At 55.3% G+C, this 230,686-nt stretch carries 215 protein-coding genes, 1 tRNA gene and 2 pseudogenes (2 of these 218 only partly in view); 108 read left to right on the forward strand and 110 right to left on the reverse strand.

From position 1 onward, the window contains the following. The 9 genes from napF to ACOOFE_RS16130 all read left to right on the forward strand — a co-directional run. Positions 1-486: the 3' portion of a ferredoxin-type protein NapF gene (napF, locus tag ACOOFE_RS16090; protein ID WP_420410989.1), read on the forward strand. 3 nt of this gene lie to the left of the window's left edge; only the last 486 of its 489 coding nucleotides appear in the window; the start codon falls outside the window, past its left edge; its stop codon occupies positions 484-486. 20 nt (positions 487-506) lie between these two features. Beyond that, positions 507-767 carry a chaperone NapD gene (locus ACOOFE_RS16095; RefSeq protein ID WP_420410990.1) on the forward strand — a complete coding sequence of 87 codons (261 nt, stop codon included), beginning with the start codon at positions 507-509 and terminating at the stop codon, positions 765-767. A gap of 15 nt (positions 768-782) precedes the next feature. Beyond that, entirely contained in the window at positions 783-3,275 is a 2,493-nt protein-coding gene (napA, locus tag ACOOFE_RS16100; RefSeq protein ID WP_420410991.1) for a nitrate reductase catalytic subunit NapA, read from the forward strand. A 22-nt stretch (positions 3,276-3,297) separates the two neighbouring features. After that, positions 3,298-4,107 carry a ferredoxin-type protein NapG gene (napG, locus tag ACOOFE_RS16105; RefSeq protein WP_420410992.1) on the forward strand — a complete coding sequence of 270 codons (810 nt, stop codon included), beginning with the start codon at positions 3,298-3,300 and terminating at the stop codon, positions 4,105-4,107. Next, entirely contained in the window at positions 4,104-5,015 is a 912-nt protein-coding gene (gene napH, locus ACOOFE_RS16110; protein ID WP_420410993.1) for a quinol dehydrogenase ferredoxin subunit NapH, read from the forward strand. Before napG ends, napH begins: the two co-directional genes overlap by 4 nt. 21 nt (positions 5,016-5,036) lie before the next feature. Continuing rightward, positions 5,037-5,480: a nitrate reductase cytochrome c-type subunit gene (locus ACOOFE_RS16115; RefSeq protein ID WP_420410994.1), complete on the forward strand. Its 444-nt coding sequence runs from the start codon at positions 5,037-5,039 to the stop codon at positions 5,478-5,480. 24 nt (positions 5,481-5,504) lie between these two features. Further along, a complete protein-coding gene (locus ACOOFE_RS16120; protein WP_420410995.1) occupies positions 5,505-6,206 on the forward strand; it encodes a NapC/NirT family cytochrome c in 702 nt (233 codons plus the stop codon). Positions 6,207-6,276: 70 nt separating this feature from the next. Beyond that, positions 6,277-6,543 (forward strand): hypothetical protein, encoded by a 267-nt coding sequence (locus ACOOFE_RS16125; protein WP_420410996.1) that lies wholly within the window; start codon positions 6,277-6,279, stop codon positions 6,541-6,543. A 66-nt stretch (positions 6,544-6,609) separates the two neighbouring features. Further along, positions 6,610-7,137 (forward strand): DUF2478 domain-containing protein, encoded by a 528-nt coding sequence (locus ACOOFE_RS16130; protein ID WP_420410997.1) that lies wholly within the window; start codon positions 6,610-6,612, stop codon positions 7,135-7,137. A gap of 9 nt (positions 7,138-7,146) precedes the next feature. Here the strand turns inward: ACOOFE_RS16130 and ACOOFE_RS16135 are convergent, their stop codons facing one another. Then, positions 7,147-7,956 carry a DUF1194 domain-containing protein gene (locus ACOOFE_RS16135; protein WP_420410998.1) on the reverse strand — a complete coding sequence of 270 codons (810 nt, stop codon included), beginning with the start codon at positions 7,954-7,956 and terminating at the stop codon, positions 7,147-7,149. Between the two features lie 177 nt (positions 7,957-8,133). Here ACOOFE_RS16135 and ACOOFE_RS16140 point away from each other — a divergent pair, with 177 nt between their 5' ends. Next, positions 8,134-8,955 (forward strand): enoyl-CoA hydratase, encoded by an 822-nt coding sequence (locus ACOOFE_RS16140; protein ID WP_420410999.1) that lies wholly within the window; start codon positions 8,134-8,136, stop codon positions 8,953-8,955. 49 nt (positions 8,956-9,004) lie between these two features. Here the strand turns inward: ACOOFE_RS16140 and ACOOFE_RS16145 are convergent, their stop codons facing one another. Further along, on the reverse strand, positions 9,005-9,874 hold the full coding sequence (locus ACOOFE_RS16145; RefSeq protein ID WP_420411000.1) for an AraC family transcriptional regulator: 870 nt from the start codon (positions 9,872-9,874) through the stop codon (positions 9,005-9,007). Between the two features lie 164 nt (positions 9,875-10,038). On the opposite strand from ACOOFE_RS16145, the gene ACOOFE_RS16150 reads away from it, so the two are divergent. The 3 genes from ACOOFE_RS16150 (at position 10,039) to ACOOFE_RS16160 (ending at position 12,683) form a co-directional block, all read left to right on the forward strand. Then, positions 10,039-10,569 (forward strand): CoA-binding protein, encoded by a 531-nt coding sequence (locus ACOOFE_RS16150; RefSeq protein WP_420411001.1) that lies wholly within the window; start codon positions 10,039-10,041, stop codon positions 10,567-10,569. 538 nt (positions 10,570-11,107) lie between these two features. Further along, entirely contained in the window at positions 11,108-11,275 is a 168-nt protein-coding gene (locus ACOOFE_RS16155; protein WP_420411002.1) for a hypothetical protein, read from the forward strand. Positions 11,276-11,402: 127 nt separating this feature from the next. Then, positions 11,403-12,683: an O-acetylhomoserine aminocarboxypropyltransferase gene (locus tag ACOOFE_RS16160; protein ID WP_141187270.1), complete on the forward strand. Its 1,281-nt coding sequence runs from the start codon at positions 11,403-11,405 to the stop codon at positions 12,681-12,683. A 74-nt stretch (positions 12,684-12,757) separates the two neighbouring features. Here the strand turns inward: ACOOFE_RS16160 and ACOOFE_RS16165 are convergent, their stop codons facing one another. Beyond that, positions 12,758-13,885, reverse strand: a complete 1,128-nt coding sequence (locus tag ACOOFE_RS16165; protein ID WP_420411003.1) for a COX15/CtaA family protein — start codon at positions 13,883-13,885, stop codon at positions 12,758-12,760. 138 nt (positions 13,886-14,023) lie between these two features. Here ACOOFE_RS16165 and ACOOFE_RS16170 point away from each other — a divergent pair, with 138 nt between their 5' ends. Then, positions 14,024-14,239: a DUF2842 domain-containing protein gene (locus tag ACOOFE_RS16170; RefSeq protein WP_141187272.1), complete on the forward strand. Its 216-nt coding sequence runs from the start codon at positions 14,024-14,026 to the stop codon at positions 14,237-14,239. Here the strand turns inward: ACOOFE_RS16170 and ACOOFE_RS16175 are convergent. Continuing rightward, positions 14,236-15,324 carry a polysaccharide deacetylase family protein gene (locus ACOOFE_RS16175; RefSeq protein WP_420411004.1) on the reverse strand — a complete coding sequence of 363 codons (1,089 nt, stop codon included), beginning with the start codon at positions 15,322-15,324 and terminating at the stop codon, positions 14,236-14,238. The two genes, ACOOFE_RS16170 and ACOOFE_RS16175, sit on opposite strands and share 4 nt — an antisense overlap. Positions 15,325-15,432: 108 nt before the next feature. Here ACOOFE_RS16175 and ACOOFE_RS16180 point away from each other — a divergent pair, with 108 nt between their 5' ends. Then, positions 15,433-16,674: a GNAT family N-acetyltransferase gene (locus tag ACOOFE_RS16180; protein ID WP_420411005.1), complete on the forward strand. Its 1,242-nt coding sequence runs from the start codon at positions 15,433-15,435 to the stop codon at positions 16,672-16,674. A 40-nt stretch (positions 16,675-16,714) separates the two neighbouring features. On the opposite strand, the gene ACOOFE_RS16185 is transcribed toward ACOOFE_RS16180, so the two are convergent. Continuing rightward, positions 16,715-19,087 (reverse strand): succinoglycan transporter, encoded by a 2,373-nt coding sequence (locus ACOOFE_RS16185; RefSeq protein WP_420411006.1) that lies wholly within the window; start codon positions 19,085-19,087, stop codon positions 16,715-16,717. Positions 19,088-19,283: 196 nt separating this feature from the next. Between ACOOFE_RS16185 and ACOOFE_RS16190 the strand changes: the two genes are divergently transcribed. The 5 genes from ACOOFE_RS16190 to ACOOFE_RS16210 all read left to right on the forward strand — a co-directional run bounded on the left by ACOOFE_RS16190 (position 19,284) and on the right by ACOOFE_RS16210 (position 24,241). Continuing rightward, positions 19,284-19,841: a polysaccharide biosynthesis/export family protein gene (locus ACOOFE_RS16190; RefSeq protein WP_141187276.1), complete on the forward strand. Its 558-nt coding sequence runs from the start codon at positions 19,284-19,286 to the stop codon at positions 19,839-19,841. A gap of 105 nt (positions 19,842-19,946) precedes the next feature. Next, positions 19,947-21,176, forward strand: coding sequence for a glycosyltransferase family 4 protein (locus ACOOFE_RS16195; RefSeq protein ID WP_168206448.1), 1,230 nt, complete (start codon positions 19,947-19,949; stop codon positions 21,174-21,176). Positions 21,177-21,292: 116 nt separating this feature from the next. Next, positions 21,293-22,783, forward strand: a complete 1,491-nt coding sequence (locus tag ACOOFE_RS16200; RefSeq protein WP_420415594.1) for an undecaprenyl-phosphate glucose phosphotransferase — start codon at positions 21,293-21,295, stop codon at positions 22,781-22,783. Further along, positions 22,780-24,048, forward strand: coding sequence for an O-antigen ligase family protein (locus tag ACOOFE_RS16205; RefSeq protein ID WP_420411007.1), 1,269 nt, complete (start codon positions 22,780-22,782; stop codon positions 24,046-24,048). Before ACOOFE_RS16200 ends, ACOOFE_RS16205 begins: the two co-directional genes overlap by 4 nt. 116 nt (positions 24,049-24,164) lie before the next feature. After that, positions 24,165-24,241, forward strand: a tRNA-Pro gene (locus ACOOFE_RS16210). A 394-nt stretch (positions 24,242-24,635) separates the two neighbouring features. Here the strand turns inward: ACOOFE_RS16210 and yegS are convergent. Next, positions 24,636-25,529: a lipid kinase YegS gene (gene yegS, locus ACOOFE_RS16215; RefSeq protein ID WP_420411008.1), complete on the reverse strand. Its 894-nt coding sequence runs from the start codon at positions 25,527-25,529 to the stop codon at positions 24,636-24,638. Between the two features lie 85 nt (positions 25,530-25,614). Here yegS and cls point away from each other — a divergent pair, with 85 nt between their 5' ends. Continuing rightward, a complete protein-coding gene (cls, locus tag ACOOFE_RS16220; RefSeq protein WP_420411009.1) occupies positions 25,615-27,027 on the forward strand; it encodes a cardiolipin synthase in 1,413 nt (470 codons plus the stop codon). Here cls and ACOOFE_RS16225 read toward each other — a convergent pair. Next, entirely contained in the window at positions 27,019-28,176 is a 1,158-nt protein-coding gene (locus ACOOFE_RS16225) for a mechanosensitive ion channel family protein (RefSeq protein ID WP_420411010.1), read from the reverse strand. The genes cls and ACOOFE_RS16225 overlap by 9 nt on opposite strands. A gap of 108 nt (positions 28,177-28,284) precedes the next feature. Between ACOOFE_RS16225 and ACOOFE_RS16230 the strand changes: the two genes are divergently transcribed. The 3 genes from ACOOFE_RS16230 (at position 28,285) to ACOOFE_RS16240 (ending at position 30,830) form a co-directional block, all read left to right on the forward strand. Continuing rightward, complete coding sequence (locus tag ACOOFE_RS16230) at positions 28,285-29,157, forward strand: YihY/virulence factor BrkB family protein (protein ID WP_420411011.1); 873 nt, start codon at positions 28,285-28,287, stop codon at positions 29,155-29,157. Between the two features lie 164 nt (positions 29,158-29,321). Further along, on the forward strand, positions 29,322-29,657 hold the full coding sequence (locus ACOOFE_RS16235) for a hypothetical protein (protein ID WP_420411012.1): 336 nt from the start codon (positions 29,322-29,324) through the stop codon (positions 29,655-29,657). Then, on the forward strand, positions 29,658-30,830 hold the full coding sequence (locus ACOOFE_RS16240) for an AI-2E family transporter (protein WP_420411013.1): 1,173 nt from the start codon (positions 29,658-29,660) through the stop codon (positions 30,828-30,830). A gap of 10 nt (positions 30,831-30,840) precedes the next feature. Here the strand turns inward: ACOOFE_RS16240 and ACOOFE_RS16245 are convergent, their stop codons facing one another. After that, the gene (locus ACOOFE_RS16245; protein WP_420411014.1) at positions 30,841-31,794 is read right to left on the reverse strand and encodes a helix-turn-helix domain-containing protein; all 954 of its coding nucleotides are present in this window, start codon (positions 31,792-31,794) and stop codon (positions 30,841-30,843) included. A 247-nt stretch (positions 31,795-32,041) separates the two neighbouring features. On the opposite strand from ACOOFE_RS16245, the gene ACOOFE_RS16250 reads away from it, so the two are divergent. The 19 genes from ACOOFE_RS16250 to ACOOFE_RS16340 all read left to right on the forward strand — a co-directional run bounded on the left by ACOOFE_RS16250 (position 32,042) and on the right by ACOOFE_RS16340 (position 53,621). Further along, entirely contained in the window at positions 32,042-33,658 is a 1,617-nt protein-coding gene (locus ACOOFE_RS16250) for a DUF1254 domain-containing protein (protein WP_420411015.1), read from the forward strand. A gap of 88 nt (positions 33,659-33,746) precedes the next feature. Next, entirely contained in the window at positions 33,747-35,375 is a 1,629-nt protein-coding gene (locus ACOOFE_RS16255) for a DUF1254 domain-containing protein (protein ID WP_420411016.1), read from the forward strand. Between the two features lie 56 nt (positions 35,376-35,431). Then, a complete protein-coding gene (locus ACOOFE_RS16260) occupies positions 35,432-37,783 on the forward strand; it encodes an arylsulfatase (protein WP_420411017.1) in 2,352 nt (783 codons plus the stop codon). A gap of 129 nt (positions 37,784-37,912) precedes the next feature. Next, a complete protein-coding gene (locus ACOOFE_RS16265) occupies positions 37,913-38,287 on the forward strand; it encodes a DUF3302 domain-containing protein (protein ID WP_420411018.1) in 375 nt (124 codons plus the stop codon). Next, a complete protein-coding gene (locus ACOOFE_RS16270; RefSeq protein ID WP_420411019.1) occupies positions 38,284-39,237 on the forward strand; it encodes an HlyD family secretion protein in 954 nt (317 codons plus the stop codon). The genes ACOOFE_RS16265 and ACOOFE_RS16270 overlap by 4 nt, the downstream gene beginning before the upstream one ends. Positions 39,238-39,262: 25 nt before the next feature. Further along, a complete protein-coding gene (locus ACOOFE_RS16275; protein WP_420411020.1) occupies positions 39,263-40,120 on the forward strand; it encodes a hypothetical protein in 858 nt (285 codons plus the stop codon). A gap of 12 nt (positions 40,121-40,132) precedes the next feature. Beyond that, positions 40,133-40,696, forward strand: a complete 564-nt coding sequence (locus tag ACOOFE_RS16280) for an HdeD family acid-resistance protein (RefSeq protein WP_420411021.1) — start codon at positions 40,133-40,135, stop codon at positions 40,694-40,696. Positions 40,697-40,846: 150 nt separating this feature from the next. After that, a complete protein-coding gene (locus ACOOFE_RS16285) occupies positions 40,847-41,203 on the forward strand; it encodes a cysteine rich repeat-containing protein (RefSeq protein ID WP_420415595.1) in 357 nt (118 codons plus the stop codon). Positions 41,204-41,261: 58 nt separating this feature from the next. Then, positions 41,262-41,540 (forward strand): hypothetical protein, encoded by a 279-nt coding sequence (locus ACOOFE_RS16290; protein WP_420411022.1) that lies wholly within the window; start codon positions 41,262-41,264, stop codon positions 41,538-41,540. Positions 41,541-41,549: 9 nt separating this feature from the next. Next, a complete protein-coding gene (locus ACOOFE_RS16295; RefSeq protein WP_420411023.1) occupies positions 41,550-42,035 on the forward strand; it encodes a hypothetical protein in 486 nt (161 codons plus the stop codon). 57 nt (positions 42,036-42,092) lie between these two features. Next, on the forward strand, positions 42,093-43,286 hold the full coding sequence (locus ACOOFE_RS16300; protein ID WP_420411024.1) for an AI-2E family transporter: 1,194 nt from the start codon (positions 42,093-42,095) through the stop codon (positions 43,284-43,286). A gap of 12 nt (positions 43,287-43,298) precedes the next feature. Next, positions 43,299-43,490: a hypothetical protein gene (locus tag ACOOFE_RS16305; protein ID WP_420411025.1), complete on the forward strand. Its 192-nt coding sequence runs from the start codon at positions 43,299-43,301 to the stop codon at positions 43,488-43,490. A gap of 116 nt (positions 43,491-43,606) precedes the next feature. Next, positions 43,607-45,175 (forward strand): arylsulfatase, encoded by a 1,569-nt coding sequence (locus ACOOFE_RS16310; RefSeq protein ID WP_420411026.1) that lies wholly within the window; start codon positions 43,607-43,609, stop codon positions 45,173-45,175. 785 nt (positions 45,176-45,960) lie between these two features. Continuing rightward, entirely contained in the window at positions 45,961-46,335 is a 375-nt protein-coding gene (locus tag ACOOFE_RS16315) for a hypothetical protein (protein ID WP_420411027.1), read from the forward strand. An 81-nt stretch (positions 46,336-46,416) separates the two neighbouring features. After that, positions 46,417-48,606, forward strand: coding sequence for an efflux RND transporter periplasmic adaptor subunit (locus ACOOFE_RS16320; protein WP_420411028.1), 2,190 nt, complete (start codon positions 46,417-46,419; stop codon positions 48,604-48,606). After that, positions 48,606-51,785, forward strand: coding sequence for an efflux RND transporter permease subunit (locus tag ACOOFE_RS16325; RefSeq protein WP_420411029.1), 3,180 nt, complete (start codon positions 48,606-48,608; stop codon positions 51,783-51,785). Before ACOOFE_RS16320 ends, ACOOFE_RS16325 begins: the two co-directional genes overlap by 1 nt. Positions 51,786-51,823: 38 nt before the next feature. Further along, the gene (locus ACOOFE_RS16330) at positions 51,824-52,261 is read left to right on the forward strand and encodes a copper-binding protein (protein ID WP_420411030.1); all 438 of its coding nucleotides are present in this window, start codon (positions 51,824-51,826) and stop codon (positions 52,259-52,261) included. Positions 52,262-52,405: 144 nt separating this feature from the next. Beyond that, positions 52,406-53,041: a hypothetical protein gene (locus ACOOFE_RS16335; RefSeq protein WP_420411031.1), complete on the forward strand. Its 636-nt coding sequence runs from the start codon at positions 52,406-52,408 to the stop codon at positions 53,039-53,041. A 34-nt stretch (positions 53,042-53,075) separates the two neighbouring features. Next, a complete protein-coding gene (locus tag ACOOFE_RS16340; RefSeq protein ID WP_420411032.1) occupies positions 53,076-53,621 on the forward strand; it encodes an ABC transporter permease in 546 nt (181 codons plus the stop codon). Positions 53,622-53,799: 178 nt separating this feature from the next. Here the strand turns inward: ACOOFE_RS16340 and ACOOFE_RS16345 are convergent, their stop codons facing one another. Further along, positions 53,800-54,003, reverse strand: a complete 204-nt coding sequence (locus ACOOFE_RS16345) for a hypothetical protein (RefSeq protein WP_420411033.1) — start codon at positions 54,001-54,003, stop codon at positions 53,800-53,802. A 189-nt stretch (positions 54,004-54,192) separates the two neighbouring features. On the opposite strand from ACOOFE_RS16345, the gene ACOOFE_RS16350 reads away from it, so the two are divergent. Together ACOOFE_RS16350 and ACOOFE_RS16355 are read left to right on the forward strand one after the other, a co-directional pair. Continuing rightward, complete coding sequence (locus ACOOFE_RS16350) at positions 54,193-54,924, forward strand: HupE/UreJ family protein (RefSeq protein WP_420411034.1); 732 nt, start codon at positions 54,193-54,195, stop codon at positions 54,922-54,924. Positions 54,925-54,936: 12 nt separating this feature from the next. Beyond that, entirely contained in the window at positions 54,937-55,551 is a 615-nt protein-coding gene (locus ACOOFE_RS16355; RefSeq protein ID WP_420411035.1) for a transmembrane anchor protein, read from the forward strand. A gap of 67 nt (positions 55,552-55,618) precedes the next feature. On the opposite strand, the gene dmeF is transcribed toward ACOOFE_RS16355, so the two are convergent. Beyond that, positions 55,619-56,641, reverse strand: a complete 1,023-nt coding sequence (gene dmeF / locus ACOOFE_RS16360) for a CDF family Co(II)/Ni(II) efflux transporter DmeF (protein WP_420411036.1) — start codon at positions 56,639-56,641, stop codon at positions 55,619-55,621. 694 nt (positions 56,642-57,335) lie between these two features. Here dmeF and ACOOFE_RS16365 point away from each other — a divergent pair. Next, on the forward strand, positions 57,336-59,426 hold the full coding sequence (locus ACOOFE_RS16365) for a putative bifunctional diguanylate cyclase/phosphodiesterase (protein WP_420411037.1): 2,091 nt from the start codon (positions 57,336-57,338) through the stop codon (positions 59,424-59,426). A gap of 238 nt (positions 59,427-59,664) precedes the next feature. Here the strand turns inward: ACOOFE_RS16365 and ACOOFE_RS16370 are convergent, their stop codons facing one another. The 20 genes from ACOOFE_RS16370 to ACOOFE_RS16465 form a co-directional block, all read right to left on the reverse strand. After that, positions 59,665-60,030 (reverse strand): multicopper oxidase domain-containing protein, encoded by a 366-nt coding sequence (locus ACOOFE_RS16370; RefSeq protein WP_420411038.1) that lies wholly within the window; start codon positions 60,028-60,030, stop codon positions 59,665-59,667. Further along, complete coding sequence (locus ACOOFE_RS16375; RefSeq protein WP_420411039.1) at positions 59,966-60,271, reverse strand: hypothetical protein; 306 nt, start codon at positions 60,269-60,271, stop codon at positions 59,966-59,968. Before ACOOFE_RS16375 ends, ACOOFE_RS16370 begins: the two co-directional genes overlap by 65 nt. Further along, positions 60,268-61,356 carry an ABC transporter ATP-binding protein gene (locus ACOOFE_RS16380; protein ID WP_420411040.1) on the reverse strand — a complete coding sequence of 363 codons (1,089 nt, stop codon included), beginning with the start codon at positions 61,354-61,356 and terminating at the stop codon, positions 60,268-60,270. Before ACOOFE_RS16380 ends, ACOOFE_RS16375 begins: the two co-directional genes overlap by 4 nt. Positions 61,357-61,366: 10 nt before the next feature. Beyond that, complete coding sequence (locus ACOOFE_RS16385) at positions 61,367-62,242, reverse strand: carbohydrate ABC transporter permease (RefSeq protein ID WP_420411041.1); 876 nt, start codon at positions 62,240-62,242, stop codon at positions 61,367-61,369. A gap of 3 nt (positions 62,243-62,245) precedes the next feature. After that, positions 62,246-63,139, reverse strand: a complete 894-nt coding sequence (locus tag ACOOFE_RS16390; RefSeq protein WP_141187285.1) for a carbohydrate ABC transporter permease — start codon at positions 63,137-63,139, stop codon at positions 62,246-62,248. 123 nt (positions 63,140-63,262) lie between these two features. Further along, positions 63,263-64,684, reverse strand: a complete 1,422-nt coding sequence (locus ACOOFE_RS16395) for an ABC transporter substrate-binding protein (RefSeq protein ID WP_420411042.1) — start codon at positions 64,682-64,684, stop codon at positions 63,263-63,265. Positions 64,685-64,706: 22 nt separating this feature from the next. Then, positions 64,707-65,843, reverse strand: coding sequence for an ABC transporter ATP-binding protein (locus tag ACOOFE_RS16400; protein WP_420411043.1), 1,137 nt, complete (start codon positions 65,841-65,843; stop codon positions 64,707-64,709). Positions 65,844-66,238: 395 nt separating this feature from the next. Beyond that, positions 66,239-67,267, reverse strand: a complete 1,029-nt coding sequence (locus tag ACOOFE_RS16405) for a class II aldolase/adducin family protein (RefSeq protein ID WP_420411044.1) — start codon at positions 67,265-67,267, stop codon at positions 66,239-66,241. 9 nt (positions 67,268-67,276) lie between these two features. After that, positions 67,277-68,137, reverse strand: coding sequence for a TIGR01459 family HAD-type hydrolase (locus tag ACOOFE_RS16410; RefSeq protein WP_420411045.1), 861 nt, complete (start codon positions 68,135-68,137; stop codon positions 67,277-67,279). Further along, complete coding sequence (locus ACOOFE_RS16415; RefSeq protein WP_420411046.1) at positions 68,137-69,417, reverse strand: FGGY-family carbohydrate kinase; 1,281 nt, start codon at positions 69,415-69,417, stop codon at positions 68,137-68,139. The genes ACOOFE_RS16410 and ACOOFE_RS16415 overlap by 1 nt, the downstream gene beginning before the upstream one ends. 18 nt (positions 69,418-69,435) lie before the next feature. Then, entirely contained in the window at positions 69,436-71,391 is a 1,956-nt protein-coding gene (locus ACOOFE_RS16420; protein ID WP_420411047.1) for an SDR family oxidoreductase, read from the reverse strand. Then, positions 71,388-72,626 carry a Tm-1-like ATP-binding domain-containing protein gene (locus tag ACOOFE_RS16425; RefSeq protein WP_420411048.1) on the reverse strand — a complete coding sequence of 413 codons (1,239 nt, stop codon included), beginning with the start codon at positions 72,624-72,626 and terminating at the stop codon, positions 71,388-71,390. Before ACOOFE_RS16425 ends, ACOOFE_RS16420 begins: the two co-directional genes overlap by 4 nt. 15 nt (positions 72,627-72,641) lie before the next feature. Continuing rightward, positions 72,642-73,502 (reverse strand): phosphoenolpyruvate hydrolase family protein, encoded by an 861-nt coding sequence (locus ACOOFE_RS16430; RefSeq protein ID WP_420411049.1) that lies wholly within the window; start codon positions 73,500-73,502, stop codon positions 72,642-72,644. Positions 73,503-73,529: 27 nt separating this feature from the next. Next, positions 73,530-74,357, reverse strand: a complete 828-nt coding sequence (locus ACOOFE_RS16435) for an alpha/beta fold hydrolase (RefSeq protein WP_420411050.1) — start codon at positions 74,355-74,357, stop codon at positions 73,530-73,532. A 125-nt stretch (positions 74,358-74,482) separates the two neighbouring features. After that, positions 74,483-75,199 (reverse strand): AraC family transcriptional regulator, encoded by a 717-nt coding sequence (locus ACOOFE_RS16440; protein WP_141187295.1) that lies wholly within the window; start codon positions 75,197-75,199, stop codon positions 74,483-74,485. Positions 75,200-75,550: 351 nt separating this feature from the next. Further along, a complete protein-coding gene (locus ACOOFE_RS16445; RefSeq protein ID WP_420411051.1) occupies positions 75,551-76,441 on the reverse strand; it encodes a c-type cytochrome in 891 nt (296 codons plus the stop codon). Between the two features lie 4 nt (positions 76,442-76,445). Beyond that, the gene (locus tag ACOOFE_RS16450) at positions 76,446-76,991 is read right to left on the reverse strand and encodes a c-type cytochrome (RefSeq protein WP_420411052.1); all 546 of its coding nucleotides are present in this window, start codon (positions 76,989-76,991) and stop codon (positions 76,446-76,448) included. Between the two features lie 59 nt (positions 76,992-77,050). Next, entirely contained in the window at positions 77,051-77,356 is a 306-nt protein-coding gene (locus ACOOFE_RS16455; protein WP_420411053.1) for a hypothetical protein, read from the reverse strand. 46 nt (positions 77,357-77,402) lie between these two features. Continuing rightward, positions 77,403-77,822: a c-type cytochrome gene (locus tag ACOOFE_RS16460; RefSeq protein WP_420411054.1), complete on the reverse strand. Its 420-nt coding sequence runs from the start codon at positions 77,820-77,822 to the stop codon at positions 77,403-77,405. 499 nt (positions 77,823-78,321) lie between these two features. Continuing rightward, a complete protein-coding gene (locus tag ACOOFE_RS16465) occupies positions 78,322-78,882 on the reverse strand; it encodes a hypothetical protein (RefSeq protein WP_420411055.1) in 561 nt (186 codons plus the stop codon). Between the two features lie 67 nt (positions 78,883-78,949). On the opposite strand from ACOOFE_RS16465, the gene ACOOFE_RS16470 reads away from it, so the two are divergent. Together ACOOFE_RS16470 and ACOOFE_RS16475 are read left to right on the forward strand one after the other, a co-directional pair. Further along, on the forward strand, positions 78,950-79,489 hold the full coding sequence (locus ACOOFE_RS16470) for a Crp/Fnr family transcriptional regulator (RefSeq protein ID WP_420411056.1): 540 nt from the start codon (positions 78,950-78,952) through the stop codon (positions 79,487-79,489). 203 nt (positions 79,490-79,692) lie between these two features. After that, entirely contained in the window at positions 79,693-80,076 is a 384-nt protein-coding gene (locus ACOOFE_RS16475) for a hypothetical protein (protein ID WP_420411057.1), read from the forward strand. Positions 80,077-80,179: 103 nt separating this feature from the next. On the opposite strand, the gene ACOOFE_RS16480 is transcribed toward ACOOFE_RS16475, so the two are convergent. The 3 genes from ACOOFE_RS16480 to ACOOFE_RS16490 form a co-directional block, all read right to left on the reverse strand. Next, on the reverse strand, positions 80,180-81,280 hold the full coding sequence (locus ACOOFE_RS16480; protein WP_420411058.1) for a hypothetical protein: 1,101 nt from the start codon (positions 81,278-81,280) through the stop codon (positions 80,180-80,182). A gap of 303 nt (positions 81,281-81,583) precedes the next feature. After that, complete coding sequence (locus ACOOFE_RS16485) at positions 81,584-82,558, reverse strand: hypothetical protein (RefSeq protein WP_420411059.1); 975 nt, start codon at positions 82,556-82,558, stop codon at positions 81,584-81,586. A 185-nt stretch (positions 82,559-82,743) separates the two neighbouring features. Continuing rightward, positions 82,744-82,923 carry a hypothetical protein gene (locus ACOOFE_RS16490; RefSeq protein WP_420411060.1) on the reverse strand — a complete coding sequence of 60 codons (180 nt, stop codon included), beginning with the start codon at positions 82,921-82,923 and terminating at the stop codon, positions 82,744-82,746. Positions 82,924-83,198: 275 nt separating this feature from the next. On the opposite strand from ACOOFE_RS16490, the gene ACOOFE_RS16495 reads away from it, so the two are divergent. Both ACOOFE_RS16495 and ACOOFE_RS16500 read left to right on the forward strand, forming a co-directional pair. After that, positions 83,199-84,434 (forward strand): cytochrome P450, encoded by a 1,236-nt coding sequence (locus ACOOFE_RS16495; RefSeq protein WP_420411061.1) that lies wholly within the window; start codon positions 83,199-83,201, stop codon positions 84,432-84,434. Positions 84,435-84,519: 85 nt separating this feature from the next. Continuing rightward, positions 84,520-85,713, forward strand: coding sequence for a glycerophosphodiester phosphodiesterase family protein (locus tag ACOOFE_RS16500; protein WP_420415596.1), 1,194 nt, complete (start codon positions 84,520-84,522; stop codon positions 85,711-85,713). 79 nt (positions 85,714-85,792) lie between these two features. Here the strand turns inward: ACOOFE_RS16500 and ACOOFE_RS16505 are convergent, their stop codons facing one another. The 6 genes from ACOOFE_RS16505 to ACOOFE_RS16530 all read right to left on the reverse strand — a co-directional run bounded on the left by ACOOFE_RS16505 (position 85,793) and on the right by ACOOFE_RS16530 (position 90,240). Continuing rightward, positions 85,793-86,392, reverse strand: a complete 600-nt coding sequence (locus ACOOFE_RS16505; RefSeq protein WP_420411062.1) for a MerR family transcriptional regulator — start codon at positions 86,390-86,392, stop codon at positions 85,793-85,795. An 8-nt stretch (positions 86,393-86,400) separates the two neighbouring features. After that, the gene (locus ACOOFE_RS16510; RefSeq protein WP_141187309.1) at positions 86,401-86,706 is read right to left on the reverse strand and encodes an integration host factor subunit alpha; all 306 of its coding nucleotides are present in this window, start codon (positions 86,704-86,706) and stop codon (positions 86,401-86,403) included. Positions 86,707-86,849: 143 nt separating this feature from the next. Continuing rightward, positions 86,850-87,827, reverse strand: a complete 978-nt coding sequence (locus ACOOFE_RS16515) for a beta-ketoacyl-ACP synthase III (RefSeq protein WP_420411063.1) — start codon at positions 87,825-87,827, stop codon at positions 86,850-86,852. Then, positions 87,824-88,888 (reverse strand): phosphate acyltransferase PlsX, encoded by a 1,065-nt coding sequence (plsX, locus tag ACOOFE_RS16520; protein ID WP_420411064.1) that lies wholly within the window; start codon positions 88,886-88,888, stop codon positions 87,824-87,826. Before plsX ends, ACOOFE_RS16515 begins: the two co-directional genes overlap by 4 nt. 201 nt (positions 88,889-89,089) lie before the next feature. Then, on the reverse strand, positions 89,090-89,662 hold the full coding sequence (locus ACOOFE_RS16525; RefSeq protein WP_420411065.1) for a YceD family protein: 573 nt from the start codon (positions 89,660-89,662) through the stop codon (positions 89,090-89,092). 20 nt (positions 89,663-89,682) lie between these two features. Next, positions 89,683-90,240, reverse strand: a complete 558-nt coding sequence (locus ACOOFE_RS16530; RefSeq protein ID WP_420411066.1) for a ubiquinol-cytochrome C chaperone family protein — start codon at positions 90,238-90,240, stop codon at positions 89,683-89,685. Between the two features lie 115 nt (positions 90,241-90,355). Here ACOOFE_RS16530 and ACOOFE_RS16535 point away from each other — a divergent pair, with 115 nt between their 5' ends. Further along, on the forward strand, positions 90,356-90,793 hold the full coding sequence (locus tag ACOOFE_RS16535; protein ID WP_420411067.1) for an outer membrane protein assembly factor BamE: 438 nt from the start codon (positions 90,356-90,358) through the stop codon (positions 90,791-90,793). Between the two features lie 74 nt (positions 90,794-90,867). On the opposite strand, the gene ACOOFE_RS16540 is transcribed toward ACOOFE_RS16535, so the two are convergent. The 9 genes from ACOOFE_RS16540 to glyA form a co-directional block, all read right to left on the reverse strand. Then, a complete protein-coding gene (locus tag ACOOFE_RS16540) occupies positions 90,868-93,006 on the reverse strand; it encodes a sodium-translocating pyrophosphatase (RefSeq protein ID WP_420411068.1) in 2,139 nt (712 codons plus the stop codon). Between the two features lie 220 nt (positions 93,007-93,226). Next, entirely contained in the window at positions 93,227-94,450 is a 1,224-nt protein-coding gene (locus ACOOFE_RS16545; protein ID WP_420411069.1) for an MFS transporter, read from the reverse strand. A 95-nt stretch (positions 94,451-94,545) separates the two neighbouring features. Beyond that, the gene (gene thiL, locus ACOOFE_RS16550; protein ID WP_420411070.1) at positions 94,546-95,544 is read right to left on the reverse strand and encodes a thiamine-phosphate kinase; all 999 of its coding nucleotides are present in this window, start codon (positions 95,542-95,544) and stop codon (positions 94,546-94,548) included. 2 nt (positions 95,545-95,546) lie between these two features. Further along, a complete protein-coding gene (nusB, locus tag ACOOFE_RS16555) occupies positions 95,547-96,083 on the reverse strand; it encodes a transcription antitermination factor NusB (RefSeq protein WP_420411071.1) in 537 nt (178 codons plus the stop codon). Between the two features lie 5 nt (positions 96,084-96,088). Then, positions 96,089-96,538, reverse strand: coding sequence for a 6,7-dimethyl-8-ribityllumazine synthase (gene ribH, locus ACOOFE_RS16560; protein ID WP_141187319.1), 450 nt, complete (start codon positions 96,536-96,538; stop codon positions 96,089-96,091). A 166-nt stretch (positions 96,539-96,704) separates the two neighbouring features. After that, positions 96,705-97,316, reverse strand: coding sequence for a riboflavin synthase (locus tag ACOOFE_RS16565; RefSeq protein ID WP_420411072.1), 612 nt, complete (start codon positions 97,314-97,316; stop codon positions 96,705-96,707). Between the two features lies 1 nt (position 97,317). Further along, positions 97,318-98,445 (reverse strand): bifunctional diaminohydroxyphosphoribosylaminopyrimidine deaminase/5-amino-6-(5-phosphoribosylamino)uracil reductase RibD, encoded by a 1,128-nt coding sequence (ribD, locus tag ACOOFE_RS16570; RefSeq protein WP_420411073.1) that lies wholly within the window; start codon positions 98,443-98,445, stop codon positions 97,318-97,320. Positions 98,446-98,459: 14 nt separating this feature from the next. Then, on the reverse strand, positions 98,460-98,936 hold the full coding sequence (nrdR, locus tag ACOOFE_RS16575) for a transcriptional regulator NrdR (RefSeq protein ID WP_141187322.1): 477 nt from the start codon (positions 98,934-98,936) through the stop codon (positions 98,460-98,462). A gap of 25 nt (positions 98,937-98,961) precedes the next feature. Next, complete coding sequence (glyA, locus tag ACOOFE_RS16580) at positions 98,962-100,263, reverse strand: serine hydroxymethyltransferase (protein ID WP_420415597.1); 1,302 nt, start codon at positions 100,261-100,263, stop codon at positions 98,962-98,964. A gap of 385 nt (positions 100,264-100,648) precedes the next feature. Here glyA and ACOOFE_RS16585 point away from each other — a divergent pair, with 385 nt between their 5' ends. From ACOOFE_RS16585 to ACOOFE_RS16600, 4 genes are read left to right on the forward strand one after another with little or no spacing between them, the layout of a single operon-like run. Beyond that, positions 100,649-102,235, forward strand: a complete 1,587-nt coding sequence (locus ACOOFE_RS16585) for a PP2C family protein-serine/threonine phosphatase (protein ID WP_420411074.1) — start codon at positions 100,649-100,651, stop codon at positions 102,233-102,235. Between the two features lie 9 nt (positions 102,236-102,244). Further along, a complete protein-coding gene (locus tag ACOOFE_RS16590) occupies positions 102,245-102,796 on the forward strand; it encodes a SiaB family protein kinase (RefSeq protein WP_420411075.1) in 552 nt (183 codons plus the stop codon). Between the two features lie 15 nt (positions 102,797-102,811). Next, complete coding sequence (locus ACOOFE_RS16595) at positions 102,812-103,210, forward strand: DUF1987 domain-containing protein (RefSeq protein WP_420411076.1); 399 nt, start codon at positions 102,812-102,814, stop codon at positions 103,208-103,210. Next, positions 103,207-104,037 carry a GGDEF domain-containing protein gene (locus tag ACOOFE_RS16600; RefSeq protein ID WP_420411077.1) on the forward strand — a complete coding sequence of 277 codons (831 nt, stop codon included), beginning with the start codon at positions 103,207-103,209 and terminating at the stop codon, positions 104,035-104,037. The genes ACOOFE_RS16595 and ACOOFE_RS16600 overlap by 4 nt, the downstream gene beginning before the upstream one ends. A 35-nt stretch (positions 104,038-104,072) precedes the next feature. Here the strand turns inward: ACOOFE_RS16600 and ACOOFE_RS16605 are convergent, their stop codons facing one another. Both ACOOFE_RS16605 and ACOOFE_RS16610 read right to left on the reverse strand, forming a co-directional pair. Next, entirely contained in the window at positions 104,073-104,300 is a 228-nt protein-coding gene (locus ACOOFE_RS16605; RefSeq protein ID WP_420411078.1) for a DUF6898 family protein, read from the reverse strand. Positions 104,301-104,433: 133 nt separating this feature from the next. Further along, on the reverse strand, positions 104,434-105,642 hold the full coding sequence (locus ACOOFE_RS16610) for a L,D-transpeptidase family protein (protein ID WP_420415598.1): 1,209 nt from the start codon (positions 105,640-105,642) through the stop codon (positions 104,434-104,436). 580 nt (positions 105,643-106,222) lie between these two features. On the opposite strand from ACOOFE_RS16610, the gene ACOOFE_RS16615 reads away from it, so the two are divergent. Continuing rightward, a complete protein-coding gene (locus ACOOFE_RS16615; protein WP_420411079.1) occupies positions 106,223-107,893 on the forward strand; it encodes a pentapeptide repeat-containing protein in 1,671 nt (556 codons plus the stop codon). Positions 107,894-108,002: 109 nt separating this feature from the next. On the opposite strand, the gene ldtR is transcribed toward ACOOFE_RS16615, so the two are convergent. The 5 genes from ldtR to ACOOFE_RS16640 form a co-directional block, all read right to left on the reverse strand. After that, complete coding sequence (gene ldtR / locus ACOOFE_RS16620) at positions 108,003-108,518, reverse strand: transcriptional regulator LdtR (RefSeq protein WP_141187329.1); 516 nt, start codon at positions 108,516-108,518, stop codon at positions 108,003-108,005. Positions 108,519-108,672: 154 nt separating this feature from the next. Further along, positions 108,673-109,566 (reverse strand): 3-hydroxyisobutyrate dehydrogenase, encoded by an 894-nt coding sequence (gene mmsB, locus ACOOFE_RS16625; RefSeq protein ID WP_420411080.1) that lies wholly within the window; start codon positions 109,564-109,566, stop codon positions 108,673-108,675. 111 nt (positions 109,567-109,677) lie between these two features. Then, positions 109,678-110,103 carry a DUF6163 family protein gene (locus ACOOFE_RS16630; protein WP_420411081.1) on the reverse strand — a complete coding sequence of 142 codons (426 nt, stop codon included), beginning with the start codon at positions 110,101-110,103 and terminating at the stop codon, positions 109,678-109,680. A gap of 16 nt (positions 110,104-110,119) precedes the next feature. After that, positions 110,120-111,151, reverse strand: a complete 1,032-nt coding sequence (locus tag ACOOFE_RS16635; protein ID WP_420411082.1) for an enoyl-CoA hydratase/isomerase family protein — start codon at positions 111,149-111,151, stop codon at positions 110,120-110,122. 187 nt (positions 111,152-111,338) lie between these two features. Then, entirely contained in the window at positions 111,339-112,478 is a 1,140-nt protein-coding gene (locus ACOOFE_RS16640; protein WP_420411083.1) for an isobutyryl-CoA dehydrogenase, read from the reverse strand. Positions 112,479-112,746: 268 nt separating this feature from the next. On the opposite strand from ACOOFE_RS16640, the gene hemB reads away from it, so the two are divergent. From hemB to ACOOFE_RS16660, 4 genes are all read left to right on the forward strand, one after another. Then, on the forward strand, positions 112,747-113,742 hold the full coding sequence (hemB, locus tag ACOOFE_RS16645; RefSeq protein WP_420415599.1) for a porphobilinogen synthase: 996 nt from the start codon (positions 112,747-112,749) through the stop codon (positions 113,740-113,742). Between the two features lie 383 nt (positions 113,743-114,125). Then, positions 114,126-114,644 (forward strand): RDD family protein, encoded by a 519-nt coding sequence (locus ACOOFE_RS16650; protein WP_420411084.1) that lies wholly within the window; start codon positions 114,126-114,128, stop codon positions 114,642-114,644. A gap of 157 nt (positions 114,645-114,801) precedes the next feature. Beyond that, on the forward strand, positions 114,802-116,640 hold the full coding sequence (locus tag ACOOFE_RS16655; protein WP_420411085.1) for an SLC13 family permease: 1,839 nt from the start codon (positions 114,802-114,804) through the stop codon (positions 116,638-116,640). A gap of 28 nt (positions 116,641-116,668) precedes the next feature. Further along, positions 116,669-117,439: an arginyltransferase gene (locus ACOOFE_RS16660; protein ID WP_420411086.1), complete on the forward strand. Its 771-nt coding sequence runs from the start codon at positions 116,669-116,671 to the stop codon at positions 117,437-117,439. A gap of 14 nt (positions 117,440-117,453) precedes the next feature. Here ACOOFE_RS16660 and ACOOFE_RS16665 read toward each other — a convergent pair whose 3' ends face one another. Together ACOOFE_RS16665 and ACOOFE_RS16670 are read right to left on the reverse strand one after the other, a co-directional pair. Further along, positions 117,454-118,113 carry a uracil-DNA glycosylase gene (locus ACOOFE_RS16665; protein WP_420411087.1) on the reverse strand — a complete coding sequence of 220 codons (660 nt, stop codon included), beginning with the start codon at positions 118,111-118,113 and terminating at the stop codon, positions 117,454-117,456. Between the two features lie 10 nt (positions 118,114-118,123). After that, positions 118,124-118,717: an NYN domain-containing protein gene (locus tag ACOOFE_RS16670; protein WP_420411088.1), complete on the reverse strand. Its 594-nt coding sequence runs from the start codon at positions 118,715-118,717 to the stop codon at positions 118,124-118,126. A 385-nt stretch (positions 118,718-119,102) separates the two neighbouring features. Here ACOOFE_RS16670 and rpoZ point away from each other — a divergent pair, with 385 nt between their 5' ends. From rpoZ to era, 9 genes and pseudogenes are all read left to right on the forward strand, one after another. After that, positions 119,103-119,504, forward strand: a complete 402-nt coding sequence (gene rpoZ / locus ACOOFE_RS16675; protein ID WP_141187339.1) for a DNA-directed RNA polymerase subunit omega — start codon at positions 119,103-119,105, stop codon at positions 119,502-119,504. Between the two features lie 102 nt (positions 119,505-119,606). Beyond that, the gene (locus ACOOFE_RS16680; RefSeq protein WP_420411089.1) at positions 119,607-121,847 is read left to right on the forward strand and encodes a RelA/SpoT family protein; all 2,241 of its coding nucleotides are present in this window, start codon (positions 119,607-119,609) and stop codon (positions 121,845-121,847) included. A 32-nt stretch (positions 121,848-121,879) separates the two neighbouring features. Further along, positions 121,880-122,461 carry an orotate phosphoribosyltransferase gene (pyrE, locus tag ACOOFE_RS16685; RefSeq protein ID WP_420411090.1) on the forward strand — a complete coding sequence of 194 codons (582 nt, stop codon included), beginning with the start codon at positions 121,880-121,882 and terminating at the stop codon, positions 122,459-122,461. Between the two features lie 37 nt (positions 122,462-122,498). Next, positions 122,499-123,101, forward strand: coding sequence for a DUF2062 domain-containing protein (locus ACOOFE_RS16690; RefSeq protein WP_141187342.1), 603 nt, complete (start codon positions 122,499-122,501; stop codon positions 123,099-123,101). Between the two features lie 54 nt (positions 123,102-123,155). Beyond that, positions 123,156-123,587, forward strand: a complete 432-nt coding sequence (gene acpS / locus ACOOFE_RS16695; RefSeq protein WP_141187343.1) for a holo-ACP synthase — start codon at positions 123,156-123,158, stop codon at positions 123,585-123,587. An 85-nt stretch (positions 123,588-123,672) separates the two neighbouring features. Further along, positions 123,673-124,424: pseudogene (gene lepB, locus ACOOFE_RS16700) on the forward strand (signal peptidase I). A 258-nt stretch (positions 124,425-124,682) separates the two neighbouring features. Continuing rightward, the gene (gene lepB / locus ACOOFE_RS16705; protein WP_420411091.1) at positions 124,683-125,435 is read left to right on the forward strand and encodes a signal peptidase I; all 753 of its coding nucleotides are present in this window, start codon (positions 124,683-124,685) and stop codon (positions 125,433-125,435) included. A 65-nt stretch (positions 125,436-125,500) separates the two neighbouring features. After that, positions 125,501-126,208 carry a ribonuclease III gene (gene rnc, locus ACOOFE_RS16710; RefSeq protein WP_420411092.1) on the forward strand — a complete coding sequence of 236 codons (708 nt, stop codon included), beginning with the start codon at positions 125,501-125,503 and terminating at the stop codon, positions 126,206-126,208. A gap of 123 nt (positions 126,209-126,331) precedes the next feature. Next, positions 126,332-127,231 (forward strand): GTPase Era, encoded by a 900-nt coding sequence (gene era, locus ACOOFE_RS16715; protein WP_420415600.1) that lies wholly within the window; start codon positions 126,332-126,334, stop codon positions 127,229-127,231. Positions 127,232-127,280: 49 nt separating this feature from the next. On the opposite strand, the gene ACOOFE_RS16720 is transcribed toward era, so the two are convergent. Next, positions 127,281-127,988, reverse strand: coding sequence for a hypothetical protein (locus ACOOFE_RS16720; RefSeq protein WP_420411093.1), 708 nt, complete (start codon positions 127,986-127,988; stop codon positions 127,281-127,283). 144 nt (positions 127,989-128,132) lie between these two features. Between ACOOFE_RS16720 and recO the strand changes: the two genes are divergently transcribed. Beyond that, on the forward strand, positions 128,133-128,888 hold the full coding sequence (gene recO / locus ACOOFE_RS16725) for a DNA repair protein RecO (protein ID WP_420411094.1): 756 nt from the start codon (positions 128,133-128,135) through the stop codon (positions 128,886-128,888). A gap of 29 nt (positions 128,889-128,917) precedes the next feature. Here the strand turns inward: recO and ACOOFE_RS16730 are convergent, their stop codons facing one another. Next, entirely contained in the window at positions 128,918-130,918 is a 2,001-nt protein-coding gene (locus ACOOFE_RS16730; RefSeq protein WP_420411095.1) for a putative bifunctional diguanylate cyclase/phosphodiesterase, read from the reverse strand. Between the two features lie 321 nt (positions 130,919-131,239). On the opposite strand from ACOOFE_RS16730, the gene parC reads away from it, so the two are divergent. Continuing rightward, positions 131,240-133,492, forward strand: a complete 2,253-nt coding sequence (gene parC, locus ACOOFE_RS16735) for a DNA topoisomerase IV subunit A (protein WP_420411096.1) — start codon at positions 131,240-131,242, stop codon at positions 133,490-133,492. Here parC and ACOOFE_RS16740 read toward each other — a convergent pair. Beyond that, positions 133,489-134,388, reverse strand: coding sequence for an AraC family transcriptional regulator (locus ACOOFE_RS16740; protein WP_420411097.1), 900 nt, complete (start codon positions 134,386-134,388; stop codon positions 133,489-133,491). The two genes, parC and ACOOFE_RS16740, sit on opposite strands and share 4 nt — an antisense overlap. Between ACOOFE_RS16740 and ACOOFE_RS16745 the strand changes: the two genes are divergently transcribed. From ACOOFE_RS16745 to ACOOFE_RS16765, 5 genes are all read left to right on the forward strand, one after another. Continuing rightward, the gene (locus ACOOFE_RS16745) at positions 134,387-134,794 is read left to right on the forward strand and encodes a DUF2000 family protein (RefSeq protein ID WP_420411098.1); all 408 of its coding nucleotides are present in this window, start codon (positions 134,387-134,389) and stop codon (positions 134,792-134,794) included. The two genes, ACOOFE_RS16740 and ACOOFE_RS16745, sit on opposite strands and share 2 nt — an antisense overlap. 114 nt (positions 134,795-134,908) lie before the next feature. Further along, a complete protein-coding gene (locus tag ACOOFE_RS16750) occupies positions 134,909-135,148 on the forward strand; it encodes a ribbon-helix-helix domain-containing protein (protein WP_420411099.1) in 240 nt (79 codons plus the stop codon). Continuing rightward, positions 135,132-135,416 (forward strand): type II toxin-antitoxin system RelE/ParE family toxin, encoded by a 285-nt coding sequence (locus ACOOFE_RS16755; protein ID WP_420411100.1) that lies wholly within the window; start codon positions 135,132-135,134, stop codon positions 135,414-135,416. The genes ACOOFE_RS16750 and ACOOFE_RS16755 overlap by 17 nt, the downstream gene beginning before the upstream one ends. Before the next feature lie 95 nt (positions 135,417-135,511). Continuing rightward, positions 135,512-136,675: an iron-containing alcohol dehydrogenase gene (locus ACOOFE_RS16760; RefSeq protein ID WP_420411101.1), complete on the forward strand. Its 1,164-nt coding sequence runs from the start codon at positions 135,512-135,514 to the stop codon at positions 136,673-136,675. Continuing rightward, positions 136,672-137,124, forward strand: a complete 453-nt coding sequence (locus ACOOFE_RS16765; protein ID WP_420411102.1) for an acyl-CoA thioesterase — start codon at positions 136,672-136,674, stop codon at positions 137,122-137,124. The genes ACOOFE_RS16760 and ACOOFE_RS16765 overlap by 4 nt, the downstream gene beginning before the upstream one ends. Positions 137,125-137,196: 72 nt before the next feature. Here ACOOFE_RS16765 and ACOOFE_RS16770 read toward each other — a convergent pair whose 3' ends face one another. The 3 genes from ACOOFE_RS16770 to dapA all read right to left on the reverse strand — a co-directional run bounded on the left by ACOOFE_RS16770 (position 137,197) and on the right by dapA (position 139,729). Further along, complete coding sequence (locus ACOOFE_RS16770) at positions 137,197-137,892, reverse strand: hypothetical protein (protein ID WP_420411103.1); 696 nt, start codon at positions 137,890-137,892, stop codon at positions 137,197-137,199. Positions 137,893-138,326: 434 nt separating this feature from the next. Continuing rightward, positions 138,327-138,806, reverse strand: a complete 480-nt coding sequence (smpB, locus tag ACOOFE_RS16775) for an SsrA-binding protein SmpB (protein WP_141187355.1) — start codon at positions 138,804-138,806, stop codon at positions 138,327-138,329. A 44-nt stretch (positions 138,807-138,850) separates the two neighbouring features. Beyond that, positions 138,851-139,729, reverse strand: coding sequence for a 4-hydroxy-tetrahydrodipicolinate synthase (gene dapA, locus ACOOFE_RS16780; RefSeq protein WP_420411104.1), 879 nt, complete (start codon positions 139,727-139,729; stop codon positions 138,851-138,853). 277 nt (positions 139,730-140,006) lie between these two features. Between dapA and ACOOFE_RS16785 the strand changes: the two genes are divergently transcribed. Next, positions 140,007-140,924: an alpha/beta fold hydrolase gene (locus ACOOFE_RS16785; protein WP_420411105.1), complete on the forward strand. Its 918-nt coding sequence runs from the start codon at positions 140,007-140,009 to the stop codon at positions 140,922-140,924. 241 nt (positions 140,925-141,165) lie between these two features. On the opposite strand, the gene ACOOFE_RS16790 is transcribed toward ACOOFE_RS16785, so the two are convergent. From ACOOFE_RS16790 to parA, 4 genes are all read right to left on the reverse strand, one after another. After that, on the reverse strand, positions 141,166-142,338 hold the full coding sequence (locus ACOOFE_RS16790; protein ID WP_420411106.1) for a porin: 1,173 nt from the start codon (positions 142,336-142,338) through the stop codon (positions 141,166-141,168). 477 nt (positions 142,339-142,815) lie between these two features. Further along, positions 142,816-144,927 carry a penicillin-binding protein 1C gene (gene pbpC / locus ACOOFE_RS16795; protein ID WP_420411107.1) on the reverse strand — a complete coding sequence of 704 codons (2,112 nt, stop codon included), beginning with the start codon at positions 144,925-144,927 and terminating at the stop codon, positions 142,816-142,818. Between the two features lie 31 nt (positions 144,928-144,958). Beyond that, entirely contained in the window at positions 144,959-150,496 is a 5,538-nt protein-coding gene (locus tag ACOOFE_RS16800) for an alpha-2-macroglobulin family protein (RefSeq protein ID WP_420411108.1), read from the reverse strand. Between the two features lie 374 nt (positions 150,497-150,870). Further along, positions 150,871-151,512 (reverse strand): ParA family partition ATPase, encoded by a 642-nt coding sequence (gene parA, locus ACOOFE_RS16805; protein ID WP_141187361.1) that lies wholly within the window; start codon positions 151,510-151,512, stop codon positions 150,871-150,873. Positions 151,513-151,869: 357 nt separating this feature from the next. Here parA and ACOOFE_RS16810 point away from each other — a divergent pair, with 357 nt between their 5' ends. Continuing rightward, positions 151,870-153,285 carry a diguanylate cyclase domain-containing protein gene (locus ACOOFE_RS16810; RefSeq protein WP_420411109.1) on the forward strand — a complete coding sequence of 472 codons (1,416 nt, stop codon included), beginning with the start codon at positions 151,870-151,872 and terminating at the stop codon, positions 153,283-153,285. Between the two features lie 27 nt (positions 153,286-153,312). Here ACOOFE_RS16810 and ACOOFE_RS16815 read toward each other — a convergent pair whose 3' ends face one another. Beyond that, positions 153,313-154,512, reverse strand: a complete 1,200-nt coding sequence (locus ACOOFE_RS16815; RefSeq protein WP_420411110.1) for a lytic murein transglycosylase — start codon at positions 154,510-154,512, stop codon at positions 153,313-153,315. Positions 154,513-154,589: 77 nt separating this feature from the next. Between ACOOFE_RS16815 and ACOOFE_RS16820 the strand changes: the two genes are divergently transcribed. Together ACOOFE_RS16820 and ACOOFE_RS16825 are read left to right on the forward strand one after the other, a co-directional pair. Then, on the forward strand, positions 154,590-154,790 hold the full coding sequence (locus ACOOFE_RS16820) for a hypothetical protein (RefSeq protein ID WP_420411111.1): 201 nt from the start codon (positions 154,590-154,592) through the stop codon (positions 154,788-154,790). After that, positions 154,753-155,160 carry a VOC family protein gene (locus tag ACOOFE_RS16825; RefSeq protein WP_420411112.1) on the forward strand — a complete coding sequence of 136 codons (408 nt, stop codon included), beginning with the start codon at positions 154,753-154,755 and terminating at the stop codon, positions 155,158-155,160. The genes ACOOFE_RS16820 and ACOOFE_RS16825 overlap by 38 nt, the downstream gene beginning before the upstream one ends. 384 nt (positions 155,161-155,544) lie before the next feature. Here ACOOFE_RS16825 and phnE (ACOOFE_RS16830) read toward each other — a convergent pair whose 3' ends face one another. From phnE (ACOOFE_RS16830) to phnC, 4 genes are all read right to left on the reverse strand, one after another. Next, complete coding sequence (gene phnE / locus ACOOFE_RS16830; RefSeq protein WP_420411113.1) at positions 155,545-156,879, reverse strand: phosphonate ABC transporter, permease protein PhnE; 1,335 nt, start codon at positions 156,877-156,879, stop codon at positions 155,545-155,547. Positions 156,880-156,890: 11 nt separating this feature from the next. Continuing rightward, positions 156,891-157,739 carry a phosphonate ABC transporter, permease protein PhnE gene (phnE, locus tag ACOOFE_RS16835; protein ID WP_420411114.1) on the reverse strand — a complete coding sequence of 283 codons (849 nt, stop codon included), beginning with the start codon at positions 157,737-157,739 and terminating at the stop codon, positions 156,891-156,893. Between the two features lie 247 nt (positions 157,740-157,986). Next, a complete protein-coding gene (gene phnD, locus ACOOFE_RS16840) occupies positions 157,987-158,904 on the reverse strand; it encodes a phosphonate ABC transporter substrate-binding protein (protein ID WP_420411115.1) in 918 nt (305 codons plus the stop codon). A 56-nt stretch (positions 158,905-158,960) separates the two neighbouring features. Beyond that, positions 158,961-159,794, reverse strand: a complete 834-nt coding sequence (gene phnC / locus ACOOFE_RS16845; protein ID WP_420411116.1) for a phosphonate ABC transporter ATP-binding protein — start codon at positions 159,792-159,794, stop codon at positions 158,961-158,963. Positions 159,795-160,178: 384 nt separating this feature from the next. Here phnC and ACOOFE_RS16850 point away from each other — a divergent pair, with 384 nt between their 5' ends. The 4 genes from ACOOFE_RS16850 (at position 160,179) to ACOOFE_RS16865 (ending at position 163,163) form a co-directional block, all read left to right on the forward strand. Beyond that, complete coding sequence (locus tag ACOOFE_RS16850; RefSeq protein ID WP_420411117.1) at positions 160,179-160,805, forward strand: DapH/DapD/GlmU-related protein; 627 nt, start codon at positions 160,179-160,181, stop codon at positions 160,803-160,805. 616 nt (positions 160,806-161,421) lie between these two features. Next, a complete protein-coding gene (locus ACOOFE_RS16855) occupies positions 161,422-161,994 on the forward strand; it encodes a helix-turn-helix domain-containing protein (RefSeq protein WP_420411118.1) in 573 nt (190 codons plus the stop codon). Positions 161,995-162,042: 48 nt separating this feature from the next. Then, positions 162,043-162,666, forward strand: a complete 624-nt coding sequence (locus ACOOFE_RS16860; protein ID WP_420411119.1) for an HD domain-containing protein — start codon at positions 162,043-162,045, stop codon at positions 162,664-162,666. 104 nt (positions 162,667-162,770) lie between these two features. Beyond that, complete coding sequence (locus ACOOFE_RS16865) at positions 162,771-163,163, forward strand: STAS/SEC14 domain-containing protein (RefSeq protein ID WP_420411120.1); 393 nt, start codon at positions 162,771-162,773, stop codon at positions 163,161-163,163. Here the strand turns inward: ACOOFE_RS16865 and ACOOFE_RS16870 are convergent. Then, positions 163,147-163,941: a class II glutamine amidotransferase gene (locus ACOOFE_RS16870; RefSeq protein ID WP_420411121.1), complete on the reverse strand. Its 795-nt coding sequence runs from the start codon at positions 163,939-163,941 to the stop codon at positions 163,147-163,149. The two genes, ACOOFE_RS16865 and ACOOFE_RS16870, sit on opposite strands and share 17 nt — an antisense overlap. A gap of 17 nt (positions 163,942-163,958) precedes the next feature. After that, the gene (locus ACOOFE_RS16875; RefSeq protein ID WP_420411122.1) at positions 163,959-165,440 is read right to left on the reverse strand and encodes an aminotransferase class V-fold PLP-dependent enzyme; all 1,482 of its coding nucleotides are present in this window, start codon (positions 165,438-165,440) and stop codon (positions 163,959-163,961) included. A gap of 104 nt (positions 165,441-165,544) precedes the next feature. On the opposite strand from ACOOFE_RS16875, the gene ACOOFE_RS16880 reads away from it, so the two are divergent. Next, the gene (locus tag ACOOFE_RS16880; protein ID WP_420411123.1) at positions 165,545-166,006 is read left to right on the forward strand and encodes an Lrp/AsnC family transcriptional regulator; all 462 of its coding nucleotides are present in this window, start codon (positions 165,545-165,547) and stop codon (positions 166,004-166,006) included. A 468-nt stretch (positions 166,007-166,474) separates the two neighbouring features. Here ACOOFE_RS16880 and ACOOFE_RS16885 read toward each other — a convergent pair whose 3' ends face one another. The 5 genes from ACOOFE_RS16885 to ACOOFE_RS16905 form a co-directional block, all read right to left on the reverse strand. Next, positions 166,475-167,029, reverse strand: coding sequence for an imm11 family protein (locus tag ACOOFE_RS16885; RefSeq protein ID WP_420411124.1), 555 nt, complete (start codon positions 167,027-167,029; stop codon positions 166,475-166,477). 173 nt (positions 167,030-167,202) lie between these two features. Then, positions 167,203-168,084, reverse strand: a complete 882-nt coding sequence (locus tag ACOOFE_RS16890; RefSeq protein WP_420411125.1) for a DUF4261 domain-containing protein — start codon at positions 168,082-168,084, stop codon at positions 167,203-167,205. Positions 168,085-168,614: 530 nt separating this feature from the next. Continuing rightward, entirely contained in the window at positions 168,615-171,290 is a 2,676-nt protein-coding gene (locus ACOOFE_RS16895) for an SH3 domain-containing protein (RefSeq protein ID WP_420411126.1), read from the reverse strand. Between the two features lie 317 nt (positions 171,291-171,607). After that, positions 171,608-172,732, reverse strand: coding sequence for a Gfo/Idh/MocA family protein (locus tag ACOOFE_RS16900; protein ID WP_420411127.1), 1,125 nt, complete (start codon positions 172,730-172,732; stop codon positions 171,608-171,610). 38 nt (positions 172,733-172,770) lie between these two features. Then, positions 172,771-173,481: a GntR family transcriptional regulator gene (locus tag ACOOFE_RS16905; RefSeq protein WP_420411128.1), complete on the reverse strand. Its 711-nt coding sequence runs from the start codon at positions 173,479-173,481 to the stop codon at positions 172,771-172,773. A 131-nt stretch (positions 173,482-173,612) separates the two neighbouring features. On the opposite strand from ACOOFE_RS16905, the gene ACOOFE_RS16910 reads away from it, so the two are divergent. From ACOOFE_RS16910 to dctP (ACOOFE_RS16935), 6 genes are read left to right on the forward strand one after another with little or no spacing between them, the layout of a single operon-like run. Then, positions 173,613-174,767 carry an LLM class flavin-dependent oxidoreductase gene (locus tag ACOOFE_RS16910; RefSeq protein ID WP_420411129.1) on the forward strand — a complete coding sequence of 385 codons (1,155 nt, stop codon included), beginning with the start codon at positions 173,613-173,615 and terminating at the stop codon, positions 174,765-174,767. After that, complete coding sequence (locus ACOOFE_RS16915; RefSeq protein ID WP_420411130.1) at positions 174,767-175,657, forward strand: aldo/keto reductase; 891 nt, start codon at positions 174,767-174,769, stop codon at positions 175,655-175,657. The genes ACOOFE_RS16910 and ACOOFE_RS16915 overlap by 1 nt, the downstream gene beginning before the upstream one ends. After that, positions 175,657-176,172, forward strand: coding sequence for a flavin reductase family protein (locus tag ACOOFE_RS16920; RefSeq protein ID WP_420411131.1), 516 nt, complete (start codon positions 175,657-175,659; stop codon positions 176,170-176,172). The genes ACOOFE_RS16915 and ACOOFE_RS16920 overlap by 1 nt, the downstream gene beginning before the upstream one ends. A gap of 58 nt (positions 176,173-176,230) precedes the next feature. After that, positions 176,231-176,821, forward strand: a complete 591-nt coding sequence (locus ACOOFE_RS16925; protein ID WP_420411132.1) for a TRAP transporter small permease — start codon at positions 176,231-176,233, stop codon at positions 176,819-176,821. Next, the gene (locus ACOOFE_RS16930) at positions 176,821-178,110 is read left to right on the forward strand and encodes a TRAP transporter large permease (RefSeq protein WP_420411133.1); all 1,290 of its coding nucleotides are present in this window, start codon (positions 176,821-176,823) and stop codon (positions 178,108-178,110) included. Before ACOOFE_RS16925 ends, ACOOFE_RS16930 begins: the two co-directional genes overlap by 1 nt. A 25-nt stretch (positions 178,111-178,135) precedes the next feature. After that, positions 178,136-179,194, forward strand: coding sequence for a TRAP transporter substrate-binding protein DctP (dctP, locus tag ACOOFE_RS16935; protein ID WP_420411134.1), 1,059 nt, complete (start codon positions 178,136-178,138; stop codon positions 179,192-179,194). A 93-nt stretch (positions 179,195-179,287) separates the two neighbouring features. On the opposite strand, the gene ACOOFE_RS16940 is transcribed toward dctP (ACOOFE_RS16935), so the two are convergent. Beyond that, complete coding sequence (locus ACOOFE_RS16940) at positions 179,288-179,782, reverse strand: tetratricopeptide repeat protein (protein WP_209010767.1); 495 nt, start codon at positions 179,780-179,782, stop codon at positions 179,288-179,290. Between the two features lie 30 nt (positions 179,783-179,812). Here ACOOFE_RS16940 and ACOOFE_RS16945 point away from each other — a divergent pair, with 30 nt between their 5' ends. The 3 genes from ACOOFE_RS16945 to metG all read left to right on the forward strand — a co-directional run bounded on the left by ACOOFE_RS16945 (position 179,813) and on the right by metG (position 183,970). Continuing rightward, positions 179,813-181,108 carry a cytochrome-c peroxidase gene (locus ACOOFE_RS16945; protein ID WP_420411135.1) on the forward strand — a complete coding sequence of 432 codons (1,296 nt, stop codon included), beginning with the start codon at positions 179,813-179,815 and terminating at the stop codon, positions 181,106-181,108. Positions 181,109-181,120: 12 nt separating this feature from the next. Further along, positions 181,121-182,116 carry a YeiH family protein gene (locus tag ACOOFE_RS16950; RefSeq protein WP_420411136.1) on the forward strand — a complete coding sequence of 332 codons (996 nt, stop codon included), beginning with the start codon at positions 181,121-181,123 and terminating at the stop codon, positions 182,114-182,116. Between the two features lie 333 nt (positions 182,117-182,449). Next, positions 182,450-183,970, forward strand: a complete 1,521-nt coding sequence (metG, locus tag ACOOFE_RS16955) for a methionine--tRNA ligase (protein WP_420411137.1) — start codon at positions 182,450-182,452, stop codon at positions 183,968-183,970. Between the two features lie 72 nt (positions 183,971-184,042). Here metG and ACOOFE_RS16960 read toward each other — a convergent pair whose 3' ends face one another. Further along, the gene (locus ACOOFE_RS16960; RefSeq protein WP_420411138.1) at positions 184,043-184,330 is read right to left on the reverse strand and encodes a YciI family protein; all 288 of its coding nucleotides are present in this window, start codon (positions 184,328-184,330) and stop codon (positions 184,043-184,045) included. A 29-nt stretch (positions 184,331-184,359) separates the two neighbouring features. After that, complete coding sequence (locus tag ACOOFE_RS16965) at positions 184,360-184,944, reverse strand: TetR/AcrR family transcriptional regulator (protein WP_420411139.1); 585 nt, start codon at positions 184,942-184,944, stop codon at positions 184,360-184,362. Positions 184,945-185,511: 567 nt separating this feature from the next. Here ACOOFE_RS16965 and egtB point away from each other — a divergent pair. Both egtB and egtD read left to right on the forward strand, forming a co-directional pair. Next, on the forward strand, positions 185,512-186,780 hold the full coding sequence (gene egtB, locus ACOOFE_RS16970; RefSeq protein WP_420411140.1) for an ergothioneine biosynthesis protein EgtB: 1,269 nt from the start codon (positions 185,512-185,514) through the stop codon (positions 186,778-186,780). Beyond that, positions 186,777-187,724, forward strand: a complete 948-nt coding sequence (gene egtD / locus ACOOFE_RS16975; RefSeq protein WP_420411141.1) for an L-histidine N(alpha)-methyltransferase — start codon at positions 186,777-186,779, stop codon at positions 187,722-187,724. The genes egtB and egtD overlap by 4 nt, the downstream gene beginning before the upstream one ends. Before the next feature lie 43 nt (positions 187,725-187,767). Here egtD and ACOOFE_RS16980 read toward each other — a convergent pair whose 3' ends face one another. After that, entirely contained in the window at positions 187,768-188,394 is a 627-nt protein-coding gene (locus ACOOFE_RS16980; RefSeq protein WP_420411142.1) for a LysE family translocator, read from the reverse strand. A gap of 167 nt (positions 188,395-188,561) precedes the next feature. On the opposite strand from ACOOFE_RS16980, the gene ACOOFE_RS16985 reads away from it, so the two are divergent. From ACOOFE_RS16985 to ACOOFE_RS17000, 4 genes are all read left to right on the forward strand, one after another. Beyond that, positions 188,562-189,428 carry a MurR/RpiR family transcriptional regulator gene (locus ACOOFE_RS16985; protein ID WP_141187391.1) on the forward strand — a complete coding sequence of 289 codons (867 nt, stop codon included), beginning with the start codon at positions 188,562-188,564 and terminating at the stop codon, positions 189,426-189,428. 53 nt (positions 189,429-189,481) lie between these two features. Continuing rightward, positions 189,482-190,450, forward strand: a complete 969-nt coding sequence (locus ACOOFE_RS16990; protein ID WP_371708796.1) for a TAXI family TRAP transporter solute-binding subunit — start codon at positions 189,482-189,484, stop codon at positions 190,448-190,450. Between the two features lie 185 nt (positions 190,451-190,635). Continuing rightward, positions 190,636-193,278 carry a TRAP transporter permease gene (locus tag ACOOFE_RS16995; RefSeq protein ID WP_141187392.1) on the forward strand — a complete coding sequence of 881 codons (2,643 nt, stop codon included), beginning with the start codon at positions 190,636-190,638 and terminating at the stop codon, positions 193,276-193,278. Next, positions 193,275-193,706, forward strand: coding sequence for a universal stress protein (locus ACOOFE_RS17000; RefSeq protein WP_141187393.1), 432 nt, complete (start codon positions 193,275-193,277; stop codon positions 193,704-193,706). The genes ACOOFE_RS16995 and ACOOFE_RS17000 overlap by 4 nt, the downstream gene beginning before the upstream one ends. A gap of 80 nt (positions 193,707-193,786) precedes the next feature. Here ACOOFE_RS17000 and ACOOFE_RS17005 read toward each other — a convergent pair whose 3' ends face one another. The 3 genes from ACOOFE_RS17005 to ACOOFE_RS17015 form a co-directional block, all read right to left on the reverse strand. Continuing rightward, positions 193,787-194,284, reverse strand: coding sequence for an RES family NAD+ phosphorylase (locus ACOOFE_RS17005; RefSeq protein WP_420411143.1), 498 nt, complete (start codon positions 194,282-194,284; stop codon positions 193,787-193,789). After that, entirely contained in the window at positions 194,281-194,787 is a 507-nt protein-coding gene (gene parS / locus ACOOFE_RS17010) for a type II toxin-antitoxin system Xre/ParS family antitoxin (protein ID WP_420411144.1), read from the reverse strand. The genes ACOOFE_RS17005 and parS overlap by 4 nt, the downstream gene beginning before the upstream one ends. Before the next feature lie 107 nt (positions 194,788-194,894). Then, a complete protein-coding gene (locus ACOOFE_RS17015) occupies positions 194,895-195,671 on the reverse strand; it encodes a DUF3108 domain-containing protein (RefSeq protein WP_420411145.1) in 777 nt (258 codons plus the stop codon). Between the two features lie 362 nt (positions 195,672-196,033). Here ACOOFE_RS17015 and yghU point away from each other — a divergent pair, with 362 nt between their 5' ends. Continuing rightward, a complete protein-coding gene (yghU, locus tag ACOOFE_RS17020; RefSeq protein WP_420411146.1) occupies positions 196,034-196,906 on the forward strand; it encodes a glutathione-dependent disulfide-bond oxidoreductase in 873 nt (290 codons plus the stop codon). A gap of 306 nt (positions 196,907-197,212) precedes the next feature. Here yghU and ACOOFE_RS17025 read toward each other — a convergent pair whose 3' ends face one another. The 6 genes from ACOOFE_RS17025 to ACOOFE_RS17050 all read right to left on the reverse strand — a co-directional run bounded on the left by ACOOFE_RS17025 (position 197,213) and on the right by ACOOFE_RS17050 (position 202,006). Continuing rightward, on the reverse strand, positions 197,213-197,620 hold the full coding sequence (locus tag ACOOFE_RS17025; protein ID WP_420411147.1) for a hypothetical protein: 408 nt from the start codon (positions 197,618-197,620) through the stop codon (positions 197,213-197,215). Between the two features lie 123 nt (positions 197,621-197,743). Next, on the reverse strand, positions 197,744-198,034 hold the full coding sequence (locus tag ACOOFE_RS17030; protein ID WP_420411148.1) for a hypothetical protein: 291 nt from the start codon (positions 198,032-198,034) through the stop codon (positions 197,744-197,746). A 254-nt stretch (positions 198,035-198,288) separates the two neighbouring features. Continuing rightward, on the reverse strand, positions 198,289-199,377 hold the full coding sequence (locus ACOOFE_RS17035; protein WP_420411149.1) for a helix-turn-helix transcriptional regulator: 1,089 nt from the start codon (positions 199,375-199,377) through the stop codon (positions 198,289-198,291). 437 nt (positions 199,378-199,814) lie between these two features. Next, entirely contained in the window at positions 199,815-200,117 is a 303-nt protein-coding gene (locus ACOOFE_RS17040; RefSeq protein WP_420411150.1) for a DUF1330 domain-containing protein, read from the reverse strand. 137 nt (positions 200,118-200,254) lie between these two features. After that, complete coding sequence (locus ACOOFE_RS17045) at positions 200,255-201,241, reverse strand: GlxA family transcriptional regulator (RefSeq protein ID WP_420411151.1); 987 nt, start codon at positions 201,239-201,241, stop codon at positions 200,255-200,257. Positions 201,242-201,349: 108 nt separating this feature from the next. Continuing rightward, positions 201,350-202,006: a GntR family transcriptional regulator gene (locus tag ACOOFE_RS17050; RefSeq protein WP_420411152.1), complete on the reverse strand. Its 657-nt coding sequence runs from the start codon at positions 202,004-202,006 to the stop codon at positions 201,350-201,352. A 134-nt stretch (positions 202,007-202,140) separates the two neighbouring features. On the opposite strand from ACOOFE_RS17050, the gene dctP (ACOOFE_RS17055) reads away from it, so the two are divergent. From dctP (ACOOFE_RS17055) to ACOOFE_RS17075, 5 genes and pseudogenes are all read left to right on the forward strand, one after another. Then, on the forward strand, positions 202,141-203,127 hold the full coding sequence (dctP, locus tag ACOOFE_RS17055) for a TRAP transporter substrate-binding protein DctP (protein WP_420411153.1): 987 nt from the start codon (positions 202,141-202,143) through the stop codon (positions 203,125-203,127). 62 nt (positions 203,128-203,189) lie between these two features. Next, positions 203,190-203,738, forward strand: a complete 549-nt coding sequence (locus ACOOFE_RS17060) for a TRAP transporter small permease (protein ID WP_420411154.1) — start codon at positions 203,190-203,192, stop codon at positions 203,736-203,738. Further along, positions 203,738-205,054: a TRAP transporter large permease gene (locus ACOOFE_RS17065; RefSeq protein ID WP_420411155.1), complete on the forward strand. Its 1,317-nt coding sequence runs from the start codon at positions 203,738-203,740 to the stop codon at positions 205,052-205,054. The genes ACOOFE_RS17060 and ACOOFE_RS17065 overlap by 1 nt, the downstream gene beginning before the upstream one ends. After that, a pseudogene (locus ACOOFE_RS17070) lies at positions 205,051-206,327 on the forward strand (malonyl-CoA decarboxylase). Before ACOOFE_RS17065 ends, ACOOFE_RS17070 begins: the two are co-directional and overlap by 4 nt. Then, the gene (locus tag ACOOFE_RS17075; protein WP_420411156.1) at positions 206,308-207,831 is read left to right on the forward strand and encodes a malonate--CoA ligase; all 1,524 of its coding nucleotides are present in this window, start codon (positions 206,308-206,310) and stop codon (positions 207,829-207,831) included. Before ACOOFE_RS17070 ends, ACOOFE_RS17075 begins: the two are co-directional and overlap by 20 nt. Positions 207,832-207,989: 158 nt before the next feature. Here the strand turns inward: ACOOFE_RS17075 and ACOOFE_RS17080 are convergent, their stop codons facing one another. The 16 genes from ACOOFE_RS17080 to ACOOFE_RS17155 all read right to left on the reverse strand — a co-directional run bounded on the left by ACOOFE_RS17080 (position 207,990) and on the right by ACOOFE_RS17155 (position 226,295). Next, positions 207,990-208,784 (reverse strand): IclR family transcriptional regulator, encoded by a 795-nt coding sequence (locus ACOOFE_RS17080; protein WP_420411157.1) that lies wholly within the window; start codon positions 208,782-208,784, stop codon positions 207,990-207,992. 86 nt (positions 208,785-208,870) lie between these two features. Next, positions 208,871-210,211, reverse strand: a complete 1,341-nt coding sequence (locus tag ACOOFE_RS17085) for a TRAP transporter large permease (RefSeq protein WP_420411158.1) — start codon at positions 210,209-210,211, stop codon at positions 208,871-208,873. Between the two features lie 51 nt (positions 210,212-210,262). Further along, positions 210,263-210,760: a TRAP transporter small permease gene (locus ACOOFE_RS17090; protein WP_420411159.1), complete on the reverse strand. Its 498-nt coding sequence runs from the start codon at positions 210,758-210,760 to the stop codon at positions 210,263-210,265. A gap of 59 nt (positions 210,761-210,819) precedes the next feature. Further along, positions 210,820-211,887 (reverse strand): C4-dicarboxylate TRAP transporter substrate-binding protein, encoded by a 1,068-nt coding sequence (locus tag ACOOFE_RS17095; RefSeq protein WP_420411160.1) that lies wholly within the window; start codon positions 211,885-211,887, stop codon positions 210,820-210,822. Between the two features lie 159 nt (positions 211,888-212,046). Further along, positions 212,047-213,567, reverse strand: coding sequence for a class I adenylate-forming enzyme family protein (locus ACOOFE_RS17100; RefSeq protein ID WP_420411161.1), 1,521 nt, complete (start codon positions 213,565-213,567; stop codon positions 212,047-212,049). 26 nt (positions 213,568-213,593) lie between these two features. Next, positions 213,594-214,598: an NAD(P)H-dependent flavin oxidoreductase gene (locus tag ACOOFE_RS17105; protein WP_420411162.1), complete on the reverse strand. Its 1,005-nt coding sequence runs from the start codon at positions 214,596-214,598 to the stop codon at positions 213,594-213,596. A gap of 10 nt (positions 214,599-214,608) precedes the next feature. Continuing rightward, positions 214,609-215,391, reverse strand: coding sequence for an oxepin-CoA hydrolase, alternative type (locus ACOOFE_RS17110; RefSeq protein WP_420411163.1), 783 nt, complete (start codon positions 215,389-215,391; stop codon positions 214,609-214,611). 3 nt (positions 215,392-215,394) lie between these two features. Next, positions 215,395-216,528 (reverse strand): acyl-CoA dehydrogenase family protein, encoded by a 1,134-nt coding sequence (locus ACOOFE_RS17115; protein WP_420411164.1) that lies wholly within the window; start codon positions 216,526-216,528, stop codon positions 215,395-215,397. 12 nt (positions 216,529-216,540) lie between these two features. Next, a complete protein-coding gene (locus ACOOFE_RS17120) occupies positions 216,541-217,737 on the reverse strand; it encodes an acyl-CoA dehydrogenase family protein (RefSeq protein WP_420411165.1) in 1,197 nt (398 codons plus the stop codon). 12 nt (positions 217,738-217,749) lie between these two features. Next, a complete protein-coding gene (locus ACOOFE_RS17125; protein WP_420411166.1) occupies positions 217,750-218,928 on the reverse strand; it encodes an acetyl-CoA C-acyltransferase in 1,179 nt (392 codons plus the stop codon). A gap of 11 nt (positions 218,929-218,939) precedes the next feature. Then, the gene (locus ACOOFE_RS17130; protein WP_420411167.1) at positions 218,940-221,027 is read right to left on the reverse strand and encodes a 3-hydroxyacyl-CoA dehydrogenase NAD-binding domain-containing protein; all 2,088 of its coding nucleotides are present in this window, start codon (positions 221,025-221,027) and stop codon (positions 218,940-218,942) included. Positions 221,028-221,316: 289 nt separating this feature from the next. Then, a complete protein-coding gene (locus tag ACOOFE_RS17135; protein WP_420415601.1) occupies positions 221,317-222,012 on the reverse strand; it encodes an ABC transporter ATP-binding protein in 696 nt (231 codons plus the stop codon). A gap of 8 nt (positions 222,013-222,020) precedes the next feature. Next, the gene (locus tag ACOOFE_RS17140; RefSeq protein WP_420411168.1) at positions 222,021-222,800 is read right to left on the reverse strand and encodes an ABC transporter ATP-binding protein; all 780 of its coding nucleotides are present in this window, start codon (positions 222,798-222,800) and stop codon (positions 222,021-222,023) included. Next, entirely contained in the window at positions 222,797-224,059 is a 1,263-nt protein-coding gene (locus ACOOFE_RS17145; RefSeq protein WP_420411169.1) for a branched-chain amino acid ABC transporter permease, read from the reverse strand. Before ACOOFE_RS17145 ends, ACOOFE_RS17140 begins: the two co-directional genes overlap by 4 nt. After that, positions 224,056-224,988, reverse strand: a complete 933-nt coding sequence (locus ACOOFE_RS17150; RefSeq protein WP_141187418.1) for a branched-chain amino acid ABC transporter permease — start codon at positions 224,986-224,988, stop codon at positions 224,056-224,058. Before ACOOFE_RS17150 ends, ACOOFE_RS17145 begins: the two co-directional genes overlap by 4 nt. Positions 224,989-225,062: 74 nt before the next feature. Beyond that, entirely contained in the window at positions 225,063-226,295 is a 1,233-nt protein-coding gene (locus tag ACOOFE_RS17155; protein ID WP_420411170.1) for an ABC transporter substrate-binding protein, read from the reverse strand. A 282-nt stretch (positions 226,296-226,577) separates the two neighbouring features. Here ACOOFE_RS17155 and ACOOFE_RS17160 point away from each other — a divergent pair, with 282 nt between their 5' ends. Both ACOOFE_RS17160 and ACOOFE_RS17165 read left to right on the forward strand, forming a co-directional pair. Further along, entirely contained in the window at positions 226,578-227,567 is a 990-nt protein-coding gene (locus ACOOFE_RS17160) for an NAD(P)H-dependent flavin oxidoreductase (RefSeq protein WP_420411171.1), read from the forward strand. 330 nt (positions 227,568-227,897) lie between these two features. Further along, entirely contained in the window at positions 227,898-229,481 is a 1,584-nt protein-coding gene (locus ACOOFE_RS17165; RefSeq protein WP_420411172.1) for a class I adenylate-forming enzyme family protein, read from the forward strand. Between the two features lie 60 nt (positions 229,482-229,541). Here ACOOFE_RS17165 and ACOOFE_RS17170 read toward each other — a convergent pair whose 3' ends face one another. Beyond that, positions 229,542-230,327 carry a maleate cis-trans isomerase family protein gene (locus ACOOFE_RS17170; protein WP_420411173.1) on the reverse strand — a complete coding sequence of 262 codons (786 nt, stop codon included), beginning with the start codon at positions 230,325-230,327 and terminating at the stop codon, positions 229,542-229,544. A 25-nt stretch (positions 230,328-230,352) separates the two neighbouring features. Further along, a protein-coding gene (locus ACOOFE_RS17175) for a TRAP transporter large permease (RefSeq protein WP_420411174.1) crosses the window boundary here: on the reverse strand, positions 230,353-230,686 show its end. The gene runs 983 nt beyond the window's last position; the window shows 334 of its 1,317 coding nt (coding positions 984-1,317); its start codon lies beyond the right edge, outside the window; it ends in the stop codon at positions 230,353-230,355.

Consider the following 230,686-nt stretch of genomic DNA (forward strand, 5'->3'; position numbering starts at 1 on the left):
ACCGCCCCAAACCCAAGTCGGCGGAATTTTTTGAGGGGAAAATTCGCTGAGACGGACGCAGCCATTCTGCGCCCGCCTGGAGCCACGGCCTTTTTCGACCAGAAGTGCACCGAATGCGGCAAGTGTTCGGACGCCTGCCCTGAAAACATCATCGTCATCGGAAATGATCGGCGCCCGGTCGTAAACTTCGAAATCGGCGCCTGTACGTTCTGTTCAGCCTGTGCGGACATCTGCCCGACTGAAGCGTTAGACCCTGCCCGTGTCCCTGACTGGGACTGGAAAGCTGAGGTTGGCGATTCTTGTCTTTCGCATCAAGGCATTACCTGCCGGGCGTGCGAAGACGTCTGCGAACCACGTGCAATTCGATTCCGATTATCAACAGGCGGGAAATCGCATCCCGTTTTTGACATTTCTCAATGTACTGGCTGTGGTGAGTGCGCATATTCCTGTCCTGCGCGCGCCATATCATTTGCCAAGATGGAATAAGCACGCGCGAGGGAGAGAAAATGAATATTTGCGGCTGTCTTGTTCACGCCTCGGTTGAGTCTGTGAATAATGTTCGCGATGGAATTCAGGCGCTCGATGGCGCTGAAGTTCATGCTAGTTCCGACGATGGGCGTCTTGTCGTCGTCGTTGAAGATTCAGGGTCCACACTTGCCTCGGACCAGATCATGGCCATGCACCAAATACCCGGTGTGATATCGGTCACCCTTACTTACCACCATTTCGAAGACCTATCGCAGCCGGTCGCTCGCGCCACTGCCTAATGCCGGAGATCTGCCATGACTACCTCAGAATCCCGTCGTAACTTCCTCAAAGCGACAGCCGCCGCCAGCACGGCAGCAGCTGCCGGTATCCCGCTCGCAGCAACGCCAGCGGCTGCCCAGCCACAATCCGCTGACATCCGCTGGGACAAAGCCCCTTGCCGTTTCTGCGGCACCGGCTGTTCCGTTCTTGTCGGCACCAAAGAAGGTCGTGTGGTTGCCACCCAGGGCGACCCGGACGCGCCGGTGAACCGTGGGCTAAACTGCATCAAGGGCTACTTCCTGTCCAAGATCATGTACGGCAAGGACCGCCTGACCACGCCGCTGCTGCGTAAATCCAACGGCGTCTACGACAAGAATGGCGACTTCGAGCCAGTGAGCTGGGACGAAGCCTTCGACGTCATGGCGCAGAAATGGAAAGAAGCGCTGGCCAAGAAAGGCCCGACTTCGGTTGGTATGTTCGGCTCCGGGCAATGGACTGTCTGGGAAGGTTATGCCGCTGCAAAATTCATGAAGGCCGGCCTTCGGACCAACAACATCGACCCGAATGCACGCCACTGCATGGCGTCGGCGGTTGTCGGCTTCATCCGCGCCTTTGGCATTGACGAGCCGATGGGTTGTTATGACGACCTTGAGCACGCCGATACATTCGTGCTCTGGGGCTCCAATATGGCGGAAATGCACCCGATCCTGTGGTCGCGCCTGACCGACACCCGCCTGACCAAAAAAGACTGTGAAGTCCACGTTCTGTCGACCTTCGAACACCGTTCGTTTGAGTTGGCCGACAACGGTATGGTGTTTGCCCCGCAAACCGATCTGGCGATCCTCAACTACATCGCCAACTACATCATCCAGAATGATGCGGTGAACTGGGACTTCATGAACAAGCACGTCAACATCAAGAAGACGGCGACCGACATCGGCTATGGCCTGCGCGACAACAATCCGCTGCAGATGGAAGCTGCCAATCCGAATTCCGGTAAACTGACAGAAATGAGTTTCGATGATTACGCCGCAGCCGTTGCGGAATATACCGTCGAAAAGGCATCGGAAATTTCCGGTGTTCCGGTTGATCAGCTGGAACGTCTGGCCAAACAGTATGCCGACCCGAACCGGAAGGTCATGTCTCTGTGGACCATGGGCTTCAACCAACACACCCGCGGATCCTGGGTGAACGGCCTGATGTACAACGTCCACTTGCTCACCGGCAAAATCTCGGAGCCAGGCAATTCGCCTTTCTCATTGACCGGTCAGCCGTCTGCGTGCGGCACCGCCCGTGAGGTCGGTACCTTTGCCCACCGCCTGCCGGCGGACATGGTGGTCATGAATGAAAAGCACCGCGATATCTGTGAGAAGGCATGGAATGTTCCGACAGGGACAATCCCGCCGAAACCCGGCTTCCACGCTGTTCTGCAGCACCGCAAACTGAAAGACGGTGATCTCAACGCTTACTGGGTTCAGTGCAACAACAACATGCAAGCGGCGCCCAACATGAACGAGGAAGGTTTCCCGGGTTACCGCAATCCAGAAAACTTCATTGCGGTGTCAGACCCTTACCCGACCGTGACTGCATTGGCAGCCGACTTGATCCTGCCGACCGCCATGTGGGTGGAAAAAGAAGGGGCTTACGGCAACGCGGAACGCCGCACTCAATTCTGGCGCCAGCAAGTCAAAGCACCGGGCGAAGCCCGGTCCGATGTTTGGCAAGTCATGGAATTCTCCAAACGCTTCACTGTCGAAGAAGCTTGGGGCGAAGAGCATGTTGCCAAGATGCCGGAGCATGCCGGAAAGACCCTCTTTGACGTGTTGTTTGCCAATGGGGTTGTCGACAAATACCCGGTTTCTGAAGTCGCAGACGGGTTTGACAACGACGAATCCGAACATTTCGGCTTCTACGTTCAGAAAGGCCTCTTCGAAGAGTATGCCGAATTCGGCCGCGGCCATGCCCACGACCTGGCATCCTTCGAAACCTATCACCAGTCCCGCGGCCTGCGCTGGCCAGTCGTCGACGGCAAGGAAACGCTTTACCGCTTCCGCGAAGGCTATGACCCTTATGTTGCTGAAGGCAAAGGCGTCGAGTTCTACGGCAAACCAGACGGCAAGGCGAACATCATCTTCGCACCATACGAACAAGCCGCCGAAAGCCCAGATGAAGAATTCGATCTGTGGCTGTGCACCGGCCGTGTTCTGGAACACTGGCATTCCGGGTCGATGACCCGCCGTGTCCCGGAACTGCACCGGTCCTATCCGTCGGCTGTTGTCTACATGCATCCGGACGATGCCAGAGACCGTGGTCTGCGCCGTGGCCAGGAGATCCTGATCTCCACCCGCCGCGGTGAAATGCTCAGCCGGGTTGACACCCGTGGCCGGAACAAGCCGCCGCGCGGCCTGGTCTTCGTGCCGTGGTTCGATGAAAGCCAGCTCATCAACAAGCTGACTTTGGACGCAACTTGCCCGCTCTCCAAGGAGACGGATTTCAAGAAATGCGCCTGTAAGATCGAACGCGCGTGATCTGAGCTGAAGGTCAACCGCCATGCCAGCCTCACCAAACCCCAAGTCCCCTGGCCGCCGCCGTTTCCTCACGGATACGGCGCGTGCCGCTGGCGGATGTTTGGTCGCAGGATCGCTTCTTGCCTATGTCGCGCGTGATGCCCGTGCGCTGCCGGCCGAAGCTCTGCGTCCACCCGGGGCCCTTGGTGAGGATGACTTTTTGTCAGCTTGCATCCGGTGCGGTTTGTGCGTGCGCGACTGCCCCTATGACACGTTGAAGCTGGCTGAACTCGGTGAAGACGGGCCAGCAACCGGAACGCCCTATTTCACCGCGCGCGACGTGCCTTGCGAGATGTGCGACGATATTCCTTGTGTCGCCGCCTGTCCGACGGGGGCGCTTGATCCCAAACTGGACAAAATCGATGACGCCCAGATGGGAACGGCCGTCCTTGTGGATCAGGAAAACTGCCTGAACTTTCTCGGACTACGCTGTGACGTCTGTTACCGGGTGTGCCCAGTAATTGATGAGGCGATCACACTGGAGCCCTCGCATAATACGCGGTCAGGCAAACACGCCATCTTTGCACCGACCGTGCACGCGGAGCGCTGTACTGGCTGCGGATTGTGCGAAAAGAGCTGCGTGCTTCCCGAAGCTGCGATCAAGGTTCTCCCAACACGGCTGGCCCGCGGTTCGTCTGCCGAACATTACCGCAAAGGCTGGGAAGAAAAAGAGCGCAAGGGCGCCCCACTTGTAGAAGGTATCATCGACCTGCCTGACCGGATGCCGGAACCACTTTCCGGACCCGCAGGTGAATTCAAGCCAGCCTTCAAACTTCCGGGGGTCAGCCAATGAGTGCAAAAACCAGACTCCCGGTTGGACAGGAAGCCATCGAACACAAAGGCTGGTTGGGGGCCCACCGGTTCCTCATCCTGCGGCGTCTGTCCCAGGCGTTTTTCCTCGCCCTCTTCATGCTGGGCCCATGGTTCGGGCTTTGGTGGGTCGTTGGAACGCTGGCCGGGTCCAGAACGTTTGATGTGTTGCCGCTAACCGATCCGCTGGTTCTGTTGCAAAGCCTAGCCGCCGGCCATCTGCCGGAACTGACAGCTTTGATCGGCGCGATCATCGTTTTGGCCGTCTACGCCCTGATAGGCGGCCGGGTCTATTGTTCCTGGGTCTGCCCGATCAATCCGATTACCGACGCCGCTCATTGGCTGCATGACCGTCTTGGCATTCAAAAAGGCTGGCAGCCCAACCGCAACACCCGGCTTTGGGTCCTTGGAACTGTTCTGGCCGTCAGCGCTCTGACCGGCACGATCGCCTGGGAAGTTGTCAATCCGATCACCCTGCTGCACCGCGGGCTGATATTCGGCATGGGTTTCGCCTGGACAATCGTGGCCCTGGTCTTCTTCTTCGACCTGTTTGTCTCCCGGCGCGGCTGGTGCAGCCACATCTGCCCGGTTGGCGCCTTTTATGGTCTGGTTGGAACAAAAAGCATCCTACGGATAACTGCCGCAGAACGTGCAAGATGTGATGACTGCATGGATTGCTACGCGGTCTGTCCGGAGAACCACATCATATCCCCTGCACTCAAGGGCAAACCTGGCGATACGCCGCTGATCCTGTCCCCTGATTGCACCAATTGCGGACGTTGCATCGACGTCTGCTCAGTCGACGTATTCGCATTTACCCACCGGTTCGACGACCGGGTCAAAAACATAGATAAGCCGGCCGGGGATTTGTCCACCGGTCCCGCAATTTGAACGGAGCAACGGAGAATAGAGATGAAACTGCAAGTTCTAGTGGGAATATCAGCCCTTGTTGTCTCTACAACTCTGGCAGGCTTTGCAATCGCACAGTCGTCCGGATCTGTTCAGAGTTTGCGCAGCGGTGAATTGCCGGACACGCTTCGAGCCGAGCAGGTTCACAAACAAATGGAAGGCCGCATGAAGCGGAACTACCGCCAGCAGCCTCCCCTCATTCCGCATTCCAGTTCGCAATATCAGATGGACAAGCGCACCAACCAGTGCCTTGGCTGCCATGATTGGACGGTCGCCGGGGAGCGCGGTGCACCAACCCTGTCGATGACCCACTATCTGGACCGGGAAGGCAATCAGCTCGACACCGTCGCCGGGACCCGCTGGTTCTGCAACCAGTGCCACGTCCCGCAGGCGAATGCTCCAGAGCTGGTCGGCAACGACTTTCAACCGTCCAACGCATTGCGTTAACGTGGGAACAGGAGAGACACCAGCATGTCCGATCCGCAAAACAAACCGAAACAAGGCCTGATCCGCAGGCTCTGGGACGGCTTTTGGAGCCCTGTGTCCGCTTTCAGCGTCGGGTTCATCGTCATCGCCGGTTTCCTAGGTGGGATCATCTTCTGGGGTGGTTTCCACTGGACCTTGGAACTGACCAACACCGAGGAGTTCTGCGTTTCCTGCCACACGATGGAAACCAACCTCGGCGAATACCGGCAAACGATCCACTACAACAACCACTCCGGTGTCCGAGCAATTTGCTCCGACTGCCACGTGCCGCATGAATGGCAGCACAAGGTGAAAGCCAAGATCATGGCGGTCAAGGACGTCTACCATGAGATCGTTGGCACGATCAGCACGCCGGAGAAATACGAAGAGCACCGGTTGCAGATGGCATCGATTGTCTGGCGGAAAATGAAAGCTTCCGACAGCCGTGAATGCCGGAACTGCCACTCTTTCGACTACATGGATTTCACAATCCAGGAGTCACGTGCGGCTTCCGAACACCAGCGCGCCATTGACAACAGCATGACCTGTATCGATTGCCACCAGGGGATCGCGCACGCTTTGCCGCCCGGTCACCAGGAAGAGTACAACAAGATCAAGGAAGACTTTAAAGCGAACGCCGCGCCAAACAGTTCAGAAACAAAAAGTGTCGCGGAAATACGCACTTACGTCGACAAACTGTCAAACTGATTCAAGCCCGGAGCGCCAGAAAACCTATCCGGCGCTCCGGATGCTCTCGATATAAAGAAAAGGTCTTAGCATGCTTGGTATTCTCGATTTGCTCGGAACCATCGGCGGAAATGTCCTTAGTTTTCCTGGCATCCTCGGCCTCGGCCTCGGCATGATGACACGCAATTGGATGCTTGCAGCCATCATGGGCGGCATTGTCGGCGTGCTGGAAACCGTCCTCTTTGCAGGCTTCAACTTCTCAGCGATTGCGCCGCTTGATATGGCGGTTGCCATTGTTGTCGGTGTACTGGCCGGTAGCCTTGGCTGTGCGATCCGGCACAAGGGCGCGACCGTTTAACAGCTCCACATCAAACCGCGCGGCTTTGGGATCACTGGAGCTGCCACAACTCAAAAAAACAAGATTATGGCAGACCGCACTCCGATTTGCGCCGCTGTCGTTTGCTCTGACGGAGCAATGATAGACCGGCTGTTCCAGACTTTGTTCGACGCTCTACGCCAGGAAAAACATCCTGTCTCCGGTGTTCTCCAGCGGCGGGCCGAATTCGGTGACACGTGCTGTGCCGATATGGGCCTGGAGATGTTGTCGACCGGTGAAACCATCGAGATTTCGCAGCCACTTGGCAAAGAATCCCAAGGCTGCCGGCTCAATCCTGGTGCCTTGTCAGATATCACCGTGCGTCTCACCCGGGAATTGGACTCCACACCAGACCTTCTTTTGTTGAACCGGTTCGGCAAGGGCGAGCACGATGGTCAAGGGTTCCGCCAGCTAATCGCCAAGTCACTGGATCAGAACATTCCAGTCCTGACGGCTGTCCGCCCGCCCTATCTGGACAGCTGGCGCGAGTTTACCGGAGACCTGGGTGTCGAATTGCCCGGCGATCTGGAAGCGGTCCAATCCTGGTGCAGCAGCATCCTGCCAGCCCGCCATTAGACGTAAAACTTAGGGATCCAGGAAAAACTGCTGCCTGAGTTTCCGCCAGATTTTTTCGCCTATCAGGCAGTCATAGGGTTCTTCGAAGGTGATTTGGGCCGGTAGAACACGGGGCGGTTTCATTGGCATCCGCCCGCCGATTTCCAGAACAAGTTTCCGCCGGACCGCTTCTGGGAATTGATCCCAATCGTTCACCGGGATCATGAAGCTGCCAGGCCCGCCGATCACACAGCGGCGGTAATACTCATCGAGATCGGGAATATTGAACTGAGTGCCGAAGCCGCTGGTTGTCATCAGCGGCAGGCCGTTGATGACAAATCCGGCCTCCACCGCAATATCCCGGGCCCGTGTCACCGTCTGCCCTTGATTGTTCGGCCCGTCTCCTGAGATATCGATAACAAACCGGTCGGCCGCATAGGGCACGTCCAGCAACAATCTTGATGCATGGCGGATGGCACCTGAAATCGAAGTCCGGCGCTGACCGAAAGTGGTGTCGGCAAGAACGGTATCCGAGAAACCTTGAGCATGTTCAAGACGCTCGATCACGGTCCAGGGCACAATTTCGCGGGCGTGACCATCGTTGGCCCATTCGAACATGGTAAGCGCGATCCGGCCATGAACACCCTGCTTCACTGCCTTGACGACCGCCGGGTCCGCAATGGCAGCAGCATAACCTTTCCGCTGGAGCGTTATTTCATCCGGAGACATGGAGCGGGAGACATCGACGGCTAAAACCAAGGCGACGTCAACCAGCTCCTCCGCCTTCCCGGCAGATGAAACACCCACGGCGCCCGTCAAAACCATCAGGGCGGCCAACAAGAACAACGGCCTCCGCATGGGCAAAATGATAACCAAAAAGTTGTCAATCGCCAGCGCGGAATGACCCGGAGCGGATAAAGCATCCGTGAGATTTGGACTTTAGCCCAGGCTCGGGTACTCGCGGACCTGCGAGCGATCAGTTATAAAGCGCCAAACACAACTCTCCAGGAGCCCCTCATGACCGATGCCGCCGCTAACGACACCGTGGAAAAGCCTATGCTGGCAACACTGCTTCACGAAGGCGTCTACCGGATCGTCATGCAGCGCCCGGAACGGATGAATGCGCTGTCGACCGAAATGATGACAGCGCTTTCCGAAGAACTCACCAAGGCCGCTGAAAACCCCGATGTGCGTGTGGTGCTACTAGGTGCGGAAGGCAAGGTCTTTTGCGCCGGGCATGATCTTAAAGAACTGACCAGCGCGCGCGGTGAAGCTGATGGCGGAAAAGCGACCTATGAACGGATCATGCGCCAGTGCTCCGACCTGATGCAGCAGATTGTGCGCCTGCCCAAACCCGTCATTGCCGTTGTCACCGGCGTTGCGACAGCCGCCGGCTGCCAACTGGTTGCTTCGTGTGATTTGGCGATTGCCACGGACACCGCCACCTTCTGCACCCCTGGTGTCAATATCGGCCTCTTCTGTTCGACACCGATGGTGGCGCTCAGCCGCAACGTTGCACCGAAACAAGCAATGGAAATGTTGCTGACCGGCGAGAGCATCGATGCCTCCACGGCGAAAGACTTCGGCCTAATCAACCGGATTGTTCCGCGAGACTACCTGGAACAAGTTGTTCAAAAGTATGCTGAATCGATCGCGTCCAAATCCGCCCATACAGTGAAAATCGGCAAGGAGGCCTTTTATCGCCAGCTGGAAATGCCGCTGTCGGAGGCCTATGACTTTGCCGCCGAAATCATGGTTGGCAACATGATGGCCCGCGACGCGGAAGAAGGCATCAACGCCTTCCTGCAAAAACGCAAACCGGAATGGACGGACAGCTGACCTCAAAGCGGAGGGATCTCCCGAAACCAATAGCTTTCGCTCATGTCCGTCAGACAATCGGTAGGAAAATATCGGTTTCTGCGTCCTGTTCCGCCACATCGGGATAGAACGTCAGGCGCTGGACGAAGAGCGGAAAATCCCGGAGGTCTTCGCCGCTTTGGGGGAGCCAAACACCATAAAGGCTGCGGATCTTATCTCCGGCGTGATCCAGACTTCCTTTGTGCCGGATGACTGCGCAGCGCCCGGCCGGTATCGTCCGGTCGACCACACCAATGCCGTTGGGTTCGGCCGGACGTGCCAGTTCACAGCAAACCCCAAACCTGAAGTCCGCCGCATCGCAATCTTCCGGATCCTCATAAAGGATATTGAAGGTGGCAGACTTAGCGGGCGGCAGGCTGTTTTCGCGGCGCCATTTGATGAACTGCTGTACGGTGCGGGGCAAAAGCGCAGGATCGCCCTGGTGAACCAGTTCGGCAACGTTTGTTTCGGGAAAATCGATCAGCCGGATCTCTTCGGTCGAAAGTGCGCTGGTCATGAACATTGTCCTCGTCTTGTCAAAGGTTTCAAACACCGTTTGCCAAGAAGACCAATCAGCCTCCTTCCGGAACTCTGTGGGAGAACACCCCAAGAGCCGTTTGAAGGCCCGCGAAAAACTCTCTGAGTTTTCGTACCCCGCTTGCAGTCCGATGTCTGTTACGGACAGATCTGGCCGGTACGCAAGCAGTTCTCCTGCTCGTTTCAAACGGAGAAACCGGTGGTATTCGGCGACCCGCAGTCCTGTTACCGCCGCAAACAGCCGTTGAACATGAAAGCGCGAATAGGCCGCTTGAGCAGCCATCTGATCAACATTGAGCGGCCGATCGATCGAAGCTTCCAGATATGTCAACGCAGCTTGAATCCGCTGCCGGTAGAGTGTCACCCAATACCTCCGTGGTCTTCTGTTTCTGGCACCATTTGATTTAGCCTGCTCCTCTCCCCGTTGCCTGACCGAACGTGCGAAATATCCCCCTTGCGCAAAAATCATTGCCAGCTTCAGGGCTTCCGGTATTTATAGTCCCCTCTTCACAGGAGCCGTCTTTCTTCATGAATCACGACACATATTCTGACACCTACATCAAGGCCATCTTGGATGAGGTGAAGACCATTGCCTTGATCGGGGCGAGCGCCAATAGCGTGCGGCCGTCCTACTTCGTTTTGAAATACATGCTCTCTAAGGGATACGAGGTTTGGCCGGTCAATCCCGGACAGGCAGGCAAGGAAATCCTCGGCCAGACGGTCTATGCGTCTCTCGAAGACCTACCGGGTACGCCGGACATGATCGACATATTCCGCAATTCCGAAGCGGCCGGTCAGATTGTGGACGATGTGATTGCCAGTGACCGTCTGCCGAAAGTGATCTGGATGCAGCTGACCGTACGCCACGACGAGGCGGCGAAGCGGGCCGAGGCTGCCGGTATCAAGATGGTGATGGACCGCTGCCCGAAGATCGAATACGGACGTCTGTCGGGCGAAATCGGCTGGGCGGGTGTCAATTCACGCACCCTCTCCTCAAAACGTCCGGCCCTGAAAGCCGGATTTCAACACCGGGGGTTGAAGGGCACACAAAATGGCTGAAACGCCATTTTCTCCGGCGTTGAAGCCTTACCTAATTGGTCCGTCCCAAAACTTCTGAACAGTTTTGACGGCCACACTTGTCGGCGTCAGCACAACAGAAAACTGCATCAACCCGCGTGCAGCTAAAATCTGATTAACAGTCGATTAAACTGTTAATGGAATGTTTAGGCGTATATTCATTTTCTTCATCAACACTTTAACGATCTGCTAACTCTTCAAACCAGGAGGTAGTCATGATCGATATGTTGATGCAGTTTTCCTACTTCCATATCGCGATACTGATGGCCGCAGTCATAATAGTCATAGCCAAAGCCATATAGGTCGCGCCGGCAGAAACTTGGAGACATTCGGCTCTTAGGTCCTCACGTGGGGCGTCTGTTCAGTCGCTCCGTTTTCCAGGAGCGATTTCGCCACGGACAATCGATAGACTTTTAAGCGAATTTGTTCCGAATCCGGCGAATGTCCTTACCAGTTTTTCCATTCACGGTGTTTAAGGTGTGCCCTAGATCGAATCTAGATGCCCGAATTGGACAAGTGAATGCTTCCCGAAGTTCTTGATACCGGCCTTCTTGCTTGTGCAATGCCGCTCGCGGCGAGCGTTCTGCTGTTTGGCATTTATTCGGTGATCCGGACGGAGAGCGCTCTGGAACGAAGCGCACGCGCCGCTTTTGTTGCCGACCAAGCCCTTGCCGCTGACGCTCAATAAGCTCAAGTCCTTATCTTTCAGAAAAAGAACATTTTTTTTCGTTTTTTCGCGATCTGCGAAATCGATCCTTTGACCTCCCGCACTGGTTTCGCCAAACTGCGCGCAACATACCTAAGGGAGGTTCTTAATGAGCGAAAATATTCCAGGCTTTTCCACGCTGGCCATTCATGCCGGCGCGGCTCCAGATCCGGCGACGGGCGCCCGGGCCACGCCGATCTATCAGACCACATCCTTTGTCTTTGACGATGTCGATCATGCGGCCTCCCTTTTCGGCCTGCAGGCGTTCGGCAATATCTACACCCGCATCACCAATCCGACGACGGCCGTCTTGGAAGAGCGGGTTGCGGCACTCGAAGGCGGAACAGCAGCCCTTGCCACGGCGTCTGGCCACTCCGCGCAGCTTTTGTGCTTCCACACATTGATGCAACCTGGCGACAACATCGTTGCCGCGAACAAGCTTTATGGCGGGTCGATCAACCAGCTCAACCATTCCTTCAAGAGCTTCGGCTGGGGTGTCAAATGGGCCGATCCCTCAGATATTGGATCCTTTGAAGCAGCCATTGACGACAAAACCCGTGCGATCTTCATTGAGAGTCTAGCCAATCCGGGTGGCATCATCGTCGACATCGAAGCGATTGCGGCTGTTGCCAAGGCCAAAGGCATTCCGCTGGTCGTCGACAACACCATGGCTTCGCCATATCTCTGCCGTCCGATTGAGCACGGCGCGGATATTGTCCTGCATTCCCTGACGAAATTCATGGGCGGCCACGGCAATTCCATGGGCGGTATCATCGTCGATGGCGGGTCTTTTGACTGGTCGGCCTCCGGTAATTACCCGCTACTATCTTCGCCGCGCCCGGAATACCAAAACATGGTCCTGCATGAAACCTTTGGTAATTTCGCATTCGCAATCGCCTGCCGGGTGCTCGGACTGCGTGATCTTGGTCCGGCGATCTCGCCGTTCAACGCGTTCATGATCTTGTCAGGCATCGAAACCCTGCCACTGCGCATGCAGCGCCACTCCGACAATGCCAAGAAGGTCGCCTTGCACCTGTCCGCCCATGACAAAGTGTCCTGGGTGTCTTATGCAGCGTTGCCGGAAGATCCACATCACGCCTTGCAGCAAAAGTACATGCCCAAAGGCGCCGGGGCGGTCTTCACCTTTGGTGTTGAGGGCGGCTATGACGCTGGCGTGAACCTCGTTTCCAAGGTGGAACTCTTCTCGCATCTGGCCAACATCGGCGACACCCGCAGCTTGATCATCCATCCAGCCTCAACCACCCACCGCCAGCTTTCTGACGAGCAGAAAACAGTTGCCGGTGCAGGACCGGATGTGGTGCGGATTTCCGTCGGCCTGGAAGATGTCGACGACATCATCGCCGATCTGGATCAGGCCCTCGCCGGGTAAAGTCTCCAGTTTATTTTAAACAAAACAGCCCGCCAATTGGCGGGCTGTATCTATTTTCGCTTGTAAGCAGCTGTCTACACCCGCACTGGGTACTCGCCCTTTAATGCCACCAAATAGTCGACGGCAGCGGCCAGAACAAATACAGCAAACCCTTGGTGAACCAGTGCGACACCGAGCTGATGCATGGAGAGGTCGCCTGTGAACGCGCCAAATCCAAGCAGCGTTCCAATTCCGAAAACCATCTGCAGGACAACAAAGGCCGCAAGATGAAACGCAGGCAGGCGCACGCGTTTGGCTTTTGTCACCGAACACGTCCGCCAGACAAGAACCACGGCCAACGCGACCAGCAGATAGGCTGCCATCCGGTGCTGAAACTGCACGGTTAGGATGTTCTCAAAGAAATTCAGCCACACCGGCGCCTCCGACAACAAGCCGGACGGGATGATCTGCCCGTCCATCAACGGCCAGGTGTTGTAGGTGAACCCAGCATTGAGACCGGCGACCAGCCCGCCGAAGAACAGCTGAACAAAAAGAACAGCCATAAAGATCCAGCCGAACGGCAGCAAAGCTGTGCTTGTGTGTTTTGGCGGGACGTCATGAGGTGCCAGCCGCCGGGCGATCCAGAACAGATACGCAAAAATGATCAGCGCCAGCGTCAAATGCGTTGCCAGCCGGTACTGGCTGACATCGACACGGTCCACCAGACCGGACGCCACCATCCACCAGCCGACAAATCCTTGAAGCCCGCCGAGTGCAAGACCAACCACCAGGCGCGGTTTCAGCCAGGGTTCAATCCGGCCCGCGGCCCAAAACGCCACCATGGGGACAAAAAACGCGATGCCAATGAAGCGGCCAAGCAGCCGGTGCCCCCACTCCCACCAGAAGATGAACTTGAACTCGTCCAAGCTCATACCCTTGTTGATCAGCTGGTACTCCGGGATCTGCTGGTATTTTTCAAATTCTTCCTGCCATTCGGCATCCGACAACGGCGGAATAGCGCCGTGGATCGGCTTCCATTCGGTGATCGACAGTCCTGACTCGGTGAGGCGCGTCGCCCCGCCCACGACAACCATGACCAGGATCAGGAAACAAACCGCATAGAGCCACCACCGGATCATCGTCCGGCTGCTGTGAATGCGCGCTTGTTCTTTCGATCCGAAATTCTGACCGGCAGCCTGAAGGCTATCCGTGGACACTGTCATTGTCCGCTTTCTCCGAATTTTTCTAAACTGGTTTGACCTTTGGTACGGGGAGATATAGGTGCGGAGGGAAAGCGGCAAGCCTTAGCGGCTCAGTCGCGGCAAATCATCGCTTTTAAGTCCCTACCGCACGGATCACACATGGTTCCCTCGTTCCGCAAATTCTTCGGCATGGTTGTGCTGGTCATCTTCGTTGTCGTTTATGCCTTCCTGGCAATGGTGATCGGCGACATGACTTTGCAGCAAGCATCGAACCTCGTGAGATTCGGCTATTTCGCTGTTGCCGGCCTTTTATGGGTCGTACCGGCAGGCGCAATCATTTGGTGGATGGAACGCGGCGGAAAGAAGAACTCTTAAGTCCGTGCTTTTGCCCGGTCTCTCAATCCGAAACCTGAAGACAGCCAACTGGCTGCTTTGTAAAGGGCAAAGGGGGCTCCGGTCAGATACTGATCAATGATTGCCGGATCCTGATAACAGCCGTTCACCGACACCCGCGGTAACAGCATCAAGTCGCGCGTATTCGCCGACTGCAGGATCCCTGGAAAAGTCGTGACTGCGGATGCAAATCCGATCGCGCGCGCAATTTCGGCCGCGCCTTCATTTACTGCATTCGGTTTGCCGTAAGGATAAGCAAAGTGCTTAGGCCGCTGGCCGAGTTCATCTTCAAGCCTTTGCAAGCCTTTATCGATGTCCGCGCGCGCAAGATCCGGATCAAGCCGGGCCAGGGCAAAATGGTCATGGGTGTGCGCCCCAATTGTCACCAGCGGATCTGAAGCGAGTTGCCGGACCTCATCCCAGGTCATCATTTCCCGGTCAGCAAGGTCTTGAAGATCAACCCCGTAGCGATCGGCCAACGCTCTGATTATCGCGCGTTGTTCCTGCTCACTGGCCTCAAGCGTCAGATAGTCTGTGAGCTTATTAAAGCACCTACATTTTTCGTCCGCTGTCCGGCAAGAAATCCCCTCTCGGGCACCGTCTTCAGAGAACACAATCTCATCTTGGCTGCCGATCATCAGCTCCAGCGCTTCCCACCAGAGTTCTGTGGTCCGATCAATCAATCCGCTGGCGACAAACACCGTAAACGGCGCCTGCATCTCTTTCAGGACCGGATAAGCAACATCCAAATTGTCTTTATAGCCATCGTCGAAGGTTAGAACCGCATACCGCTTTCGTCCGTAGCCGGACTTCAACAGGTCCACGGCCTCATCAAGCGCCAGAATTTCATAGCCATTGGCGCGGATCCGCTCGACCGTCAGCCGCAAAAATTCAGGTGTGATCTCCAGATGACGGTTTGGCTGAAACGCACCATCCCGCTCCGGGCGAACGTGGTGCAGCATAAAAACAGCGCCGCAGCCTTGCGTCATGGGCGCCAGAAGCCGGCTTAACCCCGTTTTTTGCAATATCCCAAACGCGCTCGAAAACGCTTTGTAGCGAATGCTCATCTGGCGAGAGGCCCCAAGTCTAGAAAGTAATCCAATAACGCACGTTTTCTTTAATAATTATTGATATTTCTAGCGAGAGTTTAGTCCGTATTGAGTGTGAGTCCCTCCGTGTCCGCTGGCTTTTCCCTTGCCGAAAAACCCTCAGAAGTTTCCGTTAGGTCCGATGACATATCTGAGGACGTTCAGAACCAGCACCCTGTGACGACGGCAGCAATCGATCTGCAACTGGTTACCGGTTTCGAACAGGCCGCCGAGGACTGGCAGAAGCTTTATGAAACCGGATACGCAACGCCATACCAAAGCCGGACATGGTGCCAAGCCTATCTGGAAACGCTTGGCCGGGAGAATGATAACCAGCCGCTAATCGCCGTCGCACGTCAAGCGGGCCAGCCTGTCCTGCTGCTGCCCCTCTTATTAAAGAAGAAGGCGGGGTTTTGTTTTTTGAGTTTCTTAGGTGCCGGCATCGGCAATCAGAACACGGGACTTTGGGACCGAGCGTTTTATGACACTGTTCAAAGCGGCACGATCCAAGATCTCCTTGACCGGATCTGCAGGGTAGCAAAGGCTGATTGTCTCGCCTTACAAAATGTCCCGGTCTCGTGGCACGGCCGAAAGCATCCACTTTGCCTGGATAATGCCCAGCCCAGCCCAAGTCCGGTTTTCCGGGGCAATGTCGACAGCGATTTTCAGATGCTTTTTGCTGACACTCACAGCAAGTCCGCCCGCAAAAACCTGACGCGCAAACAGCGGCATCTTCAGGACGCCGGTGACTATGAGTTTGGCCGATGCTCACAAGAACAAGAGATTGAAGCCGGACTCGAGGTATTCTTATCGCAACGCGAAGCCCGTGCCCGAATTACCGGTATCCCGAATGCATTTTCCGATATGAAAGCGCAGGCATTTTTGCGAACTGTCTTAGGTCTTGAAGGACGTCTAGCAAACACCAATCCTCCGCTTCAAATCTGGACCTTGAAAGTAAGCGGGAAAATCCGCGCCACATATTTGTGCGGCCGCCATCAGGAAGCGCTTTATGCCTACAGCAACAGTGTCGCCCATGATGAGCTATTGAAAAACAGTCCTGGGCTCGTATTGATCCGGGAGATCATTGAAGAGATCTGTGCAGATCCTGACACGACTGTTTTGGATCTCGGTATCGGCGAAGAAAAATATAAAACCGGCTGGACATCGCCGGAAGCGCTTTGCGACGGCCTTTTGCCGGTCACCGTCAAAGGCCAGATCTTTTCTAAAGCACAGTCTGCGAAAACCCGGCTGAAATCAGCAATCCGGAATTCTGATCGCCTGTGGCCGCTGGTGAAGAAAGTCCGGCAATGGCGGGCGCCGGATAAATAGCCCTGCCCTCTCCATTTTCTCAAATTGGACTGATCACCGCTTAGGCAGCGTGGCCATCTCCGTTGCGCTGCGGCCCCGCGCCAGGGTCTCCGGCGATGACGATTTCCACTGAAGCGCCAGTATTGTGGGCCAGCAAATTGGCCGCGCTTTCCAGCTCATGGCTGTGATCCGGCGCACTGGCTGCGATCAACACCCGGTCAGCAAAGCTGAGCATCCGGGCGCTCGCCAGCGTTCCATCGATCGCGCCAAGGTCGACCACGACAGTTTCATAGGTTGACTGGATCGCATCCAAAGCCAGTTTAAACCGGTCGGAGCGGACCATCTCATCGGTAATTGCCAGGCGTCCAGCTTCAATAATATGCGCCTTTGAGCCGGCATCCCGGTAAACAACCTTCGCAAATGGCGCTTTGCCGGCGACAATGTCGGCGAAGCCTTCTGCAGCCCGGGTGTCTTCCTGCTCCGGGAAGACTTCCATAAAGAGGGCCGTGTCCCCTTCTCCCGCAGCTTTACGTGCCAGATCAAAGGCCAATTGGTGTGATAGATCCGGCTCATCTACACTCAAAACAACGATCCGCCCCTCGGCCGCCACGTCAGAAGCTGACAATGCATCAGGCGCAGCTGGTTTTGCCTTGCGGTGTGCAGGACGCGGAGAAACCAGCGTCTCCTCCACATCATCATGTCTCGGACGCAAAGTTCCAAGCCAATCCGGCGATACATCTTGATCGTAAGCGGCACCACGTTTCCCGCGAAGTGTTGTACGGCGGGGAGCGGGCTCTGCAGGGACTTCTTCTTCAACAGGTTCCGGTTTGTATTCCGGCTCTTCGATTTCGTTTGGAGTGTCTTCAACTTCTTCAGCGCTGTTGAGATCACCAATTTCCTTGTCGAATTTGTAGCCCTGATACCCAGTTTGGTAACTCGGGCCCCACGTGAAGGACCCGCTTGTGTCTTTGGCCGGAGGAACGGGCATCTCCGCTGTATCCGGGCGCATTGTCCCTTGAGGTTTGCCGGTTGAATAAAGGACCCGGCCGCTCAACAACTCACGCATAACGACAAAAGCGCAGCCGAGAATAAAGGTCATCAGCGCTGCTACAATTGTGCTCGGAACAACTTTCGGAGAAAACGGCTCAACGGGAACATTCGCCCGGGAAACGATACGCGCATCAGCTGGAAGAATCTGCGCCCTCAAGCGGGTGTCGGCTTCCTGGAAGCTGAGCAACAGTTGATCGAGCTGGGCCGCTTTGGCGTCGGCTTCGCGCTCCAGTTCGCTAAGACGCGCCTGGTCGGCATTGGACTTTGCCGCGGCGACTTTCAGTTCCTCCAAACGCCTTTCAAGGGCAAGCGCCTGTTGATTGGCGACCCGAGCATCGTTTTCCAAGCCTTGCAGAATTTTTCGTGCTTCAGAGCGAATCTGCCTGTCGTAATCGTTCAGCTGCGATTGCAGTGCCTTGATTTGCGGATGGTTCGGCAACAGCGTGATCGACAGTTCCGCAATATTGGATTGAATTTCAACCTGCCGTTCACGCAGCCGCTGGATAAGCTGCGAATTCAGAACATCACTCGCTGTCTCCAGAGATCCGCCTGAATTCAGAAGTTCGCGAATCAGCTCCGCCTTTGCCTGCGCTTCAGCTTTGGTGGCCTGAGCCGCTGAATAGTCGCTGCTGGTGTCTGCCAGTTGCTGCTGATTAAGTGGAATGTTATCTGCGCCGATCAGAAGATCGGCCCGCGCCCGGAAGTCTGCGACGGCCTGCCGGGCCGATTGAACTTCTTTGCGCAGCTCCACAATCTGCGGCTCCAGCGCAGCAGACGTCATTTCGGTCGACTGACGCTTAGCGCTGGATTGCAGGGCGAGAAACTCGTCGACAATTGTATTGGCCACCTCAGCCGCCAAAAGCGGGTCTTCGGCCGCATAGTCGACCGCAATCACTCGGGATTCATCCAGGCGATAGACATCCAGGTTCTCGAAATAGTGCTTGAGTACCCGCTCCTCAGCGGTATCGCCCGCAGGACCGCGATCAAAACCAACGACTGACAGCAGCTTCCCAACAAGAGACTGACCACCGCGCGCGCCAAATTCAGGAACTGAGGCCAAATCCATCTTGCGTGCGACTTTGCGCGCGAGATCCGTTGCCATCAATAGTTGGATCTGACTGGCAACCCCTTCAGAATCAAGAAGCGCCCGCTCCCCTTCAACACCCCGGTTGCCGCCCGGAATATTGATATCCGTGCTCTCAATTAGGATCCTAGCCTCGCCCTTGTATTTCGGCGCAACGAATTGAAGCGCAAAAAACACGCCGAATGCGACGATCAACGTTAAGGGTAATAACCACCCCATGGCACGTCCCAAGGCACGGAACAATCCGCCAAGATCAAGCGCCATATCATCGTCTGAAAGGGTCTGCCGCCCAGAATCCATGTTACTATTCTCCAGATATACGGCGGATTATGTCCAGTTATGGTAAGCGTTCGGTTAAGCACCCAAAATACAGAACGTGCTGCCTGTTAATTTCTGCATACGCACATTTTACAGGTCAGATTATTTCTCCACTCGCTCTTCACTCTCAATTAACCATAGCTTGCGATCCTCTCCCAGAATTGTAGGAGAGTCGTTGATGCGAATGAGAGCGCTACTTGTTCCGGCATTGTGCCTGGGCCTGGCTGCGTGTAGCGGGTACCGGCAGCCGCCGACTGCGTTTCATGAAACCTTGACCCAGCCGTACCGTCTGGATTCCAGCGACCGGCTGCGCATCATTGTGTTTGGCCAGGACGATCTCTCTAACACCTATGTTATTGATCAGGCTGGATATATTTCCTTTCCACTGGTTGGAAGTGTTGCTGCGCGCGGAAAAACCCAGCAAGGTCTGGCCGCCGAAATTTCTGCCAAACTTCGCCAGGGGTATATTCGCGATCCTGATGTATCGGTTGAAGTTGACACCTACCGCCCCGTCTTCGTCATGGGTGAAGTGCAAAACGCAGGCCAATATAACTATGTGGCCGGCATGACTGTGCAGAATGCCATCGCCACTGCAGGCGGTTTCAGCTCTCGCGCCCGCCAGGAAGATGTGGATATCACCCGTCAGATCAACGGCGAAATTCTAAACGGCCGCGTTCCGATTTCGGATCCTGTCCGTCCTGGGGACACAATTTACGTCCGGGAACGGTATTTCTAACAAGTCCTGAATTAACCGAGGACTCATCTCCCTTTGTTAGGGTGCACCTTGTCAGCTGAACGGGCTCAAAAAGAAGCCTGAAAGCACAAACAGGGAATTTGCACCATGACAACGCCTCCCATGCGGATCGTGCATTGCGTCCGCGCGCCGGTCGGCGGAATATTCCGTCACGTTAGAGATTTGGCCCGCTGCCAGGAGCAGGCAGGCCATAAAGTCGGTCTGATTTGCGACAGCACGACCGGCGGCGCTTTTGAAGACGCACAGATTGAAGAGCTGCGTGCCGATTTGTCTTTGGGCCTCAGCCGTTTTCCAATGCGCCGCCAGCTGACACTTCAGGATATCTCAGCGACACTCGCCCTTTACCGGCACATAAGGGATTTGAAGCCGACGGTTCTACATGGTCATGGCGCAAAAGGTGGCGCCTATGCCCGGTTGATCGGCACTTATCTCGGCCTGCGCGGTCAAAAGACGGCCCGTATCTATTCTCCGCATGGCGGCAGCCTGCATTATCACCCGCACCGCCTCGAGGGCCGGGTCTACCATACCATTGAGAGCACACTGGGCCGGATCACGGACGGGTTGGTTTTCGTCTCCGATTACGAGAGTGCTGCCTATGAAACCAAAATCGGCACGCCAAAGGCGATTAACCGGATCGTTTACAACGGCTTGGCACCTCAGGACTTTGAGCCGGTGGTTGCCAATCCGGATGCTGCGGATTTTGTCTTTATCGGAATGCTGCGCGATCTGAAGGGGCCGGACCTCTTCATAGAAGCAATTTACAATTTGCGCCTTAAGCGCGGCGAAGCACCAACCGCGGTAATTGTTGGTGACGGACCAGACGAAGCGCGCTACCGGGAAATGGTCGAGAAACTCGGCTTAAGCGGTTCTGTGACATTCACCGGCCCCATGAAGGCCCGCGAAGCTTTCAAGCTTGCAAAGACCGTGGTGATCCCATCCCGGGCGGAGGCCATGCCGTATATAATCCTAGAAACCGTTGCTGCGCAGCGTCCGCTAATCGCGACCCGCGCCGGCGGAATTCCTGAAATTTTCGGCCGGTTTGCCAACCGTTTGATCGAACCGGGCCACATCAGCCAATTGACACTGACCATGGAAGATGCACTGGACAATCCAGAGCGCAAAGCGGCCGAAGCGGCTGAAATGCGTCCGTGTCTTGCCGAAACCTTCTCGGTTGAACTGATGACCGACCGGATCAACGCTGTGTACATGGAAGCAATGGGGCTTGCCCCAGCTGAGGCTCCGGCACAGCGGACAACGGCCAGCACCCGCCAGTCTTCAACCATATCTTCCGTCTATGCGAGATCGAGCCAGCGATAATGACCGAACCCGCGTATAAAATGACAGACCAAGGCAGCGCTGCGACCCCCGGTAATGGGCAGCAAGGTGTCAGAAGCCACCTTGAGAACCGGCTGCGGCGCTCGCCATTGGCTGCAATGGAAGCCGCGCAAGCCAATTTGGCCGAAGTCGCAAACAACGGGCTATCGCTTGATGCGCTCGACATTGCGCAAAGCCTGGGCAACAAAGGTATTTCCGTTCCAGTCCTCGGCGGTATGCTCCGCCTGATCGATGTTGCGATCATCCTGACAGCAGGCGCGTCAGCTCTTCTTACCGGACCTGGAGCCGGTGTTGCTTCGAGCGCGCATTTTATCGCTGCTGGATTGGCCGTCTTGTTTACACTCGCCTTTTTTCAGGCCTCTGATGTTTATCAGGTGCCGGTCATGCGCCAGCGCCTCTCCCAGATTGGCCGGGTTTCCGCCGGCTGGACGTTGGTCTTTGCCATGTTTGCCGTTCTGCGCACAGCGACCGGCTTTGGCGCGGGCGTTTCTGATGCCTGGATTGGCGCTTGGTACGCGCTTGGTCTTGTCGGGCTCTGCCTGACACGTCTTGTCCTGGCACAAATGGTGCGCCGCTGGACAAAATCCGGCAGCTTGGAGCGGCGGGCGATCATTGTCGGCGGCGGCACGGCGGCCCAGGAGCTGATCCACGACCTGGAAGCTCAATCAGACAATGACATCCGGATTTGCGGCATCTTCGACGATCGGTCCAACGACCGCTCTCCAGCTGTTGTTGCCGGTTATCCGAAGCTCGGTAACATCAGCGCACTGGTCGAATTTGCGCGCCTTGCCCGGATTGACATGTTGATCGTCTGCATTCCCTTGCGCGCCGAAAAACGGGTTCTGGAGCTTTTGAAAAAGCTTTGGATCTTGCCGGTGGACATTCGCTTGTCCGCACATACCGATAAGGTTCGCTTCCGTGACCGCGGCACCTCTTTCATCGGCACCGTTCCTTTCGTGGATGTCGCTGAAAAGCCGATCGCTGACTGGGATATGGTGGCCAAACGGATCTTCGACCTGGTGTTTTCCGTTATCGCCATCGTCTGCTTGTTCCCGGTCATGATCGCAACGATCATCGCGATCAAGCTGGACAGCAAGGGACCTGTGCTCTTCCGTCAGAAGCGCTATGGTTTCAACAATGAAATTATCGACGTTCTGAAATTCCGGTCCATGTATACGGATATGGCAGACCCGGACGCAAAAAAGGTTGTGACAAAGGGTGATCCGCGTGTGACCCGTGTTGGCCGGTTCATCCGCAAGAGCTCCATTGATGAGCTGCCGCAACTGTTCAACGTTCTGGCAGGCAGCCTGTCGCTGGTCGGTCCGCGTCCGCATGCGGTCAATGCGCATACCGACAACAAAACCTGGGACGATGTGGTTGACGGCTATTTCGCCCGCCACAAGGTCAAGCCTGGTGTCACCGGCTGGGCCCAGATCAACGGCTGGCGCGGCGAAGTGGACACACCGGAAAAGATCCAGAAGCGCGTTGAGTGCGATGTTTATTACATCGAAAACTGGTCGGTCTTGTTTGATCTGAAGATCTTGTTCCTGACACCGCTTAAACTCCTGAACACGGAGAACGCCTATTGACCGTCTGGGCCGACCATGATGGCGGTGCACTTGCTGCGCCGCCCTCTTTTGGCCTCTCGGTCAGGTCACTGGGCAATGGCGCCCTGTGGCTGGCGGCCTTTTTGTCCGGATTCGTCATCGAAGAGCCGGCACCTTACGAACTTTATATGGTGATGCTGACGGTCATTTGGCTCGCCTGCGGCTTGAAACTGCGCCGCGAGTTCGCCCCGCTGATCATCCTGATGATGGTATTTATCGCCGGCGGTCTCGGGTCCACGCCGTTTGCCCGGAATTTCGGTGATGCCTTCATGTATATGGCCGTTTCCGGATTTCTCGGCCTGACCGCGATTTTTTATGCTGCGATCCTTGCAGAAACACCCGAGCGCAGCCGGATTATCGAGCACGGATATATCGTGGGTGCGGTGATTGTCGCCCTCCTCGGCATAGCTGGCTATTTTCATCTGTTTCCAGGCGCGGAATATTTCACAAGGTATGACCGTGCCCGCGGCACTTTTCAGGATCCCAACGTCTTTGGCCCCTTCCTGGTTCTGCCAACGCTCTTGTTGAGCCAAAGACTGTTGCTCGGTCCAATCCTGCGCAATCTGCATGTTCTTGTGCCGCTTGCCATCTTGGTGCTCGGGATTTTCTTGAGTTTTTCACGCGGCGCCTGGGGCGTTCTGTTTGCGTCCTTTTTGCTGCTCTACGTGATCCATCTGGTGACGGAACAAAACTCGGCCCGCCGCGGGCGGCTGGTTCTTATTGGGCTCGCCGGTGTGTTTTTGACAGCCATGCTATTGGCCGTGGCGCTATCCATTGACACAGTCGCGGATATGTTTGCGCAGCGCGCCCGGCTCGTTCAGGAGTATGACGGCGGCCGGATCGGCCGGTTTGCACGTTATGCCCTCGGGTTTCAGATGGTGATGGAACATCCGCTCGGCCTTGGGCCGCTGGAGTTCAACAAGTATTTTCATGAAGATGAGCACAACGTCTATCTGAAGGGTTTCACCACCTATGGCTGGATCGGTGGCCTCGCCTACATTCTGCTGGCGATCTGGACGGTCGCGGCGTTTCTGCCGCTCGTTTTCAAGTCCCGTCCCTGGACGCCGTTTGTCCGGGCCGTGTTTTCCGTCTTCATTGCCCATCTGATCTTGTCCGTCATCATCGACACGGATCACTGGCGGCACATGTATATGCTCTACGGCCTCGCCTGGGGACTGATTGCTGCGGATAAACTGGAACGGCGTGGCGTTTGGAGAATTGGGTCGGCGCCGTCCCCGACCCGCTGAGCATCAAACATCCGGCAATAAAACCAGAAGAGACAAACACAGCTGGGCAAAACCGCTGCGGACCGCGCAACAAGCATCTTGCGCAGGCTTACCGAACAAGTTAGGTAAGGCCTGTTCGGGCAGTAGCGCAGCCTGGTAGCGCACTTCACTGGGGGTGAAGGGGTCGTCGGTTCAAATCCGGCCTGCCCGACCAACAAAATCAATAACTTATCAAAATTCAATTATCATGAGCGCTCAGAAACCGCTCAAAAAACCATTATGTACTTACGTTTGTTTGGTCTGCTCCAAATTGCTTGGTGTTCTTACAGTCTGCGTAATCAACGCTGACAGAACAGGTTGGCTGGACTTCATCTGTCTCAGCCAATAACCACCCAGATCGTTACCCAGTCAGTTGACGAAGTTTGAACTTAGCGGTTGCTGTTGACCATGGCAATTCACCAGAAATGATCCCACCCAAGCTAGCCAATAACCGTCGTCTGCCATTGAAAGTCATATGTTGCCAAGTCCTCTGGCTCTCAGTGTTCAAGCACGGTTCGCAACAAGGTTGACAAGGATTTCTGGACTATTTGTTGAAGCACTTAGTGCCGCTAAAAGACATTCTGCAGAACCATTCTCAGGGCCTTCGGTTTGATACCAAACTCAAATCGCGTCTCTAGCATGGGCTCGCCGTCCAAATTTAGTGGCAACGGCTGTTTTGTCTCAATGACAAACTCGTTCAGCTGCCGATAGTGAAGCGATCGATTGTTTTCGTTGAACGGATCGTTCAACTCCTCAACGAGTTGATCAAACCCTTCATTCTCCGGCTTGGTGACAACGGCAAGATCCAGCAAACCATCCGTGAGGCTTGCTTTTGGCGCGACTTCGAACCCACCACCAGCATACTTGCTGTTGCCAATGGTAATGACGAGCACCTCTCCATCGTCGGTTTGCCCGTCCGGAAGCGAGATCCGGGCACTATAAGGCTGAAGTTGGGTGGCTTTGATCAGCCCCATTATCGAATAGGCCGCACCGCCCAAAAGACGTTTGAGTTCAACAGGTGTTGTTGACGTGATTTCCGCGCCAATGCCGCCGCTGGCGACATTCACGAAATGACGGCCATTGACCACTCCGACATCAATTGCGTGTTCGCCGCCGGAAACCGCCAAACGCAAGGAGCTGGTTAAATCATTGCTCGGTATACCCACGCCTCTTGCAAAATCATTTGCCGTCCCAAGAGGCAGGAGGGCTAACGCGACTTCACGTTCTGCGCCACGGTCCAAAATCAGGTTTGTCATTCCGTTTAGCGAGCCGTCGCCACCAGCAGTCAGTATCCGGCTGGCCCCTTTTTCCATGGCATCATCGAACAACTTGCCGATATCCGTGATGTCCCAGGGAATGGAGATGTCCAAATCATAACCTTCGGCCCGAACTTGTTTGATGGCCACCGTAAGATCTTCGCGCATGCAGTGTTTTTTATTCAGCAACAGGACTGACTTTGACAAAATTAAGGCTCCCCAATGGTCACGCTCATGTAATTCAGCTTATCCTCACCAGACAAATTGGAAAACCGAATACGGAAAACCAAATATGTGGCTGACAATTGGCGCTCTCGTTTTCCTTGCCCTAGAGGCAATCGCTTTGTTCTTTTCCTGGAAGGCCATTAAGTCAGCTCGAACGCCACAAGGCTCCGTCGGCTGGGTCGTATTCCTTATATCCGCTCCCTATTTCGCCGTTCCAATTTATCTCTTTCTCGGACACCACAAATACAACGGATACATCAATGCACGCCGGGACAGCCACGAGCTCCGGCAAATCATCAAAACGTGGGGAGAACAAAACGCACCTTTGAACACAGCAAGCACATCTGAGCTTCGCGTGTATGAACGGATATCTGAACTTCCGGCAACCCGCGGCAACAGCTTCAAGCTTCTAATCGATGGAGAGGCAACCTTCACAGCCTTGCATGCCGCGATCGACGCCGCCAAATCCTACATTCTTGTCCAGTTTTACATCATGAAAGATGACCAGACCGGGCGGGCGTTCGGGGATCGGCTGATTGCTGCGGCGGCACGCGGTGTCAATGTCCGCATGATGGTCGACGGGGTCGGGAGTGTGAAGCTACCGCAGACATATATCAAAGAGCTCCAGGACAATGGTGTTGAGATCATAAATCCCAAGTCTGTTCGCGGGCCAAAAACACGATTCCAGCTCAATTTCAGGAACCATCGTAAAACTGTTGTCGTTGACGGTACAACAGGGTTTACCGGAGGACTGAATGTCGGCAAGGAGTATATGGGTCTTGATCCCAAGTTTGGTGCCTGGAGGGACACTCATGCCGAGTTTACTGGCCCAGTCGTATCTCAGCTTCAGCTTATTTTCGCCGAAGACTGGTATTGGGAAACCGAGACGAACATCATCGACGACTTGAATTGGGAGAGCGGCCACTCAGACGAAAACAGGACGGGAATCCTGGTCCCGACCGGCCCGGGGGACGTCATGGAAACCGGTTCGATCCTGTTTTTTTCAGCAATTACGGCAGCCAAAAAACGCATATGGCTGGCCTCGCCCTATTTTGTACCAGACACAGTTATTTTGGAGGCGTTAAAACAAGCAGCCTTGCGCGGTGTTGATGTCCGCATCCTCATACCAGATTTGATCGATCACAAAATCCCCTGGCTTGCGGCCTTTGCCTATTTCGACGAGGTCATTGAAGCAGGCTGCCAAGTCTGGCGGTATCAGGACGGCTTCATGCACCAAAAGGTGTTTGTTGCCGATGACAGTTTGGCAGCTGTGGGTACAACAAATCTCGACAACAGGTCCTTCCGGCTGAATTTTGAAAACATGGTTCTCCTCTTCGATCAACAAGCTGCGGCCGAGGTCGAAGACATGCTGGTGAAGGATTTTGCACGCGCGGAACGAATGGCAAAACTCCTCGATGATCAATCGCTTAAAATCCGTGTCGGAGCTCCGGTCGCCCGGTTGTTTTCTCCGCTACTTTGATGGATCTATGCCTAGATCATTCCCGCGGCTGTGTTGTTCTCCGCTTTGAGGGAACGGTTCGGCTTGTTCAGGAACAATCGTCCGTGTCGGAAATGCAAACGACGAGCCTGCCTCCTCGACGATCCGCTTGATGTTCAAGAGGAGCCGTTCCTTGGCCGCAAGGTACTCGGCATAATCGATAGTGTTGGTGAAACAGTTCACCAGGATATCGATGGAGCTGTCTGAAAACTTGTCGCTTCGTATATAACGCGCTGCTTTGTCCGCCGGTGCAAAATCACCGCTGGTTTCAATATAATCTCCAATGTCATCCCGGATTTTTTCGAGCTGTTCTGCCGTCGTGGAATAGACCACTTGCACAGACCAGCGGATACGCCGGTGAGGCCGGCGCGTGAAGTTTATCAACGTTGTGTTGGCTAGTTCCGCATTGGGGACATGGACCGCTGCCTGATCAAACCGGCGGATTAGCGTGGAGCGAAGCTCCATTTTCTCAACGATGCCCTCGACAACGCCTTCTACGCGCACCCAGTCACCGATATCAAAGCGCTTTTCTCCCATACTCGCCATGCCGGCGATGAGATTGCGGAAGAGATCTTGCGCGGCGAGCGCAACCCCTGCCCCCAGAACGCCCATTCCGGTCAAAACCGGTCCAAGGTCAATGTCCCAAACTTTCAAGACCGCCGACAGTGCAATGATCAGAGTCGCGGCTTTTAAAACCTTCAAGAGCCAGGACAATTGAAGGCCATGCATCTTGTCTTTTGGCTGAACGATCCAGGCAACAGATGCATCCACAAGTGCAAAGGCAGCGGCAAATATCGCTGCTACAGCGACCGATACAACTAGCCGATCCAAGGTCGTATCAAGTATCGCGGGTAAATGAAGGGCTTCCAGAACGCCGTAAAGCGCAAGTGAGATGATCAACGCTCGAAGTGCTGGTTCAATAGCTTGTTTGACGGCATCCCCAATGGTGATCTGGATTTTCGTGGCGACAAAATCCAATGCACCAACTGCAAAACCGGAGAGGGTTTTCCGGAGTAGAATTACGAGCAACAAGATCAGGCCACTGACTACGAGGCCCTCACCATCGACGTTTTCGAGCCAACCAGAAAACTGTCTGGCAACGTCCTGAAAAAAGCCGAAGAGCTGATCCAATTTGCCCCCGCAATACCTCGTGACCCATATGCAATTGAACGCCGAGGGGGCAACCAATTGCAATAGGCAGTTCCTTCCAGCACACTAAACACAAGCAGGAGGAAGAGTTTGCGGCGTTATTGGGATTGCGCAAAAGAGGCGTTTTTTCAGTTTAACAAGAGCGATGGCTGGGCCATCAGCAGCCACATCGCCCTGTCGCTGATGATGGCCGTGTTTCCATTTTTGATCTTCGCAACGTCGCTGGCCGGATTTTTTGGCAGCGCCGAACGCTCCGAAGACATCGTAAATCTGGTGTTTGAATATTGGCCGGACGAGATCGCAGAACCGATCATCAGGGAGGTCCATGTTGTTCTCGGCCAAGGCCACACCGGGTTCGCAGCGCTCGGGATCCTGCTCGCTCTGTTCTTTGCTTCAAACGGTGTCGAAGCCGTGCGGATCGCTCTCAATCGCGCTTATGCTGCGGAGGATAGACGCCCATTCTGGAAACAGAGACTTCAAAGTCTCGTTTTCGTTTTGTGCGGTTCTGCCCTTCTTTTTTTGGTGTCTGCGTTGCTGGTTTTTGTACCGCTTTATTTTGCTTTCATCGCCAAGGCATCTCCGGCTTTGCACACGTCGTTTTTTGCAAGTGACAGCTTGCGGTTTGCCGGTGCGATGGCAGTCTTGATCTTCGTTGTCTTCAGTTGCCACTACTGGCTGCCAGCCCGGAAACAGAAACTTAGACGGATTTGGCCCGGGATCGCACTGACCCTCGTTCTATGGGCGATCGCAGCCAGTCTCTTTTCCGCCTACCTCAAGATATTTGCCAATTACAGCGCGACTTACGCGGGCCTGGCCAGTGTCATGACCGCCCAAATTTTTCTCTACATCATGGGTGCCATTCTGATTTTTGGCGCTGAGATAAATGCGGCCCTTGAAAGAGCTGCCCTAACTGCGTCAACATCGGAGTCTGACAATTTGGAGGCACCGCAGTGGGATATTTGAGGACAATTGGGTTGCTTCTTCTCCTGACCGGCTGCCAATCCGGACTATCTGACGGTGCCTTAAACAGTTCCTTTCCCCCAGCTGGATGGCAAACAACAGTCAGCGAAGGGCGGACGCAATACCTTTGCAATCCCCCGGCCTGCACCTCAACGGAACTCGTACTGGTGGACGACATAAAGGGTATCGGCTTGTCTGAAAATCTCATCCGAAACGGGACGGTTGGATCTGATGTCGTGGCCAAGGTCGACGCCTACATTTCGCGGGCACGCAAGGGCACATATAAAGCTGTCACTCCAATCCCTGTCGCGACAGACAGCTACGCCGGGTTCCGGCACAAAGCGACGCTGAAGGAAGATGGCGGGCTTATCTTCCTGGCAGGACAAAGCATCGTTCAAGGTAATGGCGGCGTGCTTGTCATGTCCTTTGCGCATGATGAACCGGCAGCGGAGCGGAACCTTGATGCGTATCTCGCCGCGACCAAAATTCAACGAGTGCAATAGGTGAGCCAGAGCATGCAGCAGGACGGCACCATCGGGCAGCAGTTCCGGACTGCTTCTCTCATCATTCTTGGCGTTTGTGGCCTGCTCGGCCTTTTGGTTTTCGGCAGAGGCTTTCTAGTTCCGATTGTCATTGCTTGTATTTTTACAAGCCTAATATCAGCGGGTGTCTCAAAACTGGAAGCCAAGGGTCTACCGGGCTGGGTGGCCATGCTCATCTCCGTATCCGGCTTCTTTGTTCTGTTTTATGGCTTGGCGCAGATCTTTTCCGTTCAATCAGACAGTATTGCCGAAACGCTTCCAAAATATACGGAAAGATTCGACCAGTTGTTGGCCGACCTGACTGCGTTTTTGGGGGAGAAACAAGTCGACCAGATTCGTTCGGCCTTTGCGCAAATGGACTTTTCAAGCCATGTCGCTTCCCTGGCTGAATCCGTCGGCGGATTGTTCGGCAACCTTGGTCTTGTGTTGATGTACACGGCCTTCCTTTTATCCGAACGCGGCATGCTCTTGAAAAAACTCGGCCACCTGTTCCCGGATCCGGACAAGGCGCAAGAGGTTCAAGACGTTCTTCGGACTGTAGGCTACGGTATCCGCCGCTATATGTGGATCAAGACAGCAATCAGCTTGTTGACGGGCGGCCTCTGTTATCTGGTTCTCAGATATCTGAGTGTCGACTTTGCCGAAATCCTTGCCCTGCTCATATTCCTTTTGAACTTCATTCCGACGATTGGATCGATTGTCGGCGTCGTTCTGCCTTCATTGGTGACACTGGTTCAATTTGACACGCTTACGCCGTTTTTGATGGTTGTAGCCGTCTGCGGCAGCGTTCAATTTGTGGTCGGCAACATCATCGAACCGAAATTCATGGGAAACACGCTAAACCTCAGTCCGTTTATCGTTCTCGTTTCGCTGACCTTCTGGGGAACGGTGTGGGGACTTGAAGGTGCCTTCATGAGCGTGCCGATCGCCGCATCGATCGTCATCTTGTGCCGGGATATACCTGCTCTAAGGCCTGTTGCTGTGTTGATGTCCGCCGATGGTGATCTCGCAAAGGGCCGGACACCGGCTGTCGCGGCCGATACCGCCTCCGAGCCCACACACGAACCCAAGGATCAGAGGATCAAGGAGCTGCAGGAAGAGTTGAAAGACCTTCAGAACAGCAAAGGCGCCTGACGCCAGCTGGTCAGTGCCTTTCCAATGTCTCTGAAGGCAAACAGCCAAAAAGGCGGTGATACTGCCTGCTGAAATGGCCCGCATGAATGAACCCGTTTTCCAGGGCCACCTGTTTCACCATAATCTCATCGGCCGATGCGTTCTTCAGCGTTCTGTGGACCCGGTTCAAACGGATGCGCCGCAGCCAGGTCGCCGGTGACATGTCCGTCACATCCTGAAAGGCATAATGCAGCGTTCGAAGACTGACCTTGAGTTCTGCACAAATCTCCAAAAGGCCAATGGTCCCGGATAGATCATTTGAGATCATCTCTGTCGCTTGTCTGACTATTCTTGAGGACTTCCCAGGCTCTATCACCAAGGCCCGCGTTTCCAGAGCCTGAACAAGCTCCCAAAGAAACAAGCGGACGAGCTGTTCTGAAGATTTGGCGATGTGATCGGGATCCGTCGTACTGTAGCGTCGTGACTGCTTCAAAAACTCAAGCCCGCGCAGTCGGAGCTTTTGGGCCGTGTCCGGTTTTAAGGCAAGAACACCATAAAAGGCGTTCCTCAGATCTTCACCGCCCGTAAGCGCCATCACTGTTGAGAATACTTCTTCCTCAGAAATACTCAGGACAAGCGCATCCCAGTGGTTGGGCGACACAAAGTCCGCCTCCTGACCCGGAGCTTGAAATATGACGGAATTCGCTTCCGCAGTGCGCCCGACCCAATTTCCGTCTGCACCTTGATTGAACCGAAGAGCGAACCCGAACGACCCTTCTGGCGCAGTCCCCTGATAACGGATTTTCTTGCCCCAAATCTCCCGAAAAATGTGCCGGGTACCAACCTGAGTCAGTTCCAGTGCGCCCTCGAACTGTCCTGGAGCCATTTGGGAATACTGCTGATCCCATTCACTTGACGCGTCCTGCAACTCCTCAATGTCGGTGGTGTGGAGCACTGCTCGTTGAATTTGTTCACTACCCGGCACCCAAAACCTCCAGCTGCTTGGATTGCACCCAGGTTTCACAAATAGAACACATCGGTAAAACTTCCAGTTTGCACATTTGGGATGTCGAAAAAATTTGAGCGTATTTTCAATCGATTCAAGACTGAGTGAGGATATGCCAAGTTCTTTTTGCGAAGAATTCGCCGGATGCTCCTTGGCTTGTGAGGATTGTTTCTGGCTGAGACGCTTAAACAATCAAAACTGAAATACAGTTCTGGAGATCCTTGTAATGCGACTACTCCCGTATTTATTAGTGGCTGCTTTGTCCTCTCCCGTCGCGGCAGAGGTTCAGTACGAACCAATTCCCAAGTTCCTCACGACGCCCGACGAGGTGGAGTCGACGCGCCTTGGGACTTTGACGTTCAAAGACGGCTATCCGACGGGAGACACGGCACAGAAAGTGCAGGATGAACTCGACTATCTGCATGGGATCGAGACGTTCATGAACACGATCCAGGTTGTGTCGATGCACGGCTTCTACAAGGGCTTCCTGGATATCGGTGTCCAGCACAATGAAGTCTTGCTTTTCGAGGAATTGATGGATGCACATTCCCTCTTCCTTACGGCGAATGCCGACACACCCTATTTCCTGTCGTTCATCGATCTGAGCGATGGCCCCATGGTGGTCGAAACCCCGCCGAACGTGCTTGGCATCTTCGACGACATGTGGTTCCGCTGGGTCATTGATTTCGGCTTTCCCGGCCCTGACCGCGGTGAAGGCGGCCGGTACTTGATCGTACCCCCGGGATATGACGGGGTGCTCCCCGAAGGCGGTTTCTACGTGGCCCATTCCCGCACGAACCGCGTCTTCATGCTCGGGCGTGCGTTCCTTGAGGACAACGACCCCAAGCCGCCAATGGACATGGTACGGGAACACACCAAGATCTACCCGTATGTTCCGGGCGCGGCAGGCACGAGCATCGGGTCGTTTCTATTGGGTGAAGCGCCGTTGAAGGGGCTGACCACGGAACGTCCTTCTCCTCGGTTCGTCAACGGCACGGGCGTGTCGTTCAACACTATCCCGCCGAACGATTTTACCCATTACGAGTGGCTCAATGAGGTGATCCAGATGGAGCCTGCCTCGGCGACCGATCCCGAACTAGCCGGTCAGGCGGCCGCAATCGGTATCGTTAAGGGCGAAGAATTCAATCCGGACGAGCGGATGAAACGGATCCTAGATGAGGCTGTCGCCGTCGGCAACGCTGGTGCACGCACTCTCGGCATGGGCGCTCACCCCAGGGACCATTTCCGCTACTACGATGAGGGTTCTGCCTGGTGGGCAAGTCTTTGGGCCGGGGGCTATGACTTCATGAACCCGCCAGGTGTGGTCGAGGCCGGAGAGATCAAGCCGCTGGAGGACAAAGGCGCACGCAAAATTCACTCGCGCACGTCCTGGTTCTACACTGCCACCGGCGTGACCCCGGCGATGATCATGCGCCTTGAAAACATCGGGTCCCAATACCTGATTGCCAATGTCGACACGGACGGCAACCCATTTGATGGCTCGAAGACTTACAAACTGGATCTGCCGCCAGACATTCCGGCAGCACGGTTCTGGTCGATGACCGTCTATGACAACCAATCTCGAGGAATGCTCCAGACTTCACAGCGCTATCCGCGTGCGGGCAGTCAGACTTACCCGAGCCCAGCGGCTACGGAAAACGCCGATGGGTCGACGACCATCTACTTCGCACCGGAACAGCCAGAAGGCGTGGAACGCGGCAATTGGATTGAGACCGATCCGAACAAGGGCTGGTTCACGTTCCTGCGCCTGTATTTCCCCGAGAAGGCATTCTTCGACAAGACTTGGCGTCCCGGCGAGATTGAGCTCGTCAGCGGCAATTGACCGGAGATCTAACGAAAAATTGGCCGCGCGGATGCAAACCGCGCGGCACACCAAAAAGTAAAGACAAACCGAATTTCAGGAGTTGGGCGTGAGAGAGATAGCAACAACCTTTGGCCTGACAGTGCAGGCCGCAACAGTCCTGGCGAGCGGTGCAAATGCCGAAATCGAGTACTCTCCTCCGCCGGTTGAGATCACGACACCAGAAACAGTGGAAACCCGTCTGGGCACACTGGAATTCCCTCAGGGCTATCCGACGCGTGACACCGCGCAGAAGCTCGCCGACGAGATGCTTTATCTGCACGGCATTGAATCCTTTGTGAACTCGATCCAGGGCGTGTCGATGTGGGCGCTGCGCAAAGGCTTTGCCGAACATGGCATTATGGACAACGAGTTCATCGTCTTCCCCGAAATGATGGATTCCAAATCGCTCTTTCTGACGGCGAATGCCGACACCTACTATTTCTGGGGCAACGTTAATCTCAAGGATGGGCCTATGGTGGTGGAAACGCCGCCTGATGTGCTGGGCATTTTTGACGATTTCTGGTTCAACTACATCGCCGATTTCGGTCTTCCCGGATATGACCGCAGCCTTGGGGGCAAATACCTTCTGGTGCCTCCAGGGTATGAGGGTGAGCTGCCGGGTGGGGAATTCAACGTTCTGCATTCCCGCAACTATCTCGTCACCCTGTTGGGCCGCGCGTTTTTGGTCGACAACTCGCCGGACGTGGCGATCAAGGCCGTTGAAGAGAAGCTGAAGGTCTACAAATACGTTCCCGGCGGCTTTGGCACGGCGATCGTGGACTACCTCGAAGGCAATGCCTCGCTCGGGCCTGTTGTCGCGGAGCCGGAAAATCTTGTGCGCCTTGTCGATGGCACGGGGTTGGAAATCAACACCATTCCGCCCAATGACTTCGGCCACTACGAGTTTCTCAACGAAATGGTGCAGTATAACCCGGCCAGCGCGCTGGACCCGGAACTGGCCGGTCAGTTCGCTGCCATCGGCATCGTGAAGGGGCAGGAGTTCAACCCCAGCCCGCGCGAAAAAGCCATCCTTGAGGAGGCCATCAAGGTTGCCAACGGGGTGGCGCGGATGCACGGCCTCGCCGCGGCGCCCGAACCCGAAATGCGCTACTACGAAGGGTCTGCCTGGTGGAACATGCTCTTTGACGGGGGCTACCAGTTCCTGACCGAGCCGCCCGACATCCTGCCCGATGGCACCGTGCAGCAGCGGGAATCCGACGGCGCGCGCAAGCTAAGCAACCGCACATCGTTCTTCTACACCGCGACTGGCATCACGCCTGCGATGGTCATGCGCCTCACCGGCATCGGCTCGCAATACCTCATTGCCAATGTCGATGCCGACGGTTTGGCCCTGGACGGCAGCAAAACCTACCGGCTCGACCTGCCGCCCGGCATTCCCGCGCGCAAGTTCTGGTCGATGACCCTCTACGACAACCAGACCCGGTCCATGCTTCAGACCGACCAGCGCTGGCCACGCGCAGGCAGCCAAAGCTTTCCTTCACCTGCGTCTGAGGAAAACGAGGACGGCTCCACGACCCTCTTTATAGGTCCGGAGCAGCCCGACGGTGTGCCTGACGGAAACTTCCTGATGACCGACCCCGAAAAGGGCTGGTTCGGCATGCTCCGCTTCTACTTCCCAGAACAGTCGTTCTTCGACAAATCCTGGCGACCGAGTGAGATCACGGTCGTGGAGTAGTGGCCATGCTCGTGACCGCATTGTTCGGACTTAGAAAAAAATCAGAGGAGGTGACAATGAAACAAGGTGCTACATTTGCACTCGCCGGGATGCTGGCCTCGGCTGCGCTGCCGTCCGTGGCGCAAGACTTGGCCGATGATCAATGGGATCGGTCCGTGCTGCCGATCCCCATGACGGCATTCGAAGGACATGCTGGCCTGAGGACGTCGGAATCTGAACTGGATTTCCCGCGCCAGGTAACAGCTCCGGAGGGTGCGCCAAACATCCTGTTGATCATGCCGGATGATGTCGGTTTTGGCGCACCGACCGCGTTTGGCGGGCCGGTCCCAACCGAGGCGTTTGATCGTCTGGCTGAGGAAGGTCTTCTGCTCACCCAGATGCATACGACTGCATTGTGTTCGCCGACCCGGTCCGCCCTGATTACCGGCCGGAACCATCACTCGAACGCAACTGGTGTCATCATGGAGGTCGGCACCGGCTTTCCGGGTTATAACTCCCTGATGCCAAAGGAAAATGGCAGCATAGCCGAAATCCTAAAAGGCAATGGCTACAACACCGCCTGGTATGGCAAGAACCACAATGTACCGGACTGGCAATCAAGCCAGGCCGGACCGTTCGATCTTTGGCCAACCGGGCTCGGCTTTGAACAGTTCTTCGGATTTATCGGCGGAGATACCAGCCAATTCACGCCTGCAATCTTCGAAGGCACCAAACCCGTCGAGCCGCCCAATACTGAGAATTACCATCTCGATGAAGACATGGCGGACCGGGCCATCAATTACATCCGGGAGCAGCATGCTCTTGCGCCGGATAAGCCTTTCTTTATCTACTATGCTCCTGGCACGTCACATGCGCCCCATCATGCCCCGAAGGAATGGATCGAGAAATTTAAGGGCCAATTCGACATGGGCTGGGATGCGGTCCGTGAACAGACCCATGCGAACATGCTTGAAAAGGGCATCATTCCCCCTGGGACCAAACTGACACCCCGCCCAGAGCAGCTACGGGCATGGGACAGTTTGAATGATCAGCAGAAAGAGCTTTATGCCCGCATGATGGAGGTTTATGCAGGCGCACTTGCCCACATGGATTTCCAGATCAACCGGATTATCGACGCGATCGAAGAAACCGGCGAGTTGGACAACACTCTGGTCATCTATCTCATGGGCGACAATGGTGCGAGCGCCGAAGGCAGCCCGGATGGATTGTTGAACGAGATGACTTTCTTCAACAACATCCCTGTTCCGTTCGAAGACACCTATGCGCGGATGGACGAATTGGGTGGCCCAAACACCTTTGGCCATTTCCCAGCGGCCTGGGCTCACGCGATGAACACACCGTTCCAATGGACTAAGCAAATCGCCAGTCACTTCGGCGGAACACGGAACGGGATGATCATCCGCTGGCCTGAGGGAATTAAAGGCAAAGGCGAGGTGCGCAGCCAGTTCCACCACGTCATCGACATTATGCCAACCATTCTCGAGGCGACGGGATTGCCAGCACCAACGTCAATCAATGGCGTGGCGCAGTCGGAAATCGAAGGCACGAGCATGCTCTACGCTTTCAACGATGCTGAAGCCCCATCAACCCGGCGCACCCAATACTTCGAGATGTTCGGCAACCGCGCCATCTACAACGACGGCTGGGTCGCGACTACAACACCTCCGGAAGCACCCTGGGTGGCTGTCACCAAACCCAGTGATGTCATCAACGATTGGGCATGGGAGCTCTACAACATCAACGAGGATTTCTCCCAGTCGAACAATTTGGCGGCAGCGTATCCGGAGAAGCTGAAGGAGCTGCAGTACATCTTCTATGGCGAAGCCCGCAAATATAACGTGTTCCCTATCGACAACGACAAGGTGCCGCGCCTGGATGTTGCTTTGCGCCCAAGTCTGACGCTCGGCCGCGATACTTTCACCTACTACGACAACATGCGCCGTATCCCGGAAGGTACCGCGCCCGACTTCAAGAACAAGTCACACACGATCACAGCACACATTGAAGTTGGCGATGGAGACACGGATGGGATGCTGGTCACCCAGGGCGGCCGCTTCGGCGGATGGGGGCTGTATGTGCTGGATGGCAAACCCGTCTACACCTACAACGTCGCCAATCTCGAGCGTTACACCATTGAGGGCAAAGCCCTGACACCGGGCAGTCATACGATCCGCTATGAGTTCGACTATGACGGCGGCGGCGCGGGCAAAGGCGGCAACGGCAAACTGTTTGTCAATGACGAACTGGTTGGCGAAGGCCGGATCGAGCGCACCATGGGATATCGCATCTCACTGGACGAAACCTTCGACATTGGTTCTGACGCAGGAGAGCCCGTCAGCGAGGACTACCATGTTCCGTTCGACTTCCCCGGCCTCTTGGAGAAAGTCGAAGTCAAACTAGAAAATTGAAAATGAACCAGGATTTGTTCGGGCGGAATCTTCAAGTATTTCTTGTTCAGAAATCTCTGCCCGTGCAAACTCTAAGTCACCGAACACAACCTTGAAGACCAAAAACCGATTACCGGATTGAGGGTTTTGATGAACTGGGATTACTTTACCTTTTTCATCATGGGCGTGATCTTTTTGCTTGTGGTGTTTTTATTGTTTTTCTTTGGAGATCTTCCCGGGAAGGTCGCAAAAAAACGCGGACATCCGCAAGCAGATGCAATCAATGTTTGTTCATGGATCGGCCTGGCCGCCGGCGGGGTCGGCTGGGTGGTTGCGCTTGTTTGGGCCTATACGCGACCTGTCGGCATCACCGTTTCTCCAAAGCTGGAGCCGCCAAATTCCGATGACATGGGCGCGCAGGAGCTGAAAGCGGAAATCACCAGCCTCAGAGGGCGGCTGGCCGAACTTGAGCACCGGCTCGAAGCCAAAACGCAGCAAGACGCGAACCAGGGAGATGCCTCATGATTATGGCCATGATCGCAGGTTACCTTGTTCTGCTGCATCTCCTCTTTAACGTTTTCAAAGTGGTCAAAGCCACCAACCGCAATCAGATCATTGTGACCATTGCCGGATGTATTGGCATCTTCATGTTCTGGTACGTCGTTACCTATAATCAGCCGCAGTCCAATCAATTGATCGTCTACCGCACCACCGTCCAGATGGTGCCCCGAGTTCCTGGACGGGTGATTGAAGTCGCGGTTGAACGCAACACACCGGTTCTGAAAGGCGATGTCCTGTTCCGGCTTGATCCGCGGATCTACCAGTACAAACTTGACCGGCTGAATGCAGAACTCAAACTTGCAAAGATCCGGCTCAATCAGGCTGTCATTCTGGCGGAACGCAATGCTGGCCCGCTGGTGGATGTTCAAAGGCGGGAAGCAGAGGTCAACAGCCTAGAGGCCCAAGTCGACAGTGCCGAACTCGATCTGGCAGAGACCGTCGTCTATGCTCCAACCAACGGTTATGTCACCGCGATGTTTCTGCAGCCGGGATTTGTCGCGACGCAATTTCGCCCGGCATTAACATTCATCGACACGGACCGCGTGTTTGTCGGCGCGGCTTTTAAACAGCAGTCGCTCCAACTGGCCACAATCGGCGATCCAGCAGAAATAGCTCTCGACAGATATCCGGGCAGGATTTTCGGCGGCAAGGTCAGCGCAATCACCGAAGCCAGCGGCAGTGGAATTGTTCCAGCGAACGCAACCATTCCAACCTTTACAGAGGCCGGAGTGCCCCATGCCCGATTTTTCGTTCAGTTCGAGTTGGACGACAAACAACTTGCCAACGCACTGCCCCCAGGCGCTTCCGGGGCAGCGGCAATCTATTCATCCAAAGGCATTCAACAGACATCCATGATCCGCCGCGTTGCGATCCGCTTTTACACGTTCTTCAACTACATCCTGCCGGACGGCTGAGCAGGACGCACAGGGGGAATTTGGAATGGAAAAGATTGTTACTGTTGTCTTCGACACTGAAGCTGATGCTTTCAAGGGCGGAGAAGCCCTTAGAGACTTGCATTGGAATGGAGATGTCACGGTCTATTCTGCCGGGATTATCGAGAAGGATGCCAACGGCGAGGTCTCCATCAAAAAGGAGGCTGATGAAGGACCAATCGGAACAGCGCTCGGTATGGTGGTCGGGGCGATGATCGGCGTGCTTGCCGGTCCTGCGGCAGTCGCCAGTGGCGCCGCCGTCGCTGGTTCCGCGGCTGCCGCGTCCGCAGCAACCGGTGGTCTCGCGCTGGGGTCTCTGACCGGAGGCACGCTCGGTATGATTGGAGACCTTTATAAGTCAGGTGTCGATCTGGATATTCTGGATGAAGTCAGTGCCGCTCTGGAACCTGGCAAATTTGCATTGATCGCGTCAGTTGAGGAATACTGGACTGCACCGACAGATATAAAAATGAAGGCGGCCGGTGGTCAGATTTTCCGCCAATCGCGCATCGACGTTGTTGACGACATGTTTGTCCGGGACATGGAAACCTTCGATCGGGATCTCGCTACGCTCAACGAAGAGCTGAAGGAAGCCAACGAGGAAAACCGGGCCGCCATAAAGGCAAGCATCGAAAATGTGAAAGCCCGAATGACGGCGTCAAAGGAAAAAGCTGAAAAGCGGCTGAGCGAATTATCCGACGACTTCAAAGAGCGGACTGCGAAACTCGATGAGCAGCTCACCAAGGCAGCTGAAGGTGCAAAAACAAAAATTGAAAAACGAAAATCGGAAATCAAAGAAGACTACGAAGAGCGGTCAGCAAAACTTAAGAAAGCCGCCGGAATAGCGAAGGAAGCGCTCACATAAGGGGGAAGAACGATGACAGATGCAGTTACGAATATGCAAGCTGACTTCAAACAGGCAATCAAGGACAACAAATCAAGCCTGTTCTGGTTCGGAATTCTAATGGCGGTCGTCGGTGCGATTGCAATTATCTTTCCATTCGCAGCGACAGTCACAGCCAACTTCATGGTTGGTTTTCTGTTCCTGTTTTCCGGGGCACTCAGCGTATGGCATTCCTTTTCTATAAAAGGCACCGGTCCCTTTTTCGGGGCGTTGCTTATGGGACTCATCACGATCGTTGCCGGTGTTTTCCTGGTGGCAAATCCGCTTGAAGGAATTCTAATCCTGACGCTGACAGTTGGCATCGTCTTCATTTTCGAAGGAGCCTATCAGATCTTTGCGGCTTTCGAATACCGCCCGGCAAAAGGCTGGGGTTGGATGTTAATATCCGCAATCATCAGTATTCTAGCTGGCCTTTTGATCGTCAGTAAAATGCCGGGCACATCCCTTTTTGTTCTCGGTTTGGTAGTGGGGATCAATTTTCTATCAACCGGGATTTCGATGATCATGCTGTCCCGGGCCGCAGACGAAGAAGTCTGACCCATCAAGACTGAGGGGCAGCAAGTCCCTCAGTCTCCGCATTGATATTGGGAGGTTACAGTGCATTCCCTGAAACCATTGACGATTACGGTCGCTGCTTTGGGCTTTGCTTTGTTTGGGTACGATATTTCACCAGTTAAGGCGGATATGATGTCTGCCTGCAAGTCGGAGATATCGGCACAATGTAACGGTGTCAGAAAAGGGCGCGGTCGCATAGCAGCCTGTCTTTATGCGCACAAATCAAAACTATCGGCATCCTGCTCAGTTGAAGTGAAAAAAGTCTCGAACAGCCGCACCACAAAGGCGGTTATCCCTTCTGGCGTCCGGAAACTGAGTGGTTCCCAGTATGAGGGGGACTTGATCCTGGCATGTGGCGGCGACGCAAGAAAACTTTGTCCAGGCGTTTCAGGAAATGAGCGCAATTTGGCCTGCCTCTACAGCCGTTCAAACCAAATCAGTGGCAATTGCAAATCCACTGCGGAGCGGGTGCTCAAATTACTGCGCTGAATGACAATGACATAGTGATCGGCGCCATGGTGGGTGACGACCAAACGGAGGCAAATGAATGACAGCCACTCTTAAGGACGAGCTTTCTGAACTTAAATCAGCGTCAGATAAATCCAAACGTCGCTCCCGTAAGAAAGCGCCACCAGAAGCCGCGCAGTCCGACCTCAAAGCATCTACTGATGAAGACGGTCAGGAAACTGAAAAACTGGAAGAACTAGGCCAGAAATTGTCTGATCTGGTTCATTCAGCAGAAGATGATATCCGAGCAAATCCGGTTGCTATTACGCTCGGCGCTTTTGCTCTTGGCGTCGTGGTCGGCGCAATCATCCGGCGCTAGGAGAGGCACATGGAAAGCATCGTACGAACGATGAGAATCATCTGGCGGGCGGAACTTCTGATTATAGAGGCAAAACTCAACATTGCTGCAAAACGGATTGGCGCAACAGCCTTCGCAGGCCTCATATTCGTTTTCGGCCTAGGAATGCTTAATGTCGCCGGTTTCTTCGCTTTAGAAGCGGAGGTCGGACCTGTTTATGCCGGGCTTGGCGTTGCTGTTGCGGATTTTTTGATTGCAGCATTACTACTTCTTTGGGCCAAGAGCCAAACGGCTGGGCCAGAACTCGCGCTAGCCTACGAAATCAGGGACGCCGGTCTCCACGAGCTTGAAGAGAAGGCCGAGGATATCCAGACCGAAGTTGAGGAAATCCGCAATGAATTGCGCTCTGTAAAGAACAGCCTGCTCTCGTTCTCCAAACAACCGCTAGACGCCACAATTACCAAACTCCTGACACCGATCCTGACGCTTCTGATTAAATCACTGTCAAAACGTTGACACTTCCCATGTGGAGACGCCAGAGCAGGAACATAGTAGCTGTGGGGAAGAGATGAGATGGATAATCTGACAAGTCCCGGTCAGGCACGTTTTCACACCTTTGTATTGTCATTGGTGGTGCTATTGGTTGGCGCCTTGTTCTTTGGTCTCGTTTACGACTATCTCATAACGCTATTTTTGGCCGCAATCTTTAGTGCGCTGGCGGCGCCGGTGTATCGGACATTCTTCAACTTAACTGGAAACCGAAAGAACACTTCCGTCGCCCTCACGCTGATTTTGTTGTCGGTTTGCGTGCTGCTTCCCTCGGCTGCAATCCTGGTCCTCGGTGTTCAGCAGGCCGCAAACGTGGCGTCTGAGGTTTCGGCGTGGATTGAAAGAATTGATCTGGCCGCGATGCAAAGGTCCGCTCCAGACTGGTTGCCCTTCAAGTTTGACCTGATTGAACTGAGCGCAACAATCGCGACCAAAGCGGCGGAAGCCGCCGGGCAAATTGCAAACTTCTTTGTCGGGGTTTTGTCTCAGGCCACAAAGGGAACTGCGTTTTTCTTCTTGAACCTATTCATCTTGATCTACGCAATGGTTTTCTTTCTTCCGCAGAATCCAAACATGTTGCGGCAGTTGCTTGGACATTCCGGTTTGCCTTTAGACGTTCAGGAAACTCTGTCGGAACGGATAATATCTATCAGCCGGGCCACCATCAAAGGAACCTTCCTGATTGGGATCGTACAAGGCGTTCTTGGAGGCATCGGGTTCTGGCTATTCGGACTGTCCGGTGGTGCATTCTGGGGCTGTGTGATGGCAATCCTGTCGGTGATCCCCGGTGTGGGTCCGCCGCTGGTTTTGATCCCCGGCATCGTTGTCCTGGCTGCCGCTGGTGAGATTGGGAATGCAATCGGACTTACTCTTTGGACAGCGCTGGTGGTCACAACAGTAGATAATTTTCTGCGGCCGGTTCTGGTCGGTCGCGATACGAAAATTCCAGATTTGCTGGTGCTAATTAGTACCTTTGGCGGTTTGGCAGCTTTTGGAGCTGCCGGCCTCATCTTAGGCCCTGTGATTGCAGGCCTTTTCATAACAGTGTGGCGGGTTTTTGAAGACCGTTTGCAGGCCGAAGGATTGCAGCCCAAACCGATGGCAGCTGCTGCTGGGTCCTCACCAGGTACTCAGGTATCCGATACCGTCTCCGCGGAAATTCAAGAACTGCGCGCCGAGCTTGAGGCGTTGAGAGAGAAAGACAAGGCCCCGAACTAAAGCAGGTACCTCATGAATCTCAGAGACACGATGATCACGTTGATTATGCTCCTCGCCTTGGCCGGGATGTCAGTGCTCCTGTTCAATATCCCGGTCGGTATTGAGACCAAAAAGTTCGGTGCCATTGTTTTCGGAGCCATTTTGGTCTTTGGCATCATCAACATTGGTTTGGTCGTCTTGGACCGGCTTCAAAATCGGCAATAATAGCGTTTGACCTTATCCATTGACCTAAAGCTGATTTGATCATCTGATCTTCTCATAAACTTCAAAAATATCGCATTTACATTTTCGGACGGACATAACGCAGCCTGGAGGACCCAATGATGACATTTGGAATGCGTTTTCTGGCCAGAGGGTTGACCGCGGGTCTTGTTGGCGCGATTGCGCTCGCAGGGGCCGTGCCAGCTTTGGCACAAACAGACAAACCAAACATTTTGGTGATCTGGGGGGATGATGTCGGGCAATCCAACATCTCCGCCTATACCTTCGGCCTGATGGGATACCGGACCGACAATATCGACCGGATCGCCAAGGAAGGCATGATGTTCACCGACTATTACGGTGAGCAGTCGTGCACTGCCGGCCGGTCGTCCTACATCATGGGTCAAAGCGTGTTCCGGACCGGCCTTTCCAAGGTTGGGCTCCCCGGTGCGGACCTCGGCATGCAGGTTGAGGATCCAACGATTGCCGGGCTGTTAAAACCCCACGGCTACATGACCGGCCAGTTCGGTAAGAACCACCTTGGAGACAAGGATGAGATGTTGCCAACGAACCACGGCTTTGATGAGTTCTTCGGCAATCTCTATCACCTCAACGCGGAAGAAGAGCCGGAAAACCCGGATTATCCGAAAGATCCGGCGTTCCGGGAGCGCTTCGGTCCGCGTGGTGTGATCAAGTCTTCGGCTGACGGCACGATCGAAGACACCGGCCCGCTGACCAAAAAGCGGATGGAAACCGTTGACGATGAAACCATCACGGCCGCCATCGACTTCATCCGCCGGGCGCATGATCAAGGCAAACCGTTTTATGTCTGGTGGAACGGCACCCGGATGCACTTCCGCACGCATATCAAGGACGAGATCCGGGGCATTTCGGGCCAAGATGAATATGGCGATGCCATGCTGGAGCATGACGGTCATGTCGGCCAATTGCTTGATCTTCTGGATGAGCTCGGCATTACGGACAACACCATCGTCCATTATTCGACCGACAACGGCCCGCATATGAACACCTGGCCGGATGCAGCCTCCTCACCGTTCTTTGGCGAGAAGAACACCAACTGGGAAGGCGGCTGGCGGGTGCCCTCCATGGTTCGCTGGCCTGGGCGGATTGAAGCCGGCTCGATTTCCAATGAAATCATGCATCATATGGATTGGTTGCCGACGTTCCTGGCAGCTGCAGGTGATGCGGAGATCAAGGAAAAACTAAAAGCGGGCGGCGTTCAGGCCATTGGCCGCGAATACAAGGTTCACCTCGACGGTTATAACTTCCTGCCGCATCTGACCGGCGAGACTGACGAAGGGCCGCGCAAGGAAATCTTCTATTTCGCAGATACGGGTGAACTGACTGCGCTTCGCTACGAAGACTGGAAAGCGATCTTCCTGGAGCAGAAGGAATACGCGACACTTAGGGCCTGGATCGAGCCATGGACCCCCTTGCGCGTTCCGCTCATCACCAATTTGCGCCGGGATCCTTATGAACGGGCTCATGTCACATCCAACACCTATTATGATTGGATGATCGACAGAATATTCTTCCTGGTTCCCGCTCAGGCCTATGTCGCGAGTTTCCTCTCAACCTTCAAAGAGTTCCCACCCCGGCAAAAGCCGGCAAGTTTCTCCATCGATCAGGTGATGGACATGATGGTGAACTCAACTGGCTCAAAATAACATCTGAGAAAAAGGGGCAGCGTTTGTTGCCCCTTTGCTCGAAAAGGAAGCGCATCTCGTGGCCGATATCAACGCATTGATCAACGAACTGAAACAGACCCGCGATAAACTAGCGCCTCCGACGATCGCTTAGCTGTCTCGGTTTTACCCTCCACTCTTCCAAGGCAATCGCCATTTAAAACCCTGCCATCAAATTGGCATGGACGCTTCGCTCGGTAATCGAAGTGCCATTTCCCTTTTTTGAAAGTTTCACCCTAACTAACACTCTCGTCATCTATTTGATTATCTTTGGAAAATCACCAAGTTTTCGCTATTGTCGAAATTGAAAAATCGGAATCGGAAACGACGTTTTTTTCTACCCAAATGCACTCAAATAGTGCGCTGCCGCCGCCCCGCGGCTGGGGGCCCTCCATAAAGAACCTATAGAGGGGGCCTGCGATATCTTAATATCCGGACAACCTAGTGCCAGCGTGAATACACCTTTCAATCGGCTATTCAGAATCACGCAATTGGAATATCGTTTTCCAATTCTTGGATATTAGATGACGCAGAATTCCGATCTCTGGGCGTCGCAGGATCTGGCAGGCCGCACTCTTCATGCCTTGTTAACACTAAAAAGTACGAGTGACTTGTTCGAAAATAATTTCCGTTTGATCAGAAATCGCAGAAAATCAGCAGTTTCCGGACGATTGTCGTCGTTATCACCCTGACGCGAAGTTCTTCGAGCAGGGTGCCACCATCTGCCTCCCCTTGTATTTTCTGTTCGCTCGATTACATCGCCGTCGATGAGCAAAACCGCGCGACATTTCGGCAGGATCGCAGCGACGCTATTGGTGGCGTTCGCTTTGATTGCTGGTGCGCGCGCGCCAATGCAACACCAAATGGCTGGAGCTTCCGACCCCACAACCGTCCAAGTCAGCATGACGTGCGAGAACATGGTCAAGCACGCTGCCGTCGAGATGCCAACTGGCACACACGACCACGGATCCTCAGGCAATGACAGATGTTGCGGAGGAATGCTTTGCGCAGGCTATACACTTGGCGGCGTTGCTGGTGGGCTGATCCCAGATCTGCTTGCTTTGAGCTTTGCGCAATCCCCACCTGATGCGCTTCAAGTGGCAGAAATCACACTCCCAGAACGTCCTCCACGCGACCTCTGAAACGCTATCTCGCGGAGTACCGCGAGCTTTCGTTGTTGATTGGCCCATTGGCATCCTGCCGATGGCAACTCAGAGGTTATCATGCGTGGACGCTATTCCGCGCTCAGCATCCTGGCCCTTGCCGCAGGCGTGGCAGGTGGGGTGTTTCTTGAGCGACTTTACTTAAATCCCGCCGGCGAAGCTGCGTCCGGCGACACCGAAATTCTCTATTGGGTTGCCCCAATGGACCCCAATTTCCGCCAACCCAACCCAGGCAAGTCCCCCATGGGGATGGACCTCATCCCGGTCTACGCCGGCCAGGAACCATCCGGTGATCCTGCCGAGGTGCAACTGTCGGCAGCCGAGATTAATGCAATCGGCGTGCGAACCGCCCTGGCGCGGGTCGGCGAGATAACCCAGAAAATCGAAACGGTGGGATTTGCGGGGTACGACGAACACCTCACCAGTCATATTCACACTCGTGTAGACGGCTGGATCGAAATCCTGAACGTGCGTGCTGTCGGGGATCAGGTGAAGAAGGGCGAAATTCTCTTTGAGCTTTTCTCTCCCGAATTCGGGATTGCAAGTTTTGATTTCCTGCGGTCGCTGGAAAGCGGTACCGGCCTGTCGCTGGAAGCTGCCCGCAACAAGTTGCGCAGCCTTGGCGCTTCCGAAGCGCAGATTTCCGAAATAGAAAAATCCGGTGATGTTGCCCGAAGCATCCACGTTGTTGCCCCGCGTGATGGTGTGGTGATTGCCCTGAACGCAGCCGACGGCATGTTTCTGCAACCCGGCACCCAGGCAATGACCATCACCGATCTGGGCGAAGTCTGGCTGATTGTCGATGTCTTTGAGCGGGACATTGCCCGTTTGTCTGAAGATATGCGCGCCGTGGCAAGGTTCGAACACCTTCCGGGCCAGACGTTTGAAGGCGAAATTGATTACATCTACCCGGAACTCGATGCGCAAACACGCACGCTTCCGGTACGCCTCCGGTTCGATAACTCAGAAGGGCTCCTGCGGCCGAACATGTTCGGAAACGTCACGCTGGAGCCGAACACGACGCGGACAGCTGTCACTGTTCCCACCGAAGCGGTCATACGCACCGGAGCTGCGGAACGCGCGATCATCAAGGTCGGTGACGGAACCTTCAAACCCCGTTTGATCACCACCGGCCTGCGTGACAATTTCGGCGAGGGCGGACGGACGGAAGTTGTCCAGGGTCTTGCCCCGGGTGAAGAAATCGTCGCCTCTGCCCAGTTCCTGATCGACAGCGAAAGCGCGCTCAATGCCGGTCTGATGCGAATGGCCCCGACCAATGAGGCGCCCGCACGCGGGACCGGCGAATTGATCGCCCTTGATCGCGCGGCCCGCATTGCAACCATTCACCATGACGCGCTGGAAAGCCTCGACTGGCCGGCAATGACCTCCAGATTTCCCGTTGAGGCCAATGTCTTCCTCGAGAAGTTGAGCGAAGGTCAACAGGTGGCATTCCGCGCAGCTCGTGGTGCAGATGGCCTTCTTGGACTGATTGATCTGGGCAGCGATGACGGCGTTGCCGCGACCGGCACCGGCATGGTGCTCGCGGTGACCCCGGACGGAAAACTGAAAATGGATCACGGGCCGGTGCCCGAACTTGGCTGGCCCGCCATGCAGATGGATCTGGATACTGCCGGTTTCGACCCGGCAGATGTTCCGCTCAACGTCCCGGTCGAATTCGACCTTGCCAAGGATGAGAACGGGATGTTCTCAATCGTTGCCGTCCGCCGGTCAGGCGCAGAGGAACCTGCCGCCGAAACCGACACAGCCGAGCCACAGGTAGCAGCTGCTCCAATCGTGGTCAGCGGAACGATCGACTCCGTGGACATGCAGGCCCGCAAGGCCACCATTACCCACGGGCCGATCGTTGAAACCGGCATGCCGGGCATGACGATGGATTTTGCCCTGGAGGACGGCGTTGATCCTGCGACGCTGCCGGTCGGCACCGAGACCACCCTCACCTTCTCCCGGCACGATGGCATGACCATGGTCCTGTCCAAGGCCGAGCCGGTTGCGCCTCCGATGGAGGTGCGTGGCACAATCAATGCCGTGGACGGCTCGGCCCGTTCCGCGAACATTTCCCACGGCCCGATGACAGATATCGGCATGCCCGGCATGACGATGGATTTCGCCATCGATGGGGAGCTCGACTTGTCCAGCCTGCCGGTAGCAGGGGAAGTCACGCTTCTGTTCCGCCGCAATCCCGACTTCTCGCTGACGCTTGTCGGCATCCGGCTTGAGGAGGGCATCTGATGATTGCAGCTATCATTCGGGCCTCGATCGCGAACCGGATCATCATGCTGGCGCTGGCCGCCATGATGGTCGTGGCCGGAATCTGGGCGGTGCGCGAGACACCGGTCGACGCCATTCCGGACCTGTCTGACGTACAGGTGATTGTGCGTACCCCTTATCCGGGCCAGGCCCCCCAGGTGGTAGAAGACCAGATCACTTTCCCCATGGCGACCGCCATGCTCGCGGTCCCTGGCGCAAGCGATGTCCGCGGCTTCTCCTTCTTCGGAGACAGCTACGTCTACATCGTTTTCGAAGACGGCACGGACCTTTATTGGGCCAGAACCCGGGTCCTGGAATATCTCGGCCAGATCACCGCGAACCTGCCGGATGGGGTCTCCCCGCAGCTCGGACCGGACGCGACGGGCGTCGGCTGGATTTACCAGTACGCCCTGATCGACCGGACCGGCAATCACGACCTGTCTCAGCTCAGAGCCCTTCAGGACTGGTTCCTGAAATACGAACTACAGACCGTCGACGGGGTATCGGAAGTTGCCACCATCGGCGGCATGGTCAAGCAGTATCAGGTCGTCGTCGATCCAAACAAGCTCAGGGCCTATGACATCACCCTGGCGCAGATCCGCAATGCGATCCAAGCCGCCAACCGGGAGACCGGGGGCAGTGTTATCGAGATGGGCGAAGCGGAGTACATGGTCCGCTCCACCGGCTATGTCGATGAACTAGAAGATCTTGCAAAAGCCCCCTTGATGGTCAACGAGCGGGGCGCCGCCTTAACACTCGGCGATGTGGCGGATATCCGGCTCGGGCCGGAAATGCGCCGCGGGGTCGGCGAATTCGGCGGCGAAGGCGATGCTGTCGGCGGGGTTGTGATCTTGCGATGGGGCGGCAACGCGCTGGCAACGATCAAAGCCGTCGAGGCCCGGATCGAAGAGCTGCGCAGCAGCTTGCCGGAAGGCGTGGAGATCGTCACGACCTATGACCGCTCCGGCGTGATCGAACGGGCCATCGACAACCTCCAGAAGAAACTGACAGAAGAGTTCATCGTCGTCGTTCTGGTGTGTGCCGCGTTCCTCCTGCACATCCGCTCGTCCCTGGTCATCCTGTTTTCCTTGCCTCTCGGCATTGCCGCCGCCTTCATCATCATGAAGATGCAGGGGGTGAATGCGAACATCATGTCGCTCGGGGGCATCGCGATTGCCATCGGAGCGATGGTCGACGCGGCCATTGTCATGATCGAGGCGATGCACCGGCGCCTTGAGACCGAAAAACTGACCAACGAGAACCGGTGGCGGATCGTTGGGGAATGTGCCTCGGAAGTCGGCCCTGCCCTGTTCTTTTCCCTGGCAATCATCACGGTCAGCTTCCTGCCGGTCTTTGTCCTAGAGAGCCAGGAAGGTCGGCTTTTCAAGCCATTGGCCTACACCAAAACCTACGCAATGGCGGCGGCCGCGATCCTGTCGATTACACTCGTACCGGTGCTGATGGGATATTTCGTCCGTGGGCGGATCCTGTCGGAACACAAGAACCCGCTCAACCGAATCGTGATCTGGATGTATCGGCCGTTTTTGGACGCGGCTGTCGCCTGGCCCTGGGCCACGACCTTCCTGGCAGCTCTTTTGGTCGCCTCCATGTGGTGGCCACTGCAGCGGATCGGCACTGAGTTCATGCCGGAGCTGAATGAGGGCGATTTCCTATATATGCCAACGCTCTATCCAGGGGTCTCCATCGGCAAGGCCCGGGAAGTGCTGCAACAGTCCGATCGCCTGATCGCGACGGTTCCGGAGGTTTTGACCGTTCACGGCAAACTTGGGCGGGCTGAATCAGCCACCGACCCGGCACCGCTGACGATGATCGAGACCACCATCCAGCTGAAGCCGCAGTCCGATTGGCGGCCCGGCATGACCATGGACGGTATCCGGAACGAACTGGACAAGGCGGTTCAGATCCCGGGCGTCACAAATGTCTGGATCCAGCCGATCAAGAACCGGATCGACATGCTGGCGACCGGCATCAAGACCCCGGTCGGGGTCAAGATCACCGGGGCCGACCTGTCCGTCATCGAGAAGATCGGCATTGAGATCGAGGGTGTTGTCGCCGGAATTGACGGAACGGCCTCGGCCTATGCCGAGCGCCCGCAAGGCGGCCGGTTCATCGAGATCGATGTCAACCGGGAAGCCGCGGCACGCTTCATGATGAGCGTGCGTGACATTCAGGACGTGGTGCAAACCGCAATCGGCGGCATGCAGGTTTCTGAATCCGTCGAAGGACTGGAACGGTTTCCGATCAACCTGCGCTATCCGCAGGACTGGCGCAACAGTCCGGAACGCTTGCGCGAACTGCCTGTGGTCACCCCCTCCGGTGCGCATATCCCTCTTGGAGCCCTAGCTGACATCAAGGTCGTGGACGGCCCGGGCATGATCCGGTCGGAAAACGCCCGCCGCACCGGCTTCGTCTTCATCGACATCGCCGGGCGGGACCTTGGCGGTTATGTCGCAGAAGCCCGCCAGGTGGTGGCGGACAAGGTCCAGCTGCCACCGGGGTACTCGATCGCCTGGTCAGGTCAGTACGAGTACATCCAGCGCATGCAGGAACGGCTCAAGCTGGTGGCTCCGGCAACTCTCCTGATCATCACCTTGATGCTGTTCATGGCATTCAACCGCGTCATCGAGGTCGGGATCATCCTGGCAGCTCTTCCAGTCGCTCTGGCCGGTGGTGTCTGGTTCCTGTGGCACCTGAATTTCGACATGTCGGTTGCCGTCATCGTCGGTTTCATCGCGCTGGCCGGGGTGGCTGTAGAGACAGCAATCGTGATGCTGCTCTACCTCAACCTTGCCTGGGAGAAGCGCAAAAAGGTGGTTGCAACCGAAGGCCGCGAGATGACCCCGCAAGACGTTGAAGACGTCGTGTTCGAGGGTGCACTTCTTCGCGTGAGGCCAAAGGTGATGACCGTTGCAACAATCTTCGCCGGCCTGATCCCGATCATGTACGGGCAAGGCACCGGATCGGAAATCATGCAGCGGATTGCAGCCCCCATGGTCGGCGGAATGGCAACTGCCACCCTGCTGACGTTGTTCGTCATTCCTTCGATTTTCGTGATCTGGAAACGTTTCGCACTCACCCGTGTCAATCGCGAGCTGAGTGCGGACATCCGGGAAAATGGCACAGCCGTGCCTGCTGAATAACCCTTTGATCAAATCCTGTATATGAGAAAGGAAACTCCATGAAACTGATCAAAAACCTGGCACTTGCAACCATTGTGGCAGCCAGCACCGCCCCTGCGGCCATTGCCGACTCCAAACACGGTTCGGATCATTCCGGAATGGACCATTCCAACATGGCGATGAACGTCGAGCAGATGGAGGGAGCTGTCCACACAAAGGCAGTCGTCAACTCCCTCGGCGATGGCACGGCCAATGTGACCCACGACCCTATCCCGGAAATCGGCTGGCCGGCCATGACCATGGATCTGCCTCTCGCTCCCTTTGTGCAGGTAACACCCAGCCTTGAACCTGGAATGTCTGTGACCCTGATGCTGACCATAAGCGAAAATGGCAGCTACCGTATCGCCGCGATTGTTCCGTACCAATCACCGGCAGACATGGTGGCTCCATCCAGCGAAACAGCTCCGTCAGACTCGGATGGGGTACCGTCGTCCTAGAGCATCCAACGTTCTGTGAACGCGGATAGCGTTTGGCCACCTCCGGGGGAGATAAGGTATTTGGGTACAGCACCTTCGATGTTTAAACTTTGGCATAATCATTTCTTCAAGATCAACGCAGGTGCTCGCTGGATACTCCCCGCAATGCTCCCTGTTCTTGTTCTGGAATTGGGAGACCTTGCCGGTCTATCTTGGGTGAAGTGGTTTGGACCGGCGGCAGTTCATTGGGCTGAACTTATCCTCATTACCCCGATCGCAAGCTGGCTTAGCATACAGGCAATTCGCCGTTTCCGGGACCGCCATGCGGCAAGGATCGGTCTTTTGGGCGGAACTATCGCTGTCCTGGCCATCGTGACATACTGCTATACAGTCTTGTCTGCTATGGCACCGATGCTTTTTCCGGAGACCCTGCGAGGTCCACACGGGCCGGACGTGTATTTCGAGGCAACCGGGGTCTTCGCCATTCTTGCGCTATCTATGCTTTTTATCGACCGCGCCCGGCCTGACGCCAACACTCCCACACCGATGAACGAACAAGTCAGGCGTCGACATGATGCTTTCCCCTCCGGTGCTTCGGATGTGGAGCCGACAGCCCTCAGACGCCCGGAACCTGAGGTAACGCGCAGAGATGAGCCGGAATATGGTGCCCAATCTTGGTTCCATGAGTTCGCCATCGACATCTTTTGCATAGTGGCGGGTTTGGCCGTTTTTGCCACGCTGATCTACATAGGCGTGTTCATGGTGTTTGACTTGTCCTGGTGGCTCCGCTGGATCTTCTGACACAGGGGAACCACCAGGACATGGTAAGAGCATTTTGGCAAGCTATGTCGCTGGAACTGACAACGGATTTTTTCGTGCTCTTTCGATCTCAACGGTCTTGGAAGCCACACACGTTGTCACGGCAGTTTTGATTGCCTTCGTCGCGGTTCATCTGATGGAGCGGTCTTTTGTCGGTGGTGGACGAGCCCCGGCTCTCGAGCTGCTAAGCCCTGTTCTTTTGATTGGAATTGGTGTCTGGCTTCTTTTCCGGGCGTTACGGAAAAAGCGAAACGAGAACCGTCACGAGGGATTAGGGGTCGCATTGACGGCCGGTCTTGTGCCCTGCCCTTTGACTTTGTTTGTTGTTGTGGCAGCCCTGTCGCGTGGAGTTCCGGAAGCTGGACTTGTATTTGCCGGATCGATGCTGATCGGTATTGCTCTTACGCTTGGGCTGGTCGCTGTCGTTGCTGTGCTGGGACGCCAGATACTCCTGAACTTTTTGTCGCGCAGAGGTGGAGGGTTGCGACACCTATCTCGAGCGCTTGATGCCGTCGCTGGCGTGTTGATTATTCTTTTCGCAAGCCGCGATCTTCTGCAATGAGTGTGGTTTCAAGAATTGCGGGCCTATGGATTGCCTTCCAATGCTACCGTTTGCCATCCTTCGTCGTTTGGCCTTATTTCTTGCCTACTCGAAACTCTTTGGCGAATGTGTGATTCCTTTTCGGGAATTTTGACGTGAACAGGAAACCGTTTTGAACCGGATGAAGGTCCAAAAACAGTCAGTCTGGCAGAGAATCCTGGCGGGGCTTATATGCGTTTGCCTGTGTATCTGGACGACTGTTCCAGCGGCCTCCCATACGCCAAAGTTTCTGGATACCGTGCAGGATCATCTTGAGATGATCGAAGACCACGGCCATTCTCATGGAATAGAGATTGATCTGCTTTGGGCCATGCACGGCCACCAGCACGATTTGGCGGATCATGATCACAACTCCGCTGTGCTTGTAAAACCAGCTCCGAAATCACCGGAAGTTTTTGACAAATCATCCTGGCGGCTGCCCGTCAGCGACGCGACGTCTGCTCTCGTTTTTCCGCTGGAGCGCCCTCCAAGGGTCTGACTGATCACCCGTTTCGGGCCAATCAGAAATCAGTTATTCACTTGGAAGGACCTAATGAAGCCTTATTCATTCAAAGGTCACACAAGGCTGTCGCATGCCTTGAGTGTTGCCTTATCACTCTCGTTCCTGTTTTTCGCCGCAGGGGTACAGACTGCTGCTGCGCATGATGTCACCCCCGGCGACGCGGGCTACATCCAGGAAATCTGGGGTGTTCACATCATCCCGTTCATTTATCTCGGGGCCAAACACATGGTCACGGGATACGACCACATCCTCTTCCTTTTGGGGGTCATCTTCTTCCTCTACCGGATGAAGGATGTCGCGCTCTATGTCAGCTTGTTTGCTCTGGGCCACTCTGTCACCATGCTGCTTGGGGTCTGGTATGGCTGGGGCATCAATGCCTACATTATTGATGCTATCATCGGCCTATCCGTGGTTTATAAGGCGCTCGACAATCTCGGCGCTTTCCAAAAATGGTTGGGTTTCCAGCCGAATACCAAGGCCGCGACGCTCATCTTTGGATTGTTCCACGGCACCGGTTTGGCCTCGAAAATCCTGGAATACAACATCCCCCAAGATGGTTTGCTCTCCAATCTGCTCGCATTCAATGTGGGCGTCGAGATTGGCCAGCTTCTGGCTCTATTCGTGATCCTCATAGTCATGGGGTACTGGCGCAAAAGCCCGAATTTCCTGCATCAGGCTAAAATCGCAAACATCATCATGGTTTTTCTCGGCGTGCTGTTAACCTACCAGCAGATCGCCGGTTACATCGCCAGCACCTCGTGATTGGAGAGAGCAATGTACAACGCACCCCAACCAAAACCCGAAGACTTGCCGAGCAATCGGCAACTTCGCCGCATGTCGATTGTTGCCGCCGTCGGTGCTGCTGCAATTGGCGTCATGGTCTACTTGCCAGCCGAGTATGGGATTGATCCTACCGGAGTGGGCAGTGTTCTTGGCCTCACCGAAATGGGTGAGATCAAGCAACAGCTTGCCAGAGAAGCGGCAGAAGATGGAAAGCTTCACGGCGCAGAGGGATCGTCGTCCCTGATCAACGGTGTATTCGGCTTTTTCGTAACGGCTGCTCATGCGCAAGAGGCATGGACCGATGAAGTGACCTTCACTCTTGAGCCCGGCGCCTACACCGAGATCAAGGCAACCATGAAGAAAGGCGCGACGCTGACTTATGTCTGGGCAGCCGAAGGCGGACGGATCAACTTTGATCTGCACGCCCATGCGGGCGGAGAGAATGTGACTTATGAAAAGGGTCGCGGCAAAATATCCGGTGATGGAAGCTTCACAACACCATTCGCTGGCGACCATGGCTGGTTCTGGCGGAACCGCGACAAATCAGCAGTTACGGTAACGCTGAATATGCGCGGTGAGTACAGCGGCATTGTCCGCAGCGACTAAAATCAAATGCCTCGCGCTCTTTCATAAGTGCGCGAGGCACCCCTGACGAGTAGTCAAAGGTCCGTCCTTAAGCAGCCTGTTTCAATTCCCCGCAGCGGTGGACTTCCAGGCTCACATGCACGATGTCCATGTCGTCCGGGATCAGCGCTTTGTAATGTTGCGGACTGCGTGGGGTGTCACTAATAATAACGACCTCAGCGGCATACTGGCTTTGCCCAATAGACCAAACGTGCATGTCTGCGATCCGGTCGTTGTCATCTGCGAGTAACGCACTGTGCAGTTTCTCGATTTTCGACTCTTCTACCTGCCAATCCAACAACACTTTGGCTGACATACGCAAAAGCCCAATCGACCAATGAGCAACCAGAACGGCTCCAAGGATGCCCATGATCGGGTCGAGCCAGGCAGCACCGGCATATTTTCCTGCCAGCAATGCGAGGATCGCGAGTAAGGAAGTCAGCGCATCGGCAAGGACGTGAAGGTAGGCGGCGCGCAGGTTGTGGTCTCTATGGACTTCGGAGACCTTCTCACCCTCTTCATGATCATAATGATGGTCATGCCCATGGTGGTGATGGTTATGGTGATGATGATGACCGTGGCCGTGTCCATGATCGTGCCCGTGATGATGATGAGGCGTAGAAGCCAAGAGCCAGGCGCTCGCGCCGTTTACGGCTAAACCCAGCACAGCCACGAGGATCGCTTGATCGAAGCTGATCGCGACTGGATTGAAAAGGCGCTCTATGCTCTCCACGACCATTACAACAGCAAATCCGCCCAGAAGGATCGCGCTCGCGAATGCTGCCAGGCTGTTGACCTTGCCGGTTCCGAAGGAGAAACGCCGATCACTTGCATACCGCCTAGCATAAACATACGCGGCAACACTGATCCCCAAGGCGGCTGCGTGGCTTGCCATGTGGAGTCCATCCGCAAGCAAGGCCATTGAGCCGTAGTAAAGCCCGGCAACAATTTCCACGACCATAAACACCGCTGTCACCAGAACGATGATGAGCGTCCGTCGTTCTCCGGGACGCACTTTGTCTTGACCGAAGACATGGTCATGCGTCCAGGAGGATATGTCATGTTTGTGCATCTGAGGCCATTCCCGGAAATCGCTGGCTATACTGGCAGCTTCTTACCAAGTTCTTTGCGCTTCGAGCGCTCCAGAAACCCGTAGCATAAGAGCCGTCAATCTGTCTGCGTACGTACAACTATTGAGCAGATTTTTGTTCAATCCGCCAAAAACGGCCGCTTCCCTTTTAATCTATGATTTCACTGCTATCCCGATGATTGTCTACATTCGGGGCAGCGGCCAAAACTGAGGAATATCCAAAAAGGAAGCGCAAAGCGGAGGTAGAACAACAAACGTCTCGACCCCGATTACATACCCAAAACTGCCTCAATCAGGCTCCTCGAAGCAGCGTACTAGTTGGGCAGTTATCGATGAGAAAATATCGCCATTGGCCAAAGCCGGGCCATACCCCATTGCGATCAATGTGAAGGCGATTACCAAGTAACGATCACCGGTCTTCATGTCGCCTGCAAAAAGAACCTCTGGCCGGTCTGGGCCCCGTAACGGTTCGTTGCGTTGACCGTACCGCAGATCTTCCCGGCCAACCCGCCTCAAATTCGTCGACCACGTCGAGCGTTACTGAGGTTCCGGTCAACTCACCGATTGCTGTGAGGTACGATGTTGGTAAGGTTAAAAGACTGAGATACTTGACCGCCTCCTCAGACTAATGAACGCTAGGTTTGACGCCTGCACAAGAAACTGAGAGCCGGCATTCATGAATGACGCTACGGAAGACCAAGAGCCATCGGTCGTTCCCTTCTCATCGCCAATTGGAAAAACTCCGGAATTCAAGGAGCCTTTTGATCTTGCGAGGCGTTTGACCCATGCCGTTTGGGTCTATGACATTGATAACTGCCGGAACATTATGGCGAATGCTGCCGCCTTACGTCTTTGGAAAGCGGAAACAGAAGCGGAACTTGCGGCCCGTGATATGTCGATAGACATGTCAACCACAGTCGCAAAGCGGCTTAAACAGTACCAGTCCGGCTTTATCGAGAACGATACGACATTCAAGGAACTCTGGACGTTGTATCCACATGAAGAGCCCGTCTCTGTCGATGTGGTCTACACTGGATATCGGCTTCCAGACGGGCGCATCGCCATGTTGTGTGAAGCGAGAGGAATAGCTGAAGACGCTCCAGAGACGTTGAGAAGTGCCGAAGCGCTATTGCACACCGACGTCATGATTTCCCTATTTACGAAGACTGGCCGGGAACTTTACATGAATCCGGCAGCCAGAAACACTTGGCGTTCGGAGAAAACTCACCTGCCGGATGTTTTTGTCAATTCCTCTGATTATGACTCAATCTTGAGCGAATTAGAGTTGCGCGGAGAGGCGCGCCGAGTGTTGCAGATCAAGTCAGACGCGGGGTTGGCCTGGCATGACATGTCCTTCAAGAATTGCCGGGATGCAGCCACCGGAGGACCTGCAACTCTGGTTACAGCCATTGACGTAACCGAACTGAAACACGCCAGAGATCGAGCATCCTATCTTGCGGACAAAGACCAAACGACCGATTGTTATAACCGTGCCTTTTTTCAAAGACATCTGGAATTCCTTGGCAGCCAGCAAAGGAATTTGCCGATTGCACTTCTTTATTTGGACTTGGATAGATTCAAGCAGACAAACGATAAGTATGGTCATGAAGCGGGAGATCGGCTGCTCGTTGTCGTTTCGGAACGGATAAAGGCATGCCTCACAGAAGCCGACCTCCTGGCACGAGTCGGCGGAGACGAGTTTGTTATTCTGCTCTCCGGCACGGATATACCAGCGCAGGTGAGAGGCCGTGTCGATCAAATTCAGAAAACTGTTTGTCAGCCGTTTTTTTACAAGAACAACAAGATTGAGGTCACGACCAGTATCGGGGTGTCTGTGATCCCTGCCCATGACAGTCATTGCGCGAAATACGTGCGCCATGCGGACGTTGCGCTTTACGAATCCAAACGGCTGGGTCGCAATAGATCTTCAATTTACACTGAGCAAATGGGTCGGATTGCTGATCAGCGGCTACAGGCTGAGGCGGAGCTCGCATCAGCGTTTGAGCACGGGGAATTCGAACTCCATGTTCAACCCTGTGTGGATCTTTGTTCGGGTAAGGTCATTAGCGCAGAAGCGCTTGCTAGGTGGCGCCATCCCGAACGTGGTCTCTTGATGCCGGTTGATTTCATCGGTGTTTGTGAAGAAACAGGCCTTATCGACGTGCTGGACCACTTTGTTCTTGAACAAAGCTGTGAATTGGTGAAACGCTGGCTCAAGTCGGGGCTGAAAATCGGATTGTCGCTGAACGTGTCACCGCGGCAGTTTCTTGACGACGGCTTTATAGCTACCTTGTCATCGCACGCGCAACATCCCGATTTGAAGAATGATTCCTTGCAACTGGAGATCACTGAATCTGTTTTAGCAGAAGATCAGGACCGCGTCGCCGAGCGGCTTCGCAGCATAACTGCTCTTGGCTTCAAAATCGCAGTTGATGATTTTGGAACTGGCTATTCCAATCTTGCTTATATTTCCAAGTTTCCGATCAGCTGCATTAAGATCGACAAGTCTTTCATCGACACGTTGCCGACCTCCGTGCCCGTGATCCGCCTGATAAAGAGGCTATCTGAGGAAATTGGCGCACAAACCGTTGCGGAGGGGATAGAAGACTTTACAGCGCTGGGCACTGTTTTTGAGATCGGATGTCACTGCATCCAGGGCAATTACTTCTCTCCCCCGGTTCCGATCGCCGATTTCCAAAAGGCGGTGCATCTTATCGAGACACAGCTTGAAGCAGACATCATCGCAAATCTCGGACTCAAGCGCTAAATTTCTGACAGTTGTTTCCCTGCATGATTGCTGAGCTGATGACTGTCCGTGATCATCCTGAGCTCCAACAAGACACTTTCACGTTCAGTCCATAAGCACCCGCCCGGGTGTTCTAAAGTCCATTGGGGCAGGCTGTGCCCTCAAATGCTAGAACCGAAAACCGGACATTCGCTCACCCTGCAGCGAAGGTCGGGAATCCGCCGTTCCCGAAATTTTTCTGCGTCCCTAATGATTGTCTTCATTCGTGGTCAGGCTTCAACGCGGCAAACGTCTTAAATGAGGACGCTAGGAGCATCCAACACCAGCAAATACAAAAGTGACTGCATTGGGCCGAGATTACCGGTCCAACTGCGATCACTGCCTTAATCTTCAATTTCACGCGGCGCACGTACAGCCGCTCCCTATTGTTCTTAAGACGTACTTTGACACGTTCTCCGGCCTTCAATCGGATTTCCGGTCCGAGGATGCTTCCGTTGTAGAGCCAAAGATAAGGAGCTTTCGCGTCCTCACGATAAAGCTCCTTTGAGGCCGAGCCGTTGTCAGCTCTTGAGATACAGGCTGTATCCCCAGGCGGAAGCGAGCGCCAGAGCCACAACGACCGCAAATATGACCAGAACGATCACCGCAACCTGCCCGACCTTGGCGAGACTGACCCCGGGCCTGCAAAATGGCATCAGGTTGAATGCAAGGCCAGCCACGACGACGCCTACGCAACCTGCCGAAAACAGCAGATGGCTGAACGGCTGGAAGATGGAAACCAGCGCCACGACACAGAGACCGATGATCGCAAACTCCAGCCTGCGGGCCCGCGCGGCCGTCATGCCCTTTTGTGTTTGTGAACTCATGACATCACCAATTGTTCATTCTGGTCGAAAACAAGTGTCTGGCCCGGTTTGGGAGCAAGGTTCATCCGTTCGCCGACTTTCACCTTGTGGCTTCTGTCGACCACGACCCGAATATCTGCACCTTGTGTACGGGCATGCAGCAAGGTCTCGGCTCCCATTGGTTCGATCAGTTCGATCTCAACGGAAATGCCGTCTTCACTTCCATAGTCGCGCAATTGAAACGCCCGCGGCCGGATACCCAAGGTCACTTTGGATCCCAGATTCAATCCGCTACCGAGCGGCCCTGCCTCTTTCAAAAAGAGCTGGTCGAACGCGCTGAAGCCCGCCTTGCCATCTTTGGTGGCACAGAAAGTTGCTTGAAGGAGATTCATGGAAGGCGTGCCTATGAACCCGGCGACAAAGAGATTTGCCGGTCGATTAAAGATCTCGTGTGGCGTCGCGATTTGCTCAACCCGCCCCGCGCGCATGACAGCGATCCGGTCCGCCATGGTAAGAGCCTCGAGCTGGTCATGCGTAACAATTACCGTTGCCTTGGAAAGACCGGTCAGGATCTCTTTGATTTCACCGCGCATCTGTTCTCGCAAGGTGATGTCCAACCGGCTCAGCGGCTCATCGAAAAGAAAGCAGTTTGGGTCCCTGACGATGGCGCGCGCGACGGCCACCCGCTGTTTCTCGCCTTCACCGAGCTGCCCAGGCCGCCGGTTGGCAACGTCGTGAAGCTGCAGTGCCGTCATGACCGAGTTTACCTGGGCGTCGATTTCCACTGAGCCCATTCGAATGGATCGCAACGGAAAGGCGATGTTCTCTGCAACGGTCAAAGTTGGATAAAGCGCGTAGAACTGGAACACCATGGCAATGTCGCGCTCGGATGGCGGCAAGTGATTGACCCGCGTGTTGCCGATATGAATGTCGCCCTCGGTTTCCTGTTGCAATCCGGCAATCATGCGCAACGTCGTCGTCTTGCCGCATCCCGACGGTCCGAGAAGGCACAGGACCTCACCATCTTCGATGGTCATCTCAACATCACTCACAGCTGTGAGACCGCCGAAACGCTTGGTGAGGTTTTCAATTCTGATCTGTCCCATCTGTCCGCTCCTACTTCTTGACCGTGCCGAAGGTGACGCCACGCAGGAGATGGTTCTGCAAGATGTAGGTGAAGATGAAGATGGGGATCAGAAACAGCGTGATGATCGCCGCCAACAGCCCCCAGTCCACACCCAGCTGCCCTCCCATGGCACGGGCCATCGCAACCGGCACCGTTCGGGTGTCGTTCCCGGTCAGCAGCAGGGCGAACAGGAATTCGTTCCAGGTCAGGATCAACGCAAAGACGACGGTTGCCGCCAGTCCTGCTTTCAGTTGCGGCAGACAAATCTTGAAGAACACTGTCAGGTCGCTTGCACCGTCTAGCCGGGCAGCGTCTTCAACATCTGGCGAAAGTTCATCAAAGAAACTCTTCATCATCCAGACCGAGAAAGCCAGGTTGAACATGGCATACAGCAGAATGATCCCGACATAACCGCCAGACAGTCCTGTGACACGGAACATGAGGAAGATCGGAACGATCACGACGATCGGGGGGAGCATGCGAGTTGTTAGAATGACAAACAGGTAGGTATCATTGCCGCGCAGCGGGTACCGGGAAAAGCCATAAGCTGCGAGCGTGCCGATGACGGTCGCCAGAAATACACCGGCGCCGGCAACGAACATGGAATTGAAGAAATAGAGGCCCATACCGGTCGACAGTTGCTCGCCATCTGTCGTCACCCGGTAAAAAACGCGCACGAAGTTTTCCAGAGTGGGCTGGAAGAACAGTTTCGGAGGGGTTGCCAAGGCGTCCTGCCTTGTCTTGAAGGCCGTCAGGACGATCCAAAGGACCGGTGCGAAATAGACAAGACCTATAGCACCGGCAACAAGCGTTCTGCCCCATCCGGCTTCGCGGATCGCGCGCCTTTTCCGTGTCTTGGCTGCCATCGATCAGGCCTCCCGTTCTCGCCGATTGACGAAGTAGAGATAGAGGTTTGTCAGCACGATCACGACGAACAGCAAGATGTAGGAAAGGGCTGACGATTGGCTGGTCTTGAAGAATTGGAAGGCCATCCGGTAGACATAAACAGCGATGGTCTCCGTGGACGAACCGGGTCCACCATTTGTGATGATGTAAACCACATCAAACAGCTTGAAAGTTTCGATCGTCCTGAAGAGAAGGGCCAACAGCAGCAAGCCCTTCACATAAGGAAAGGTAACTGTCTTGAAGCGTAGCCATGGCGTTGCCCGGTCAACTTCGGCAGCCTCATAAAGATAGTCCGGAACGCTAACGAGACCCGCCAAGACCAGCAGCATGACAAAGGGTGACCACATCCAGGCATCAGCGATGACAATTCCCATGATTGCGCCTGTTTGCGTGGCCAGAAGACCGAACGGCTCGCCAGTGAAGTACATGACTGCCTGGGACAGCAATCCAAAAGTCGGCTCATAAAAGAGCTTGAAGAAGACACCCACCGCGACGAACGACAGCATCATGGGAGTGAGGACCAGCATCATGATCTCACGGCGCAGCGGAAACTTTTTTGCAAACAGTAGCGCCAAGCCAAATCCGATCACCATCTGCATCAGCACGCTGGCGGTAACGATGATTGCGGTTGTCTGAAACCGTTCCCAGACCACCGGGTCACTGAGAACCTTTTCATAGTAGTAGAGGCCCGCAAAACGTGGTGGTTTCAGGGACGATGCCTTGTAGTGGAAGAAACTCAGACCGAACGACCACATCAACGGAAAGATGTTCATGACGAACAGCAAAACGATTGCAGGGGTGACAAGAAGCGCACCTCTTCGTTTCGGGTCCATCAGCCATTGCAGAAAATTCGTCATAAAGTCCGTCCTTGCAGTGCGGCTCGGCACCGCCTGATCGCCATCCCGTTTGACGGCGTGGGAGGCGGCAGCCGATTGCCGTCGCCCCCCGGTCGCTGGAGGAAGAAGTGTTTGCAGCTGAAGTCAGTCGATACGGCCGGCTTCAGTCAAAAGATCCTGCTGGAACGCGGCAATCGAATCGAGTGCTTCCTTGGCCGTTTTCTGACCGGTGATTGCCTTATCGAATTCCTCCTGTTGCTGTGTCAGCAGCTCGAAGAATTCAGGCACATGCCAGAAATCTTTCTGCCAAGGAAGAAGCTCGACGTGAGCGCGGTTCCAGGGTTTGAAGTCGTTGTAACCGGGCGCATTCATCACGCTTTTAATGGCTGCGGTCCCCCCGTTAAAGGCAAACGCCTCCTGGGTGTCCTTGGACAGCCACCATTTCACGACATTCAATGCCTCATCGACAACTTCATCGGAGTTCCATGTTGTCAGCACAAAGGGCTGACCGCCGATATTGTCCCAACGGACCATCTCACCGTTGGCATCAATTGTACCGGGAGGCATCGCATAGGCGGTCTTGTCAGCAACCTTGGACACCTCGGGATTGACCGCGGCAGACGAAAGCGCGTTCCAGTTGATGATGGCCGCGATCTTGCCCTGCAGATACAGATCGTTGATCTGGAAGATATCCATCTGACCTGTTTTCCAGACCGGTGGTGAATATTGCAGCAGGTCGAGATATTTCTGGAAGGCGGCGACCGCCTCATCGGAGTTGACCACACCGACGGCCTGGGCATTCGGCTGATCGGATTCGTCCCAAATCGAGGCGCCGCCCTGCCAGATGAAAGCGTTGATCTGTCCAGATGAGAAGTCGTATCCTTTGCCGGCTTGGTAAGCGATACCGTAAAAATCTTCAGTCAGCGTTTCACCTGCAAGCGTATCACCCGACTTACGCATGAAGAATTCACCAATATTGCCCCAGGTGTCCCAGTCTACTTCGACCCAGTCTTCGTAGGTGCAAGGCAATTTCTTATCGAATTTTTCCTTGAATGCCGAAGCTTCTCCCTCATGACAAAACAGGTCGGTGCGGAAGGAAACAACCTTGGTATCCGGCATTTGCGGGAAGCCATAGATGTTGTCGGATTTGTAGGGATAGGTTGCATAAGCTTCGGTCAGCGCCGGATGGACATCCTGCAGGATGGCGGCAAGTTCCTGGTCTGCGGCAATACGGTCGTTCAGTTTCAAAAACTGGCCGCCTTCGATGAATGTGCCGATCCACTGACTGTCGGAAACGACCAGTTGATACTTCTCTTCCCCGGAGGCCATGGACGCAGCAACGCGCTCGTAGAAGCTCGGCCAGGGAATGAAATCGATGGCCAACGTGACATTGTTGCCTGACGGAGATTTGTAAGTCTTGTTCGCATATTCTTGCATGAACCGGGTTGGGCCCCAATCCGGTGCAGCCATTTGTATGGTTATGTCCTTGGCCCAGGCCGGAGTCGCGGTTGCAACGAGGCAGCCCGCTAGAGCGATTGCACTTCCTGTGGTCAACAATTGTTTCATTGTCGTCTCCATACGTTCCTCTCTAGGGTTTAGGCTTATGTTTTTCCTGGACCGGCTGCCTGATGACCGTTCCGGTTTCCTTCGCAAATACATGCGTGGTGTCGAGATCGAAGCCGCAGGTCAGTGAAGCGCCCGGCGGGTAGCCGATGGCCTGCTCTTCCGGCAGGACCATTTTCAGCCGGTTGCCATTGGCAATCAGGTCGAGAATGACCAGGTCGCCGATCGGCTCCGTCAGGTGAACCTTGCAGTCAAATGTCGAACCTCCATCCGCCAGCGACTTGGTCACCGGTTTGATCTCATGGGGCCTAATTCCAAAAATCAGCTCCTCGCCGACAGAAAATTCCGTCAGGGGATTTCGCCAGGGTGCTTCACGGAATTCGCCAAATCCGGTCACAACGGACGGTTGGTTATCTTCGCCGCCCCGTTTGGCTTCGATCAGGTTCATTTGCGGTGAACCGACCATGCCGGCAACATAAGAGCTGTCCGGACGATCATAGAGCTCATCGGGTGTTCCGGTCTGAGCGATACGTCCGTCCCGCAAGACCCCGATGCGCTCTCCCATGGTCAAGGCTTCGAGTTCATCTGGGGTGGCGTAAACGATGGTGATTTGGCGCTCACGATGAATTCGCTTGAATTCTGCCCGTGTGTCGTGGCGAAGCTTGGCGTCCAGGTTGGTGAGTGGTTCATCAAGCAGAAGCAGATGCGGCTGGCGAATGAGTGCTCGACCGATGGCGATGCGTTGCTGTTCACCACCGCTGGCCGTTCCTGGTTTGCGGTCGAGCGTATGCGCCAATCTCAGGAGTTCTGCAATCTCGTCAATTCGCCGGTTCACTTCAGACGCGGCCAGTTTTTGCTGACGCAGAGGGTAAGCGAGGTTATCTCGCACTGTTAGGTGCGGATACAGCGCAAAGGTTTGGAAAACCATGGTGACATCGCGGTCACGCATTGCCGCGTTGGTCACATCCCGTCCGTCGATCTCAATCGTGCCGGAGGTCGGAGGTTCTATGCCGCAGATGGTACGAAAGGTTGTCGTCTTACCGCTTGCGCTTGGACCCAGAAGTGCAAAGAATTCGCCGTTTTGAACATCCAAGTTCAAACCGCCAACCGCCCTCACATCGTCAAAGTACTTTACGAGATCCGTTACCCTCAATGACGACATGGGAGATCCAATCGTGGCAATTCATTGAGCGTTATCTGATGAGAGGCGTTCTTTGACATTGGACCCAACGTACGCGTTTGCTCGCGGGTACACCGGTTGCGCTGGCCGCTGGAGGCATGAAGATTTTGGCGAAATTCGTGAAATTTCTTGCGCTGGCTCCACGCGCCAAACGCGTCAAGATCGTTTGCCGGGATTGCCGTTTTCCAGCCATGAGCCTGATGGGACATGTCACTGCATTTTTCTGACATCTTCGGGCTGCACCCCGCTGTTACAACTGCATGACGTTGCGATAACGGTATCAACTCTTGTCGGAAATGCTTTTGCGCGGCGCAGGTATTTTTATGACTATTCGCTTTTTTGTCGGGTTAGGCAGTCCAGATGGCGAATTGCATTTCTCACAATCCGGTCAGTGCTTGCCGGTATTTCTCGGCATCCCAGTCAACCAATTCCCGTTCCTCTTCCGCTGTGAGGTAGTTCAAGGAGGCTGACAGCGGCAGTCGGATCACGGTGTTCGCCAAGGCTCTCAGCATCTCCTGGCCACCTGCCGACAAGGATTTGTCGTGAAACACACCAGCCGAGCGCAGCGCCACCGCTTTCGGCCACAGTGGGTCTTCCGACGATGTTTCAAAGAAAGCGGTCAACTCGTCCTTTGTGTCGACGGCGGCGACTGATTTTCCCAGAAAAACGACATGGTCAGGATAGAGAGACCCCATGCGCGCATATTCGAAACCGTGCGGATCGAGGGCAAGTTGGTGTGTGAGATTGCACTCAGCAGCCACAAAGCCAGTGCCTGAGCAAAGTTGGTTTAGCGTTGGGAAGCAGGCATTTTTCACCGGTCGAGCGGTTGTCATAAGTCTTGCTTCCAGCTCCAGCATGAGTGCCAGAGTTTCCTGGACCGTCTCGCCTCCAACGACAAGTCCATGATTTTGAATGACTAAAATATTGCAGGTTCTTTTCGACAATACACCGGCGACAAGACGCGTAAGGGGGAGACCTGGTTTGGAGTAAGGTACAAAGGCCCAATCGAACCCCTTGAGCTTCTCTACCAAAATGTTTTCGGCTTTTTTTTGTACTGCATGGACGATGGTATTGATCGAATGCGTATGAAAAACGACTGCGTGCGGCATCAGCGAGTGCAATGTTGTTTCAATTGAGGGGCGCAGGCCTAAGACATCATCACTGTAAGATGCCCCAGACAACGGATCCTCAATTCCGGCCCTGATCTGTTCGTTGATCCTGGTTCGGTTCACCGGGACAAACACTTCTCCGGCTTCGGCCTGCGCCAACCATTTGCCGGATGCTTTAACCCACATCCTGTCGGTTCCGGTCTTGAGTGAGGTGTTGCCGCCGGCGCCTTGTATGAACAATGGGTTCTCGCCGATCCTGCGGGATAAAGAGATGAATTCCGGATCAATTTTCTGCACATCAACCTCTCAGAGTGTTGCGGCAACCCAGGTAGGTGCGAACTCGCCTTCGCTCAGCAGTTTTGCGAGGCTGACATTGAAGTCGCCCAGCTCGAATTCGGCGTGATGGATGCCAGTTAGAACCAGCAGACTGTCGAAACCGGCGCGCTCAGCACCGACAATGTCATGATGAAAGGAATCGCCAATAAACAAAGGATTCTTGCAGCCCAAAGCTGCCAATCGGCGGTCAACCCATTGGTAGATCAGGGGATGTGGTTTGCCCACCAATTGGACGTTGCCACCTTGATCACGATAGGCGTGGGCAATCGTTCCTGGGCTTACTGTCAGCCCGTGTGCACCTGGGGCGACGTTGTCCGGATTGCTGCACAGAAGCGGTGTTCCCTTAGCAACCAGGTTCGGCAGAAGGTCGTTTTCCCATGTGGTGCTCAGGCCGGGAGACATGCCGGACAGATATACGAAATCGCACGCCTCCAGCGTATCGACGAGAACAAGGCCGCGCACTTTCGACACGTTCAGACGATCTGCACTGGCACTGGTGATGTTGAAACAGCGCGGCCCGTGGTTTTCTACGTAAGCGGGCAGAACTGCCTGGATAGCGGCGTCTCCTGATGTGACCACACCGTCGAAAAGACGTCCTGCCAGGCCCAGTTTTTCCAGGCGGTCATAATTTTCCGACGCACTTCGCCCGCTATTGGTCAATACTAGAGAGATCTTGCCGGACGATTTCAACTCGTTGAGGACACGCAACACGCTGGGATAAAGTTCAGTGCCGTTATGCAATACACCGAACTGATCAAACACGAAGGAATCGTACTGATCAGCGACCGCTGACAATCCTGAAACAAAAAGATTACTGAAATCGGCAACCATCAGCGCGCGCGCCCGCCAAGCGATGCCAGCAATGCTGCGCCGTAGGCCGCTTCGGAATGATGAGCTGTCAGAACCGGCACTCCCAGAACACGTTCGCGAATGCGGTTCCAGACATGGTTCTTGCTGCCCCCTCCAACGGTCCTGACTTGAGCCGGATAGGGAACGCCCTTTTTGCTTAACAGGTCATAACCCTGCTTTTCAATCCGGGCGATCGATTCCAGCAAACCCGCCAGGAAAGCGACATCGCAGCTCGGCCGCGGATCCGTGCTATTCTCTCGTGCCGGATCGGAGAGAGGAAATCTTTCTCCCTTCGTTGTCAGCGGGTAATAGTCGAGTTTAGAAGATACCGTCGGGTCGATCTGTTTGGAGAGCCTCTTCAGCTGATCTGGCGTAAAGTGTTTCAAGAGCACACCTCCTCCACTGTTGCTTGCTCCTCCTGCCACCCAGTGGTTGAACAGTTTGTGGCTGTAAACACCATTTGAACCGGCATCTACCCGACACGGAGAAACCGCCTTGAGAACCATTGTGGTTCCAAGGGACGTAACGGCTGTCCCGGGTTTCAGATCGGCGAAGCCACTTGCTGCAAGAAAGCCGGCCATTCCGTCTGTGGTGCCGGTGTAGACTCTGCAGGCTGCTGACAAGCCAGTTCTGGACGCCATGCTGGCACTAAGTGTTCCGGCCAGACTCGCTGGAATGCGCACTTCGGGAAGAGCTTGCGCAGAAAATGGCAAGCAAGCAGGGTCGAAAACCCACTCCTTTGCTGCCGGGTCATAACCGAGTTTGAGAGCGTTGTTTTCATCGCTGAAATCGAAACGGCCGCAAAACTGTCCTGCAATCCAGTCAGCCTGATGGGTAACGCGAAACGTTGATGGCCGGTCCATGGTCCAGAGATCGACAACACGCCCGAGCGTTGGTGGCAGGCTGGCTACCCCTGTCCCAAGAGCTTTTGAAAGCAAGTCCGTGGCATCTTCACTTGGCTCTTCGTGATAGAATTTTGCTGGAGACAGAGGATTACCAGCCACATCGCACAGCAGGACCGTGCCGGATTGTCCATCCACGGCCAGGCCAGTAATTGATTTCAGATCAACATCCTTCGACAATCGCTCGAGCACCGAGAGGCACAAGGACACCCAGGACGTTGGTGACTGCTTTTGGGCACTGGTGAGATACCGATCCTCGGCACCCGCAATGCAAACACCTTTTCTATCTGAAACCACCGCACGTATGCCGGAGGTGCCCACATCCAGGCCGAGGTGGAGCTGTTGCTGTCCGCTGGTCAAGATCGGTCTTTCTGATACCTAGATAACACGGTCGTTGCCGCCATCGACGGGCAATTGTGCCCCTGTCGTCTTCGGCAACGTTCCGTCGACAAATGCTGAAACAGCACGGGCAACATCGCGCGAGGTGATCTCAGTCTTCAGGAGATTTCGTGTTTTGTATTCTTCTATGCTCAATCCGTAACGCGCTGCGGACGTCGCAAGGGCCTGTTCGGTCCAGAGGCCCGTATCAAACACTGCATCTGGATGCACTGCATTGACGGTTATGCCGTCTGCTGCAAGTTCCAGGGCAGCCACCCGCATCAACTGGGTCAAGCCAGCCTTGGACACTGAATAGGCGGCTGCACCAGCCCCAGGTGCAGTCACGTTTCGCGAAGCAATGAAAACAACAGCGGGCTCAATGCCGTGTCGAAGGAAGGGAATCGCTTGTTTGAGAACCTTACGATGGGCCGACAGGTTGATGGCCATCGACTGGTCCCAGTTGTCGTCTTCCAGCGTTTCGATGGTGTTGCCCGTTCGAAAGATTCCTGCGCTGGTTACCAGAATGTCGAGCCCGCCATAGGTCTCTGCGGTATGCTGAAAAGCTGCTGTAACGCTGTCCTCGTCAGTCAGATCACAGATCAGACCTTCGAAACCGGGGCGGTTCATGGAGTCAAGAATTGACGGCGATATGTCCAGACCGACGACCACTGCACCTTTGTCGGCAAGCAATTCGGCGCAGGCATAGCCAATGCCGGAAGCAGCTCCGGCAACCATCGCAATCTTGCCAGTCAATTCAGATGGAGGGGGCTGGCGCTTGAGCTTGGCCTGTTCCAGTTCCCAGTATTCCAGGCCGCGCAGATCCTCTTCACCCAATCCCTGCCAGCCTCCCATTTTGTCAGCGTAGTACATTGCCTTCAAAGATGTTTCGGCAACGTCGGAGCTGATAGAAGCCCGTTTCAGATCCCGGCCAAAGCTGCGCGTATAACCGTCTGAGCTGATGGCCCAATGCGGGTAAGGGGGCAACATTTGCAAACTATGATTGCCGGCGCGGTCAAAATAGCCGCGATATTCGTCACGAAAACTGAGTAATCCGGCTTCGGGGTCATCGCCGAGCAGAGCCGGAAAGGGCTTGTTGTGAATGACATGTTCAGGCGTGACCGTGCCGCCTCTCAACAGCGTTCCATATCGCTTGGCCTTGTCTTGACCTACCTTGGCCGACTTAAGGGATATGACAGGAAAACCGGCTAATTCACTGACAAGGCGTCGAATTCGCGCGATCTCAACCGCGTCTTCGTTGCTTTGCCGGGAAAACCGTGGGCTGCCATAATTGTCGAGTAGATACCGTTCAGCCTCGTCGACAACCTTGATCATCGCATTGTAGCTGTCGCGGGCACTGTCGGAGAAGGTAAAGATCCCATGGTGTTCAAGAATGACCGCTTCGTATTGAGAGAGATCTTTTTCAGCGATCTGCTGACGGAATTGCAGTGCAAGATCGAAACCGGGTTTCACGTAGGGTAGGACCAGAACCCGGTCGCCATAGATTTCGGCAAACCTTACTGCACCTTCAGGACTGTTTGAAATCGTCAAAATGGCGTCCGCGTGGGAATGGTCGACAAATTTAAACGGAATGAGTGCATGAACGATCCCCTCGATCGAGGCAGCTGCTGCATTGCTATCTAGCCGCGCCCGTGCCACTTCGTTGACCATGTCGGGGTCACTGAGGCGCTCCAGCCCGGCCAATCGTGTGACGCCGGCAAGGTCCAGGGCGGTGAAACCTTCCGCCCCCATTGTTCCAAGGTCAAACCCGCTTGCTTTTACCCAGATGACGGGCCGCTGGGCACCGAACCTATCGGCTTCGGTCGACTTCACTGACGTGTTGCCACCGCCATGAAGAACGAGAGCAGGATCCTTGCCTATCAGCCTGGACGAATAGGCTCGCAACTCAAGGTCGTTTGAAGCCCGTGCGGCCTCATCTTCGTTCCAGCAGTTCTTCATTTCGATTGTTCCTTGCTGGATTCGATTAGGTTTGAGAGCTCTTCAACAGCACGTTCAACGAACTCTCTGTCCTCGGCTGCAGCCTCGACTTCGATGAGCGGAATATGTTTTGGCAGCAACTCGCGGACCGCTTCGTGGAAAATGGCATCGCTCTCCGCATCAAAGAGCACTCCTCCTGGAACGGAGTAGCTGCTGATCCCCATTTTGGGCAGCATGAAAACCGTGTTCGATTTGGCAGTCCCCAGACGGTCGCGGATCTCCTCCATGATCTGGACAAGCTCAGGGCCCGTCGTGCGCGGAACCAAAATGACGGGATTGTGGTAGCTGTATAGCCGGTCCTTGTAGGCCTCGGGCACCGAATTCGGTTCGTCAAGAACGATGCCGATGTGATCGACGCCACCCGGCACGACAACCTGGGGCAGACCAAGCTCTCCGGCCACTGTCAGACGGTTCTTGTCCGCAGCACGGATCCCTCCGAAAAGGGCGTCGGTTATGTCCCCCAGCGCATAGTCGAAAACCGCGCTGATGAAACCGTCCCGCATCAGTTGTTCCATGGCCCTGCCGCCGGGGCCGACCGCGTGGAAGACGATGGTCTCAAAGCCCCGCTCTGCAAAGAGCTCCATCGCCAGCATGGTTCCCTTGGTCAAAACGCCAAGATTGGTGATACCGATGACGGGTTTGCTGGAATCAAACGCGATTGCCGCATCCGCATCGGCCATACCCACCACAGCCCCGGCCGCGTTGGACAACATACGGCGGAAAAACGGGTTCAGGCCAAGAATGTCGCTGACGGAGAACATCATCGTGATGTCCTTTATCCCGACATAACCAGATGTGTCTCCCGACGCCATGGTCGACAGCATGACTTTCGGAAATCCGTATGGGAGCGCTTGCATGACCTGACAGCAGTTGTTGGTGCCCTGGGTTCCACCCAGGCTGATGATGCCGTCGATTTTTCCATTGCTGATCAGATCGAGAACAATGTGGCTTGCCCCCTTGATCATCACCTCTGCGGCGCGATCGCGTGACGGATCCTGCCTCAAACTGGTAAGCGGTGTCCCCCCCTTCTCAGCAATCTCTGAATTGGAAATATCAGCTTCAATTTCGCTGTCACCAACGACACCCATGTCGAGCAGCAGGACCGACGCGCCCAGGCGCTCAATCTCTCCCTTGAGGTAGCCGCATTCTGCACCCTTGGTGTCCAAAGTTGCCAGTATGGCGATCGTCTTGCCCATGATCGCGCCTCCGTCCTAGCTGTTGAACTTGAGTGAGGTGAACTCCGCAGCAGCGGCACTGACGGCTCGCTCAATCGGAAGCCGTTCCGTGGACGAGCCAGTCCAAAAGCCATGACCGCTGGTGTTGTCGAGCATGAATTGAGCGTCTTCGGGTGTCTCCATCGCCGCACCATGAGCGACGAGGATGACGTTAGGGTCGATGGCCCGGGCCGCTTGGTAGACCTTTTCGGTCTCGTCAGCCGTTTCCTGGATGGTCAGGCCTTTGTCGTAACCGGTCAGGCCGCCCTTGGTGGTGCCCGCGTGGTAGCAAAATACATGTGGCCGGGCCTGTTCCACAATCTGAAGTGCATCTTCCATAGTGAACGCTAGGCCGATACTCACCATGTCCATTTCTTCCCGGGCAAGGCGCAGCATCTCGATTTCGTTGTCGAGCGAAATACCGGCGCTTCGGATCACGCGGCCAATTTCGCTATCCTTGTCTACGTAACTGATTGATGGACCGATATTGGACACGGAGTTGACGCCCATCCGCTTGCAGTCGTCCAGCACCATGCGCATGTCCTTGAGCAGATCATTTGCGTTCAGGCAGGCGCAGACAAATGCCTTTCCCTCAAGGGCAGGCATGATGTCTTCCCTTGTGTAATCCAGTGTCTGCCGGTTGGAATCCAGGATTGGCCACATCATAGACATCGTGCCCATCCCGTTGGCACGCAGCCTTGCTCCGGAGAAGGTGTTGATGCAGTCCGATCCCGCACGTTCCAGAAGTTTGGCAACGAGGCCGCTCCCTGCACTTGAGATCATGATCGGGTCTCGCCGGTCGACCTTGGCTTGTAGGTTGCTGAGGATTTGCGCAGTAGAAATGCGTTTGGTGATCATTGCTGTCTCCTCCAAAGGGTGAGCTGCTTAGGCGTCTGCCGCCTGCAACGCGTGACTGAGAAATCGGGTGATTGTTTCGACAACGGCCGTACGGTGCTCATCAGGAGCGAGATAACGGGGCGGCGCGTGAAAATATACTGCCTCGCCAAGGGCTCCCTGGATTTCGCGGGCAATTCTGGAAGGGTGCAGCGGGTCGGCGTTGTTTCCGATAACAAGCGCAGGCATGGAAAGACGACCGAGTTTTTCGATCCGTTGAAAGGGTTGATCCGCAATCAGTGCTCTCAGGACACCAGCAGCTTCAACGGCCTGGGGACGCGTAAGAACGTTTCTGATCGAGGATGCGCTATTTGGATTTTCCGCTTTTATGGAGTTGAACGTTGGATGCGTTTCCAAGTGCTTTTCGGCGTCTTCCAATCCAAGCAAGTCTAGCCAGCTGCCAATCTCTTCCAGAATGTTCAGGTGCGGCCGCGCCGGGCGGTCCAGCCAGGCAGGGCGGACCAGAAGAAGAGCTCTGATCAATCCGGGATGCGATAGGGCCAGATTTAGGGCTATGCCAGCCCCCATCGAGATCCCTCCGGCGACAACTCTCCGGATACCGAGATGCTGCAAAAGTGCACCCGCAACCTCTGCATACGCATTAAAACCCACTTCAGACACCGAAAAATTGCTATTTGAGAGCCTGGTCTCGCCATGTCCCGGCATATCTAGACTGATGATGCGGTAGCCGTTCAAGCCTTCAAGAGAGGCTTTGACCTGCGCTTTGTCAGCTGCCAGACCATGAAGGAAAAGAATATCTTTTCCCTCGCCATGCAGGTCATAGGAAACCTGCAGATTTTTGTGAGTGAAGAAAGCCATGGTCGTGCGAAATTCCAGGTCCCGTAGTTGGGTGAATTTTGCAAAAACCTAGCAAATAGTTCAGTCGACTGCTTTTGTGAGGCGAGTGATTTTTTGTAATTATTCGCTTATCGCCTGATTGAAAATTATTTTTGACCCCAGGTTGCGCGATATCTCTTGGGCGATTGTTCAAAGAATTTCTTGAATTGGTTGGCGAAGTAACTTTGGTCTCGGAAACCGCAGGCCAGAGCCACGTTGATGATGGACTCATCCGTGGATATGAGCATCTTGGATGCTGCTTGAAGTCGGGTCCGCAGGATGAACTCTTGTGGCGACAAGCGAAACTGCATGCGAAACCGCTTCCTGAAATGACTGTCCGAGAGGCAGGAGATTTTGGCCAGTTCCTTGATGTCGATTTTCTCAGCGACATTTGCCTGAATGAAGTCGATTACCTTGCTGAATTGCTGGTACTCGTCCGGCAATTGTTCCGATCGTGAGATGACGCGCGTGGTTCCCATCAATCCCTTGATTTCGCCATCGGCACCCGCAAGCGGAACCTTGTTGGTCGAAACCCAGGTCAAGTGTCCGGATTCATCCACGATGAGTTCCGTCCGATTGATAATACGGTGATTGGTGTCAATGACAGTTCGATCGTCCTGTTCGATCAATGCAGCGATTTTAGGAGGAAAGAAGTCCTTCTCTGTGGCCCCGACCACCTCGGCTTGATACCGAAAGTTCAAAAGGCGCAAGCAGGCCTGGTTGCACATGACCCATCGGCACTCCCGGTCCTTGATGTAGAAATAGATATCGGGAAGCAACTCGAACATTTGTTCGATCTGACCGCGATCACGCAGGCCTGACATGAAGTTCTCAGCATATGCTTCCAATTCGGACCTCGGGGCTGAAACATCGCAATGGGAGCCTCAGCATAAGTGAAACAAATTCAAAGCGACAAGAGGGAGCATGGAACTGCCCGCAAAGCCGCAGTTGTAATCCGGGCCGATATCTTAGAGCGCATCGCAACTAATTGGGTCCATTTGAAACATTTGGACCGGAAAGGGCCGGGCACATATGATCTCTGGCGTCGTTGGTGTGTGTTTATGGCAATCACATCACGGCACGCAAACCGCCTAGCCAGAAATCAAGTGTGCCCCCGGTCAAATGAACCCAATCAATTGCGACGCGCTCTAAGAGTTCATCTGCTGATCATGGTGTTAGTCGCCTCTCTCCAACAGATAAGTCGCGATGGCCTTCCTGTCATCTTCGGACAAGAACGCAGTACCATCCCGCACGACCTCCCCCATTGAGCTGCCAAACACGTCGCCGTTGGGCATTATCCCCGTCTGCAAGGCGTAGGACAACGAGCCTACCGTCCAGCCGTTCTCCCTTAAAGATGAGGCAGTGATAGGCGGCGACTTGCCGCCGTCTGGTAACTTGTCTGCCCCGTGCAAATTGAGCTCAGGCTGCCGGGCGCCAAGGAGATTTCGAGGCGTGTGACACGCTCCGCAGTGAGCGGGACCTTCAACAATGTATTTGCCACGGTTCCACTCTTGGCTCCGGTCCGGATCGCGCCGAAAGGGTTCTGGATCGAGAAATACACCGCGCCAAACCTTAAGGCCGGACCGGATATTGAATGGCGGGACCATTTCATGGGCCTTCGAGGCTTCGGCCACCGGCGGAACGGTTTGAAATGCCGCCCATAAATCGGCAACGTCCTGATCTGAAAACTTCGCGTAAAACGGATAAGGAAAAGACGGGTAATAAGGATCACCGTCCGGAGACACACCTTGCCGGACTGCCTTGGCAAAGTCTTCCACGGTCCAGGCCCCAATACCGTTTTCCCGATCGGTCGTCAGGTTCGGGGAATAAAACGTGCCAAAATCGGTTGGCAGTTTCAGCCCGCCTGCGAGCGGCTTTCCGCCACCGCCAAAATTCGTATGACACGCGATACATCCCGACATGCGTGCGAGATAGGCGCCGCGCTGCGGATCGCCTTGCGCAGCTTCGAGCTCAACCAGTTTTCCAATGGGCCAGTAATACAGCCCGGCGAACCCCGCTCCTGCTATCGCAAGAGCGGAGAACGCGCCAACAAGCCAGATCCGCACGGGCCTACTTTTTCTCGATGCGGAACTTTGTGTGACAGGCCGAGCACGTTTGCGCTGTCATGTTAAAGAGCCCCTGCACCGGCATTTGCGCAAGGAGCTCGGGATCCTGCATATGCGACGGATCCCCCATCATGGTGCCTTGGCCCATCATAGTGCCCCCGGCGGCCGGTTTGGAAAGTCCGTTGTCTGCGGCTTCTCCCAGAGCGGTTGCGAACAGTTCCAGTTGCCCGGAAATACTGGAAAACTCTTCCCAATTGGACCAAATCTCGGGCTTGGCTTCTGAAGGCACTTCAATGCTGCCTTCAGGAAACTGCTTCGTCAGCGCTTCGCCGGAGTGGCTTTGAAGGATTTCTGCCCCATTGCGAACGGCCGATGCGTCATACTCGGTTTCACCGCGCATCATTGCGGAGAGTGACTTCATGACTTTACCCATGGCCCCCATGGCGTCCATGCGCTCTTTGACAATTCCAGTGGCGCCACCATGCGCCACAGCAGCAGCAACGCCTGAAACAACAAGCGCTCCCGAAAGAAAAAATACGGACAGTTTCATTGGTTTCTCTTTCCTATACCAGAATATATGGCGGCTTGAGCCACCGTTTTGCGCTGGGATTAGGAAAGGTGTCGTGGGGGCGGAGGTTCAACCGCGCCGGATTTTAACAAAACCAGCCCCGTATCTATGATTTCAACATCGCTGGGGAACGCGGGCGAAATCGGTTCGAATTCGCACGTCAAAGCAAGCAGATTGGCGCCGCAATGTACTGTTTGCGCATCAGCAAATTCGATATCTCCTTGATCGGTGTCGACATGATGATGATCGAGTGTGTCAGCATGCTCATGACCATGATGGTCGGGACCTGTCATCGGATGATTGAACGTGGCACCACCGACCAAAAACATCAGCACTGCAACTGACATTAAAAACTGACTCAGGAATGTTGGCAGAGCGCTCTTCATTGGACCTTTACTGAATTCCGTTGGCTCTTTGAACGAGACGGACATATGCAACAATCAGCTCAACGTCCCGCCGGGTCAATCCTTCGACCGGGGGCATGTTCCCAAACTGCCAGTGATGTGCCCGAACTCCCTGCTTGACGGCGAGGAAAAACGAACCGTCGGCATGATGGCTCGGTTCGTAAATCTTGTGCACGAGTGGCGGAGCAATGTCTTGCTGTCCGGCAGCGTTCGCGCCATGGCAACTGGCACAATTTTCGTTGTAAGCCCGCTCACCGAGTTTTGTCGTTCCGTCTAGGGGCGGAACGACAACCTTAACCATCGCCTGCCCCTGTTCACCCGAAGGTTCACCGGACCGCTTGCCAAACAGGAAATAACCGCCCGCGGCAATTAAAGCTAAGCACAACAAAAACAGAAGTTTCCGTTGCATCAAGTCAGTTCTCCGGCTCGCTCGTCAATCAAATGCTCAAAAATCCAAACATGACCTAAGTCAGTTTCGCTTCGCCGCGTAGCTCCGTCCATCGCCGGATACACTGGACACGTCAGGGATGGACAAAAACAGTTTGTATTTCGAGGACATAGAAGCGCCTGATGCGAAGTTAACTGGCGCTCCACAAATGGGACTTCCAGTTGCTGGAAGGTCAACAGACATACTCAATTTTTTTATACAGCTCTACCTGCTGGCCTTACCCAAGCACGAACCTTCATAACCGGCAGTGTTTTCGACAAGACGTAAATCATGAAGGTCAGTGATCCGGATAGGAGCTGCGGCCACGGTGTTGCAGCGCTCGATATCGCGCCCCTAGTAACCTGAATGCAGCCTCGGAGCCATGCGGGAAACCGGGTTTGAACTCCATCAACGTGCGCCGCGCTAATCCGATTTTACTACGAAAAAGCAAGCGGCTGTGCTCACATTACGTTCGCACAGCCTAATGAGGATTTTCGCCACGTGCGATTGCGAGGTGATGGCTTTGATGATGCATGCCAAGCGTCATGACCCCGATGAAACCTAGGCCCTTGATCTTAGACGCATCTTCAGTGGGTCCAGTCACCGTCAATACGGCGCCTTCCGGGATCCCTTCCGCGCTCAGGGTCCAGCCGAACGTTCCGGACATTTCGAGACTGTGTGCAAGAACCATGTTCTTTATCGATTGGCGAACAGTGTCCTGTTTTGATGTAACCGTGAACCGAGCGCCGTCAACCACGGATTCCATGGCAACGTTTGAATGGAGTGTGACATTGTCCATGTCAGCCAAATGAATACGGAGAGCCTCCAGATCTACCCGCTCCCAATTCGTTTGCGGATCGGAGAGCAACAGCTCTACGATTTCCTGAACAGAGGCAAAGGCCCCCTGCCCTGGCTCTTTCGGCACAAATTCATCTGGGATCTGATGTTGATGCCTTTCTGCGTGACTGTGTGCTGCCGTCTCGGCAAGGCTCGAGCTGATGACAAGTGTCAGGACGATAGGCAGCATCAAAAGATGTTTCATGAGGGGGCTCCCTGTAGCGATCTTCAAGGTTTACCCGGGAAGTGTGCCCGAACATATGATAGCAATCATGTCTGATTGGCTTTCACAGGTATTCGCGGATGCAGTCCAGAAGTCATTTGAAAAAGGCGAACGCCTCTTTCATACGGGCGATGACATCTTGAACGTGTTTTTGGTACAGGGCGGCCAGATCGATCTGGTTCGGGTCACCCCTTCGGGAAATGAGATCGTGCTGATTAGCGCCAGTCAGGGCTCGGTATTGGCCGAGGCCTCTGTCTATTCAGAGGTCTATCACTGCGATGCGATTGCCCGTAGTCAGACCACAGTTGCTCAGCTTGGAACGAACGTATTCAAAGACCGCCTGGCATCCAACCGCGCCTGGGCTGAGAACTGGGCGGCCAGTCTAGCCCATTCCGTTCAAAGGGCACGTTTGAACACGGAAGTTCGCAGCCTGAAAAAGGTATCTGATCGCTTCGATTTCTGGATTTCTGTCAATTCCAGCTCTTATCCGGATAGACAGATTAAGGACATCGCCGCGGAAATCGGCGTGTCACCAGAGGCGCTTTACCGCGAGCTGGCAAAGCGGCGCCATACCACAAAACAATCGTAAATAGGCATGAAACCTAATCCGCCGCTCGTTCAAGAAACATAATTCGACAACTTTTTTCGACGCTCTTGTTTAGGCATCGGACAATCCTTGCCTTGCTGTTCCATACTTTGAGGCTAAGTTGTGCAGGGTTATACACGCTACTTTTTAGTCGCCTTTGGATTATCAGGCGTTTTAGTGTCTTCTGCATTCAGGAGGTTTTACGCATGAATTTGAACACCATTCTTTTTGCAGTTCTGGCCGCAGCAGTACATTTGGTGCCCCTTGCAGCAGTGGCCGAAGACTTTGATTATGTCAGCAGCAATCACAGCTGGTCGATCAGCTGCAACACATCGGGCTATGTTTTGCGGTCCCAATATCCGGTCACCCGGTTTCATGAAGCCGGTGTCAATTCTTCCGTGACCCGGGAAAAGGAAACGCTCTATCTGGGCCGGTCCTGCGATGCCTCCCACACCGTTTTGGGCGATGGCAAATGGTGCTGGGCAAATGGTGGCTTTTCAGCCGAATTCGACAAAATGCGCATGGGCTTTCCGAGGCAGGAACTGATGTGCCCTACCCCGCAGGACGATTTTCTGGGATGTCGGTGCTAACGGCATTGCCCACAGATCCGCTTCGATGAGTGCCATGCCTTGCCCGGCCGAATTGTCGGAAAGCAGCCCAACATATGACGTCTCATAAAACGTACCAGCGACTCTAACGGACAGTTGCCGGAACCTTCAGCTCTGTATGCAACTTCTTCAGCGCGTCCTCGGCCCGTTTGATGGATGTTCCATCGACGTTTTTCGCGCTGTAGCCGTAAAGCGTTGCCGCGTTGTCAAAGAAATTGCCTTTTTTGAAATACGCCTTGTACAACGTGTTGATCCGCGCGTCTGACAAGTCGCCGGTGTCATTGTATTCCACTTGGGTGCGTGCCATTCCCCATCGCTCTGTAAATCGATCATACGCCCATGGTCCCTTTTCCTCTGGTTTTGGATAGGTTGGATCCCGCGGCGATTTGCTGATCGGCATGCTTGTCGAGCCTGTATCGTGATAGCTGTATTTGCCATGCTCGACAGTGTAAACGACAAACTTGTCTTGTTGGGTGATGTGGTTCATCCAGAACGACAATTCGATTTTGTCCTGCAATTTGTTTTGCTGGGCGGTAATGTCTGGAATGGCTCTGAAATAGGGCGCTTTTTTTAGTTCTTCTCGCAAAACCTGCTTTTCTTTGTCGCTTCGTTTGCTGGTGTCGATTGCTGTTGCGGCCAGCAGGATTTTAAGCCGCAAGTTTCGCACATGCATCTGGAGTTTGGTTTTCATATTGTCCGGATCTTTGATGATGCTCTCCGCGGAGGAATCCAGCGCCCCTGCGGTCAGGGCAGCTTTTGCCGCAGCATTGAGATCACCAGAAATTTTGTCGTAAACAGACCCTAATATGAAGTGCAAGGTTGCGTTGCTGCCGGCAAATTCCGCAGCATTGTACATGCGCATACTGTCTTTTTTGGCGATGTAGTCCAGAATTGGACCATGGAGAATGGAAAGCGCACCCTTACCGGTCGCGGTTTTCAAGCAAGCAGTTCCGATGCACGCCGTCAGAATGGAACCACCACAGATGCTGAATGCAAGTAAAGCCAGCGCCACTTTCTGTTCGTTTGCTTTGGCAGCGGCCGCCTTATCAGCGTCAATGGTTGCTTTGAATTTCTTATATGCGTTGTTGTAGGCAATGGAGAAAGGACCGACATATTTGGTGATCCACAAATCCATGGCCGCCATCGCAGCCCGGTCGATTGTCATTCCCTTATACAAATCAGCCATAACGGTCTCCCACATCCGGTTCGATGCGCAAATAAGACTTTCCGGTTCACCTGAATAAACCGGTCAGAGAGCGGCACATGTCATCTACGTCACGCTCTCTTTTATGAAAAATCGCACGAATTAACTGTAACACAGAGCACACATACTCTGTTTTCAAATGACGATTACTGAATAGTATTGAGACCATTCCAGCCACTTAAAGTTGCGCGAGTATGTCTTGTCAGAAATACTGAAACGAAGAATGGCAACTTAGGCGATCAGAAGCAGTCACCAATCCACCAAGTACCGGGATTTCCCCGGCCACTATTTCCGGGCCCGGTCTTTGTGTGCGTATTTGCTCTTGGCGGCCATGGAGGCATTCGAAAGCTGAATGAGCCTGTCCTCAATCTTTTGCCAGAACAGCGCCAGCGTCCTGGAGGTGATATAGGCTCTCATGTCTTTGTTGTAGTTTTGGGTGTTTCCCTGCCGGTCGAACCACTTGAACGATCTCGGGACGTTTTCGGCAAAATCCCTTGTCGAATACTCCTTTTGGATGGCACGGTCTGCAGCAACAGCCATTTCAAAAAGTTGAAACGCAAATTTGCTAGCATGTTCATCAAACATTCGATCAAACACATGCCTTTCTAAGTCAACTTCCTTCAGAATTTCATCCAGAACTGCCTTATCGGTCATAGGCTTTACTGATTTACTTGCTAAAGCCGTTCCCAAGAAAATTGTCTGGAAACTCAGATCTTTAGCGTCCTTTGCTCTGTATACTCCCGGCAGTTTTGGGAATTTATCCTTGATTTTCTCGCATAAATTTGACCACCGGGGGTACTTGAGCTTCCACTTGTCAAGTCGGCCAGCGGTGCCTGTTGATACTTTGTCACCAGGGACTGCTGCCATGGAAACGACAGTGATTAGTACAAATTTGTAGAAAAGATCCCAACCAGAACTGAATTTGCCATCCATTCCCTTTTGCCGAATTTCGTCAATTATTCCAACGGACAACCCGGCACCCCATCGGCTCAGCCCCTGGTAAATATGTGAAGCCTGATAAGCTTCGACTTGGGCGGCGGACGCTCCCGCTCCAGCTCTCCAACTCGCAATACTTGTCAAAATCCGAGGTGCCAGGCACATGCCGACCAAGGACATGGCTGCTGTCCAAAAAGCCGCCTCACCGATTTTCGATGCGACGAAATAGTTTCCATATTGGTCCAGGGATTTTTGGTGGGCCAACATCGACCGGTAGTAGTTGGCGGCGTATTGTCCGGCGTGATTGCGGTACTGCTCAAACATGGGTGGCGGCTCCAATGCTGTCGCCCGCATGATTGGTTCTGCGGGACCTTGACGTTTGGTATATGACCGCCCCAGGTCAAATGATGCGGAGCCACTGTCCGCTATCCAGCCGCCAGTTGCAGTGACAGGAGTCACATTCCGTTAGCGTAATCCTTCAATAGGCTTTCTGGAGTGATCTCAGCTCGTCACGCCACCTGCCGCGCCTTTTCCAGGCGCCCCAGAAAATCAGATAGCCAGGCGATTTCCCTCAAATAGACCTCCATGCTGAGGGACGCCAGATCCATCAAGAGGCTCTGAGGGTCCGGGTCGTCAAAGCCCGTTTCCAGGAGAAACGCATGATATTCTTTTTGAAAAATCCCCGGCATATGCATGCTCGCCCCCCTGAAGTTCCGCTGCCCTTTGATGCAGCGCCTGTAGCAGGTGTTGGCGGACCATAAGAGAGGCCACTGGGGCATCCGCATTGTCAATTCTATCCTTTCCTCACAATCCCCAGCCGCTATCCTCTTTCGGTAGAGCCAACTGCGGAAAACCCGCTTCCCGGCTGGCGTAGACTGCTTTTCACTTGTATTTTTGAGAAAATTGCCTTCAGACCGATTCGCCGAGATGGTCGGTCCGTTCTTCCCCATTCAATGAGCCCAGAATGAGCCACACTTCCGATCTTGCTTTCACACCGTTGTCCAAAGCTTTTGCCCAGGATCCCTATCCGTTTTATGCAGCGCTTCGCGCCAAGGATGGGCTCACCTATTTCGAGGATTTTGACGTCTGGCTCGCGTCCCGCTTTGATGATGTGTCCGAAATAGTCATGAGCGAACACATGGTCCGCTCCATGGAGCATATTGCGGATCCTGAAGAAATTGCGCGCCAAAAACGGGATGGCAACTGGCACGACATGCCGCACCACTCCCGTTTCGTACAGTTTTCCCTGCTCGACAGCGACGGCGAGGTGCACGACCGGCTCCGCAAACAGGTTTTCAGACTGTTCACCCCGGTCATGATCAACAAGCTCCGGGACGAGATTCAGGCCTATGTCGACAGTCTGATTGACGGCCTTGCCGACCGGACGGAAATCGACTTCATTGAGGATCTCGCTGCCCATGTGCCCGGCCATATCATCGGCCGTATATTGGGTGTGCCGGACGAAGACTGTCCCCAGCTACGGATCTGGTCTGAAAACATTGTCCAGTTTTTCGACATCGACCGGTCCGATGAGCGCAAGGATCTGGCTGAGCGCAACACCACCGAGTTCTATCACTACTTGTCGGACCTGAAGCGCCAGCGTGAGGCCGCGCCGAAAGACGATCTGATCTCGGTGATGATCGAAGCGCAGAAGGCCGGACATATGAACGAGGACGAATTCATATCGACTGCCATGCTGATCTTGATGGCCGGCCACGGCTCGACCATTGACGTTCTGGGCAGCGGCATGCATGCCTTATTGAAATTCCCGGATCAGATGCAGCGGTTGCGGGACGATCAAAGCCTGATGAAGACGGCTGTCCAGGAAATGTTCCGCTTTGAATCACCCCTGCCGTTCTTCCACCGGTATGTCAGCCAAGATATGGAAGTCTGCGGCCAAAAGTTTCCGCGCGGCACCAAGTTCGGCGTGCTCTATGGCTCGGCCAACCGCGATCCCAAACAATTTCCAGACGCGGACAAGTTTGATGTTGGCCGTTCGCCCAACTGGCACATTGCCTTTGGCCGCGGCGCGCATTTCTGCCTCGGCAACCACCTTGCCCGGCTCGATATGGACATTATCTTTTCTACATTGCTGCGCCGGTTTTCAAAGATTGAACTTGCCGCAGATGATGTCCGCTACAAGCGCGGCTTATCCGTCAGAGGGCCGGAAGCTTTGAAAACTCGATGGTCGCCAGCATAATCTGGCCAATTGTCCAACTGCTATAATCTTGTGAAACTCCAGCGGCCGACTTAGGGAGAACCTGATACCGATGCTTATATTCAAAATGGCTGCTGCAGTAGCCTTTACCGGTTTGGCGACCTCCGCATTCGCCGTCACGATTGAGCTTGGCCCCCGTCCCTATTATCTCATCGACCAGATGGATGACGGCCCGCTAAAAGACAAGCTCAGCGCCTGTATTGGCCAGCCTTTGAAAAGCACTGAGTTTTCCATTGGCCACCGCGGCGCTGCACTACAGTTCCCTGAACATACAAGAGAAAGCTACAAGGCCGCGGCCCGGATGGGTGCTGGTATCGTTGAGTGTGACGTCACCTTTACCAAAGACAAGGAATTGGTTTGCCGGCACGCTCAGAATGACCTGCACACCACAACCAACATCCTGGCGACAGATCTGGCGGCCAAGTGCACCAGAGGCTTTAAGGCGGCGATTGGTGAAACACCGGCCTCAGCCGAATGCCGCGCCTCGGATGTGACGCTTGCCGAGTTCAAAACCCTCAACGGCAAGATGGATGCGGCCGACAAAAAAGCCACAACTGCAGAAGACTTCATGGACGGCACTGCGGGTTGGCGGACCGATCTTTATGCCACCAAGGGCTCCTTGATGACCCACAAAGACACCATCGTCCTGTTTCGCGATTTAGGTGTCAAATTCACGCCTGAGCTGAAGTCACCTTCCGTGGAGATGCCTTATGAGGGATTTTCGCAGGAAGACTACGCGCAAAAGCTGATTGATGAGTACAAGGCCGCAGGTATTCCGGCAGCAGACGTATTTCCGCAGTCTTTCAATCTCAATGACGTGCTTTATTGGATCAAAAACGAGCCAGAGTTTGGCAAACAGGCTGTCTATCTCGAAGGCCGGCTGCGCCAATCCGGGTTTGACCCAATGGCTCCGGAGAACTTGTCGCCTACCATGGCCGAGTTGAAGGAGATGGGCGTCAATTACCTTGCTCCGCCGCTCTGGGTTTTGCTCACGATGGAGGAAGGGAAGATCGCGCCATCAGCCTACGCAAAGGCTGCCAACGCGGCCGGGCTCAAGCTGATTGCATGGACCCTGGAACGCTCCGGTCCGCTCAGCAACGGCGGTGGCTGGTACTTCCAGACGGTCAAGGACGCAATAGACAGCGATGGTAAGGTCTATGAGGTTGTGGATGTCCTGGCGAAAGAGGCCGGAGTTGTCGGCATCTTCTCCGACTGGCCTGCAACCACAACCTTTTATGCGTCCTGCATGGGACTGAAGTGACCGCAAAACTTAGACAAGAACCAAAAACGCCGCCCTTTTCGGGCGGTGTTTTTGGTTTCAAGCGATTTGCAGCTTTTTCCTACCGTGCCCGGTCGAGCGTGCGCTTGCATTCCAGGAGCTCGAACAAGGTCGCCTGAAGGCGACGGATATCGTCCTTGGAGATCGCAGAGTTTGTGTCTGTTTTGGCAGGTTCCGGTTTTTCACCGCGCAGCCGCCCCAGAATATTCAAACCGCCACCGGATGACGCCGCCGGTGTTTTTTCCGAAACTTCCGCCAAAACCCCGTCCGGCAAGGTCTCATAGGCCGAGGCTGCCGCAACTTCGGCAACATCTTCTTTGCGGGCCGCTGGTGGTGTCTCTGGCAAGGTGTCCGGCATGTGATCGGCCTGGGGACTGACATCGTCCCGCCAGATCTGCATGACAACGCGCGGCCCCTGTTCCTTCAGGATCCGCTGCACACCTTTGATGGTATAGCCTTCACCATAAAGCAGATGACGGATGCCTCGTAACAGCTCGACGTCATCGGGACGGTAATAGCGCCGCCCGCCGCCGCGTTTGAGCGGTTTGATCTGCGAGAAGCGGGTTTCCCAGAACCGCAGCACATGCTGCGGTAAATCCAGGTCCTCAGCGACTTCGCTGATCGTTCGAAAGGCGTCCGGGCTTTTATCCTGTGAACTCATGCCACCTGTTAGTTGCCGGTCAGAGCGTCATTAATCCGTTGTTTCAATACATTGGATGGTTTGAACACCATCACCCGGCGGGGCGAGATCGGAACCTCTTCGCCGGTTTTCGGATTGCGTCCAATGCGCTCCCCTTTGGAGCGCACAACAAACGACCCGAAACTCGATAATTTTACCGATTCTCCGGTAACAAGACAGTCTGAAATTTCAGAAAGTACACGCTCTACCAATTCAGAAGATTCGGTCCGGGAAAGCCCCACCTTCTGATAAACGGCTTCACACAGATCCGCACGGGTAATAGTCCGGTTGCCCATAACCCCTCCTCAGGAACGCCATTGATCTGGCTGATATTACACAGAAACTCCGCAGCAGGGCCTTACGGTATTGCCTGAAAGGGAGCCGGTCAACAGGAACTCTTCATACCAATACGATTTGTTTAACCGCTCGGCAGAAATAACTACCAGCGCAACAGCACCGAACCCCAGGTAAATCCGCCGCCCATCGCTTCCAACATGATGAGATTGTCTTTTTTGACACGTCCGTCGCGAACGGCCAAGTCCAGCGCCAAGGGAATCGACGCTGCAGAGGTATTGCCGTGTTTTTGAACCGTGGTCACGACTTTTTCCGGAGCGATTTTCAGCTTCTTGGCACTGGCATCGATAATGCGTTTGTTCGCCTGATGCGGAATGAACCAGGTGAGATCCTCAGACGTTAGCCCTGTCGCCTTATAGGCATCTTCGATCACATCTGTGATCATGCCGACCGCATGTTTGAAGACTTCCTTGCCTTCCATGCGCAAATACCCAACGGTCTGGGTCGACGACGGACCGCCATCGACAAAGAGCTTGTCCTTATGACGGCCATCCGAACGAAGATGTGATGTCAGAATGCCTGTGTCGGCGTTTGTCCCTGCCCCTTCGGCAGCCTCTACAACAACGGCACCGGCGCCATCGCCAAACAGAACGCAGGTTGTCCGGTCGTTCCAATCCAAGATCCGCGAAAAGGTTTCGGCCCCAATCACCAGGCACCGCTTGGACAAGCCAGAGCGGATATAGGCATCGGCCGTGGTCAATGCGTAGACAAAACCGGAGCACACTGCGTGTACGTCAAAGGCAAAACCATGTGTGATGCCGAGACGTGCCTGAACCGACACAGCGGTTGCCGGAAAGGTGTTGTCCGGCGTGGCGGTCGCCAGAATGATCGTATCGATATCACCTGCGGTCCGTCCGGCGCTTTCCAAAGCCCGCAAAGCAGCTTCAACAGCCAGATCTGACGTCACCTGCCCTTCAGCTGCCACATGACGCTGTTCGATCCCCGTCCGCTGAACTATCCACTCATCGGAGGTGTCGACCATTTGGGCCAGATCGCTGTTACTAAGGACTTTTTCCGGCAGATAGCTCCCGGTACCGGTTACGATTGAACGGATCACGCTCACTGATTACCTTCCGATGTCGGCGCGGCTTCGGCGAAGCGCCCGCGATGATAATGCACAAGATCCTGAGCGATCTTATGGGTCAATTCGTTTTTCACCATGTCGTAGGCCAAATCAATAGCCGATGCGAAGCCTTCCGCGTCGGTACCGCCATGGCTCTTGATCACAATGCCGTTGAGGCCAAGGAACACGCCGCCATTGACTTTCCGCGGGTCCATTTTCTCACGCAGAAGATCAAATGCACCCTTAGCAAAAAGGTAGCCCAGCTTCGACATGAAGGTCCGGTTCATGGAAGACCGCAAATAACTACCGATCTGTTTAGCTGTGCCTTCCGCCGTCTTTAGCGCGATATTGCCGGCAAAACCTTCGGTGACAACAACGTCAACGGTGCCAGCACCAAGATCGTTGCCTTCGACAAATCCGGCATAGTCTAACTTGCGCAAAGGCGTTTCGCGCAAGAGGCGCCCCGCTGTGCGGACTTCTTCCAGGCCTTTGACCTCTTCAACGCCAATGTTCAGCAAGCCGACGGTCGGCTTTTGAACGCCAAACAGCGCGCGCGCCATCGCACCGCCCAAAATAGCAAAGTCGATCAGCTGCTGCGCATCGGCGCCGATGGTCGCCCCGACATCAAGCACTACGGACTCGCCCCGAAGCGTCGGCCAGATCGCGGCAATCGCCGGGCGTTCGATGTTGGCCATGGTACGCAAGCAGAACTTGGACATGGCCATGAGCGCACCGGTATTGCCAGCAGAAACAGACACAGCGGCATCACCGGTTTTCACTGCTTCAATGGACTTCCACATACTGGACTTCCAGCGGCCTTGGCGCAGCGCTTGGCTCGGCTTTGTGTCCATGGCGATGGACACTTCGCAATGGTGCAAGACTGAGGCGTCCCGCACCCGCGGGTATTTGTCCAGCAACGGGCGGACAACGTTTTCATTGCCATAGAGCAAGAAACGGATGTCCGGATGGCGGACAAGCGCTATTTCAGCGCCTGGGATCACGACTTCTGCGCCGTAGTCGCCGCCCATGACATCAAGTGAAATTGGAATCGTTTTCGCCATACAAAGTCTTTAGACGTTTACCGGCAAGACGTTGACCGCCTCGCTCTCCCAGATGTTAAACCGATCCCAACGGGTCTCGAACCGGGCGCGAACATAAAGGTTTTGGCTGAGGTGACAACCGTTTTCCTAACTTCTGCGCTCCACGTGCACGAAAATATCCGTGGGATTTCGCCCCGGCATAGCGGGATAGCACCAAACAGATTATTTCTCCGACGGCTCCTTCAAGGCTCCTAAAGCAGCAAAGGGCGACGGCTTTTGTTCGCCTTCCGCGCTCTCCACAACCGCATCACTGTCTCCCCCTTCGAACTCAACGCCGGGTTTACGCGGGAAAGGATCAATTGTCAGTGCCAATTCTTCGCATATCACAGCCCCCAGGTCCAAAACTCCGTCCGTGATGACATCGGGCGGATCCAGAGACTCTAGATCAATTTCGATCTCACCGTCTTCGTTGAGATCTTTGATCTTACGCGGCCGACTCGAGTGTGGTTCGAAGGTTCGATCGATGTCCAGCTTAAACTCTTGAACGAAGGGTTCCAGCGAGACAACACAGGTCCGTCTTACGCTTGCCTTAATCGAACCAACAACGCGCAGGCCTGCTTTTCGGTAAGGTTTCAGCAGAAGATCCGCTTTTAGACTATCGATGCCGTCTAGTTCATAGGCCTTTGCAATCGCTGCAAGGTCCCGTTCGCCGGGCACCACTTCGGTCCTTTGGTCCTTATCAACCACCTGCGCAGCATTGACTTTAAACGTATATGGGAATGTTTCGGTCGCCATTTTTATGTCCCGAGTTCGTTTCAGGAATTCTTGTTATCCGGATCAAGAAAACGTTCCGCATCCGGCCAGGAGATTTCTCCCTTGATGAGATCGTCCGTTGCTTGCGAGGCCAAACTTGCTGCGGCGCCGATCACATATCGGGCCAAACGCTCCTGAGCAATCGGTTCCTCGTTTTCAGGAAAAATATTCCGTCCAAGAGCTAAAGCCAGTTTTTCTACATTTTCAGTGTCGATCGCAGACATATAAGCATCGGCACGGCCATAAAAAGCCTCCCCCATCTTTCGGACTTTCTTGGGAACCCGGGTATCGCTGACCCCCATTTCCCGCAAAGAACCGTCCATATCCTGAAAGAAGAGATCGAAGACTTCCTGAGTAAATTCAGCCACTTTCTTGCCTTCTCCCTGCATACGGCGGAAATAAAGCACAGCATGAAGCACGATTAGGTCAAAACGTCCGTCAATCGTGTCAGGTACAAGAAACTCTGAATAAAACACCGGCTGCCGCGCTTGAGCCACGATTTCACAGTAGGTTTTGTGCTCCGCATCACGGGTTCTTCGGCGGAACAGGCCGAGTATCATGGCGGTCTCCTCAAGATTAAAGGTGTTGCCTTGTGCCCTATCCCACGATAGTGACTTTGCCAAGCAACGAAATTGAAATGCAGCCGGTATGATCTGGCGTTATGGGAATTCATCGATGAACTTCAAGGCCTGCGCCCTGTTTCTTCCCCTGATGGCAACCCTGCCTCTGGGCGGCTGTTTTACCTCAACCTATACACATGGCCATGTGATAACATCGAATATGATGAGTCAGGTTCAGGTCGGCTCAAGCCGTGAACAGGTCGAACTGGTGCTGGGTTCTCCGTCCACCACGTCCAGCCTTGATGGCGATGCCTACTATTACATTTCGCAAAAAACAGCCACGACCGCCTTCCTGGCTCCCGATATCGTCGAGCAACGCGTCGTCGCAGTTTACTTCGATGAAGACGGCTATGTGAGAGACATGGGCAACTACTCGCTGGAAGACGGCAAGATCGTCGATATCGTCACCCGTGAAACCCGGACGGGCGGTAAGGATTACGGCTTCTTGAGCCAAATCCTGAAAGGTGCAGCAAACCCAGGCCTCGGCCTTTAAAACAAGCCACATAGAAAAACAAAAAAAGCCCCGGTTCTTCAAACCGGGGCTTTTCTTTTCAAGTGATCATTCGATCAGTGCGCCAGCACCGCAAGCAGCAGAAGTGCCACGATATTGGTGATCTTGATCATCGGGTTCACCGCAGGACCAGCGGTATCCTTATAAGGATCGCCGACCGTATCGCCGGTGACCGATGCCTTGTGCGCATCGCCGCCCTTCTGGTGGGTCACACCATCCTTGTCGGTGAAGCCATCTTCAAACGACTTCTTGGCGTTATCCCAGGCACCACCACCGGCGGTCATAGAGATCGCCACGAACAAACCGGTGACAATCACACCCAGCAGCATCGCGCCGAGAGCTGCGAAGGCATCGGCTGGTGTTGCCACGGCACGGACGACGAAGAACACCACGATCGGTGATAGAACCGGCAGCAGCGACGGGATGATCATTTCCTTGATCGCCGCCTTGGTCAGCATGTCGACCGCCCGGCCATAATCCGGCCGCTCAGTGCCCTCCATGATGCCTGGCTTTTCCTTGAACTGGCGGCGAACTTCTTCAACCACCGCGCCCGCAGCCCGGCCCACAGCGGTCATGGAAATCCCGCCGAAGAGATACGGCAGCAGACCGCCAAACAGCAAGCCAGCCACAACATACGGGTTGGACAAGGAGAACAAGGTGTCGACATTGATGCCCGCAAAGATCGACCCTTCTTCAGCTGTGCTGCTGAAGTATTTCAGATCTTCCGTGTAGGCTGCAAACAACACTAGCGCACCGAGACCAGCAGAACCGATAGCATAGCCTTTGGTCACTGCTTTGGTGGTGTTACCGACCGCGTCCAGGGCATCCGTTGTCGTACGCACTTCATCCGGCAGATTGGCCATTTCCGCAATACCACCGGCATTGTCGGTTACTGGTCCAAACGCATCAAGCGCGACAACCATACCAGCCAGAGCCAGCATTGTGGTCACTGCAATCGCGATCCCGAAGAGACCGGCAAATGCGTATGTCACCAGAATACCTGCGATGATGATCAGCGCCGGCAGTGCCGTTGCTTCCAAAGAGACCGCAAGGCCTTGGATGACGTTGGTGCCGTGACCGGTGACAGATGCCTGGGCAATCGACTTCACCGGGCGATATTCAGTGCCGGTGTAATATTCGGTTACCCAAATGATCAGGCCGGTAACGATCAAGCCAATCAGACCACAATAGAACAGGTGGCGCCCTGTGAAGGATGTGCCATCCGGTGTTGTGAACTCCGTCCCAAAGCCAAGCCACAGGAAGGTGATCAAGAACAGGGCAACTGCCGACAGCACCGCTGTTGCAATGAAGCCCTTGTAGAGCGCACCCATGATGGAGTTGTTTTCGCCGAGTTTGACGAAGAATGTTCCGATAATGGACGTGACCACACAACTTGCACCGATCAAAAGCGGCAACAGCATCAACTCAACAGCTTCCGCGCCGGTGAAGAAGATAGACGCCAGAACCATGGTGGCAACAACAGTCACCGCATAGGTTTCAAACAAGTCGGCTGCCATACCGGCACAGTCACCGACGTTGTCGCCAACGTTATCGGCGATGGTTGCCGGGTTGCGCGGATCATCTTCCGGGATGCCAGCTTCAACCTTTCCGACGAGGTCGCCGCCAACGTCTGCACCTTTGGTGAAGATGCCGCCGCCCAGACGGGCGAAAATCGAAATAAGGGAAGCACCAAAACCAAGAGCGACCAATGCGTCGATCACACCGCGGTCGGTTGCTTCAAAACCCATTGGGCCGGTTAGGATGGCGTAATAAACGGCCACACCCAAAAGCGCGAGACCTGCGACAAGAAGACCGGTGACAGCACCAGACTTGAATGCGATTTCAAGACCTGCACCCAAACTCTGGCTTGCAGCCTGAGCGGTCCGAACGTTAGCCCGGACGGACACCATCATACCGATGTAGCCAGCCGCACCGGAAAGAACGGCACCAATCGCGAAACCGATAGCTGCAGGTCCAGAAAGCAGGATCCATGCGAGTACAAAGACAACAGCACCGACAATCGCGATTGTCGTGTATTGCCGGTTGAGATATGCGCTGGCCCCTTCCTGGATCGCTTCGGCGATCTCCTGCATACGGGCATTACCCGCATCCGATGCCATAACGGACTGAATTGCCCATGCGCCATACGCAATGGACAAAAGGCCGCAAATAATGATGACGACAAGCTCGATCATGCTTCCTCCCAAGGCTGCGACGGGTGGCTTTTGTTTGTTGTTTTGCCCGCCAAATCACCTCACACATAGATTCCCCAGCGTGAAGCGCCCACACACTAGCAACAAAGCAGCGCGGGCCGTCAAGCTCTTCAAATGTATTATTTCAATATGCCGCTGCGGCATAACATAGCGCACCGCAGCAATTTATGCTGCAGTGACGAAGTAAAATTACGTATGAACTTTAAGCGGTTGTAACAGCTCTTCTTTCAGCCACGGCGAGCCAAATAAGCAGACCGATGCAAAGGACCACAAACGGGAAAACGAGGATATTGACGGTCGACCAGCCAAAGGCGTTGAGCAGGGCTCCAGAGGAAAAAGAAGCTGCTGCGACGAATCCGAAAACCAGGAAATCATTGACCGACTGGACAAGGTTGCGTTCCTCGGGTCGATAAGTGTCTGTCAGCATGGCTGTAGCGCCGATAAATCCGAAGTTCCAGCCAAGGCCCAGCAATACCAGAGCCGTCCAAAAATGGGCCAGTTCAAGGCCTGCCAGAGCCACAATCGAACAGCCTGCCAGAAGAGACAGTCCGATCGACACAATCCGTTCCTTACCAAAGCGGGCAATCAAACTGCCGGTGAAGAAGCTCGGTCCGAACATTGCTAAAACGTGCCACTGGATGCCAAGCGCAGCATCGGTTTCGCTGAGGCCACAGCCGATCATCGCGAGCGGTGTTGCGGTCATGACCAGGCTCATCAAAGCGTAAGAGCAAATGCCGCAAGCTGCAGCGACAATAAAACGCGGTTGCATCATGATCTGCCGCAAGGGCCGCCCGCCCGCTTGCTTGTGGTTCTGCCGCGGAGGTTTCGGGATCTTGATGAACGCCAGAAGGCACATTGCGATAAAGGCCAGACCCGCTTGAGCCAAATAAGTCCCGGCAAACAGGATGGGGGCAAACATGTCCTTTGTGGCGATCACGGTCTGTGGACCGACAACCCCAGCTAGAACCCCGCCTGCCAAAACCCAGGAAATCGCCTTCGGCTTAAACGCATCGCTGGCCGTATCTGCTGCGGCAAACCGATACTGCTGAACAAAGGCTCCGGCAAACCCGCCCACGCTGCAAGAAAAAGCAAACAGCAGGAAGTGGTTCAGCATGACTGCATAGGCAGCCAGGAGACCGGACGCGACACCCAAGAGCGCCGATCCCATGAACCCGGCCCGGCGGCCGAAACGACGCATGATCATACCTGCCGGTATGGTGCCGAAGGCCGTGCCCAAAACCATTGCAGATACCGGAACCGTAGCAAGCGACTTGTCTTCGCCTAACATCATGTAGCCAACGAGAGACCCGGTGGAGATCACAATGGAAGCCGAAGCACCGCCAAGTGCCTGCGCCAACGCCAGTAACAGCGCGTTGCGTTTGGCCAAACGGTCATCGACAAGGGTTTCGTGCGAAACTGCGGTCATGAATTTGCGATCTCTAATTGGGCTGAGGCCCGAACAGGAAGGATTTTCTGCCTATCACGGCTTTGGGTGATCGCAAAGTATCCGATGATCAAAATCTAAAAGTGGCTGAAACCAACACTCTGTCCAGCTGCGAGCGGTGCGCCGTCTTTCGAGAGATGAACGCCGCCATTTCCCTCGTCCACACGTCCGATCGCATGCGCCGGACAGCCGGCGGCTCTGGCGTCCGCAGCAAAATCCGCAGCACTTTGAGCCGGAACTGCAGCCAGGATTTCGTAGTCATCACCGCCATTCAGGCAGCTGAAGAAAGTTTCCGGCGCGGCTTCTTTGATGTGCGCCATTGTCATGGACAAAGGAACAGCTTCCAAGTCGATACGCATGTCGACAGCGCTGGCAGTTGCAATATGACCGGCATCGGACAAAAGCCCGTCGGACACATCCATCGAGGCCGATGCGTATCTGGCGATCATCGGCGCCAAACGAGTGCGGGGCCGCGGCAGCAGATATCGGTCCAGGATGTGTTTTTCTTGATCTTCGTTTAGTCCACTCCGGCGGCAGAACTCAGGATCAAGCCGTGCTTTCAGTCCCGCAGCGGCATCGCCGATCGTCCCGGTGACAAAAAGCTGATCGCCTGGCTTTGCGCCGCAACGCCGCACCGCATTGCCGGCCTCAACCTCACCAATTGCAGTAATAGACACCTGCAAGCCATTGGAAGAGCGAATGGTATCGCCGCCAAGGAGGTCAATATCATAGGCAGCTTGATCGGCTGCCAGCCCATTGCAGAAGCGCTCCAGCCATCCAGCTGTCCAGTTTTTCGGTAGCGCAAGGCCGAGCAGGTATCCGCGCGGTGTCGCTCCCTTGGCAGCCAAGTCTGACAAATTGACCCGCAACGCCTTTGCAGCAATCGCTTCTGGCGCGTCATCTGCAAAAAAATGGATATCGGCGGCCAGAACATCCTTGGTTAAAACAAGGTCGTAGCCATCACGCGGTGACAACACGGCCGCATCATCGGTCAGTCCGACACTGCCCGGATTTTTGGCCAGGGGCGCAAAAAACTGTTTGATCAGCTCAAACTCACCGGGCCGTGCGGCAGACATGATCAGCCCTGTCCGTCCGCATCCTTGGCATCGAATTCCGGGCTACGCAATTCATGCGCCAGCCGGTCGAGCACACCATTGACCAAGCCAGGTTCATCATCTTCGAAGAACGCTTTGGCAACATCAATATATTCGGAGATGATTACCTTGGCCGGAACATCCTTGCGCCGCAAAAGCTCATAAGAACCAGAGCGCAGAATTGCCCGAAGCAGACTATCGATCCGCTTAAGCGGCCAGTCTTCCTTCAACGCTGTATGGATGTAGGGGTCCAGAAACTTCTGATCCTGAACCACACCGGCAACGATGTGCTTGAACCATTGTTCGTCGGCATCGCGGTACTGTTCGCCGTCAATTTCCTTGCCCAAACGGAAAGCGGTGTATTCGCTCACCACATTGGTCACCGGCGTTCCGCCGATGTCCATCTGGTATAGCGCTTGAACAGCAGCGAGGCGCGCAACGCCCCGCTTGTTGGCTGGGCGCACGGTTTTGCCGCCTGATTTGCTTGCAGCCGGTTTGTCCGGGTCGGCCTTTCCGGTCATTTGTCTTATACTCCGAGGCGTGCGCGCAGTGCGATCATATCAAGGGCTGCCTGAGCTGCTGCTCCGCCCTTATTCTTGTCGTCGACCTTGGCACGGGCCCACGCCTGCTCACTGTTTTCAACCGTCAGAATACCATTTCCGACAGCCAGATCCGCATCAACGATCAAGTCCATGACCACGCGGTTGGATTCATTTGCGACGATGTCGTAATGCGTGGTTTCCCCACGGATCACAACACCCAGAAGGACAAAACCATCATACAGCGTACCTTCGTTTTCCATCGCAGTCATTGCCATGGAAAGGGCTGCCGGGATTTCCAAGACCCCCGGAACCGCTACACGATCATAGGCTGCACCGGCTGCTTCGATCGTCTTGATCGCGCCTTCAGCCAGAGAATCGGCCAGGTCATCATAGAAGCGGGCTTCAATGATCAGGAGTTTCGGTGCAGCGCTCATGGGTTTCATCCTTTATAAGGCCGCGACAGGAACCACGTCTGCCCCGGTTTGTCCAGTGTCATTCGTGCAAGACCGTTAAAACCAGGCAACATAGCTGTCACCCGGGTTCACCAGCAGGACCACCTGAGACCGGTCCTCGTTGTTCTTGAAAATGTTGGGACGTCCCCTACCCGGTCTTGGTGAATTCCGCAAGACGTGCCGCGTAACGGGCCATCATATCCACTTCGAGATTGATCTGGTCGCCAACCTTGCGATCCGACCAGTTGGTCACTTCAAGTGTGTGCGGGATCAGAAAGACGGAAAACAGAAGGCCCTCGACTTCGTTCACTGTCAGCGATGCCCCATTCAGGGCAACAGAGCCTTTTTTGGCAATGAACGGGGCTGCCTCTTCTGGTGCCCGGAACTGGAAATAGACAGAATCCGGGTGGTCTTCGCGTTTTGTGATTTCAGCGAGGCCATCAACATGCCCCAGCACAAGGTGGCCGCCAAGTTCCGCGCCCATGGTCAAGGAGCGCTCCAAGTTGATGTCTTGACCGGCAGCCCAGTCCGCTACATTGGTCAAGGCCAGCGTTTCTGAGGCCGATTCCACTTCAAACCAATTGCCATCGGCGCTGTTTTCTTTAGCTGTAACCGTGTGGCAAACACCATCGCAGGCAATTGACGCGCCGATGTCGAAACTGTCCGTGTCGTAGACGGTCCTAATCCGGGTGCGCTTTCCTGCCGGAATATCGTCGCACTTAATGATTTGGCCAAGGTCGGTCACAATACCGGTGAACATGTCAGGCTCCACGCCGTCTGAGGTAGGTGTATCGATCGGGACCAAAATGTCCGGCACCGATGCGGTCGAAATTGGGGTCGTTGAGCACTTTTGCAAGATCCAGATCGTGCAGAGCCGGTATGCCGCCTGCGCCAATCTCGATATCGCCGGTTACGACACACAGGTCATCGATCAGCCCAGCGTTTAGGAATGACGAAGCCAGCCGCGCGCCCCCTTCGACCATCACGCGGGTGATGCCGCGTGTCGCAAGTGCGCTTAAGATCACACTGGGATCAATCCCGGTGTCTGCCGCCGGAACCCGGATAATGTTGACGCCAGCGGCGGACAAAGCATCGATCCGCTCACCATCAGCGTCATTGCTGCAAATCAGCCAGACCGGGACATCCACACAGGTTTTGACCAGCTTTGAAGTCACAGGCAAACGGGCCTGCCGGTCTACGACAACACGAACCGGCGACCGGTGATGCAATCCCGGCAGACGGCAGGTTAGTTGCGGGTCGTCGGCTAGCGCCGTTCCGCTGCCGACGAGAATGGCATCGGATGCAGCCCGGAAGCCATGAACCATACGCATGGAGAGCGGGCCGGATATTTTAATCTGCCCCTCACCTTCCCGGCCGATAAATCCATCTTGGGAAACCGCAAGTTTCAAAAACACACTTGGGCGCTGCTTTACCTGGCGCAGGGTGAAGCCATGATAGACGGCTTTGATGGAAGCTTCCCGTCCGCCGGTCACAACTTCGATCCCGGCATCTTCAAGCATTTTGACGCCGCGGCCAGAAACCCGCGGATTGGGGTCGAGCATTCCGACAACCACCCGTTTGACACCGGCCTCAATCAAGGCCAACGAACAGGGCGGCGTACGTCCATAATGAGAACAGGGCTCCAGGGTGACATAACATGTAGCACCCTTTGCCTTATCACCGGCTTGATTGAGCGCGTTGACCTCCGCATGAGCCATGCCAGGCCGTGAGGTCACACCCCGGCCAACGAGGGCCGGCAAACCATCTTTGGTTTCGCGGACAATCAGAGCGGCAACGGAAGGGTTCGGCCACACCCGGCCAAGCCCGCGACGGGCAAGCCGTTCGGCTGCCGCCATAAACCGGTTATCAGTGTCACTAATCTTGGACATTGGCGACGCGCGGTTCAGTCTTTGTCCGCCAGCGGCGCGTCCGGATCACTCAGCTCATCCAATAGAGCTTCGAAGTCCTTGGCCTCGCGGAAATTCTTGTACACTGAGGCAAAGCGAACATAAGCAACGTCATCGACCTCCTTGAGGCCCTCCATGACGTGATTGCCAATGGTTTCTGCGGTGATTTCGCTTTCGCCGGAACTTTCCAGCTGGCGCACGATGCCGCTGACCATCCGCTCAATCCGCTCCGGATCCACCGGACGCTTGCGCACCGCGATTTGTACCGAGCGCATCAGTTTTTCCCGATCAAACGGGACACGGCGTCCAGAGCGCTTGAGCACCATTAACTCGCGCAGCTGAACCCGTTCAAAGGTGGTGTAGCGGCCGCCGCAGGTGTTGCAGATCCTGCGGCGGCGAATGGCTGTGTTGTCCTCGGTCGGGCGGGAATCCTTAACTTGGGTTTCATCACCGCCGCAAAACGGACATTTCATGTGTCAAAGCTCCTGAACGAGCCGGTTACCCCCCGTAGATCGGGAACCGTGCTGTCAGTGCTTCTACCTTGGCTTTGACCGCGGCTTCAACCGCTGCGTTGCCCTCTTCACTGTTTGCGGCCTTCAAACCATCCAACACTTCCGTGATCAGCATGCCAACTTCGCGGAATTCGGCCACACCGAAGCCGCGCGTGGTCGCTGCCGGGGTGCCGAGGCGGATACCTGAGGTTACAAACGGCTTTTCCGGGTCGAACGGAATGCCGTTCTTGTTGCAGGTGATGTTGGCCCGGCCGAGAGATTTTTCCGCAGCCTTACCAGTCGCGTTCTTCGGACGCAGATCCACAAGCATCAAGTGGTTGTCGGTGCCACCGGAAACGATATCCAATCCCTGTTCTTTCAAGGATTCGGCCAAAGCTTTGGAGTTTGCGATGACAGACTGCGCGTAGGTCTTAAATTCCGGCTGTAGAGCTTCCTTAAACGCAACAGCTTTTGCAGCAATCACATGCATCAGCGGACCGCCCTGAAGGCCCGGGAAAACCGCAGAGTTGAATTTCTTGGCCAGCGCTTCGTCGTTACACAGGATCATGCCACCGCGCGGACCGCGCAGGGATTTATGCGTCGTGGTTGTGCAGACATGTGCATGCGGGATCGGTGACGGATGCACGCCGCCGGCAACCAGGCCAGCGATGTGGGCCATATCGACCATCAGATAAGCACCGATGCTGTCAGCAATTTCGCGGAAGCGCTTCCAATCCCAGATGCGGGAATAGGCGGTGCCACCCGCCAGAATTAGTTTCGGCTTGTGCTCATTGGCCAGACGCTCAACTTCGTCCATGTCGAGCAGATGATCGTCTTCCCGTACACCGTAGGAAACAACGTTGAACCATTTGCCGGACATGTTCACCGGAGAGCCGTGTGTCAGGTGGCCACCGGAGTTCAGATCCAGACCCATAAAGGTGTCGCCCGGCTGCAGAAGCGCCAGGAACACTGCCTGGTTCATCTGGGAACCGGAGTTCGGCTGGACATTGGCGAACTGGCAGCCAAACAGTTCCTTGGCGCGCTCAATGGCCAGTGTTTCTGCCACATCAGCGAACTCGCAGCCGCCGTAGTAGCGTTTACCTGGATAGCCTTCGGCGTACTTGTTTGTGAAGATGGAGCCCTGTGCTTCCAGCACGGCACGGGACACGATGTTTTCGGACGCGATCAGCTCAATTTCGTGCTGTTGACGGCCCAGTTCCTTTTCGATTGTTCCGAAGATATCCGGATCGGCTTCAGCAAGACCACGGGTGAAGAAACCGGACTGAGCCGACTGACTGGAGGATTCCATCAAAGACATCGCACCATCCTTGTTAGTTGAGCAAAAGGTGTGGCGTCAGCATTTGCTCACATAGGAGCGGGATCGGGAGCTGTCTGCCATCTTGTGGCGTCGAAGTAACACAGGCTTTCGTGAAACCCAAGGGCAACAGCGACGCAAGCCTTCTTGAAACCGGCATCTTTAACAATCGATCGAAATTCTCCGGTCGACACAAGAATTCTATATAAAATTCACAGCAAGAAATATAATCATCGTCATTTATTACAGTAAATTCCGGAATCAAAACTCATAATTATGACACGACGTCCAGCTTTCCTTAATTTTTTCGCACAATAATTCAAGAATTCATCCTGGCATCACCTTGACAAAAACCGGGATCATACTTGGTGGTGAATTTATGAAAATTGCGAATTGGCTGGAAAACTCACGGCACCTTCCAACCATATCTTATAGTTTGGGTCTCGGCCTCATCGCATTAACGGTCACTGCCATTTGGCTGGCCGATATTGCATTTATCAAAGAACAACAACGCATAGGCGTGGAAGTGAACCTCGCCGGCCGGCAGCGCATGCTTAGCCAGCGGATCGGCATGATCGCCCAGAACATGGCACGTTTTGAAAGGGTCAATGGGGCCAACCCAAGTTTCACCCTTCTGGGATGTGCAGATCAAATGATGCGGGCACATGTAGCCCTCAAGTCCGCCAATGTGGAGCTTATCCGATCCGCGCTGTCAGAAGGTTTTAGTTGTCACGTGGGCAAACCGGCCGACGTGCCTACCGGAAAATTGTTGCCTGCACTGCAGGCCGCCTTTTTTGGTGGCAAACATCCCCTAGATCAGATGCTGGACGAATTTGTAGAAACAACGCGCCGACTGGCTCAATCCGACCCGCCGGATGAGAAAGATATTGATCAAATCGTTGTTCTGGCAAATCTGCACATGCCGGTAAAACTGAATGCTCTGACCAATACTTTTCAGCATGAAGGTGAAGAGGCGCTGCGCCGGCTTGACACCATTACAACGACCATGTGGGCGCTCACCCTGATACTCATTGCTGTTGAGATTGTCCTTATTTTCAGACCGATGGCCCGCTTAATTCAACGCAATATGAGCCGTATCAAAGAGACATTGGCGATCGCAAAACAACGTGAAACCGACCTCCACCTGGCAAACGAGCAGTTATGGGAAGGCATTACTTACGCGCGAAAGATCCAAAAAGGATTGCTGGCCGACGTCCAAGATATGCGCCATTCGGTTGCGGATGTTGCGATGCTGTGGGAACCGCTGCAGGTGGTCAGCGGCGATTTTGTCTGGTCATCAGAACAATACAACAAGGTGGTGTTCTTTGTTGCCGATTGTACCGGTCATGGGGTTCCTGGTGCGCTTTTGACAATGATCGTGTCTTCGGAACTGACAAAAATCATGGACTATGTCGACCTCGATGATCCCGAGAACCTGATGCTCTATCTGGACAAGGCGGTTCGTGCACGCCTCGGTCAGGAGACCCAGGAGGATGACAAGTTTGCAATGAGGGAATCTGACGATGGATTCGAGGCCGCCCTGGTGATCTTCGACCGCGATGACAATACGCTGACATACGTCGGCGCCGGCATCCCCTTGTTCATCCAATCATTCGACGGCATCCGGCGGATCGCGGCCGACCGCCGTCATCTCGCTTACCGATCATTGAAACGTCCGACATCCTTCACTGTTCATAAAATAGATATTGAGCCCAACGAGACGTTTTACGTCGCGACAGACGGTGCAACTGACCACATCGGCGGGAAGAATAAACGTGCATTCGGCCGCAAGCGATTGTTTGAGGTCCTTGAATCAAAGGCCTACGCTGACCTGGAAACGCAACTCGACAACCTTAAAGCTGTTTTGTCAGAATACCGCGGCGAGGAACCGGCAAGGGATGATTATACTGTCCTTGCGGTGACTCCAATATCTGCCATGCAATTGGCCGAAAAAGCGGCAGAATAGGAACAGGCGATGCTGGCGCAAGACATTTACGCATTCCGCTCAGAATTGCAGAACCGGAACACGTTTTTCGCTTATTCCGGATATTTCAGCGAGAACCTGATGCTGTCACTCGGTAATGCCGTAAAGCAGCAAATGGAGCTGCAAAACACCGAGCGTAAGGTTGCGCGCCGGGTGTTCGGTGTCTTTGTGGAACAGGTTCAAAATATCATCCGCTATTCAGATGAACAGGCTTGGCTTTCGGATGCCAAAGCGTCCCGATTGTCCAATGGTGTTGTTGCATTCGGTCATGAAAATCAGAGTTTTTTTGTCATATGCGGCAATCCAGTCCCACAGGAAGAAGCTGTAACATTGCGTGAACGTTTGGAGATGATCCGGGGCATGGATGGGGAAACTTTACGCAAACACTACAAGACAAAGCTTCGCGAAGAACCTGAAGCACAGAGCGAAGGCGGTTCAATTGGTCTGATTGAAATCGCAAGGCGAGCAACACAACCCTTGGAGTACGATTTTTACGATATGGACGACGGGCGGAAGTTCTTTGTCCTTAAAGCGTTCGTTTAAGAGGAGGCCTGAGGCATGACCATGACACCTCTTGATATCGAAGCAACTGCGAGATCTCCAGAAATTCGTCTGGATCTGGACACGGGCCGGCTATCTATGTCCGGCGAAAGCTACCCCGAAGATGCCAGCGCTTTTTTTGGACCCGTCCTGAAAGCCGTTGCCGGTTTCATTGCAGCGACACACGATCAGACTCTGACGGTGGAGATGAAACTCATCTATTTCAACTCGTCCAGCGCCAAGGCGATCATGAACTTATTCCAGTTGCTTGAGGAAGCGGCCGAAACCGGCAAGAATATTGTCATCAACTGGTATTTTGATCCAGAAGACGACATGATGGAAGAAATGGGCGAGGACTTTTCTGAAGACTTCGAACATGCCAGCTTCCACTTGAAGCCGGAGGCGAGTGCCGAATGAACCGGACCAGAAAGAATACGGAAACGGATTTTACGCTTTTCGACAACGAAGAGCGGGTGATGGAGCACGCCGAGACGATTATAGACGGACTTGAAGAGACCACCGACCTGATCAAGACACTCTCCGCGGCCTATAAGCGCGCAGTAAAGGATCAAAAACGGATGGTCCGCCTCTGTGATCGGATGCAGGAAGAACTGCGGGCCGTCAAGGAACGGCTCGAAGGGGAAGTGACAGCCCGTGCGGAGTTGGCGGAACAGTTCCGCGTTCAGGCCATTACCGACGGCATGACGCAGATATTTAACCGCAGCCACTTCCTTGAGCTATGCGACCACGAACTGAAATCCCGAGCCCGCACTGAAGAGCCGTTAAGTGTCGCGCTCCTGGATGTCGACCATTTCAAGTCGGTCAACGACACTTATGGCCATGCCGCCGGCGATGAAGTCTTGCAGACCGTCGCCCGTACATTGGAAAACAACCTGCGCCAGAGCGATGTCATTGCGCGCTGGGGCGGCGAAGAGTTCAGCATTTTAATGCCGCGCACCAGCCCGGAAAATGCTGCGGCTTTGGCCGAGCGCTTGCGAAAAGCGGTACAAGAACAGTCCTTTGATGGAAAAAAGGAGAGGTTTTCCATTACAGCAAGCTTCGGCCTAACCACTTTGGAAGGTCCAAACCTAACAACTGAGAAATCGGGAATGAGCGTTATCGACGGTTTGTTCAAATGCGCCGATGATGCTCTTTATGACGCTAAAAGCTCCGGCCGGAATAAGGTGGTCGCCTCGGAATACGTTAAGGGCGTCAAATTGGACGCGACCGAAGAACCGGCCTAACCGCAAACCGCCAACTTCAATATCAATGAGTTGGTTTAATAAAGTGTCGGATCCCGCTGCTGTTTGGCCGCATCCGCCAGCTGGTCAATTCGGCGTTTCAGTTTCCGAACAACAACCCTTTTCAAGTCTTCCTGAGACGTTGAAGCCGGACCGAATGTGGACACCTCGATCCCGGTTGCCGCGTCGATTGCCGTGACTTGCACCTGTTTTCCGACAGGCCGGAACTCCAAATAGATCTCGCCGGGTCTTGGATCACGACTCATCCGGCACACTTCCTTTCATCGATCCCTGACACCATCCCGATCGAGGTCAAACTTTACTTTCTGCCTCAATAGACACGAAACGCCGGCCTCTGCAAGACCGGCGTTTGGAAGTTCTGTCAGGTTCAATACAGCGTTATTGCAAGCTCGCCTGGGTATCGACCCCATAAATATCGTCGCGGTTGTAAATGTCATCGCGGAAGTGAACCACGCCATCGGCATTTGCCCAAGCGGTGACATAGGCCATGTAAAGCGGAATGGACCTTTTCAGCTTCACGTCTTCGCGCGCGCCACTTCGGATGACGGAATCAACTTTCGTGCGGTCCCAGTCCGGCGTGGTCGACTGAAGCAACCATGTGACCAGCTCGCGCACGTTTTGGACACGAACACAGCCGGAGGAATGGAACCGGTAGCCTTCGCCAAACAGTGTTTTGGACGGCGTATCGTGCAAGTAAACCTGGTGCTTGTTGTGGAAATTGATCCGCACAGACCCAAGGGAGTTTTCCTGCCCCGGATCCTGGGTGAACCGATAATTGGTCGCCTCTTCCGTATTCCAGTCGATCTGCTGCCAGGAAATTTCTTCGTTACCACGCCAATTAAAGATCCGGATCTTGTTCTTGGCTAGATACTCAGGATCTTCTTTCATCTTCGGGATCAAATCCTTACGGATGATGGAAACCGGCACGGTCCATGTTGGATTAAAATTCAGTTCATAGATCTTGCTGTTCAAGATCGGAGTCTGCCGGTCAATCTTACCAACAACTGCAGTATGGCGGGAACGGACTCGGCCATTTTCGACGGCTTCGATCTCAGCCGCCGGAATGTTCACCATCACATAACGGTCACCAAGGTTCCCGGACATGGCGCGGACGCGGACAAGATTGGTTTCCAACTGCCGCAAACGCACATCAGCCGGAACGTTCAAGGCCTTGACAGTGTCCTCACCCATAACTCCGTCCGGGATCAGTCCATGGCGGAGCTGGAACCGGCGCAGAGCCGCATCGACGTAGGAATCGAATGTATCGGATAGGCCAGCCTGCTGTTCCAGATCGCCGGATCCCATCAAACGGCGGCGCAGTTCAACAACTCGCGGATCTTTTTTGCCGATCCGAAGCGTTTTACCGCCCAGCGTAACAGCACCCCATCCGCCCAGCTGAACGATGTGCTGGTAGCGATTGATCGCAATCGCGATGTGATCAGCTGTTTCAGGGGACAAGGTCGGAGCAAAGGACTTCACTTCCGTGATATTGTCCGTTGCGATATCAAAGCTGTCCGCCCATTCAAGGTTCTGGCGATTGCTTTGCAGAGACTGCAGCGCAGTTTGAGCCGATGCGCTCCCTGTCATGACAACCGCCGCAGCGAGCCCTAGGGCCACAGCGCTGATTTTTCCAAGATAAGCGTTCCGCTTGAAAGCAAACTTCGTCCCGGCCGATGCGGAAAAAAGTGTCATTACCGACCCCACAGTGCTGCACATATCGCGCGCGTCCGCGCATTTTTGTCTATCAAGTTTCATCGGTCGTCGATTGATCCGGTCAATCTCCGGCTCGCGACCATCACAGGTACCGCAATATGGTTAACAAATCGGTTGATTCCTTAACTTTCCAGCGGACCAGCGCCCCAAAAGGCCATTCCTTTGTGACCACATCATGTCGAAAGGTCACGGGATTAGTCTCACCCGAATATTGCGGAGTGTTTTAGCTGTCCAACCAAATATCCGTGAGCAGGTATCAGCAGAGTATTGACCAACCTCGATTGGCACCTCCGATTCAATCTTCGCACTTTGAAAATTCCTTTTGTTGTTCGGCCTGCTTTAGACATGACCGAGCTCCAAAAGCCTGGAAAATCACATCAGATCTAGGCAATACTCATCGGTAGTTTCTTTTTCTGAATTCCGCATTCTCATAGTCACTTAGTGGAGAACGTTTATGGACGACAGTCTCAATAAGGAGAGCAGTGTCGAACTTGAAACAGAACGGCTCACACATAAAACCTATTCATTAAGTTTCGGCGTGTTGTTTTTTCTTTTCGGAACGCTGGCAGGCTTTTTTCTAGCCTTCTCTGGTTTTGACCTTTTCGAAATCTATTTCGCTCACGTGTTCGCCGGATTTGTTGTTCTCCTCTCGCTCATCACGTTTGGCGGAATTGCTTTGTATCTTTTCCGAGGTAAGCTGATGGCAGGTTTGTTCGGCGTCGCGGAATCTCGGTTGGACATGTTTGCCGAACCTTTATCACGCGTCACTCAGAAGGCGATTGATAGGGATCCGGACGGAGCAACAAGCGCAGCCAGAGAACTGGTTCAGCTAGCTCTCGCGCGATACAGTTGGGTTACAGCAAGGCGCTGGATTATTGCGTCCTTGACTGGACTGATTGCCTCCCTCGCGGCGCTTGCCGGTACTGCGCTTCTCTTCAAACAAAATGAACTGATAGCCAGCCAGAACGTCCGGATAGACGAACAATCGGCATTACTGATACAGCAGGTCGAACTTGCTGAAGCAGCACGTAACGCTGAAATCGCTGTCGAAATCACACGAATTGCCGAATTGCTCGGTGAAGTGATGGATGAGGTTGCCGGCAAATCTGGCGTTTCCACTGGTGACCCTTCAGTTGATAAAATCCCGGTTATCGATCCTGCGAAAGATCTTGCACAAAGCCTAGTTATGCGGGTTGTCGCTGCTTCCCATGCCTCTAAACCTTACCGGTATTTGGAAGGAGGGATTAGTTCTGGAAATCCGCAACTCGCTGTAAAGGATGCAATGGACCGACGGCGTGTGGATCTGCCGAAGACATTTTCAAAAATGGCCCGGCTGGGAAATTGGCAAGACACGCCCAAAACGCGAACGCTTGTTTCAAGAAACTACAGTCCTGAACGCGGTCAGCTGCTTGATACCCTGGTTCGCTCGGGAATTCGCTCTTATGAATTTTTGAATTACTTCGGCCTAGATCTTTCGCATGCCGCACTCAGGGACTTCTCTTTTGGTCCACTCTCATTTCAAAATGGCAAATTGTCGTATGCCGACCTCACCAGAGGCCATTTCAGCGAGGTGGATTTTCAGGGAGCAAATCTTGAAAACGCAATCCTTCGCGAAGCGCGCATAGAAGCGGCACGGTTTTCATCACTGACCCCGAAGGCAGCGCTTCCGCCCGTAGTTTCCAACAGTGAAAACATTACAACACGATTGACCGGTATTGATTTAAGCGATGCATTTTTAAAGCTTGTCTGGTTTGACAATGCGCGGTTGACCGCAGCGAACTTCAACAGAGCAACTCTTCTAGGAGCAGATTTCAGCGGCGCGGAGTTAAGCGCCGCGACCTTTGAAAACGCAGTGCTGGCGCATGCGAATTTCACTGGAGCATTTCTCGCATCTGCCGACTTTGACGGTGCATTTGTTTTTGCAGGAGATTTCTTGGATCAATTGGAACAGAACGCCTACCCCGGGAGTTTCAAACGCAGTCGCTATGTTCAAGAACCCGCTATAATCGACCAAGTCATGGAAACCTTTTCCACCTTCTCCCAGCTCGAGGTTAGCGACCTGGAGGCTTTGATTGGTACGAACAAAACTTGGCGGATAAAACGGATAGAGCCATTTGAACAGTAGTTTCGGCTTCCGGTTTTCAATAGCTCTCAGTTAATTGAATGAGGTTGTCATAAAACAAAAGCACCGCCACAAGGGCGGTGCTTTGTCATCTGGATACGCCGCGAATTACTTAGAGGCGATAAAGAATCTGATCGGTCCAGAACCGTTCCAGACGGCGGAGCGACTTATTCAGCGCTACGAAGTCCTGCGGTCCGATTTCACCAACCTGTTCAACAGACAGCATGTGGCGCTCATAAAGATCATTGACGATCTTTGCCACTTCCTGGCCCTTGTCAGTCAGGCTCACACGGACGGACCGGCGGTCCATGCGCGAGCGCTGGTGGTGAATATAACCGGTTTCGACCAGTTTCTTCAGGTTATAGGACACGTTTGAACCGAGATAGTAGCCGCGGGTGCGAAGCTCGCCGGCGGTCAGCTCGGCATCGCCAATGTTGAACAGCAACAGTGCCTGCACACTGTTGACGTCCGACCGGCCCATGCGGTCAAACTCATCCTTGATTACGTCCAGCAAACGCCGGTGCAAACGCTCTACGAGCGTTAAGGCTTCTAGGTAGAGCGGCTTGATCGCCACTTCTTCCTCTTCACCCTGTGCCACAGCATCGACTGCCCTACTTGCGGTGATCATGTGATTGCGCCTCTTAATTGTACCTGTCAATCGGCGGATATTTTCCCGCCTTGTCAGATAATCTAACGGACTGATTCTAAAATCCGCTTAAGAGACACGCTGAATCATCAGTTAACTTTTGACCCGCTTTTTAGGTGCCTGATTCAGATTTTGTTTATGATGATCCGCGCAGGAACTTCACAATGGCAGAGAAATCCTGGGCATCGCCACCGGAATTGCAGAACAGCGAATAGAGCGCAGCCGACTCGGCTCCAAGCGGTGTCGCCGCGCCGGACGAGTTAGCTGCTTCCTGAGCCAGTTTCAAATCCTTCAACATCATGCCGGCAGCAAAGCCCGGCTGGTAATCGCGGTTGGCCGGAGACGCCGGCAGCGGCCCAGGCACAGGACAATAAGATGTCAGCGCCCAACACTGACCGGAAGCGGCGGAAGAAATGTCGAACAGTTTTTGCGCATCAAGGCCAAGGCGCTCAGCAAGCACAAAAGCTTCGGACACACCGATCATGGTAATGCCGAGGATCATGTTGTTGCAGATCTTCGCGGCCTGGCCGTTCCCTGCTCCGCCTGCATGAACAATGGTCTTGCCCATAATGTCCAGATAGGGCTTTGCGGCTTCAAAGGCGCTGTCTTCACCCCCGACCATAAAGGTCAATGTCCCGCCAGCTGCTCCGGCAACACCACCGGAAACCGGCGCATCGACCATCGGCATGGATTTTTCGGCAGCTGCAGCACTGACTACGCGGGCACTGTCGACGTCGATTGTGGAGGAATCAATGAGCAAGGTGCCGGCTTTTGCGGTCTCCAAGATACCGCCCTCGCCCATATAGACTTCCCGCACATGTTTGCCTGCCGGCAGCATGGTCACGACAACATCAACCTGAGCCGCCATCTCTGACACGCTGGAAACTGCCTCGCCGCCTTCAGCCACGAGCGCATCCATTGCTGCCTTGGACATATCAAACCCAAGGACCCTGTGTCCGGCCTTCGCCAGATTGATGGCCATCGGACCACCCATATTGCCCAGACCGATAAAGCCGACAGTGGTTGACATTGTTTCCTCCAAAGAATGGTTTTAAGCGCGTTTTCAGTTACATATGCGGATCTGCTGAACAGGCTGGCCAAGAACTTCAAAAGTTGAGTCAAATATCCTTGTCACAACCCATCATTTCGATGCGGCGTTGATCCTGTTTTCGCGGGTCATCAGATAGGTCAGCCCCACATAGATCAATATGGTCAAAAGGTAGAAGGCGATTTCATAAGGACGGCGGCCATAAAGATCGGAAAACACCGTGTGCATCACGATCTGACAAAAGCAGCGGAACAGCCACATGACCGTTCCCCAGGACACCGTCAGCCAAAGCCCGATGGCCGCGACAAGGTCCAAGACGCCAAAGAAAACAACAGCCCCTTGAATGGCAATCGGCATGTCCCAAAACCACATGCCTCGCCATTCAACAATCCCGACGATCCGCGCCCAATAGATCACACCGCCGCCCATCAGGAGCAGGCCCATCGCCCGCAAGTACCAGATCAGCACCGTACTCCAAGGCGGGCGGGCGTAAAAAAGATCTTGAAAGCTGGTGATCATATCCGGTCCACTGTGGTTACAGCGGCAGGTCTCCGCCTGCCGGTTCCCGGAAATACGATGCCAGGTCGTCCATGTCTACGTGTGTGAGCTCTGACGGCGACCATTTCGGCGATTGATCCTTGTCGACCAGAAGCGCGCGCACGCCTTCAAAGAAGTCTTCGCCTTTGAGGATCTGAGAAACGATCCGGTACTCCAGCTTCATACAGTCGTTGAAACTTGAGTTTGCGCCGCGCTGCATTTGTTCAAAGGCAATCATGACACTTGTCGGGGATTTCTGGCGGATCGTCTCGGCCGCCTTGATGGCAAAATCCTCGCCGCACCCGTCCAAGCGCTCCAGAATGGCTGCAACGCTGTCTTCTGAAAAACAAGTCTCGATCAGATCGGCCTGTTGCATCAGTGTTCCCGGTTCCACATCCACCAAGAAGGGTTTTAGAGCTGCATCGGCATCATCGGAGCTTACTAGAGCCTCTTCGATGGCCGCCAGATCCGCTTCTTTCACTGTGTGTGTCAGAACGCCGGTGGCCAATGCGTCGCCCTGTTTCAAACGGCCGGCGGATAGAGCACAATAAACACCCGTCTTTTTCGGCATGCGCGGTAGGAAATAGGTACCGCCAACATCGGGGAAAAAACCGATCCCGGTTTCCGGCATGGCAAACATGGTCTTTTCTGTACCAACCCGGTGGCTGCCATGAACGGAAACGCCGACGCCACCACCCATGACGATGCCGTCGATCAGCGCGATATAGGGTTTCGGATAGGCCTTGATCTGCGCGTTCAGAAGATACTCGTCTTTGAAGAACGCCCCGAGACCATCCATCTGGCCGGCCATTTTGGATTCGTAGATGCCGACAATGTCGCCGCCCGCACAGAACGCCTTGCCGCCTTCGCCGGTTATCACGACATGCGCAATTTCTGGATCCTCGGCCCACCGTGTCAACTGATCTACAAGGGCCGTGACCATTCCATGTGTCAGCGCATTGAGCGCCTTTGGCCGGTTGAGGGTTACGAAACCGGCCTTGCCGCGTTTTTCAAACAGAATGTCGCTCACTGCAGATCCTCAAAGGGTCGGTAACATGTCGAGTTATATGTATTGTGCGGTTCCTACAGCCCTTCCCCCTGGAGGAGAAGGGCAGTGTTTTTCAGGTGAGAGCGTTTTTCTTTTACGAACATCCGCTCACCGTCCCCCTTTCTTTACACAAAAGAGGGCAGCGCTGATTGTTTCAGCACGCTTGTGGTCAGTCTTTTAAAAGATGCCGCGAGATGATCAGGCGCATGACCTCGTTGGTGCCTTCCAGGATCTGGTGCACCCGAACATCGCGCAAGAAGCGCTCGATCGGATAGTCCCGCAAATAGCCATAACCGCCGTGAAGCTGAAGCGCGTCATTGACCACTTTGAAACCAGTATCAGTGGCAAGGCGCTTGGCCATGGCGGCGAATTTCGGCGCTTCCGGGGTTTTGGCATCGACTTCGGTCGCAGCTTTGTAAAGCAGTAGACGGGCCGCTTCCAATTCGGTCGCCATGTCTGCCAGGCGGAACTGTAGGGCCTGGAACGCGGTCAGCGGTTTGCCGAACTGCTTGCGCTCGCGCATATAAGCGATCGCCTGATCCAGGCATTCCTGTGCCGGACCAATGGAACAAGCACCAATGTTGAGACGGCCGCCGTCAAGCGCTGCCATAGCAATCTTGAAGCCCTGGCCTTCGACGCCGATGAGGTTCGACTTTGGCACCCGGCAATCCTGGAAGTTCACCTGTGCCGTCGGTTGGCTTTTCCAGCCGAGCTTCACTTCATTGGCGCCGAAACTCAGTCCTGGAGTTCCTTTCTCGACCAACAGGCAAGAGATGCCGCCCGGTCCCTCGTCACCAGTACGGACCATGACCGCATAGAGATCGCTAACGCCGCCGCCCGAAATGAACGCTTTGGAGCCGTTCAGGATGTAATGATCGCCGTCGTCTTTCGCTGTCGTGCGCAGAGCCGCCGCATCCGAGCCGGACCCCGGTTCGGTCAGACAGTAACTGGTGAGCAGCTCCATGGTGCAGAGTTTCGGCAGAAACTTCTGGCGCAGCTCTTCATTGCCGTAGGTGTCGATGATCCAGGACACCATATTGTGGATCGACAGGTAAGCGGCTGTTGCCGTGCAGCCCTTGGACAGCTCTTCAAAAATGAGCGCTGCGTCCAGACGGGTCAGGGCAGACCCACCGACATCATCCCGCACATAAATCCCGGCCAGCCCGAGTTCAGCAGCCTTGCGCATGACCGGAATCGGGAAATAACTGTCTTCATCCCATTGCGCAGCATGCGGCGCCAGTTCGTCCCGCGCAAAGCTTGCTGCCATGTCGCGGATTGCGCGCCGGTCTTCGTTCAATTGAAAGTCCACGATGTCCTCCCAGGAACTTGCGGGGCCGATTCTGGCCGCGCCGCTAACATTTGATCTGTGGCGCGCATAAAAACATATTTGACGCAAACGTCAAACAATCTATTTTTCTTTTTTATTTTCAGTTATTTTACAGAATGTTGGACGTCAGAAATCTGCGTGATAATGTGGCACGCATGTCCGGCGGACATTCAATCTGATGTTTCTCACATTCAAACAGGCCCGTTTCATGCCGTCCCACCGCTCCCTTCCGACCATCACGTCCGATCACATGGATACGCTGCTTGCCGGCACCCGTATGCGCCGCAACCGGCAGACCGATTGGTCCCGGCGCCTGATCCGGGAAAACACCCTGACGGTCGATGATCTGATCTGGCCGATTTTTGTGGTTGACGGCGAAAATGTCCGCCAGGCGGTGCCCTCTATGCCGGGCGTGGAACGTCTGTCTGTTGATGAAGCGGTGCGCGACGCCAATTTGGCGGCCGAACTCGGCATCCCGGCGATTGCCATTTTCCCGTACACCGATCCGGATCTCCGCGATGACAGCGGGTCGGAAGCGCTGAACCCGGAGAACCTGACTTGTCAGGCTTGCCGGGCAATCAAGAAAGAAGGGCTCAACCTCGGCCTGATGACCGATGTCGCGCTCGATCCCTACACCAGCCACGGCCATGACGGCTTGATGGAAGGTGAGAGTATCTTGAACGATGAGACGGTCGACCAGCTATGCCGCCAGGCGCTCAACCAGGCCGAAGCCGGGACTGATGTGATTGCCCCGTCAGACATGATGGACGGCCGGATCGGCGCCATTCGTCAGGCGCTGGATTCACAGGATTTCCGCGGCACGCAGATCATGGCCTATTCGGCCAAATACGCCTCTGCCTTCTATGGCCCGTTCCGCGATGCTGTTGGGTCTTCAGGCACCTTGAAAGGCGACAAGCGCACCTATCAGATGGATCCAGCCAACACGGACGAAGCGCTGCGGGAAGCCGAGCTGGACATTACCGAAGGCGCGGACATGATCATGGTGAAACCCGGCATGCCGTATCTCGACATCGTCCGGCGTCTGAAAGACGAATTCCACGTGCCAACTTACGCCTATCAAGTGTCCGGCGAATTCGCGATGATCAAGGCGGCCAGCGCCAACGGCTGGCTGGACGAAGACCGCACCATGCTGGAAAGCCTTCTGGCGTTCAAACGCGCCGGGGCCGACGGCATTCTGACCTATTTTGCGCCAACTGTTGCGAAAATGCTGACTGGAAAGGACTAACAATTATGATGTTCGCAGCCCCGGCCTCCGCGCCGGGGCCGATACGGGCCGACACAGGCATTTGCTCTTTTGAGATCCCAAATCAAGTCCGTGGTGGCAGTCCAACATTACAGCAAAGCCCCTCCCCTCACGCGGTCATCCTCGGGCTTGATCCGAGGATCCATTCCGTTCCGTTTCCAAACAGCACGGCCTTGTTTGCGGCACGGTCACGGCATGGATTACCCGGTCAAGCCGGGTAATGACGAAGGTGAATGTGGCAGAGGCCTTGCCATTCCCTTAGTGGCATCAAAGCAATAAGTTGACTGTTTAGATGTCAAAGACAAACATTTGCGTTTCTGCCGTCTCCACCCCATATCAAACTCATCACGATTTGGAGAGCCGTAATGTCTGCTGACACAGCATCAAGTTATTCTTCCAGGCAGGATGCGTTTGACCCGCTCTTGCAGCCGGAGCTGTTTGAAGGCGTGCGCAGCCGGCGGATCTTTGCGTTTTTCATTGATGCGTTCGTGATAGCACTTCTGACCATGGGGGCGGCGGTGCTCGTCTTTATCCTCGGTATTTTCACGCTTGGTCTTGGTTTTATCCTCTACGCCATTCTGCCCGCCGGAGTTGCCCTGCTTTATGCGGCGTTCACCCTTGGCGGCCCAGCTGCTGCGACGATCGGCATGCGCGCCATGGGATTGGAGATGCGGCTGTGGTACGGTTCCAAGCCCTACCCGCTCTTAGCTGCAGTGCACTTGTTGCTTTTCTGGTTTTCGATTTCGCTGCTGACACCGTTCGTGTTGCTGGTCTCGCTATTCTCCGACCGCAAACGCCTGCTCCATGACCTGATCCTTGGAACAGTCGTCATCAATTCTGAATACCATCGGGTCTATGTCCGCGATCATCCGACAGGTGGCTGAAGTCCGCAGACGCTGAAAAATTGATCTTCTTTCAACGCATTGCGTAAAAAATCAGCGGCAAAATCAATGTGAAATGGAAAGGATGGCTCTTCCATAGACGCAGTCGGCTGGTCTAAACTGCCCTAGAGTTTTGGGCAGATTGGTTCTAGGCGGGTGAATGCACTCTATTGATATTGCGATGGTGCTGACCTTTGTGGTCATCGCCGCCACCGTCGTTCTTTATGCGCTAGAGCGGTATCCGATCGAAACGGTTGCCCTCGGCTCCGTCTCCGCCTTCATTGTCTTGTTCACGGTGATCCCGGTTACTCAGAGCGATGGCTCTATAGTGACAACGTCTGATTTCCTGACCGGCTTTGCCAATCCGGCGCTGATCACGGTCATCTGCTTGCTGATCATTGGACAAGGACTGTTTCAAACCGACGCGTTGGAAGGCCCGGCCAAGGCCATCGTCAAATGGACCCGCGGCAAGTCCCAATGGGCGGTCATTCCGATTCTTCTGGTTGTTGCCGTCCTAAGCGCGTTTTTGAACAATACGCCTGTGGTGGTGATGTTCCTGCCGATCCTGACTGCAGTCGCAGCGTCCGCCGGCCAGTCATCGTCGCAGGTTCTAATGCCCCTGTCGTTCATTGCCATTCTCGGCGGCATGACCACCTTGATCGGATCGTCCACCAACCTTCTGGTTGCCAATTACGCGGCACAGGTCTCGGATCTGAAACTGACCTTCTTCAGCTTTACACCTATTGGTTTAATGGTGGCAGGTGCGGGCGCCCTTTATGTGCTTTTCGTCATGCCGCATCTGATGCGCGCGCGACAAACCATGGCCGAAGAGTTTCAGGCGACCTCGGGCAAACAGTTTATCGCGCAGATCGAAATCACCTATGGCCATCCTTTGGTCGGCATGGAAGCTGTTTCGGGCATGTTCCCGAAACTCAAGGATATGACGGTACGGCTGGTTCAGCGTGGCCAGCAACCGCTGCTGCCCCCTTTTGAAAATGTTATCCTTGGGCCGGGTGACACGGTTATCGTGGCGGCCACTCGAAACGCACTTGCGAATGCGCTGGCCAGCCGGCAACCGCTCATGGAAACGGAAACCGCTGACGGCAACACGCCCGCCCGTGATGTTCCTGCGACACAGGCCGGTTCCGTCAGCTTGGCAGAAGTGGTCGTTGCCCCAGCCTCCCGCCTCATGGGCCGGACCCTGCCTCAGTCCGGATTTTACACAGATACCGGCTGCCTGGTGATGGGCATTCAGCGGCGCAGCCGCATGCCGCGCATGGCCATGAACGACATTCGCCTGGAAGCGGGCGATGTACTTCTGGTTGCCGCATCTGAGGACGAAATCGCGCGCCTGCGCGGCAACCGTGATGTTTTGCTGCTCGACTGGTCGACGGCGGAAGTGCCCCGCCGCCGTTATGCCCCCCGCGCATTGGCGATTTTCGGCGTTGTTGTTGCGCTCGCAGCCTCCGGCATGGTGCCGATTGTTTCGGCCGCCGTCGGCGGCACCTTTGCGATGATCGCCTCTGGCTGCCTCAATATCCGTCAAGCCATGCGTGCCATCGACAGCCGGATCTTCATGCTGGTCGGCGCCTCGCTTGCCGGTGCGGTCGCGCTGGAAGCCACCGGCGGTGCCTCCGCCATCGCCACCACGCTGGCCAGTCTTTTGGAGGGCAGCCCTCCAGCGGTGGTTCTTTCAGCCCTGTTCTTCATTGTGATGGTTCTGACCAATTTTTTGTCCAACAACGCTGCCGCTGTTTTGTTCACACCGATTGCGATCAACCTTGCAGAACAGATCGGCCAAAGGCCGGAAGCCTTTGTCGTCTGCTTGATCATCGCGGCAAATACATCCTTTGCGACCCCGGTTGGCTACCAAACCAACCTGATTGTGATGGGTCCAGGACATTACCGTTTTGCTGACTTTCTGCGGGCTGGTGTCCCGTTGGCGCTTGTTTTATGGTTGACCTTCTCTTTAATCGCCCCATGGTATTATGGGCTGTGAGACAAGGTTCGGGCCACAGGAAACAAAGGTGACACGCCACCCTACAGACCATCCGCAATTCTATCTGACAGCACCGGCGCCCTGCCCCTATTTGGAAGGCTGTCAGGAACGGAAGGTCTTCACGCACCTTGTTGGTCATGGTGCTCCAGCTCTCAATGAGGTCCTGACACAAGGCGGATTCCGGCGCAGTCAGAACATTGCCTATCGCCCGGCCTGCGAGAACTGCCAGGCCTGCATTTCTGTGCGGGTGCGGGTCGATGACTTCAAGTGGACGAAGTCGTTCAAGCGCGTCTGGAAATCCGGCACAAATGTTATTGGCGCCCGCTTGCCGGCCAGCCCCTCTGCCGAACAATACGACCTCTTCCGCGATTACCTTCAGGCTCGTCACGAAGACGGCGGCATGACCGACATGAGCATTCTCGATTATGCAATGATGGTCGAGGACACCCATGTGGAAACGATGGTGATCGAATACCGCAAACGCGGTCCGGACACCTTCTTAACTGGTGCCGGAGAAGGCCCACTTCTTGGCGTCGCACTCAGCGATCAACTGAGCGACGGGCTATCGATGGTCTATTCGTTTTACGATCCGGATTTCACCGAAACAGCGCTCGGCACGTATATGATCTTGGACCATATCGAGCGTGCCCGGCAACTGAACCTGCCATATATCTATCTCGGCTATTGGGTCGAGGGCTCTGCCAAGATGGCTTATAAAGCCCGGTTCCGGCCGCAGGAACATCTTGGCCCCAACGGCTGGGCACTTTCAAATGCGCCATCCACGACAGAAACCGACTGAGTAAATCAGGGCGTTTACGGGATATCCTTGCGGATCGACGTAAACACGGATCGGAACATCTCTTCCGTCAACCGGCCGGTGTTGGTGTTGTATCTGGAGCAATGATAGCTGTCGTGCAGCACCAGATTCGTTCCAGGCAATTCGTGGCGGCCATTGTGGGAAAACGGAAACTGCGCCCGCTTCAAATCCAAAGCCGTTAAAAAGGTCTCGTGCGCAATCCGCCCCAGTGCCAGAACGGCCCGGATCGAGGGGTTGGCCGCCATGGTCGACAGAAGATACGGACGGCACGTTTTGATTTCCGCCCCGGTCGGTTTGTTTTGCGGCGGCAGGCACCGGACCGCGTTGGTGATTAGAGCATCAGTCAGCTCCAGCCCGTCATCTGGCCGCGCCTGATATTCGCCTTTGGCAAAGCCGAAATCCAGCATGGTGTGATAAAGAAGATCGCCCGCGTAATCGCCCGTAAATGGACGTCCGGTGGCATTGGCGCCACGCATTCCCGGCGCCAAGCCAATGACCAGAAGCCGCGGCTTAGCGGAGGTAAAGGATGGAACCGGGGCGTTGAACCATTCCGGATGCTCAGCTTGGAGGCCTTCGCGGAATTCCACCAAACGCGGACACGCCCGACAATCCAGCGGCGGATCGGCGGGCGTGTTTGTATAGGACTGGACCGGCATCTAACCGCTCTTAGTAGTCGTCATCCTCAATGTCGTCATCGTCCATTTCCGGGGCAGCCGGGCGTTGCGGACGCTCGGACGGATCACGGCCGATCTTATTGGCAAGGCTTGCAAGATCAATGAAGTGATCGGCTTGCCGGCGGAGGTCGTCTGCGATCATCGGCGGCTGGGTTTTCAGCGTTGAGACGACGCTAACCTTCCGGCCCTTGCGTTGCAGAGCTTCGACCAGCGAGCGGAAATCGCCATCGCCGGAGAACAAAACAACGTGGTCGATAGTATCGACCAGTTCCATTGCATCGACAGCCAGTTCGATATCCATATTGCCCTTGACTTTGCGGCGGCCCGCACTGTCGACAAACTCTTTCACAGGCTTGGTAATAACTTTATAGCCATTGTAGTCGAGCCAATCGATCAACGGCCGGATGGAGGAATACTCCTGATCCTCGATCAAAGCCGTATAGTAGTAGGCACGCAACAGATAGGCCTGGCCCTGAAACTCCTTCAACAGCCGCTTGTAGTCGATGTCAAAGCCGATTGCTTTGGCTGTCGAATACAAATTTGCACCGTCGATGAACAAGGCAACCTTTTCTCGTGCATCAAACATTTTTATTGAAACCCTTCTAAGTGGTATGCGCCGCTTGTTTTGGTCCGCTGAAATAAGGCCCACTTCCCACCATTAAGAGCCTCACGGAAATCAAAACGCACTGGACGCATATGTTATCTGATCATTGCGCCTTCTGGGCTTTGGTACGGATCAGATTATTATTAGTTCTTCCAGCGCACCTCTATGAGATATAGGGCGCCAAGTACTGGCGTACACTATCTCATCTATACGCTGCAACGGCCATGCAATAAGAATGGTGAAAAAACAACCAAAATTTTTGCCAATATTTAGGCACTGCCCCGGAAAAACCACAAGGGGTTGCTTTTTGGTAAGGCGATCACTATACGCTTGAAGTTCTTGTTCCTACAGCTATGGAGACGTCGAAATGGCGCGCGTGACCGTCGAGGACTGCATCGACAAGGTCGAAAACCGGTTTGAGCTGGTGCTGCTTGCTGCGCATCGCGCTCGCATGATTTCCAGCGGATCTCCGCTGACGATCGACCGCGACAACGATAAAAACCCTGTCGTCGCCTTGCGTGAAATCGCCGAGCAGACCGTCAGCCCGGAAGACATGAAAGAAGACCTGATTCATTCGCTTCAGAAGTTTGTTGAAGTGGATGAACCGGAAGCAGAAGCCGTACCGGTTGTCGCGGTTCCTGGCCAGCATCAGGTCACTCAGGTCAATACCGTGGACGACAGTGCCGTCGAATTTGACCGCATGTCTGAAGAAGACCTGCTGCGCGGCCTGGAAGGCCTGGTTCCGCCGGAGCGGACTGACGACGTTTAAGCAGTTTCATTGGCCGGAGCGTTGCCGGACTGACCCGGCGCTCCGGTCGAGTTTTCTCTGATCCGCCCTATTGCCTGGCGGTTGCATGGGTCAGTCTCGGCCATGATGCGTCAATACGAATTGGTTGAGCGGGTTACCCGCTATAACCCTGAAGCCGATGAAGCCTTGCTCAACAAGGCCTATGTCTATGCCATGCAAAAACATGGCTCGCAGACACGGGCGTCTGGCGACCCCTATTTCTCCCATCCTCTTGAAGTGGCTGCGATCTTAACCGATCTGCGGTTGGATGATGCGACCATTGCGGTTGCTCTGTTGCACGACACGATTGAGGACACAGACGCGACCCGCGCCGAGATCGATTCTCTGTTTGGCGAAGAAATCGGCAAACTGGTCGATGGGCTCACCAAGATCAGCCGGTTGGATCTGGTTTCCCGTAAAGCCAAGCAGGCGGAAAATTTCCGCAAGCTGCTGCTCGCCATCGCCGATGATGTGCGCGTTCTTTTGGTGAAACTGGCCGACCGCCTGCACAACATGCGCACGCTTCATCACATGCCGGAGCACAAACGCGGCCGGATCGCAGAAGAAACCATGGAGATCTATGCGCCGCTGGCCGGACGTATGGGCATGCATGACCTGCGTGAGGAACTGGAAGATATTTCCTTCCACACCCTCAATCTGGAAGCTTACGAGACCATCACCGAGCGGTTGGCAGACCTTCGGGAGCGCAACCGGGATCTCATCCTGGACATTGAAACCACCCTGACCGAACGCTTGTCAGAGCGCGGCATGGCGGCCCTGGTTAAAGGCCGGGAAAAACGCCCCTATTCCATCTTCCGCAAGATGCAGCGCAAGGCCATCGGTTTTGAGCAATTGTCCGATATCTATGGTTTCCGGGTGACGGTCGGCACCATGGAAGCCTGCTACCGGGTTCTGGGTGTCATCCACACGACTTGGCCAACGGTGCCGGGACGCTTCAAAGATTACATCTCTACGCCCAAGCAAAACGACTACCGGTCTTTGCACACAACGATCGTCGGGCCGTCCCGCCAGCGTGTCGAACTGCAGATCCGCACTGTCAACATGGACCGTGTCGCCGAATATGGCATTGCCGCCCACGCCCTTTATAAGGACGGCGAATATGGCGGCCGGAACATTGCCAATCATACAGAAGATTGCCGGGCTTTTGAGTGGCTACGGCGTACAACAGAGCTTTTGGCCCAAGGCGATACGCCGGAAGAATTCCTGGAAAACACCAAGCTGGAACTTTTCCACGATCAGGTGTTCTGTTTCACACCGAAAGGCCGTTTGATTGCGCTGCCACGCGGCGCGACCCCAATCGATTTCGCCTATGCAGTTCACACTGATATCGGCAACACCTGCGTCGGCTGTAAGGTCAACGGCAAGATCATGCCGCTGGTCACGGAACTGCATAACGGCGATGAAGTGGATGTGATCCGCTCGCAGGCCCAAACACCGCCACCGGCATGGGAAGCCATTGCGGTCACGGGTAAGGCGCGCGCCGCCATACGCCGGGCGACCCGCGAATCTGTCCGCAAACAATATGGGGCCCTCGGCGAACATATTCTGAAGCGCGCTTTTGCGCGGGCAGACAAAGCCTATTCGGAAGACCTTCTGGAAGCCGTTCTCGGGGAACACCATCAAAATAGTGTCGCCGATCTTTTAGCGGCGGTCGGCCGCGGTGATTTGAGCGCACAAACCATTTTGAAATCCGCTCACCCGGATTATCAGGATGAACGGGTTGCGATTTTGGGCCCGCCTTCCGGCGAAGGCTGGTTCGACCTCAAACAAGGGCACGGTTTGAAGTTTCGCATTCCTCCAACTGGTCTTGCAGATGGTTCTGAGGAAGATGGGGAAGCCTGGACGGACGGCAGCGCGTTGCCGATCCGCGGCCTCTCCGGTGACATTCCCGTGAGCTTTGCGCCTAATGGCGGAGCCGTTCCAGGAGACCGGATTGTGGGCATCTTGAACCCGTCCGGCGGGGTGACAATTTACCCGATACAATCGCCGGCCTTGAAGGAATTCGACGACGAGACCGAGCGCTGGGTCGACGTGCGGTGGGATATCGATGTCAACAATCCTGAGCGTTTCCCGGCGCGCCTGGAGATTTCGGCGGCCAACGAACCCGGATCTCTTGCCACGATCGCACAAATAATCGGTGAGAACAGCGGCAATATTGACAATGTCAAAATGGCACAGCGGGCGCCGGACTTCCACCAAATGATTATTGATTTGGAAGTCTGGGACCTTAAACACTTGAACCGCATCATCAACCAGCTGCGCTCAAAACCAAATGTTTCCAGTGTAAGCCGCGTTAACGGCTAACCGGACCCTAAAAGTCAAAAGGACTAAATTTTATGACACGTGACGAGGTTTTGTCAGTCTTCCGCGAGGCGGGCGCTATGCTGGAAGGCCATTTTATTTTGACCTCAGGTCTGCGCAGCCCGATCTTTCTGCAAAAGGCGCGCGTGTTCATGTATCCGGACAAAACCGAGATGCTCTGCAAGGCCCTTGCAGATAAAGTCAAGGCATCCGGTCTTGGCGACATCGACTATGTTGTCTCTCCGGCCCTGGGAGGTCTCATTCCCGGATATGAGACGGCACGCCACCTAGGCATTCCCGCTATGTGGGTTGAGCGCGAAGATGGTGAGTTCCGGTTGCGCCGCTTCGAGATGCCGGAAGGCGCCCGTGTCATCATCGTTGAGGATATCGTCACAACAGGTCTTTCCTGCCGCGAAACGGTAACTTCTCTGAAAGCACTTGGTGCTGAAGTCTTGGCAGTCGCCTGCTTGATCGACCGGTCCGGCGGGGAAGCTGATGCTGGTGTTCCAGTAATAGCTTTAGCCGATTACAAAGTACCGGCCTATGAACCGGACAAATTGCCACCCGAACTTGCGGCTATTCCAGCTGTCAAACCGGGAAGCCGAGGACTGGCTTGATCCGGTCCTTCAGATTTGGGAGAGAGACAGCCGACTGATGCTGTTCCGCCGCAGAAATAGACCGACACAGATCGAGCGCTTGCGTGTTGCCGTTTGGCCGCGCCACAGCTGGGCGCGTTCGACCCGCTATTTCGGCAAGCGTGTTCTGCGATTGACGGCCACGCCGCATGCCATTGCCATCGGTTTTGCCGCAGGTGCCTTCGCCTCCTTTACGCCTCTGATTGGCTTTCACTTTCTGACTGCTTTTGCGCTTGCCTGGATCCTGCGCGGCAATCTGATTGCGTCAGCCCTTGGAACCTCCATCGGCAATCCACTGACCTTTCCGTTTATCTGGGCGTTTACATACAAGATCGGCCAATGGGTGCTCTATGGCCAGGCACCGGACACTGACCCGCATGCCGTTCACGCCCAATTCCAAAGCAGCCTGTTTGAAAAATCTCTCGATTCGCTGCTGCCGATGGTCAAACCAATGTTCATTGGCGCAGTGCCCTTAGGATTAACTGTCGCGACCGTCTCCTATTTCATCGTCTATAAAAGCGTCGAGGTGTATCAACGCCGCCGCCGCACCACGATTGAGACAAATGGCAAACGGTTGTTTCCAGCGCCTGGCCGTGCCTATGACGACGAAACTGGCAACTAACCACTTTCCCCCCTACATAAATGGTCCGAAACCGTAGGATTGGACGAACCGAACATGATTTTGGGCATCGGCAGCGACCTAATCGACATCCGCCGGATCGAAAAAACCCTTGAGCGTTTCGGTGAACGCTTCACAAACCGGGTTTACACCGAGGTTGAACGGGCGAAATCAGATAAGCGCGCACAGCGGGCGGCCTCTTATGCCAAGCGTTTTGCGGCCAAAGAAGCTTGTTCAAAAGCGCTTGGCAGCGGCATCCGTATGGGTGTGGCCTGGCGGGAAATGGGCGTTGTAAACCTACCCTCCGGCAAACCAACGATGAACCTTACAGGCGGTGCAGCGGAGCGTTTGAACGCCATGGTGCCCGATGGTTTCCGCGCAACAATCGATCTGACAATCACCGATGACTTCCCGCTGGCGCAAGCTTTCGTCGTCATCTCAGCTTGGCCAAAGGACTGGCCAGAGCCGAATTCTTCAGTGTCTCTCTAACACCAGCCTTGTTTTTCTTTAGCAAGTCTCAGGCAAAAATTGGGGTCACAATAGAATTGTAAGCACCAATTTCGTTAGGACCAACATGAACTTATCAGGGTCTGACAGTAGCAAGACGAGCAATTTTTCAGAGACGGCGAAGATAATCCTTCAGGCTCTGCTCATTGCCTTGGCGATTCGCACATTCCTGTTCCAGCCGTTTGTGATTCCATCAGGATCAATGAAGAATACGTTGCTGGTTGGCGATTATCTGTTTGTTTCCAAATACAGCTATGGATATTCACGTTACTCATTCCCCTTCGGCTAGCACCGTTTTCCGGACGGATATGGGGCTCAAAGCCGGAACGTGGCGACGTTACAGTTTTCAAACGGTCCACTGATGCGTCCACAGACTACATCAAACGTGTCATCGGATTGCCCGGCGATACGATTCAAATGGTTGACGGCATTCTTCACATTAACGGGGAAGCGGTGGAACGCGAACGCATCACCGACTTCATAGACCAAGGTCCATTTGGAAACGTCAGGCATGTACCACGCTACCGTGAAACGCTGCCCAATGGGGTCAGCTACGACACCCTCGACATGACACCTGTCGGCCAGCTGGACAACACACGCAAACATGTTGTTCCAGATGGACACTATTTCATGATGGGTGACAACCGAGACGTTTCTCATGACAGCAGAGTGTTTTCAGATTTCGGGGTGATTCCTCTGGCAAATTTCATTGGCCGCGCGGAAGTCCTATTCTTCTCAATAGATAAAGACACACCGGCCTGGAAGGTCTGGACTTGGCCTTGGACCGTTAAATGGAACCGGATAGGAAAGGTTCTTTGACTGTTTGGCCAGTTCTCCTGCTATCGGCCTGCGCCAATTGACCGCTTAGCAGCGCAAGTTGTTATGCTTCACCGGCCTTTGACCATCTGCGCAATACCGGCTTAGCGATCAATCGGTAGCAACAGCCATCAACAGTTCTTCCAAACCCGGAAGAAGACATACAAACGCGTGCATTGCACCTGCCCGCCCGAAAGGCTAAGAGTGGCCCGTATCCAGCCGCCGGACCCGGCGGATTCTACAATTTTTTTTAGGGACAGCATGAGCGTGACCGAAAACGGAAAAGACAAGGAAAGTGGCCTTTACGAGACAGTTAAGGTCATTGTCCAGGCACTTCTGATCGCTCTTGTGGTCCGGACATTCCTGTTCCAACCCTTCAACATTCCATCCGGCTCGATGAAGGATACGCTGCTGATCGGCGACTATCTGTTTGTGTCGAAATACAGCTACGGCTATTCGCGTTATTCCTTCCCGTTTGGATTGGCTCCGATTTCCGGCCGGATCTGGGAAGCTGAACCGCAGCGCGGCGATATTGCCGTCTTCAAACTGCCGACTGACACCTCCATCGACTACATCAAACGGGTGATTGGCCTGCCGGGCGACACCATCCAGATGATCGACGGCGTGGTTCATATCAATGGCGAAGCCGTCGCGCGCGAACAGATCGATGACTATATCGAACAATCACCTTCCGGGGCTGTCCGCCGTGTGCCCCGCTACCGGGAAACGCTTCCCAATGGGGTCAGCTACGAAACGCTCGACCTGACCAATCGCGGCCAACTGGACAACACCCGGGAATATAAGGTCCCGGAAGGCCATTATTTCATGATGGGCGACAACCGGGACAATTCCATTGACAGCCGCGTACTGAGCCGCGTTGGTTACGTCCCGTATGAGAATTTCATTGGCCGCGCCGAGGTCTTGTTCTTCTCCATTGGAGATGGCACACCGGCCTGGCAAATCTGGACGTGGCCTTGGACCGTGCGCTGGAGCCGGATCGGCCGCGGGCTCTAAGTCAGGTTTAAGTCCTCACACTTTCGGACAGGCAGCGTCCGCTGAATGCAGACGGGCCTCAAAAGATGACAAAAGAAAAAAAGCAAAATCCGATCGCGGCGCTGAAGGCAGCGCTGCAACATGACTTTAAGGATCTGGAGCTGCTCCGGGTTGCGTTGACGCACGCCAGCGCCCTGGACCCGGCCGATACCGTGACCGGTAGCTACCAGCGGCTGGAATTCCTGGGCGACCGTGTCTTGGGATTGGTGGTGGCCTCCATGCTGCATCACCATTTCCCCAAAGCCGATGAAGGGGAGCTCGCCCGCCGCTTCAATCACATGGTCAAACGGGAAACCTGCGCGGAAATCGCCGGTGAACTCGGTGTCGGCGACGCCATGCGCATTGGCCAGGCAGAAGCCCAAACGGGAGGACGTAAAAAGACCGCCCTCCTGGCTGATATTTGCGAAGCGCTTATCGCCGCGATTTACCTCGATGGCGGATTTGACGCTGCAGACAGCTTCGTCCGGCGCCTTTGGGAGCCACGTATGTTATCGTGGACCGGCCCCTTGCGTGACGCCAAGACCACGCTGCAGGAATGGGCCCAGTCGAAGAGCCTGCCGACGCCGCGTTATGAGGTCAGTCGCCGGGAAGGCCCCGACCACGCCCCGAGTTTTACGGTCGCGGTACTGGTTCAGGGGCTGAAGAACGGTGAAGGCAAAGGCGGATCGAAACGGATTGCCGAACAGAACGCCGCCGAAGCGGTGTTGCGCCGGGAAGGCGTTTGGAAGGACTAAGAAACTTTGAGCGACGACACCTCGAACGAACCGGACGACTTTGACGCAGATGGCGAGGACGGCACCGAGTTCGTGCCGCCGCAAGGCCGGTTTGACATTCCCCTACCCGATCCGCTCGGCGCCATGCCGTCCGACACCAAGGCCGGTTTTGTCGCGTTGATCGGTGCGCCCAATGCCGGCAAATCGACGCTGATCAACCAGCTGGTCGGCACCAAGGTCTCCATTGTCACTCACAAGGTGCAAACCACCCGCGCCATCGTGCGCGGTGTGGCCATGAACGGCACGGCCCAGATTGTCTTCATCGACACCCCTGGGATCTTCAAGCCCAAACGGCGGCTCGACCGGGCGATGGTCGATACAGCATGGGGCGGTGCGCGCGATGCCGATGTCATCGCCCTTTTGATCGACGCCCGCAAAGGCATCGATGAGGAGGTGGAATCAATCCTCAAGCGCCTCAAAGGGCAATCGACACCAAAAGTCCTGATCCTGAACAAGACCGATGTGGCCAACCGGGAAAAACTTTTAAGGATTGCGCAAGCGGCCAACGAACATATTGAATTTGAAGAAACTTTCATGATCTCCGCACTGACCGGTGACGGCACGCAGGCGATCCTGGACTATTTCTCAACCAAAATCCCGGAAGGCCCCTGGCTTTATCCGGAAGACCAGCCGTCCGATCTGCCTTTGCGCATTCTGGCCGCTGAAATCACGCGGGAAAAATTGTTCGAGCGCCTGCACCAGGAACTTCCCTATATCTCCACGGTCGAAACCGAACGCTGGGAAACCAAGAAAGACGGCTCGGCCAGGATCGAACAGACGATCTATGTGGAGCGGGACAGCCAGAAGAGCATCGTGCTTGGCAAGAAAGGCCAGACGATCAAACAGATATCTCAAGCCTCGCGCAGCGAGATTTCCGAGATCATCGAAGCCCCCGTGCACTTGTTCCTGTTCGTTAAAGTCCGAGAGAATTGGGCCAATGACCCGGAACGCTACCGGGAAATGGGCTTGGAATTTCCGAAGTAGAGTTTCAAGGCGAATCCGCACTTAGATTTGTTATCCCAAAACAGATCGCTCACTCATCTAAGAGATAAGCGCTGACCTCTGAATTCAAATGCAGAAACATGTCGTTGACATTTTCAGGGCTAGTCACCAGACGAAATTCGTTTTCCCATCTTAGGAGGCGCTGTTTGGTGAGACTGTTTTCCTCTCCGAAAACTTCATCCGCGATGTAAGGCGGGATGCGGGCTGCAGTGAAGAATATACTTCCCGCTGTTCGGGTAATTGCCGACAGTGTTGTCGTGTACAACTTACTTGCTTTTTCCGCAACGGTTTCATCGGAGCTGATGACTTTTTCGATATATGGTTGTTCGGCTGCCAGTTCTTGAACAAAAGATATTGCAAGGGCGGCATTGGCGAGAAATTGAGACCCGGACTTCAGGGAATTGAATGCGCCGCGCCCCTTCGCGCTTGTGACCATTCCTCTCAAATTGCCACTGACATTCATGGCAGGTGTCAGCCGAATCAAACCAGATATCACGGAAAAACTGCCCTTGAATCGAAAAGACCGAAGCATTGCATATGCTGCTCCACCCCGTCCCAAATACTTGGCACCGCTCACGTATTCATCAGCAACCTTGAGAGCTTGTTGAATATCGTCCTGAGAGATTCCCGAAATCTTGATGGGCTCGTCACGATTCAGAAATTCGAATGGAGCAACTTCTTTTCTATACTCGCAAAAATTTTTTTTGTTTTCTTGGTAGTCGAATAATATTCTCTCCATGTTCTTTATCCTGACCAGTATTTTTCAGTTGTTTAAACCTGTTTCTTGATAAATCGCATCGTTCGCAAAACTTGTTTTCGGATATTCTCAGGCACTGATACTAGAGTAACTCGTTTAAAGCCGCTACGGGGAACAAGGCTCAGGATGGAATGGAGCGGACGCGGTGTGGTATTGACCACCCGCAAACACGGCGAAAACGATGCTATTTTGGAAGTGATGACCGCAGAGCGTGGCCGTCACCTTGGCCTTGTGCGCGGTGGCCGCTCCAAACGGCATCGGCCTTCCCTTCAACCCGGCAATGAGTTGCAGCTGACTTGGAAGGCGCGGCTTGCCGACCATCTCGGCCAATTCCAGATCGAACCGGTGCGAGCGCGTGCGGCTGACCTGATGCACAGCAGCATTGGTCTTGCCGCCGTTCAGCATTTGGCGTCCCTCGCCCGTCTTCTCCCCGAACGTCATCCCTACCCGCGGATCTATTCTGCGCTCAACGTCGTGCTGGACCACCTCGATGCCGCCGATGCGGCGGCTGCCCTCATGATCCGCTTCGAGCTGGAGCTGCTTCAGGAACTTGGTGCGGGTCTGGATCTTACTTCCTGTGCCGCAACCGGAACGACAGATGACCTTGCCTATGTCTCGCCGCGCTCTGCCCGTGCCGTGAGCCGGGATGCAGGCTTGCCTTACCACGACAAACTGTTGCCCCTGCCTGCGTTCTTGCTGGCCGGCCAGCGTCAAAAGGGCAGTGAACTCACCTGGACTGACATCACGCAAGGCTTTCAGCTCACAGGCTTTTTTCTCGACCGCCAGCTCAGTGAGCGCAATGTCACAGATAGCGGCACGCGCGCGTTACTTCAAAACGCCCTAGAGAGGCGTTACCGGATAGACTTTCCCTGGAATTTTTGAACTAACGACGCACAAATCGTTGTTATTGTTCAGGAAACCCGCGTCTTATCAACCACTTTAGGTAATTTTTCACCACCAAGGCCGTTGTTAAGTAACACAGTCAACTCTTCCGCGGGCAGAGGCTTCGAAAAGAGGTAGCCCTGAACACAACAGGTACCGATGTCCTGGAGCACGTTGAGCTCTTCTTCCGTTTCGACACCCTCCACGACACAAGAAATTTCCATATCGCGGCAAAGGGCGAGCAACGATTTGACAATCCCATAACCCGCAGTTTCTGGATGAATTCCGCTCACAAAACTCCGGTCAACCTTGATGCAGTCCAGTGGCAAACTGTGGACATGAGACAAGCTCGAATACCCTGTTCCAAAATCATCCAGCGAAAGACTAATACCGGCATTCTTCAATGTAGAAATTGCACGGCACGCTTCATTGAAGTCCCACATGATGGACGTTTCAGTAATCTCGCAACTCAAACGCTGTGGATCGAACCGAGCGGTGTCGATCTTCTTCAAAAGCTCGTCGACAAAGCCACGGGACGACAGGTTTGTGGCCGACAGGTTGAAGGACATCTTGACGTTTTCAGGCCAATCCTTGAACGCATCAAGAGCCTTTTCCAACAATACAAACGTCAACTTGTTGATCAGGCCGGTACTCTCTGCGACCGGGATGAATTCTGCGGGAGAGACTTTGCCTGCCACCGGGCTCTCCCATCGGGCCAGGCACTCCACACTCGTGATGGTGTTTGTCGTGATGTCAACAATCGGCTGGAAGACGACGGACAGCTCCTGATCGAAGTCAGCAGATCTCAAGGCACCAGAAAGTTCTACTTTCTGCTGCATGACAGCGCGCATCGCATCGTCGAACACAATTAAATGCATATTTGGCATTTCCTTGACAGTGTTCAGCGCATAGAGCGCGCGCTCCAGCAGCTCATGACCACTTTCCTCTACCTTCTCGAGAAATGCCATCCCTGCGGAGTAGTTCAAACGCAAGGAGTAGTCCCCAACCAAACAGGGATCTTTGAAAATGGTTTTCAGTATTTGGCGCGTTTGCTCTCCATCCAGAACATCACTTGGGGCAATAACAGCGAATTCATCACCTGCCATGCGCGCTATAAAAGCGCCTTTGGGAAAATGCTCTGTGGTGCGCGCAACGATCTCCAGAAGCACCTTGTCGCCAGCAGCGACACCCGCGACATCATTGATTGCTTTAAACCCTCCGAGATCGAAGACCAATATGCTGAAGAATTGACCTGACTGCCGTGCTACCTCGCCGAATTCATCCAACTTTGAAAAAAAGTACCGCCGGTTCGGCAGCTCCGTCATGAAATCATGGGTCGCAATGTGCTGGTAACGATCGCTGTCTTTCTGGGTTTCCTGTTGTTTTTTCTCAAGCGCCTCGGTCTGGCGCTTCAGTTTCTCCCGGGCACGAAGCAGGTTCGAAAACTCTTTGGAATAACTGCTGATCAGGAAAAACGTTGATAGCGGCCCTACCATGGCCATGAAAGCAAACGGGACAAACTCTGGCCCACCAACCGCCGGAAAATAAATGATATACAGGCCACTGCCGAGCACCGCGCACAGAAATGCATAAGACCTATAGTGGCTAAGGCTGCAAATACTTATTACGTTGACGATCACCACGGTAAATGCGGCTTGTAGCTGAAGATATGGACCGCCGTACGGAAATAGTATCAGCCCCCATCCTGCGAACATAAGCGTCGTAACAGCTACTCCAATGCCATCGTCTCGACGCCAACGGCGAAGATCACCATTTTCCAGCGATTTGTTTTGGCCCTTCCACAATGAATAAAGCCGAATGGCAGAGAACGTTGTCACAAGCCCCGGATAAACAACGACAGCCCAAATTGGCGCAACATCCCAATGGCCTATGGAAAGTGCCCACCCAAACACCAAACAAATGGCGTGTAGTAACTTTCCTTGCCTTTGAATGAACAGTCTATGGCTTCTGATGACCTGAAGCTCTTCCCCTTCGTCAGACAACCAATTTATGAACCGATTCCACGCCATCACAGGTCTACTTTTGCCAAAAATAACTGCTTACAAGTAATTCATTTATTACAACCATATTCTTATTAACGAATATTACCAATGCGGGCATGCGCAACACGGATGACCATTCCGATTGGACTGCACACATTTAACAAACCTACATCAAGACGAACGGTGCTCACTTTTCACCAATTGCAACTATCAATGAGGGTTCAACCGTCAATTTTTGAGTGAAATTGCCCACAGGAACAGCGGAAATCCGTTGAAAATCTGCCGTTTTTGCGCGGATAAGCGTGGCGGTTGATTGAACTCATTCGCCGAACCCGGTAGCAAGCAAGTATGGGAAAAGAAGTCACACCACCGCCGAGCGGCACTGAAGGCATCAATCTGAAGGATGCGCTGGAAGAGCGTTATCTCGCCTATGCGCTGTCGACCATCATGCACCGGGCCCTGCCGGATGTGCGCGATGGCTTGAAACCGGTGCACCGGCGCCTCCTCTATGCCATGCGCCTGCTCAAACTGGACCCGGGCCAGGGTTTCAAGAAATGTGCCCGTGTGGTCGGTGATGTGATCGGTAAATATCACCCGCATGGCGACCAGGCGGTCTATGACGCGCTTGTCCGCTTGGCGCAGGATTTTGCACAGCGCTACCCGTTGATCGACGGCCAGGGCAACTTCGGCAACATCGACGGCGATAACGCAGCCGCGATGCGGTACACCGAAGCCCGGATGACCGACACGGCCAAGCGTCTGCTGGATGGTTTGGACGAAAACGCGGTCGACTGGCGCGAGACTTATGACGGCGAGGATCGTGAGCCGATCGTTCTGCCGGGTGGATTTCCGAACCTTCTCGGCAACGGCTCGTCCGGCATTGCTGTGGGCATGGCGACCTCCATTCCGCCCCACAACGCTTTTGAGCTGTGCAACGCTTGCCAGCACTTGATCAAGAACCCGAATGCCGAAGTTGATGAGCTTCTGGAGCATATCAAGGGGCCGGATTTCCCGACCGGCGGCCTTCTGGTGTCCGATCAGGGCTCCATCCGCGAGGCCTATGCGACGGGGCGCGGCAGTTTCCGTGTCCGTGCCCGCTGGGAAGTGGAAGAACTCAGCCGTGGTCAATGGGCGATTGTCGTCACTGAGATCCCCTATCAGGTGCAAAAATCGCGCTTGATCGAAAAAATCGCTGAGCTTCTGACAGCGCGCAAACTACCCTTGCTGGATGACGTGCGCGATGAGTCTGCTGAAGACCTGCGCATCGTTCTGGTGCCGCGTTCCAAGAACGTCGATGCCAACCTGTTGATGGAATCCCTGTTCAAGCTGACGGATTTGGAAAACCGCTTCTCGCTGAACATGAACGTTCTTTCCATGGGCAAGGTGCCGATGGTCATGGGTCTGAAGCAGGTCCTGCGCGAATGGCTCGATCACCGCAAGGTGGTGCTGGTCCGCCGCTCTGAACACCGGCTCGGCCAGATCAACCATCGCCTGGAGGTTCTGGAAGGCTATCTGATCGCCTATCTGAACCTGGATGAAGTCATCCGCATCATCCGCGAAGAAGATGATGCCAAGGCGGAACTGATCCGCACCTTCGAGCTGACGGATGTTCAGGCGGAAGCGATCTTGAACATGCGTCTGCGCTCCTTGCGCAAGCTGGAAGAGCTGGAAATCCGCAAAGAGCACGACAAGCTTTCGGAAGAAAAAGACGGTCTCACCAAACTGCTCGCTTCTGACGCCCGCCAATGGACCAAGATCTCCAAGGAAATCGGCGAAGTCGCCAAGGTCTACGGCCCGGAAACGGACATTGGCAAACGCCGCACCGATAAAGCCGAAGCGCCAGAAGCTGATCTGGTCGACATCCAGCAGGCGATGATTGAAAAAGAGCCGATCACGGTCATCATCTCGGAGAAGGGCTGGATCCGGGCGCTCAAAGGCCATCAGGCCGATCTTTCAAGCCTGTCGTTCAAACAGGGCGACAAGCTGAAACTGTCCTTCCATGCAGAAACCACGGACAAGATCCTGGTGTTTTCCACCGGCGGCAAGTTCTTCACGCTTGGCGCCGACCGCCTGCCGGGCGGGCGCGGGCACGGTGAACCGATCCGTCTCATGGTGGAAATGGACGAGGCCCAAGATGTCGTCAGTGCCTTTGTGCACAAGCCGGGCCGGAACCTGCTCTTAAGCACCAACGAAGCGCGTGGTTTTGTCGTCAGCGAAAACGACGTCATCGCCAACACGCGAAAGGGCAAACAGGTTCTGAACATGACGGCGCCAACCGAAGCGGCATTGTGCGTTGACGCAAGCGGCGATCATGTTGCGATCATTGGCGAGAACCGGAAACTTCTTGTGTTCCCGCTGGCCCAGATTGCGCAGATGTCCCGTGGCCGGGGCGTGCGTCTGCAGCGTTACCGCGATGGCAATGTGTCCGACATCCGGGTCTTTGCTGGAGAGACCGGCCTGACATGGACCGACAGCTCTGGACGCAGCTTCACCCGTTCGCTGGAAGACCTAGCCGAATGGCGCGGAGATCGCGGCCAAGCCGGGCGCCTGCCGCCGACCGGTTTCCCACGCTCGAACAAGTTTGGGCCGAAAACGCTTTAAGTCTGACTGGCGGCATTCAGGTGCCGCCATTTGCCGGGCGACATTCCGTAAGCGCGTTTGAAATGCCGGCTCATGTGGCTTTGATCGGCAAAGCCGGTCGTGACAGCAGCACTCGCGAGGCTTTCTCCGCTGGCGAGCTCCTGTTTCACCTGCTCCAGGCGCCGCATCACCAGATATCGGTGCGGGCTTGTTCCAAAGGCCTTTCGGAACTGGCGGGCAAGCGCAAAACGGTCCAGGTTCGCGATTTCCTCCAAATCCCCGGAAACGACTGGATCAGTCGCATTTTCCTTCAAGAACTCCGCGCATTTTTTCAAACCTGGCCAGTCAAGCGTGCGTTTGGAGTCGCTCTTGTCGTCCGAAAAGCGTTTCAGGCAGGCGGACAGATCGGATAACACGCTGCTCACTTTGAGATCGCCCATTTCTTGATCGATGTCGTCCAGAGCTTCGATCAAGCTGCGCTGAAAGGCGGGGTCAGAGAGCACGGGTGTTGGAACATGTGGAAGGGCCGATCCACCAAGTGCCTCTGTAATGTGTTCCGGTGGAATATAGAGCATCCTGTATCTGAGGCCGGTGTCCGTCCCGGCACCGCCATCATGCAGTTCATCTGGGTGAATGACGATGACTTGCCCGGGTTCAGAGGCCCGTTCTTCACCCCGGTATTTAAATCGCTGAATACCGTTGACGGTTAATCCGATCGCATAAGTGTCATGGCGGTGAAAGGAAAACCCGTTGCCGTGAAACTTGGCTTCGATCCGTTCGATCCCGGCCTCTGGCTGGGCTGTCCGGATCTCATCGCGGTCGATCTTGCACAAACGTACAAGATCCTGACCGAGTTCATTTTCTAGACTCCCCGTCAGATCCTGCTTCTGAAATCCCCGTGTGGAGTTTCCATTCATGTTTGATACCAAATTCGTCGTTGTCGTTCGCGAAGACCTTGCCGCCTGGCAAAAGCTGAATGTGACGGCGTTTCTATCCACCGGCGTCACAGCAAGCAAACCGGAGCTGATCGGCGAAACCTATCAAGACGCCGCCGGCAATGTCTACAATCCGATGAGCGTGCAACCCATCATCGTTCTAACCGCCAATGCGGATACGATGAGAAAAATCCATCACCGCACGTTGGACCGCAACGTACCGTCCAGTCTCTATATCGAAGAAATGTTTTTAACCGGCCATGACAGCGCCAACCGGGACGTCTTTGCCCAACATTCTCCCGATGACGCCAAGGTCGTCGGCCTTGCCTTTCACACAGATAAAAAGATCGCCGACAAAATCTCCAAAGGCGCGAAGATGCATGGGTAGTTCTTCGACCTAAGCCCTGGGAATACGGGCGCGAAAAATCGCCGAATTTGCCCGCCGGTGTACATTAGGTGTAATATCGCACCATGTTGAATTATCCGAATTGGAGAGCCATGCATGCCGCGACAAAGCATTTCGCTGACCGGGCCAAATGACGAATGGCTGAAGACCCAGGTCGAAAGTGAAGAATTTACGAGCAAGAGTGAAGTTGTCAACGATCTCATCCGCCGGGCGCGTGAAGCTGAAGATATCCGGAACTGGCTGATTTCAGCTGAGCAAAGCGGTTTCACCAACCAGACACCGGAGCAGATTCGAGCAAGAGCCAAAGCACGGCTCAAAAATGCAGGCAACATATAGTCTCAAGATCAGTCACTCAGCCGCACAAGATCTTGCGTCCATTTATGAATATGGATTTGTTACGTGGGGAGAAGACCGTGCAGATCTTTATTATAACGCTCTTTCTGATCAGCTCAGACAGATTTGCCTGAACCCATTCCTTTACGCGACAGTTGACGACATTCGCTCCGGTTACCGGCGCTGTGTTTTCGGTGCCCACTGCATATACTTCCGAGTCAGCGGAACTACGGTCGAAATCATGGCAGTGATTGGACGGCAGGCATACTAGAGATATAGATCTTACATATAGCGCCCCTGCCCTACGAATTCCCCCTCGACTGAGGCTCGTTTCTTATGCACACTCGGCAAAAATCGGGAGGGCATATGATCGGGGCATTCACATTCAGCACCAGCCAGCGAATTGTTTTTGAAAATGGTGCGGCAGCCAAACTTGCAGACCACGCAGCGGAATTTCTGGGCGATCGGCCGTTTCTGGTTACGGATCCGGGTATTGTTTCCCTCGGTCTCCACTCTGACTGTGAAGCCAGCCTGGCCGGTAAAGGCCATAGCCTCGGCTGCTACTCCGATGTTGTGGCTGATCCACCGCAAAAACTGATTGATGACGCTGTTTCGGCTGCTGGAGAGCATGGCGCAACGTCCATTATCGGCTTTGGTGGCGGCTCCTCTCTGGATGTGGCCAAACTGGTTGCCCTGCTCTTGGGCAGCGGTGAAGATCTCGATGAGGCCTGGGGCATCGGCAACGCGAAAGGCCCTCGCCTGCCTTTGATCCTTATTCCAACCACCGCTGGCACCGGATCGGAAGTCACGCCTATCTCGATCATTACGGTCGGAGAAGATGAAAAACGTGGTGTTGTCTCCCCGCTCCTCTTGCCGGATCTTGCTGTTCTAGACCCCTTGTTGACGCTTGGCTTGCCCGCCCATGTCACCGCGGCAACCGGTGTCGATGCCATGGTGCATGCCATTGAGGCCTATGCGTCTAAATCGGCCAACAATAATCCGGTCTCCCAGACGCTGGCAGTCGAAGCCTTGAAGCTTCTCGGCGCGAACATAGAACAGGCTGTCTTTGAGCCTGCGGACGAACAGGCTCGGGGCGGCATGCTGCTCGGCTCCATGCTCGCCGGCATGGCCTTTGCCAATTCACCAGTTGCCGCCGTTCACGCCCTCGCCTACCCGATTGGCGGTACATTTCACGTACCGCACGGCCTTTCAAATGCTCTGGTCTTGCCGCATGTTCTTGAGTTCAATAACGTCGTCGCAGCAAAGACTTACGCGGAACTCGCTCCAGTTCTATTTCCTGATCTGATCGATGTTTCGGGCGTTGAAGACCGCGCTGATGCATTCGCCAAACGGCTCGGCGGATTGACACAGAAACTTGGTCTTCAAACCAAATTAAGCGAGGTGGGAATTTCGGCCGAGGATCTTCCCAAAATGGCGGCGGATGCTATGAAACAGACCCGCCTTCTGGTGAACAACCCCCGGGATCTCACCGAGACCGATGCCTTCAATATCTACAAGGCGGCTCTATGACGGCACAAGCCCCTCAGCAAGCCTCCCGCCCAGAGCCGCTCGACCGGTCAGAATTCAAGACATTCCTGGATATCCCCACCCGGTGGATGGACGTGGATATCTATGGCCATGTGAATAACGTCCAATACCTGAGTTACTTCGATACAGCGGTGAACAGCTGGTACATAGAGAACGGCCTGATCGACCCGGCCAGCAGCGAAACCGTCTTTCTGGTTGCCGAAACAAGCTGCAATTATTTTGCCGAACTCTTGTTTCCGAGCGTCGTGTCCGCCGGGCTCAAAATCGAAAAACTCGGCCAAAGCTCAGTGATTTTCAGGGTAGGTTTGTTTTCCGGCGAAGACCAGTCGACGGCCGCTCATGGCCGGTTCGTCCATATCCATGTGGACAGAATGAGCCGGCGGCCTGTCCCGATTTCCGACAACACCCGGGCGATACTGAGCACACTTTAGCCGCATATGATCCAACCCCAGTCGCCGGAGCTGCAAATCCTACACATACATCAAGCACCGGAGGAACATAGGCTATTCTATGTTGGCCAAGTGGGCATTGAACTCACGAACAAAAACTTCCGTCTCAGAAGTTGGTTTGCATAGTACACTGTCATCATGAACCGCGACTGGATTTGCCTTGTCATGCGGGAATGGTTCTTTGCCCATCTCCTCAAAGGTCGTGTAAGCGTCTGGTACATAAGCAATAAAAGCATCCAGACGACCGACCTCGAGTTTTTTAATGCTCTGATTGATTGTAGACGCCAAATCAAACTCTATTCCGGCACTCTCGACGGCATTGCCATAGGGCATTCCATGCCGTGCTCCAACCTTTTTGCCAGCAAGATCAGAAAGCGAGTTGACCGGTGGCGACCCTGGTGCCGTCCATATGTAAACCTTTGCCTCGGTCATGGCAGTTGTCGCTAGGTAGTCCGCTGGATAGTCATAAAAGTCGGCGTTCTTATTTGCAGGCGACAGGCAGCAGTTCTCGCAACGTTCGAATTCAATTGCGGCTCTGTTGGGAGGAAGAACCTTCAAAGCCACGGGAAAACTCGAGGTCATGGAGGTGAGGACCTCGTCATAGAACCCCTTTCCGTCACCCTGGTGCAACCCTTCAATTTCGGTTGCAATGATTGTAATCTCGGCAGCTTTGACAGGCAAAGAGAACACATTCACTGACAGCAAACCGACTGCCACAGCTGTCAGAAGTTTCGATTTTTTAGTGTACATGAGGCCTAACCTTCAGCAGGAGAAACTAGGTCGCCGAAGACTATGTATGTGATGTCAACACAACCACTGACCGGGAAGAGAACAGAGTTGAGACGCCACCAAGACGTGCATTTTTGCGCACAACTACCAATACTTTTTTCTGGCAATTCGGGAAACCGATTAACAAGCCGCCAAGAATTTCCCGCTCTGCGAGCGCGTTCATAAACCCACCACCTGAAACGAAAAGCGGTACAAATGGCAGGTCGCCAATACTCAGTGAATTTCTATTCGCCGGCGGATAGATACCGACACAAGAATTTCCACATCTTGTGAACTGTTTTCCCACCGCCAGTTAACCGACAACAAGTCACAGGCTACGCACAGGTTTCTCACTACCTATGCACTTCCAATCCACAACAAAATCGGGTCGATCTGCTGCCCGAGGGGCCGGTAAATCAGGAGAAATTCTTCATTAGGCGCGACTTTTCACGCTGCCAGTCGCGTTTCTTTTCCGTTTCGCGCTTGTCGTGCAGTTTCTTGCCGCGGGCCAGGGCCAATTCCAGCTTGGCCTTGCCTTTGTCATTAAAATAGAGCTTGAGAGGAACAATGGTCTTGCCCTCTTTCTGGACTGCGCCAGCTAGCTTGCCGATTTCCCGCTTGTGCAACAAGAGTTTGCGCGGGCGGCGCGGCTCGTGATTGAACCGGTTGCCTTGCAAATACTCCGGAATATAGACGTTGTAGATCCAGATCTCGCCCTGATATTCCGCCGCATAAGATTCGCCGATATTCGCCTTACCTGTGCGAAGGGATTTGACTTCCGTGCCCTTCAGCTCAAGACCGGCTTCCAGCGTATCTTCGATTTCATAATTAAACCGGGCCTTCCGGTTGTCGGAAATGATGGTCCGGCCCGGAACGCCCCCTTTTTTCGGAGCCATTTTGTGTTTCCCGGGCGTGCCTGAACACGCCCTTTTCCTTTAAATCAGTTGATCAGACCGGCATGCGCCAAAGCGTCCCGGATCTCAGCTTGCGTTCCTTCGGTAATTGGCACCAACGGCAAACGCAGTTCTTCTTCAATCTTGCCCAGAAGGGACAATGCATATTTCGACCCAGTCGGGTTCGGCTCCAAAAACAATGCCCGGTGGAGCGGAGCAAGCCGGTCCTGATACTCAAGTGCTGTCTTGTAGTCGCCTGCCAAAGTTGCCGCCTGGAATTCTGCACATAGGCGCGGCGCAACATTGGCGGTCACGGAAATACAGCCGACACCACCGTGCGCGTTGAAAGCCAGAGCCGAAATATCTTCACCAGATAGCTGGTTGAACTCCGGGCCGCACAATTGTCGCTGGCGCGACACCTTCGCCATATCCGCGGTCGCATCTTTGACACCCTTGATATTCTCACAAGTCTCAAACAGCTCAGCCATCGTTTCCGGTGTCATGTCAATAATCGACCGGCCCGGAATGTTGTAAATCAGGATCGGCAACCCAACCGCATCATTGACGGCCTTGAAATGCGCTTTCAAACCCGCTTGGTTTGGCTTGTTGTAATAAGGCGTCACCACCAGAAGGCCATCAGCGCCTGCTTCTTCAGCATGCCGTGCGAAGTCGATGGCTTCAACCGTGTTGTTGGAGCCGGCGCCAGCGATGACCGGCACCCGGCCAGCAGCCGCTTCAATGCAGAGCTCAATGACCCGCTTGTGTTCGGCGTGTGACAGTGTCGGGCTTTCGCCGGTGGTGCCAACCGGGACCAGTCCGGTTGAGCCTTCCTTTATCTGCCAATCGACGAATTCCTGAAACCGTTTCTCATCAACGGCCCCGTCCTTGAATGGCGTGATTAGCGCTGGGATGGAGCCTGTGAACATCTCGGTTTCCTTTAAGATCGGCGATACAGGGTTAAGCCATGCGGGCGGATGCCCATGGAGTTCTAACGGAGGCGCAACATACTCATCCGACCGGCATCGGGCAATCCTGCAACTGCTGTTTAGGTCCCTCATTTTTGCTTTTCTTAGCGGTGTGTTGGTGCCAGCCCACACTTCACCCCTTTTGCGTGTATCTTCGCAGTGCAAACTTCCTATGGCAGCACGTCTCAGGTACCGCTATCTTAAGGAAAACCACATACAGACTCAGGGGAGAAACGCCTTGTCGTTTGCACCGGCGGAAACACCGCCCTTTGATCCAGTTTGGAACGGCGGCGTTCCTTTTTCCTATCAAAGCCCCGACGGCCTGACCCTGGCGGGCCGGGAATGGCGTCCCGGGCAAAGCGAGCCCAATCTCAAAAAAATCCCGGTTCTCTGTTTGCCTGGGCTTTCTAGAAATACGCGCGATTTCCGGGACATTGCAGCGTTTCTTCAAAAACATGGGCACCATGTTGTTGCGTTGGATTACCGCGGCCGGGGCGAAAGCGCTTGGGATGACGACTGGCGGAACTATGCTCTCCCTATCGAGGAAAAGGACATTGACGCGGCGATCGAAAAACTCGGCCTTTCCCGCTTTGCGATCATCGGGACCTCACGAGGTGGTTTGCATGCCCTTGCTATGGCTCGCCGCTATACGCCTGAACTGTTGGCAGCAGTCATTTTCAATGACATTGGGCCCCATATAGAAATGCGGGCCATTCACAGGATTGCCGCAACACTCGGCCGCAATATGACCTACAGCTCTTTGACAGACGTTGCGCAATCACTCAGGCAGATCCTTGGCATGCAGTTTCCGGTATTTTCCGAAACCGACTGGCTGAAACTCGCCGGCCAATTGGCGTCAGAGCATGAGGACAAAGTGGTCCTAGATTATGATCCGGCACTCGCTCATCAATTTGCCAGTTTGGATGACGCCGCGCCGGTGCCGGACCTCTGGCCACTCTATGACGCGGTAAAAGACCGGCCGGTTATGATTATCCGCGGCTCTCAATCGGACCTTTTAAGCGAAGAGACCGCCAATAGGATGGTTGAAACCCACCCAAATGCGGAATTGCACACAGTCCAGGGTCAAGGACATGCGCCGGTACTTTGGGAGCAGGAGACCCAGGAACAGATTGCTGGTTTTTTAAACCGGATTTGATTGGGATTCGCGCAGTTCGGAGTTTCGAAGGTCTCGACGAACAATGCAGGCGGATGTCCTAATTCGGCGAAAAGCCGAGCTGGGACTACTTAAACTCTATTCAACAAGTGCGATGTGGCAGCGGTTCCGGCGCTCTCTAATCCCGTAGCCTGGCGCAAGGTTTAAACCACACTCTGAAAACACAAAAAGAAAACCCGGCGTTTCCGCCGGGTTTTCCATCAAACCTTAAGATAAGGATTGATTAGAAGGTGCGCTGAACACGGAAGGTCGCGGTCAGATCGTCGTTGTCGGTACCACCAACACCGAAGTCTTCGTTGCGGTATTCCATTTCAGCACCGATGACCAGACCGGAAACCGGGGTCCAAGCAAGGGTACCGTGTGCGGACCATGCGTCGACGTCGTTAGCTGTGCCAAGAGCGTCGATGGACCAGTACTGACCCTGAAGGGATGCAGACACTGTGGAAGTGAAGGAGTGTGTCAGACCAGCAGCGATGCCCCAACCAGTGGAAGTGGACAGGCCAGTGCCAGCTGCGTTCACAGTAGCGTCGTAGCCGCTGTAAGCTTCGTGGATGTAGCCGATTGCGCCGTCAGCGTATGCTGCGCGGAGACCCAGGCCAGTGTTGGAGCCGAGCATCGGCAGGTTGAAGCGAGCAGAAGCTGCAAGAGCCCAACCAGTAGCGGAGTCAACCGGTGCAGTGGAAGCCTGGTTGTTGCGAACAACACCAGAAAGGTGTGCCTGCCCCCAGCCCTGGTTTACGCTCAACTTACCGACGAGTGCCGGGATGCGATGACCGCCACGTGCGTAGCCACCGAGGAAGCCACCAGCGCGGCCGCCGTTGTCAGCTTCGACAGAAACGCTTGCGGACATGCCGTTGCCGAATGCAGCGGTGTAAGCAAGAACGTTAGCGCGGGAGTCAAGGCCCTGACCGATCTGAGAACCCCAGGACTCACCAGTCCAGCCGTCAAAGAAAGAACCGGTACGACCGAAGGTGAAGCCACCGAGCTGTACGAATGCTTCCCACATTTCTGTGTTGCCGCCAGCGGAAGCGAACGCAGAGTTGTTGGAAGTGAACCAAACGTCGGTGTATGTGCGCAGCAGGCCGAATTCAGTCTGTGTGCGAGCGTCAAGACGGATGTAACCACGAGCACGGAAGCGTGTGGATTCGTCGGTCTTAGCGTCCCAGTTGTTCGGGCCAGTGCCTGCGAAATCCTGGAAGCGGTAGTCGGCACGAACACGGCCGCCAACGCGCAGGCAAGTTTCGGTGCCTGGGATGTAGAAGAAGCGAGCGCCGTATGCGTCACAGATACGAACGTAGTCAACCGGCTCCGGAGCAACCGGAAGATCAGCTGCCTGAGCAGTGGTGGCGGTTGCAACGGCTGCAGCGCCGAGCATCATGCCTTTAAAGAGTTTCATGTCTGACCTCCAAAATCAGTCAAATTACCAGCATCATTATGATGCCATTATCCCCGCGAATAATTTCTGTATTTGCTTCCTGACGGAGGTTGGATGTCCGAGGTATGCAAATCAGCGCGGCCCGAAGCCGCTCGCAGTTGTGACCATACGCATACCGATCTGCCGTTCAACTGAGAAATCCGTTTTGGCGGCGTCAGGAAGGGTTTTGAGAAACCGGTGTTGCGTGAATGTCACAAAATCAGGGTCGGTGTTTAGGATTTGGTAGGATTTAGAAGCGTTTGGACCCAGAATTTCGTTCAAAATCCGCTTTCTTCCGTCTTCCAAACGCCTGCAAACCGGCCCCAAACCCACCCCGTTTCCGCAGGATTCTCCCAAGGAATCGGCAATTATTGTGACAGGTAGGCTGCCAGACCAATCAAGATCAGCGCGCAGCCCGGAACATTCCCGGGAGTCGCATTGGCTATCGAGTGTTGATTCTCAAGGTTTGGTTTCAATCGAGACCGACACTTTGGAACTGCGCCCAGCCGCATCAAGAATCATGAGGTTTGCAAATCCGGTTTCCGGTGCGGGCCAAAGGAGCCGTTGATCAAACACGGCCTCGCCAATCGGAGCACCGTTTACGAAAAGCCTATAGGGCCGCTGACCACCTTGGAATTTGACGACAAGCGGATCATTAGAACCAGACTGTCGTCTTTCAAGCTGAAGTTCCGCGCCATTCGGTGGAAAGGTGATTCCCAACCGGCCTTCCCGCCGTTTTTGATCTGGCCGACTTTGTACACGCGCGTAACGCAAGGCTTCTGGAACTTGCCTGGGATCGGTCACCGAATATCCGTGAGGCGGCTGAGGCAAAGAACGGCGCCCGGCCGACAAACTCTGAAAGGCTTCAAAAAGAATCGGCACCGCTGCGGTTGCCCCAGTTTGACCTGGAACCGGCGATCCATCTGCACGCCCTGACCACACCCCAACCACATAGCGACCGTCATATCCAACCGCCCAGGCATCCCGGTAGCCGTAAGACGTACCGGTCTTATACGCGATAAGCCCTTTTTCCGGATTGAGCGGTTGCTGCAGACCGGACAGCGCTTCCGTCACCTGCCAGGCTGCCTTTTCTGGCAAGACCGGTAAGGATTTCCGTCCGGACACTTCGGTGGCGGGGCAAGATGACCGGCAAGTCCGAAGGTGGATCGCGTCTCCCTGTCGAGCCAGAGCTGCAAAACTTTGGGTCAAGTCGCGCAACGAGAGACCAATTCCGCCAAGCCCAATAGCCAGACCCGGACCCTGTCCTGTTTCCAGAGCCGGGCGAACACCTGCGCGTTTCAACCGGGCCAGCAGTCTGGACGGACCAACGGCTTCCAGAAGTTGGACTGCCGGGGTGTTCAAAGATAACTGCAGCGCTTCGCGTAAAGTTACGGTTCCCTGGTAGGCCAAATCGAAGTTCGTCGGGCGGTAACCGCCAATGTCGGTCGGTCGGTCAACGATCAAACTCTCCGGCAGGCCAATCCCCTCTTCAAAGGCGAGACCATATATATAGGGTTTAAGGGTGGATCCTGGCGAGCGGATCGAACGTGTCATATCGACATGCCCTGCCCGGCCTTCATCCAGAAGGTCTGGAGACCCGACACTCGCCAGAATGTCACCGGTCTGATGGTCTGCTACAACCATCGCCAGCGTGAGCGGTGCCGGCTGCACAGAAACGCGCCGGCGGGCAAGGCCTTCCAGAGCCTGCTGCACATCCCGGTCCAGCGTCAGCGCCAATACGGCCTGCTTTGGTGAGTCCAAACGTGCTTGGCGGCTTTCATGGGCTGCCAGAATCGGTATTGAATGCCGTTTTGCTCTTAGCGGCTCCCGCGCTGCCGATTGAGCCTCTTCCAGATCTAAAACACCGGCCGACACCGCCCGGGCCAAGACCCGGTTCCTCGCGTTTTTGGCATTTTCTGCAAAACGGTCTGGCCGCCGGCGTTCCGGGCTTTGAGGAAGAGCGACCAAAAGGGCGGCTTCTGCCGGTGTCAGCCTGCGGGGTTCTTTACCGAACCAAATCAGACTGGCCGCACGGACGCCCTCAACATTGCCGCCGAACGGCGCCCGCAACGCATATAAATGTAGGATCTCGTCCTTCGTTGCAGTTTGTTCCAGTTGAACAGCTTTCAGGATCTGCAAATATTTGCGCTGAACCGTTTTTGTCGGCGTCTCCTCCAGAAGGCGGGCGACCTGCATGGTCAGCGTCGACCCGCCTGAAACAAGGCGGCCATTTTTCAGTGCCTGAAAAACGGCCCGGCCCAGCGCCCGGATATCAACGCCGCCGTGAGACCGGAACCGTTTGTCTTCGTAGGCCTGTAGCATCTCGAAATAGAGCGGGTCGATCCCGGCAGGATCGACCGGAAGCCGCCATTTGCTATCTTCACTGGTGAATGCGCGTAAAAGCCGGTCGTTCCGGTCAAGAACGACAGTGGATACGGATAGATCTGATACAGATGGCAATGGCGGGAGAGCCTGGTAGTCACTCACGACTTTCCAAGTCAAAGCGGCGGCACACAACACACCGCTTCCGCCGATGGCAAATCCCCAACGTGTGATCGATCGTATTTTCATCCAAAGACGCTTTCCGTATGACCAGCCTTTCCTAACGTGTCGGACCCAGCACCACGAACCGGGATGTCTCCGTTACGGCACGCCGCTCCGGCCGGTACATATCTTCAACCGACGCCGACGGGTGGGCAAAGTCACCCGGCGTCGCGGCACGCGCCAGATAGGCAAATGTCAGTTCCTGGTCGCTCCAACGGGTTTGATCAACAGACACTTCGAACGTTCCGGCATGGAACGAGCTGTATTCTGGTGTATCGATGGTTGAGAGGAACGACAGGCCACCAAGGTCGCCTGAACGCACAAGGCGAGGATTGTCGATGGCCAGCCCTGCAGGCAACCGGTCGACCACCATCAAGCGGCCAGGTTGATCGGTCAGCGCCCGGACCTTGACCACCACAGCAACGCGCGTGTTGACCGGCACTGCGGACGGGTCGAGAAGATTGCCGTCTAGATCGTACAGCGTGCGCTCGACAGCATAGTCCTTGCCTCCGGCTGGTTCCGGGTTCAACGGCTGACCGGAGACAGACATCAGCAACTCGGCGGGTTTCGCTCCGTTGTTGCGCACGTCTACCTGTCCAGCCTTCAAGGCGTCCCATTCCAGGGTCCACGCCAGACGGCCGGGTTCTTCCACCCCGCCGACAGAGATAAGCGCCTCATCTGCAGACTTGTTCAGGGCATTGGCCGCCAGCAGAAGCCAGGCCATATCCTGGGTCGACCGGCTTTGCGTGCCGGTATCGGCTGATGAGAGCGCCTCAACTGCACGGCTATTGAGTTCATCGGTAACCGACGCCGTCACAACATAATCAGTGACACCGGCTGCATCGCGCAGGGGCGAGCCAAAGTCCTCTCGATAGGACTGACCCGATCCAATTGACAAAGCGTCGATCGCTGCCCCAAAACCAGCCGCTGCACGCTCATCTTCGCCGTAGAGAGCGAGGCTTGCCGCCAGCTGCGCCTTGGCGAGCGGGGTGGCAAAGCTCTGCAATTTGGCATCGAGGTAATACCGGAGGTCGCCCATGGAAGCCCGGCCGTTGCGCGCCAAGACATAAAGCGCATAGGCAATGTCTTCCCCGCCACTTTCAAAATCGGATGCATAGGCAATCCGGTTTTCCAAATTGTCGAGTGCAGACGTAAAGGCGATGTCCGGAACTCTGTAGCCTTTTTCCCGCGCCCGGGTCAGGAAGTCGGCGACATAAGCATCCAGCCAGGTTCCGCCACTGCCATAACTGTTCCAAAGACCAAAAGAGCCGCCGGACGCCTGATTGGCCAGAACAGCCGCAATCGCCTGGATGACACGCTCCCGGATGGCATCGTCACCGCCGAGACCAGCCGCTTCTGCCACTTCACTTAGATAAAGCAGCGGCAACGCACGGCTGGTGGTCTGCTCCGTGCAGCCATAAGGATAGCGGTCGAGCGCGCCCAAAAGCCCGGCAATATCAATCCGCGCAGCCCCGCCGGCCGTCAGCGTGACTTTCACACTGTCATCTCGCAGATCGTCGAAAATTGCCGCCGACACTTCCAGATTGTTGCCAGGCGCCAGATCAAAGGCATAACTGCGTACCACAGGCGGCTGCGTGTCCTTGATCTCCAAGTTCAGCCGTTTGACGACCGTCACATTGGTAGAGCTGGAAAGGGATGCCACGATTTCTGTGCGTCCCAGAGCCTCTCCAGCAACAATGGGCACAATCACTTGGGCCTTCTTGCCCGTTTCCAGATCGAGAACCTGGGTATGGCCGCTGCCGTCCCCAAGGCTAAGCCCGTCACTGGCGCTCAACTCAAGATCATAGGAGCCGGACGGTGCATCGACGGGATCGATTTCCAACAAAAGACGTGAGCGATCTCCCGGCGCCAGAAACGCTGGTGTGCTCGCACTCATGACGATTGGCGCCCGAACTTCCACGTCCTGTTCGCCGTGACCAACACCGGTCGCGCTCCAGGCAACCGTGATCAAACGCAATGCACCATTGAAGTCCGGAACGTCGAAAGTGATGGTCGCTTCGCCTTTGTCATCGACTTTCACCAAACCGGAGAACAAAGCCACCGGTTCATCGTCGGGCGGCGGTGCGTCCAAACGCATTCCCATACCATCGCCGCCTGAGCGGACTTTGCCGCGTGCACCTGCCGTTCTGTCGATCAATTGGCCATAAAGGTCCCGAATATCGGTGCCAAGGCGGCGCTGGCCAAAATACCAGTTTTCTGGCGCCGGGGTTTCATAGGCTGTCAGATTGAGAATACCGACATCAACCGCTGCGACTGTAATGTAAGCCTCTTCGCCAGCCTCAAGATTGGCCAGCTGGATCGGCACATCCAATTGTGTCTGTGGCCGGATCTGTGCGGGGACATCCATGACCACCTGGAGATTACGGTCTTCCGGATCAACTTGCAACCAGGACAGGCCCATGGCCCGCGACGGCATTTGGCCCTGCGGCAAATCCATCGGCCGGTAGAGACTGGCGGTAACATAGGCGCCCGCCCCCCAGCTCGCCTCGACCGGGATATCGATTTCGGTTTCTTCCGCTGAGACATCAACCGTTTGGGTCGAGAGCACACCGTCTGCAATCACATTGATCAGCGCTGTCCCGGCCATTTGCGGCTTTAGACGGAGTTTTGCGACTTCACCTGGCCGGTAGGTTTCCTTGTCGAGGCCGACATCCAGATAATCCGGCGTGTCAGACGTTGCATTGGCCGTGTACCATCCTGCCTGGAACGTCACCCGCGTTGCGGTCTGCAAGCTGCCTGACCCTTGAACGTCCAGCCGGTATTCGCCCCACTCGACAGGAAGAGACAAATTGGCCGGCTGCTCTTTGCTGATATCCAGCTTGCCCGATGAAATCCGGCGGGTTGAGGTGATCGGTTCATAGGACCAGCGGCCATCCAGCCGGTACCATTGATAGCGCCGGTCGACCTTTGAGAGCGTCCAGGTCACCCCATCGGCACTGGTGCGTTCACCGTCAGTCCCAATGACAATGACCGAAAAGTCGGCTGGGCCACCTTCATCGACGCCGCCGTCAAAGGCGGCTTTGATGCCAATGCGCCGCCCATCAAGAGCAACGGGCAAATCCAATGTACGCTCGACATACCGTCCGCCCGTTTCAACAAGGCGCGCAACAAGCTCGGCATCGTAAAGACCTGTTGTCTCCGGCAGTCCGGGCAATACAGCCGCAAAGGACAATTCGCCCTGGTCATCGGTCTTGAGACCGGAGGGCAGCGGTGAACGCTCTGAATAGGCGTTCGTGTCTTCAATGCCGAATTTGTAACCTGGATAGGTGTCAAGCGTGCGCACTGGCCGGGCAATCACATCCCCTTCCAGAGACTGGCCGCTCGCTGGAGACCCATAAAGAAACTTCGCGGAAAGAGCGACTTTCAAAGGCGCGGTGCGGCTGAAGGTATTTGCATCCGTTTCCAGGGCAAAATCGACGCGCTCGGGCTGATAGTCCTCAACCAGAAACATCTTGTCGGCAAGCGCTTCTCCATCCGGATCCAGCAAAACCTGCCAGGACCAAATCCCCTGTTGCGCCGTAGGGCTGAGGGTCACGTCTTTCACATAACCGCCAAGACCACCATCTTGAACGGTGTAGCGGGCATGTTCGACGCCATCGGGACGGCGGATGATGAAAGTCATAGGCAGGCCGGATTGCGCCTCAGCCTTTGCTGTTCTGAGCAAGGCTTGGGCATGCACGGTTTCTCCGGCTTTATAAACGCCCCGATCCGACCAAGCGAAAACATCGAGCGGCCCTGGTGCCGGACGTCCTTCTACGCCGCGATCGGACAGATCGAAGGCCGGTTTGCGCAAATCCAGGAAACCGTAGTCACCTTCAGCCGTCTCTGCGACCAACACGCCGGGTGCGCTGCCGCCATGCCCACGGGTCAGGCCAGCGGCAAACTTTGCAAATCCGTCTTTATCCGTTTCGACGGTTCCCAAGACCTCATTGTTGACCGCGACCAGCCGGACAGTAACCCCGGACATTGCCTTGGCGCTCGATAACGAGCGGACATTGGCCGAAATGCCGCCGGCGCCGGTCATAGCTGTTAGGCCGAGATCGGACACCAGGAACCACTGTGTTGCCAACGGACCCCATTGGTTTTTCAAATCCAGTTTTGACCTGGCAGTCATGGCATAGATGCCGGGCTCCATCTGAAGCCCCGTCTCCGACAGTGGAATGGCGGTCGTGATGTCTTGATTGAGCTCGTTGCCGGTCTCGATCACACCTGACCAAACCTTTTCGCCGAGATCCTGTTCAATCTTTTCGGCCTGATAGCTGCCCAACTGGCGCAGGAACCTGTTGTCCCGCAAGACGTCCACCACACCCCGGTCGCCGACCCGATAAATGGTGGCCTCAACCTCATTTGTGTTGACCGAGACGATCGGAATGGTCGGATCGCCCCCCGCTGGAAGGACATAGGAGCGGCCGAGGAAATTCACCGATGGACTGCGGTCCCTAACGTAGACCGACACCTCTACGGATTTTTCCAGTTTTTCACCGTCCGCAGCAGGCAGCCCGCTGCGCGCGGTCAGCTGATACCGTGCACCATGACGCACACCTTCGGCGCAGATTTGGGAACCGTCGGCTTCAATAGAGACTGTGCCTTCACCGCGCACCGAGACATAGGGACTGAGATCTTCGCCGACTGGGAGTTTTTGCGAAAAGACCAAGCAAACCCGGGGTGTAGAACTGTCGGAATCCACCTGATGATCAACAATGCGGAAGCCATGCTGTGCCATCAGCTTGTCATACCGGCGCCGGACTGGGGCACTTTCTTCCAGGACAAGCGAAGCCCGCAACGCCTTGATTGCGCCCTTATAGTTGTCACGCAAAACCAGGCCGCGTCCGAGCAAATCCAGGGCGAGCGCGCGCTCGGGTTTGGTCACCGCACGTAGATAGGCGTTTACGGTCGCCGAGATCAGGTTTTTGCGTTTTGTCTCCTTTTCCTGCCAATCCTTTGGATCCTGTACGATCAGAGCCGAACTCAACTGGACCCAAGGATCGTACTGCGCAGAATCAAACACAATCAACTGGAGAAAATCAGCCTCGGCCAAGGCACCATCGCGATTTGCCAGCGCATTCAATCCGTTACGGCGATTTGTTTGCGGATCGAGTCCATTTGGACGCGTGGTGTTCTCGATCCTCTGAACATAGGTCTCTGCCGCTTCTAGCGTTTTTGGGCTGAGGAAGGTCAGCTCGCCCTTCCGCTCGATTTTTGCATCGGCGCGAACCGGCTGAACTTCGACAATACGGCCAGCCACGGCTCCGGCGAAACTCTGCAATTGACCGGCGCCGGATTTCAAAAAACACCAGCCCGCGCTGGTGTTGAAGGTGAAGGCCCGGCACTGGTTATCGCCGATACACGCCGCCTTGCACCCTTCCAGGTCCACATCCTTGACGGTTCGATAGTCACTACCAAAGAAATCGGCATCGTCGATGGTGACGATCCGCCGGTCTTGAGCAGGAGCTGAAACAGTTGCCCCCAAAAGCGCCGCACCACCGGCTAGAAAAGCGCCAGCTATTAAATAGGTGAATCTAAAACCGGATCTATCTGATTGTTTTAAAGACAAAAACTTCGAAAAATGCCACATGGCCAGTCCTCCCGGGCCGAATAACTTTTTCTATCAAGGCACCGGATCATGACGAGGACAAGGCAATTTTATTTTTGGTGGTCAAATGCCGCCCGGCCGGGGTTTAGAGCACCGGGCGAAAACGTGGAAGCGTCTGACCCGTCTCATGTATCTGCTGGCAAGGCGGGCCGCCCGCAGTGGTGTCAGCACCATAAGGGCGGGCCAACGCAGGCCAGTAGGATCATGAGACGAGGCCCTTCGGGTGACTTTGGCCGCCCCACCGGCTGCGTTGCATCTCTTGCCCGATGCCCCGCATCGCGCTGCGTGCTGCGTGCTGCGCCTAACCGGATAGACCGGCCAAAGCCGTCAAACGGTTCCACGTTGCGACTGGTGCTCTAGCCCACCCGGGCAATCAATTCATCGATCAACTGGCCAACTTCCTGAGAGGCTTTGCTGGAGGGGGCATTTTCAGTCACCGCAATCCCCTTGCCCATGGCAGAGGCAAAGACAGTCCGGTTGCCAAGGCGCGCGCTCAAAGCATCGTAGCCGGAAGAGGCAATCGCTTCGGCCATCTCTCCAGTGAGGGAGGCCCGCGGCGGCACCCGGTTCATGACAAGAAGCGCCGGAGTGCTTTCTCTGGCAGCCAAATCAATCGTCTGAGAGGTCGCCCAAAGATCCACCGGGGTGGGCTGGATCGGAACAATCACAAAGTCTGCCGCATCAATGGCTGGCTTGGCATCGGTATCGGTCTTGGGCGGTGTATCAACGATCACATAGCCATGAGACCGAGCCAGGGAACGTGCTTCACGGCGCGCGCCCCAACCGGAAGCCGTGCGGAACTCCAAGCCTGTTTGGTCTTCGCCCAGGTTGTCTTCGCGAGCCTCGTACCAAGTCCCAAGAGACCCTTGCGGATCGACGTCGAGGATTGCGACCGGCTCCCCCGAGCGCTCTGCGAGTGCCACGGCCAGATGAGCAGCGATGGTAGTTTTACCTGAACCGCCTTTTTGCTGCGCAACTGTAAGTATGCGTCCCGACATCACTGCTCTCCCATTTTCTTAGCCGCATATTGCGACGCAACGTTTCGCAATGCAACAAAGAGCCGTGTGTTTGATTGAATTAACGTCCCTCTTACATCTTCCCGGCACCATATCTTCCGTGGGATAGTGTCAGCCAAGCAACACGGGGGACCGAGCCTGGAACCTTTACTGACCAGAACGTGGCGTCTTCGCTGGCGCAACCCGGCTTTTTGCAAAAGGGTTCTGCGCCGGCGGCTTGACGAGCACTCCTCTCAAAATGAGGGGGCGCGGTCGATAGAGTTTAATCTTGCCTGGCTGGAACGATGGAGCGGAAACTTTGATCCTGCCAATGCTTATGCCGATGCAGCATTAAAGTTGATGGACCCAAAAACCGATCCAGAGGGCTGGGTTGAAATGATGACCGTCAAAGCGGTCTGTTCCTACAGTCTGGGAAACCATACCCAGGCCGATGAGACACTCAACGAAGCTTATAACATTTTAGGACCGGCCTCCTACTCCGGTGCAGGCATTGAAGTCTTGTCCATTCTGGCAATTTTGGCCAGATACTCTGAAACTTATGACAAAGCTTATGAGTATTTGGATCAAGCCATGCGGATCGCCGAAGATCCGCGGTTCCATTTTGAACCGGCCCGCATCCTGCAAGTAAAATCTCGCGCGGATCTTGATTCTGGTGATATTTCGGCGGCTTTAACATCGGCCCAAGAGTGCATTATTCAATGCATAGAACACCGTAATCGGCTGGTGCTCCCCTACGCCTATGAAGTTTTTTGCGCAGCCCTTGTGGCAAGCGGCGAATTTGAAGAAGCCCGATTCAATGCGGAAAAAGGAATAGCAGCGGCTGTCTTTACTGAAGACACCCGCGTTACATGCCAGCTGCATTATGAAATCGGCAAAAGTTACCTAAAAGAACACAAACCAGATCTGGCGATTGCAGCTTTCAATACCGGCCTCTCACAGGCCAAGGCGGTTGATTACCATCTTTGGATCCGGAACTTTCATTTGCAGCTGTCACGCACACATGAACTCAACGGCGCCTACAAAGAAGCATTGGATCACCTCAAGATTTATACCGATATGCAGGCCGAGCAGTTTAACAGGGAAGCCCAGAGACAAAGCAACGAATTGCGCAGCCAGCTTGAGCTGCAGCTTGCCCGCCGGAGCGCAACTTACGAACGGCAGCTAAGGGATCAGAGCCAGACCCTGAATAAAGAACTTGTGCATGCCAATTCCGCCCTTCGGGATCTTAACGAACAAATGCAATTCAATTCATTGCATGACGCACTCACAGGTGTTGGCAACCGCCGTATGATGCAACGTTTTTTCCGCGAAACAGTCTATTCAGATACACCTGCAACAGCGGTTGGCGCGCTCCTGATCGATCTGGACGGCTTCAAAAAGGTCAATGACGACTTTGGTCATGACATCGGAGATGAAGTGATCGTCGCAATCAGCACCCGATTGCAGAACTTGGTCCGTGAGGGAGAACTCTTGGCGCGGATGGGCGGCGATGAGTTTTTGATCGCTTCACTGCAACGGACAACACCGTCAAAGCTGCAAGAATTGGCCGAAACTGTAATCCGGGATGTTAACAGGCCTATTCGGACCGGGGAGATCGTCGTGTCAGTAGGCGCAAGTGTCGGTATTTCCGTTTGTCCAGTCGCGGCAGACCTGGAACGGAAACTGCTTACAACTGCCGACGCGGCAATGTATCGGGCCAAGCACGCCGGTAGGAACCAAACGTCCATGCAACCGGTCTCTGATTTTGCGCCCTAGCTGTCCTAATCAGCTAACATCTGCGTCCTACCGCCCACCAAGCGCGTAGTAAACATTCCAGGACGGACGGCCGGTGACTTCCATGCCATATTTGGCTTCGGCGGCACGAATCCCTTTGCGGGTGGCCGGGCCAACTTTGCCGTCCGGGGCTCCAACATTGAAGCCGTTTTTGTTCAAGAGTTTTTGCAGCTCCAGACGCTGAGCCCGGGAAAGACCCGGGTTGTTGGTCGGCCAGGGCGTCATGATCGGGTCACCGTCAGATACGAGCTCTGACAGGACCGCAATCGCCAGACCATAGGACGTCGAAGCGTTGTAGGACCGGAGCGCCTTGAAATTTCGAGTGACGAGAAAAGCTGGCCCATTTGCCCCTGCTGGCCGGATCAAGGCTGTATCGGCTTTGCTTTTGAACTTGCTGCCGTCCATGTTCCTCAAGCCGCGCTTGGTCCAGGTTGCCATGGACGCGTATTTTTTTCGGCCGGACGGGCCGGAATAACCCTTTGGCACTTTGACTTCAAAGCCCCAAAGGCGGCTGTTGCGCCAGCCAGCGTTTTTCAAGAAATTCGCGGTGGACGCCAGAGCGTCCGGCACGGAATTGACCAGGTCCTTGCGGCCATCCCCGTCAAAATCGACGGCCAGGCTGTTGTAGGTCGACGGCATGAACTGGGTCTGACCGAAGGCCCCGGCCCAAGACCCATAAAAATCGCTCATCGGCACATCACCGCGTGACGCAATCTTCAAAGTCTTAATCAGTTCGCCGCGGAAATATTTCTGGCGGCGTTTCCCGGCACAAACAAGATTGGCCAGCGCATGCGGGGTATAGAAATCGCCGCGGAATTGGCCGAAGTCACTTTCAATGCCCCACACTGCAAGGACAATATGTTTGTCGACCCCATAACGTTGTTCGACTGCGTTCAAAGTGCGGGCGTGTTTCTTGAGATTTGCTTTGCCGTCCTGAATGCGTTCGGCGTCAACCAGAAACGCCATATAGTCCCAGATCTGGGTCTTGTATTCCGGCTGGGACGTCGAAAACCGGATAACTTTTTCGTCGTACTTGGCACCGGACAGCATCTTATCGGCAACCGCCGGCTTAACTCCTGCTGAAATCGCCTGCTTTTTCAAGGACGCAACACAGCTTTCAATGGCTTGCGCCGACGTCGCAAAACCTGAAACAGCCAATCCTGCGGCAATCGCCGTTGATGAAATCGTCTTGTAAAAACTCTGCCGCATAACCCGTCCCGCCAGCTGCTGAATCACCTTGAGCGAACGCTGGCACGTTACCGCGACGGAAATGGGGCAGAAAATGGATGTTGGAAGATATCAAGCGGAAAGCTGAGCCGGCAGCACGCACCAAGGAGCTGAAACTCAACACTTGGGAATCAGGTGACACGCCTTTCCGCCGCGATATAGTTGTGGCTTTGCGCACCACACCTTCCCTCACCCGTTCTAACAATTCGGAACCTTTCACCCATGACCTCAGCCATCCGATTGCGGCTGGACACGCTTGAAATTCCGGTTAGCGACCTTCAAACCTCCCGGGATTGGTACCAAACCGTTTTTGGTGTCCGGACCAGCTGGTCCGACGCGAACCACTGTCAGTTGGCGGCGGAAGATAACAACGGTCCCGGCGTCAAATTTCTGCTTGTTCAAACTGGATCTGGGCAGTCCCTTGGCTTCAAGAACTCCTCAACGGACGTTGATCACAGTTTCGCAGACATGGAAGTCGACGACTTGGACGGATTTCATGCCACGTTGAAGGACAAGGGCATCGAGGTGCCGGACCTCGAAGCGCCGAAATATGACTGGGCTCCGAAAGGCTTCGCGCTTCAAGATCCGGATGGCAACCGCTTCGGAATTTTCTCTTTCAGGAAAGATTGAAAACGAACTTGTGCTCTACCGGCCCGGCCTTGAGGTATGCAATCGCATTCGGAGATAAATGCGGACGCTGGAAGAGAGGAAGCTCTAACCGCACCTAAGGCGGTCATCCCCGACGCAGCACAGCGGAGATCGGGGATCCACTCGTTTGCGGAACCTTTGCGGGAACCCTCACACTCTGCGGCAAGCGGGATTGCGAGTGGATCCCCGCATGAAGCGGGGATGACCGTTTCGGAAGTTTTGGCCGCCGACGTCCCGGCTGAAATCTCTCGGTCTGGATCCAGCTAATTCGAATTGGGATTGCCCAGCCTGCTGAGGCAAACAGCGATGGACCATGGTACCACACACGCGGCCGGTCCCGGCTCTGGGCCGGGACGGCGCAGATGGTTACTTGCCCTCAATCAGCTTGCGGCGGAGCCAGCTGGAGGTCTGATCCATGATGATGACTACGACGATGGTCATCACGATGATATAGCTGGTGTTTTCCCAGTCGCGGGAGGTCTTCATGGTTTCGACCAACATCAGGCCGATACCGCCAGCGCCCAGCGCTCCGATGACCGTCGCCGAGCGGGTGTTGGATTCCAGATAATAAAGCACCTGGGAGACGAACACGGGCAGGATTTGCGGGATCACACCAAAGCGGTAGCGCTGGATCTGGCTGGCACCGGTCGCCCGCACACCTTCCACCTGCTTGTTGTCGATGTTCTCAAGTGCTTCGGAAAACAGTTTGCCAAGCGAGCCAGTGTCGGTGAAGGCAATCGCCAGGGCACCGGTGAGCGGCCCAAGGCCGAAAGCCCGGATAAAGATCAACGACCAAATCAGCATGTCGATGCCGCGCAGGAAGTCGAACAGGCGGCGGGTGCCGAAGCGAAGGATCATGGACGGCGTAAAGTTGCGCGCCGCCAGAAAGGCGAGAGGCAGACCAAAGAACGCTGCGGTCAGCGTTCCAAGAACGGCCATCATGATCGTTTCAAAGAGCGCAACGAAGATCTCGCCGTGCTGCCAATCCGGATTTTCAAGGAACTCATGCACGATGAACCAGATGTTGGCGGTGTTCGGGTCCAGCCGGTCGGCGCTCAGAGCCAGGGCCCAGAGCTGGCTGAAGGACATGCCGTAAAGCTCGGAATGGAACGGGAACCAGAAGTTCTCCCAGCCGCCGAAGTAATTGTGCACCTCAATCTTGGTCTTTGTGACCTGAACACGACGGTCGAGTGTCGGACGCGCATCCAGTTTCTTGGGGCCAACCTTCAGCCAATTCGGTTGATCACCTTCCGGCAGAACATAATCAACACCGGAGTTTGTCGCCGTCGCAGTGATGAGACCGTACCCGGGAACGGTGAAGTCCATACGCTTGCCGTTGATTTCGACAAGATAGCCCTGACCGAGGTCGACGACAGAGTTCGTCCCGTCGACGCTCACCCACTCGGGAAGGTCTTCTTCGCTGAAAGTCGCCCGGCGTTCGCCCTCAATGGCGACTTCCAGGATGTCCCGGCGCAGGAGCTTGGTGACGTGGATTTTATAGGCAACAGAGTCGGTTGCGAGGATGACTGCACGTTCCGGCTGAGCTTTGGAAAGCAGCTCCGGCACACCAAAGGCGAACCATGTGTAAGCCAGATAAGTGATGATCGCGAGCGGAACGGCAATTGTTACCCAGGCGCGCTTTTTGACCTTTTGCCAAACATCGTTCGGGGTCACAACTGGTTCAAATGTATCGACTGACATATCCCGTCCCCCTAGTGCGCTCGGCCGGATCCGACCAGCTTGCCCCTCAGGTAGGACGAAGTCTGATCGATGATCATGATGGTGATGAAGAGCAGGACGAAGATCGCGGCAGTCTCATCGCCCGCGCCCTTGCCCCAGCCGATAGTCCTGCGCAGTTCTTGGCCAATGCCCCCTGCTCCAACAAAGCCGAGGATCGCGGAAGCCCGAACGTTGATTTCCAAGCGCAGCAGGAAGTAGCTCAAGTAATTCGGGGCGACCTGCGGCATGACCGCAAAGCGGATGCGCTGCAACCAGCTGGCCCCACAGGCAGACAAGCCTTCAATCGGCTTGCGGTCGATGTTCTCATTCACCTCGGAGAAGAGTTTTCCCAGCGCGCCCGCGGTATGAAAAGCAACTGCGATCATTGCCGGAACCGGGCTGGAGCCCAGAACAAAGATCAGGAAGAGCGCGATGATCAGCTCCGGAAAGGCGCGCATGATGTCCATCATGCGGCGCACGACCGGAATAAGCGGACCATAACTGTCAACGTTGCGGGTCGACGCCATCGCCAAAACCACCGCCATGGCGCCACCTAACAGCGTTGCCACACCAGCGATATTGAGGGTTTCCAGCATTGCCGGAATGTATCTGATGATCAGGCCGAAAAACGCCGGTCCCGCCTCCCAGGCTTCCATGACAATTTCGCCCGGATAGTCGAAGAACTTATCCAGCCCTTGCAGGAACCCGCCGGAATTCATCGAGTTCGATTTCGAGTATCCGGAAACCAGAACGGCAACAACCAGCAACAGCCCGATCAGGGAATAAAGCTGGCGGCGTTTTCGAAGCGAGAGGATCTCTGCTTCCAGGGCGGCGACGGCCATGTTTTTGATACCTGTTTTATGGACATGCCCAAACGACACTTTGGGCACGAACTCTTTCAATATCCGAACCTTGTCATCCCTGCGCAGGCAGGGATCCAGTAATCACCGGCGGTCCAGCGATATTAAAACGTACTGTGGCTACTGGATCCCGGCCTTCCGCTCCGCTTCAGCCGGGATGACAAAGGAAGAGTTTTCAAGTTCAAAAAACGCGGGCCGGAAACCGGCCCGCGTCTCACGAAAAGAACGCTTAGTTCTTGTTCTTTGCCTTACGCGCTTCAACGATGTTGATGTAAGCTTCGTGGGTGATCGGCATGAAGCCTTTGGTTTCACCGGCAGCAACGCCATAGGCGCACTCAGGGTCCATGGAGTTCAGGGACGCCATCAGAGCTGTCATCTTGATCTTGACGTCTTCCGGCAGCTTCTTGGACAGAACGATCGGGCCTTCCGGGATCACCGGCGAGCGCCAGATTTCACGCAACTCGGTCATGTCAACCAGACCAGCGTCGGACGCTTTACGCAGAGCGCCGGAGTTGTAGCCGTCTTCCCACTCGCCAAGGCCGTCCGCCCAGGTTACGCCGGCGTCGATGTCGCCGTTGGATACAGCAACGATGGTCTGCTCGTGGCCACCAGTGAATTTCACGTCGCCGAAGTAGTCGCCCGGCTCCATCGAATAGCCTTCCTGCGGGATGGCGATGGACGGGATCAGGTAACCGGATGTGGAGTTCGGGTCACCAAAACCGAAAACCTTGCCCTTCATGTCGGCCAGCGAGTTGATTTCGGCATCGTTGCGGGCAAAACCGATGGAGAAATAGCCGTAGCCACCGTCAACGTTGACCTTCACCAGAACCGGATCAACGGCTTCCGGATCGGTGATGAAAACTTTTGCGTAGCCGGATGCACCGAGCCAAGCCATGTCGAGGTTGCCGCCGAGCAGGCCTTCGATCACACCGTTGTAATCAGCCGGAGCGAAGAGCTTGACCGGAACACCGAGCAGATCAGCGGTCTTTTCTTCAAGACAGGTGTAAGCACGCAGGCGGTCGGAAGCGTTTTCGCCGCCGAGGATGCCGATACGGAATTCGGAGATTTCTTCAGCAACAGCAGCTGTTGCGTTCAGAGCGATCATGCTGACTGCAGCAAGCGCAGCAACTTTGGAAACCAGTTTCATTTGGGACATTCCCCTAAGAGTTCACTGTTGATGACGATTGACTTGGAAGCTGGCGGTTAAACCGCAGCTGCCGCCGGAGCCATCACACCGGCGGGTTCTGTTGCGCCGGTTTGACCGGCATCGATGGCGGTTGATGTTGCCGCCTCGTTGAAGCTTTCATCTGCGCCATAAATCTCGCGGGCGACATCTGTGGTTAGTGCCTCTGGCACCCCATCAAAGACGATGAAGCCGTCACGCATGCCGATCACGCGGTCGCAATAGCTGCGGGCCGTGTCGAGCGTGTGCAGATTGCAGATGACGATCTTGTTGTCGCGTTCGTGGATTTCGCGCAGGGCATCCATGACGATCTTGGCGTTCATCGGATCGAGCGAGGCAATTGGCTCGTCCGCCAGGATCATGTGCGGGTCCTGCATCAGCGCTCGCGCAATCGCAACGCGTTGCTGCTGGCCACCGGAGAGTTCCTCGGCCCGTTTGGTCGCTTCCTGGGCAATTCCAAGACGGTCGAGCGCGGAAAGCGCGCTGTTGACATCGTCCTGATCAAAGATGTTGAAGAGGCTTTTAAACGTGCCATGGCCATTCAGGCGGCCGAGCATGACATTGGTCACCACATCCAGGCGTGGAACCAGATTGAACTGCTGAAACACCATGGCGCAGTCGCGCTGCCAGCGGCGCATCATACCGCCCTTCAGGCTCAGAATATCCCGGTCGTTGAACAGGATCTGACCCGACGTTGCTGGCGTCAGCCGGTTGATCATTCTGAGAAGGGTCGACTTGCCCGCACCTGACCGGCCGATGATGCCAACCATCTGCGGTTTGTCGATGTTGAAGGAGACCTTATTGACCGCAGTCCGGGACCCGAAAGTCTTGGTGACGTTCTGAAAGTGAATCACGCAGCAGCCCTGTCCGTGTTTGTTCGTATTGCTGCCGGACAAGAGCCATCACGCCATTACAGCGAGATGACAGCACCTTGTCAGTCCCTTGAAGAAACAGTGACATTTCAATGACAAAAGCCTGCCGGAACACGCAGGACTCTCGGATCACGCCTGATTTTCCTGCTTCCTCAGAGGGTTCTGCAAAGCTTGGCAATTCTTGATTGCAACAGGAGAACAAAGCCCGAGAAGCGTGTCTCTGCGCTGAAATATTAGTCAGGCGCCTAGCGCTATCTGAAACTGAGGAAAAGTCCAAGAATTCATGGATACGTCATCAAAGCTTCACGCTTCGTGATGTGACCAAGGCTATCCATCTGCGCCTGTCATAAACCAATGGAACAAACCATGTCCGCACCACACCAAAAACCCGACCTTACTGAAGCACCCAATATTCATCCGGATGCAATTGTCCAAAACTGTGAGCTCGGAAAATGGACGGAAGTCGGTGCGCTGACCGAGATGCGCGAAAGCCAGATGGACGATTACTCCTACATCGTTCAGGAAGGTGATGTGGTCTGGTCAACCATCGGCAAGTTTTGCTCGATTGCCCGGCGGGTGCGTCTCAATCCCGGCAACCATGCCACCTGGCGCGCGTCCCAGCATCATTTCACCTACCGTGCCGCCGCTTACGGGCTCGGCGACGACGACCAGGACTTCTTCCAGTGGCGCAAAGACGACTGGGTCACCATTGGCCACGATGTCTGGATCGGCCACAATGTGACGGTGCTGGCCGGGGTCACAATCGGGACCGGGGCAATCGTTGCCGCAGGCGCGGTCGTGTCGAAGGACGTTCCGCCCTACACAATCGTCGGCGGCGTTCCGGCGAAATCGATCAAGCGCCGGTTCACAGAAAAACAGGAAGACGCGCTTTTAGAAATCGCCTGGTGGGACTGGAGCCACGACCAGCTCAAAGAGCGGTTTCCCGATTTCCGCGACCTGCCGATTGATGGTTTTATAGAGAAGTATCGCTGACCTATTATTTTGCAGGCAAATGAAATCTCAACTTGCATTGCAATTCACTAAGGGAAAACAGCCACCTAGAAAGCGCCGTTTTCCGCGTGTTTTGGACACTCTTTTGAACTTTCCCCGGAAGTCACATTGGTTAACAGGGGCGATTCGACAGCGGCAAAAACCTGTGGTGAACTCACTTTCAACAGCACGGCACCAGCCGGTTCCGGACCGCCAACCAGAACCTTCGGTCGTTGCCATCGCTGTCTGGGCACAGTCCCAAGAGGCCGATTTATCGGCTTTCGCGGACCGGCTGTGAGGCACCCAGAATGCGCTAGATGCGGAGCGCTCCGCAACCAGCGCCCCGGCACTCTGACGAGCAGCGGGTTATCTGTATTGTTGGCGCAGGCTTTCAAACCTTCCGGGGTTTTGATGGTTTGCAGGCGGAGGTTTTCATCCGATTACCATCGTCGCGTTGAGATCAAGATGAACCTTTGGTGCGGCTCCGGCAGCTCCATAAGTTCGGAAAACTTGACCTGAACAGGGGGGTGTTAGTGGAAACTAACACCCTTTCTGTTTTTTTAAGGAACCTCATCGAATGGCACTCCCCCTCTTCGCGGTTTCAAGCTAACTTTTGTAAATGAGTGCCGTAACCCTTCCCCTTGCCAAAAACCTTGGCCCCTCCTTGCGCCGCTGGCGGGTGATCAACCGCGTCAAACAGCAGGCACTGGCAGAGGAACTGAAGGTTTCGCAGTCGAAAATATCCCGGTGGGAGAGCGGGACTTTCGAGCAGGAAGGCCCAGAGTTGCGCAGGCTTTTGAACTTGCTCGTAGCCCGGCCCGAAACGGCTGCAGACCGGGCGCTGCAGGCTCTGGTCATGCAGTCGTCTCACCCGGTGCATCTGGTTTGTGATCTGACCCACCGGCTGCTGGCAGCGTCCCCAAAAAGAACACGCGACTGGCACATACCGCTGTCTGACTTGATGGATAAGCCCCTCTGGCGTTTTGCCTCTGACGGTATCCGGAGCGCAGAAGACACTCTTGGCGACAACGGCTGGTACGAGCCGCTCGGCCCGGACATTGTCTTTGACACCGAACGGGCCGATTTTGCTGAAATGACCATTCCCCAAAGCCGGATCCGGATTACCCGTTTGCCGTTGTCAGACGGCCGGTTTGTGCGCCTGGTACGCGACGATCCGTCTACTGCTGCATAAATTATTCAAGCCCTCGTAGGACCTATCCTGCTGCGGTAGTCTCGGATCATGACAAATGACACAACAAACACCCCTGCTACGGCCATAGACAACACCCGGTTGGCTGGTCTGCTTGCTTTCTTGCAAGAAGCTGAGCGGCTTAAAGACACCTTGAGATCCGGCACCACCCGGCAGAACCGGCCAGAAAGCACTGCCGAGCACAGTTGGCGCCTCTGCCTGATGGTTCTGCTGTTTGAACGCGAGCTTGCCGGCATCGATATGCTGAGGCTCTTGAAGCTGTGCGTGATCCACGATCTGGGTGAGGCGATTTCCGGCGATGTGCCTGCGCCCTTTCAAACTCCGGACGATGACCGCGAAGCCCGCGAACGCCGGGATTTCGTGGACCTTTGTAAACGGCTCCCAGATGATCAGAAGGCTGAGATGTTGGGCCTCTTTGAGGAGTACAACGCGGCGAAAACTCCGGAAGCCAAGCTCGCCAAAGGTTTCGACAAGCTGGAGACCATTCTGCAGCATCATCTGATGCCTAGTGCCGACGCGGAATTTCACACCTTTAATCTCGGCTACGGTTTGGAGCGGACCAACGCCCTGCCCCTCACCCGGCAGATCCGCGAGATCGTGGATCAGGAAACCCGCCAGATCATCGACCAGCGAAGGCAGGAAAAAGCTGATTGAGAGACGAGGCGTATCGCCTAAGCACAAACCCGCATCTGGTAAGCAATTTCTTGAACCTTCCCCTGACAGCCGCCACATTTTATAGCGCCTAACAAGAACCACAGGTGGACGAGCAGATGTACAAGATCCTGCCGCGCAGTGACGGCGCCATACTGGGAGTAGAGGTCTCCGGGACAGTCACGATCGAAGAAGAAAAAGAACTCATCGCCAAAGCCAACGAACTGGTGTCCAAATACGGCAAAGCCAGTTTTCTGGTCGTTCTTGGCGATCACGTCGGCGTTTCATTTGAGGCTGCTACGGCCGACATAAAGTGGATCTTGACGCATATGAACAAGATCGCCCGGCTCGCAATCGTTACAGACAGCAAACTCCTGGCAGCGTTGGTCGACATTGATGCAACCTTCGCCAAACTGGCCGGCATCAGCGAAAAACACTTCGACAGTAACGAACTTGATCAGGCCTGGGAGTGGATCGAAGAGACTATGCCGACGCCGTAAGCAGCTCTTCATCGCTCAAGAAAGCGCATTGCTCAATCTTGCCATCTGTGACGGCAATCATGTGGCCGTGCGGAACTTCCATCCAGCAGTTACGCGCTTCGTCCAGGGGTTCGGATACCACCATGACGCCGTCGTCGAACTGCCGGTAATAAAGCGTCGGCGGAAAGCGGTCGGAGGCATAACGGGCGGCATAGAGCGTTTGGCCGTTCGACCAGGCAGAGGCAAAGCGCATGTGTGGGGTGGTGCCGGAGTATTTGGAGAGCGCCTCGGCCTCCTGAACGGCCCGGGCCATGGCCGCGCGCGGATGGTGTTTGAGCCCATAGGCGAGTGCGACCAAAAACAGGCTTTCACTGTCCGTGCCGCCCATGCGATCGCTGTAGAGATCATCCGGGATCATATTGTCGAGCCGCCGGCGCACCTTGTCGTAGCCGCCCACCTGACCGTTGTGCATGAAGGTCCAACGGTCATAGGTGAAGGGATGGCAGTTGTCCCGTGTGGTGGCGGTGCCGGTTGACGCGCGCACATGGGCCAGGAAATGTCCAGAGCGGATGTGCTGGGCGATCTGCAACAAGTTCGGATCCGACCAGGCCGGACGCACGTCCTTATAAAGGCAGGGTGTCTCTTTCTCCCCATACCAGGCGACCCCGAAGCCGTCGGCGTTGACTGCGGTCTTGCAAGAAACGGCGTTCCGGCTCTGATCGATCAGAGAATGCTCGGGATCGCAGATCACTTCTTCCAGATATTTTGGAGCGCCGCTCCAGGCAGCCCATCGGCACATGTTTTTCGTTTCTCCTGTCAGGCTGCCTGTTCGGTCGCTTTGAACCGTGCGGTGGTCTCGTCGCAGGTGTAGCCGTTCGCGACAGGATACGGGTTGCGGGCCAATTCATCGACCGCCGCAATGATCTTATCCGCTTTTTCTTCGGTCAAAAGAACCGAGAAATTGAGACGCGTCCAGCCAGGCTTTTTCAGCTCCTCACCAGAAAGAATGCCAGCACGCAAGCTTTCAGATTCTTCTTTGCCGATCTCCAGCAAACGGTGCGCATAAGGACCTGCACAAGCGCAACCGCCGCGCGCCTGAACACCGTAAACATCCGACAGCATCCGGGTCACCAGTTGCTGGTGGATATAACCGCCGTTTTCCAGATCCTTGACCCGGAACGAAAACACCGGCAGCGTTTTCGCCGCGTTTGCGTTCCCAAGGATTTCAATGGCCGGATTGTCTTTCCAGGTTGCCAGCGCGCGCTCCCGCCAGGCAGCATTCAGCATGTCCATCTGATGCTGGCCAATGGCCTCTTTCACAAGAAAGCTGAGCGCTGCCCGGATATCCCCAATCACATTCGGCGTGCCGGCTTCTTCCCGCGTTGCAACCTTTTCCGAATAATCATGTCCCCAAGGCGAGACAAAACGGACCGTTCCACCACCCGGGAACACCGGCGTTTTTCTGCAAACCGCAGCATCGCGGACGATCATGACACCTGACGCTGCCGGCCCGCCGATAAACTTGTGCGGCGAAACAACAACAGCGTCCTTCTCCGTCTCCGTTCCGGCCATCATGTCGACCGGAAGATACGGGCCTGAGCCGGCGCAATCCCAAACATTGAGCGCACCATGACGCTTCAGGATGCGGGTGACTGCAACATCATCCGTGACGATGCCTGTGACATTCGACATCAGCGAAAAGGCGCCAACAGTCAGCCGCCCAGCGGATTTTTCTGAAAGAACCTGCTCCAACTCGTCCAGATCCGGGCCCCCGTCGGCGGCCTCATTGATCTCGATGACCTCCGCGCCACTTTCCCGCCATGGCAAAATGTCGGAGTGATGCTCATAGGGACCCAGGATGACAAGCGGGTTCTCGCCGCGCTCTGCGGCACCGGAAACACCCAGAAGATGGACCAACCGGTTGAGACCGGCGGTCGCGCCAGACCCGCAAAAGACGGTCGAGAACTTGTCGTCCGCATTGCAAACCCGGGAAATCTCGGAACGGGCCGCCTCGCGCATCCGGGTCATGGTCATGCCGCAGTAAGAGGCTTCGGTATGGCTGTTGGCGTAGACCGGCAACACCTCTTCCATGACAAACTCTTCGATCTGGCGCAGCGCCCGGCCGGAGGCAACGTAATCGGCATAGATCAGTGTTTTGGGGCCAAATGGCCCTTCAATTGTGACCCCGTCTCCGATCAAGCCACTGCGCAAGCGCTCCAACAGCCCTGGGGCGGAAAGCATGGCTTTGAACTGATCAAGCGCAGTTCCGGTCAATTGGGTTACGTTTGTGTGGGTCATAATCCGCTCCAAATCCTGATATTTGGATCATACGACCAACAACACTTGGATTTCCTCACATATTTTGATTGTTTATGGCTCCATATTGTGTCAAATGATCCAATATGGACAAAAAATTCGATCATATTGACCGCGCGCTTCTCAGAGCACTGCAACGTGACGCCAGAATGTCGCAGCGGGACCTGGCGGATCAGGTCGGCCTGTCCCAAAATGCGTGCTGGCGGCGATTGAAGACGCTCTATGAAAGCGGATTGATAGAAGGTCACACAATTCGGCTGGATCCAGCCAAGATCGGTCTGAACCTGACCGTCTTTGTCATGATCCGCACCCGCCACCATTCAAAGGAGTGGCTGGAGACCTTCCGTGGCGAAGTCACCAAAATCCCGAATGTGATTGATTTTTACCGGCTGGCCGGGGATTACGACTACATGCTGAAGGTCGTGGCTGAAGATATGAATGCTTTCGATCAGATCTACCAGCGCCTGATCGACAAGGTCGATCTCGACACGGTCACCTCCTACATGACCATGGAAGCCATCGCTGACGCCCGGAACTTGCCGATTTGACGCTGTGAGGCAAAAGTTGCTCAAATTCTTCCGTCACTACCCGGCTTGAAGAGCCTGCTCCCGTTCCGAAGTGTCACCCCGGACGCAGCGAAGCGAAGATCCGGGGCCCACTCTTTTCCAGAGCCTTTGCCGGAAGACCCATTGTCTGTTGCAAGCGGCACGGCGAGTAGGCCCCGGCTCGGCGCTCCGCTTGGCCGAAGTGACGGTCCATTATTGCGGGCAAGGCTTCTCCTCCCACGACGTCATCCTCGGGCTTGACCCGAGGATCCATTCCGTTGCGTCTCCAAACAGCACGGCCCTGTTTGCGGCTCCGTCACGGCATGGATTACCTCCCCGATCATGTCGGTGACAGGCTCTTCAAGCCGGGCAATGACGACGGTACGTGTGGCAGAGGCTTGCCATCCCCATAGCCGTCATCAAAACAGTGAGTTGATAACTGTCTGAGAGGATGACCATGTCTGTACTGATCTAAAGTTCCAATCGACCGCGCTCTTTGAGAATTTGTGCCCGTTTCCAGGACCGGTGACCTTCATGAAGACCGTGCTCGGCCTCCCAATCGAGGATCGGCTGGATGTTGTCGACAGGCGTCCAGACAACTTCCCCTTCGGCGCAGTGTTTTTGATCGAGAAACCGGATCTTGCGTTTCTTCAGTTCTTTTTGAAACGCATCCGAACAGAAGACGCCGCCTGAACTGATTGGCTGCAAATAGAGACCTTGCCAGAGATGACGGCCGCCGATCGCTGGACGGCTTAAGACCATGTCATGCTCGAAAGTTAAGATGTCTAAGAAGCTCTGCCCTGACGGCTCATCAATTTCCCATTGCAAACCGCTTTCTTTGACGAGGACCGTATCGACCGAAACCATGCAGTTAAAAACATAGTGGTTTTCGGTGAGCGGGTCCCCGGCCTCATTGCGGAGCTCAATGGGTATAAACTGGTGCACCCCGGGCTCGAACTCTTCAACCAGATCCTTGAACCGCTGATTGACAGCATTGCAGCCAGGCATCGGAAAGACATCCGGCACTCGTTTGTCTCTCTCTTGATACGCGCTCTTGGGAATCGCTTGAGGATCTACCCAGAATCCCGAACTGAATCCAAATGCTTTGCTGCCGAACTTTCTGCATTCTTCTTCGTCATCCCAAGTAAAGTAGGGAACTGCATGTCGTTGGTAATCTACCAGTTCCAAAAAATATGCCATCAGCTCCTCCCGCGCTTGCCGAAAATCGGACGTTTGGATTTCGGCGAAGGCGGCGCGGCATAAGGCGTGCCGCCGAGGCCCGGAAGCGGTGCCGGTTGCGGCGGGTTGCCTTCCGCTGACAGCTCAAGCACCCGGCCTTCATACTGTGCACCACGATCCTTGAAGCGGACACGGATCGTTTCCGTTTCACTTTGGCCAAGCGTGTCACCGTCTTTCAGCACCGCGCCATTGACCAGCAGATAGCGCACGACGCCGAACAGCTTGCCCGCAATATCGGCCGGTTGTAGCGGAGCCGGTGAAAATTCAATCTCCATTCCGAAGAACGCCCGCGCGCCTTCCGTTACGGCTCCGATCTTGCCATCGGCGCTCTTTTGCCAATAAAGCAACACCCAATCTTCGACCGGCAGGTTCTTGGCAAGAATGGTTTGCGCCGCCTGCCGCCAGCCATCTGGGGCAATCATCATCTGGCCTGTCGACCAGTAAACGCCGATACCACTCGCCTCATCCAGAACGGCAGCGGCTGCGAATGTTGTCATGATGGCAAAATGCAGCGCCTGCTCATGATCGTTCGGCAGATCCAGGCAGCCCAAAATCGCATGCGCGGTATGGACCGCGACCGCTTCTTTGGCACCCGGCCAGGCAATGGACGATTGCGCTGCGCCTTCCAGCGTTCCAGTTGGCACAGGCCCTGCCTTGGCGATGAGGCTGATCTTAACTCCGCCCACCTCCAAAATCGCTGGAATATCGCCTTCCGCTTCCTGCAAAACGGAAACGGAAGCGCCAATTGGCGCGACAAGACCCTGTATCCGCTCCGCGATTACGGCGGCGCTCAAATCTTGCGCAGATTTTAGAAGAACGAGACTGAAAAACCGTTCTGACATGTCATGACCTTTCGAAGCCGGGACGTTTTGGTCTTGCCGGTGCAATGACCTGGCCACAGCGGCGCTAAAACGCCCGAGCCGCTATCAGACGCTTTCACTTCGGCCCAAGGAGCAAATTTTGTATGAAGACCTTCAATCGATGCACATTCAAGTCAGCACTCAACACAACCTGAACACCGCGCCATACAACTATAGCAACCCATAAAAATCACTTAATGCTTATAAGGTCGGCGGTTGGCCCGCCGGTCCTTATAGCTAGGGTCAGGACCCATTTATTTGGTTGAAATGGTAGGAAGGAATTTGATCGGATACGAGACGCAAATCTGCCGGAAACCCTGCGGTTTCCAAAGTTTTGCAACGACGTTGCCGGGCAAATTCACCCTATCTTGAAAAGACGCAAAAACAGCTTCGATCTGCGGTGTCAAACCGCTCAACCGGGCGGAAGCCCGTTTTTCACGCCTTTCCTTGCAGTTCATCGCCGTTTGCCGCGCCATTCCAAACAAATAAATAGGTCCTGACCCTAACCCCTCTTACCGCCGGCGGCCACCGCCGCGGCCGCCACCACCACGTGCGGCACGGCCACCGCCTCCCCGCTGCGGTCGAGCCTGCTGCGGCCGGGAGCGCTGGACATTGCGCTGACGGTTGACCTGGCGATTGCCTGTGTTGCGGGCCCTTTGATCCCGGTTGAGATGCGCGGGCGCTTGCGGCCGTTGTGCGGGCCGTGTTGCTGGCCGGTTTGCGGGACGTTGCGCAGGCCGGGTCGCAGGCCGGTTGGCCGGGCGGTTGACATTGGGCCGTTGTCCCGCGTTCGGCCGGTTTGCAGGCCGATTGACATTGGGGCGCTGACCGGCATTCGGGCGGTTCGCGGGCCGTTGGCCAGCATTTGGTCTTTGTCCCGCATTCGGACGGTTTTGGATCCGGTCCCGCGCCGGACGGTTGGCAATCGCCGCTCCGGCACCACCAATCGCGGCCCCTGCCCCGATATCCCGCATACGGTCCTGAAGGGCATCGCGCGAAGGTGCGTCCACGCCGTTCCAGCGTCCACCTTCAAACCGCTGCCAGTTTTGGCCGTCGCGGCGATAGACACCGCCGTCCCGGCCGGCAAACACGTCCCCGCGCCTCCCGAGCGTCGCCGCACGGCCTGGACCGCCTTGCTGCTGCCAGCGATTGGCAACGTTTGTGCGCACCTGTCCGGTCCGCGCCCATTGCGGGCCGCCGACAACGCCGCCGCCTGTCCAGGAACCATAGATGCCGCGGGCTCCGCCAACCACAACCCGGTTGCCGGTACGTGGATTGTAGGCGGAGATAAACCCGGCGCTGCCCCGCGGCCCGCTGATGGCGCCACCTCGGATATATCCGCCAGTGCGCGGGTTGTAGATCCCGCCGCCGGCGATGCCGCGGCGCGGACCATAGGCATATCCATAGCGGCCATAAACGCCGCGGATCGGATTGTAAAACGCTCCAATTCCGTAGGTGACGGGCCTTGGGAAATAGATCGGCCGGAAACCGGGCCGGTACCACGGCCGGTAGTACCAGCCGGTACCGTAGACAAAAACGCCCCAGGCCAGGAACCCCGTCAGATACCCCATGGTGTAACCGTACCAGACCGCATTCGGTTCGGTTTCATAAACCCGGACATAGGTGACATTGTAGACCGGCGACGACGGCGGGATTGTGTAGATCTCTTCCGGAACGGCCTTTGCCACCTCAAACGGACCTTCCGGGCTGTCGCCCACAAACCAGACCCCATCCTGCAACACATAGTATTTCGCACCGACCTGGATCACCTGGTCGTTGGTGTTGACCGCATAGGACATTGATGTGCCCTCGATCTGTGAAAACTCCGGATCGCCGGCATAAGCGACATCGGCCTTGATCGAGCCCAATTCTACCCGGGCGGTTGTTGGAATGCTTGCCTTAAGCCGCGCCTGGGAGGCTTCGGATGTACCGGGAATGGAAGAGCGGACGGAGTAGTAAGGCGCGTCTTCCGGAATGTTTAAGAAATCCGATGGCATGTCGGGGGTGGTGAACTCCCAAGGCCCATCGAGCGAAGCTGACTTGAACCAGCGTCCGGACATCAGGATGTACCAGGTCGATGTGGTTTTCAGGAAAAAGACATCGTGATCCGTATTTGACGCCCATTCGAGATCACCGCCGGTAACCGGTTCCAATTTCGGTTCGCCATCAAAAACAATCATCTCGGCTGGTTTGTCGGAGTAGATGACTTTTGGAGCCTTATTGTCAGGAAAGGCCTCAGCCGGGATCGCTTCGCGGGTTTCTTTCCAGTTGTCGTCTTCCGGAAGTTTGCCGATGAGGTCCGGCAACTCGGTCACAACCTCCCAAGTCCCTGCAATTTCCTGAGACTTCAGCCACGACTTTTCATCGCGCAGATAAAATTCTCCACTCTCGTCAACTTTCAAAATGTCCCAGTTGGTGTTGACGACAAAACTGAGGCCTTGATCGCCTTTGACTGGAGCTAGAATAGGCTCGCCTTCGGTTTGCACCAGGATGGCAGGTTCATAAGAAATGAAGATTGGCGGTGCTTCCGAACTCAAGCCCTTCACATCATCCATGCGCTGGTATTCGGCGAGACCGGCCGTGATCCGATCCTCTTTCACGGTCACCGTGCCGGTCGGCATAATCTTGCCGACTTGAATCGACAGATCCGACATGGCTGTGCGGTCAAGCGCCGAGAAATCAAGCCGTGTCACCTTGATCTGACTGACATCCACCTCCCCTTTGGCAGGATCGTTGGTTGTCTCGCCGCTGATACCGATCACGCCGAAGACCGGCGCTGCATCCTTATCCTTAACGTATTCCGCCGCAACCAGGGCATTCAAGGTCTTGAAGTCGGTCCATTCCGTGAATTGCGGTTGATACAAGATCAGGGTCGCTCCGGCATCAGTTTCAAACGCGCGTGGCCAACCGGTCTTGTCTTCAGCTTCTGTCAATTGCAGGTAGTTGCCACTGACAAAGCCGTTCTGGCCGTTGTAAGTGACTGAACACCAGGACCCGGTATCATTGCAGTCCAAAAGCTCAACTGGCGTTCCATTGGGAACGGTGCCCAAAGAGCCAAACCCGGTGCCCGGTCCAGACCGGAAATTCACGTTGGCGGTTGTCACAGCCGGAGCTGCCCAAGCACCATTCACAAAGACGGTCTGCAGTACCAGAGCAGACGACAACAAAACAGAGACCAGCTTGCGCACGGGAAAACCTCCAAGAAAAATCGGATGGCCCAGCTTCTTCCGGCGGGTTTTTTTCAATATGGAATGACGTTAGGGGATTTTTTCGACGAGGTCAGCCACCGGAATTGAAATTCTTCATTACAAATCAAAACGGCACGCTCCGAAGACCGTGCCGTTCACAAAGTGATGATTTTATTTCGTGTGCTCCCGACCGCTGCAAAACTGCAGCCTCCGATCGGGTATCTTTCGATATATGAGAGCCCGGTGAGCGCAATCAGCACTTAGTCCCGGCTCGCCCTTCCCGCGTCCCGGATGTTCTCTTTTCCTCGATGCCACACTCAGCAAGCGACCGATGACACCGCCTTACCTGTTAATGCAACCGCTTGGCCTGTGCGGGCAGATTGCTGAGCGGCCAGGCCCATCTCAACGGCCCGGCGGCCGTCTTCCAGGGAGACGTCAACTTTGGCCTTTTCGCCGCGCACCACAGCGACAAAACCTTCGTGCTGATAGAAGGTCGAGCCATTGTGATCACCGGCATCCAGGATTGTCGGGTCAACCGGAATATCCAGCTGGCGCGGCCCTTTCGGATGGCGCGGCGAGACAACCAGTTGCGGCACCGGAGGCTCACCAAGGTCTTCTGGCCAGAACCGGCCTGGACCCGGCACATAAGCCTCGATCTTGCCCTCTGGACCTACAGCCGAGACCTCTTCCTGATAACGGGAGCCTTCGGCGAACATACAAAGTTCCAGCATGGCGCGGGCGCCGTTTTCGAAATCGACGATTACATACCCATTGTCGAGAATATCCGGTGTCTGACCGTCGTAGCTCTCGTCCATATGATTGGCGTCCTGACCGGCCGATGCCATGACCCGGACCGGCTCGCACTTCATGATCAAGCGCATTAGATCGAAGAAATGGCAGCATTTTTCGACGAATGTGCCGCCCGAATACCGGTTGAACCGGTTCCACGCCCCGACCTTGTCGAGAAACGGAAAGCGGTGCTCGCGGATGGTCAGCATCTTGATGCCGCCGGTGGCCTGTTCGGCCTGCTCGATCAGGGCGGCGATCGGCGGCATGTAGCGGTATTCCATCGCAACCCAGACCGGCGCCGGATAAGACGCCTTAAACGCGTCCAGTGCGGCAATGTCCTTTGGATCGGTGAAAAGCGGTTTTTCAACGAGCAGCGGCAGAGGGCGTTTGCGGCGGATTTCTTCCATCTGCGGCACATGGCAGTGGTTAGGACTGACGATCAGAACGCAGTCCAGCTCTTCCACATCCAAAAGCGCATCGACGGAATCGACCAGCTTGGCTGAAGAAGCGAATTTCAACGCTTCCTGCGCCATGCCGGTGTCAGGTTCAAAAATGGCCACAACGTCCGTGTCCGGCAGCAACGCGATGTTGCGCAAGTGCTCTTGGCCCATCATGCCACAGCCGATGACGCCGTATCTTACCTTCGCAGGCATCTGGTACTCCTATTCGCAGCGGATCGTTTCATGTCCGCCTATTTCAATCGCTGAACGTAATGCGCCCTGTCGGTATCGAACCAGGTGCGCGAATATTCGACCGGCTCGGGCCTATCCGCCCAGCTGAACCGTTCGATGTAACCTGTGAGAGTCCCGGGGGCCTGGGAGAACTCCGCTGGCGCCCACTCTGGAACGGCTTTGATCGTCACCCTGTCTTCGGCGCGGACGATCCAAAAGCCAAGGTGCTTTTGATAATAACGGTAAAGCGAATCTGAAAGCTGGTCGCGCCGGACGGCGCCGCTATCCCCATCCAACCAGATTTCCTCGACCGCGATGATGGTATCGTTGAGATATCGCAACCGTCGAATGCGTGTACCTTCTGTGCTGGTGCCAAACTCCGGCAGCTCCACCGGCTTGGCACCCCGTTCGATGTCCAGAACATCGGCTCTCGGCAGCCCGCCCCCGGACAAAAGCTCCAGGCGGAACATAGCATAGACACTTTCAGTCGTGCCGCCTTGGCGTATGTAGTTTCCCGAACCCTGGATGCGCTCTAGTAAGCCTTTTTCCGTGAGATCGGCCAGCGCCTTCCTTAAGGTGCCGATCGAAATTCCCAACTCTTCCGCCATGTCCCGTTCCGGCGGCAAACGCTCTCCATCCAGAAGGCGCCCAGCCGCAATATCCCTAATCAAAAGCTCACTAATTTGCACATAGAGCGGCAAAGAATTTGAGGTCTGCGGGGCGGTCGTCATGTCTGTGTGGCGATCTGTCTGTGAAGAATTGATACACCATTGATTTACATCAAGGCGAATGATAAGCAAGGAAAAACTGAAGGCAAAATGAAAGCCTTCGAAAACAAAAAAATCCTCTTAGGAGATCCTGAATGACTGTGGTTCCCGTAACCTCGCCTGACCTCGATGCTGCAGAAGTGTCCTGGTTTGCAGCGCTGTGCTCGGATGACTATCAATTCCTCGGTGTTCCGGAGGGCCAGTTGCGCTCCTCGTGGGACCACTGCTCTTCCATCGTGAAAACCGCTGAGGCCCAAGGATTCCGCAACATCCTGTGCCCTTCATCCTATCAAGTTGGACAAGACACCTTGAGTTTTGTGGCCGGCTGCGCGCCGATCACGGATAAAATCAACCTGCTGGCAGCCGTACGCTGCGGTGAGATGCAGCCGATCATGCTGGCGCGCACCATCGCAACTCTCGACCACATGCTGAAGGGCCGCCTGACGGTCAACATCATCTCGTCCAACTTTCCCGGCGAAGAGGCCGACAGCAAGTACCGCTATCAGCGCTCGCGTGAAGTGGTCGAAGTTTTGAAACAGGCCTGGTCTCGCGGCGAAATCGATTACGAAGGTGAGATTTACAATTTCAAAGGCCTGACCACCGATCCGGTCCGTCCTTATCAGACCGGTGGCCCTTTGCTGTATTTCGGCGGTTATTCCCCGGATGCCCTCGACCTGTGCGGGGAACATTGCGACGTTTATCTGATGTGGCCGGAAAAGATCGAGGAGCTGGAAGGCCGGATGAAAGCTGTCCATGCCGTGGCGGACACATACGGCCGTACGCTCGACTATGGCCTCCGCGTCCATATGATCGTGCGGGACACCGAGAAAGAAGCCCAGGAATACGCCGAATACATCGTTTCCAAACTGGATGACGATCAGGGAACTGCGATCCGGGAACGGGCGCTGGATGCCAAGTCGCTCGGTGTCAGCCATCAGTCGAAGAACCGCGAGATTGCCGATGAGTTCGGCTACATCGAACCGAACCTTTGGACCGGTGTCGGCCGGGCCCGGTCCGGCTGTGGCGCCGCTCTTGTCGGTTCGACCGATCAAGTCATGAGCAAGATCGAAGCCTATCAGAAGATGGGCATCCGGGCCTTCATCTTCTCCGGCTATCCGCATGAAGAAGAAGCCATTCATTTTGGTGAACGGGTTCTGCCCAATCTGAAGACCTGTTCGCTTCCAGAAGCTTATGGCCGTGTTCCGGCCGAAACACCAGCAACCCCGCTCGGCAAGGGAGTCCGCCGCTAATGGATCGCGTCAACCTATCTGACACGCTTGATTTTTCCCGTCTCATCTATGGCATGTGGCGGCTTGGCGACGACACAGACACTTCCCCGGCCCATGTGGAACGCAAGATCCAGTCTTGCCTCGATCAAGGCATCACCACCTTCGATCAGGCGGATATTTACGGCGGATATACGGCTGAAGCTGTGCTGGGCGGCGCACTGAAGGCCAATCCGTCCTTGCGCGACAAAATGGAAATCGTCACCAAATGCGGCATCATCGCACCGGCCGGACGCTACACCGATGCCAAGGTTAAACATTACGACACGTCCCGGGCTCATATCGAAAAGTCGGTCGAGATCTCCTTGTCTGAAATGGGGATCGACACCATTGACCTTCTTTTGATTCACCGCCCGGATCCATTCATGGATCATCAGGAGACCGGCGCGGTTCTGGACGGTTTGGTGACATCCGGCAAAGTCAAAAATGTTGGTGTTTCCAACTTCCGTCCGTGGGACTGGGAGCTGCTGCAGTCCGCCATGACCAACCAGCTTGTCACCAACCAGATCGAAATCTCCTTGAAGGAGATCACGCCGTTCACCAACGGTGATCTTGCCTTCCATCAGCGGCTTGGAACAAAGCTGATGGCTTGGTCTCCGCTCGGCGGCGGATCGTTGATTTCGGAAGGCGGCACCCTTGGGTCCGTCCTAGACGACATCGCCGGATCCTTCGGTGTCGACCGCTCCGCAGTGGCTGTTGCTTTTCTTTTGGCGCATCCGGCACAGCTCTTGCCGGTCCTTGGCACTAACAATCTCGACCGGATCGGGAAGATCTCGGACGCGCTCAAGGTCACTCTTGACCGCGAAACCTGGTACCGTCTCTACGAGGCGGCCCTTGGAAACGAGGTTCCCTAATGACCATGCACACTGCCGATCACACTGTGACCTTTGCGCCCCATTCGGAAAACACCCGGCTGCTGCGGGATGCTTTTGGACGGTTCGCCACCGGGGTCACGGTTGTGACCACCAACTCCGAAGACGGCCCGGTTGGCATTACGGCCAACAGCTTTTCATCCGTCTCCATGGACCCGCCGCTGGTCCTGTGGATGCCAGATAAAGGCTCGCGCCGCTTCCGCTATTTCGAGACGGCTGAACATTATGCCATCCACGTTCTGAGCCATGAGCAGGCGGAAATCTGTAACGGCTTTGCCAGAAACGCACATGCTTTCGATCAACTCACCTACCGGCTTTGCGATGAGGGGGTTCCCCTGATCGAGAATTGCCTGGCGCGGTTCGAGTGCAAACTGTTTGCGGCCTATGAGGGGGGCGATCATTTGATCGTTTTGGGCCAGGTCACACAGGCAGAAATGCGATCCGGCGACGCCTTGACGTTTTTTTCCGGAAAACTCGGACAAATCGTTCCAAAGTAGGAGCGCAAGACGGGGCGGCACCCGCCCTGTTATCATTGGGAATACCAGGGAGGAACCCATGGGGGCATTGCTTGCGGTCTTACGTCTGCTTTCCATTGTCAATTCGCATTTGTTGCGGGTTGGTCGTGGGGTTGGGGTTGTTGCGGTTGCTTTGATGGTGGTTGCGATCCTGATCCAGGTTGTGTTCCGCTATGGCTTCAACAATGCGCTGCCCTGGCCCGATGAGGCGGCGCGGTTCTGCATGTTGTGGATGACCGGCCTGATGGCGCCGACGGCGCTGCGGCGCGGCGGGTTTGTTGCCATCGACACCTTGGTGATCATGCTGCCCAGGCAGCTGGCGAGCGCCTTGTCCCTGGTGCTGTTGTTTGTCTCGCTCGCCGTTTTGCTGGTGGCCGTTCAGATCGGCTATGCGGAAGTCACTGGGTTTGGCGGCAAATTTGCCACCGCCTCGCTCTATGTGCCCAGCAATTTGAGCTTGAGCGAGTGGATGCGGGTGCCGCGCAGTTGGATGATGCTGTCGCTGCTGGTTGGCGTGGTGCTTTTGATCCTGGTGAATGTGGAACTGATCTTACGTTCTCTGATCGGCTTGTTCGGCGGTGAAGACCAGCTGCCCCGCATTCCCGATGCAGATATGGCGGGGGCAGACTGATGCTGATCTGGTTCCTGCCTGTCTTTCTTGTGTTCCTGATGATCGGCCTGCCGGTGTTCTTCGGCCTTCTGGCCGCCCCTGGCCTGCTTTTGTGGCTGAACGGTCAGGAGCGCGACATCACGCTTTTGTACCGCAATGTCTACAACGGCATGGATAGTTTCCCCTTAATGGCGATCCCGTTCTTCATGCTGGCCGGGGAGTTGATGAACAAGGGCGGCATTACGATGCGCCTGGTGGAGTTCTCTCAGGCGCTTATGGGGCACCTGCGCGGCGGCCTTGCCCATGTCAACATCCTGTCGTCGATGCTGTTTGCCGGTCTCTCCGGTTCGGCGGTTGCCGACACGTCTGCGCTCGGCTCCATGCTGATCCCGGCGATGGAAAAACAGGGCTACACCCGCCGCTTTGCCGCCGCCATCACCGCGGCCTCCTCCGTCATTGGCCCGATCATTCCGCCGTCCGGCATCATGATCATCTATGCCTATGTCATGGGGGAGAGTGTTGCCGCGCTGTTCCTGGCCGGCATTGTGCCCGGTGTCATGGTCGGTGTTGGCCTGATGCTGATGGTCAAGGTCATGGCCGACAAATACGACTTTCCGGTTGCCTCTAGAAAGTCGACCTGGAGCGAGCGCGGCCAGGCGTCCCTAAAAGCCTTCTTTCCGCTGATGACCCCGGTGATCATTTTGGGCGGCATTCTGGCCGGCGTCTTCACCCCGACGGAAGCGGCGGCCGTCGCCGTGGCCTATGCGCTGGTGATCGGCCTGTTTGTGCTTCGAACCTTGAAGCCCCATGAGATCCCGGGCGTCTTGAACCGGGCTGGCATCACCTCGGCCGTGGTTCTGCTCCTGGTTGGCGCGGCGATGGCCTTCAAGACCGTGGTCAGCTTGAGCCACGCACCGGAGATCATGGCCGACTTCGTGCTCAGCCTGACCGACAATCCGCTGATCCTGTTGTTCCTGATCAACCTGCTTTTGTTTGTGGTCGGCATGTTTTTGGACGCCGGACCGGCGATCATCATCTTGGGGCCGATCCTGGGGCCGATCTTCACCTCCATGGGGGTCGATTCCATCCACTTTGCCATCATCATGAGCGTCAACCTGACCATCGGTCTGGCGACGCCGCCGATGGGGCTGGTTCTGTTTGTTGCGGCCTCTGTCTCCAAAGAGCGGGTGGAGACAATTGCCAAGGCCATTCTGCCGTTTCTGGCGGTGGAGATCGCGGTGATCTTTTTGATCACCTACATTCCGGCACTGTCCATGACGATCCCGCGTCTGACCGGATTTGCCAACTGATCTGAGCTCAAAAGGGAGGAACCTCATGCTCAAATCTGCCCTGAAATCCCTAACGGTCGCGGCAATGCTCGCCGGCTCCGCCTTGAGTGCGGCGGCCGCCGACTACACGCTGCGCGCCACCGCCAACTCCAATGAAAACGATGAAGACTACGACGGTCTTGTGGTGTTCAAGAACTTCGTGGAAGCAGCCTCCAACGGCGCCATCGAAGTGGAGCTCTACATCGGCACGCAGCTGTGCTCGAACGGTGCGGAGTGCCTGCAAGGGGTCGCGGGCGGCGCGATCGACATCTACATCTCCACCTCCGGCGGGGCGTCCGGCATCTTCCCGTATGTCCAGGTGCTCGACCTGCCCTACATGATGAGCGATGACCGCATTGCCGAGCATGTTTTGAGCGGGGACTTCACCCGCACCATGCGCACCATGGCGCTGGAAGATTCAGACAACACCATCCGCCTGATGACCATCGGCAACACCGGTGGCTGGCGCAACTTTGCCAACACCAAGCGCCGCGTGGCCGCCCCGGCTGACATGGAAGGCCTCAAGATCCGCACGGTTGTCGCCGACCTGCCGCAGGAACTGGTGAAAGCCCTGGGCGCATCGCCAACCCCGATCCCGTGGCCGGAGCTGTTCACCTCCTTCCAGACCGGCGTTGTGGAAGGCTCCAAGAACGGCATCACCGACATCATGGGCATGAAGTTCCCGGATGCAGGCCTGCAGTATGTCACCCTCGACGGCCATGCCTACATGGGTGCGCTGTGGTGGATGGGCAACGAGAAGTTCCTGTCCTTGCCGGAAGACATGCGCCGGGTGGTTGTCGACGGCTTTTATGCCCTGCAGCAGGCAACCTTTGCTTCGCCGAAACGCAAGTCGATCAAGGCCTATGAAGACTTTGTCGCCGGCGGCGGCGATCTTTATGTGCCGACCCCGGCTGAAAAAGCGGCGTTCAAGGAAGCGGCAACCCCGGTCTATGCCTGGTTCAAGGAAAACGTCGGCCGCGGCGGCGAAATCTTCGGCGCCCTCGAAGAAGCCGTCAAAGCCGCAGAAACAGACATCAACGCAGCAAGAAATGCCGACCTGAACTAGAAGAGAAAAAGAGCCCGGCAGGTTGCCGGGCTCACCAATCACTTTTTTGATTTGGCGAAGACCTTGTCTCAAAGGTCCTCCCCTGATCAAAAATCAACGGAACGGGTACATCCAGACCTTGTAATCGGCGACAAGAACATGCGCTTTTTCAATCTCTTCCTTGGTCATCTTCTTAACGACTTCCTCCAGGGAAATCGCAGCGTCCGGATCACCGCCGATGGCCGAAAGCGTGTACCACATGTAGGCCCGGACCAGATCGGGCGCCGGCATGCCGCGGCCGATCTCGTAATACCAGCCGATGCCGGACTGCGCGCCGGGGTGCCCCTTCAGGGAACTTCTCAAGTACCACTCAAACGCCCGCTGGTCGTCGCGCTCCACTCCAAGGCCCATGGCGTACATGACGCCGATCAGCTCCTCGGCGTCCGCATTGCCGGACCGGGCGGCCGGCCACAGTTCCTTCATCGCCTCTTCAAATTTCCCAGCTTCCATCAGGTCGCGCGCAGCTTCGATTTCAGCTTGTGCCGGAAGACACAACGGGCTCACGGCAAGCGAAAGAGCGACAATCGCGGCTTTGGCGGTTTGCTTCATAAGGTCTGGTCCATCCCTCTGGTGTGTCTAGTGGTTTCGCCAGCATTTTCTGCAAGTTTACCTGCACCGCTGACCCAAGATGATTTTCTGGTTTTTGACCGCAAACAAGCGGCGCTCGGTCAGCTGTTATTTTACGACAAGATCCTGTCCGGGAACAGGAATATTGCGTGTGCGACCTGCCATCATCCAAAGTTTGGCACAGGCGACGGCCTGTCCCTCGGCATTGGGGAAGGCGGGGTTGGTTTGGGGCCCAAAAGAACGGCCGGAGACGGCGCCAGCCGGATTAAGAAACGGATTCCGAGAAACGCGCCAGCGCTTTGGAATTTAGGCGCAAAAGATCTTCATACCCTGTTTCATGATGGCCGGCTTTCCATCGCTGAGACTTACGAAAACGGTTTTAATTCACCTGCAGAAGAATGGTTGCCGACCGGCTTCAATTCCCTGCTTGCCGCGCAGGCGGTATTCCCGCTGGTGGCCCAATTCGAGATGTCCGGCAATCCGAAAGAAAACGAAATTGCCGGAGCGGTCCATGACCGGATTGATGCGGCCTGGCCGATCCTTGCCAAACGGGTTCGGATAATTCCTGAATACGGCCAGATGTTTATCGACGCTTTCGCGCATATTGAGTCCGCTGAAGAGGTTACGATCGTCGAGATCGCCAACGCACTCGCGGCCTTCCAGGCAATCGAATGGCAGAGTTTTGACAGCCCCTTCGATCACTATCTTTCGGGGAACAAAGCCGCCCTCTCCTCACCGCAAAAACGAGGTCTGGATCTCTTTTATGGCAAAGCCGGATGCGCCGCCTGCCACTCCGGCCCGCTCCTGAGCGACCAGAAATTTCATGCCCTCGGCCTGCCCCCCTTCGGCCCCGGACGGACGCGGCGTTTTGATCCGATGGTTCGGGATGTCGGACGTATGGGAGAAAGCGATGCGCTGGAAGATGCCTACCGCTTTCGCACGCCGATGTTGCGCAATGTCGAGCTGACCGCCCCTTATGGTCACAATGGCGCCTATCCGACCCTGGACGGCATCATCCGCCATCACCTCGATCCCGATGGCATGCTGGCAAAGTGGCAACCGAAAGTCGCCTCTCTTCCCGATGTGCCCTGGCTCGCCCCGATTGATTTTGTCGTCTGGCATGATAAACGGGAAATGGCCCGCCAGGCCCGGTTCCGCGATGTCGACCCGATGTCTCTCACCGATCCCGAAATTTCTGATCTCGTGGCCTTCCTCGGGGCCCTCACCGGCACAGCTTCTGTGACAACTCCGCCCTTTGGCGTTCCTGACAAGGTTCCCAGCGGCCTGCCGGCCGATACACCACAATAAGGATAAGAAAAAATGGTGGGACCATTGAAAGACCGGGCCAATCAGTTGTTCCCGGGCATAGCGATTGCTGGCCTGGTGGCAATTTCCGCGCAGTTCCTCAACGAACATTACGGCGCGCCGGCCATGCTGATGGCCATCCTCTTGGGCATGCCTCTGAACTTCCTGTCCGAGGAACAAAAGACGGCAGAAGGGATAGCCTTTTCAGCCAGAACCCTGCTGCGGATCGGCGTCGCGCTTCTGGGTGTCCGGATCAGCGTGGATATGGTGGAAGCGCTTGGTTTGCCGTTCCTGGCCCTTGTGATTGCAGGTGTCCTAGCAACGATTGGCTTTTCACTTTTGATCGGCAACCTCTTTGGCAAGGACCGGCTGTTTTCGTTTCTCTCCGGCGGGGCCGTCGCGATCTGCGGCGCGTCGGCGGCCATGGCGATCGGTTCCATTCTGCCCAAACGCGAGCATGCCGAACGCGACCTTGCCTTTACCGTGATCACGGTAACGGTGCTGTCCACGCTTGCCATGATCTTCTACCCGATCTTGACCGGTTCCCTAGGATTGACCACCGATGAAACCGGCGTCTTTTTGGGCGGCACAATTCATGATGTTGCTCAAGTGGTTGGCGCAGGTTTTTCGATTTCCGAAGAAACCGGTGACCTCTCAACCTTGGTCAAGCTGATCCGCGTCACGCTGTTGGCGCCGATCGTTCTGGTGGCAGCTCTTATCCTGCGGAAAGGGTCGGCACCTGATGCAACCCGCCCGCCGCTGATGCCAGCGTTTGTTATTGCCTTTCTGGTTCTGGCAACCTTCAATTCTTTTGGCCTGATCCCGGAGATGGCCAAAGATGCCGCCAGCCAGGTCTCTCGCTGGGCGCTATTGGCGGCGATCGCAGCCGTCGGCATGAAAACCTCGATCCCGAAACTCCTGGAAGTCGGCGGCCCGGCAATCTGGATGGTGGTTACCCAGACGGTCTTCCTGGCGCTCTTTGTCCTCGGTGGGATTTGGTTGATTGGGTGAGTTCTCTGTAACCGTCCCCAAACTTCGTCCTTACCCGGATTTACCGGGTAATCCATTCCGTTTTCGGGCCAGGCCCACTGCTGTCTGAGCGGAAAGGGAACGGCATGGATCCCCGGTCAAGTCGAGGATGACGACTGCGTTATGTGCTACCGTAAATGATCGTCCAACAATTCCTTGTTGTTTGACAACAGCGCGCTCGCTTTTGCCCTCTCAGGGCTTTTCTTGAGACGTTGAGTGTGAAATATAGCTTTCACCTCTTCACGGCAGATTTTCTGGCTGGTCCTGAGAACACAGGCGCCCCGGCCCCTGCCCAGAAATTTCGAAAGCATGTTGATGAAAAGCTACATCACCACTCCGATCTATTACGTCAACGGATCCCCGCATATCGGCCACGCCTTCACCTCGATCATGGCCGATATCTTAAAGCGGAACCGTCAGGCGCTGGGGTATGAGATGATGCTGTCCACCGGCGTCGATGAACACGGCCAGAAGAACCAGGAAGCGGCCGAGGATCTCGGCATGCCGGTGACCGACTATCTCGACATGCGCTGCAAGGAATTCCGGGATGTTTTTGAGCAGCTCGGCGTGGAATTCGATTATTTTGTCCGCACCAGCCGCGAAGGCCACAAAACCGCTGTCGCGGATATGGAACAACGCATCTTCGACAAGGGCCTGATTGTCAAAAAGCAGTATACCGGTACCTATTGCAAGGGCTGCGAGGAGTTCAAAAAAGAGAGCGATCTCACCGAAGACGGCCAATGCCCGCTGCATCCGACCATGAAGGTCGAGCAGACGGACGAGACCAACTACTTCCTGAAGATGGAGCCGTTCCGCGAGAAGCTTCTAAAGCACATCGACGACAATCCGGATTTCGTGCAGCCCGAGCCGTTCAAGAACGAGCTGAAGCAAATGCTGGCCGAGCCGCTGGAAGATCTGTGTATCTCCCGACCGAAAACCCGCGTGACCCTCGGCGTTGACCTGCCGTTCGATCCGGATTTCGTGACCTATGTCTGGTTCGACGCGCTGGCCAACTACCTGACCAACATCGGCTGGCCGGAAGATGGCTACCAGGACTGGTGGGCCGAGTGTGAACACATGATCGGCAAGGACATCTTGAAACCACATGGGGTCTATTGGCCGTTGATGCTGATGGCCGCAGACTTGCCGCTGCCGAGAAAGCTGACCGTACACAGCCACTGGGTGGGTGCCGGCGGCGTCAAGATGTCGAAATCCATCGGCAACGTGGTCGATCCGATCGAAGTGATGGAAAAGCTCGGTGTCGATGCCCTGCGCTGGTATCTGGCCCGCCACATGCGCGCTGACAGCGACAGCCAGATTTCGGTCGACCTAATCACGCAGACTTACAATTCCGAGCTTGGCAACAAGATTGGCAATCTGCTGTCCCGCGTCGCCAAGTTCTCCAACAAGAACTTTGATGGCAAGGTGCCGGTTCCCGGTGCGCTAACTCCGGAAGATGAGGCGCTTCGGAAAACTGTGGTTGGGGCGGCAAAAGCCTTCTCCGGCTGGATCAATCTTCAAGACATTCCAGCCGCCACGCAGTCGATCGTTGACGGCGCGGTTGCCATGAACGAATACATCGACCAGCAGGCGCCGTGGTCGCTCTTCAAGAATGAAGACACCCGTGAACGCTGTGCGACCGTGCTTTACGTTACATTGGACTGTCAGCGGATCCTGTTTGAGGCGCTTTTGCAGGTGATCCCAGGTTCCGCTGCCAGAGCACTCGGCATGCTGAACGCACCGGACGCCGCAAGCCCCTGGAAACCGGAACTCGACAAGCTGGCAGGCGGCACCGAACTCGGCGAAATCGACGCCCTGTTCCCGCGGGTTCAGTAAGTTTTCGGACTTTTTCAAAAACAAAAAACGCCGGCAAGTTTGCCGGCGTTTTTGTGATCTAGTCTGCCCGGCTTAAGCTGCCAAGAATTCCAGCCGGTCATCGAGGCGCGCAGGTGCGATTTCCAGTATTTCGGCCGTGACAACCTGTTCGGCAACAAACGGATCTTTTTGAACAAAGGCTTCCAGACCGGCACGCGTTGCGTTGTGCGCCAAAATACCGCCGCCCTGATTGGGCTGCAGGCTGCCAACCATGAGGAACAGGCCGTTGTCGAAGCCTTGCTGGATCCAAGCCTTGTGCCCCTCCATCAATTCCCCTGCCCGGGCCTTGTTGTCTGAAAACTTCAATGTGACGACAAACATTATCTCTCCTTTCGTTTATCTCATTAAATTCAGTGTGGTTGGGCAGCGGGTTGAACATTTAGATCCAGCCAAGCCAGAATCTTTTCGACCTCCCGTTTGACAAACGCTTCGACCTGAAAGGCTTGCGCCAGCGTCGCGACGCCCTGGCTCCAGCTCAGGACATGCAGCGCATGTTCTTGTGCCTTGTCCTTACTGCCCAAGGCTTCGAACTGACGGGTCAGCCAGTCCCGGAACAGCGCCAGGATCCCGTTGGCTTTCTGCTTTGCAGGATGATCTAGCTTTGCAAGTTCCGCGGTCAGCGTACCGACCGGACAGCCGTAGGCCATGATTTTCGTTTGATTGGTGATGACGATTTTGATGAAACAAGCGATGCGGTCTTTCGGATCGGCCGCCGTTTCATCCCACCTGGCCAGCAAGACCTCGCGTTCCGCCAGGCGTTTTTCAATCACCGCGTCCAGGATCTCGTCCTTGGTCTTGAAGTGATAATAGAAATTGCCGCGCGAGATTTTCACGGCCGCCGCAATGTCGGCGAAAGACGTGTCACCGAAGCCACCCTCGTAAAACAGCTGATCGGCCGCCTCGATGATTTGCCGGCGCGTCTGTTTGCCAGCCATTTATCAGTTTCCCTTCATGTCCGAACCGACAGATCCAGCCCTGGTCCGGCATCAAGATCCGGGCCGCTGCATGGTCCAACACCCATTAGGACGCTTGACCTATTTTTTTGAAATTAGGACAAACGACCTAATATTTCAAGAGTTGGTTTTGGGGGCAGCAATGGGAAGGTACTGACCAGGATTTTGGTGGCAGCCACCACGACAATCCCCGCCTCACGCGTCTGTGAACCGAAGTTGTCTGTCTCCTGTCACCTCCTGTCAGGGCGACAATTACCTGACAGAATTCGCGATATCGTCTCGGCGAAAGACGGCAAGGCACCACTATTTTCCTCATAAAGTCAATTATTTGGTGTTTTTACTCTTCAAATTCGACAAATGGTGACTTTTCTCCACAAGCCAGAATTTGGTAACACTTGACGTTACCGAAGCTGATCCAGTGCATTTTTGCACGGTGCTGGTGCATTCCACCGACTTGGAAATGCCATCTCTCCACTTACGTTCAACCCGCTTGGCGGCACAACCGGCCAACCGGGAGCGCTCCGGCTGGCTCTCTTGTGGAGGGAGAAAATGACACTCTTAGACACCCCGCTCGTGACCGATGATCCGGGTCTTCCGGCCTCTGATTTTTTTGATCAGGTGCGGGCCCGGACTCTGGCCTTGACCGATCCGCTCACCCCGGAAGACATGGGCCTTCAGTCGATGGAAGATGCCAGCCCGCCGAAGTGGCATCTGGCTCATACGACATGGTTTTTTGAAGAATTTATTCTGAAACCCTATTTGCCTGGCTATCAGCCGGCCGATGACCGCTTCGCCGTTCTCTTTAACTCCTATTATGTCCAGGCCGGCCCGCGGCACACCCGCTCCAAACGCGGACTTCTGTCCCGCCCGTCTGTACCGGAAGTCTTAAGCTATCGGGCGCATGTGGAAGAAGCGCTTCAAGAAGGTCTAACCCGTCAGGCCTTTTCCAAATCCGTGCTGGAAATTGAAGACCTGATCACCCTTGGCTGCCATCACGAGATGCAGCATCAGGAGCTGCTGGTCACCGATTTCCTGCATGCCCTTTCCTTCAATCCGCTGCTGCCCGCCTATGCCCCGGCCAAACCGGCGCCGGTTGCCGCCGTCGCGGAGCACGGTTGGACCTGCCATGACGGCGGCCTCATCGAAATTGGACACGATGGGCAAGGATTTGCCTATGACTGCGAAGGCCCGCGCCACAAGGTCTGGCTCAATCCGTACAAGCTCGCCGACAGGCTGGTCACCAACGGCGACTGGCTCGCCTTCATGGAAGACGGCGGTTATGAAAACCAGGCCCTGTGGCTGATGGAGGGTTTGGCTGTCCGGGAGAAAAACGACTGGGATTGCCCCCTCTATTGGTGGCAACAGGACGGTGAGTGGTGGAGTTTTTCGCTTCAAGGCCCGCGCCCGGTCGATCGGTCAGCACCCGTCGTCCATGTCAGCTATTATGAGGCGGATGCCTATGCCCGTTGGGCCGGTCACCGGCTCCCGACCGAAGCGGAATGGGAACACGCCGCATACCGGACAACCATTACCGGCAACTTTCTGGAAAATAACACTTTTGCGCCGGTTGGGCGGACGAACAGCCTTTGGGGCGACGTCTGGCAATGGACCTCAAGTGCCTTTTCCCCCTACCCCGGTTTCCGGCCGCCGGACGGTGCCATTGGCGAATACAACGGCAAATTCATGGTGAACCAGATGGTCTTGCGCGGTGGCTCCTGTGCCACGCCCAAAGCGCAGATGCGCGCCTCTTACCGAACCTTCTTTTATCCGCACCAGCGCTGGCAAATGCTGGGCCTCAGACTGGCGGCCGACCAATGACCAAACACGTAAAACCTGAAACCACATCTCCGGCATTCAAGACCGAGATCCTAGCGGGTCTGACCGCCGCCCGAAAAACGATCAGCAGCAAATGGCTCTATGACGATGTCGGCTCGCATCTCTTTGAGGCGATCACCGAGCTGGATGTCTATTACCCGACCCGTACCGAACTGAGTATTTTAGAGAAAAACAAACAGAAATATGCCCGGATCCAAGGCGCGCGCGGTGCCATGGTGGAGCTCGGCAGCGGCTCCAGCCGCAAGACCAATCTGCTGCTTGGCACCTTCCATGATCTCTCGGTCTATATGCCGGTCGACATCTCCGCCAACCACTTGAAAGAAGCTGCTGACCGGGTGCGGCGGGCCTATCCGTCGCTTGCGGTCATCCCGGTGACAGCCGATTTCACCGAACCCCTCGGCCAGTTGCCGCTTCTGCCAGAGCTCCCGGTTTTGGTGTTTTTTCCAGGCTCAACCATTGGCAACTTTGAAAAAGAGGAAGCGTCAAACCTTCTGGCAAATGTCAAAAAGGCCATGCCTGGCGCGTCCATGCTGGTCGGCGTCGACCGGCCGAAGGACCAAGAGATATTGATTGAAGCCTACGACGATAAGACCGGTGTCACGGCAGCCTTCAACCAGAACCTCCTGCAACGGATCAACCGGGAGATCGGCGCCAACTTCGATCTCAGTGCCTTCCGCCATAAAGCGGTCTGGAACAGGTCAAAAAGCCGGATCGAAATGTACCTGGAAAGCTTGTCGGATCAATCGGTTACCGTGGCGGAGCAAACCTTGACCTTAGAAGAAGGTGAGACCATCCACACGGAAAGCTCCCACAAGTATTCAGAAGACGCTTTCACAGCGATTGCCGAAGACGGCGGCTGGCAAGTTCAAGATATCGACACGGATCCTAAAAGACACTTTTCGGTCTATACGCTGACGGCTGACTAACAGCCCTATAGGAGAAAGGACCCTTGCCGTCGTTGGCGAGGGTTCACCTTTCAGCAATCGCCAGCCGCGCGGCCAGTCCTATAAACACCACGCCCGCCAACCGGTTGAGCCAGACTTGTGCTTTTGGCGAACGTTTTAAAAACGCGCCCAGCAGCCCGCCGCCGAGTGCGACCCCGGCGAATACCAGAATCGTTGCAACGATGAAGAGGCCACCAAAAATCAGGATCTGAAGCGGCACGGATCCGCGGGCCGGATCTGCAAACTGCGGCAGGAAAGCCAGAAAGAAGATTGCCACCTTCGGGTTGGTGACATTCATGATGATGCCGCGCCGGTAAAGTGCGGTTAGAGAGAGCTCTGGGCTGTCGTTGCCATTGATCTTGCTGCTTCCGGCGCGGAACGCCTGAACAGCCAGATAGATCAAATAGGCCGCCCCAGCGAATTTGAGCGCAGTAAACGCCAAAGCCGACGTTTGAAAAATTGCAGCGACGCCCAACGCTACGGCAACCGTGTGCACGATCAAACCTGTGCAAAGCCCCAAAGTCACAATGAGACCTGCAAGACGCCCATAAAGCGCAGATTGGGTGAGCACAAAAATATTGTCTGGCCCAGGCGCCAGCCCAAGCGCTATGGCAGCTACAAAAAACACACCCAGTACATCTATGGGAATCATGCCCGCCTCCAAACTGATATCTTCCTCCATCTCCGGTTCTTTGCGGCCGGTCAAGGGGCGGTTTCCGGGAATACCTGGCCAGACCAATATCCTTGGCAAATTTTCGATGTATCGAAACAATTGTTTCAGAAATTGACATTGTAAAAAACAAATGAAACAGTACGGCGATGACATCCACACCGCCGCCACAGATCCGAGCCGCCATCTCGGCGAATTACGCTGATCTCAGTGACACACTGCGCACGGCTGCGGACTATCTCGCTGATAATCAACTGGAAATTGCGACCCGCAGCCTCCGCGCCATCGCTGCCGCCAGCGGTGTATCACCGGCCAGCTACACGCGCCTCGCCCGGGCATTGGGCTTTTCCGACTACGAAACTTTACGCGAACAAGCGCGGCTGGAGCTGAGCCAGAGGGGCAGCAGTTTTCAGGATAAGGCCCGCCAGCTTCAAAACGAAGCCGACCTACCTCTTCTGCCACGCCAGGCGGCCGCCTGTGCCGACAACATCAAGGCTCTGGCAGACGACATCGATCAGGACACTCTGGAACGGGTGGTCGAATGTCTATCCAAGGCCCGCAAGAAGGTTGTTGTCGGCTCACTCGCTTCGGCCGGATTTGCCGATTATTTTGCCTATCTGGCAAACTGGTTCGATGACCGTTGGATCGTCGCGGGACGCAACGGCGCGTCTCTCGGAGGCTCGCTCGCCAGCCTCACATCAGACGATTGCATCGTGATCGTTTCAAAACACCCCTATGCGCACCGCTCTGTCCGGGCGGCTGAGCTGGCAGCAGAAAACGGTGCGAAAGTCATCGTCCTAACCGACAGCCATGCGTTTCCGGGATTGCAATTCGCCGACTTTCACTTCATTCAACGCACTGAAAGTCCACACTTTTTCTCATCTTACGCGGCCACGCTCGTGCTCATTGAAACCATCACGGGCATGCTGGTCGCGCGAGCCGGTTCCGAGGCGGAAGCCCGGATCCAGAATGTCGACAAGCACAATCGCTTGCTCGATGAACTTGAAAATGTCTAGGGTGGTTGTGCCGCTCTGGAGCGATAATTGAAAATAGAGGGAAGCCTAGTCAAATGATGATGAAACTGAACCTTGCCGGTGCTGTTCTTGCGACCAGCATCGCCTTTACCGGCGCCGCCTCCGCGGAAGAATTCATCACCATCGGCACCGGCGGTGTCACCGGTGTTTATTACCCGACCGGTGGTGCGATCTGCCGTTTGGTCAACAAAGGCCGCAAAGAACACGGCATCCGCTGCTCGGTGGAATCCACCGGCGGCTCTGTCTACAACATCAACACCATCCGTGAAGGTGAGCTGGAATTCGGCGTGGCTCAGTCTGACTGGCAGTACCATGCTTACAAAGGCACCTCCAAGTTCGAAGACAAAGGTGCGTTTGAAGACCTGCGCGCTGTGTTCTCCGTACACCCGGAGCCGTTCACCGTTGTGGCCCGCGCCGATTCCGGCGTGAAGAACTTTGCCGACCTGAAAGGCAAGCGCGTCAACATCGGCAACCCAGGTTCCGGTCAGCGCGGCACCATGGAAGTTCTGATGGAAGGCATGGGCTGGACCACCGACGATTTTGAACTTGCAACCGAGCTAAAAGCTGCTGAACAGTCTGCTGCTCTGTGTGACAACCAGATCGACGCCATGGTTTACACCGTTGGCCACCCGTCTGGTTCCATCCAGGAAGCCACCACAGCTTGTGACTCTGTTCTAGTGACCGTTGACGGTGCAGCCGTCGATAAGCTGGTTGCAGACAACAGCTACTACCGCACCGCGACCATTCCGGGCGGCATGTACCGCGGCAACGACAGCGACACCGGCACCTTTGGTGTGGGCGCAACTTTCGTGACGTCTGCAAAAGTTTCTGAAGACACTGTCTACACTCTTGTAAAGTCCGTCTTTGAAAACTTTGACGCCTTCAAGAAGCTGCATCCTGCATTCGCCAACCTGAAGCCGGAAGAAATGGCTCAGGACGGTCTGTCTGCTCCGCTGCATCCGGGCGCTGCCAAGTACTACAAAGAAAAAGGCTGGGTGAACTAATCCACTCTTTGAATACGGGCCCGGGGGCATTCCCCCGGGCTTTTTCTCTCCCGGTCGCGATACAAACAATATTTGACCGGGCAGCTGTCAAAATACCTTCCTAGTCCAATGCGTTTTGGCGTGCGGGACCGTAAAAAAACCATCGCACCGGCGAAACGGGGAGCCGGCAAACGGGGGAACATTCGATGTCTGAAGACTATCAATCGGACAGGAAAGCCGGATCAAGCGGCCTGTCTGAAGAAGAACTTCAGGAACTGGTCGCCGCGTCCGATTCAGGGTCACGCAATCCGGCCGGTGCCATAGGCCTCTTTCTCGCATCTATTGCACTCATCTGGTCGGCATTTCAGGTCCTTCTGGCATCTCCTCTCTCGAACTATGTTCTACCGAGCGACCTCATCAACAACAGCCGTCAGGTTCACCTCGCCTTCGCCATCTTCTTGGCGTTCATGGCTTACCCCGCGCTGAAAAGCAGCCCGCGCCATCACATCCCGCTGCAAGACTGGGCCCTAGCCCTCGCCGGGACTTTTATGGCGCTTTACGGTCTGTTCTTCTACGACAAGATCGTCAACAACGGCGGCTTGGCAGATCACACGGACAAATGGTTCGCGCTCGCAGGCATCATCATCCTGTTTGAAGCTGCGCGCCGGACACTCGGTCCGGCAATGGCCGTGGTTGCAACGATCTTCCTGCTTTATGTCTTCTTCGGCTCGTCCCAATGGGTGCCTGAAGTCATGCGCTGGAAAGGCGCATCGCTGCAAAAGGCGATGAGCCACATGTGGATTACATCCGAAGGCGTCTTCGGCATCGCCCTTGGCGTGTCGACCAAATTCGTCTTCCTGTTTGTTCTCTTCGGAGCGCTGCTCGACAAGGCAGGCGCCGGGAACTACTTCATCAAGATGGCATTCGCCGCACTCGGCCACCTAAAGGGTGGGCCAGCGAAGGCTGCTGTTGTCGGTTCTGCAGCAACCGGCCTCATCTCCGGTTCCTCCATCGCCAACGTGGTCACCACCGGCACTTTCACCATTCCGCTGATGAAACGGGTCGGATTTAGCTCAGAGCAGGCCGGGTCTGTTGAAGTTGCCTCGTCGGTGAATGGCCAGATCATGCCACCGGTTATGGGCGCAGCAGCCTTCCTGATGGTGGAATATGTCGGCATTTCCTATGTCGAAGTGATCACGCACGCCTTCCTGCCAGCCGTCATCTCTTACATCGCGCTGGTTTATATCGTGCACCTGGAAGCTGTGAAGCGGAACATGCCGACCATCGGCCATAAGACCGTTTCTACGCTGCGCACAATCTTGGGCATGTTCTTCTTCTTCGCCGGGTTTGCGGCTCTGTGTTACGGCATCAAATTCCCGATTGGCTGGATTACAGCCCTTGTGCCGGATGGTGCCAGCTGGATCCTCGCAGTCCTGGTTTTTGTCGCTTACGTGGCACTTCTGAAAATGGCTGCTAGCGTCGAAGACCTGCACCCGGACGATCCGAACGCCAAAGACATTGTGCTTCCGGAAATCGCCGACATTTACAAATGCGGCCTCTACTATCTGCTGCCGATCATCGTTCTGGTCTACTTCCTGATGATCGAACAGAAATCTCCGGGCCTGTCCGCCTTCTGGGCGACCATGCTGCTCTTTGTCATCCTGCTCACCCAGCGGCCGATTAAAGCGATCTTCCGCGGTGAAAACGAGATGGTCGAGGAGTTCAAAGAAGGCATCAACGACCTTGCCAAAGGCATGATCGACGGCGCCCGCAACATGATCGGCATCGGTCTGGCAACCGCCACCGCTGGCATCATTGTAGGCACCGTGACCCTGACCGGTATTGGCCAGGTTATGGCGGACCTCGTTGAACTAGTCTCCGGCGGCAATCTGGTCCTGATGTTGGCATTTGTCGGTCTTCTGTCCCTCGTCCTGGGCATGGGCCTGCCGACAACAGCGAACTACATCGTTGTGTCCTCGCTGATGGCCGGTGTGGTTGTTGAACTCGGCGCGCAATCCGGCCTGATCGTGCCGCTGATTGCCGTTCACCTGTTCGTCTTCTACTTCGGCATCATGGCGGACGTGACGCCGCCGGTGGGCCTTGCCTCCTTCGCCGCGGCTGCGGTGTCGGGCGGTGATGCCATCAAGACCGGCTTCACAGCGTTCTTCTATTCGCTGAGAACCGTTGCGCTACCGTTTGTCTTCATCTTCAACACAGACCTTCTGTTGATCGATGTGGGCTGGGGTCAGGGCATCTTGGTGTTCATCATGGCAACGATAGCCATATTGGCGTTCACCGCCGGAACCATGGGTTATTTCATGACCCGGTCCCGCATCTACGAGAGCATTGCTCTGGTATTGGTCGCCTTCATCCTGTTCCGTCCGGACTTCTTCATGAACCGGATCCAGCCTCCGTATGAAATGATCGAACCGGCGAATTTCGTCCAGACAGTTGGCGAAGCACCTTCGGGAGATCAAGTGCGGGTCACCGTTTCCGGACCGGACTTTGACACAGGGTCCAAGGCCGAAACGACTTTTGAACTGACCGTCGGCAGCGAAGCCGATGGTGATGCTCGCTTGTCGGCAGCCGGTCTCACGGTTCTCGTCGAAGACGGCGTTGTGAAACTGGATGAGCCTTTCCCTGGCACGCCGTATTTTGAAAAACTCGGCAACTTCGACTTTTATGGTGATGATCCCGTTGTCATTAAGTCTGCCCAGATCGAAATGCCTCAGATGCCGAAGGAACTCATCTACATTCCCGGCCTGTTGCTTCTCGGACTGATCTATCTGCTGCAGCTCCCAAGAGCACGGGCAAGCCGCAAAGAAGAACAAGAAGGAGCGCTGGCATGATCAAGACCGTCCTCTGTGCTGTTGACATCACCCATCCAGAAGACCGGGAAGTCTTACAGACAGCTGCCCGGCTCGCTGAGCTGGACGATGCGCAACTGGACGTTATCACCGTTGTGCCGAATGTCGGCCTGACGCTGGTGGGTTCCTACTTCGACGAAAACTTTCAGAACCAGCTGGTGACCGACACACAAAACTCCCTCAAGGAAATGGTTGGCAGTGTGGTGGGCGAAGGCCGGAACGAAAAAATCCGCCATGTGGTCACTACCGGATCCATCTATGAGGAGATCCTGACGGTGGCAGACCAAACAAAAGCGGATCTGATCGTCATCGGCGCCCACAAGCCGCAGCTGCGCGAGTTCCTGCTCGGACCAAACGCTGCCCGGGTGGTGCGCCACTCGAAATGCTCGGTCTACGTGGTCCGGGTTTGATCAACAAAAACACTAAGGGCCGGATTTTCCGGCCCTTTTGCTAAGTACTGGCGTAGCAACGCTAAATATCCTGCGCGGGCTTACGTATGCAGCCGCGGGTCGAGGGCGAAGCGCTCTTGGCGAACATCCTCAAAATGGCCGGTTGCCCGGTCGGCATCGAACATCAAGTTCCAGCTGTGCCGCGACACGGTTGAGGGAACCAGAGTAAATACGTGCTCCCTCAGAAGCTGATCACCAAAAGCCTTCTGGCCTGGACCATGACTTCCCGGGACAAGCCAATTGGGGTTCGGTATATCTTCCGGATAGACGACATGAACCTTGGAAAGGTCCATCACGCGTGCCGACGTCATAACATGCGGGGCCGTGTCCAAGACCTTGAAGCCCTTGTGAACGGCAACTTCCATGATCGCCGTTGACGGATCCACCGACGCGTAGACAGCCCGAATTCCTTTAGAGTTCCAGCGCCCGCCAACCCGGTAGGCGCCCTCACCTTTGTTCCAACTGCGCGAATGCCGTTCTTGGTCCAGCCGCCAGAACCGGAGTTCGCCGGATCCAAGCGGCGCTGGAAGTGGCGTCACGTATAGACCCCATATTCCATACGCGTCAGATAGTTCCCGACAGCTTCGGCGCCTGCGGCCGTTTCAAGAAGATCAATCGGTCTGCGGTTGTTGAGCCCGATCGCGGGCTCTAATATCCATGCCTCAGCGGCTTCCTGGCTTCCCATGATGTCTGTTGCTTGCGCAATAATCCCGGCAAAGCGCCAGGCCCGGCTGCTCTGTTCCGTCGACAGCAGCTTTTGTTTTGTATCCGACTTCCGGCGCTGCAAGGTGCGGATACTGATGCCGATCGCCTTGTTGAGCACATCACCAGTCGACAAAACATGCACCCCTTCGACCAGGTGCAACAGTGATTTGGCGGGGAGGCCTTGAACGATGATGTCATGCGCATCCAGCGAATCGTTGACCGGACGTTTCATAATCTTGCGCCCGCCCAACAACCGGTAGGCGCGGGTTGCGTCATTTTCCAGCAACACCGGCGCCTCTTGAGCGGTCATCTCTCTTTTCTCGGCGGCTGCAGTCATGATGAAACCTCTTTGCGTCACATGTCACTAAAAATATGACACTTGTCTCTAATATTTTCAAGATTGCCAGCATTCACCATAGGCACAGAGGATAAACAGCTTTCCTATCAATTCATCTTCTTAAACTTCACATTTTGAACGTTCAGCGGGCCCACCGGGGTCATCAAGCTGGCTTTGTAGAGCAAAAGGTATGGTTTTCCGGGAACTTCGGCCAGGTGGACTTCCATTGTTTTGTTGGCGGCAAGCTGCTGGATCGTCTTACGGTTTGGCCGGTGACCAGAAATTGGCTTGTAGCGGGCTTTGCACGCAAGCACGCCCCCGGAATACCGTTTGCCGCGACCAGTCATCTGGTATTTTGCCTTGTAAGACAGAACGACATCATACCGGTCCCGGCCATCGTAGATCGCAACGGTGCGGTTGCAGCTATCCCGGTGAAGACCTCTGGGAGCTGGAAACAGGACTGCGCTCAAAGGATCGATGACGCCGCGCTTGTGCGCTTCGGTCACCTTGACCCGTTCATTCATTCGGTCCTGTGCCGGATGTATTTGCCGTCCGGTTACGGCGCCTTTGGCCATGGTCATAGTGACCGTGTTCGACTTGCCCTCTTCTTCCGCCTGCATAGTGAACGAGGCAGGCATAAGGCCAGCCGGTGATACGGATCCGGTGGCGTGTACACTGCCTGAGCCATCAGAGACAAAATTGCCGAAGGCTGCCATGTTGCCTTTGCCATGAAGGCGATACGTCTTGTCATTCAGATCGACCGACAAGGCTCCCTCACCGATCTTCAAGCCCGTCAGAGAAATATCGTATTTCACATAAAGACTGCTGGCTTGTGCAGGCATCGTCAGCAAACACACAGCGGCTGCAATTGATTTTAGGCGCATCGGGCTCCCCCTTTTGTCTGGCGCTCTCTCAAATCTGAAGCAGACCATGCCAAGCAAATTGGGCACCAGTACGGAGAAGTTGTTCAGCTAACGTTCAGGTTCTGAAGCCGTTTTTACAGTCCTGCCTGCAGCTCCTTGATATCCTTCGTGCTCTACCAAACACTGTTTTCCAGTCCGGTCAGGACTTCGCTCAGCGTACGATCGGCTTTGCCCAAGGTACGAATTCCATGCAGATTCTAGGCAAGGACGTTGCAATGTGCCAAAACCGACCTATCTGATCGCAATAATGCGATGAATATTTTGTGGCGATGGCCCATGCCCCGTCACTTGTAGGGCAAACCAGATCCGGAGTTCCTGAGCAAATGAACGATACCCCCTCTTACACCCCGCCGAAAGTCTGGACCTGGGAACAGCCGAGCGGCGGTCAGTTTGCCAGCATCAACCGGCCAATTTCTGGTTCGACCCACGAAAAGGACCTTCCGGTCGGCAAACACCCATTGCAGCTCTATTCCCTGGCAACGCCAAACGGCGTCAAGGTCACCTTGATGCTGGAAGAATTGCTGGCCTTGGGTCACACGGGAGCGGACTATGACGCCTGGCTGATCAAGATCGGTGATGGCGATCAGTTTGGCAGCGGTTTTGTCGGTGCCAATCCGAATTCAAAGATCCCGGCTCTGGTCGATCACAGCACAGCGACCCCGACCCGCGTTTTCGAATCCGCGTCGATCCTGATGTATCTGGCGGAAAAATTCGGCGAGTTCCTGCCCGCCGAAGGCCCGGAACGCACGGAGACCTTGAACTGGCTGTTCTGGCAGATGGGCTCTGCACCTTATCTCGGCGGAGGTTTTGGCCATTTTTACGCCTACGCCCCGGAAAAATTCCAGTACCCGATCGACCGTTTCTCCATGGAGGCCAAACGCCAGCTGGATGTGCTCGACAAGGCGCTTGCCGAGCGACCGTTTATCGCCGGTGAAAACTACTCCATCGCCGATATGGCGATCTGGCCGTGGTACGGCGGCCTGGTTCTTGGACGGCTTTATAATGCAGCCGAATTCCTTTCGGTGCATGAGTACAAGAACCTCGTTACCTGGGCCGAGAAAATCGACGCCCGCCCGGCGGCCATCCGCGGCCGCATGGTCAACAAGACCTGGGGCGAAGACCATGAGCAACTGGACGAACGCCACGATGCTGCCGACATCGACGCCAAACTGGCGTTGAAAGACGCCGCCGAATAATCGGCCTTTTTTGTGTTTCAAGAATTGGAAAGGCGGCTTACAGGCCGCCTTTTTTGCGTTTGGGATCGGGAGGGGACGACGCGATGGCTCAGCCCCTTCTGCCTCACAAAACTTCTTCCATTCCTGCATATAGGTGGGCTTGTAAGGTCGATCCGGTCTGACAAACGCGGTACGGGAGCATATCGAGAGCACTTTCAACAATGTCAAAAGTTCCACAGGATCGCAACTAACTACATCAAGACCAGGGCGTCATTGTCTCCCCAAGTATGGTCGTTATTCGCCCATGCCCCGATCAACAACATCTACTTATTCGGTTTCTTTGAAGTCATGACCTAAGAGAAATACCGACATAGTAAAAAATGCTCTTTCTGGCTCACTCCCAGCCGCTGATTTCAGGTTAACTTCTTGCTTTTCTGAAACATGTTTTATACTGCAGGATTTAGGTTCTACCCTGGCATAGGCATCGTCACTGAAAATTAGATGACTTGGGCCGTGATTGCAGACTTGAACAATGGCACCTTTGTGATTGTTGGGACCATATAAGTATGTGTGCCCTCCTTTGTATGCTGTACTAGCATCATGATATACAAGCACGCCATCTTGGAAGTTCGCCAATATTTTAAGCGGGGTTTCTTCCGCTTTTGAATACTTTACACCTACAAATACAGATAGCACCGCAGCTAATAGCAGAGAAGTATTTTGAAATCTGGACATGGCACGTTTCCTCTATTTATTGAGTGTTTACTCGGATATTCTCATTGCAGAAACATCCGCCTACATTGTCGGATAATTGCAACTTTTGACTGCATTTAAAATCAATTCTCGTTTTGATTATAGTCAGTATTTCACGCATCCAACCCAAGCATTCATCTGCGCATCATCTGACTTAACCTCAATTACCCAAGTTCCATTTTTAATAGCAATTTCAGCAGCACTATCTCCGTTCATTCTCTCAATCCCGCTTAGGAAGCAAAAACCCTTGTCCTCAGCTAAAAGGTCAACGCTTTTATACTGACCTGGATTAACTGAGATCCTTTCAATTTTGGCGGTTTTTGCATTGGCAGCACTAATTGAGAGAGACGTTACTAGAATGCCAAATATTGCCATTCCATTTATATTATTGATCATTTAACTCCTCGGATTTGAATTTTACGCATACCAATTCATAAAATATCAAAAATATTACTTATAATATACTGATATTATTCTTTAATAATTTGACAAAGAAACAGAAACATCAACTTCTATGCTTCGGTCTATTGCTGCAAACATCTTAATTAATTATTCGAATTGAAACATTCCCCAATTGGGGACTAAAAGATCGATTATTGATTGCTGGTTACACAGCTTCTCGCCTGGAGACAGTCGAGTTTTTTGCGAAGCTAGATTTGTGTTGCCTGCTCAAACAAGACCGCCATTTCTTTTTGGCTGCGAACACCAAGTTTTTCCATTGCTGCTTTCAACTGCTTTCTAACCGTATCGAGCTTTACGCCTCGCATATCAGCTAGCTTGGACAATGGAATATTGCAGAGCACAGCGTGAACAACAGAGATTTGCGCATCACTAAGCCGATAGTTATTGCCGAATTGTGTTACGGCTTCCAAATCCGGGATTTTGTCCCGTTCCAGGACTTTGATTATGAGCAGCTTTCTTTCAGCGAGACCGGCAAGCGGACTGATGTTTTTCAACTTCAAGAAATAGTCATGCTGCCGCTCATGGTCGGACAGCCTCAATTGGCCATATGATGACCTTCTATCAGAGACTAAAAATGCTCTCAGGCGCTCGTTGGAACGCACATCTCTGCAATGAAGTTGCCCGGAAACTAGCCTTAGAAATCCGTGTTTGAAGATTGTTTCATCCAAGTTTCCAATATCAACAATATATCCAGCCTCACAAAAAGCCACACCTATATTAGCAGAGCAAAGTAACTGCCCCGTCGCTTTTTTTATATACTTCAGATCAATATTGGTTTTTGCTAAATCGAATGCTTGCAAAATATGAGGCGAAAGGTAATTGAGCGCGTTCCTTTGCTCACTTGTAAATTCTTCCGAAATCCCTTTCGTAGTCACTCCAAACCACCCGAAAGCTCCATCAACGCTCATATTTGACCCTAGGATGTTGAAAATATCATTTTTGACAAAGAGTTCCTGGTGAAGAGGACTTTTTTTTATTTCATCATTGGTAGCAATCGATCGTTCGTCAAACATCAGCCCTCGTTTCATTGCGGTTATCCGAGGCAATCGAAAGTCATGTACCGAGTATTCTTGCTGGTATTTTAGATCAAATTCCGGATTCCCTCTCGGTGAAGAACCGAAGTAGCTAAATTCGCTTTTAAGATCTGCCAGGAACAGGTGAATGACGCCAAGCTCCAAGGTATCGCCGATTTCATTGACAACGTTATCCCAACACTCCCGGCCATTTGTTGCTGCATAGAGTTTCCCAATTATGTTGTTGAGCTGTTCAATGTTCATTGTTTCACCAGCGCAATTAAGTATATCCGGAGCCTAGCAAACCAAGGTCATGACACAAGCAAAAATAGCTTCTTCAAATGAAGCAACTATTTAGAGCATTCAACCTACCAGCGAGTATTTGCTTACTGTGTAGGTTCTCGAGTAGAACTTGATGACGGATGTCGGCGATGTCATCCAGAGAGAGGCTTCGGTGTTACTGAGCTCCGTTGCAAGCTCCAGAACACTCAGCCGACGATCAACAAGACCTGGGGTGAAGACTCTGAGCAACTGGACGATCGCCATGATGCTGCCGACATCGACGCCAAACTGGCGTTGAAAGACGCCGCCGAATAATCGGCATTTGTTGAATGGTTCAAGAATTGGAAAGGCGGCTCAGCAAGCCGCCTTTTTTCGTTCGGGATCGGTACGGACGAGGCGATGGCTCAGCCTCCTCTACTTCACAAAACTGGTTCCAATCCTGCATATAGATGGGCTTGTAAGGTCGATCCGGTCTGACGCAACTTAACAAGATGTGCGAATTCGTCGGAGTTCCAAAAAGCCAAGGCAGCGTCCCGGCTTGGAAACCGAATAACAAACGCAGCATCAGGTGGGGTTTCATCGCCTTCAAGCACTTCTGGTTCGCCCCCCTTTACAAGGAACTCGCCGCCGTTCGCTTCGATCAATGCCGGAACTTTGGCGAAGTACTCTTCCATCCAGTCACGATTATGAATGGCCATCCTGCCAACAATAAATGCGGTCATCTGCTTGGCTCCAAATCAATTAAACAAGGCGTCACAATAGTTTCATCTGATACTATCATAGTTGACCTGTGGCTGATGGGGCCACGTGCACTGACTGAAACTCACCGGCCTTGTGCCGGTTTTTTTTCAACTTCTCCTCACCCGCTCCGCTTGCGGCGCTGGGTTGGGGTTTCGCCGTATTGAGCCTTGTAGGCTTGCGAAAAGGAGGCGGCGGTTGAAAAACCGCAGGAAAGTGCGATTTCGATTTGCGGCATGCGTGTGTCAACGACCAGCGTGTGCGCCTTCTTCAAGCGGATCTTTTTGTAAAGCTTTGCCGGGGTCGTGTTGAAGTAGACCGTGAACAGCCGTTCCAAATGCCGTGTTGAGAGGCCCACTTCCTTGGCCAGATTTCCTAAGCGCAACGGCTGCTCGATGTTGGTTTCCATAAGCCGGAGCGAGTTTTGCAGCCTTTTTTCGAAATAGTTGGGGTTGTAACTGCTCCCCTTTGGCTGGTCTTTAGAGAATCCCCGGACCTCATCAAGAACCAGCAGGCTGGCGATTTCGGCGCATTCTCTTCGGCCAAGCTGGTCTGCCAAGACCCCGATCATGGCTTCGAGTGTATGACCATGGCCGGCACAGGTGAGCACGCTGCCATTCAATTCCGCGAGCTGATCCGTCAGCATCGGATAAGAGCCTATTTCGCGCAGCAATGATACGTCGCGCCAATGCGCTGTTGTGGGGTCACTGAGATTCTTGACTGCTCTGACGTATTCCCGAGCCGCATCTGACAGCAGTACCACCCGCCGCTGCAGTTTTTGCATTGCGCGCAAACGGGCAAGCCAGGCCTGAGGCGAACTTGAACGGCCAGCAACAACAATCAGACAATCGCGCAAATACTGGTCGCTGATCGCCGGGTCAGCCCTTGCCATCAGTCCGGAACTGCTGCTCACCAGCCCCGGCTCATCAGACGTAATTTGCCAGGAAAACTGGTCACTGTTCAGGACGTCGTTGGCTGTGCGCAAAACTGTCGTAACGGCCGAAAGTTCAAGATCCAAAAACCCAGGCTGAACAAAGATCTCAAAAACGAATGTCTTGGTGTCTTCGTTGTCTGCGTGTTTCGACGGAACTTCGGCTTGATCATTCATGGAAATTACGCTTGTCGCCCGCCGGTCTTTTTCAAAAACCTGGTTCCCTCAGTGCCAGGAATTTAACCGGTCTAGCTCAAATCAATTCCGAACACCAAGTAGTTTCCGCTATTCGGCAACCTGTTTCAAGCTGGCCATCAGGTGATGGAATTTTTCGCCCTGAACCGCCACATGGGTCCGGATCACGTCGGCGGCCTTGGCGCCATCACCCTCTTCCAGCGCGGCAACAACCATTTTGTGTTCCGACATTGACTGCTTCAAACGCCCTCGCAAGCGCAGCTGAACCCTTCGGAATGGCTGCAGCCTCCGGTAAAGCCGCAGGCACTCTTGCTCTAAAAAACTATTGCCCGATTGGCGATAGAGCATCGCATGGAATTGAGCATTTTCCTGGTAGTAGCCATCATAATCCTGCGCTGCGACGGCCTCTTCACAGCGGGCGTTTGCCGCATGGAGTTCGGCGAGTGCCTCATCGGTGATCCGTGTAGCGGCAAGGCGCGCGCTGGCCGCTTCCAGCTCAGCCATAACTTCGAACATTTCAAGGAGTTCTACCGGCCCGGGCTGGCGGACAAAAACCCCGCGGCGCGGGATTTGTTCGACCAAGCCTGACAGGGAGAGCCGCTGAAGGGCTTCCCGGATTGGGGTTCGCGATACTTCGAATTTTTCAGCCAGTTGAACTTCATCCAACCGCGCACCGTCTTTGTAATGCCCTTGAAAAATTAGGCTTTCCAGTTCGTCGGCAATCAGTTCGGCGCGTTTTCGTTCCATACTTTGCACGTATCACACATCCAATAGAAACACAATATTTTCGTTCTTGTATACAAAATGTTTGACGAAAAATACATTCGATGCAAACATGGCCCTCGAGCGCACCTCACTCAGCGCTCCTTGGGAGGAAAACAATGAACATCAAACTGACGACCGCGGCTGCTGCAGCCGCTTTGCTCGGCAGCGCCTTTACCGCCAATGCAACTGAACTCCGCCTGTCTCACCAATGGTCCACCAGCGATGTCCGCCACAAGGTGGCTGAAATTGTCGCTAATGAAGTGGCCGCGGCAGACGTAGATCTGGAAATCAAGATTTTCCCGTCGAAATCTCTGTTCAAACCACGGGAACAGTACAAACCTTTGAGCCGCGGCCAGCTGGATATGACCGTGTTTCCGCTGAGCTACGCCGGTGGTCAACAACCGGCCTATAACCTCACTTTGATGCCGGGTCTGGTGAAGAACCACGATCATGCTGCCCGCCTTAATGAGAGCCCGTTTATGGGCAAAATCGAAGAAATCATGGCCGGTGATGATGTCATGGTTCTGGTGCACGGCTATCTGGCCGGCGGTTTTGTCGGCAAGGACAAATGCATTACCGCACCGGAAGACGTGAAAGGCCAGCAGACCCGTGCGGCTGGAAAGGCCTTTGAACAGATGCTCGCAGGCGCTGGTGCGTCGATTGCTTCCATGGCTTCGTCTGAAATCTACAACGCGATGCAGACCGGCGTTTTGACCGCCGCCAACACCTCGTCCTCCTCGTTCGTCAGCTACCGGATCTACGAGCAGGTCAAATGTTACACACCAGCCAGCGACTTTGCGCTCTGGTTCATGTACCAGCCACTGTTGATGAACAAGTCCACCTATGAGGGCTTGACCGATGCCCAGAAGGCAGCTCTTGAAGCAGGCGCTGCCAAGGCGGAAGCTTTCTATCTGGAAGAAGCGAAAAAACAGGACGCAGCTTCTGCAGACGTCTTTGCCGAAAACGGTGTCGAGATTGCTCAAATGAGCCAAGAAGAGTTTGATGCCTGGCGCGCGCTCGCTCAGGAAACGTCCTACAAGGCCTTCATCGAACAAACACCGGGCGGCCAAGAGTTGCTCGACATGGCCCTGTCGGTAGACTGAGGACCAAAGAGGGGCGGTTCCCACCGCCCCTTCAAATTCGAAGTTCTTGATAGGAGAACCCGATGGCGGGTCACAGTTCGGCTGTCGCAGCGCACGCCGGTAACAATCCCTTTTTGCGTCTGGTCGCCGCAATTTCGACATTGGCCGGCTGGTGCTCCGCGGCCATGATCGTGGCCGCAGTCGCGATCACATGCCAGATGATCTTCGTGCGGTTTGTCCTCAACGGGTCAACCGTTTGGCAGACCGAGGCGGTCATCTATCTGGTGATCGCAGCAACGTTGGTTGGCCTTCCCTACGTTCAGCGCTTGCGCGGGCATGTCAATGTCGACCTGGTGCCTCTGGCCCTAAAACCGCGTCCGCGTTTTTTTCTGGCCATCCTCACATCCACGCTGTCGATCACCATCGTTGGTGTCATGTTCTACTACGGCTTTGACTACTGGCATTTTGCCTGGGAACGCGGGTGGCGCTCCGACACCGTTTGGGGCGTGCGGCTTTGGATCCCTTATCTGTCGCTTCCCATCGGCTTCGGCCTTCTGCTCTTGCAGCTGATTGCCGACCTGGTCGCCGTTTTGACCGGTATCGACCGGCCCTTTGGTCTGGAGGACGCCTGATGGACCCTCTTCTTCTTGGCGCGATCGTTGCGATCGCAACGATCCTTGTTCTCTTTTCCGGTGTTTCAGTCGCCCTTGGCCTTCTGATTGTTTCCGGTGGTTTCCTGATCATCTTCGATGGCATGCGGTCGCTCGAACTGATGCCGGAAATTCTGTTCGGCAAACTCGACAACTTCGCGCTTTTGTCGATCCCGATGTTCATCATCATGGGTGCATCGATTGCCTCAACCCGCGCTGGTGCTGATCTTTATGAGGCGCTGGAGCGCTGGCTCACCCGGGTTCCTGGCGGCCTTGTCGTCTCTAACCTTGGCGCCTGCGCGCTGTTTGCCGCGATGTCCGGCTCCAGTCCGGCAACTTGCGCGGCCATCGGCAAGATGGGCATTCCGGAAATGCGCAAACGCGGCTATCCAGATGGCGTTGCAGCCGGGTCGATCGCTGCAGGTGGCACGCTCGGCATCCTGATCCCACCGTCCGTAACAATGATCGTCTACGGCATTGCCACGGAAACCTCGATCGGCCGGCTGTTTCTGGCAGGCGTGTTTCCAGGCTTGATGCTGGTCGGCTTGTTCATGGCCTGGTCGCTCTATTCCACCTGGCGGTCTGGCAACGCGTCGGTCTTAAGTTCTGGCAGTTACACCTGGCGCCAACGGGTCGAAATCCTGCCGCGGGTGGTGCCTTTCCTGGCGATCATCGTCGGCGTTCTTTATGCCATGTACGGCGGCATCGCGACGCCATCAGAAACAGCGGCAGTCGGCGCCCTCCTCTGCCTGATCATCGCCATGGTGATTTACAAGCTTTGGAACCCGGGTGATCTTTGGGTGGTCCTGCGTGACAGCACCAAGGAAAGCGTGATGATTCTGTTCATCATCGCCGCTGCCGGTGTCTTTTCCTACATGCTGTCGTCGCTGTTCATCACACAGGCGATTGCCGAGTGGATTGGCACCTTGGACGTCAACCGCTGGGTTCTGATGGGCGCGGTCAACATCTTCCTGCTGATCGCCGGATTTTTCTTGCCCCCGGTTGCCGTCATCCTGATGGCTGCTCCGATCCTCTTGCCGATCATTACGACGGCTGGATTTGATCCCATCTGGTTTGCGGTTGTCCTGACCATCAACATGGAAATTGGCTTGATCTCGCCGCCGGTCGGACTCAACTTATATGTCATCAACGGCATTGCGCCGGACATCTCGCTGAAGACCATCCTCCAAGGGTCCTTACCCTTTGTGGCATGTATGGTAGTGGCGATCATCTTGCTATGCCTGTTTCCCAGTCTGGCAACCTGGTTGCCCGACGCCGTCATGGGAGCCACGCGATGACACTATTGGCCGATCTGCTTTCCTCGTTGTTTGACCGCCGGTATCGAACCTTCTTGCCGGGCGGCGATGATAACCGGTCCATGGAAGAACTTACCGCCGCACTGATCGGTGCGGCCGGTGAGGTTTCGGGCAGCACGATTGCCCGGCATATCCTTGACCGCTACGAACGCGCAGACGAAAGCGAAAAACAGGCCTTTTTCCGTCATCTTGCCGAAGATATGGCCGTGTCTGTCGCGGATCTTCGGGAAGCCTTGGAGACCTATGAAAAGGGTCAATCCAAGGCAAGTTACCGCGCCCTTGTCCATACCGCCGAACCCAAGCGGCAGGAACTGATCCGCCGCCTCAATCAGGTGCCGGATGCCACCCGCTCATTGGTGGCCATGCGCGAAGATCTGCTGCGGTTCAGCAAGTCGGACGATGCGCTCCAGGCGCTGGATGTGGACTTTGGGCATCTTTTCGCCAGCTGGTTCAACAGGGGATTTCTCGTGCTCAGACCGATCAATTGGGAAAGCCCGGCCAACATCCTGGAAAAGATCATTGCCTATGAAGCCGTTCATGCGATCCACAGCTGGGATGACCTCCGGCGGCGACTGCAGCCGGCCGACCGGCGGTGTTTTGCCTTTTTTCACCCGACCATGCCGGACGAACCGCTGATCTTTGTTGAGGTTGCACTGACCAAAGGCATCCCCTCGTCCGTTCAGGACCTTCTAAGTGAGGAGCGGGAGCATATCGAAGCGGAGGATGCGAACACCGCGGTGTTTTACTCTATTTCCAATTGCCAAAAGGGCCTTGCAGGCATTTCTTTTGGCAATTCCCTGATCAAACAGGTGGCGGCTGATCTCTCTTTGGAACTGCAGGGGCTCAAAACTTTTGTCACCCTGTCTCCGATCCCAGGTTTCAGGAGTGGGCTGAGAAGGCGGATCTGGAGCCGCTTCCGGACGATCCGAAACAACTTAAAGCCCTTGCGGCCCATTACCTGATTGCGGCCAAGCGCCCCAACGGCATGCCGCTCGATCCGGTTGCCCGGTTCCATCTGGGAAATGGCGCGCAGGTGTACCAGGTCCATGCCGACGCCGATCTTTCCGAAAAAGGTCAACAGCAATCAGCCGGCGTGATGGTCAATTACCTTTACAATCTGGCGAAGGTCTCGCAGAACCACGAACGCTTCGCTTCCTCTCATGAAATTGCGGCCTCTTCGGATATCAAGTCGCTGAGCGCGGCCGCAGAAAAACACCTCGACAGGAGCCCCACCGATGGCCAACCCGCTCTATGATCAGCTTTTCGGCAAACATGCAGGAAAGGCTACTCCCTTCCTCCATCTCGCAGACGGCTCCACCCTCACCCATGCTGAATTTCTGGCCACCGGTGCGCAATTCGCGCATGTTCTGACGAACCGTGGCTTGAAACCCGGCGACCGCCTGGCCGCTCAGATCCAGAAGTCGCCGGAAGCCTTGGCGCTCTACGCCGCCTGCGCCCAAGCTGGGGTGATCTTTCTGCCACTGAACACCGCTTATACCGTCGACGAGCTGACTTATTTTATCGAGAACAGCGGCGCGTCATTGGTTGTCTGCGATACGGCCAGCGAAGCAGCTCTGAAACCGGTCGCCGAAGGGCTTGGCGCGAAAACCGAAACGCTGAATGCGGATGGCTCCGGCTCCCTGACCTCAGCTGCAAAAGATATGCCTGCGACCTTCGAAACGGTCACGCGCTCTGCCGACGATCTGGCTGCTTTTCTTTATACATCCGGAACGACCGGGCGTTCCAAAGGGGCCATGCTGACTCAGGCCAACCTCTTATCAAACGCCACGGATTTGGCGGAATACTGGCGCTTTTCAGATAAGGATGTTCTGCTGCACGCCCTGCCGATCTTCCATACACATGGGCTTTTTGTGGCGACAAACGTGATGTTGTCTGTTGGGGGATCGATGATCTTCCTGCCGAAGTTTGATCTGGACGCGATGATTGCCAATCTGCCGAAGGCGACGTCGATGATGGGTGTCCCAACCTTCTACACCCGGCTGTTGGACGATGCCCGTTTCACGAAAGAGCTGACGTCCCACATGCGCCTGTTTATTTCCGGCAGCGCGCCGCTTCTGGCCGAAACCCATGTCCGGTTTGAGGAGGTCACTGGTCATCGGATCCTCGAGCGTTACGGCATGACCGAAACCAACATGAACACATCCAATCCTTATGACGGTGAGCGGCGCGCCGGAACTGTTGGGTTCCCGCTGCCAGGTGTGGACCTGAAAATCACCGATCCGGAAACTGGAGAAACCCTTGCCAACGGCGAGGTCGGGCAAATCGAGGTGCGCGGTCCCAATGTCTTTAAAGGCTATTGGCAAATGCCGGAAAAAACTGCCGCAGAACTGCGTGAGGACGGTTTCTTTATCACCGGAGATCTCGGGAAGATCGATGAAGACGGGTATGTTCACATCGTCGGCCGCAACAAAGACCTGATCATTTCCGGCGGTTACAACATTTATCCGAAAGAAATCGAACTGGTTCTCGATGAGCAGCCGGGTGTTTTGGAAAGTGCGGTCATCGGTGTGCCGCATGCCGATTTCGGCGAAACAGTGCTGGGGTTGATCGTTCCAAATTCAGGCGACAATCCTGATCTGGACGCGATCCAGAACACCGTTGCAGGCGCGCTGGCCCGCTTCAAACACCCGCGCAAACTGATCCTCGTCGACAGCCTGCCGCGTAATACCATGGGCAAGGTGCAAAAGAACGTCTTGAGGGAAACCTACGCCGACCTTTTTGCCCCGGCTGCACAGTAAACCGGAGCCCGACGTTGCCCAAAACCCCGTGTTTCGAGGCGTCCCCGGCCTTGAGCCGGGGTCCAAGAGGCTCCGCCCAAATTGATTTGGTCCCGGATCAGGTCCGGGACGGCAATGGGGTCCTGGAAGGGCGCAGGTCTGCTGCCAAGCTCAGAAAACTAAACCGGCAGAAGCACCGAATAATGCTGGCCCGTCACATGGCGCAATTGTTCAACCGCCGCGGCAAGTTCCGGCCCGACGCTGTCCTTCATCCGCGCCTCGGTCAGAACATCTGCGGCCGCACCACTTAAAAAGGCAACCGGCTCGCTGAACTCTGATGGCCGGTAAGGCGTGGCAAGCGCATTGATAGAGGCTGAAAACCGGTCGTCGCCAGTCAGATACATGTACCCATTCGCAAGAAGGTGATCCTGGGAACGAGCCCAAAGTTCCATGCATTCGTCAGCTTGATCTTCCGGCAGTATCGACATGATCTTGTTGCGTTCGGTTTCATTCATCGCGCCGATGTAAGCCGCGCCTGTTGACGATTTCAGCACCGGCATCCGGTAACCGACATTCAGCCAGATGGTTGCGGAGTTCTCCGGCCGCCAGGTCTTGACCATCAGCATCTCGCCATCGTCCTGAATGGCGACGCCAATCAGAGTTTTGGTATCATTGGCAAGCTTCTGCATGATGGGCGTTGCCGTTTCGATGAAGCCGAAGGCAGCAGCGGCAATGTTCCCCAGCGCGAGCGCAGAAGGTCCCAACCGGTATTTGTCATGGTGACGGCCATGGGTGAGATACCCAAGCGCGCAAAGCGTGAAAGTTAGCCGGGACACCGTAGACCGCGGCAGTCCGGTCCGCTCAGAGATTTCCAAGTTCCCGAGCCCATTATCAGTGGGCCGGAAAGCTCTGAGCACACTCAGACCGCGAGCTAGAGTATTCGCGTAGCGTTTATCGTCCTTAAGGTCCGGCATTTTTCGAGTCACTTCACATCATGTCTATGCATCTACTTATCTGATAATCCAAGATTTTTGGATACCCTTGTCTTTGTTACTTTGCGTTATTTCACAGCCTGCGACAGGAACAACGAGATTGCCGGAAAGGCAACAATGAGCGCCAGGACAATCACGTCCGCACACAGGAAGCGCCAAATCCCCGCGAAAATCGTTCCAACAGGCGCATCCCGGCCAACCACATTGGCCAGAACAAACACATTGAGACCAACCGGCGGGGTGATCAGCCCGATCTCCAGCAGTTTGACGACAACAACACCAAACCAGATCAGGTCCATGCCATTGGCTTCAACCAGCGGGATCATCAGCGGTAGTGTCAGAACCATGATCCCGATCGGATCGAGGAACATGCCGAGAACCAGATAAACCAGACAGATACAGAAAAGCAGCATGGCTGGGCTCAATTGCGCATCGGCAACAGCCTGGACCAGCGCCGGAGCCATGCCAGTGAGTGCAATGGCAGCCACAAAGATTTTTGCGCCTGCAGCAACAATGAACAGCGACGACGTCTGGATCACCGTGTCTCGGACCGCATGCCACAGGTCGCTCAGGCTCAAACGGCGTTGCAGGAAGCCGATTGCCGTTGTGACAACAACACTGACAGCAGCAGCAGCGGTCGCAGTGAAAAAGCCGCCATAGATGCCAACAACGATGATCAGGAAAATCAAGGCGGCCGGCCAAGCCTCTTTCGCGGCCCGGATCTTTTCCGCAGTACTTGCCGGTTTTTCACGCGGCGGCGCCACCTTTGGATCTGCGGTGATCCAGAAGCCAATGACGATGACAAAGCCGATCAAGGTCAAAAGGCCCGGGAGAACGCCTGCCAGAAACAGTTTGCTGACTGAGGTCTCCGTGAAGATCGCATAGATGATGAACAACACGCTTGGCGGGATCAACGAGCCGAGCGTGCCGCCGGCTGCGACACTGGCTGTAGCCAAGCGCGGATCGTATCCAAGCCGGAGCATTTCAGGTGTACAGATCTTGCCCATAGTGGACGCGCAGGCGACGGAGGACCCGCTGATCGCAGAAAACCCGCCGCAACCAATCACGGAGGCCACGGCGACACCTCCGCGCAGCTGCACCAGCCACACCCGCGCCGAATTATAGACCGCCGTCGTGATCCCGGCCTTATAGGCGATGTTGCCGAGCGCAACGAACAAGGGGATCATCGACAAGTCAAAGGAATGGATCAGGTCGAAAGAGTTGGAAAACACCATCGCCGACGTCGCCCGGAAGGCCCGTTCGGGCATGAAGGTTCCAGTGCGCAACGCAAAGATCATAAATGCCGCAGCTGTCGCAACGCCAATGAGGGCGAAGGCGATCGGCACCCGCATTGCCAGAAGAATGAGCATGAGAGCAAAGGCGATCAAGCCAATGGTTGCCGGATCCATAAAGAGAATTCCCTGAAAATCTTATTCGTCAGACCGTTCGCGGCTAACCGCCTAGTGCGTTCCGGTAAGGATTGTTCTTCCGCGCAAGGCCGAGACAATGTCGCCAAGAACCATCAGCACCAACCGGATCCAGCACAAACTCAGCCCCAGAACAAAGGCCAAGCGCCCTGGCCACTGCTGGAGGCCGAGATCACCGTAAAACTCGCTACCAGTGTTCCACTGGTAGACGAATTCCTTTCCCGCGGACCAGATCAGCGGCATCAAAGCCACAACACCAAACAGGCTGCCGAAAACAACAAACCAATTGACCAGACGCGTGGGCAGAAAGTTGGTCACAAACTCAACAGCGATATGAGACCGCCGGGTTGTGGCCGCTGCCAGTGGCATGATGATGGCCAGCACCATCAGTTCGCGCACGATGATCACCGTGTCGGGCACCGACTTGTTAAAAACGTTCAGTGCAAAAACATCGGTAAAAATCAGCAAGGCCAGCGCCATTGTGGCCACCACAGCCACATCGATAAAAATCTGCTCTAAGCGATCAAGCATAGGTCCCTCCCCGCAGGTTGGGCCGGGGCATTTTCTGCCCCAGCCTTATTGTCACGCACTTAGTCGCGTTCCCACGGATAGCCTTGTTCTTCAAATTCCTTGGTGAACTCGGCGACTGCCTCGGTGTATTTGGCGATCAGCATGTCGGCATCCAGACCAACGCTCCGGGCGTTTTCCTTCCAGGTCTCGATGAACGGCTCCGTGGCTGCGTTCATGGCGGCCCGGTCATCAACGCTGAGTTCGAGCAGCTTAATATCCCGTTCAAACTCGCCGGCCGAGATTTCATCGAGCGCCCGGGTATTTGCGCCCATGACGATCTGAGCAAACTTATCGGCAAGCTCTTCTCCCGCCTGCATCAGAACCGCTTTCTGGCTGTCAGACAGAGCATCGAACGACTGCTTGTTCATGAACATGCCATAGCCGCCGATTTGTCCCCAGCTCAGCAAGGTATAGCTATCGATGACCTCATGCCACTTTAGAGCCGGAATGATGTAGGAATAGCCTTGGCTGCAGTCGATCAAACCGGCATCAAGGGCCTGGTAGGCTTCGTAAACGCTCAGATTGACCATAGTCGCACCGAGTTCACCAAACACCTTGCCATAAACGCCCGCACCGCGGATCCGTTTGCCTTCAATGTCTTTGACCGACGTGATTTCCGTGCCTGCGCAGGCCACGTTGACATCCGATGCGGTAAACGTGCCGATATAAACCAGGTCCTGATCGGCGAGGTTCTGGGTGATTTCTGGTGTGGTGCGCATCAGCTTGTCCGTGGCGCGCAGACCAACCCATACATTCGGGCCGCTGAGCGGCAGATCGGCGATGGAATAGGCAGCCATTTCTTTCTGGAAGTAGGCGGAGATGATCGACCCCGCATCGGCAACTCCATAACCAATGGCACCGGCTGCCGCGTTGGCCTTAAACAGCGCACCACCCCACTGGATATCTAGCTTCAAGTCGCCGCTAGACAATTCACCAATGCGTTCATCGAACCACTTCAACGCCACCGGAACAGTGCCGCGGGCCGGGCCACCGTGGCCGTAGAAAATGGTGGTTTCCGCGACTGCGGCGGATGTGCTGAGACCCGTGGCAACCAATGCGCCAGCGATCAGTGACTTCAACAGTTTCATTAGGCCATATCCTCCATCGACCATTTGATTATTCCACTATATGGAATTTTGTTCCGATTAAAAGAAATAAATTGAGTTCCTCGGCATTTCTCTGGCTTGGCCTTGGAAACCGGCCAAGCTGAGCCCTGCTAGATCTAAGAAAGCCTCTTTTCTAACGCCTCAAGCGGGTTCGCTGAGTTGTTCGGAAAAAGTGCCGATCAGTTTGGATTTCAGGATTTTCCCAGTTGGAGCTGCGGGCAAATCATGGGCGATCACGATCTTGGACGGCCGCTTGTAGGGCGCCAGACGGTCATGCAGGAAGCCTTTCAGATCGTCTTCCGAGACCTTGCTGTCCTTAGCCACCTTAACAAAGGCGAGAACTTCCTCATTGCCTTCAACTTGCCGGCCCACAACCCCGGCAACAATCACCTCCGGATGATCGGTCAGGATGCCCTCGATTTCGACCGGATAGACGTTGAAGCCGGAGCGGATGATCAACTCCTTGGAGCGCCCGGCAATGTGCAGGCGGCCTTCTTCGTCGAACCGGCCAAGATCTCCGGTGCGGAAAAAGCCGGTATCCGTGATCACCTCGGCGGTGCGTTCCGGATCCCTGAAATAGCCTTTCATCACCTGCGGACCGCCCAAAAGGATCTCGCCAATCCCCTTGTCCGGTTCAGCGCCCACAGCTTCCAGATCCAACCGCAAGACGCAGTCACCCATTGGCCGGCCAACGCTGATGTCCGGATCTCCAATTTCATTCAAGGTTGCGCAAACACCTGCAGCGCCTTCCGTCAATCCGTAGCCGTTTTGCAGCGGCAGACCATAGAAGGCCTCAGCTTCTCGTTTCCAAGCCGGATCGAGCGGAGCACCGCCGGATGAGACGAAACGCAGATGTCCTGCATCGTATTTGGACTTGCTGTGCGCGCGCGTATAGTGAAAGAGATGCGCATGCATTTGGGGCACACCGGGCAAAAGCGTGACGTCTTTTTGCAGCGCTTGATACAGCCGCTCGACATCAAAACGGGGCTCTAGGCGCAACGAGGTTTGCGCAACGGCCGCCGACAAAAGCGCTATAAAACCATAAATATGAGACAACGGTAGCGCCAGGTAAGTGACATCATTGTCCTCCCGGCCACGCAATTTGACAGACGCCTGCGCAGCGCTGTTCAGATTGCCATGTGTCAGCATTGCCGCTTTGGGATTTCCGGTCGTTCCTGATGTGTAGAGCATCAAGCCAACCTGCGCCCGGCCGTCTTCAAAAACAGGTTCCGCTTCTGCACCTTCCCGGCGCATCAACGCCGCTTGGCCAAAGGTTCCTTCGACAGCCTCGGCGCCAAAGTGGTCGGCATGAGCTTTCGCAGCTTCGGAGACGTCCGTGCTGAACATCACAACGCTGGGATCGCTGTGAGCGAAGATCCGCGACAATTCCGCATCGGTCAGCCGCGCATTGATTGGAACAATGATTGCGTCCAACCGGCTGGCGGCAAAAAAGAACGCCGGAACTGAGATACAATTCTCAAAGACCATGACGATCCGGTCACCGGCCTTAAGGCCGAAAGACCTCAGCGCCTCTTCCGCCTCACCCGCGGCTTGCTTCAACCCGCTCCAGGAGATGTCCCGGTCTGCATAATCGTGAATGGCAACTGTATCTCCGCGCGCGGCGGCCGCTTCATCCAGAAAATCATGAATGCGATTCTGCATTCCAGTTCCTCCCAAATCGCCGCTCTTTAAGCAGCGGTGTTTAACCGCTTCAAGGCACCAAGGGCATCAGCTTCCAAACGGTTGACTATCTCGGCCAAGGGCTCGACTTTATCAACAAATCCAAGGGCATGGCCCGCCGACAAGATGCCGCGTGAGACATCGCCGGTGGCATAGGCCTGCCGGCCAATTGCGCCAGAGACGTGTTTCAACAGTCCTTGTATGCCGATTTCCGGATTGTCGCGCTCCAGTTGGATGACAGTCTCTGTCGTCTCATTGCGCAGGCTGCGCACGGTATTACGGACTGATGTCATGCTGAGCGCCGTATCCAACTCGCTCGCATCTATCAGCGCCTGTTTGTATCCTGGATGAGCCTGAAGCTCCTCAGCTACCAGGAACCGGGTTCCGATAACAACACCGGACGCCCCCATCACCAGAGCCGCGGCCAATTGCGATCCACGGCCGATACCGCCGCCAATTAGCCAGGGAATGGTGAGCCGTTCGTCGGCAAGACCGGCATTGACCATGGAACCGATCATATCCATGCCCGGATGCCCGCCGCATTCGGCGCCAACAATCGACACCATATCCACGCCGACGCTTTGCGCTTTGACCGCATATCTCAGGCTGGGAACCTTGTGCAGAACCGTGATCCCGGCATCCTTCAAGATCGGCAAGTAAGCCTCAGGACTGCGCCCGGATGTTTCCACGAATTTGATGCCGCAATCGGCTATCGTGCGGAAAACGTCCGCGGTTTTCTCACCCGGAACGAGTTTGGGCAGCATAGAAACGTTGACACCAAACGGATTGCCATCTGACAGCTCCCGGCAGCGCTCGATTTCAGCCTTCAGGTCCTCCGCTTCCGGAAAACTAGCTGCCGTAATGAAGCCCATGATTCCGGCCCGGGCCGCCGCCGAAACATAGTCGGCATTGGCCAGCCATTGCAGGCCACCGGCGACGATCGGCACCTTAGTGCCATAGGTCCGGGTCACCGGCGTATCGAAAATCGGATGTTCAAAGTTTGCCGACGTCATTTCAAACTCCTCAATCGCGGAATACAGGGCGGGATTTGCTGAGAACGGCGGCGATACCTCTGCGGGCCTCTTCGCCCCCAAGAGCCTCGGCCATTGCGTCCCGCTCCGCGTCAAGTTGCTCTTCCAGTGTTGCTGTCTCAGCGGATGTCAAAAGGGATTTGATGGCCGCGATGGCTTTTTCGGGACCGGCGGCGATCTTTCTGGCCAAGGCCTGTGCAGTCGCCAGAGCTTCACCTTCGCCGCAGAGGTCGGTCAGAACGCCCAGGTCATACAACCGTTCAGCCGTCAGTGGCGCACCCAACAAGGCCATCTTCGAAACGGTGCCACGCGGCAGCGCGTTCATCAGCGCATGGGTAACGCCACCGTCCGGAACCAAACCGGCTTTGACATAGGCAAGCGTGAAACCCGCTCCCTTGGCGCTGACAACCATATCGCAGGCCAGAGCGATGCTGAGACCGGCGCCAGCAGCCCCGCCCTCGACCGCACAAATCACGGGTTTTGGACAAGTGCGGATTGCCTGGATCAGGGTATGGAGCTTGGCAATTGCCGCCTTGCGCTCGTCGAGCGTCATGTTGCGCCGCTCTTTTAGGAGATTGAGATCCCCGCCTGAGCAGAAATAGTCCCCTTCTCCCGCCAGAATGACCGCGGTAATCGACGGTGTTTCAGCGGCTTCAGCAAGGCCTTCAAGCAGTCCGTCATAATACTCCGGCGACAGCGCGTTGCGCCGGGCCGTGTTGGTGTTCCACAAGATCAGGTGATCCGGTCGAACCTCTTTTCGGAAAAACGCACTCATCGCTTAGGCCGCATTCAAGGAGATGAAGCGTTCCAGATGATGATCCACGTCGCCGAACAGATGATCGATCATCACGATACGCCGAGCAAAATGCGACAGCGCGTATTCATCCGTCATACCGATGCCGCCATGGAGCTGAACGGTTTCTTCCGCGACCAGCGCTCCTGCCCGGCCGATCAGGTTTTTCGTCGCGCTGACATGGCGTTCCCGCAGCGCGCGCGGGGCTTCGAGGTGGCCCGCCAGATTGATGACTGCAGAACGCGCCTGTTCAACCTCAATTAGAAGATCCGCCATACGGTGCTGCAGCGCCTGAAACTTGCCGATGGCAATGCCGAACTGTTTGCGCTCCTTCAGATACTCAATGGTCAACGCCTTAGCGGCTTCCATCGCACCGACTGCTTCTGCGCAAACAGCCAATGTGGCGCGGGCCACTGCCGTTTCAATCGCCGCGAAAGCTACACCGGAGCCGCCTAAACGTGCGTTGTCATCCACAGTGACCCCATCCAGTTTGATGGTGGTAGCTGAAGCGCCGTCGACATTGGGATGATCGACGATCGTAACGCCAGCTGCGTCTTTTGGAACCAGGAACAAGGATATTCCCTTTTCGTCCCAGTCCGTTCCGGCCTCACGGGCGGACACCACAATCATGTCGGCCTGCGCACCGTTCAGCACATGCGCCTTCGTGCCGTTCAGCGTGATTTGGCCGCCATCAGCTTTCGCCGTGGCAGTGACATGATTGAGGTCATACCGTGAGGCCGGTTCTGCATGGGCGAACGCCAGGATCTTTTCTCCTGCAATAACGTCGCCAATCAGTGTTTTTTGTTCGTCCGTGCCCAACTCGGAGATCAAGCCCCCAGCGAGAACCGCATTCCCCAGGATCGGCTCGATCACACCAGCACGGCCAAGCTCTTCAAAAACAACGGCAATATCGAACCCGGCACCGCCAAGCCCGCCCTCAGCTTCTCCAAACAGAGCACCAAAGATGCCCAGGTCCGCCAGTTCCTTGAAAACTGAGGTGTCATACGCTTTGCCGGAGGCCAGCAGTTTGCGTCGCTCTTCGTGGCCGTAGTTTTCGCTCAAGAAGCGTTGCAACATATCGCGCAGCAACGCGCGCTCTTCTGTCAGATTAAAGTCCATCTGCTTAACGCCTCAAAGTTCCAAAATCGCTTTTGTGATGATCGTGCGCTGGATCTCGTTTGAGCCACCGAAAATCGATAGTTTGCGCATGTTGAAATAGTTGGGCGCCGATGCAGGCGCATGTTCCGGGCCTTCTGCCGGCACATTGTCACCGCCATCCAGGTAGTCCGGCAGGAACGGCATAGCGTCGGGGCCAGCTGCCCGGCGCAGGAGCGAGGACAATTCCTGGCGTATCACCGTGCCCTTGATCTTCAGCATGGAGCTTTCCGCACCCGGCGCCTGTCCCTTTGCCGCTGCTGAAACAACCCGAAGGTTGGTTGTTGCCATCGCCATCAGGTCGATTTCAACCTGTGCCATCCGCGCGGCGAAATACGGGTTTTGATCCAGTGACTTGCCGCCGGATTGGGTGCTCGCTGCAACGCGCTTCAACGTTGCCAAGGCGGCATTGGAGAAGCCAACTCCGGCAATATTGGTCCGCTCATGCGTGAGCAGGTACTTGGCGTAGGTCCAGCCCTTGTTTTCTTCGCCGACAAGGTTGCTGGCCGGGACGCGCACGTCGTCAAAGAAGACCTCGTTGACCTCAGCCTCGCCGTCGATCAGCACGATCGGGCGCACGGTCACACCCGGCGTGTTCATGTCGATCAAGAGGAAGGAGATGCCTTCCTGTTTCTTGGCATCTGGATCTGTGCGCACCAGGCAGAAGATCCAGTTGGCATGCTGACCAAGCGTCGTCCAGGTTTTCTGGCCATTGACGACATAATGATCGCCATCGCGCACAGCCTTGGTCTTAAGAGCTGCGAGATCCGAACCAGCCCCTGGTTCAGAATAGCCCTGGCACCACCAATCTTCGCCATTCAGAATGCGCGGCAGATAGTGCTGGCGCTGTTCTTCCGATCCGAACGCCAGCAGCACGGGCGCCAGCATCGAGAGACCGAAAGGAACGATGCGCGGCGCGTGGGCCAGACAGGCTTCTTCTTCGAAAATCATCCGCTGAACGGCATCCCATTCAGCACCGCCGTATTCCTTTGGCCAGTTCGGCGCGAGCCAGCCCTGCGCATTCAGGATCGCATGCCAGCTTTCCATGTCCGACTTGGTCAAGCGCTTTCCAAGCCGGACCTTTTCCTTAAGTTGACGAGGCAGTTTTTCGCTCAGAAAAGCCCGCACTTCGGCGCGGAATGCTTCTTCCTCCGGCGTGTAGCTCAGATCCATCGAAGATCCCCCTTAGAAAATCTCGAACAGGCCGGCAGCACCCTGCCCGCCACCGATACACATGGTGACAACGCCGAGTTTTGATCCCCGGCGCCGGCCTTCCAAAAGAAGGTGGCCAGTCATGCGGGCCCCGGTCATACCGAACGGGTGACCGATGGAAATCGAGCCGCCATTGACGTTGCACTTCTCCGGATCGATGCCGAGCTGTTCCCGGCAATACAGCGCCTGCGAGGCAAACGCCTCGTTCAGCTCCCAAAGATCGATATCATCGACGGACAAACCGTGGCGTTTCAGAAGCCGCGGCACGGCATAAACCGGCCCGATGCCCATTTCATCCGGTTCACAGCCTGCCGTGACAAACCCTTTCAGCGCACCGAGTGGCTCAAGACCTTGTTTTTCTGCCAGATCAGCGTCCATCAGGACGAGCGCCGCGGCGCCGTCTGACAGCTGCGACGCATTGCCAGCGGTGGTGAAATTGCCTTCGCCGCGTACCGGTTCCAGCTTGGCCAGGCCTTCGAGCGTTGTGTTCGGACGGTTGCAATCGTCCATGGAAAACGTGACGTCCTTGCGGGTCACTTCGCCGGTTTCCTTGTCCTTAAAAGCTTGGGTGACGGTGATCGGCACGATCTCATCGTCCAGTTTGCCAGCCGCCTGAGCTGCAGCGGTGCGCTGCTGGCTGACCAAAGACAGTTCATCCTGGGCATCGCGGCTGATGTTGTAGCGCTTGGCCACGATGTCCGAGGTCTCGATCATCGACAGATAGACCTCCGGCTTGTGCTCATCGAGCCATTTTTCGCGCGCTGCGGGCGGGCGGGACGGCGGCATCTGGCTAATGCTTTCCACACCGCCAGCGATCGCAGCTGAAGCGCCTTCGACGGAAATTGCATGGGCTGCCATAGCCACCGCTTGAAGACCTGAGGAGCAAAAGCGGTTGATGGTAACAGCTGCTGTCGTCACCGGCAGACCGGCGCGCAGAACGGATTGGCGTGCAATGTTGCTGCCTGTCCAACCTTCCGGATAACCGCAGCCGATGAAGGCATCTTCGATAATGGCCGGGTCCACCTTGGACCGCTCGACAGCATGCTGGATCGCATGACCGGCCATGGTCGCACCATGGGTTTCGTTGAACGCGCCCCGGTAGGACTTCGCCAGCCCGGTCCGGGCGGTCGAGACAATAACTGCTTGTTTCATGAATAAAGGCCTCACGCGTTCAGGCTGGCGAAAGTCTTGCCTTCCGCTGCCAATTTTTCCAACAGGGGAGCCGGTTGCCACAGGAAGTCATCTTCTTCGGCAAACCGTTTGATATCATTCAAGATCTTGCCAACACCAACCGTGTCCGCATATTGCATCGGACCACCACGCCAGCGCGGGAAACCGTAGCCATTGAGCAAGGTCACATCGACGTCGAGTGGACGTTGCGCAATCCCTTCCTCAACCACAAGAGCCGCTTCATTGACCATCGCCGCCATATACCGATCGACGATTTCCTGGTCACTCAACTCGCGGGTTTTAATGCCTTTGGCATCCTGTTCATCTGAAATATATCCAAGGATATCGCCGTTCGGCGTCGGCTTGTCACCGCTGTAGTCATAGAATCCACGACCCGTCTTGCGGCCGTGATGTCCGGCTTCGCACAAGCGGTCGGAAAACTCGGCATAGACTTCGCGTGGATCCCGTGTTTCGGCGAGACGTTGGCGCGTCATATATCCAATGTCGAGACCAGCTAGATCGCTGACCGCAAACGGTCCCATGGCAAGACCGAAGTCGACCAACGCACGGTCGACATCAAATGGGCTGGCTCCTGCCAGAACCGCGCCATCGATGGCCTTGCGATAGGTCGCCAGAATGCGGTTCCCGATAAAGCCGTCGCAGACACCGGCGCGCACACCTATCTTGCCGAGGCGCTTGGCCAGCGCAAATCCGGTTGCGACGACATCCGGTGACGTCTTGGCGCCGACAACGATTTCCAGAAGCCGCATCACGTGGGCCGGCGAGAAGAAATGCAGGCCGATGACATCTGCCGGGCGGCTGGTGATCTCGGCAATCTCGTCCACATCAAGATAAGACGTGTTGGATGCCAGGACCGCACCCGGCTTGCAAATTTTGTCGAGCTTTCCAAAGACATCCTTCTTGACGTCCATGCTCTCAAAGACTGCCTCAATCACCAGATCAGCCTCAGCCAAGGCTTCATAATCGGATCCGGCACTAAAATTACCGGTCATGATGGCGTCGAATTTTTCTTGGGCAAGCTTGCCGCGTTTCACCGCACCGGCGAGATTCTTGGAAACCGTGGCTTCCGCCTTGGCAACCGCGTCCGCATCCCGCTCGATCAGTGTGACCGTTAGTCCGGCGAGCAGAGCGGAGGTCGCGATGCCAGAGCCCATGGTTCCGCCGCCGATAATGCCGACCTTTTCAAGTGTGCGTGGCTCAACATCCTGAATCTCAGGCAATTTGCCGACCTGGCGCTCGGAGAAGAAGGCATGGATCAACGCGGCGCGCTGATCCGAATCCATCAGCTCGCGGAACAACGCGCGTTCCTGCACCAAGCCTTCGGCAAATGGCAGCGTGACCGCACCTTCAATGGCATCGATGCATTTTTGCGGCGCCAGCTGACCGCGTGCTTTTTTGGCTGCAGCGGCCCGCGCCTTTTCAAACAAACCATCTTCCGGTGTGTTGCAGGGCAGACCACTGACTGGACGGGGCGCAGCGCTTTCAGTTATGAGCGCGTTTGCATAGGCAAGCCCTGCAGACCGCATGTCCTCTTCGCCGCTCACTCGGTCGATCAGACCAAGCTCAAGAGCTTCTTTTGCGGAAATCGGCTTGCCGGAGGTGATCATGTCGATGGCTTTTGCGACCGGCACAAGACGCGGCAGGCGCTGTGTGCCGCCAGCACCCGGCAGAAGACCGAGCGAGACTTCCGGCAAGCCAAGTTTGGTTTTTGGTGCCGCAATGCGGTAATGCGCGCCAAGTGCCAACTCCAGTCCGCCACCTAACACGGTGCCATGAAGGGCTGCCACAATGGGCTTCGCGCAGGCTTCGATCTCGTTGATCAATTCGGGTAGGAACGGTTCTTTCGGCGGCTGGCCAAATTCGCGGATATCGGCGCCTGCAACAAAGGTGCGCCCAGCGCCGTAAATTACAACGGCTTTGACATCGTCGTTGCTGGAAATTTCCCTAAAACTGTCTTGAAGCCCCGAACGGACCGCATGCGACAGCGCATTGACCGGCGGATTCGAGATCTCAATGACGGCAATATTGTTTTCAAAAGTCAGATTGACGCTTTGTGTCACCACAAGGCCTCCCAGTCCAAGTGATCAGATCGTGGAAACTGTTCTAATCACACCCCAAAGAAATTTCAATATGTAGAATTCAATATTTTATAATGAAATTATACTTTAAGCATAAAGGTTCTATCCGGGTCGATTTGCTCCGGATATAAATGTCGCCCCCGCCCCCTTAAACTAACCGCGTCCCACCGGTCCCGACGCAGTGCAGCGAATATCAGGGACATACAACCTCAGCGATCAAAAAAGTCCCGGTTCAAGACCGGGACGGCAAAGCGGCGAGACCGTACCGACTCTAAACCTCCAGCCACTCACCACGGATGTCATCCCGGGTGATGAAGTCCTGCGGGGTGCCGGAATAAACGATCTCGCCATGCCCCATGACATAAACACGAGACGCAATCTTCAGCGCGATGGAGAGTTTTTGCTCAACCAGCAGGATCGAGACACCTGCCCGGGCGATTTCCGCCAAAAGCTCCCCGACCTGGGCAACGATGCGCGGCGCTAGCCCCTCTGTGGGCTCATCAATCATGATCAGCTGCGGATCGCCCAACAGTGTCCGGCAAATGGTCAGCATCTGCTTTTCACCGCCGGAAAGGACGCCCGCCGGCGTGTCGGCCCGCTCTGCCAAATTCGGGAACATCTTCAGCATATCGTCAATCGCCCAGCGCCCTGGCCGTTTCATGTCCTTGATGCCGAGCACAAGGTTCTGCCGGACTGTCAGGCCTGGAAAGATATCCCGGTTTTCCGGCACATAACCGAGGCCTTTCAAGGCAATCTCGTGGTTGGCGAGACCTGAAATGTTTTCCCCCTTGAACCAGATATCGCCTTTCGGCGCGACCTCCCCCATGATCGCCTTGACCGTGGTAGAGCGGCCAACCCCATTGCGTCCGAGAAGGGCCACCACCTCCCCCTCCCCGACTTCGAGATCGACCCCGCGCAGCACATGGCTCTTTCCATAAAACGCGTTAAGCCCACGCACAGACAACATGGTGTTCATCACGCGGCTCCTTCGATTTGCGGAAGATCCTCGGCGTCATCACCAAGATAGGCTTCCCGGACTTTGGCATCACCGCGGATCTCGTCCGGAGGTCCGGAGGCAATGATCTGGCCGTAGACCAGCACGGATATCCGGTCGGACAATCCAAAGACCACGCTCATATCGTGTTCAACAATTATCAGGGTCTTGCCGGCCGTCGCCCGCTCAATCAGGGCGACCGCGCGTTCGGTTTCCGAGTGGCTCATACCGGCAGTCGGTTCGTCCAGAAGGATCACATCGGCGCCGCCGGCGATGGTGATCGCGATTTCCAGCGTGCGTTGATCGGCATAAGGCAGGCTTGCGGCTGACAGTCCCGCCTTGTCGATCATGCCGACCGTTTCCAACACCTCTGCCGTGCGTTCCTGCACATGTTTCAGGTTGCCGATGTTGCGCCAGAAGCTGTAACCGGTGCCCAGCGACCAAAGCACCGCACAGCGCACATTTTCGCGCACAGTCATATTGGCAAAGATGTTGGACACTTGAAACGAGCGCGAAAGCCCCATGCGAGTGATCTCGTGCGGTTTACGCCCCGAGATTTTCTTGCCGCTCAGATGTACACTGCCCGAAGTTGGCCGGTGCAAACCCGAAACAAGATTGAACAAGGTCGATTTACCCGCCCCGTTCGGTCCGATGATCGCGTGACGTTCTCCCGGCTGGATGTCCAGATCAACACCCCGGATGATCTCGGCCGGACCGAAGTTTTTAGTCAAACCGCGGATGGAAAGCGCCGGAGTGCTCATGAGCCCGCCTCCTCATTCGCCGATGCCGCAGAGCGCATCACCCAGCCACCGACGCCAAGAAGGACCGCTGCCAGCCCCCAGGTCAGTGGGCTGTTTGCTTCCAGCGCCAGCCCGAAGGGTTCAAAAACCTCACCAAAGCCGTTGGAGTGACGCACGACAACTTCAATCACAACCACTGAGCCAAGGAAGGCGGATAGGGCCCCTGCACCGAAACGCGCCCAGCGCATCAGGACTGTTCCCCGGTTCGGGTTCTGCAACACGTTGCCAGCCCCAACGGCAATCCCGGCAAGGCCCGCCGGCGCGAACATGACGATCAGGATGAACAGCAAACCGAGATACAACAGCCAGGCCTCGGTGAAATCGGACAGGTTCGACTGCATGTAGGTCAAGAGCGCAGCGCCCAGCATCGGCCCGGCGAAATAGCGGATCCCGCCAACATAGGCCATCAACAGCACAAATCCGGACGGCAGCAGCGACAGGGATTCGGGCGTAAAGATCTCATAATTGACGGCCGCCATGCCGCCAGCCAAACCTGCAAAACCGCCGGAGAAAATGAAAATCAGATACCGCACCCGCTGCGGGTCGTAACCGACAAACTCCACCCGTTCCGGATTGTCGCGCACTGCCTCCCCCATTTTGCCAAGCGGTGTTCGGGTGAAAGCGAACATGGCCACCGTTCCGATCAAGGTCCAAGCAGCGATGAACCAATAGACCTCGTTGATCGGGCCCAAGCTCAATCCAAAGAGTTCTGTGCCGTTCATACGGTCACCGGATACACCCTCTTCCCCACCAAAGAGGCTGGTGAACATGAACCCGGCAGCTGCCACCAGTTCTGCGATCCCCAATGAAATCATGGCAAAGGGAATGCCGGCACGGCGGCAGGAGGGCCAGCCAATGACAGCACCGGCCAATGCGCCTCCGGCAAAACCGACCAGCGGCAAGGCAAAAACGGGGACAAAACCCCAGATGCCTGTTCCCGCTTCAATCGCCTGCATGGCATGCATTGCCGTGTAGCCGCCGAGGCCAAAATAGACCGCATGGCCGAAGGACAAAAGGCCGGCCCGGCCGAGGAGCATATTGTAGGACAGCGCGAAAACCATGTTGATGCCGATGGAATTCAACAACGTGTAGGCCGTTCGCGACGGCTCTGTCATCGGGATCACGACCAAGACCGCCGCCATGATCAAAAACGGCAGCACGCGTGTGCGAAATTTCTCCGTGCCCGATGGCGCAATTGAGATAGCGATTGTGTCGGTCAAATTTCCCGCTCCCCCATCAAGCCGCGTGGGCGGATCATCAGGATCAAGACCAGCAGTAGAAACGGCAGCATCGGCGCCAAGGAGGCAATCGAGATGCGGCCAAGGTCACTCAGCGGACTGAGCCCGGTAAACGCAAAGATCTCCGCAAAGGTCGTATCAATGGAAATGGCGAAGGTCTGAAGAAGGCCGATTAGGAGCGAGGCTATGAAGGCGCCTTCCAAACTGCCCATGCCGCCGACCACGACAACCACAAAAACAATCGGGCCGATGGAGAGGGCCATGGCCGGTTCTGTGACCAGGTAATTGCCGCCAATAACACCTGCGAGCCCGGCGAGCGCGCAGCCAAAGCCGAACACCATCATGAACACGCGCGGTACATTGTGGCCCAGATGGCCGACCATATGCGGATGGGTCAAAGCGGCCTGGATGATCAGCCCGGCGCGGGTACGCTTGAGCAAGAACCAAAGACCGCCGAGCATCGCAACGGACACCACCAGCATGAAAATCCGGTAGGCCGGGTATTGAGCACCAAAGAGCGTGAACAGGGGAAAGTCGAGGGCCGCCGGGATTTCATAGGCAACGGGGATCTTGCCCCAGATGATCTTGACCAGCTCATCGATCAAATAAGCAAGGCCGAACGTAAACAAGAGTTCGGCCAGGTGGCCATTGACATGGACTTTTCTGAGGCCCCAGCGTTCGACAGCAGCCCCGGCAAGACCAACCATGATTGGGGCCAGGAACAAGGCAATCCAAAATCCGGTGACGGAGCCGATGGTGTAAGCGAAATAGGCGCCCAGCATATAGAAGCTGGCGTGGGCGAAGTTGAGCACGCCCATCATGCTGAAAATCAGGGTCAGACCGCTGGACAGCATAAACAGCAACAGCCCGTAGATGACCCCGTTCAGCAGGGAAAAGACAAATGTTTCCATTTAGATCCTGCCTGTCGGCCGCGCGTCTTATAACGCGCGGCTTCAATCCATTGATGATTGTGATGTACGGCTGATCAGCTGGGCCGTTTCATCTGGCAGGTGGTTTCGGTGCGCGTGGCCTCGCCCTTGATGACGCCGTCCGGATCGGTCTTGAAGCCGAAGTCCGTGCCTTCCAACTTGCGGGTGATATCATCAGAGAAGGTCGAGATGAACATAGGCTGGATCAGTTGATGATTGTCCTTGCGCATGGACACAGACCCATAGGGCGTTTCGTGGCCCATTCCTTCCAGAGCGAACGCGACCTTAACCGGGTCATTCTCGCCAACGTCATCAAGCGCGCGGTCAAACATCTCCATTAGCGTGAAGACGCGCTGATAATAATAATCGGTGCCATAACGATCCTGGAACCGGTCCATGTTTGCGATCTGGTCTTCGCTGGTCTCGATGTTCTGGTGGAACTCCGTAATCTGCTTGACCAGTCCAATCGCGCTTTCGCCCATGGTGGCAACGGCGCCAAGCCCGCCGCCGTAGTACGTCAGATAAGGCACCTTGTGGCCAGAGGCGGAGGCCGCCTTGACCAGGAGCGTCATGTCCTGGCCCCAGTTGCCGGTGATCACGGCATCAGCTTCTGCAGAAATCATTTTCTGAATGTAAGGCGTGAAATCCTTGACCTTGCCAAGGGGATGCAGCTCATTGCCGACGATCTCGATGTCCGACCGTTTTTCAGAAATCATCTTCACAGCTGCGCCGGCAACCGCTTTGCCGAAGGAATAATCCTGGCCAAGAATATAGACTTTCTTGATGTCCTGTTGTTCGGCCAGCCAATCGGTCATGGCCTCCATTTTCATATCCGCATCCGCATCAAAGCGGAAATGCCAGAAACTGCAGCGGTCATTGGTGAAGGCCGGATCAACAGCGGCATAATTCAAAAACAACACTTCATCGCCCGGATTGCGCTTGTTGTGTTTGTTGATGGCGTCAATCAGTGCGGACGCAACAGACGATCCATTGCCCTGAACGATGTAACGAATGCCTTGGTCGATGGCTTTTTGCAGCTGAACCAGGCTTTCTTTCGGATTGATCTTATTGTCGAAGGGGACGATTTCCACCGTCATTCCGGCGGCTCCGCCGGTGTCGTTGATTTTATCCGCAGCATATCGGAAGTGCTTCAGCCCGGTATCACCGGTAAGGGCAAAGGGGCCCGACAGCGGATCAATATAGCCAATTTTCAAGGTCTCGGCGGATGAAACGCCTGCTGAACAGACTGCAAGCGCGGTGGCGGCCACAAGTGTCTTGAGATATTGCACGTTTTCCTCCCTGAGTTGCTGCCATCTGAGTTTTCTTTATTGGCAGCAAGGCCTCATGTTGCACCGCACGCGCTGGATGAGACCCTTCCAGAAGGCCATTGCAAATTGAATCAATCCGGCTTGTCAAGATTTTTACGGAATTCAATTCCGACATCTGGAAAGTTGACGCTTACGAAAAAGGAAGCTTACAAATAGGCACACTGCCATTCGCGCCGCACGGCGCCGATGTGCCATAATTGAAAGAACCGGCCTCTACCCGCCGGTCAGGAGGTGACCCCAAGAATGTTGAAATCCAGAGCACTCCCCAAGGCCCTGCAGGGCTTGCGGCTTCCGGCCGTTGCCGCACCGCTTTTCATCGTCTCCGGGCCGGAGCTGGTGATCGCCCAGTGTAAAGCCGGGATTATCGGCAGTTTTCCGGCACTCAACGCCCGTGAAAAAGACGGCGAGCCGATCATGCTGGAAGCCTGGCTTAAGCAAATCACCGAGGAACTTGACCGGCACAATCAGGCCAATCCGGACACTCCGGCAGCCCCTTTTGCCGTCAATCAAATCGTCCACCGGTCGAACGCCCGCCTTGAACGGGACCTTGAAATCTGCGCCCGCTGGAAAGTGCCGATCTGGATCACCTCGCTCGGTGCGCGAGTGGAAGTCAATGAAGCTGCACATTCCTGCGGCGGCATCACCTTGCACGACATCATCAACAACACCTTTGCCAAGAAAGCGATACAAAAAGGCGCCGACGGGCTGATCGCCGTTGCTGCGGGCGCCGGAGGCCATGCCGGCCCGCAATCGCCGTTTGCCCTCATCCGGGAAATCCGCGAGTGGTTCGACGGCCCTCTCCTGTTGTCCGGTGCCATCTCCACCGGCGAATCCCTGCTGGCGGCCCGGACACTGGGCGCAGATCTCGGCTATATCGGCTCCGCTTTTATCGCGACCGATGAAGCCAATGCGCAGCCGGAATACAAACAGATGCTGGTCGACAGCGGCGCAGAAGACATTGTCACCTCGTCCCTCTTCACCGGCGTTTCGGGCAACTATCTGGCGCCATCCATCGAGCGCGCCGGCCTTGATCCGGCCAATCTGGCAACGGCCGATGCGTCTTCGATGAACTTCGGCTCCGGCTCCTCGAAAGCCAAGGCCTGGAAGGAAATCTGGGGCTCGGGCCAAGGCATCGGTGCGCTGAAATCCATCGTTCCAGCCGGCCAGGTCGTCGACCGGATCGAACAGGAATACCGGGACGCCAAACAGCGGATTTGTTCAGATCCTGCGTAAATAGGATTGTTTGATCCACTGGTTGCCCTAACCACCTTTACAGCTTCCCCGGCCTTGCGCCGGGGTCTTTACCGTTCGGGTCCCGGCTCAGGGCCGGGACGGCACAAGCGGGCGCCATTTGGGCATTAACCTGCGGCAAATCAGGCGCCTCCCCGGCCTCGCGCCGGGGCCTTTTCTATTCAGATCGCGGTTCAGGGCCGGGACTGCGCACTGGGGCCAATTTACCTCGGGTTCCGGAAACAGCGTCATCCCCTGGCAGCTGCCAATAAATTCCTCTTGCATACTTATAATTCGCATGCGAATTAATATTAAACTACGGGGAGGACTGCATTGGCTTATCAAGACACGTCACAGGACACCATTGCCGCGGACATGCCGAAGATCGAGCCGGTCCCAGTACCCGGTGAGCAGTTTCTGGATATGCCCGCCCGTGTCCGGGCCGCAGCCAAACTCCAACACAACAAAACTGCCCTGATTGATGGCGCTGAGACCATCGACTGTACATGCCTTTGCAATCTCATGGACAGGACCGCCGCCTATTTGATGGCGGAAGGCCTTCGATCCGGCGATCGGGTCGCCAGTCTTGCCGGAAACAGCGCAGACCATGTTGTCCTATATCTTGGCGTCTTGGCGGCCGGTGCCTGCATGGTGCCACTGCCGGTGACAGCGCATCCGTCCGCGCTTACCGAGATGGTCCGCAACTGCGCGCCGAAGCTGCTGTTCGCCGATGACGCAAATCTGGATGTCGCTCATAAGCTCGGCTCGGCCCAAGTTCACCGGCTGGAAGGCCTCCGGCCCAAAGCGCAAGAATTTCAGCCAATCCAGCCGGTCGAAATCACGCCAACCGATTTGTTCGACATCATTTACAGTTCCGGGACCACCGGCACGCCCAAAGGCATTCAGCATGATGCCCGCTTCCGCGACCGGCAGATGAGCCGGATGCTGAAAATGGGATTCGGCGACAACGCCGTTTCGATCGTCTCAACACCGCTTTATTCCAACACGACGCTCGCGGGCCTGCTGCCGGTGCTGGCCTATGGCGGCACTGTCATCTTGATGCGTAAATTCAACGAACGGCATTTTCTGGAGCTTGCCGAACACCACCGCGCCTCGCACATCATGCTCGTGCCGGTGCAATATCAGCGCCTTCTAGCCGATCCTGACTTCGACCGATTTGATCTCTTGTCCTTCAAGGTCAAACTGTCGACCAGTGCCCCCCTGCCCATCCCGCTCGTTCGTGGCCTCTTGGAGCGCTGGCCCGGCAAGCTGATCAACCTTTACGGTATGACCGAAGGCGGACTGGCCACCGTTCTCGACTGCGGGGCGCATCCGGACAAATTACACACGGTCGGCAGTCCATCGGAAGGCACGGAATTGCGGATCATTGGTAAGGATGGCCGGGAAGCTTCGGGCGGCCAGATCGGCGAAATCGTTGGCCGGTCGAACACCATTATGACCGGATACCGGGATGCTCCCGAAAAGACCCGGGAAGCCTTGTGGCAATGCCCGGACGGCGCCTACTTCATGCGTACCGGTGACATGGGCCGGCTCGATGAGGACGGATTTCTCGTCCTGCTCGACCGGGTCAAGGACATGATCATTTCCGGCGGTTTCAACATCTATGCCGCCGATCTGGAACAAGCCCTACTGACCCACCCGGATGTGGCGGAAGCTGCGGTGATTGGCATCCCGAGCGACAAATGGGGCGAAACGCCGCTTGGCCTGGTGGTCCTGCGCAAAGGCGCGGAAATCGGTGCAGATACGCTCCTTGCAGTCACCAATGCCCAGCTCGGTAAAACGCAGAGATTGTCCGCGGTCGAGTTCCGCCAGCATCTGCCACGCAACGCCATCGGCAAGATCCTGAAGCGGGATCTGCGCGCGGAATTTGCTCGGTCCAATACCGAGCCGCGGTAGTGGTTCTGAAGTCCCTCAATTCCGCGACTTCTTATTTGGCATTACCCCAACGCAGCGCAATCAAGCGACCTTTGGCAGTTGGGCCGGTTGGCCGCCTGACAAAAACGCCCCGCCACCAGGAGCGACTGCCGTCAGGTTCAGGCTTTGCAGGATTTTGCGGGTGGTCGCCACAGCCGCAGACACCGTCGGCAGCCCGGATGCGCGTTCAATCATCTCAATGGCAGGTAGTGACGGCATCTGGACACAGGCCGATGCAACAATTGCATCTACTCCCCGCGTATCGAGCTTGCGCCAAAGTTCAGCCGGTGCCGATGGATCTTGAGCCGCGACTTTCAAATTGTCCGGGATTTCAAGGGCCAGGAAGTCCTGAACTTCAATGCCTTCATTTTCGATATAGTCGACCACGAGCCTCGTCAGTGGCCGCATATAAGGACAAATGATAGACACCTTCTTGGCGCCCATGTCCTTCAAGCTGTCCACCAGAGCACCGGCCGAGTTCAATACCGGCGTTGGGCATCCGTTTTCAGCCGTTGCCTTTTGCAGTTTTTCAGAAGATGCCCGGTGATAGCCAAGCCCCACGGACATGATCGCCACCAGGCAGGCGTAGGCCTGCACCTCAACGGCGGCGTCTGAAAGTTCGGTCGCACAGCGCAGGCTGTCGGCATCCATAGCTTCCAGTTCTTCCTTGACCACAGACTTCATGCGCATGCGGGAGGAATGAAAGGTAAAGCGATCCGGCAGGATGCTTTCCCGGGCTTTGAGAAGGGCCGGAATTTCCGTTTCCATCGTCACGTTGGAGCTCGGTACGATCAGGCCGACACGGCGGTAGTTCAGGGTATTGGACATATGAATTCTCCTTTCAGGGCAGCGCCTAGAGCGCCGGCCCCATAACGAAGTTGGGCAACCAGGTGGCAAGGCCGGGGAACAGGCACAGAAGGCCGATGGCCAGCAGCATGCAGGCGACAAAGGGCAGCGAGCCGAGCAGGATCGTGCGCAGGGAAATATCCGGTGCGATGCCATTGATCACATAAAGGTTGAGCCCGACTGGCGGTGAAATCAGGCCGATCTCCATATTGATCGTCAGCACCACGGCAAACCAGATCGGATCAAAGCCTGCGCCCGTGATCACTGGCAACAGGATCGGGGCCGTCATCAAAATCACGGCAACCGGCGGCAGAAAGAACCCGGAGACGATCAAAAAGAGG

Source organism: Roseibium sp. (genome assembly GCF_965216085.1).
GTDB lineage: Bacteria > Pseudomonadota > Alphaproteobacteria > Rhizobiales > Stappiaceae > Roseibium.

What these genes read in the sequence shown, in the direction of transcription:
- ACOOFE_RS16270 (WP_420411019.1), top strand. Translation starts at nt 38,284, where the DNA reads ATGATTATGGCCATGATCGCAGGTTACCTTGTTCTGCTGCATCTCCTC.
- ACOOFE_RS16375 (WP_420411039.1), bottom strand. Translation starts at nt 60,271, where the DNA reads ATGAGTTCACAAACACAAAAGGGCATGACGGCCGCGCGGGCCCGCAGG.
- ACOOFE_RS17105 (WP_420411162.1), bottom strand. Translation starts at nt 214,598, where the DNA reads ATGACGTCGGCAAACTTTGAACATCCGATTTTCGATACGCCGGTGACC.
- ACOOFE_RS16315 (WP_420411027.1), top strand. Translation starts at nt 45,961, where the DNA reads ATGAGCAAAACCGCGCGACATTTCGGCAGGATCGCAGCGACGCTATTG.
- ACOOFE_RS16510 (WP_141187309.1), bottom strand. Translation starts at nt 86,706, where the DNA reads ATGGGCAACCGGACTATTACCCGTGCGGATCTGTGTGAAGCCGTTTAT.
- ACOOFE_RS16485 (WP_420411059.1), bottom strand. Translation starts at nt 82,558, where the DNA reads ATGTTTGAGCAGTACCGCAATCACGCCGGACAATACGCCGCCAACTAC.
- ACOOFE_RS16430 (WP_420411049.1), bottom strand. Translation starts at nt 73,502, where the DNA reads ATGATCACCAAACGCATTTCTACTGCGCAAATCCTCAGCAACCTACAA.
- dmeF (WP_420411036.1), bottom strand. Translation starts at nt 56,641, where the DNA reads ATGCACAAACATGACATATCCTCCTGGACGCATGACCATGTCTTCGGT.
- ACOOFE_RS16540 (WP_420411068.1), bottom strand. Translation starts at nt 93,006, where the DNA reads ATGATCGAGCTTGTCGTCATCATTATTTGCGGCCTTTTGTCCATTGCG.
- ACOOFE_RS16295 (WP_420411023.1), top strand. Translation starts at nt 41,550, where the DNA reads ATGGAAAGCATCGTACGAACGATGAGAATCATCTGGCGGGCGGAACTT.
- ACOOFE_RS17015 (WP_420411145.1), bottom strand. Translation starts at nt 195,671, where the DNA reads ATGCGCCTAAAATCAATTGCAGCCGCTGTGTGTTTGCTGACGATGCCT.
- ACOOFE_RS16680 (WP_420411089.1), top strand. Translation starts at nt 119,607, where the DNA reads ATGATGCGTCAATACGAATTGGTTGAGCGGGTTACCCGCTATAACCCT.
- ACOOFE_RS16435 (WP_420411050.1), bottom strand. Translation starts at nt 74,357, where the DNA reads ATGGCTTTCTTCACTCACAAAAATCTGCAGGTTTCCTATGACCTGCAT.
- lepB (WP_420411091.1), top strand. Translation starts at nt 124,683, where the DNA reads ATGAGCGTGACCGAAAACGGAAAAGACAAGGAAAGTGGCCTTTACGAG.
- ACOOFE_RS17080 (WP_420411157.1), bottom strand. Translation starts at nt 208,784, where the DNA reads ATGCCGGACCTTAAGGACGATAAACGCTACGCGAATACTCTAGCTCGC.
- egtD (WP_420411141.1), top strand. Translation starts at nt 186,777, where the DNA reads ATGACCAAACACGTAAAACCTGAAACCACATCTCCGGCATTCAAGACC.
- ACOOFE_RS17085 (WP_420411158.1), bottom strand. Translation starts at nt 210,211, where the DNA reads ATGGATCCGGCAACCATTGGCTTGATCGCCTTTGCTCTCATGCTCATT.
- ACOOFE_RS16450 (WP_420411052.1), bottom strand. Translation starts at nt 76,991, where the DNA reads ATGAAACTGTCCGTATTTTTTCTTTCGGGAGCGCTTGTTGTTTCAGGC.
- ACOOFE_RS17050 (WP_420411152.1), bottom strand. Translation starts at nt 202,006, where the DNA reads ATGGAACGAAAACGCGCCGAACTGATTGCCGACGAACTGGAAAGCCTA.
- ACOOFE_RS16650 (WP_420411084.1), top strand. Translation starts at nt 114,126, where the DNA reads ATGTCTGCTGACACAGCATCAAGTTATTCTTCCAGGCAGGATGCGTTT.
- ACOOFE_RS17100 (WP_420411161.1), bottom strand. Translation starts at nt 213,567, where the DNA reads ATGCAGAATCGCATTCATGATTTTCTGGATGAAGCGGCCGCCGCGCGC.
- ACOOFE_RS17065 (WP_420411155.1), top strand. Translation starts at nt 203,738, where the DNA reads ATGGACCCTCTTCTTCTTGGCGCGATCGTTGCGATCGCAACGATCCTT.
- ACOOFE_RS16200 (WP_420415594.1), top strand. Translation starts at nt 21,293, where the DNA reads ATGGAAGCCGCGCAAGCCAATTTGGCCGAAGTCGCAAACAACGGGCTA.
- ACOOFE_RS16455 (WP_420411053.1), bottom strand. Translation starts at nt 77,356, where the DNA reads ATGTCAGTTGCAGTGCTGATGTTTTTGGTCGGTGGTGCCACGTTCAAT.
- phnE (WP_420411113.1), bottom strand. Translation starts at nt 156,879, where the DNA reads ATGTCAGTCGATACATTTGAACCAGTTGTGACCCCGAACGATGTTTGG.
- ACOOFE_RS16800 (WP_420411108.1), bottom strand. Translation starts at nt 150,496, where the DNA reads ATGTGGCATTTTTCGAAGTTTTTGTCTTTAAAACAATCAGATAGATCC.
- ACOOFE_RS16665 (WP_420411087.1), bottom strand. Translation starts at nt 118,113, where the DNA reads ATGCCGGTCCAGTCCTATACAAACACGCCCGCCGATCCGCCGCTGGAT.
- ACOOFE_RS16980 (WP_420411142.1), bottom strand. Translation starts at nt 188,394, where the DNA reads ATGATTCCCATAGATGTACTGGGTGTGTTTTTTGTAGCTGCCATAGCG.
- ACOOFE_RS16950 (WP_420411136.1), top strand. Translation starts at nt 181,121, where the DNA reads ATGGTGGGACCATTGAAAGACCGGGCCAATCAGTTGTTCCCGGGCATA.
- ACOOFE_RS17095 (WP_420411160.1), bottom strand. Translation starts at nt 211,887, where the DNA reads ATGAAACTGTTGAAGTCACTGATCGCTGGCGCATTGGTTGCCACGGGT.
- ACOOFE_RS16465 (WP_420411055.1), bottom strand. Translation starts at nt 78,882, where the DNA reads ATGAAACATCTTTTGATGCTGCCTATCGTCCTGACACTTGTCATCAGC.
- parC (WP_420411096.1), top strand. Translation starts at nt 131,240, where the DNA reads ATGGGAAAAGAAGTCACACCACCGCCGAGCGGCACTGAAGGCATCAAT.
- dctP (WP_420411153.1), top strand. Translation starts at nt 202,141, where the DNA reads ATGAACATCAAACTGACGACCGCGGCTGCTGCAGCCGCTTTGCTCGGC.
- ACOOFE_RS17040 (WP_420411150.1), bottom strand. Translation starts at nt 200,117, where the DNA reads ATGACCGCATTTATTGTTGGCAGGATGGCCATTCATAATCGTGACTGG.
- ACOOFE_RS16690 (WP_141187342.1), top strand. Translation starts at nt 122,499, where the DNA reads ATGCTGTTCCGCCGCAGAAATAGACCGACACAGATCGAGCGCTTGCGT.
- ACOOFE_RS16475 (WP_420411057.1), top strand. Translation starts at nt 79,693, where the DNA reads ATGAATTTGAACACCATTCTTTTTGCAGTTCTGGCCGCAGCAGTACAT.
- ACOOFE_RS16320 (WP_420411028.1), top strand. Translation starts at nt 46,417, where the DNA reads ATGCGTGGACGCTATTCCGCGCTCAGCATCCTGGCCCTTGCCGCAGGC.
- ACOOFE_RS17090 (WP_420411159.1), bottom strand. Translation starts at nt 210,760, where the DNA reads ATGCTTGATCGCTTAGAGCAGATTTTTATCGATGTGGCTGTGGTGGCC.
- ACOOFE_RS16995 (WP_141187392.1), top strand. Translation starts at nt 190,636, where the DNA reads ATGTCTGAAGACTATCAATCGGACAGGAAAGCCGGATCAAGCGGCCTG.
- ACOOFE_RS16565 (WP_420411072.1), bottom strand. Translation starts at nt 97,316, where the DNA reads ATGTTCACCGGTATTGTGACCGACCTTGGCCAAATCATTAAGTGCGAC.
- ACOOFE_RS16150 (WP_420411001.1), top strand. Translation starts at nt 10,039, where the DNA reads ATGAATCACGACACATATTCTGACACCTACATCAAGGCCATCTTGGAT.
- pbpC (WP_420411107.1), bottom strand. Translation starts at nt 144,927, where the DNA reads ATGAAAATACGATCGATCACACGTTGGGGATTTGCCATCGGCGGAAGC.
- ACOOFE_RS16930 (WP_420411133.1), top strand. Translation starts at nt 176,821, where the DNA reads ATGCTGATCTGGTTCCTGCCTGTCTTTCTTGTGTTCCTGATGATCGGC.
- ACOOFE_RS16355 (WP_420411035.1), top strand. Translation starts at nt 54,937, where the DNA reads ATGTACAACGCACCCCAACCAAAACCCGAAGACTTGCCGAGCAATCGG.
- ACOOFE_RS16925 (WP_420411132.1), top strand. Translation starts at nt 176,231, where the DNA reads ATGGGGGCATTGCTTGCGGTCTTACGTCTGCTTTCCATTGTCAATTCG.
- ACOOFE_RS16280 (WP_420411021.1), top strand. Translation starts at nt 40,133, where the DNA reads ATGACAGATGCAGTTACGAATATGCAAGCTGACTTCAAACAGGCAATC.
- ACOOFE_RS16140 (WP_420410999.1), top strand. Translation starts at nt 8,134, where the DNA reads ATGACCGATGCCGCCGCTAACGACACCGTGGAAAAGCCTATGCTGGCA.
- dctP (WP_420411134.1), top strand. Translation starts at nt 178,136, where the DNA reads ATGCTCAAATCTGCCCTGAAATCCCTAACGGTCGCGGCAATGCTCGCC.
- ACOOFE_RS16495 (WP_420411061.1), top strand. Translation starts at nt 83,199, where the DNA reads ATGAGCCACACTTCCGATCTTGCTTTCACACCGTTGTCCAAAGCTTTT.
- ACOOFE_RS16860 (WP_420411119.1), top strand. Translation starts at nt 162,043, where the DNA reads ATGACAAATGACACAACAAACACCCCTGCTACGGCCATAGACAACACC.
- ACOOFE_RS16440 (WP_141187295.1), bottom strand. Translation starts at nt 75,199, where the DNA reads ATGTCAGGCCTGCGTGATCGCGGTCAGATCGAACAAATGTTCGAGTTG.
- ACOOFE_RS16900 (WP_420411127.1), bottom strand. Translation starts at nt 172,732, where the DNA reads ATGCCTGCGAAGGTAAGATACGGCGTCATCGGCTGTGGCATGATGGGC.
- ACOOFE_RS16165 (WP_420411003.1), bottom strand. Translation starts at nt 13,885, where the DNA reads ATGACAGTGTCCACGGATAGCCTTCAGGCTGCCGGTCAGAATTTCGGA.
- ACOOFE_RS16365 (WP_420411037.1), top strand. Translation starts at nt 57,336, where the DNA reads ATGAATGACGCTACGGAAGACCAAGAGCCATCGGTCGTTCCCTTCTCA.
- parA (WP_141187361.1), bottom strand. Translation starts at nt 151,512, where the DNA reads ATGTCGGGACGCATACTTACAGTTGCGCAGCAAAAAGGCGGTTCAGGT.
- ACOOFE_RS16125 (WP_420410996.1), top strand. Translation starts at nt 6,277, where the DNA reads ATGCTTGGTATTCTCGATTTGCTCGGAACCATCGGCGGAAATGTCCTT.
- ACOOFE_RS16590 (WP_420411075.1), top strand. Translation starts at nt 102,245, where the DNA reads ATGCTGGCGCAAGACATTTACGCATTCCGCTCAGAATTGCAGAACCGG.
- cls (WP_420411009.1), top strand. Translation starts at nt 25,615, where the DNA reads ATGTGGCTGACAATTGGCGCTCTCGTTTTCCTTGCCCTAGAGGCAATC.
- ACOOFE_RS16190 (WP_141187276.1), top strand. Translation starts at nt 19,284, where the DNA reads ATGCGAATGAGAGCGCTACTTGTTCCGGCATTGTGCCTGGGCCTGGCT.
- ACOOFE_RS17150 (WP_141187418.1), bottom strand. Translation starts at nt 224,988, where the DNA reads ATGGAAACATTTGTCTTTTCCCTGCTGAACGGGGTCATCTACGGGCTG.
- ACOOFE_RS16960 (WP_420411138.1), bottom strand. Translation starts at nt 184,330, where the DNA reads ATGTTTGTCGTCACATTGAAGTTTTCAGACAACAAGGCCCGGGCAGGG.
- dapA (WP_420411104.1), bottom strand. Translation starts at nt 139,729, where the DNA reads ATGTTCACAGGCTCCATCCCAGCGCTAATCACGCCATTCAAGGACGGG.
- ACOOFE_RS16330 (WP_420411030.1), top strand. Translation starts at nt 51,824, where the DNA reads ATGAAACTGATCAAAAACCTGGCACTTGCAACCATTGTGGCAGCCAGC.
- ACOOFE_RS16740 (WP_420411097.1), bottom strand. Translation starts at nt 134,388, where the DNA reads ATGAATGGAAACTCCACACGGGGATTTCAGAAGCAGGATCTGACGGGG.
- ACOOFE_RS16395 (WP_420411042.1), bottom strand. Translation starts at nt 64,684, where the DNA reads ATGAAACAATTGTTGACCACAGGAAGTGCAATCGCTCTAGCGGGCTGC.
- ACOOFE_RS16265 (WP_420411018.1), top strand. Translation starts at nt 37,913, where the DNA reads ATGAACTGGGATTACTTTACCTTTTTCATCATGGGCGTGATCTTTTTG.
- ACOOFE_RS16170 (WP_141187272.1), top strand. Translation starts at nt 14,024, where the DNA reads ATGGTTCCCTCGTTCCGCAAATTCTTCGGCATGGTTGTGCTGGTCATC.
- ACOOFE_RS16115 (WP_420410994.1), top strand. Translation starts at nt 5,037, where the DNA reads ATGAAACTGCAAGTTCTAGTGGGAATATCAGCCCTTGTTGTCTCTACA.
- ACOOFE_RS16490 (WP_420411060.1), bottom strand. Translation starts at nt 82,923, where the DNA reads ATGCCGGGGATTTTTCAAAAAGAATATCATGCGTTTCTCCTGGAAACG.
- ACOOFE_RS16630 (WP_420411081.1), bottom strand. Translation starts at nt 110,103, where the DNA reads ATGATCACCAGCTTTCAAGATCTTTTTTACGCCCGCCCGCCTTGGAGT.
- ACOOFE_RS16120 (WP_420410995.1), top strand. Translation starts at nt 5,505, where the DNA reads ATGTCCGATCCGCAAAACAAACCGAAACAAGGCCTGATCCGCAGGCTC.
- ACOOFE_RS16850 (WP_420411117.1), top strand. Translation starts at nt 160,179, where the DNA reads ATGTCCGCACCACACCAAAAACCCGACCTTACTGAAGCACCCAATATT.
- ACOOFE_RS16305 (WP_420411025.1), top strand. Translation starts at nt 43,299, where the DNA reads ATGAATCTCAGAGACACGATGATCACGTTGATTATGCTCCTCGCCTTG.
- ACOOFE_RS16335 (WP_420411031.1), top strand. Translation starts at nt 52,406, where the DNA reads ATGCTCCCTGTTCTTGTTCTGGAATTGGGAGACCTTGCCGGTCTATCT.
- ACOOFE_RS16855 (WP_420411118.1), top strand. Translation starts at nt 161,422, where the DNA reads ATGAGTGCCGTAACCCTTCCCCTTGCCAAAAACCTTGGCCCCTCCTTG.
- ACOOFE_RS16880 (WP_420411123.1), top strand. Translation starts at nt 165,545, where the DNA reads ATGGACAAAAAATTCGATCATATTGACCGCGCGCTTCTCAGAGCACTG.
- recO (WP_420411094.1), top strand. Translation starts at nt 128,133, where the DNA reads ATGGAATGGAGCGGACGCGGTGTGGTATTGACCACCCGCAAACACGGC.
- parS (WP_420411144.1), bottom strand. Translation starts at nt 194,787, where the DNA reads ATGACTGCAGCCGCCGAGAAAAGAGAGATGACCGCTCAAGAGGCGCCG.
- ACOOFE_RS16545 (WP_420411069.1), bottom strand. Translation starts at nt 94,450, where the DNA reads ATGACCGCAGTTTCGCACGAAACCCTTGTCGATGACCGTTTGGCCAAA.
- rnc (WP_420411092.1), top strand. Translation starts at nt 125,501, where the DNA reads ATGACAAAAGAAAAAAAGCAAAATCCGATCGCGGCGCTGAAGGCAGCG.
- ldtR (WP_141187329.1), bottom strand. Translation starts at nt 108,518, where the DNA reads ATGATCACCGCAAGTAGGGCAGTCGATGCTGTGGCACAGGGTGAAGAG.
- ACOOFE_RS16915 (WP_420411130.1), top strand. Translation starts at nt 174,767, where the DNA reads ATGGATCGCGTCAACCTATCTGACACGCTTGATTTTTCCCGTCTCATC.
- metG (WP_420411137.1), top strand. Translation starts at nt 182,450, where the DNA reads ATGAAAAGCTACATCACCACTCCGATCTATTACGTCAACGGATCCCCG.
- ACOOFE_RS16410 (WP_420411045.1), bottom strand. Translation starts at nt 68,137, where the DNA reads ATGGTTGCCGATTTCAGTAATCTTTTTGTTTCAGGATTGTCAGCGGTC.
- ACOOFE_RS16790 (WP_420411106.1), bottom strand. Translation starts at nt 142,338, where the DNA reads ATGAAACTCTTTAAAGGCATGATGCTCGGCGCTGCAGCCGTTGCAACC.
- yghU (WP_420411146.1), top strand. Translation starts at nt 196,034, where the DNA reads ATGAACGATACCCCCTCTTACACCCCGCCGAAAGTCTGGACCTGGGAA.
- ACOOFE_RS16870 (WP_420411121.1), bottom strand. Translation starts at nt 163,941, where the DNA reads ATGTGCCGATGGGCTGCCTGGAGCGGCGCTCCAAAATATCTGGAAGAA.
- ACOOFE_RS16655 (WP_420411085.1), top strand. Translation starts at nt 114,802, where the DNA reads ATGCACTCTATTGATATTGCGATGGTGCTGACCTTTGTGGTCATCGCC.
- ACOOFE_RS16460 (WP_420411054.1), bottom strand. Translation starts at nt 77,822, where the DNA reads ATGCAACGGAAACTTCTGTTTTTGTTGTGCTTAGCTTTAATTGCCGCG.
- ACOOFE_RS17045 (WP_420411151.1), bottom strand. Translation starts at nt 201,241, where the DNA reads ATGAATGATCAAGCCGAAGTTCCGTCGAAACACGCAGACAACGAAGAC.
- ACOOFE_RS17120 (WP_420411165.1), bottom strand. Translation starts at nt 217,737, where the DNA reads ATGGATCTGAGCTACACGCCGGAGGAAGAAGCATTCCGCGCCGAAGTG.
- ACOOFE_RS17060 (WP_420411154.1), top strand. Translation starts at nt 203,190, where the DNA reads ATGGCGGGTCACAGTTCGGCTGTCGCAGCGCACGCCGGTAACAATCCC.
- ACOOFE_RS17000 (WP_141187393.1), top strand. Translation starts at nt 193,275, where the DNA reads ATGATCAAGACCGTCCTCTGTGCTGTTGACATCACCCATCCAGAAGAC.
- thiL (WP_420411070.1), bottom strand. Translation starts at nt 95,544, where the DNA reads ATGTCTGCCGCACGGCCCGGTGAGTTTGAGCTGATCAAACAGTTTTTT.
- ACOOFE_RS16585 (WP_420411074.1), top strand. Translation starts at nt 100,649, where the DNA reads ATGAAAATTGCGAATTGGCTGGAAAACTCACGGCACCTTCCAACCATA.
- ACOOFE_RS17160 (WP_420411171.1), top strand. Translation starts at nt 226,578, where the DNA reads ATGTTGAAATCCAGAGCACTCCCCAAGGCCCTGCAGGGCTTGCGGCTT.
- ACOOFE_RS16175 (WP_420411004.1), bottom strand. Translation starts at nt 15,324, where the DNA reads ATGAGCATTCGCTACAAAGCGTTTTCGAGCGCGTTTGGGATATTGCAA.
- napG (WP_420410992.1), top strand. Translation starts at nt 3,298, where the DNA reads ATGCCAGCCTCACCAAACCCCAAGTCCCCTGGCCGCCGCCGTTTCCTC.
- napA (WP_420410991.1), top strand. Translation starts at nt 783, where the DNA reads ATGACTACCTCAGAATCCCGTCGTAACTTCCTCAAAGCGACAGCCGCC.
- ACOOFE_RS16810 (WP_420411109.1), top strand. Translation starts at nt 151,870, where the DNA reads ATGGACCCAAAAACCGATCCAGAGGGCTGGGTTGAAATGATGACCGTC.
- ACOOFE_RS16480 (WP_420411058.1), bottom strand. Translation starts at nt 81,280, where the DNA reads ATGGCTGATTTGTATAAGGGAATGACAATCGACCGGGCTGCGATGGCG.
- rpoZ (WP_141187339.1), top strand. Translation starts at nt 119,103, where the DNA reads ATGGCGCGCGTGACCGTCGAGGACTGCATCGACAAGGTCGAAAACCGG.
- ACOOFE_RS16720 (WP_420411093.1), bottom strand. Translation starts at nt 127,988, where the DNA reads ATGGAGAGAATATTATTCGACTACCAAGAAAACAAAAAAAATTTTTGC.
- ACOOFE_RS17075 (WP_420411156.1), top strand. Translation starts at nt 206,308, where the DNA reads ATGGCCAACCCGCTCTATGATCAGCTTTTCGGCAAACATGCAGGAAAG.
- phnD (WP_420411115.1), bottom strand. Translation starts at nt 158,904, where the DNA reads ATGAAACTGGTTTCCAAAGTTGCTGCGCTTGCTGCAGTCAGCATGATC.
- ACOOFE_RS16965 (WP_420411139.1), bottom strand. Translation starts at nt 184,944, where the DNA reads ATGGCTGGCAAACAGACGCGCCGGCAAATCATCGAGGCGGCCGATCAG.
- napH (WP_420410993.1), top strand. Translation starts at nt 4,104, where the DNA reads ATGAGTGCAAAAACCAGACTCCCGGTTGGACAGGAAGCCATCGAACAC.
- ACOOFE_RS16385 (WP_420411041.1), bottom strand. Translation starts at nt 62,242, where the DNA reads ATGGCAGCCAAGACACGGAAAAGGCGCGCGATCCGCGAAGCCGGATGG.
- nusB (WP_420411071.1), bottom strand. Translation starts at nt 96,083, where the DNA reads ATGACCGGAAAGGCCGACCCGGACAAACCGGCTGCAAGCAAATCAGGC.
- ACOOFE_RS16595 (WP_420411076.1), top strand. Translation starts at nt 102,812, where the DNA reads ATGACCATGACACCTCTTGATATCGAAGCAACTGCGAGATCTCCAGAA.
- ribD (WP_420411073.1), bottom strand. Translation starts at nt 98,445, where the DNA reads ATGTCCAAGATTAGTGACACTGATAACCGGTTTATGGCGGCAGCCGAA.
- ACOOFE_RS16325 (WP_420411029.1), top strand. Translation starts at nt 48,606, where the DNA reads ATGATTGCAGCTATCATTCGGGCCTCGATCGCGAACCGGATCATCATG.
- ACOOFE_RS16525 (WP_420411065.1), bottom strand. Translation starts at nt 89,662, where the DNA reads ATGGCGACCGAAACATTCCCATATACGTTTAAAGTCAATGCTGCGCAG.
- ACOOFE_RS16300 (WP_420411024.1), top strand. Translation starts at nt 42,093, where the DNA reads ATGGATAATCTGACAAGTCCCGGTCAGGCACGTTTTCACACCTTTGTA.
- ACOOFE_RS16825 (WP_420411112.1), top strand. Translation starts at nt 154,753, where the DNA reads ATGACCTCAGCCATCCGATTGCGGCTGGACACGCTTGAAATTCCGGTT.
- ACOOFE_RS17030 (WP_420411148.1), bottom strand. Translation starts at nt 198,034, where the DNA reads ATGATCAATAATATAAATGGAATGGCAATATTTGGCATTCTAGTAACG.
- ACOOFE_RS16160 (WP_141187270.1), top strand. Translation starts at nt 11,403, where the DNA reads ATGAGCGAAAATATTCCAGGCTTTTCCACGCTGGCCATTCATGCCGGC.
- ACOOFE_RS16605 (WP_420411078.1), bottom strand. Translation starts at nt 104,300, where the DNA reads ATGAGTCGTGATCCAAGACCCGGCGAGATCTATTTGGAGTTCCGGCCT.
- ACOOFE_RS16290 (WP_420411022.1), top strand. Translation starts at nt 41,262, where the DNA reads ATGACAGCCACTCTTAAGGACGAGCTTTCTGAACTTAAATCAGCGTCA.
- ACOOFE_RS16345 (WP_420411033.1), bottom strand. Translation starts at nt 54,003, where the DNA reads ATGATCCGCCAAATCGTGCTGGTGGCCGTGCATGGCCCAAAGCAGATC.
- ACOOFE_RS16820 (WP_420411111.1), top strand. Translation starts at nt 154,590, where the DNA reads ATGTTGGAAGATATCAAGCGGAAAGCTGAGCCGGCAGCACGCACCAAG.
- ACOOFE_RS16095 (WP_420410990.1), top strand. Translation starts at nt 507, where the DNA reads ATGAATATTTGCGGCTGTCTTGTTCACGCCTCGGTTGAGTCTGTGAAT.
- plsX (WP_420411064.1), bottom strand. Translation starts at nt 88,888, where the DNA reads ATGGCGAAAACGATTCCAATTTCACTTGATGTCATGGGCGGCGACTAC.
- ACOOFE_RS17135 (WP_420415601.1), bottom strand. Translation starts at nt 222,012, where the DNA reads ATGTTGTCTGTGCGTGGGCTTAACGCGTTTTATGGAAAGAGCCATGTG.
- ACOOFE_RS16770 (WP_420411103.1), bottom strand. Translation starts at nt 137,892, where the DNA reads ATGTACACTAAAAAATCGAAACTTCTGACAGCTGTGGCAGTCGGTTTG.
- ACOOFE_RS16985 (WP_141187391.1), top strand. Translation starts at nt 188,562, where the DNA reads ATGACATCCACACCGCCGCCACAGATCCGAGCCGCCATCTCGGCGAAT.
- nrdR (WP_141187322.1), bottom strand. Translation starts at nt 98,936, where the DNA reads ATGAAATGTCCGTTTTGCGGCGGTGATGAAACCCAAGTTAAGGATTCC.
- ACOOFE_RS16670 (WP_420411088.1), bottom strand. Translation starts at nt 118,717, where the DNA reads ATGTTTGATGCACGAGAAAAGGTTGCCTTGTTCATCGACGGTGCAAAT.
- ACOOFE_RS17115 (WP_420411164.1), bottom strand. Translation starts at nt 216,528, where the DNA reads ATGGACTTTAATCTGACAGAAGAGCGCGCGTTGCTGCGCGATATGTTG.
- ACOOFE_RS16905 (WP_420411128.1), bottom strand. Translation starts at nt 173,481, where the DNA reads ATGACGACCGCCCCGCAGACCTCAAATTCTTTGCCGCTCTATGTGCAA.
- ACOOFE_RS16745 (WP_420411098.1), top strand. Translation starts at nt 134,387, where the DNA reads ATGTTTGATACCAAATTCGTCGTTGTCGTTCGCGAAGACCTTGCCGCC.
- ACOOFE_RS16250 (WP_420411015.1), top strand. Translation starts at nt 32,042, where the DNA reads ATGCGACTACTCCCGTATTTATTAGTGGCTGCTTTGTCCTCTCCCGTC.
- ACOOFE_RS16875 (WP_420411122.1), bottom strand. Translation starts at nt 165,440, where the DNA reads ATGACCCACACAAACGTAACCCAATTGACCGGAACTGCGCTTGATCAG.
- era (WP_420415600.1), top strand. Translation starts at nt 126,332, where the DNA reads ATGCCGTCCGACACCAAGGCCGGTTTTGTCGCGTTGATCGGTGCGCCC.
- egtB (WP_420411140.1), top strand. Translation starts at nt 185,512, where the DNA reads ATGACACTCTTAGACACCCCGCTCGTGACCGATGATCCGGGTCTTCCG.
- ACOOFE_RS16535 (WP_420411067.1), top strand. Translation starts at nt 90,356, where the DNA reads ATGAACTTCAAGGCCTGCGCCCTGTTTCTTCCCCTGATGGCAACCCTG.
- ACOOFE_RS16260 (WP_420411017.1), top strand. Translation starts at nt 35,432, where the DNA reads ATGAAACAAGGTGCTACATTTGCACTCGCCGGGATGCTGGCCTCGGCT.
- ACOOFE_RS16890 (WP_420411125.1), bottom strand. Translation starts at nt 168,084, where the DNA reads ATGTCAGAACGGTTTTTCAGTCTCGTTCTTCTAAAATCTGCGCAAGAT.
- ACOOFE_RS16910 (WP_420411129.1), top strand. Translation starts at nt 173,613, where the DNA reads ATGACTGTGGTTCCCGTAACCTCGCCTGACCTCGATGCTGCAGAAGTG.
- ACOOFE_RS17125 (WP_420411166.1), bottom strand. Translation starts at nt 218,928, where the DNA reads ATGAAACAAGCAGTTATTGTCTCGACCGCCCGGACCGGGCTGGCGAAG.
- ACOOFE_RS16765 (WP_420411102.1), top strand. Translation starts at nt 136,672, where the DNA reads ATGACGGCACAAGCCCCTCAGCAAGCCTCCCGCCCAGAGCCGCTCGAC.
- ACOOFE_RS16400 (WP_420411043.1), bottom strand. Translation starts at nt 65,843, where the DNA reads ATGTCGTCATTGAGGGTAACGGATCTCGTAAAGTACTTTGACGATGTG.
- ACOOFE_RS16195 (WP_168206448.1), top strand. Translation starts at nt 19,947, where the DNA reads ATGACAACGCCTCCCATGCGGATCGTGCATTGCGTCCGCGCGCCGGTC.
- ACOOFE_RS16920 (WP_420411131.1), top strand. Translation starts at nt 175,657, where the DNA reads ATGACCATGCACACTGCCGATCACACTGTGACCTTTGCGCCCCATTCG.
- ACOOFE_RS16600 (WP_420411077.1), top strand. Translation starts at nt 103,207, where the DNA reads ATGAACCGGACCAGAAAGAATACGGAAACGGATTTTACGCTTTTCGAC.
- ACOOFE_RS16285 (WP_420415595.1), top strand. Translation starts at nt 40,847, where the DNA reads ATGTCTGCCTGCAAGTCGGAGATATCGGCACAATGTAACGGTGTCAGA.
- ACOOFE_RS16505 (WP_420411062.1), bottom strand. Translation starts at nt 86,392, where the DNA reads ATGAGTTCACAGGATAAAAGCCCGGACGCCTTTCGAACGATCAGCGAA.
- ACOOFE_RS16815 (WP_420411110.1), bottom strand. Translation starts at nt 154,512, where the DNA reads ATGCGGCAGAGTTTTTACAAGACGATTTCATCAACGGCGATTGCCGCA.
- ribH (WP_141187319.1), bottom strand. Translation starts at nt 96,538, where the DNA reads ATGAGCGCTGCACCGAAACTCCTGATCATTGAAGCCCGCTTCTATGAT.
- ACOOFE_RS17170 (WP_420411173.1), bottom strand. Translation starts at nt 230,327, where the DNA reads ATGTCCAATACCCTGAACTACCGCCGTGTCGGCCTGATCGTACCGAGC.
- mmsB (WP_420411080.1), bottom strand. Translation starts at nt 109,566, where the DNA reads ATGTCAACCACTGTCGGCTTTATCGGTCTGGGCAATATGGGTGGTCCG.
- pyrE (WP_420411090.1), top strand. Translation starts at nt 121,880, where the DNA reads ATGACACGTGACGAGGTTTTGTCAGTCTTCCGCGAGGCGGGCGCTATG.
- ACOOFE_RS16130 (WP_420410997.1), top strand. Translation starts at nt 6,610, where the DNA reads ATGGCAGACCGCACTCCGATTTGCGCCGCTGTCGTTTGCTCTGACGGA.
- ACOOFE_RS16755 (WP_420411100.1), top strand. Translation starts at nt 135,132, where the DNA reads ATGCAGGCAACATATAGTCTCAAGATCAGTCACTCAGCCGCACAAGAT.
- ACOOFE_RS16730 (WP_420411095.1), bottom strand. Translation starts at nt 130,918, where the DNA reads ATGGCGTGGAATCGGTTCATAAATTGGTTGTCTGACGAAGGGGAAGAG.
- hemB (WP_420415599.1), top strand. Translation starts at nt 112,747, where the DNA reads ATGGATACGCTGCTTGCCGGCACCCGTATGCGCCGCAACCGGCAGACC.
- ACOOFE_RS16470 (WP_420411056.1), top strand. Translation starts at nt 78,950, where the DNA reads ATGTCTGATTGGCTTTCACAGGTATTCGCGGATGCAGTCCAGAAGTCA.
- ACOOFE_RS16940 (WP_209010767.1), bottom strand. Translation starts at nt 179,782, where the DNA reads ATGAAGCAAACCGCCAAAGCCGCGATTGTCGCTCTTTCGCTTGCCGTG.
- ACOOFE_RS16990 (WP_371708796.1), top strand. Translation starts at nt 189,482, where the DNA reads ATGATGATGAAACTGAACCTTGCCGGTGCTGTTCTTGCGACCAGCATC.
- acpS (WP_141187343.1), top strand. Translation starts at nt 123,156, where the DNA reads ATGATTTTGGGCATCGGCAGCGACCTAATCGACATCCGCCGGATCGAA.
- ACOOFE_RS16530 (WP_420411066.1), bottom strand. Translation starts at nt 90,240, where the DNA reads ATGATACTCGGCCTGTTCCGCCGAAGAACCCGTGATGCGGAGCACAAA.
- ACOOFE_RS17035 (WP_420411149.1), bottom strand. Translation starts at nt 199,377, where the DNA reads ATGAACATTGAACAGCTCAACAACATAATTGGGAAACTCTATGCAGCA.
- ACOOFE_RS16425 (WP_420411048.1), bottom strand. Translation starts at nt 72,626, where the DNA reads ATGGGCAAGACGATCGCCATACTGGCAACTTTGGACACCAAGGGTGCA.
- ACOOFE_RS16760 (WP_420411101.1), top strand. Translation starts at nt 135,512, where the DNA reads ATGATCGGGGCATTCACATTCAGCACCAGCCAGCGAATTGTTTTTGAA.
- ACOOFE_RS16500 (WP_420415596.1), top strand. Translation starts at nt 84,520, where the DNA reads ATGGCTGCTGCAGTAGCCTTTACCGGTTTGGCGACCTCCGCATTCGCC.
- ACOOFE_RS16610 (WP_420415598.1), bottom strand. Translation starts at nt 105,642, where the DNA reads ATGACAGGGAGCGCATCGGCTCAAACTGCGCTGCAGTCTCTGCAAAGC.
- ACOOFE_RS16390 (WP_141187285.1), bottom strand. Translation starts at nt 63,139, where the DNA reads ATGACGAATTTTCTGCAATGGCTGATGGACCCGAAACGAAGAGGTGCG.
- ACOOFE_RS16155 (WP_420411002.1), top strand. Translation starts at nt 11,108, where the DNA reads ATGCTTCCCGAAGTTCTTGATACCGGCCTTCTTGCTTGTGCAATGCCG.
- ACOOFE_RS16310 (WP_420411026.1), top strand. Translation starts at nt 43,607, where the DNA reads ATGATGACATTTGGAATGCGTTTTCTGGCCAGAGGGTTGACCGCGGGT.
- phnE (WP_420411114.1), bottom strand. Translation starts at nt 157,739, where the DNA reads ATGGCCGTCGCCGCCCTGGAAGCAGAGATCCTCTCGCTTCGAAAACGC.
- ACOOFE_RS16380 (WP_420411040.1), bottom strand. Translation starts at nt 61,356, where the DNA reads ATGGGACAGATCAGAATTGAAAACCTCACCAAGCGTTTCGGCGGTCTC.
- ACOOFE_RS16615 (WP_420411079.1), top strand. Translation starts at nt 106,223, where the DNA reads ATGGACGACAGTCTCAATAAGGAGAGCAGTGTCGAACTTGAAACAGAA.
- ACOOFE_RS17140 (WP_420411168.1), bottom strand. Translation starts at nt 222,800, where the DNA reads ATGAGCACTCCGGCGCTTTCCATCCGCGGTTTGACTAAAAACTTCGGT.
- ACOOFE_RS16420 (WP_420411047.1), bottom strand. Translation starts at nt 71,391, where the DNA reads ATGAAGAACTGCTGGAACGAAGATGAGGCCGCACGGGCTTCAAACGAC.
- ACOOFE_RS17110 (WP_420411163.1), bottom strand. Translation starts at nt 215,391, where the DNA reads ATGAGTGCGTTTTTCCGAAAAGAGGTTCGACCGGATCACCTGATCTTG.
- ACOOFE_RS17025 (WP_420411147.1), bottom strand. Translation starts at nt 197,620, where the DNA reads ATGTCCAGATTTCAAAATACTTCTCTGCTATTAGCTGCGGTGCTATCT.
- smpB (WP_141187355.1), bottom strand. Translation starts at nt 138,806, where the DNA reads ATGGCTCCGAAAAAAGGGGGCGTTCCGGGCCGGACCATCATTTCCGAC.
- ACOOFE_RS16185 (WP_420411006.1), bottom strand. Translation starts at nt 19,087, where the DNA reads ATGGATTCTGGGCGGCAGACCCTTTCAGACGATGATATGGCGCTTGAT.
- glyA (WP_420415597.1), bottom strand. Translation starts at nt 100,263, where the DNA reads ATGGAATCCTCCAGTCAGTCGGCTCAGTCCGGTTTCTTCACCCGTGGT.
- ACOOFE_RS16350 (WP_420411034.1), top strand. Translation starts at nt 54,193, where the DNA reads ATGAAGCCTTATTCATTCAAAGGTCACACAAGGCTGTCGCATGCCTTG.
- ACOOFE_RS16275 (WP_420411020.1), top strand. Translation starts at nt 39,263, where the DNA reads ATGGAAAAGATTGTTACTGTTGTCTTCGACACTGAAGCTGATGCTTTC.
- ACOOFE_RS16750 (WP_420411099.1), top strand. Translation starts at nt 134,909, where the DNA reads ATGCCGCGACAAAGCATTTCGCTGACCGGGCCAAATGACGAATGGCTG.